Consider the following 230686-nt stretch of genomic DNA (forward strand, 5'->3'; position numbering starts at 1 on the left):
CAACGCTATAGTTTTTTTGGCCATCGGTTTGCTCCTTTATTGAAACTTGGTCGTGGAAATTTTGGAGTTTCCGATGGCTATTATATTTTCAGACTGCTTTTTTTACACCACTTCCGGGGATTTTATCTAAAAAAGGCCGAGGTGTTGATGTGAAGCTTGGTTTTATTGCTATGTGTGCAATTCTGCTGATTGTTTCGTTTCCTTGTCTTGCTGAATGCGGAAGCTTTTTGGGAGATTTTTTTGATAAAACATTCCGAGATGAAGCCGTTAAAGGTGACCCTGAGGCTCAAAATTATCTAGGATGTAAGTACTTGAATGGACAAGGGGTTCCAAAGGATTATAAGCAGGCTAAAGAGTGGTTTCAAAAGGCAGCTGAGAAAGGTTATTCAGAAGCTCAGTTCAATCTTGGCCTTATGTATTGCAACGGCGATGGTGTACCGCAAGATTATAAGCGAGCATTGGAGTGGTATCAGAAAGCAGCAGATCAAGATTTTATTGAAGCTCAATATAACCTTGGACACATGTATTACAATGGCGATGGTGTATCGCAAGATTTTAAGCGAGCATTGGAATGGTATCAAAAAGCAGCAGATCAAGGTCAGCCTGGAGCTCAAAATAACCTTGGTGTCATGTATGACTTTGGCCAGGGAGTCCCACAAGATTTTGTGAAGGCACATTTCTGGTACAATTTGGCAGCTGCATCGGGATTAGAAAAAGCCCAAAAAAATCGTGATAATGTTGCCAAGAAGATGACCCCAGAACAAATTGCAAAAGCTCAGGAAATGGCTTCTGAATGGATGGAAAAGCATCCGAGTAAATAGAAAAAAATAAACATCCAAATGCCTTTTTACTAAAATTCACTGCATAAATCACTGCACATGAAAATCAGATCAACAAAAAACCCGCTCGGTTGAGCGGGTTTTGGATATTTGGTAGCGAGGAGTGGAATCGAACCACCGACAACACGGGTATGAGCCGTGCGCTCTAACCATCTGAGCTACCTCGCCATGTAGGCTGTTGAAAAACGGCCTCATGCGTCGTTGCACTCAGCTTCAGTCGGTCACCGTACTTTTAAGTACGTTTCCCTCCATCAGCTTCGCGCGCCTAGCAGCAGGCCGTTTTTGAACAGCCTTGCTGGATGGTACAGATCATTTTCAGTTTGTGGCTCTTGCAAACTTGTTTGCCTAGAGCCACTTGTCCCGCTGCAGCTGCAGCGGGGCGCCTCGCATTCAGGTGTTTTTGAGCAGCCTGATACAAGGCTACAGTAAAATGGCGGTTATTAGCCGCCAGTTCTTTTTTGGTTGCGGAGGCAGGATTTGAACCTGCGACCTTCGGGTTATGAGCCCGACGAGCTACCGGACTGCTCCACTCCGCGACGTGTTCTGTTGGTGCCGAGAGCCGGAATCGAACCGGCACGGGCTTGCGCCCACCGGATTTTAAGTCCGGTGCGTCTACCTGTTCCGCCATCCCGGCCCTGAAGCAATACTATTCTATGGTTTTCTCTTCAGTTGTCAATTAACTGACCTGATACCGGGTACCTAGTGGTTAGCCACGCTTAAATTTGTGGTTTCAGCCGGAGTGCCGGCGATTTGGATGCAAGGCGCGGTGAGGCGTCGATGTGGTGCATCGACAACGAACCGCAACGCAGCAGACGAATCGCCGCCACCCGGCAGCCTGTAAGGAGTGAAACATGATATCGGCCTGCTTCTTTGTCGCGGCTGTCGCGGCAACCAGCCCAGGTTGCCTTGTCGCCGCTTCGCGAATCAGTCTCGATCTCATGTTTCTGAAACCATAAATTTAAGCGTGGCTAACCACTAGGCAGGATTTCAAGGCTTCTATTCTTCCTCCACTTTTTTTCCGTGGATTTTCTTTTTTCCGCCCTTGGAAACCAGCAGATATTCCTTGATGAATTCGTCGATGTATCCGTCCATCACTTTCTGGATGTTGCCGATTTCGTGGTTTGTGCGATGATCCTTGACCAGGGTGTATGGCTGGAAAACATACGACCTGATCTGGCTGCCCCAGGAGATTTCCTTTTTCTCTCCCTTGAGGCTGGACAGGTTTTCTTCCATCAGGGCCTGGTAATGTTCATAGAGTTTGGCGTGCAGCATTTTCATGGCAGTGTTGCGATTGCTAAGCTGCGATCGCTCCTGCTGGCAGGAAACAACTATATTTGTCGGAATATGGGTGATCCGGATGGCTGATTCCGTCTTGTTGACATGCTGCCCGCCTGCGCCAGAACTGCGGTATGTGTCAACCCTGAGATCTTCAGGCTTGATTTCGAAACTGACTTCCTCATTGATTTCCGGGAAAACATCCACTGAGGCGAAAGAGGTGTGCCTTCTGGCATTGGCATCGAAAGGAGAGATGCGCACCAGCCTGTGCACGCCCTTCTCCCCCTTCAGATATCCGTATGCGAAAGGACCTTTCACCATCACAGTGACGCTTTTGATTCCGGCAATTTCGCCTGGCTGAAAATCAATCGTTTCGAACTGGTATTTTTTGATTTCGAACCAGCGGGTATACATGCGGTACAGCATCTGCGCCCAGTCCTGCGACTCTGTGCCGCCTGCTCCGGGATGGATGGAAAAATAGGCATTGCTGCTGTCGTATTTTTCGTTCAGAAGGAGTTTCAGCTCCATGTTTTCGAGCTGTTCGCGGAATTCAGTGAAGATAGTTTCCGCGTCTTTTTCCAGGGATTTGTCGTTGCTTTCCTTGTACAGTTCGATCACTGCGTGCAGATCGTCGTATTTGCCGATCAGATTCCGTTTTTCAGACAACAGTGATTTTTTTTCAGTGAGTTGTTTCATGATGTTCTGGGCTTTTTCCTGATCACTCCAGAACTGAGGGTCTTTGGTGGAATCCTCAAGAGCTGTGATGTCTTTTTCCAGATTCAGGTGGTCAAAGATAACCTCGAATTTCGGATAGTCTTTTCTGAAGTTTATCAACGGAATAAATGATTTCGTCCATCAGGATCCCTCCTCTTCGTTTTCTGCCTGCACTTCTTTAAGCTGCTCCTGCTCTACATTCAGGCTTGATTCAGCCAGCATCTTGGTAGTCAGGAATCCTATCGCAATGATGAAAGTCAATGGCAGGAAAAAGGCCCAGGCCATGTATTCCACCAGTGAAGAATTGAAAACCCGTTCGTTCGAGAAACGATTCAGGTTGTAAACAATGGCGAGCAGAGTGAGCCAGACAGTAATGAAATTGGGCCAGGCGTCTCCTGAATGCATCCACTTCAGTCCCTGTGCCCGCTCGCGGGTGATCGGCCAGTATAGATTCGATCCCATGTATCCCAGCTGATCTTCCAGGATATGGATCGAGAATCCCCCGAAGATCGCCAGGCCATACATTCGGGCGATATCCCAGTGCCCTGAATAGGAAGTCAGCAACCCGTATAGCAGGAAACCGATCGCTCCCAAGATCGCTCCCAGCACCAGACTGTGGCTCCAGGCCCTGTGCCAGGGAAGAAACTCGGCTTCCACCCGGCCGTCGCCGAGTTTTTTGAAGGCAAAAGAGGGGCCGGAAAAGATGTCAACATAGGTGGCCTTTTCATATGTGTGCAGGATCTTCGTCTTGGTGACTGCAGTGGCGACCGGGGCTTTGTCGTGATCGAATTCACCGATTGGATTTTTGGACATGTTAACTGTGGGACCAAGTTTGACTATCACCTGGTTTTCCAGAAACCGGACAGTGTATTGGCGGAACAGGTCTGCCCCCAGTTTGATGGTGTTGAGCTTCAGTTTGACGAGGCGGGATTCGGTATAAGCCTGATCTATAGCTTTGGCAATCGTATCCGCGATTTCCTGCAGATCCGGATTTTCCGAAGTTGGTGAAACAATGTATTCTTCCTGATAAAAGAATCTGGCTACCTTGAAATCCAGGGTATCCGGGAGTATCCCGAAAATTCCACCGATAACTATGATCATGGAGTGATCATTTTGTGCCATCTGCACCGCCTGCGATGAAAAAGTCGCTAAAGCTGCACCGGAAACAAAGTGCGATAATCCTTTCATCTTAAACCAGCCCCATCCATTTTGCGACAGCAGGGCCTATACCCAGCATGTTGAGAGTGATAGGTATCAGCAGAACTCCCATCAGATTGCTCCGCCTGGAATTGAAGACCACTGGAATCAGGCCGATGCCGGTGGCTGCATAAGTGATCAGGAGTCCTTTCAGCCCGGTGAAGGCGAACACCAGGAAGATCAGAAAAAAGAGCGTAGCCATAGAGATTTTCTGATAAGGCACTTTCTGAATCAGGGCGATCACCCATTTCGTATAGAGAAGAGTCAGATAAAAAGCCAGTGCAGAGCTGATCAGGATCGCGGCTATTGCCAGGTAATACTCGTAATAACCTTTCGGAGTGTAAATCGTGGACAGCATCCAGGACATTCCGCCGCGGGTGATGTCATTGTTCGGCAGGAAGAACAGGAAGAACGAGCCGACGTAATAGATAAACTTGGAAACCCCCTGCGAGAGCATGAAAATCCGTTCGTCATGCTGGGCTGTGGCATGTCCGGCCATCAGGCCTCCGATGCCGCCGGTGACAAGGGGAAAGATGGCGGCGAATCCGCCTCCGAGCGCACCTGAACCTGTGCCACGGGAGATCAGGTCCGCGTCCAGGTCAATGCTTCTGCTGATGTATTGCTTCGGGATGGAAGTATTGGAGAGGATATTCTGCAGCACCCATGGTATGGCGAAAAGGCCGACAAAAGCAGGCATCAGATTCTGGAAGGACATCTCCACATTCACGAATGGCCTGTAGACCATGATCATGCCGAGTATTCCTGCGAGGAACATGGCCAGCATGCCTGAGCCGATACTTTTCCAGGCATCGAAGAAACGCGCCCAGGGGCCTGCGACGATGTCGCCTCCTTTTGGGAATTCCGACAGTATCATGTAAGCCATCACAAGAGCCAGCAGCCATCCCAGATGCGGCATGATGACGTTGCGGAGCAGCGGGACAAATGTGGGAGCAAGGGGAAAGATGAAGAGCAGGAACGCCGCAGCTCCCAGTCCTCCGATGGCTGAGATAAGCACTGCATCATAACCCTTGCCAAGCATCAGGAACTTTTGTCCGGGCATCACCATGAAGACCGAGGCTTCATCAGGTGCGCCCAGAAATACGCTGGGGATGGTGTTTACGATCGAATATCCCACTACCAGGGCCAGCATGAAAGACATCAGATACATGGGATCTTCCTGAATAAAAGGAAATTTGGCATAAATGGTGGCGATAAACACGACCACCACGCTCGCCACGTTATAGATATGCAGAGCCGGAATACAGGCAAGTACAGAGGAAATCAGAGTCCCCAGCACGATCATCAGAAGATGCAGGAGAATGCTGATCATGGAATTTCCTCCAGAGCGGAATCCTGGTCGATAATGATCTGCAGCTTGTCGTTGTATTTGTTGAGTCTGCCCGAAACGCGCAGTTTTTTATCTTTGGCGACCTGTGGAGGAAGCTCCGGAAAGTTCGCAGACCAGAAAATCAGTTCGATTTCAGCGCTCGCGAAAGTCAAAACAGCCTTGTGATTCTGTTTTGCTCCGAAAACCTCGATCTTCGAAACTGTTCCAGTTGTTTCCACATTTTTTCCGACCAGGGAGTCATTGATCTCAGGGATTTTCTTTTCTTCTGTGGTTAAAGTTTGAGCAGTCCCGGAAACAATCTGGAGATCATCTTCATTGTTCAGACGCAGCTGCAGATTGTCCCTGTATTTATCAATTTCTGCGCTGACCTTGATTTTCGCCCCCACACCGAATCCCGGATTCCGCACAAGTTTTGCATAGACGCTTTTCCAGGCTACCAGCTCGATGGAGCCGCTGCCGTCATTGATGGTGATCAGATTTGGGGATTTCGGGCCAGGCAGAATTTTGCAGTTTTCAATATTGGCTTCAATCACAACCAGGCTTTTAATCATGCTTTCGGTGAGAGTCGCGATGGTTGTCTGTTCGAAACTTTTTTCAGGCTTTAATTCGATGCTGGTTTCCGCAGCAGACCCTGCCGGTGCTTCGACCATGATTGTAAGGTTTTTAGAGTTTTTGACCCAGAGCTGCAGCTTACCCATATACTGGTCTACGAAAATATCGGCCTTGACCTGTGCGCCGACTCCGAAACCCTTTAGAGCGGCAAGTTCCTGGTAAGTGTTTTTCCACATCTCGAGCCTTCCTTCATCCGACTCGTCACGGATGCGGATCTCGTTGGGAGCTTTACCCGGTTTTTCAATCAATTCTATGATTTCTCCGTGAATCCGGATTTTTTCATTGATCCTGGTTTCATTGATTTCGTGAAGGGAAAGCTCTTCCGCTTTTCTGGAGTCGATCTTGATCTGGTCCGGGCTCTGGATGATCATGCTGACGCTGCCTTCTTTGATCTTGAGGCTGCCTGCCACGTCCACCATATCCCCTGCTTCGGGAAGCAGTTTGCGTTCCTTGAGTCTGTTGGCGATGTCGGTATAAGCTTTGATCTGAATGCTGCTGTCCAGAGCCATGCCATCCGCGCTGTCGTTGAGAGTGAAATTCAGTCCGCCGTAATCGTTGATCATACCGCTGCTTTTGGCGATGCCATGGACGCGCACATAGGCGAAATTCATCGTGGGTTTGACCTCGTTCACCTTGATCACAGGAAGTTCCCTGTTGAGGGAGGCGAGGTAGAGAAAGAACAGACCTGTGAAGGCCATGATCAGGGCCACGATTTTCACGAGCTTGACTGAGAGTCTTTTATAGACTTCCCGTCCGCAATACGGGCAGCGGTCATAAGGACCGACAAAGCGCCCGCAGCTCGGGCAGACTGTCTCTATATTTGCGTTAAAAACCTGATCGTCTTTTTTTTCTGCGCTCATTTGCACTCCCTGGCTGAAATGGATCAAACCAAGGTAACAGAAGGGCGTAGAAAATTCAAACTGAATTGCGCCCTATGCAGAATGTGATCCTGAGATCTCACATCCCTGAGCGCTGAAACTGACTTACAGAGTCCAGAACCGTTTTTAGAGCCACTGAATTCTGCTTTTCGGAAAGCTTGGCAGGAGTTCCCGCTCCGGATTCGCCAATCAAAGTTTTTTCTGTGAGATTGATCTTCAGATTCAATTGATCACCCAGTTTAAAGCGGCTGGAATCGTCGGGAGCTGTCGCAAGTTGCTTTTCAATCAAGAACATTTCCTCAATTCTCTCTTTTGCCCCAGGCATGAGCAGCTTCACTATTTGATTCATGATCGACAGCCTGGCCTCTTTTGAGGCAATAGCTTCAAAGCCGAAACCGAGATATACGATCCTGTAATTTCCAGTGTTCACAAACAGACCGGCACCACCTGCTCCTTTGTAATTCAGGCAGAGCTTCGCAGGTGCGAGGGCCTCTATTTCATCCGGATGAGACTGGTTGTCTGCACCGCCTGCGCCTGAAATGTTGAATTCCAGGCCTGTAAAGTCCCCGCATCCTGAGATTGTCCTGCTTTCACACTCGCTCTGAGAGCAGGAGGCGTGGAGATAACTCGTGTAAATGTCGAGCTTTTTCCATTTTTCGGCAAAGTCCTGGCCTGACAGGAAAAGAGAGCCTCCGGCAGCGAGAAATGCTTTCAGGCTCTGCGGATCCATGTCTGCGACATAGGAGCCGAGCGGTGCAAAATAGATTACCATGCCGCCAAGATAGTGTTTCAGAAGCCCGGCCGAAGGTTTTCCGTCTGTACGCACATTCCAGACGTCATAGCCGATGCCTGCTGATTGCAGGGCTTCTACATAATATGCAGAATATCGGTCATTGATATTTTCGGTTACCAGCAGCACGCGATTTTTCACTTCAAACTGGGATTTTATCATCATGCTGAATAACTGTGAGGAAGTCTTGCCGTCCAGTGTCACGGAAATTGTCACTTCCAGGGACTGTTTAAGCGGAGAATCACTGTTTACTGTGAATTTCAGCCCTTCCTGAACAGCTTCCCCTGAGCCGGGAATTTCGGCGAGAACGGCTGTCTGGCATTCGATCCTGATCAGAGGATTGTCGGTGGAAAGAGTCAGAACCGCATTGGCAGCCTGGGAAAGTCCCTGATTCTGCACAGTCACTTTCAAGTCGATCGATTCGCCTGGGGAAACAATGCCGTCGTCATTTCCGTCTGAAAATTCTATGCTTTTAATTGATAATGAAGGGTATTGCGGATAATACAGCTTGTCCAGGAATTCGTCCCAGCGGTTTTCTTTGGAGAAATCGAGCGACAGATACGGCTTTCTCAGGCTGTCATACTGTGCTTTTTTGGGAACGAAAATTGAGAGCCCTTTTGCGGCCGCCAGATTCTTGCCTGTACTGCCAGATGCGGCAATCACCGGATTTAGATTGACCAGGCTTTTGAAAATCCGGTTGGATTTCTCCTTTATATCAGCGTCATTAACTGTTTCTCCGATCAGTTTTACCAGATCAGGCAGATCCTTGTATTCCGGAAAATAGAATTGCTGAGTGCCGGTGAAAGCAGTCAGGTAATCGTCATAAAAATCCGGCTTGGTAGAGAGAAAATCCAGATATTCATTGAATTCAGCAGAGAAGCTGTCGAATCTGACGCAATTCACAGCTGAGAGAGTAGAAGCGCTGTCCCCCTGCGAGCCGCCTGAATAGGAAGCCCTGTATTTTTCGACAGCCATCACGGAAAATTCAAGCGGAGTCATCTCCGGTTTATCTACAAGAGCCCCCAGAATATCATTGTAAGGCCAGCCGTCGTTAGGGGACACTTCTTCGGAAAATATCAGCTGCTCCAGATTATCTTTCATTTCCCAGGCCACTTCGATCATTCCCATCAGGCAGGCATCGAAACCGAACACGTCGATCCTGCGGCCGATCACTGCTTTCATGGCTTCTGTCAAAGCCTTGAGCTGGACCGTGCTGATGCAGTTGCCGCTCTGATCGTCGTATGAGACATTTTTAACCGGTTGGGGAGCTCTTCCGCGCCAGCCTGTGCCGTGATTCCAGATCAGAAAGCAGTAATGCTCTGCCGGGTGGTTTTCCACGCCCCACTGGAAGAATTTCAGGGCTTCGTGCCAGTCTCCCATGTCGATTTCGCCCATCTGCTCAGTGACAAGTTCATCCTTTTTCACGAAATGCCGTTCTGTGTCATTATTACTGTCGTGATCCTGAAGAACTACTATGTCTACCTGGTCAGAGGACCCTATTTTCTGCATTTCCCTGACATCCCCGATCCCGGCCTGGTCCAGGGTATTGTCGCCATTGAGATAGACCATGAATGTCCACTTTTTTTCAGAAGCCTGAAGATGGGAAGCAGGCAGGAACAAGCTGCAGAGAAGCAGAAAACACAGTATCCTGATCATATACCCCTCGCTTTCATACTATTGATCTGAATTAAGTATGGCCGATCTGCAGGGGTATTCCAGTTACAATTTACTGCGCCTTTCTCATACAGTTCAGCCAGGATATGATCAAAAGCACCGATTAGGGCGAAGATGGGGTCTGGTTGTTCCCGATCTTTTACCCAAGCCACAACCTGACCCCATCGGGAGGCATGCCAAATATAGTCAAAGGGAGGGTTTGCCCCTCCCTTTGAGATCCTACCCATCAGAGGGGCTCCGCCCCTCTGAACACCCCGGCGGGGAGTAAATGGATTCTACTTCTTTCACAAAATGCTATTGCCATCAGTTTGATAATAAAAATGATCTGCAGAATGACAAAGACTCTGCGTCTTTACCCACGGTTTGGAGCGGCCCTCTCGACCCCGCCCAAACCGGGAGCGGCTAAGAAAGGTTAAGGAAGAAATAGGGAAAGAGATAACCAGATCCTGCATTGATAATTCAATTCCAAACTACTGATTTACGGTTTCTTCGGCAAAAAGACCAGTTCCTTGCCAATTTCGGCATGAAACCCCTCAGAGGCAGAAGCAAAGCCAAGAAAAAGCCGCAGCAGTAAGCCATTCATCCCGCAACGGCAAAGCTTCAAAGCCTTGCCGTTGCGGTTATGTCGCTCCAGATGTAGTATATAATGAGATGGAAAAAAGTCACAAAGAAAGTACCATCCTTAGTATCCCTGTTAGATTCGGATCTATTCAACTCTTGGAGCGCCAACCATGTTGAGAAGTAAACCGACCAGGCGAACTGATGTGACTGTCTTACCTGCCAAAACGCCGGCTTTGTTGCTGGCCGATTTACGGGAATTGATAATGCAGGCCCGTGAAGGGGTTGCACGGGCTGTTGACTCCGGACTTGTGACACTTTATTGGCATGTGGGGCAGCGCATCAGGCAGGACATTTTGAAAGAAAAGCGGGCGGAGTATGGGAAAAGAATAGTGCACGCATTGGGTGCATTATTGACTGCGGAATCCCCGCTGGGAGTAATTCTCTGTGCAGGTAAGAATGATCAGCATGTTGAACTGCTCAACCCTGAAAAGAACGGGATCCATATTGCCAGCTACAGGACAGAAGCTTTACCGAAAGCCGTGCTGGAATAAAAGCTGCGTGAAGCTGTGCGCCTGGCACGTTTACGGCTGGAATCCAAGAAGATCTGACTGTCCGAAAATTAGGAAAAGAAAAATAGGAGAAGATGGGGACATGTCGTTCTTTAGAAGCTGTTATTCTGAGCGTAGCGAAGAATTACTGCTTCTTAATCCCCGAAGTGGGACCAAATCTCTTTCCCAAGCCACGACGTGTCCCCTTCGTTTGAAAAATTTGCTGCTGTGTGGAAACCGATAAATAAAAACAGGTAGAATTCCAACGGGAGAGAGTCATGTCGAATGCATGCAAAGAAAAAGTTCGTTGCACTCTGTGTGGAATGGAATCAGAATTTCATGTGCTTCTTAGTACAATCGTATATGGTTCTTCCGACTTGGATACCCGGCCTCCTGAAATGCAGAGATCTACTATCGGTTTCTTGGTACAGCGATGTCCTGTTTGCGGATTTTGTGCTTCTGATATCAGCGATCCATGCCCTGAAGCTCAAGCAGTGGTAAATGACCAGGAGTATAAAAATCAGTTGAATGATCCATCCTTTCCAGAACTGGCCTCATCCTTTATGTGCAAGGCCATTTTGGATAAGAAGTCAAAAAACTATGCTGAAGCCACCTGGGCGTTAGTCCATGCAGCTTGGGATTGTGATGACTCCTCCGATCATGCGAATCAAGCGGTTGCTTGTCGGCAGCAAGCGGCGGATATGCTCATTCTTGCAGAAAATCATTGTCAGCAAATATCGGATCAAGAAGGAGTGAGTACCTTAGTTCTCGTTGATCTTCTGCGTAGAGCGGGTCAGATAGATCATGCAAGACAGGTGATCTCGGAACGGAGAAGCAAGATTATTAATGACGAGATCGTTCAAATTTTAGACTTTCAAACTATGTTACTCGACAAGAAGGACTTGCTTTGTCATACCACATCAGAACTTTTTCTTGAAGGATATCAGAAGGCCGCTGATCAGGGTGATGCTGTTGCCCAATTCAAACTTGGTGAATTGTATGCCAATGGACAGGATGTTCCGCAAGATGACAAGCAAGCTGCGAATTGGTATCAGAAGTCAGCTATTCAGGGTCATGCAGATTCTCAGTACAAGCTTGGTATCATGTACGCCAAAGGATATGGCGTACCACAAGATAATGTGCAAGCTTTGAGCTGGTTTCAGAAAGCCGCAGATCAGGGCAGCGCAGAAACATTGTTCAATATTGGTTGCTTGTATAACTATGGCCAGAGAGTCCCACAAGATTACAAACAAGCTTTGCATTGGTATCAGAAAGCAGCTGATCAGAATCATGCAGAGGCTCAATACAATCTTGGCCTCATGTATGACCATGGGCAGGGCGTTCCACAAGATTTTAAGCTTGCTATGAATTGGTATCAGAAGGCGGCTAATCAGGGTCATGTTGAGTCTCAATACAGACTTGGCTTTATGTATGCCAATGGCCAGGGTGTGCCACAAGATAAAATGCAAGCTGTGAACTGGTTTCAGAAAGTCGCTGTTAAGAGTAAGCCAGCAACTCTGTTCAATCTTGGCAGCATCTATTACCACGGTAAGCTTGTCCCGCAAGATTACAAGATAGCTTTTATGTGGTATCAGAAAGCCGCTGCTCAGGGTGACGCAGATGCCCAGCGTCATCTTGGTTTCATGTATGACCATGGCCTGAGTGTTCCACAAGATTACAAGCTTGCTTTTGATTGGTATCTGAAAGCTGCTGAGCAAGGAGGCGCAGGAGCCCAGTTCTATCTTGGTAGCATGTATTATCAAGGCCAGGGTGTACCACAGAATTATCAGCTGGCTTTGCAGTGGTTTCAGAAAGCCGCTGATCAAGGTTTGGGCAGTATTGCCGATGCCCAGTTCTGTCTTGGTAACATGTATTACTTTGGCCGGGGAGTAATGCAAGATTTTAAGCAGGCTATGCAATGGTATCTTAAGGCGGCTATACAAGGTTTTGCTGATGCTCAATACAATCTTGGTGTCATGTTTGACCAAGGCCAGGGAACCTCAATTGATTATGAACAATCTATGAATTGGTATCAGAAAGCTGCTGATCGGGGTAGTGACGAGGCTCAATACAATCTTGGTCTCATGTATGCCAATGGCAGAGGGGTTCTACAAGATTATTTAAAAGCTCATTTCTGGTTTAACCTTGCAGCTGCTTCAGGAAAAGAAGACGCAAAAAAAAATCGAGATATTATTGCTGAAAAGATGACATCCGCTCAAATAGCTGAAGCTCAGAAAATGGCATCTGATTGGAAACCGAAAAGTAAATATTCTTTCTCATAAGGATTATGGATAATTTGAACAAAGACTATTATACAATATTAGGAGTCGGCCCCGATGCCACTCTTGAAGAGATTAAAGAAGCATATCACTCTAGGGCAAAAATTTTGCATCCAGATCGTTTTGATCCTAAAACCCAACCTAATGAATTCAAAAAAGCCAATGATATGATGGCTGATTTGATTGAGGCATTCGAATTTCTGAAAAAAAATCGAAGACAAAATAAATTTGAAGTCAAAAAGGATTCAACAGATTCAAAAAATCAAAGTGAAGCTCAGCCATCTGCTTCCGCAGAACAAAAGCAGGATTCGAAACCACAATACCCAGATCCTCAGACTCCACTAAACCAACAAAGCGATGGGAAAAGATGGATTATACAGTTTACTGTTTTAATGGTGGTTATAGCATTGATTGTATTATCTAAAAATTCTAGTGGGCTTACCCCGGTATTGAAAATTCTGCATATGCATAACCTTGCTGATCTTGTTGCACATATCTATGCTGGAATTGGGGTTTTATGGGCATCACTTTATATAAGTTGTGCTGCTTATGTAAAGATAAAGCAAAACCAATTTCATCGTGAGGGGTGGCGTCGAGCTTACGAATGGATTAAGATTTGTTTATTAGCATTGTTTGCAATTTGCTTTTTTGCGCCACTCTCAATGGCTCTTTGGCCAGTACTGCTTTACTATCAGTTCTTTAATGGAAAAAAATCAAAGAAGGAAAAATAGCCTAAAAAAAATTCAAAGGCAATGAAATGATAAATTGTTTTGGGAGAAAATAGTTATGAATACTAGTGACACAGAAGACGAAAAACCATTCAGTTTTACATTCCATGCAGAAGTCGACAGTATCATTACGGACCTTCGTGACTATCTTGAATTTTCAAAGAAAATCGAAAAGTTGATTAAGGCAGGAGAATCCAAATTACAGGGAAAAATTTCCGAGGGGGTGAAAAAAGTGCCCGAAGAGGAGCAAATTGATGTTAATGATAACTACGATTGGGAACGACATCAATATCAAAATTTATTTCCCTCGATGCATCGCGAATCGATGTTTATCACCCTCTACAACTTTCTTGAACACAATCTCAATGAAGTCTGCAAAAAAATCGGAAATGAACTTGAAAGCAAATCCTATTGGATAATCTTCACGGAAAAGGAATCGAAAGAGCTTTATTATTTCTTAAAAAAGTCCCCGAGTTTGAACTTACGAAAATCAACAACACGATCTCCTTTATCAAGAATGCAAACCGTTTAAGGAATATTATTGTTCACAATGGGGGCGTCTTGCCAAAAGAAGAAAAAGAAAAGGTGAACATTTTTGTAAAGGATATGCAAAAGTATCTTTACGGAAAACCTGGAGATGTATTGAAAATCTTTGGAAACTTTAATCCTCTGTTTGTTAAAAACATTCAAACGATGTTTAAGGAAATCAAGAGTGAGATGCAACGATTTAGGACCAGATAGAGAGGTGGGAAATGATACAAAATTTCATTATTGAAAAATTAGAAGATTTTTTTAAGGTTTTCGCTGAGCTGGAATGGAATACCGAAAACTTTATTTTTCGGGGAGTTTCAAATCATGAATATGAACTACTCCCTAAAATATTTCGCAACGGATTCACATCAGATGAAGAAAAAAGACATTTTATTGATACTCATGAATATAACGCCGAAAGAGAAATGAAAATATATAAAACATGGAAAAAAAAGGCGTATTCATATTTAAACTCATATAATATTGTTAATCAATGGGAACGCCTTGCTATTGCTCAACATTACGGATTATGTACTAGGCTTCTTGACTGGACAAGAAATCCAATGGTTGCAGCATATTTTGCTGTTAATTCCCAGTCTGTTGAAGATTGTGCTATCTGGGCTTTGAGCTTTACTGACTCAGACTATATTGACAAAAGTTATTATGACCAGGACATTGATTCTTTTTCCGGTTTTTTTCTTTTTCAGCCGATCGATACAGATCGTCGCATTACAGCACAGAATTCTATTTTTTCAGCTCAGAGTTTTCCAATATCAATTACTAATTTTTTCAATGAGGGAGAACCAGCAGATCTCCAGCGTCTAAAAAAATACAAAGAGGAACAGCGTTTTCTGCAAACGTCCACTCTGATAAAAATTGTTATAAAGAATGAATTGAAAAATAAGCTTTACCGTGTGCTTCTGTCATGGGGAATAAATAAAGGCAATTTATTTCCCGGTTTAGAAGGTGTTTCTTCCGGATTGACTGAACAAATTAAGGAGTTAAAGTTCTTTTAATTAGGGAAAAGTAGGGACGGAGCCTGACTTTGGGGCTGAGGAGCGTCCGCTTATGATGAGTAGACATTTTGATCCCGGTCCGAAAGATAAGGGAGACAGATGAATAAGTTGGGCCGTATATTCTAATTAATGAAAAGAAAGGTGGTATGATGAAAAAAGGCGTGATTTGCAATGATTTTATAGGCACATGGAAATGCATTGATGATGACTGCCCGACTCGTTATATAGTTGAGAGGAACCGTTCTGGACATCTTCAAATAAATGCCTATGATATGGATGATAATGAAAGGCTGGAGGTGGATAATGTTAAGGCGACTAAAAGGACGATAAAATTCGATTTGTTTGTTCCATCAAATGGCTATAGGTCGTGCCATCATTTCAGACTTATAAAAAATGGTACGATCCTTCAAAAAATTACAATTTCTGAGATTTGGGTGAAGGAACACCAGCGCGATGGTGCCTGACTTAGTGGCTGGTAGGAAAGAGTGGATGATTGTAACGGTTTGCGGGAGATTCGGGTATAATTTTGATAAATAACATAGGAGAAGGCAATGGGCAAAAAAGAAATCATAGCCTTGTTGCGCGAGTATAAGAATAATTTCACCGAAAAATATGGGATTGGTTCCCTGGGTTTCTTTGGTTCAATGGCCCGCGGCGAAGCACGCGAGGACAGCGATCTTGACATAGTCGTCACCATTGAAAAACCTGATCTTGTCGTCCTTTCCCGCATCCGCATCGAGATCGAGGAAATGATTCACAGGCATGTGGATATCGTGCATTACAGGAAGAACATGAATAAGTTTCTCAAGGACAGGATCGACAGAGAGGCGGTTTATGTTTGACAGGCTCATCAGCATTTCAGCATCAGCGCAGATGCAGTCTTCAAAACCTGCCATGACGATGTTCCGGTTCTCCTGGAAACGGTGCTGGTGTTGATGAAAGATATTACTGCAGGATAATCTGAAATTTTGTTACCGTATCTCATCGCGATGGTCTGGAACTAAGCACAGATGTCAGATCTGCGGCTTTCTTTTTCCGAAATTGAGCTTCATGGTGAGGATGAGGTCTGTGCTGAAAATCCAGGCTGCGATGGAGACCAGGATTAGGAAGCAGATGAACTGGTAAATGATTCCATAGACGATCAGGCTGTAATTACCCAGGAAGATGTTGGGCGGAGCGAGGAACGGATAGGAGAAGGGATTGGCGTAAATTATGACCTTGAGGGCAGGCGAGAGCGTGGAAATATCGAAGAAAATGCAGAGAAAATAGGGGAGCATCACCAGGATCATCAATGGGGTGATCAGACCCTGCACGCTTTTGGCGTTTTCTGCGAATACGCTCAGGATCACGGCCAGCGAGAGTGCGCAGAGGATCCCGAGGAACAGCACGACTCCAAGCAGCAGGTAGCCTTTTACCCCAAGCAGCAGGCCGAGCTGCTGGAGAGCTGAGGTAAGGCGGCCGTCAGTCAATCCGTGTGCGCTTTCTCCGCCTCCGAGATTCTGGATGCCTTCCATGTATCCCTTGAAACCCCACATATAGAAAAGGCACATGGCCAGAGCGATGATCGCTGCGGCCAGCATCTTGGCGATAATGATGGACTTGCGGCTGACAGGGCAGGAAAGAAGAGTTTCCAGGGTTTTGTCTTCTTTTTCAGTGGCCACTGCTGAGGCCAGCATCTGGGCTGCCATGATGATCACCATGAATAGGATCACTGGAATGAAGCTCACCTGCTGTGAAATGAACCCATAGATATCATATGGATTGGTTTTGGCCATCCGCTGCCCGATCACCACATGTTTTTCTTCCAGCACAGGGTTTTTGAGGAACGCGATGTTTGCGCCTGGGAACTGCTTTTCCATCAAAAGGTTGCTGAGGATTTTTTTGACGTCTGCCATTACATCGTCCAGGGATTCACCGCTCATCATCCCTTTGAGGGAGAAATTGGAGAGCAGGGTGTATGTATTCAATGTTCGATGCTCTCCGGAAGCGATTCCGCTGGAGAAATCTTCCGGAATTTCTATGACAGGACTTTTTTTCCCGACAGCCTGGCGCTTTAGAGTTTCTTCCAGACTGCCGCTTAACACTAAAATCTCGTAACTGTCTGATAATTTCCGGATCAGGAGCGATGAATATTCACCCTTGTCCTGATTCAAAATCATCACTGGAGGTTTTTTTTCGATCTTTTCGGCTTCTTTTTTCATGAGTTTCCCCATGAAGTTGAAAAGGATTATTACAACCACCAGCGGGATCACCAGCTGGGGAGTGAAAAGCTCGCGCAGTTCTTTTTTCAGGAGTGCCAGAAATTTCATGCTACCACCCTGGCGAAAACCTCTTCCAGATTCCGCACACCGTATTTTTCCTTGAGTGCATCAGGGGTTCCGGTTTCGTAAATCACACCTTTATCCATGATTGCCACCCGGTCTGAGAGGAACTCGATTTCCAGCATGTTATGGCTGGAAAGAAGAATGGAAACACCCTCAGCCGCAAATTCGCGGATGATCCTGCGGATGTCGAGGGCATTCAGAACATCCAGACCGCTGGTGGGTTCATCCAGGATCGCGAGCCTGGGTCTGGTCATCAGAGCGCGGGAAAGCAGCAGCTTGCGGGTCATGCCTTTACTGTAGGTCCTGATCTTGTCCGACAGGCGTGCGTTGAGGCCGTTAATCCGTTCGGCTGTAGCCACGAACTGATTTTGAGCAGCTTTATCGCATGAAAAGAGAGCTGCCATGAATTTCAGGTAGGCGCGTCCGGTCAGGTTTTTATAAGCCCCGGATTCCTCGGGCAGATAGCTGATCAGTTCCCTGATATGTGAGGGATCCCGGGCCAGGTCCGTATCACAGACCATGATTGTGCCTGAACCCGGAGTGAGCAGAGTGGCGATGATTTTGAGCGTGGTGGATTTACCTGCCCCGTTGGGTCCGATCAAGGCGAAAATTTCTCCCTGCCTCACATCAAAACTGACGCCTTTGACTGCCTCTATCTTGCCGTAGCTTTTGCGCAGATCTCTGACTGAAAGAGCTTCCATCACTGTCCTTTTGCGATGTTGAAATATTTAAAGAGGAAGTCCTTGAAATTTTTAAAGTAAAAATCATTGAATCCTGCTGCGTCCTTGATCAATCCCATTTTTATCAGGGCATTGGTCATCTTGTTCATGGATGTGTCATTGACTTTTTCGTTGATCAGGGTCTCGAAGAATTCCATTTTCATTTCGCGGGAGGCCAGCAGATAATCCGCAACATAATGCAGAAAATAGTAACTGACTGCATAGCAGTGGTGGGTGTCGGAATTCCCGATATCAAAATAGTCATGGGTACCGTCGAAAGCATTCAGCATTTTTCCATTTACCAGGTCTTTCTTGAGTATGGAAAGCTCCCATTGAAAATATGAATCCTGATCCAGGGTGCCGTTGAGATAAATTGCATACTGGGCAAGCGATTCAGTGATTGCACGGTCTATGAAATTGACTGGTTCGGGGTTGGCGTTGTCATAAATATTGTGGGTGAATTCGTGGGCCATGGTGCCGTAAGCGTCGATCTCAGGCTGCACTGATGCCATGGTCAGATAATCGACCTGCATCCTCTGATTGAAAGGCAGCCAGTAGTATCCGAGGATCGGCTTCATGTCCGCAGTGACTTCCATGCTGTAGTAAAACCAGTCGCGGATCGCGGCAGTCAGAATGATGAACTTGCCGTTGTGGTCTAGGTCAGTGGGCTGTCCGAAATAATCCGAGAATACAGGGTAGATGGCGTCGAACCTGTTGCAGAGCTTGTCGATGAATTCAGGCGACGGTTCATCCTTGGGTTTCAATTTGTCTTCAACGAACATGATGGTGTGTTCGCCGATCTTCCGGCAGGTGAAGTCAGCCTGATAGTAGCCTGCCTCCATCGAGTCCGCGCCCTTGATCGGGTCGAACTGCCAGAAGCTTTCCTTAGTTCCTATGGAATAATCCTTTGCAGCAAGATTGAAAGCTGAAACGAGCAGCAGTGCCAGAAAAATCCCCTTCATGTTTCCCCCGTGGAGATTGATTTGGCTGCATCATACTACCTGGCAATGATAAATACAATTAATCGACTTATTTGACCTGAATCCTGTTTCAAAACTCCACTGGTTATTGTGACTTTCATTAAGTAAAAGAAATATTGACAAAGCAGTGCGAAGGGAATTAAATTACTCTATCTGAATACTATCATCCCTGACCAGACGAAATTAAACTTGACATCTGCCGATAAATTATTTAAGATGCTGACAATGAAATTCACAAATCTTTTTTACATTCCAGCAATTTATCTATTGGTAGGCTTTCTGCTCAGCGCAGCCGTCCTGGACGAACCTGAACAGCAGATGATCTATACCCGCTGTTTTGAACCGATGCCCTCTCCAGAAGTGTTTCCGGATGCAAATGGCGGTTCCGCCCTGATCAGCATCAGACGCTGCTATGGAACCCCGGAGAATTCCGGAACAGTGACTGAGCGGACCATTGCAGACCAAGAGGAAGATTTCGACGAAGTGATGAAAATTAAAGTCGTGAAACGCGACTTTCCGGGTAATGAAAAATCTTCAGGGCCACGTTACCATACTGTTTTAAACGGAGACAGCCTGTCCAGGATCTCGGATTTATACGGAGTGCCGATGGCCAGGATTGTTTCTACCAATCATCTGAAATCCAACAAGATCGTTCTCGGGCAGAAACTTGCGATCCCTGGTGACTCCAATTTCGGCGGCGCCGCAAGTGCCAGAACATCGCTCATCCATACTTTTTCCTTTTTACGGCAAAAAGACGACTCTTCCTTCCACTGGCCTCTCCCGGTTTCAGGAAGGCTTACTTCCAAGTTCGGCTATCGCATGCACCCTGTAACCAAAACCATGAGCTTCCACAATGGAGTGGATCTTGCGACTCCGCGCAATACAAAAATCGGTGCCAGTAAGCAGGGAGTTGTGGTGTTCGCCGGATACCGCAGACTTTCGGGTAAAACAGTGATCATAAAGCACAGCGGCAACCTTTACACAATGTACGCTCATTGCAACAGGATTCTGGTCAAGGAAAACCAGGCTGTGAAAACCGGAGAGATTATCGGTTTAGTCGGAATGACCGGAAGAACAACAGGCTGCCACCTGCATTTTTCCATCAAGAACGGTGAAAATTACCTGAATCCGTTGAAATATCTGTCCAAATGATCCGCGTCCTTTTTTTTTTCTTCTCTTCCAGTTCGCACTCCTCGCCGAATCCAACCCGCATGATCTGATCCTTCAGGCTGGCAGGCTTATGGACCACGGCAGCTACCGTGAGGCGATTCCTCTTCTGAAACGAGTTCAGGCGCTGGACCCGGATATTCCGTATACCTATTACTGCCTGGGAAAATGCAATCAAGAATTGAGTGAACTTACCGCTTCGATTGGCTTCTATCGTAAATTTCTGGAACTGGTGACCGGGGGGGAGGAGCGGAAAATTCTTACACCTGGTCGCGAGCAGTGGAAATTCACGATCTGGAAGCGGCTGGGGAATATCCTGATCCTGAAACATGACTTGCAGACAGAAGAAGAAAGCGTTGTCGGGCGCGAATTCAATGTCTGGCGTTCTACCAGGCCTGCTGAAAATCCTCTGAACGGAGAATTCACAGACTGGAAACCTGCATTTAACGTCGGCCGGGTGAAGGTGCAGGAAGTCGGAAAGAAAATCCTTGAGGCCGAAATTATTTCTGAAGAAAGTCCATTGAATGTCGGAGATTATATTCTGTTGGACAAATCCCAGGGTGGAAAATCCAGATGAAGACCGGAAGCGTTAAAATTGTATCAAACAACCGCAAAGCGTTTTATAATTATGAAATCACGGAAAAATTCGAAGCAGGACTGGTACTGATGGGAACTGAGATCAAAGCACTGCGCCAGGGAAAAGTAAGCCTGCTGGATTCCTTCGCCCATACCAGGGGAGGGGAGTTATTCCTGTATGAAATGAATATCTCCCATTATGACCATGGCAACCGTTTCAATCACGACCCTAAACGGGAGCGCAAACTCCTGCTCCATAAACATGAAATCAGGAGACTGCTCGGAAAAATCAAGGAAAAAGGGATGACTCTTGTGCCTCTGAAAATTTACTTAAAGAACGGGCTCGCCAAAGTGGAGCTGGGTCTCGGCCGCGGGAAAAAGGTTTATGACAAGAAAGAGACCATCAAGAATCGGATCGCAGACCGCGAAACCAGCAGAATGATGAAGGACAGGCGGAATGATTAGACTGTTTTTTACGGCTTTATTAATTTTTACCTTTATTGCTTATGCAACGGGCGATGTAAATACCAAGAAACCACTCGAAATTCAAGACGGTATTTTTATTGCGGCCACTGTTGTCAGTCAGAATTTTGGCGTATCGATTTATTACTCCCCAGTCTCCCGTGTGGTGATTGCTAAAACGGACAAAATAAGCGCAAAATTCATTGTGCAGCAGAAGGAAGCAATAGTGAACGGCGAATTTCAGGAAATCAAAACTCCTCTCATTCTCTGGGAAAACGAGGTGTATTTTCCGGTGCAGGTGTTGACAGACGTTTTCGGTCTGGCCAAGGACAAACTCAAGCCGCACATGGAAAATCCAGTCAAAGCCCAGAAGGTTTCCGCAACTCCCACAGACAGAAAAGATATTTCCAGGGAATCGTCCCGGATTCCGATTGACGTGGAAAAAGTTGAAACACAGAAGACAAAGGCCAAAGTCACTGAAGAAGTAAAATCCGAGAACGCTGAGGAAGGAATGCCGGAGACGATTGCTGAAAGCATCCCTGAAAACGATGAAGAACAGACGGATGAATCCGGAACTGTCGAAGAAGATGAACAATCTGAGTCTTTACCTGATGAAAGCGCTGTCAGCGAGGACAGCACGGAAACCGCAGAAAATGCACCTGTTGAGAAGAAGAAAATCCTGCTCTGGATTGACCGGACTTTCCTGACTCAGAAGTTTCTCCAGACTAAGTTTGACGAACTGGAAAAGAAAATTCAGGAACTCTCGAAAAATTCCGAGACCGTGGAACTGAAGGTAGTCAGCAAGAAAGAGACCGAAGCAAACGCCCTGAACAGTCAGGAGGCCGATTTTCTGGTGATCCTGACGCCTGGTTTTCTTCAGAACCAGAATTTTCAGGGGATCAGCATTTTCTACAGGAACGATCCTGAACAGAAAATCCTTCAAAACATTTCCGGCAAGTGGAGCGAATGCTTGAAGAAGGAACTTGGATATGAAGACAGGATCAGCTGTTTTCCCGCGATGCTGAAATACTACCAGTACGTAAAGATTCCTGCGGTCTGCATCGAACTGTTCAATCTCAACAATCAGGAAGAGCAGCGCTGGCTGACAGACGATGGACAGCGTCTGAGGCTTGCGAAAGCCCTGCTCGCAGGATTGGAGATGAACAGATGAGAGAATTCAAGGCTGTGGTGAATGTTCTGCTGTTTCTGGCTCTGATCGGTCTCAATCTCTGGCTCTTTTCCACAGAAACCGGTTACTCCATCAAGAAAGTTTCTGAAGAACTTGCTCAGACCAGACCTCCTGAGGCGGCCAAGCTGAAGTTTGACCTTTCCCTGTATAACGGCACGCAGCTTCCTCAGAAAGAGGGATTTGAGATCGAGAGAAATTACTCCAGAATGGATGAACTGATTTATTTCTGGCAGGAATTGAAAAAACAGCAGAACAAGCTGTTTGAAATTCTTCCAGTTGACAGTGAACTGCGCAATGTATTCGAACTTGAGGACAAAGTTGTGCTTAATTTCGAAGGAGTCGATCCTGACAGTCTTTCCCTGATTGAGTCATATCTTTTCCAGAAGCAGGTACTTGACAATTTCAGTTTTCTGGCAAGGGGCAGGAAGTTGCAGATTGTTTTCAAGCACGGTCTTCTGACCACACCAAGCCGGTTCCTCTTCAACGAGATTTGAATTGCACAAAATCATGAAAGTGATGCACTCTGCCGCTTCATCTTGAGGAAGATTTCTGTTAGACTGTTATCAAATGCCTGTACCGGAGGGATCATGAAAGAAATTTCCTTGATATTATTACTGGCCGGGATCTGTTTATCAGCCGCTGGACTGGAAGACGACCTGTTTTCAGCTGTGGACACTGGAGTCACATACAGAGTGAAGGAAATGTTGATCGCAGGGGCTGATGTCAATGCCAGGAATCAGCAGGACGATACACCGCTTTCTCTGGCCATCCGAAAAAAATTCTGCGAAATCATTTTTCTGCTGGTAAAACACGGCGCCACTGATCCAGTCTGCCGATACAACCGCGACAGGATCGAACACAAACAGGAAATCGACCGCGGGGATTGTCTCAAGTTCCAGCTGGACCTTCTGGACGCACTGGAAATGTACCTTGTGGATAACGGCGCTCAGGCAATTGCAGGATCAGTTGCTGTCGATGATCTTGAAAGCAGTCTCAGCCCTTACCTGAAAGACCGGAAGTTTCCCCGCTGTCCGGCAGGAGGGAAGTATTATTTCTACCCGAAAGAGGATTCTCTGCTCTGCACTTTCCACGGAATCCACAGTCGTTTTATCAACGAGGAATACTGATGGAAGAAAAATTCCGGGATTGCAGAGAAAAACTGATTGCAGTTTCGAAGAATCTGGAAAAAGTCATCCAGGGAAAAAGCGGCTGTATTGAGATTGTGACAGTGGCTCTGGCATCCGCCGGCTCGATCCTGCTCGAGGATGTGCCTGGAGTCGGAAAAACCACTCTGGCTAAAGCTCTTGCACTTTCGATCGACGCGACATTTCACCGGATCCAGTTCACACCCGACCTGCTGCCAGCCGACATACTTGGATCTACGATTTACAACCCTGCTGACGGCACATTTTATTTCCGCAAAGGACCTGTTTTCTGCAATGTACTGCTCGCTGACGAAATCAACCGCGCATCGCCCCGCACACAGTCCGCTCTTTTGGAAGCAATGAATGAGAAACAGGCTACGATCGAGGGTGAGCGGCATGCACTGCCTGAACCGTTTCTGGTGATCGCCACCGAAAACCCCGTTGAATTCCACGGTACATATCCACTGCCTGAAGCTCAACTGGACCGTTTTCTGGTAAGGATTGAAATCGGGTACCCTGACCCTGAAACCGAACTTTCCATCATCCACAGCCACAGCGACAAGTCTCCTGTGGAATGCATCGGAGCTGTCACCTCCAGGGAAGAACTGATTGAAATTCAGAGGACTGTGAGGAATATAAAAGTACACGACAATATTGTCCGTTACATGGTGTTGATTGGGGCTTCCACGAGAGCTGATCCAAGGCTGAAGCTTGGTGTCTCCCCGCGCGGATTGATTATGCTGAATCGGGCCTGCCAGGCGAGAGCCTTTCTATCCGGACGAGAGTATGTCCTGCCGGATGATGTGCAGAAGCTGGCTCCCTATGTGCTTGCCCACCGGGTGATGCTGGCATCCAAATCAAAATACGGGGGAGAGACCGGTGACACCATCGTCAGGGAAATCGTCTCCGGACTCAAAGTCCCCGCATGAATCTTGAGACTACCCTGGAACGGAAAATTCTATATTCACTGCTGGTTCATTTTACCAAAGTCGGAGTTCTGCTTTTTTTCAGTCTGATCCTGACTACGCTGGCTGCCTGCATTTCTCTGGATGTACCTGAATATTACCTTTTTGCAGGTTTGTTCTTTACATTTTTCGTCAGCCTGATTTATCAGTTTACTCATAGAAGGAAAGTGGAAGTCAGCCGGGAAAAAAAAATCACGGCCTCGGCAGGAACGGTCTGTACATTGAATTTCCGGGTCAAAAACAGCTCAAAGAAAGGGATTTTCGACCTGTACCTTGAGTTCTTCCATCTGCCTGATCAACTGGAACAGCAGCCAGCTGACCGTACTCCATATCTTGCCGGCGGGGAAACAGCCGGACTGCAGCTGAGATTGCTTCCCAGAAAGCGGGGAATTTATCAGATGGTAAGGCTTGCGGCTTACACTACTTATCCTTTCAACCTGATGCGTGCTTTCTGTGGTGAATCTATTCTGGAATCACTGATCGTGCTGCCTTCTTTTAAATCCCTGCGGGGACTGTCAATCCCATCCGGAAAAAAATATCAGCCCGGTGGAGTGATGCTGACATCCAGCGTCGGAGAATCCCCGGAATATATCGGGAATCGGGAATACAGGCCGGGTGATTCCACGCGCAGGATTGACTTCCGGGCCTGGGCCAGACTGCAGAAACCAGTAGTGCGCGATTATATGGAGGAGTTTTTCAGCCGGGTGGCGCTGGTACTTGATACATATCTGCCCGGGAAAAAGAAAATCCAGCCTGACGGGAATCCTGCTTTTGAAGCCGCAGTGTCGCTGGTGGCGGCTATCTCAGAAGTCCTTTTCAGGGAGGAATATCTGGTGGATTTTTTTGCGGCTGGACCGGATTTGTATGTGTTCCGTGCCGGTAGAAATCTCGCCCACCTCGATAACATGCTGGAAATCCTGGCCTGCATCAATGAAACGAGAACCAATCCATTTGACACATTGCTGCCCAGATTGTCTGAAGAACTGAAAGGAGTGTCATCACTGATTTTCGTTTTTCTGGCCTGGGATGATGAACGGAGAAAGCTTGTCCGTGCTGCGCTGGAGTCTGGCTGCGCAGTGAGGGTATTCGTAGTCGGCGAGGCTCATTTTGCCGGATATCTAACCGGTCTTGAGGGAGCAGGAGAAATCACTATGTTATCCCCTGAGCAGGTCGGAAACCTGGACTTGATATGAGAGTCGATCTGCTGGCTTTTCTGATGCTGGCCGTTCAAGTGCTGGCCTTCGCTTATTATTCACACGGCCTGTTATTTGCGGGATGCATGCTGCTCTTGTCGGTGATTGGCGTGGTGCGGAACAGACACATTCTGATAGGAAAAAGGAAGGAACTGATTCTGACAGGGCTGCTGCTTCTGCCGTTCTTTATCGAGTATTTTTTTTATCCGTTTCAGAACCCCAGGGGGTTTTACCGTTATCCTCTGACTCATGCCATTGCACAATACTGTCTGCTGCTGCAGGTTATTCATTTTTTCCTGCGTTCCGGATCCTTTTCCGGATTCCTTCCGTTTTATGGCTGTATCGTGATGCTGCACGCCGGAAATGTCTATCGTTATGGATACTCTCATTATGAATTTCTGACTTTTTCCTGTCTCTTTATTTTGTTTGCCGTTTTATATTGCATCAACTGTCAACCTGCGGCTTTGAAAAGAGATTCCACCAAGGAGCGCTCCGATTTTCTACGGCTGCATCTGATAGTTCCTGTTCTGATTGCATCTTTAGTGGTAGGGCTTCTGCTTCACAGATTCGGTCCGGAGATCGAAAAAGCTTTTGGCAGCGTTCTGGGAGAAGGACTTGCCAGTTATGGTTTCCGATCGATTTGCACACTTGAGAGTATGACGCGCATCAGAACCGGTGACGAAAACTATCCCGCTTTGCGGATTTACTCCAAAAGTCCGCCCGGGTATCTGAGGGGTGTAGTATATTCCTGGTACAAAGATTCCCAGTGGCAGGTGCAGCCGGCATCAATGAAACGGAAGCTGCAGGCCATGCCCGCTGTTCAGGACAAGCAGGACGGCTACAACTGCTTCGTGTTTAGAGAAATCCAGGGGAAAACCTTCTCGTATGAAATCTGGCCGGACTGGATTTTAAAGAATGGCATGTTCACACCCGCTGATGCCTCCATGCTGCTGGCACCATACGATTCCGTGGAAATTGATGAGAACGGTGTAGTCAAAGTAGGAGAAGTCGTCCGTTCGGCATATTACACATTTTACAGTCCGATCCAGAAAACTATGGCTGAGGAATCCCCTGAACTTTTGCGTAACTGCGCTGAAATTCCACCTGGACTGGACCCGTCGATCCTGAAACTTTCCGAAACCATTTTCCAGGGATGCCACACTTTCGACGAGAAAGTGACAACCGTGACTTCGTATTTAAAGGAAAATCACCGCTACCAGCTTGGAATCCAAATTCCTGAAGGGGCTGATCCGATCACTTACTTTCTGCAGAACAAAGTGCCTGCACATTGTGAGTATTTCGCGACTGCGGCAGCGATTCTGCTGCGGCTTGCGCGGATACCAGCCAGATATATTACCGGCTATTTAGTTACTGAGGAAAACCCCTGGGGAGGATACTGGGTTGGGCGGAACGGCAATGCCCATGCCTGGGTGGAGGCTTACGACACTCTCGAAGGCTGGGTGACAGTGGAAGCGACCCCGGCGGACGGACTATCGTCCGGAACAGGGTTCGGAATTGGAAGCCTCTGGGACTATCTGGCATTTTCCTGCGAAGGTTTTTTTGTCAGGATTGAAACGCAGGGATTTTCCTGGTTAAAGGACGCTTTTCTTCTTTTTGTGGTGGCTCTGCCCGGATACATCGCGGCTGCCGCTCCCTTTGTTCTGGCAGCTTTTTGCCTGATTTACCTAATCCGCAGACTCGCTAAAAGAGGAAGCCCGGGCGTTCAGTACGAATTTCCTTCCAGATATCGCCGAGTTTTAAACCAGGCTGACCGCCTGGCACGGCGAAACGGATTCAGTCGCGACGGTGCGGAGACAATCTCCAGTTTTGCCGACAGGATATACAGTTCAGGCGGGAATGGAGCAAAGTTATCTGAATGGTATAAATCCTATGCCAGACACAGATTCGGGGGAACTATTTCTGAATTCATCGAAGAACTGGAAAGGGAACTGGAAAAGTTAAAGTGAATACCCTCGCTATGCTTGGGTATTAAGAAGTTGTAATGCTCTTCGCTGCGCTCAGAGCAAACAACTTCTTAATAAAAAAGGCCGGGTTAACCCCCGGCCTTTAACATCCTAACAGAAATTATCTAACGTTGTCTTTCAGATTCTTTCCAGGGCGGAATTTAGGAACTTTGCATGAGGGAATCTGCACCGGCTGTTTGGTCTGCGGATTGCGGGCCGTGCGGGCGGCTCTGGCTCTTACTTCCCAGCTGCCGAAACCAGTGATGGCAACTTTGTCGCCTTTTTTCAGGGCATTGGTGATCACATCAGTGAAAGCATCCAATGCATTCTGGCTTTCTTTCTTTGTCAGGCTGCTCCTCTTGGCGATGGCATCAATCAGTTCGGTCTTGTTCATGAAGTTTTACCCCTTTCAGAAATTTTCCTGCAAAATCCGATTTTGCAATGTCAATATTGAAATATAATTACAATTGGTTGTCAAGTTCTGTTAAAAAATACCACTCAACCAATAGGGTTAGAGGTGCAAGCTTATAAATATGTAAACAATAAAGAGGGGATTACCGCGGTAAATACAGGTAAACCTGGAAATACATTATGTCGCTATATAATGTTGATGGGCTTTCCAGGCCAGTCAAAGAATCAATTCCGGCACTATTGTGGCTCTATTCCTGATTTGATAACATCTTTGCATCAATTCATGAGGAGGCACTGTGTTTCTGAAGTATTTTGACGGCACTCAGAAGAAAGCGTTCCTGGCAATCGCACATAAACTCTCTCAAGCCGATGGCAAAGTGACTGCTGAGGAGAAGAAAGTATTGGAACTGATGTGCGAAGAAGCGGGATTTTGCCCGGGTGATACGCTGGTCAATTTTGACCTGGAGCGGTTGCTGAGCCCTTTTGACAATCGAAAGGCTCAGGTGCAACTCCTGCTGGAATTGGTATCCATGGAATATGCCGACCGTTCTTTTTCCCGCACTGAGAACGAGCTGATGAGTGAGATTGCGGATTATTTCGGCATTTCGCAGCAGATCCTCCTGGAGATTGAGGGGTGGGTATTCAAGCATGATGAACTCTTGAAGGAGCTGGACAAGTTCTGGAAATAAGACTGGATTCAGGCAGAGCTGATGAGAAAAAGAAAGATGCTTCGCAAGTTCCGTATTTTGATGACATTTTTTGTCGTCATCTTTACTGTTTTCGGCGCAATGCTCTTACAACGTGATCGTTCTTTGAAGACAGAAATTTCTCCGGAATCGGTCTCTGAAGATCAAACAGTTTCGGAAAAACCCTCTTTTATCGGACGGGAGCTGAGTGATTTTTTTTCTGAGAACAACGCTGTACTCAAAGTCATACGGCGAACCACTGATGTAAGTAAAAAGACCGGGACTGATGAATCAGGCATTGAAACAAAGCCGGCTCCCCGAGGATACAGCGTGGAACAGATACCTACAGTCACAAGGTACGGGATCTCAAGACAGGACGGTTCATTGAGAAAGATGTGGTCTGATCAGGATGTCAAAAGCCTGGACGGAATGGTCAGCAGAGAAGTGAAAGTAAAGACCGGTACAGGAGAAAACGATCTGTTCGGCAATCCAATGGTGGACAGAAACCTCAACAGGATTTTCAATTCCTTCATCCTCTTTAAAGATGAACTTGCCAGCAGGGCAGGGATTGACGAAATTACAGTCAAAAAGAGAGAAACTGGGGGGAATTTTTTATCAATGGAAAAGTCTTTCAGGATCTTTACGATGGAAGTACAGACCGGAGCGCATGATCGGACCCTGAGGTTTCAGCGAGGGAAGATCAATCTGGATTATCTGACCTCACCAGATGATGATCAGCTGAAGATCGGAGTCAGAAAAAAATTCTAAGTCGCAAAGTTCCGGATTCTGGGGTAAACTGATCAAATGTTCAAAAAGTTACTGGATTTTCTGGCCAAACGGCAGCATCAGGACAGGGAAAAACTGATCGAGTCGGTTTTCAGGGAAAAAAGGAAGTCTCAGCGTTTCCTTCCCCAGTTTGAGATTGACCTTCTGATCAACGGGATGCTCTCCAGGCTGCTTAACATCTCGGTCACTGGCGGTCTCAGAGTAGGGTTGATCAAACCTGATCCGTTGCCTGAGCAACTGGAGCTCCAGTTCTCGAAGCTTGACACAGTTTTCAAACTTCAGGGCGTGAAAAAATGGCAAAAAAGCGAGCTGGCCGGAGTCAGGATCATTGAACCCGGCGTAGATTTCGTGCGTTTCATCAAGGAATCTCTCACTCCCCAGTTTCTCGGAGAAACATTGTATGAAATACAGTGCGGGCTCAAGATTCAGGCTGAGGACGAGAAACTTCGCTGGTGGCAGGGAAAGGGAGACACCAACGTGTTTCTATGGGAAATCGGGCGCGATATCCAGAGAATGCAGATTGTATTCATGGATTATATACTGGAATGGCATCAGGGATTCATCAAAGTAGGTGAACTGAAGGGTGGGGAAGCCTCGAAACCGGGTTACGGAAGGGTCGATCCACAGTTCATCGTGTTTTATAATATTCCTAAGCTTGACATCCTGGACAATGCCCTGACTCTTGTGCGTTCAAGCAAAATGGACAGCGAAATCAAGGATTTCATCATCCATGAGATTATGGCGACTGAGAGAAGGCTTCTGATGCGTTTTGTTGTCGAAAATGTTTTCTTGCTGGTAGGGGAAAAGCGCTATACTCTAACCGAACTTTCCTACGAAGGTTTCCAGGTTGAAGAGCCTTTCCTGCTGTTCGACGGCACAGGGACGCTGGTTTTCGAGGAAGCAGGGTTTGAATGCCCGATCCGTTTCAGATTGATCCACCACTCACAGCTGCAGACAGGTTTCAGGATAGAGAATCTGCTTTCAAATAAGGAAAAATACCAAAATTATCTGCGTAAGCTGGCTACCAGTCAGCCTCAATGAAACATCTGCGTCTGGTTATGACCTTTTCCCTACCAGAGAATCGCGCCATCAATTGCGCTGAGGTATAATGTTCCGCCACCGGCAAAGGTCAGGCGATAAGCCGGTGTGTAATCCGCTTCGATTTTCTCGAAGTCCGGGCTGTGATAGACGGTTTCGATGTCTGTGATCATCAGGTTTTTTGTTGTTCTGGCTGATTTGACGATGGAATCTGCTGCCAGGGCCAGGATTTCACGGACAGGGAGGATTGAAACCGGAGAACGGTCTGAACTTGTTTCACGGTTCAGGCGGAAAAAGCCGGTCACACTGCTGCCTGAAATCAGCACTCTGATGCTCTCGCCTGCCGGACCTGCTACAGGGATCCCATCCAGATTTTTGTCATATGAAATGCTCCAGCCGACTATCTGTTCGTTTTCTGATTCATCATTGCGGCAGATTGGTTGTGATTGACGGTTTTCGAAATCAGCGGGAATTCCGCCGTTTTTTTCCAGAAAATCCTCTGCGAGCTTTAGGGCTTCTGCTTCACTGACACTTGAGGTGAAATCAAATTTCCTTGAATACAAGACAGCTCCTGAAGCGAGGTTTTGGACTCCGGAATTTCTGTTCAAGATATCCATGCCTGGAAGTTTTCCGGATTTAGCCGTGATCTTGTGGAATTTCTGAATTGCACGATTTTCGACAGGGCAGGCTACCTGCAGGCGGCCTCCGGCATAGGAAAGAGATGTTTTTCCTGCGTTTCTTTCAGATTCGATCTGGTCGCCTTTGGCGTACCAGAAATACAGTTTTTTATCCTCTCCGCTGTAGCCGATGCCTGTCCATTTCTTGGTGTAGCTTGAAAACCAGTTGGCATCAGCCCAGGCTTCGATTACTGCCTGGCCTGAGGCATCTTCACTGAGTTTGGTAAGTTTTTTTGCAAACGCGGTAGCAACTTTATGGGCATTAGATCCGGAAAAAGTCTCTTCCTGATATCCGCAAAAAGACTGCAGCCGACCGGTGAAGCAGGATTTCCAGTCTGCAATCTTGCTCACTGTATCGCAGGAAGCGGCAGCAAAATGACGCACATTGGAGTTCAGATCGCCAAGATCTTCAGCTTTGACAGCTTTCTCGTCTGATCCGTTGGCGATCCAGAAATATCCGAAATTCCCATGGCCTGTAAAGTACATGTAATCGATCAGCTGGTCTGGTTTGAATTTTGAGATAGAGGCATCCCCGTCCAGATACAGCCCGCAACCTTTGAGTCCGGCGTTTTCCAGGATTTTATAAAATGTGCCTGCATCCGAGACATCGATGCATTCTTCGGGTTTGACGAATTTGCCTACACCCATGGAACGGAAAGTACGCTCACGGGCAGACAGAATGCTTGCAGATAAAATTATAGCGAAGACCGAGATCAAAAAAAGTCTGATTTTCATTTCTCCTCCAAAGCTGGTTGTGTTGAATTAATTATATCCGGGAATTGAGTTTTGGCAATGAATTTAGGCTAACCGTTGAGTAAAACCAGGATGCCTGTCTATTTTCTCGTTCTGTGCTATACTGGGCACTTGTGGGTGTCATGCCTTCATTTTTTACCGGTTCTTTTTTAGTCCTGGCTCGCCAAGATCGAGGAGCATTCTGAATGAAGGAACGAATGCAGGCCCTGTTATGCGGATCGGTAGTTGCCGTCCTGTTTCTGGAGCTGTCGATTCGACTGCTGGGAGCGCTCTACGATTCCCCCAGACCTGAAACAGGCAGCCGCAAGGCCGGCTATCGCATGATTCTCTGCACCGGCGATTCCTTTACTTACGGCTGGGGGATGAATCCGGGTGAGGATTTTCCCGCGCAGCTGGAAACGATTCTCAATGCTTCAGGTGGAAAATTCCAGGTGGTGAATGCAGGTCGCTGCGCCAGCAATTCGCGGATGCTGCTCGAAAGTCTTGAACCAGCGCTGCGTAAGTATCGTCCGGAGTTCGTGACTGTGATGACCGGCGGGGCGAATGTCCATAATCCCAAGGGAATGCAGCCTGAGCAAAGTGTCAGGGGATGGGTTATGAACTTTCTGAGTCTGCACTGCCGCACTTTTCGCCTGGCTGTGATGCTGAAACGCCAGGCTGCTGAGCTGCTCGATCCGCTGTCTCTCCCGCTCAATCTCCGTGTGGCATGGGAGCGGGGACTTTATTCCATAATGGGAAGAGAATCTCTTCCTTCTGCCGCTCCTCTGACCGGGAAAAGGGGCTGCGACATCGATCTTCCACGCAGACAGGGCAGAATCTGGGACCTGGTGCGCAGCAGGAAAATCTCTTCCCTCGAAGCGTGTGACGGAAAGCGCCTGGACACGGAAGAACTGTTCGCCCTCGGCTTTGCTTATATCATGCGGGGTGAACTGGACACTGCGGAGCGCCATTTTGACAAGGTATCCGCTGTCCGCGGGAAACATCCACTGTTCTTCGTCGGCAGCGGATACAGCCGCTTGTTGCGCGGGTCGGCGCTGACAGCATCTGAAGCTTTCCGTGAGGCGCTGACCATGGATCCGGGCAACACCGCCGCCATGCTTGGTCTGGGCTGCGCAGGTCTGATCCTGAAAGGTCCCGAGAGCGATGGCGTCTGGCTTACACGGGTAAGGGAAATCGATCCGGGTAACGGCCTGGCTTGCCATTTCCTGGGGTTGCACCTGATCGAATGCCGGAATCCGTCTGCGGCGAGGGAACTTTTTCTCGAGGGAATCCGTTGCGAACCGGAACTTTCCCTGAATTATTCAGCGTTGGGGGAGCTGTGCCTCCACAGCGGGCAGATGGAAGAAGCGCGGGTATGGCTTAACAAGGCATTGGAACGAGGGGTCGCGATGGACTGGGAGATGAGCCGCATCAGGCAGAATCTGGGAATGATCGCCTGTCTTTCCCATGAAGAAGGCTGTTTGAAACAGGCGCAGGAGCATTTTCTGGCTGCAGTACGACTGAATCAAAGAAATTTCAGCGCCCTGTCCAGTCTTGGAGTTTCGGCGAGCGACTGGGTGGAGTACCGGGGTTTCATAGACACGCTCGAAGCATCCGGGCACAGGGAAGCTGCCGGGTGGCTGCGCTCACGCAATGAAAATGGTAATTTTCAATATCTCAAGGTGGCAGACTGGCTGGCTGCGGACCTTACCCGGATTGCTGCGCTCTGCCGGGAATATGGAGCAGAGCCGATATTTCTTAATTATCCACTGTTCGAAAATCCGGTACTCCGTAAGAAGGCAGCCGAGCTCAAGCTCCGTTTCGTGGATGTGTGCAGCGAATTCAGCCGGCTCAGCGGCAGCGGGGGAAACCGATGGGATTATTTCCTGCCAGACATGCATTGCAACACCAGGGGAAACCAGGTGATCGCGGGGCTTGTAGCATTGGAGATCCGGAGCATACCTGCGCAGGAAACAGAATTCTCCGATACTAGCCGGACTATAGAAGCCAGCCTTGAAATCCAGAATTTCAGTGAAAATAATCATTAATTTACTCATCTGTCTGAAACAGAACTAATCCGAAAAGAAAATTACTTAGAGGCTTCTGATGAGCCGAGGCCTTGTGATATAATTATCTTAATATATCAATTAAAGGCTGAGGCTGAAATGCTGGGGAATGAATTTGTCAGAGAAGGAAACTGGCTTTTCCGCTGGCGCAGTTTTTTTCCGCTGATCCTGATTCTCTTAGTGGTTGCTTCTATGCAGAGTTTTTCCTATCCTGCCGGAGAACATCGCTTCGACATCTGCTGGAAAATCTTCTGCATCTGCATCTCCTTTGTCGGCATTGCGGTCAGGATGATCACTGGAGGATATGCGCCCCAAGGCACTTCCGGGAGGAATACTAAGGGACAGCTTGCTGAGACTTTAAATACCAAGGGTCTGTATTCCATCATGCGGAACCCGCTCTATCTGGGTAATTACTTCGTGGGTCTGGGGGTGTTCCTGTATTTAAGAAACTGGTGGGCTCCCCTCATCTATACTCTTTCCTTCATCCTGTTCTACGAGCGGATCATCTTTGCAGAAGAGCACTTTCTCGCCGACAAATTCGGAACTGAATATCAGTCATGGGTGGAAAAGACTCCGGCATTTTTCCCCAGGCATCTGTGCTTCGAAAAACCGGAACTGCCTTTTTCCTGGAAAACAGCCTTGAGACGTGAGTATCAGACCATTTATGGACTGCTGATGATTTTCTGTCTTCTGGAGTTTTGTACGGATTTTTACATTTACAGACATTTTCAGATCGACATGACTTGGCTTTTGATAATCACGATTTCGACTGTCTGCTATGCCGCGACCTGGATTCTGCATAAAAAAGTGAGATTTTTTGATGTTGAAGGCAGGTAAGTGAAATGACTGCGAAAGTGTATTTCAAGGAGTTTCTCAAGACACCGGCCGAAACCGGTCAGGCAAGCCAGGCAGGCAGGGAACTGCTCGAAATGATCATCCGTGAAGAAAAGCTTACACTCGAGAAAACTGTACCTCTGAAAGTCCATTTTGGGGAAGCTGGAAACCTTACCTATCTTAAAGCGGAAAATTACCAGGGCGTTATCGATTATTTGCGTCAGGGATCGATAGAAACATGCTTTATCGAAACAAGCGCGTTGTATTCCGGGCGGAGGAAAAACAGAGAGCTGCACCTGAAATTGGCAGAAGAACATGGATTCAGGGCAGTACCGATAGAAATCGCCGACGGAAGTGCAGGTGAAGCCTTTTATGAAGTGCAGATTCGGGGAAAGCATTTTCAAAAATGCCGGCTGGGAGCAGGTTTTGCCAAATATCCGCAGTTGCTGGTGTTGAGCCATTTCAAGGGACATTCCCTGGCCGGATTCGGTGGAGCGATTAAAAATCTCGCGATGGGTTTTGCATCCAAAGCCGGGAAACTGGACCAGCATGCTGCCTCCGGGCCATTCATCATCCCGTTCCTCTGCAAAAAATGCCGCGCCTGCATTTTCTTCTGCCCTGTGAAGGCCATCAAAAGCGGTTTTTTCTTTAAAATTGACCGGCAAATCTGCATCGGCTGCGCAGGCTGCATCCCGATCTGCCCGAAAGGTGCCATCATCCCGAATTTTCTGAATTCATTTTCCAGGAAATTCCCTGAACGCCTGGTGGAATATGCTCATGCTGCTCACCTGGGCCGCCGTAACGTTTACCTCAATTTCATCATTAACGTGACTTCAACCTGCGACTGCGTAGGCAGGAACATGAAGCCGATCGCCGATGATCTCGGCGTGCTGGCTTCTCTCGACCCTGTCGCCATTGACAAGGCCAGCCTGGACCTCCTGGATAAGAAGGCTGGAAAAATGCTATTCAAGAAGAATCGCCAATCTCTGGACTACGCGGAAAGCCTGGGTATGGGCAGCACGAAATACGAACTGGTTTCTATTTGAAACTGCAGGTCATCCCCACGCTGACTGAGCGCCCTTCACCTGGAAAACCCCGGCTGGCGCGATAATCCTTGTCGAACGCGTTATCCATTCTGAGGAAGAACGATTTGTTGGTCAGCTGATAATCCAGTTCCACTGTGGTGACTGTGTATTTTCCGTTTTCAATGAACACGTCAGCCACATTGCTTTTCTCATAATAGGATTTGCCGTTTATAGACTGGGAAAGAGCCAGTTTCACCTGCTCGGTGAAATGATAATCCACACCCAGAGTAGTGCGCAGCATGGGCACATTCTCAATGATTGTCTCTGCAGTAGTGCGGTCACTGGCATCGTTGTATGTGAAACCGAACCTGTAATCCCACTTGTGACTGCTGCCTTTAGCATTGAATTCCAATCCCTGATACACGGCTTCGCTGATGTTCTGGTTCTGAGACAGCCACTTTTTTTTGACATTGTCATACAGGACATTTGACTTGAGAAAGATGGCATCAGTCAGCTTGTCGTGAAAGAACGCCAGATCGCAGTTCACGCCGCTGATGTTTCTTCTGTAACCTAGAGTAGAAAGCTGCCCGTGCTGTTCCTTTAGGCCAGGGTTGGGAACGCTGGTGTCAAGATAGCCGGAAAATCGGTCCTTGAGAGTCGGGAATCGTGTTTTATTCCCAAAATTTCCGTATAGTTCATCTTTATGCTGATAGGCTTTCTTGAAACTGAGCGTGTAATCACTGGTACTGATCTTATCAGGCAGCGCGTTGCCGTTAGCATTCCTTGGAATATTGCTGGCTGATGAAATTCCTGCAGTCCATTCCAGAGACTTGGTCTGCTGCCTGCGGTACTCGACTGCCAGGTCTGTTGTCAATCCCTTGTAATTGGCAAAAGGGTTCTTATAATTGCCGCACTCGCGGTGCACATCTGTTTTGCTGTAAACGAGGAAACCAAGCTGACTCTTAGCATTGAGCTGGTCTTCCAGCCTCAGGTTTATCCCCTGGCTGTAGTCATCGTAAATACTATGGAACGCATATCCTTTCGACTCCTTTTTCATGTTGATGTCGTCATAGGAATCAAGCAGATTGAAGTATTTGTCTTTATAAATATTGTAATGCCAGGTCAGTTTATTTCTGCTAATGCTGTCCTCAAACGAATACTGGTCCTTTTTCCAGTCCGTGAATTTCCAAAAACGGGCTGTGCCATCCAGGTCGATCGGGACACCGTAACTTTCGGTGAATCTGGAAACCTTCAGAGCATACTGGCGGTTCGGGAGTGTCTTGCCGACGACCCAGTACAGGTCTTCCTTCTGCTTGTCAGAGAGCCTGCGCTGGCGGTCAGGCTGAACTGCGCAAGTGACAAAATCCTTGCTGAGGCGCTGGTTGTATAAATTAGAGGCTGTGGCTGCCGCTCCATAATAAAGAGTTCCTTCAGTATCATAGAACGAGGCGCTGCCTTCCAGTCCGCGGTGCTGGATGTAGTTGGTTGAGAGAGTTCCGTATCTATGAGTTGGTTTTTCAGTGATCAGGTTGATTGTGCCTGCCAGGGCATTGGGGCCTGCGAGCACAGACGAAGCACCCTGCACTATTTCGATCTTCTTGATGCTGAATAGGTTGAGCTTTCCGATTTCAACGTAGCCATCATATGGAACCTGGACAGGTACCCCGTCTAAAAGCACGTTCACATCGCGCTGATTGAAACCACGGAAACTCACGTAGGTTTCACCCTTCTGACCCTGGGTGGGAATGATTGATGAGGATGCGTCGCTGAGGATTTTAGGCAGCTCTACCCTCCGTATCGGGTCATCCGGCGCGATCCTGATCACCTTTGCGTCAGGGTTGGAAATCTCTGCCGCCGGGTTCGCGGAAATCACGATTTCGCCGAGATAAATCGGATTTTCCACAGCTGAGACCGAGCAGGTGACGATCAGACATAGGAGAATCAAAATGGTTTTCATGGAAAACCTCCCTTTTTTCATTATATAAAGTATTATATAACGATTGAACTGGATAAAATCAAGAAATTGTCTCCATGTACTTGTTACCACGCTTTGACAAACTGGTGCCGGATCCGCGTTGTATAGTATTGATTACAACGTTGGATACGCTTATAATGTTGCCATATTTAATCCGGAGGGAAATCATGGCTTATCTGTTTCCTTTTTTCTTTTTTCTGGCAGCATTGCCTGTCCATGCAGTCGAGAACAACGATTTTTACGACAATGAAAAGACATTTGAACTGGCAGTACCTCCGCTTACTATAGCCGGTGAGGTGGAAAACCCCGGACCAGTCGACTTTACAAAACTGCCTGTCCGTTCACTGATGGCCAGGGAAACTGAAATGAAAAATGGATTTCCTGGATTTACCGGCGCTTACCGCTATGACGGCTATTCCCTGTTCGATATTCTCAAGGAATCCTATCTCTCCAAGAAGAACAAGCAGGAATTTCCTCCGATCATCGATCTGATGGTGATTGTGGAAAACAAGAAGGGCGACAAGGTTGTGCTGAGCTGGGGAGAGATTTTCTATCCGACTTCCCTGCACAGGATCATCATCGCCAAATCCGTTTCCCCGATCATTCCTTCCAAAACCAAAGAACAGTGGCCGATCCCTCCTTCCAGCAAGCTGATCTGTGGAAATGACCTGCTGACAGTCAGGAATATTTCGGATCCGATTCGAATCACCGTTATCTCCAATCCTCATTCTTTCCCGGTGCAGAAGGATCTTTCCCCGCTGTACGCTTCTAAAGTGAGAATTTTTGAAAAAGAAAAGCTGCTTGCTGATACTGCTGATTTTCCCCAGGGTCTTGAGACACGCACTTACCCCACCGTGTTTTTCGGGCGCGGCAAGGGTTTCCATGGCCTGGAGCAGTTCAACGGCAGGCTTCTGAAGGAGATCCTGGCCCCGTATTATTCCGCTGATCCTGAAAATCTGAAAAAGGGCTATCTGACCCTCGTGGGTGCGGACGGGTACAGGGTAAGCGTGACAGCCAGCGAACTCTTCAACCGCAACGATTATTCGGAGTATTTATTCATCGATGCAGGCTCCTATCAGGATGGTGGGAGATTCAAGGTGTATCCTGCCTACGACTTTTTCTCTGACAGAGCCGTAAAGGGGCTTTCCGAGATCCGTTTCGACCTGATTAAGTAATAATTCGATTTAGTAAATCCGTGAGCCACTGCAGGTGGACGGCTGCGGCGCATTTTGTGCTTGCCAGACAGGCTTTTCCCGGTATAATTGAAAAAACCGGGGGGAAACTTTGAATAAATTACTGATAGCTTTGATTTTTATTACAGTCTCGATCTGTGCAGCATATGACAATCTCATCTTCGCTCCAGCTGATCCGAATGCAGTACTGCGCCTTTATGATTCGCCTGCCGCAGGTGGAATCGTCAATGCTGAAATCCAGGCAGGCGGCATTCTGCGTGTGATTGAACGCGAAGGGGACAGTCTCCTGCTTGTAAACGAGGAAGATCTGGCCGGCTGGGTAAAACTTGACCTGAAATCGATTGAGCGTGATTTTAAAGTGATGCCGGCCGCTCCGGCTCAGGAAGGACCACTCACCCGCCAGCCGATCCAGGCTCTCCAGGATCTCAACCAGACTCTTCCGCCGGAAAACGCCAGGCTCAAGATCATAGTTTCTCTGAAAGGACTGACAATGCATGTCAGATGCGAAAAGGAAAATTTCGACAAAGTATATCCAGTAGGCGTGGGTGTCAAAGATTCCCACGGCAGGAGTTTTACTCCCACCTGCCAAAGCAGGAATGTGGCGGCTTTCAGGACACATTTCAATGCCAAGAACAAGGAATTCTTCATGGAGCACAGATACAGCCCTTCGCATTTCGGAGGATTTCCCTTTATCCGCTTGAACATACTCAACAGCGACCAGGATTACACCTATGGCATGCACGGCCCGATCACCCAGAAAACCAATGGTGCCTGGTACCTGCAGCGTGGTTTTGTCTCTCATGGCTGCATGCGGATGCGCCCGGAGGATGCCATTGAACTCTACAAACTGTCAGTAGCGAATCCGGCTGCGAGCCTGGTGATCCAGGAAGACTTTGAATATGACCAGAACGGGAAAAAAGTGGACGTGGATTATCCGCTGTGGAGAGGCATAACAGCCGAGCAATAAAGTTCTCGAGGATTGTTCATCTGTTTTCAACCAATTTTGCCAAGTTCCCAAATAGTAGTATACTGTCACCCAGAAAGTAATTCCCATTGGAGGTAATTTTGAAGACCAGTGCCAGAAATCAATTTTCCGGAAAAGTAAATTCTGTGAAAAAGGGAGCAGTCAACAGTGAAATTGTGATCGATCTGAAAGGCAAAGATCAGATCACTGCCGTGATCACTAATGAGTCAGTAGAAAACCTAGGTTTGAAGAAGGGAAGCAAAGCTTACGGACTGATCAAGGCTTCCTGGGTAGTTCTGGCTGACGACCCGAAACTGAAGACCAGCGCCAGGAACAGATTTACGGGAAAGATTGAAAAACTTACCGAGGGCACAGTAAACACCGAAGTTGTGATGAAGCTCCCGGGCGGGAATCAGCTGGTGTCCATGATTACTAACGAAAGCGCTAAAAGCATGGGATTGAAGAAGGGAAAGAATCTGCTGGCTATGTTCAAGGCATCCAGTGTGATCGTCGGCGTCTAACAGGCTGTTGAAAAATCATCTGCAAGGAACTCTTAACAGCCTGCTTGATTTAATTAGTAACATTGAAAAAAAGCCCCGAACCGGGGCTTTTTTGTTGTCTGGTCAGCTGCAGATTCAGCGCATGTGGCGGACTTTACGCACTTTCATGGCAAGCGGGAGCGGCTGCAGTTCATGCGCTTTTCTGGTGGCTCTGCTTTTATGGGCTTCCAGCGGCATCTCCCCGATTCGAGCGAGCACCGAAGACATGATCATTTCCAGCAGCTGCTGGTAATCGATCTGATTAAGCCGCGCGAGGATCGGAAGGTCTGAATTGACAGGATGCAGACCCGGCAGCGGATTGACTTCGAGAAAATTGGGGAGCCCGTCCTTGTCCACCCGGATGTCCACCCTTCCCACATCCCGGCCCCGGATGGCCCGCCAGGAAGCCAGCGCCACATCTTTCGCCCGGCCCGCGACAGGATCGCAGGCGGAGCGGTATTCCACAAGTTCCTTGTAATTTTCTTTGTTGTGATACGAATAAATACCGGATTCGGCCTTGGAATTGAGCAGGACTTCCATTGCTCCGAGCACGATCGCATCTGCCCCTGTGCCAATGATGCCTATCGTGAACTCACGGCCCGGCAGGTAAGTTTCCACCAGAACCGGCTGATTGAATTTCAAAAGCAGTGCTTTGCAGGACGCTTCCAGCTCTTCCCTGTTGTTGACCCTTGAAACAAGTGAAACTCCCTTGCTGGTGCCTTCGGCAACTGGTTTTGCAAAGAGCGGGAAGGGGAGATTAACTGCAAGGGCATCTTCAGGTCTTTCCACCACTGCAAAGTCCGGAGTAGGGATGCCCTGATCGCGGATTACATTCTTTGTCAGGCCTTTATGCAGGGCGAGACCGAGCACCATGGGGTCGGAAAATGTGCAGGGAATTTTGTAGGCGTCAAGAAGTGCAGGGACTTGCGCTTCCCTGGCGAATCCATACAGGCCTTCGCAGATATTGAACACCAGGTCCCAGCGTTTGCCGAGAGCCAGTTCCCGGTTGAGGCTCAGGATGTTGCCGATCCGTTCAGTGGCAAATCCCATTTGACGCAGTGCGGACTCAATGGCTTCCACTGTTTCGATTTTGTCGAATTCAGCTGTTTCCTCGGCGCTGAATCCCTGCGCCAGGTATTCTTCTCTGAGATCGTATGTAAGTCCTATCAGCATGTTTCCTCCGAAATATTTAATGAAGTATCGGATCCGTTCCGGAAAAAGCTGAATCAGACTGGTAGATGCGGTATTTCGGTGAAAAGGTCTTTGAATTCGGGGTGAAGAAAGTTTGAATTACGTTCCGGAGGCTCGGTATCGGCTTTGGTTGATTCCAGAACCTCACGGTGTGTCTGAGACTCGCTGAAGGATTCTCCCTTCATAAGAAACTCCTTTCACTACTTTGTGATAAATCCCTATAATGGATTTCGGCAGGAATATAATCCATACATATAGGTTTTACTCTTTTTTAAATTTATTTCAATTTTTAATGCAAATTTAATTGGAAACGGGGCTGCACCGCCCACACGATCGTTTTTCCGTTCCCGCGGTCAGATTGTAGTACCGGCGTACCGTTCGGATCAGATTGAAACTAAAACAGATCTGAGATTAGGGCGGAAAAAAATAATGACAATTAACCGGAATCATTTTTTCAAAGAATGTCTTTCAGTGACAGGCCTAAGTGACTAAGAATATCATTCAAGAGGCTATCGCTGAAGTCAATTTTCAGAAGTGTCAGGGCTTCATCTCTGGTCATCAGATTCATCCTGATCAGTTTGCTCATTTCCACATGATAGTGAGTGTAGCCATAATGTTTATACGAAAGATAGGATGACACGAAGTTCATCAGGCAGTTGGTAGATTTACCCGGATAGCTGAGTGCCGGATACTTCCAGCCCAATTCTTCCTCGATGGTTTTTGTATACTCTTCTGGGCTTTTTCGGATAAACCAGTGCGGTGAAAGAACAAGAGTTTTCTGTCTTTTCTCGGCTTTTTTCAGGACTTCTTCCATACTGCTGGGGAAATCTTTGTATTTTGGAATCATTTTCAGGCGGTTTACCAGGAAATCTTTGGTCGATTCCGCCATTTCCTTGAATTCAGGCGCTGAGATGTCGCAGGCGCATTTTGTCATGATGCTTCCCAGATTGGATTGCCCTTTGGTCCAGCCGGCGATGATGATCGGGATCCTGAAATTGGCAGCCATCTCAAACGTCAGCTGCATATACCAGATGGAGCAGAGATGGCAGATAACAGCTCTGGTTTTAGATTTCAGCATCTCTGCAAACAGGTCTTTAATATAATCAGTGCGGAAGAGTATCCATTCAACCCCGAGTTTTTCCACAGCATTTTTAACGTTGTTGAGGGCATCTTCGGTTTCAAATCCATGGTCAAAGGTGAAAGCGAGCGGATTCAGCTTGTATTTTTTCTTCACGTAATAAAGGCTTGAAGTGCTGTCCTTACCGCCGCTGCACATCACCAGGCAGTCGTATCTTCCAGAGCCTTTGTTTTTGTTAAGGATCCTGACGAGTTCGGTTTCCAGCATCAGGTTTTTTCCGGCTTCCAGGCTGTTTTTTAATCCTGGGTCTGAGCAGAGGCTGCAGACACCATCTGAATTGAGCGTGATCTGAGGTGGATTTTCTGGAAGAACGCAGAGTTTGCAGATGTTCATGAAATCAGTATAGGGCAAAAAAGCTAAAAAAGCATCTCATACAAAGGATGCTTTTTGCGTACTTTTTCTATCACACCGGGCAGTACCCGCAGCAGCTTTTCGATTTCCAGATCATTGTTGAATCTGCCCAAACTCAGGCGCAGTGTGCCGTGAGGGATGTCTTGAGGAAGCCCGATGGCCTGCAGTACATGGGACGGACGCGGATCCGAAGTTGCGCAGGCTGCCCCGCCTGAAGCGCAGATTCCCCTCCTGTCCAGCTCAGCGATCAATTCTTTGCCGTCCACGAAATCAAAGGTGAAGCTGAGATTTCCGGGCAGCCTCAGCTCAGGATCACCGTTCAAGCGGACTCGTTCCATGCCATGCAGGACTTTGTCCCTAATCATGTCTTGCCAGGAGGATTGTTTTAAAGCCTCCTGATCCTGTCTTTCTCCTGCAAGGACTGCGGCCATGCCAAGACCGACTATCCCGGCCACATTATGGGTGGAAGCTCTCAAGTGCCGCTCCTGTTCCCCGCCGTGAAGATGTGAAGTCAGGCAGACATTGCTGCCGATGAAAAGAGCGCCTACGCCTTTGGGGCCATAAATTTTATGGGCCGAAAGGCTCAGAAGATCTATTTTCATTTTCCGGACATCGATTTTCAGGTGTCCGAAGGTCTGGACTGCGTCCACATGAAGAATTACTCTTCGATCCCTACAAGCTTTCCCGATTTCAAGAATCGGCTGGATTGTGCCGATTTCATTGTTTGCGTGCATGACAGATACGAGCCCTGCGCCCCTGGACAGCGAACTTCCCAGGGAAGACATGTTGAGCCTTCCCAGATGATCGACGGAAATCAGATCGAATCTGGCCCCACCTGTTTCGAGAAAGCGGCAGGATTCAAGCACAGAATGATGTTCAACCGCAGAAGCAGCCAGATGGCCGGTTGAAGTTCCCTTGAGAGCCAGATTGTTGCTCTCTGTTCCGCTGCCTGTGAAAATGATTTCATCCGGAGAGGAATTGATCAGCTCGGCGACCCTGGTTCTGGCCAGATCAACTGCCGAACGGGCTCTTTTCCCCAGTGAATAAGGACTTTCCGGGTTGCCGAACTCCTTTTTAAGATGCGGCAGCATTTCCCGAAGGACAAGCGGGTCAAGCGGTGTAGTGGCAGCATTGTCGAAGTAGAGAATGGGCATGAAAGAATTTTAACAGTTGAGATCATTTCGATCAAACCTACCGAGGATGTTGAAATCGAGAACGGCAAGTTATAACATAGATTAGATAGTCATATCGCGAGGGGAAAATGAAGGAAAAGGAACTCCTGAAAAAAATCAAGGCAGAACCGGACAACCCTGAAAATTTCAAGCTGCTTGGCAACCATTATTTTCAGGCTGAAAAATATGAAAAGGCGCATGAATATTACGAAAAAGCGCTGAATCTCGATCCGAAATATGTCAAGGCAGTCCACAACATGGGCAATGCTTGCTATAAACTCAACCGGATCGAAGAAGCGATGTCATGGTGGAAAAAAGCCGTCCGGCTTGATCCGACACATTTTCAGTCGTATCTGAGCCTGGCAGAAGCCTGCTATCACATGCGCAAGGTGGACGAAGCCATCGATTATTACAGACTTGTGCTGAGCAAATGTCCGGAACAGGTGGACGCATTGACTGCGCTGGCTCTGGTTCTATATGATCAGGCCAGGTATGAAGAGTCAGTGAAGCTTTATCAAAATGCCATCAGATTGAAAAAAAATGACCCTGACCTTCACTACAATCTGGCCAATGCCTTTTATGACAGCTATCAATACGATAATGCAATCAGGGAATATCTGGAAACAATCAGACTTAATCCTGAAGATGCTGTAGCCTACAACAACCTGGCTGACTGCTATCTGCAGAAACGGGATTTTCCGAAAGCTCAGGCGCACATCGAGAAAGCTCTTGCCCTGAAGCCCGACCTGCCTGCGGCATATTGTACTCTGGGAGAGATCTGCGAAGCACAGGGGGAGTCCCAGAAAGCACTGGAAGCACTTGAAAAAACAGTCAAACTCACGCGCCACAACGATATGCTGGCCAGATACGCAAAAAACCTGATCCGGGACATCATCAACAAATGAAGATGCTGCTTTTCGTTTTTTTCTCATCGATTTTCATGGCTGTCGCAGATGAAAAAGCAGTGCCGCAGTTGATGGTTAAATACTGGGTCAAGGAGTACCGCGTCTTTGATCTGGTGATTTCCAAGGACGAGTCCAGATTCTATTTCGCAACAGACGGGGGAATCCATTTTTATCAGGACGGTAAACTGCGGAGAGTCTATTCCAAATCCGACGGACTGCTTAGTGAAACTGTGACTTTTCTTGAAAGCACAGGTGATTCCATTCTGGGTTCGACATTTTCTTTAGATGGAAAGAGCGGTCTGATCAGGCTTTCCTCATCCGAGGAACTGAAAGTCTGGCAGGAAAAAGACGGCGCTCCGCGGAATGTAGTGCGCGCACTGCAGCTTTCGCAGGATCTGCTGCTCTGCGAGACCTTCAAGGACGGCCTGTACCTGTTCAACCTCGATCGTAATTCCACCATGCCGATACTGCAGGAGAAGTTCGGCGGGAAGTATCTTGTGGACGTTATCCTTCAGCAGAACAAGATATACCTGGCTAGCAAATACGATGGAGCGTTCGAGATATCGGGCGGAGGAGAGCTTGTGAGTTCATTGATCAATGCCACCACCACTGAAGTGTTCACCCAGACCCTGCATATCAAAGAAATCAACGAACATACCAGCAAGATTCAGAGCAACAATGTCACTTGTTTCGCATCAGTTGAAAATGCGCTCTGGATAGGAACACAGGGCGGCGCAAGTTATTTCAAATTCAGCGAAAACGACTGGAAAAATTACTGGGATTCCCTGGTGAATAATTTTGTGAGCGCAATCTGCGTTGACGGTGATTTCATCTGGTTCGGCACTCCCGGTGGATTCTCAGTTTTCAATAAGGCCAAGGACAAATGGTGGGCATTCCGGACTGACAGCGGGATGTCGAGCATCCGGGCATTAAGGGGCAGCGACGCTAAAAATGACAGCGCCCAGTATAACAACTGTATCATGAAGATCAAATCCAGCAAGAATTACATCTGGCTCAGCACTGAGCAGGGCGCAGTCCAGATTGACAGAAAACAGTTTTACAGCCTGTTGTGAGTTCCTATTCTTTGAGTAAGCTGAGACTTTTGACTTTTGCTTCCCCAATGAATAATATTTATCAGATGAGATTTTTTTTATTAATTTTTTTAGCCTGGATCACTCCGCTCCTGTCAGGCACCGGAACCTCAGAACTGACCGCAGCAACAGGTGCGGGCAGAGTGCTTATGGATGAAGGCCGCAGGTATTTTGATGCAGGAGAGGTCGGTCTGGCCATTTCCAGCTTCGATGCCGCTCTGCGCGAGTATCCGGATCTGGCTGAAGCACATCTGGAGCTGGGGAGAATATTTTTTTACAGGGACCAGTTCGCCAAAGCGCTTAGGCATTTCAAGGCATACGAGGCCCTGACCGGACAGGAACGGGAGATTAAATTTTACCTCGACAAAATATACAGACTTGCAGGATCAACAATCGACTTGACTTCAGAAATTCAAGCCGGAAGCCGGGCAAAGGTGGAATCCATGGTTTTGCCCTCACTGCCGAAAGTGACGAAGACGGTTTCCGATACCAGCGAAGATGCGGGCTCGCCAGGGGCGACGGATGCTTCACTCTGGAAAAAGGCACAGGATTACATTCAATCAGGAAAGACTGAACGTGCATATTACACTCTTAAAGTTCTGGTCAGACAATTCAGCGACGAATCCCTGCCCAGGGACGAGATATTTCTGCAGGCAGCAAAATATGCGGCGCTGCTTGGGCATAAAAGCGACACCAGCTATCCGCTTGAAAAGATGATGACTTTCACTAAAAATATCGATGCTTACAAGATGCTTGCCCAAGTCTATCTGGACAGCGGCAAGCTGGACCAGGCTTCCACAGTCCTGGAAAAAGCCTTGAAAATAGCCCCTGACAACATCGAAGTCCGCGGTAACCTGGCGCTTTACTATCGCAAGCAGGGGGAACCGCATAAGGCGGTCAACCATCTCCTGACTGTTCTCAAACAAGATCCTGAAAATGTGCTGGCCAACTATAATTTAGCCCTGATCTACTTTGAAAACGGGAAATTTGATGAAGCCCAGAACCTGATCAACAAAATCAAGAAAACCCTGCCTCCCAAAAATAATGTTTACCAGCAGAGTCTGATCCTGGAAAGGAAGATCGAGCAATGCAGAAGCGCTCAATAATTTTTCTTTTTCTGCTGCTTCCCCTCCTTATCATGGCTTCTGCTCCAATCATCAAGATCGAGAATGTTTGCGGTACTCAGATTTACCTTGCCTGCAAGCAATTGAAACTCTATGAGCATTATCTGGTTTTAGGCAACAAGGGAGAGTTCAAAGGCGAAGTGAAAATTATGGAGCGTGAATCGCGTGGACATTACATGGCGAAAGAAGTTGTACCTGCAGTCCGGGATTTCCGGGCTGAAGTTTATCAGAAGGACGACACCCTGGTCCCTTTCCGAAAATTCAGCCTGGCCGCGTCTTCCAAGATCCCTCTGTTCTGCAAGGGAGATTATTTTTTTATTAATGGAACCCTGGAGTCAGTACAGACTTTCGGCGAGGACAGGATTTATCTGAAATTCAGGATTGTCAAGCATTTGAAGTATATTCCTGAGCAGTCAGAACTGCAGTTTGCTAACTACTACGCGGAGAAAGACCGGTATCAGACAATGTATTTTGTGGCTTATTTTTCAGGATTGGAGATCGATGTTCCCCTGGAAACAGGCCAGGAATATGCTTTTTACGGGGAACTTGTGGACAGCACGACCTACCCGACATTCAGAGGAATGCGCCTTTCAAGGCAATGACAAATCGGGTTGACACACTGGTCAACCCCTACGATATCCATGTCACATAATGCAAACCAGTAGGGGCGGACCCATGTGTCCGCCCTTTCTTATTAATCCGTGAATACCCTGTTCAGATCCTCGTTGAAACTGTGTGAAAGCTTGAAAAGCTGATCATAGGTCGGGCCAAATACCCCTCCAGAAATCGATTCCTTGCTCCTGAAGGGCAGATTCAGCACCAGTCTCTTGAGATAATTGGTTGAGATGGAGTTGCCGTAATAGATCTCAGGGTATGAATCGGACGGGGTGTTGAGGTTGTCACCGATGAGACTGAGGCCGTTACCGAAGCGGGAAAGGACCTGCTGATAGAAACCGTCGTATTTGAGAGAGCGGGTATTGGGCCAGGGGGTAAAATCAGGGTCTGATTTCAACACTGTTTCCAGGATCGAGGTGGAGTCGCAGCAGACCGCCAATACAGCATAGCCGTTCATCGGGTAATGCGCTGCCATCTGAATCGAGTTGAAGGCTTTCATCAGGTACCTTGCACCCTCCACCATGGTGATGAGTGACTGCAGCTTGTTATAGACATGGGTGATCTTGAATCCGCACCAGGACGAGTGGGCGTGTATGGCTGGCTTCCAGATTGTGCCCTGATGCAGAGTGTTGTCCATCGGGATGCCCATATACCATTTCACCAGGGCCAGAGGCTCGGTGCCGCCCTTCTTGTATATTGCGAGCAGGTGTTCGGCATGGTTTGAAGGCTGGGAGAAGCTGCCCGAAAGTGCTGTTGTCATCACAGTGGGTATTTCCACCTGGCAGTACGAACCGCCCTGGCTCACGCAGTAGCCGAGGAAGTCCACGCCCATCCTGGCTTCGAAACCTGTGATTTCCAGGTTCTGGCTCTTGTAGATAGCGCTGACCAGATCTTCAGGGGTCTGGAGAGTAGACCTTCTGCCGTCGATTGTCATTATGATCTCTGAGTATGTTCCGCTGGTGCCGTAGTTTGAAAGCTGGTTCAGAACCTGGGCGAGAGCCATGGAATTGGCGAGCACGCTGTCCTTGAATCCGATCACTTCATCAAGGGTTCCAATGCTGCGGCCATTGCTCTCATATTTGGAATTGAAGCTGGTTTTAGGCACGTTCTGAACCGGAGGGTTGTCTGAGATTTCCAGTCCGGACACTGTACCGATGCCGTCCTTCAGGAATGCGGGAACTGATTCCACATCCTGACCTCTGTAATGTGAGAAGGCGTAATCATGATAGAGTTTGAAGAGGGCTGGATTCACCACTATGGGCTTTTTCTTGTCTACTTTATCCAGAAAGGCGACTGCAGCTTCAGGGTTCGTGGATTTGAGGAACGCGATGGCGCTTTCCAGATATTTTTTGTATTCGGGTTTGCCGGCCTGGTCGAGGTAGGAACTGGCCTTATCTAAAAAATCAGGGGGAAGCATGGCGATCAGCTGTTTCTTGATGGATTCGGCCAGGAAGACCTTTTCGCCATGGTCGAGAGAACTGTAAACCTGGTCAAGGGATACAGAAGGAAGATTGCTGCAGGAAACGTTTTCCAGCAGGGCGATTTTCTCGCTGCTGTTAGCATGCAGTGTGAGAGCTGACAGGATTATCAGGAAGATCGTGAGAAATCGCTTCATTATACCCCCCGGTATTTTGTATTATTTCAATTGTATTTGGAATCGATCGGAATTCAAGGACTTTTTGCTTCAGGGAACTTATTTTGGTATTTTACTATCAGTTCTTTGGAGGCCTTATGACTAAAAGCAATAGATCGCAGAATCTCTCGGTCATGATCACTGACATCCAGGGATTCACTTCCCAGAGTTCCGCTTTTTCCCGTGATGAAGTGCTGGGATTGATCAGGCGGCATAGTCAACTCATGAAGCCTGTGATAAATTTTTACGGCGGCACGATCGTCAAGACAGTCGGCGACTCTTTTCTCTGCACTTTTCCATCAGCCACCGATGCTGTGGTCTGCGCCATCATCATCCAGCTTCTGTTGAAGGAATATAACCAGAAGCAGGTTGAGGACCGCAAGATCAGCCTGAGAGTGGTGATCAATTCCGGAGACATCAGCATCGAAGGTCATGACATTTTCGGTGATGCCGTCAACATCGCCTCACGCATGGAAGGACTGGACTGCTTCCCTGGCGGCACGATCGGGATCAGCGAAACTACCTATCTTCTGATGAACAGAAATGAAATCACTGCAACAAAGATCGGTCCTAAGGACCTGAAGGGGATTTCTAACCCTGTGACAGTATACATTGTGCCGATCGAACAGCAGCAGCTTGGAAAGCTTCCCAGCAATCTTCTGAGACTGGTTGAGGAAAATGTCGAAACTCCCCAGGGGGACTCGAAAATCAAGAAGTCTCTGGAGGAAATGTCTGTCAAGGTGGAAGGGTTTCTCAGGGAATCCGGTATTGGCGATAAAGCCAGGGATTTAGGCAGAACGATCTCCTCCAAAATGTCCGAGAAAAAGGAATTCAGCCTTCATTCAAAAGAAGCAGATCTTATGAAGAGGCTGAAATCATTCGGAATTGACATGGGGATTCTGCTGGTTGCATTAATCATCCTGAATACATTCTGGAGCGTATCCAGATGGATCGTATTTGGCAGGACTACAATACTTTACAAGCAATATATCAGCCTTTCACGGGCAGAGCAGGATGGATGGAGACCGGATTTTTCCAGCGGGAACAATATTTACCGCCGGAATGCCGGACTCTATGAAGGGATCATCGATTTTAATCTCAAATGTCCTTTTTTGATCTTATGGTTCTATTTTGCGCTGTTCTGGAAACTGAAATCAGCTACACCGGGCCAGGTTTTCAACGGGACTGCGGTAAGAACCCTGGACGGGGAAGAACTGCCCTGGGGGATTGCTTTTCTGCGCAGCGCTTTCTTCATTTTTTCGATCCTGATATTCGGGATTGGAGCAGCTACGTTTGTGCTGGGTGGAAAGAAAAAAACTCTTTACGACTCATTCTGTGACACAAAAGTGATAGAATTAGGCTGAAAGTTAAGTTGTTCTATATATCATTTTTTGAATTTATTGATTCCGTCCCTTACTGCTTCAGCCACATACAAGACATCTTCCAGGTCCATTTTTGGATAAAGAGGGATGGAGAGCATGCTCTGGAAGACTGATGTGGCGACCGGAAAATCCTCAGGCTTCAAATTGTAAGTGTTTTTATAGTAGGAATGCAGGTGGAGGGGAATGAAATGCACGGATGTCCCGATGTTGAGCTTTGAAAGATGTTCAATGAACTGATCCCGGCTGCAGTTTAGGTGATCGAGTTTAAGACGGATAATGTAGAGGTGAAAAGCGTGAAACGCATAGTTCCGTTCAGTGGGGACTTCGAGAAAATCTGAAAGATCCGAGAATGCGTTGTGATAGGCATTGGCCAGGGTGCGTCTGGCTTCCAGGAATTCAGGCATGCGGGAAAGCTGTACGAGTCCTAATGATGCCTGGATGTCGGTGAGATTGTATTTAAAACCGGGAGTCACAATGTCATAGGCATAGCTGCCTCCCTTCTGGTAACGCTTCCAGGCGTCTTTGCTCATCCCGTGCAGCGCATTGATGCGGATCTTCTCGGCCAGTTCATCCTGTCCGGTGGTGAGCATCCCGCCTTCGGCTGTGGTGATGGCTTTGGTGGCATAGAAACTGTAACAGACCATGTCCCCGTATTCTTCGAGCAGCTTATCCCTGTACAGGGAATCGACAGCATGAGCTGCGTCCTGGATCAGATGCAGTTTATGTCTGTCGCACAATGATCTGATCGGGTCTAAGTCGATCGGATGGCCGGCCAGATGGACAGGAATCACTGCTCTGGTGCGGGAAGTGATCTTTCGCTTCAGGTCAGGGATACTCAGATTCATGGTGTCATGTTCTATGTCGCAGAGCACCGGCCTGCATCCAGTCTGGACTATCACATTGGCAGTGGCGGCAAAGGTGTTGACAGTGGTGATGACCTCAGATCCCTCAGGGAGGCTTAGAGCATGAAGGCCCATGTGCAGAGCTGCTGTGCAGGAATTGAGGGCTATCGCATGGCGGACTTTTTTCAATTCCGCGAAATTCTGTTCAAATCTGCGTACCTTGGGACCGGTAGTGATCCAGCCGGATTTCAGGCTGTCCACCACTTCAACGATTTCCCGTTCACCGATAGTTGGGAGTGAGAATGGGAGATATTCTTTGCGTTTTTTCATATAGCTCCTTCAGGGCACGGGGTTCTTGGACCGGGGCTCGGGGTCTGTACCTCGTTCCTCGCACCTCGAACCTTTACCTATTAATAGACCAAGCTGGTTTTAGCGGTGTAAGCTCTACTTTGCCGTTGACGGGTATCAACTGTGTTTTCTGATCTCCGTCCGGGTCCAGCAGGTCGATGATACTGGACTCGCAGGTGTCGGTTTTTCCGCTGAATTTCCATTCGTCAGTCTTAGCGGTGACTTGACGCACCCGCCAGTTGTTTTCGTCCGCATAGCCGTCCTGGCCCATTACTGTGACAACCAGGGAAACTCCGTTCAAGTCCCCCAGAGTTTTTTTAGAGATTGAAAAAGTGATTTCGTTGCTTGAACTCAGTTCAGGCTTGAGAATCAGGCATTCCTCGATTTTACCGTTCTTCTCAGTGAACAGCCTCGATTCCCAGCCCTCGATTCTTGCACAGTAAGTCCAGCCCCCTGTCTTCAAACTTGCCCCTCGCCCGGGCAGTAAGTCCTGGTGACCGGTTTTGCCGCAGAAATATATGTCCGTGGTCTGGACGGAAAATCCGGCTCTGGAATTCCAGGGGTTGGTTAAAGAGCCATAGCTGATAATGAATCTGTAATCATTGCCTGAATCAGTGATTTTCAGACCCCTGAGGTCAAAGCTGCCTTTCGTGAAGACTGAATTATTTGGATAAACGATGGTTCCAGCGCCATAGTCGTCAGAAGCAGGATCAGCAGATTCCATGATAGTCTTTTCTTCGTTGAAACTCCGCTTCATAGTGGAGCTTTGACCGGAAATTCCGGTTGCGGGTTTCAGCAGCGTGGTTTTGAGAGTTGAGGGGAGTTCTTCTCCGATGGTTTTATAGAAACAGGCCAGATGGGAGCGGAACAGGTCGTCAAAGGCAGAATCATTGCCGGAATCCTGGTCGTCTCCATACCACCAGTACCAGTCCGAGCCGAAGGCAGCCAGCAATTCCTGATAAGCCGCTTCAGCTTTTTCTTCAGAAAGTCCGGGAGATTTTTGTCGATATCTGCGTAAAGCTTCAAACGCGTATTTCCAGGCATTGTTTTCTTCAGGCTCACCGATCCAGGTGCTGTAATCCGCATTGATCCAGGACCCGGGCCAGAGATGGTTAAGCACAGGCAGGCTGCTCGCATTGGAGCGGATATAAGGGCTGATCCTGGTGGTTTTGAGCCAGGCAGTCTTTGAAATTGTGGCATAGAGAAGCTCCAGGAAATCATGGCCGTCGTTTTTGTAATTCTCCCAGGCATTTTCGCCGTCAAGGATCACTGTGACCAGGCAGTTCCGGTCTTCTTTCCTGGTTTTTTCACGGATGTCCGCAAGATATGCCATGAAGTTCTCTACTGCCTGTTCGGCGGGGATTCCGGAATAATCGAATCCGATCTTGTCCGAGAGATATGTATCCCTGAAGACAATAGCGATCTTTTTCCCGTTTCCGATCGAAATCTGATAGGGGGTGCAGAAATCCTGCGGATTTTCCATTTTTCCGTCAGTGCGGTGCGGGTATTTGTCAATGGTCTTTGCAAGTACTTTTTCGTCTGTGGCCACCCAGTTCACACCATTTTTTTCAAAAATTGGAAGCACACCATAAGAGACAGACCCTTCCGCAGGCCACATTCCCTGGGGGTTCTTGCCAAACCTGGAGGAAAAAAAGCGCACTGCGCGGGAAACCTGGTCGCAGGCAACGGAATCGGCGTTTTCATAATCCGGCAGTTCCGTATCAGGCATTGCGGTTTTGGCGTCCCTGATATCGTGAAGGAGAGGAAGGATCGGATGGTAAAAAGGCGTGGTCACAAGCTCGATCTGGCCGCGCTGGAAAAGGGTCCTGTGCAAGGGTATGATTTCGCCCATGATCTTCAGTTCCAGGTCCAGAAGCTGCTGAAGTTCAGAAAAAGTGAATCTCTCACCTTTTTTCAGGAGTGAAGAAACCAGCGGCTGTGATTCCCTGAAACACGGATCAAACCAGGCCAGATTGAACCAGACCTGCAGGTCAAGCAGGTCATTTCTGTTAAATGCCGACAGCAGTTTGCTTCTGGAGGCCTCTGATTTTTTCAGCTTTTCCCTCCTGTCCAGCAGTTTTTTGTAATTCGGAAAATTCGCGATCACTTTATCCCAGCTGATGTCGAAACAGCGCTCGATCAGATAAAACCGTTCATCATCAGAAAGATTTCCGACCTTTTTCCTGTGCAGTGTCATCAGATAATCCATTTTTCCATTTCCATACATTTCGATCTGCTGGAGAAGAGAGGGAACCAGATTGAAATTGATCTCCACCCCAGGAAATTTTTCCAGGACTTTGGCCATGTCAAAATAATCTTTGATCGAATGCAGCCTGACCCAGGGCATGCTGAACATGTCAGTGGCTGGATTATAGTAATAAGGCTGATGCTGATGCCAGAGTATGGCGAGATACAGACGATCTCCGGCATAAAGATTCAAGGTGAAAAAGAAGAGGATCACCGAGAGGATTTTTTTCAGCCGGTTCATCTCAGTCTTTCCTTTCGGCGTTCTTGCGGTTGCGCTTCTTCATCTCCTTTTCGTTTTCAAGCAGTTCATAGTAAATTTTGTCAAAGCCCTCGTCATTGATTCTGGACATCATTTTCTTGATTTCCTCCAGGTCACGGTTGGTCTCTTTGGCAGTTTTTTCAGGGGGCCAGGAGGAGAGCATGTTTTTATAAAGATTGTCGATGCAACCGGAACTCCAGGGGCGGAACTGTACTTCAAGGGATCTCATTCTGGCAGTTTTCTTCTTTTTCTTCTTCGCTTCTTCCCCGAGAATCAGCGCTTGAAACCGCTCGTTACAGATGGCTTCTTCACAGCACTTGACTTCAGGGGAAATATTTTCAAGAAGAATTCCGCAGATCCGGCAGTAGCTTTCCATACGGTACCCTCCATTACAATCTATGTATAAGTTTGAAAGAACGATATCCCACAAATTATAGAGGCCCCCGGCAATGCCCGCAATCATTTTTTTAGAGACCGGATACTGGCTTGAAATCTCTCAATAGAGCCTGATGCAGTCTGGTCTGGAACCTGCTTGTCAAGTCCCACGTACCAGGCAGCTGAAAAACGATCGTCTGCTTCGTTGTTCCTCGCCTTTGTCACTCCATGTACTTTTAGGTACACTCCGCTCCTCAGGCTTGGAACGCCTCGCATCCGGCCATTTTTGATCTGCCTAGGTGAATTGTTGTTGCTAGCTCAGTGGCTTGGCCTCGGGTATGCCGGTGCGGCGCGGGTAACCCTTGGGGCAGCGTCCGGTTTTCTTGAACACCAGATATTCCTTAGTTCCCTGGACCGCCTTCTCCAGCAATTCAGCTTTCAGCAGTTTGAGAGCCTGCAGAGAGCCGGAGAGTTCAGCCTCGGCTTTAGTTCCCTTATGTGCGATAAACACTCCACCGATCTTAAGAAAGGGTATTGTGTACTCCAGTGTAACCGGAAGTGACGAAACCGCACGGCAGAAAGCCAGATCAAAGCATTCAAAACCGTCGAATTCCTCGGCTCTGATCTGATTGACTGTACAGTCAGGCAGTTCAAGCTCCTGCACTGCAGTTCTGCAGAATTCCGCTTTTTTTCTCTGAGACTCCACCAGTGTGACCCTGCTCCCTGAAAAAAAGATGGCTGCAATAATTCCTGGAATGCCGGCACCTGTTCCTATATCCAGGATGCGCCCGCTGCCATTGAAAAAACGAGCTGCCAGTTCCATTGTGAAAATCGAGTCAGAGATGCCTTCTGTAAAAAATGTTTCGAAGTCCTTGAATCCTACGAGATTCATGACTTTATTTTTTTCCCAGATCAGGCGGGCAAATTTGTCGATAAGAGGATTATTCATAAAACGCATACCGCAGGGGCGCAGCATGCTGCGCCCTTACTAAAGAAACAGATCATAGTATGTATTTTCCAAGATCCGTATTCTTCACAAACGCTTCCAGTTTGTTTTTTACATACTCGCTGTTGACTGTGATTTTTTCTTTAGCCAGGTCCGGAGCAGAAAATGAGAGTTCTTCCAGCAGTTTTTCCATGATTGTATAAAGTCTGCGGGCTCCGATGTTTTCCATTTTATCATTGGCCTCCCTGGCGATTTCGGCGATCTCATCAATCCCGTCTGGTGTAAACTCAAGCTCAATTCCTTCGGTGGCAAGAAGTGCCTGGTATTGGCGGGTGAGCGCATTTTTAGGTACTTTCAGGATCTTGATGAAGTCTTCTTTTCCGAGGCTTCCAAGCTCCACTCTGATCGGGAAACGTCCCTGGAGTTCCGGAATCAGATCCGAAGGTTTCGCCCCGTGAAACGCACCGGCTGCTATGAAAAGGATATGCTGGGTTTTCACCGGACCATACTTGGTCACGATCGTTGTTCCTTCCACCAGCGGCAGCAGGTCGCGCTGCACGCCTTCTCTGGATACATTCGGACCGTGGCCTTCACCGTGGGAGATGATCTTGTCGATTTCGTCGATGAAGATGATGCCGTTATTCTCTACCATTTCCATAGCTTCAGCTACCAGAGCATCCAGATCGACCAGTTTTTGCGCCTCCTCGTTTTTTAAGATTTCCAGACCTTCTTTGAGTTTGACTTTCTTTTTTCTGTTCTGTCTGGGAAACATGTTGCCCATCATATTCTGGAAATTGATGCCGAATTCCTCCATCCCTGCATTGGAAAAAATTTCCACCATCTGCATCGGGGAAGCCTGGATGTCGATCTCCACTTCCCGTTCTGCCAGTTTGCCCTCCGCGATCATGGCTCTGAGCTTTTCCCGGGTCTTCTGGTGGCTTTCCTCTTCTTCGGTACCATTCCCTTCCTCGCGATTCTGGGAGATACCTGAAAGTATCGATTTAAGCGGATTGAAGTCCCGCTTCCGCGGCAGCAGGTAGTCGATCATCCGTTCCACTGCAGCCTTTCTGGCTTCATCTTCCACTTCGGCCAGTCGTCGCTTTTTCAGGCGGCTGACAGCCATGTCAGCCAGGTCGCGCACCATTGAATCGACATCGCGGCCAACATAACCGACTTCTGTGAATTTGGTGGCTTCGACCTTAATGAAGGGAGCATCAGAGAGATCAGAGATTCTTCTGGCTATCTCGGTTTTGCCTACCCCGGTGGGACCGATCATGATAATGTTTTTGGGAAATATTTCCTCGCGCATTTTTTCATCTGAGACAAGGCGGCGGCGATGGCGGTTGCGCAGGGCGATGGCCACTGCGACCTTGGCCTGGTCCTGGCCAATGATGTAGCGGTCAAGAGCAGCGACAATCTGTTTAGGTGTCAAGTTTTCCATGAGTACCTCTGGAATGTAGGGGCAAACGGCCGTTTGCCCGTATTAATTATGAAAGTTCCTCAAGATAGATTTCCGTATTCGTATAAATGCAGATTCTGGCGGCGATTTTCATCGATTCCTGGGCTATTTCCCTGGCTGAAAGATTCGAATGATCCAGCAATGCCAGAGCGGCAGATCGCGCGTAATTTCCGCCTGAGCCGATTGCGATCACCTGCTCGTCAGGTTCAAGCACATCCCCGGAACCTGTAATCAGAAAGAAATTTTCCAGGTCAGCCACCAGCAGCATGGCTTCCAGGTGGCGCAAGATTTTATCTGTCCGCCAGTCCTTGGCCAGTTCCACAGCCGCCCGCTTCAGGTTGCCGCTGAATGCCTCCAGTTTGGCCTCGAACCGTTCGAAAAGTGTGAAAGCGTCGGCTGTAGAGCCCGCAAATCCCAGCAATACCTTGTCGTTGAAAATCCTGCGGATTTTCTTCGCCTTGCCTTTGATGATGGAATCGCCGAACGTGACCTGGCCGTCGCCTGCCATCACGATGTGGCCGTCTTTTTTCAGTGCGATCACGGTTGTTCCTTTAAACATTGAGTCCTCCAGTTAACAGGCTCGAGGCGCGGGGTTCGTGGTCCGGGGTTACAGACACAGAACAGATTGCAGCCGTGCCTAAATCCTTTTCTTTCTCCTTCTGCCTCGTACCTCGAACCTTGTACCCCGAACCTTTATTATGCCCTCGGATGTGCTTTATTATACACTTCCTTCAATCTGTCTCCATTGATATGAGTATAAATCTGTGTGGTCCCGATGCTGACATGCCCCAGCAGTTCCTGCACGGTTCTCAGATCTGCTCCGCATTCCAGCAGATGGGTTGCAAATGAATGACGAAGGGAGTGCGGGCAGATTTTTTTATTCATGGCCAGTTCGTGGATAGCCTTGTCCAGGATTCTGCGAACTGAGCGGTCTGTGAGGCGCCGGCCGCGCTGATTCAGGAAAACCGCGCCCTTGTCAAGGACCGGATTTCGAACTGCGTGATAGTCCCTGATGGCTGAAAGTGCCTTGCTTCCGATCGGAATGATTCTTTCTCTGCGGCCTTTACCCATTACCCGGATCAGCCCTTCCTTGAAATCGATATCTTTTGTGTTCAGGCCAACACTTTCGCTCACCCGCAGTCCGGAAGCATAAATTGTTTCCAGCAGCGCCCGGTCCCTTGGGGACAATCCTTCAAAATCCAGCAGTTGAGTAACCTCATCCTGGTAGAGGAATTGAGGAAGTTTTTTCTCCAGTTTGGGAGTGGTGATCAGAAATACAGATTCTTCGTCGAACAGGTCTTTGCGTTTGAGGAGACGGAAAAAGGTTTTGAGCGCGGAAATTCTTCTGAACACCGAACGCCTGGAAAGCCCTTTTTTCTGCATTCTGGCCAGGAAACCCCGCAGGATCAGCAGATCGACTTTGAAATCCTGTTCTGATTCAAGAAAATCCAGGAACATCTCTACATCTTTCAGATATCCGCGGATTGTATGAGGGGAATAATTCCGTTCATAATGCAGGTAATCGAAGAACATTTTCAGATATTCTTTCCGTTTTGCAGGGTCCAGAGTGTCTTTTTTCATGATAGAATAGTACCAACTAAAAGCCGAAAGGGCAATCAATGAGGGAAGTGAACGGCCGACAGGTGGTGAATGGTGATTAGTGATCAGAAATTGAATCCCTCTGCTCCATTCACTATTCACTTCCTAAATTGACCGTAAAGAATAATCCTTATAAAATGACTGAAACTTGCAGGAGCTGTTTTATGGTCAAAAAAGGTACCTTTGTCCAGATTGAAAAAATGATTCTCAAGCCAGGAGAACGGGCGGCAAACATTCCAGAAGACACGAAAAAAGTCCCGTACATGATGTGGGTGAACGGATTTCTGAAGATGGACGCGAAAATCGGAGATGAAGTCGAGATAAAGACCCTGATCGGGCGCACAATCAGGGGCAGGTTGGTGGCAGAAAACCCTGCTTATACACACAATTACGGCAAGCCTGTACTGGAACTCATGGAAATCAGCAGGGAATTGCATAATGAGCCTAACTAAGGTACGAGGTGCGAGGTCCTGGGTACGAGGTGTTAACTCTGAATCTTAAACCCCGAGCCCCGAGCCCCGAGCCGCGAACCACGAACCCCGAACCCGATTTGGAGGACTTATGGATAATAACTATTCCGCAGTCTTAAGCCGCAAATCCGAAATCATGCGTAAATCCATGGGAATCGATTATAACGAATTCACAATTTCCCCGGTAGCCTTTGATTACGAGAAAATGATGGAAAAAGCAGGATACCCCCTGGATGAGATTTTTAGAATCCAGAGAGAAACCAAGGTTGCTGATACTCCGCTGTTTGAGCTCAAAAATCTGACCTCTATGGTCCGCCGGAACAGTAATAAAGGATATGGTGCCAGGATTTTTTTGAAGGACGAGGCAGCTAATGCTTCAGGCAGTTTCAAGGACCGTCGGGCTTCGGTCTCGATCTTTGAAGCGCAGAAAAAGGGGTATCAAGGGGTGATCGCCGCTACCAGTGGAAATTATGGGGCTGCGGTAGCCTCACAGGCGGCGCAGAGAGGGCTCAAGTGCATCATAGTGCAGGAGGTTTACGACAGCAGAAAAACAGGGCAGCCCGAGATTCTGGAAAAAGCCAGGAAGTGCGAGGCTTATGGAGCGGAAGTCCTGCAGATGTCGGTTGGACCCGAACTGTTTTACTATCTGCTGATGACCTTGGAAGATACGGGATTTTTCAATGCTTCGCTCTATACTCCGTTCGGGATTGCCGGAGTGGAAACGCTAGGCTTTGAACTGGCTGAACAGGTCAGAAAAATTGCCGGACAAGACCCGGATTGCGTGATGGTGACCCATGCCGGAGGAGGGAATGTGACAGGGACCGCGCGAGGTTTGCAGAAGGCCGGAGCAGACAAGACCAAGGTCCTGGGTGTCAGTGTAGATCTGAGCGGACTGCACATGGCCTCTGACAGGGATTTCAACCGCAAGTCATTTACCACAGGACACACCGGATTCGGCATCCCTTTCGCCACCTGGCCGGACCGGGTGGATGTACCCAGGAACGCGGCCAGACCTCTCCGTTACCTGGATGGTTATTATCTGGTGACGCAGGGAGAGGTGTTCTATACAACGCAGCTGCTGGCTCTGCTGGAAGGATTGGAACGCGGCCCAGCGGGAAACACTTCCCTCACTGCTGCCATTTCTCTGGCCAGAAAACTCCCGCAGGATAAAATTATCGCAGTTCAGGAGACGGAGTATACCGGAGCCGGCAAGCATCCTTTTGCGCAGTTGACTTTTGCCAGGGAAAATGGAGTCACTGTCAGACGGGGTAACCCCATTGAAAACAAACCGGGTATTGAGATTGTGATCCCGGAAAATATCAACCAGATTGAAGCTACTGAATACTCCATGGATGAATTGAAATATTCATATTTAAAGAATGTCACGAAAAATTTTCCGGATCACAAACTGGCTGAAAAGGATTTCGAATTTCTGGCGCAGGACCTGAAAATGGAAATAGCTGCAGTGAAAGAAAAGCTAAATCTGCTGAAGGTAAAGGGGTAAAGGTCAAAGGCACGAGGTACGAGGTTCGAGGCACGGGGTACGAGGCACGGGGTACGAGGTACGAGGTTCGAGGTACAACCCGGACTCTGAATCCCGAACCACGAGCCTCGAACCCCGAACCTTTGACTTCGAATCTTCTTTCGGTTATCCGGTATTCGTGTTTCCTATATTGACTCTGAATTCGAATCATGTAATATGGTTATCGCCAAGCTTTCAGACATCGCTTTGGTGCTAGAAAGGAGGTGTGAATATTATCCCGCACCTTGGAAGATGGAAAGCTGGCTGCGCAAAATAAGGCCTGGATTACGGGGAAGAGATATGAGAGGAAACATTGGATACTCTGATAAGAATCCCCTGAAAAAAGACCAAAAAAGCGCACACAATCTATAAGGGGGATAATTAAATCCTATGAAGACAATTATGATTATCGTGTTATGCGCATTCACAGTTGCTGCTTTCGCAAACCCGTTCTCTGATGTGAAGTTCAATCACTGGGCATACGATGCAGTGACTCAGCTTTCCGCGAAGGGCATCATCACCGGTTATCCGGATGGAACCTTCAAGGGCAACAAAGCTGTCACCCGCTATGATATGGCAGTGATCATCGCCAGACTGCTTGAGAAACTGAACACTACTCCCGGTATCAAAGCCAAGATGAGCAAAGGCGACCTGGACAGCGTTCAGAAGCTCGTGGTGGAATTTGCTGACGAACTTTCTCTCCTGGGCGTGAAAGTCACGGCTCTGGAAGATGAAATGAGCGCAGTGAAAGACGACCTTGCCGTGATCAAGGAAGATGTGAAAACCCTGAAATCCACTGGCGGACAGGGCGGCAAGATCAAGATCACAGGCGACAACCTGATCAGATTCGAGGACTATAGCTGGAGCGAGACAAAGATCCAGAACATCCTGAACGACAATCATTTCATGGACAAGCTCGGCCTGAACTTCGACATGATGATTGACCCGGATATCACCTCTGTTCTGCGCCTTGAGAAATTCTCCTTCTGGAACAGCAGCGCCGGCGACTGGTCATCCCTGAATGCAGCGATGGGCACAGCTTTCAGAACTCAGCAGGACACTGACCTGAGAACCGCTCTTGCCTACATCCAGATCAAGGATTTCTTCGGCTGGGCTGATCAGATGAGATTCGGCCGCCAGAGAGTGGCACTCGGCCATGACCTTCTGATGAAGGGCGTTGTCGACGGCATCACTGGCATGAAAGCTGTTGATCACAAGAGGAACATCATTGCCCGCGTCGGCGGACTCAAGATGAACGACTTTGACAATGGCCTGACCTCACCCGCTACCACCAATGACAACTCCGGTCTGGATCTGCTGTATACAGACTGGACATTTGATCTGAAAGATGTGATGGCCGAACTGTATTACGTCCATCAGAGAGATCCGGGCTCCCAGGCTGCTGCCGTTGCCCCGGCCGCTCTTGCCCAGAACGCCTGCAACCTCGAAGATTGCACAGCCGGCGGCCTCTGGAGGCATGTAAAGAACTACAGCTGGACCGGCATTGGCCTGTCCGGAAACCCGGTACCGGAACTGACCCTGTACGGCGAATATTCCTGGCTGACCTGGGACGAATCAGTTGATGTCAACGGCGACGGCGTCTGCGAAGACGGCGACCCTGGCTATCTGGCCGGACTGAACTGGGACGTCAACAAGAAGACAGCTTTCAAACTGCAGTACACAAAGTTTGAAGAATGGTTCTTCCGCCCTCTGACCTGGAATGGCGTCACCGCTGGTGCAGTGTATGATACAGACACATACCTGGATCCAGATGAGACCTTCCTGTTCAGCCAGATGGGCTATCTGCAGGGCTTCAATGACACGATGGCTGAAGTCAGCCACAACCTGAGCGAAAAGTCCACAGTGACCGCCCGCTACGAAGGCATTGCCGACAACAGGACATACGCTGTCAACCAGCCGGAAGACAAGAGGATCGTCCTGACCGGTATTTACAAGTATCAGTATAAGCCGAATACAGCGCTGAGACTGACCTACAGAACCATCAACGCCGAAGAGAATACTACAGCTCTTGCAGTTGCTGGTGGATATCCCGCAGGACAGCACTATCCGGCATACTTCCCACGTGTCCATGGCACAAACTGCGACAGCTACGGCAACACTTCAGGTCTTGCACAGACCGATGTCAATGCAGTCAACATCAACATCGACGACGTGAAGGAACTGAGACTGCAGCTTGATGTGAATTTCTAATTCATATCTAACGAGTTAATAAAAAAGAGAGCCGCAAGGCTCTCTTTTTTTATTGAAAGTTAAGAACGTAGGGGCAACGCTTGCCGTTGCCCATTCTAAAGGGATTGTGAAAATATGTATTCTTCATCGGTGATTTGCATGATAGTTCGGGCACCCGCGAGGGGTGCCCCTACGAATATGATCCTGTATAATTGAAATTTCCCCTCCTTTACTTTAACTTATCCATATCTGTATAAAAACCGTCTTAGGTTTTTATACAGATATGGACTTATAAACTTCTTGGAGGCAATGCCCATGAAACGCGTACTGATCTCTTTCATCCTGCTGATCGCCTTTTTAGCCAATGCAACTCCTTTTACCGACATCCCCAAGAATCACTGGGCAGTCCAAGCAGTGAGTGAATTGTCTGAACGTGGAATTATCACAGGTTTTCCCAATGGCACTTTCCAGGGCGGAAAAACTGTCACCAGATATGACCTGGCTGTTGTGATCGCCAGACTGGTTGAAAATCTCCACACTACGCCTGGTCTGAAAGCGAAGCTTGGCAAAGCCGATCTCTCCAGCATCAAAAAATTGACTGTGGAATTTGCAGACGAACTTTCCCTGCTGGGAGTCAAGGCAAGCAGCCTGGAAAACGACATGAAAACAGTCAAGGATGACATGACAGTGCTCAAAGACGACCTGACTACCCTGAAAGCGGGAAATGCCGGATTCGGCAACCTGAACATCAGCGGGAACATCTTTACCTGGAATGAGAATCTTGATTATGGTGAATCCTCAGTGGGAAGCGACATGAACCTGGCTTACACATTCAGTGAACTCTGTCTGATCATGGACATGGACATCACCCCTGACGTCTACCTTGCCTCTCATTTCGAGAAATTCGGCTACTGGAACACGAGCGGAGGAGACTGGACAAGCGGCCGACTTACCGGCGCAGGCCTGAACTTCAATCAGGACAGTGACTTAAGGACATATTATTCATATGTAGGTGTGAAGGATTTCTTCGGCTGGGCTGATGACATGAAATTCGGACGCCAGCATTTCACGATCGGCCAGGGCTTGCTCATTAAAGGCATGGGCGACGGAATCCTGGCTGAAAAGAAAATTTCCGAGCATGATACCACAGTCACGGTCGCGGGCGTCAAGAGCGACTCTGCAGACACCGGTTCGCTCGGGGTCAGCAACGATAATGCAGGTATCGATCTAATATACACTGACTGGTATTTCAACCTGAATGATGTGCAGGCTGAACTTTACTTAGTCAATCAGCGCGATCCTCTCTCAGGAACCGGGGCTGGTTTCTGCGATGCCACAGTCCCCTGGAAACATGTGCACAGGAAAAACTGGTGCGGCCTTTCCCTGTCCGGAAAACCTGCGGAGTCGCTGGAACTGTTCGGAGAGTATTCCAGGCTGAGATGGGACGAGGACGTTGACATTGACGGCAACGGTTCTACTGAGAGCGGGGACCCGGGTTACCTGCTGGGCCTGAAATGGGACGCTGACAAGAAAACATCGCTCACACTGCAGTACGACAAGTTCGGCGAATGGTTCCATCGCCCGATGGACTCCAATCAGGGCACGCTCTGGGGTTACAACACCTGCCTTGATTTTGATGATGACATTCTGTTCGATCCTGCCGGTTACCGCATGAACTTCGATGACCTGATGACTGAACTTTCATTCAAGGTTTCCGAAAAGAGCACTCTGCTCGGTCGTTTCGAAAAGATCGACGACAACAATGTTTACGCTGCACTGTCAGAACCTGACAGCAGGAAAGTTTACACCGGCCGCTATCTTTATCAGTACAAGGAAAACACGACTTTAAGCCTGACCTACAGGAAGATCAGCGTGAACCGGAATGAAACAGCATCCGTTGCCGGAACCCAGGTTGCTTCAGGCAGCACGAATCCATTTGCAGGTGTGCATGGCTTTTGCGGCGATGGATTCGGCAATGTGAACGGATCCACAGGTACTGACGGCAAGAATTTTTACCTGGTCGATGATGTCAGCATCCTAAGACTGAGCCTGGATGTTTGTTTCTAGAATTTGATAAAATCGATTTGTTGTAGGGATGCAGCATGCTGCATCCCTACATTTTTTGGGGTAACCTTCTTTCGATCATTTGCCAATTCGTTTGAAATTCATTAGACTATTCCTGTTCCATTCCGTGGAATCAATTGAAATTTTATAAATCCTGGAGGAAAATGATGAAAGAATTGAAGGTTCTGCTGGCTGCATCCGAAGCTTCACCTTTTGCCAAAACCGGCGGCCTGGCCGATGTTGCAGGTTCGCTTCCTGCGGCCCTGTCTAAACTTGGAGTGGATTGCCGGCTGATCATCCCGAAATATAAAAGTGTTTATAACATGCGGCCTAATACCAGCAAAGTCGGGGAATTCTCAGTGAATCTTGCGGGCAATGTCTATCTCGGGGAAGTTGAAGAAGCCAAAATACCCAAGACTCAGGCCTCAGTCTACTTTATCAAGAACGACCGGTTCTTCTTCCGCGACGAATTATACCAGGTCAAGGGACGCGATTATGATGACAATGCCTCCCGTTTTATCTTCTTTTCCAGGGCAGTGCTGGAAGTGATGAAGATTATCCAGTTCAAACCTGACATCATTTTCGCCAACGACTGGCAGACTGGTCTGATCCCAGCCTATCTCAAATCTCCGCTTTACAGTGACGATGTTTTTTACCACGGGATAAAGACAGTGTTTTCGATTCATAATTTAGCCTATCAGGGGATTTTCTGGCATCTGGACATGCCGTTGACCGGCCTGGGATGGGATTATTTCACCCCTGAGAAAATTGAATTCTATGGTAAAATTAATCTGTTGAAAGCAGGCATTGTCTTTGCAGATCAGATTACAACTGTCTCTCCCACCTATGCCAGAGAAATTCAAACCCAGGAAATGGGCTGCGGTTTGGAAGGTTTGCTTGCAGAGAGGAGCAATGATCTGGTTGGAATCGTTAATGGAATCGATTATGAGACATGGAATCCTGAAAACGATAAGTTGATCCAGAAAACATATAATTCAGGGAAATCTGCAGCCGGGAAAGCCAAAAACAAACTCAGCCTCCTGGAAATGTTCGGCCTGCCGATTGACGACCGTCCTCTGATCGGAATTGTCAGCCGTCTGGACGAACAGAAGGGGATAGATCTCCTTCATAACGCACTGTCTGAGATCATGGGGCAGCAAGTGAAGCTTGTGATTCTGGGAAAGGGGAAGCCGGAATATGAGGAATTTCTGGCTGCTGCTGCGGCGAAACACCCTGACAAACTAGGAGTAAGAATCGAATTCAATGAAAAAATCGCCCATCAGATCCAGGCCGGAGCTGACATTTTCCTGATGCCATCGAAAGTCGAGCCATGCGGGTTGAACCAGTTGTATGCTTTGCGCTACGGTACGATTCCGGTTGTGCGGAAGACCGGTGGATTGTCCGACACGATCATTGATTTTGACCCTGCTGACGGATCTGGAAATGGATTCGTGTTTGAAGAGTATAACCCGCTTTCCATGATCAGAGCCATCAAGCGGGTCTGCGAAACCTACCGTGCTCCCAAACTCTGGAAAAAACTGGTGAACAATGCTATGGAAGCTGATTTTTCCTGGAATAGCTCTGCTCAGAAATACAAGGAACTGTTTGAGAAAGTTCGGAGTTGATTCGATTCCATTGAGGGGGCAGGATGGCGTTTAGAAGCCGCTATTTCATTGACCGCGAAACCCAGCTCAACCTGGTTTTTTCCTTCCTGGTAATGGTGTTGATCATTGCAGTGATCACATTTTCCAATTTCACTTATTTCGCAATTTTTTTCAAGGAATTCGTTCTTTCAGAGCCTGAGGCAGCAGGTTTGAATTCCATCATCGACTCCGCGATCGCAACATTCAAGGGACGCCTGCTGCTTCTTTTTGTAATCGACATCCTGATCCTGTTCGTGATGGGTATCCTGATCTCCCACCGGATCGCCGGACCGATTTATAAATTCGGCCGCAGGATTTCAAAGTATCTGACTGGTGATATGACCGAAAAAATCACGCTGCGCAGGACTGATCTCCTGTTCGAACTTGCGGATTCATTAAACAGTTACTTTGATTTTCTGCGCTCAAAACTTCAGAGGTTAAAGGATCTGACAGCCGAACTTCCGGAATCAGATAAAAAGCATGAATTGCAGAAGGAACTGGAGTGCTTTAAGCTTAAATAACATATGTATGTTAAACACTCATTAACATCAACGAAGTGGTCCGGGGTTCGGGGTCCTGGGCTCGGGGGTACAGAAGGAAAAACTTCTGATGCCTGTACCCCGCACCTCGTGCCTCGAACCTCGATCCTCGAAAGTTTTCATATGGGAACTATACTGCCTGCAAATTCTAAGCAAACAGCTTCAAAGCAATGACAAAACATTACTTTCGTCTTATCGGCCTCACAGGCCAGGCCTGCTCAGGAAAAAGCAGTATCTCGGAAATTTTACGGAAGAAAGGCTTTCTCATCTTCAATCTTGATAACATAGGACATCAGGCTCTGCGGAATGAGAGAATCAGGAATGTCCTGACAGCTGAATTCGGGACTGAAATCCTGTCTGCTGGAGAAATAGACCGGAAAAAACTCGGCAGGATCGTCTTTTCAAGTTCGAAAAGGCTTTCCCTTCTTAATCAAATCACCTGGCCCTGGATGATCACCAGAATCACTGAACTTTTGAAACTGATTCAGGGAGAGCTGACAACAGCCTTTTTGGAAGCTGCAATCCTGTATCAGGGTGGCTTTGACAAAATCTGTGCTCAGACAGTTTTTGTCAGGGCTGATCAGAAACTGTTGGAAGCCCGCTTGATTGAACGCAACGGCAGAGATTTTGCAGAAAATGTGCTGAAGCAGCAGGAAATGATGAGAGAATACGAAAAAAGGGCTGATTATTACATTGACAACAATGGAACACTGGCTGAACTTGAGAAAGCGACTGAAGAGATGCTGAGATGGCTGAAAGCAGGTGATTGGTGAATAGTGATTAGTGAATAGAGTGCCAGGTTTTCCTAACCGTCACTAATCACCAGTCACTTTTCACTTCATTTTTCAGGTTCCAGATGCTTCCCGGGCACCAGATAATTACACACATAGTCTGTTACTGACTCCTCCAACGGAGTGAATTCTTCCATGAATCCGGAAAGGCGCAGCTTGGACACAGAGGCGCAGGTGTAATACTGATACTTGGGTTTAAGCTGTTCGGGCATTTCGATGAATTCTATGCAGCTCTTGCGATTCAGAGCCGAAAAAATGGCGTCAACAAGAGCTTTCCAGGTCTGTGCCACACCGGTTCCGATGTTGTAGATGCCGTTGACATTCCGGTTGTGGTAGAAGAAGAGCGTGGCTTTGAGAGCGTCTTTCACATAGACAAAATCCCGTTTTTGCAGGCCGTCGCCATAGTTCGGGCTGTAGGACTTGAAAAGACGGACTTTTCCGGTTTGCACGATCTGTTCATATGCCTTATGCACTACGCTGCGCATATCCTCCTTGTGATATTCGTTCGGGCCGAAGACATTGAAATACTTGAGGCCCGCGATTTTTTTGAGGGCTCCGGTCTGCTGCGCCCAGAGGTCGAACATCTGTTTGGAATATCCATACATGTTCAGAGGGCGCAAGGCCTGCATACCTGTCTCGTCGTCCGAAAATCCCAGGGTCCCGTCACCATATGTCGCGCCGCTTGAAGCATAGACGAAACGTACGTCGTGAGAGAGCGCAAAGGAGCAGAGTTTCTTGCTGTACTCAAAATTGTTTCTGATCAGATAGCTGGAATCGGTTTCAGTGGTCGAACTGCAGGCTCCCAGATGGAGAATGGTGTCGATTTTTCTGCTGAGGCTTTCTTTTTCCAGTTCTGCGATGAAGTCATCTTTTTCCAGATAATCGATGTATTTCAGCGGGACCAGGTTTCTGAATTTTTCAGAGTTTCCCAGGTGATCGACGATCAGAATGTTGTCGATACCGAGATTGTTGAGAGCCCAGACCAGGGCAGAGCCAATGAATCCTGCGCCGCCGGTAACGATAATAAGCTTCTGCATAATACACCTTCTAACATTCAGAAATAGTGGTTAACTAAGTTTACTGGAAAACAGGTGAAAAGGTAAACAGGCAAAAGCATTTTAGGTTCGGGGTCCGGGGTTCGTGAGACGAGGAAGGATAGGAAGAACGCTCCGCACGCCGTACCTCGAACCTCGAACCTCGTACCTCTTAATCCCCACTGCAGCAAATTGTAACTTGAGTACAACGACCTGCAGCGGATAATTGGAATTAGAAAAAAACAGTGCATGAGGGGGAAACATGAAAAGGACTACAAAACTGACGATCGTGATCATTCTGGTGCTGTGCGGTGCACTCGAAGCAGCCACTTTCATCGCTCCGCAGGGAGACCTGTATTTCGGAGTGGTGTGTGTGAAGATCCTGCCAAAGGATGCAGGTGACTCCGTGGAAGCTGTAATCAATGGGGGCCAGACTTATGTGTATTTCGAAAGTTCGCAGGAAGCAATTGATTATGCCAAAGCCATGTACGAAGAGCCGGTGATGGAAGGGGCCAAGGGCATGGCAAATTGCAGATGGCCGAACCTGACCGAAGATCAGTTGAACATTACAGAAAAAATTTACGCCAAGCTCTGTTCCCAGACCGATCTCCAGCCCATGCCGATACCCGTAGTTCCCAACCAGAATCCGATTCTCGCGACTCACGGCCTGGTCAAAGCCACAGTCAGTCAACCGGACAGTACCGAAGAAGCCATAGTTGTCTTTCAAATGACCCAGTATCCTTTCAAGACCACTGAAGAAGCTCTGGCTGCTGCCAATGCCATGGCAGACGCGGTCAAGGCCGTGGCAATAGCCCAGGCCAGGATGGTCTGGCCCGATGTTGAGGAAGACAAGCTGATTGTGAATGTGGAAGTCACCGCATTCTCAGTGCCCGCTCCTCCTGACTTCCCGTTCCCGAATCCGCCCAATCCCCCGACTCCGCCGTCCCCCCCGGATGTGATTCCTCAGCCTGACACCAATGAAATTCCGGTGACTCCGGATGTTCCACCCCAGCCGGATACAGACGAAGTTCCAGTGAATCCTGATGTTCCGGTTCCTCCGACTCCCCCGACTCCTCCGAGTCCTCCGGATATCCCGCCTCCACCGGATACAGACGAAACACCAGTGCTGCCAAGTTCCAACTGAGATAAAAACAGGAATTCAAACAGAACGGGGCTGTCCCAAAAGTCGGACAGCCTTGTTCATTTAAAGCTGAATGCCTTGGTTCGTATTCTTAGCCAGTTCCAACCTGATACGAGGGAGTCTGCTCATGTAAAGAAGCGCGGAAAGTACACAGACCGCACCGTCGAAGATCAGAGTGTTTTGAATGCCGATCCTGTCCACCATGAGGCCTGCCAGAAAATTCCCGAAAGGCATGATGCCCATGGAACACATCACGTAAAAGCTCACGATCCTGCCGCGCATCTGATCTGGGACAATGCTCTGGATCAGGGTGTTGCTGGAAATGCCCTGCATCACGAGCGCACAACCGATCAGCACCATATTGAGCAGTGCCAGGTGGTAGAAATTAGTCTGCGAAAGCGTCAGCAGCCCGATCCCGATCAGGAAAGAGGCCTTCGGGATCAGAGATTCCAGGTTTTTAGTGGATTTGCGGGAGGCCATATAGGTCGCGGAAAACAGAGCGCCTATGCCCATCGCTGACATCAGGAATCCAAAGACGTCGGCTTCCATGTGCAATACTGTTTTCACGAAGATCGGCAGCAATGTGCGGTAACTCATGCCCACCAGGTTGACGCAGATTAAAAGGATCAAAAGATGCTTGACAGGCATGGAATGTGTGATGTAGCGGAGGCCCTCGCTGAAATCGGATTTAAAGCATTTTATCGGCAATTTTTCCTGATACGACACGCGGATCAAGAAGAGTGCCATAATCACTGCCATGAAAGAGAGCGCATTCAGTAAAAAACAGCTTCCTTCGCCGACCAGCAGGATCACGAGGCCGGCGATGGCCGGGCCTACCAGGCGGGAAGTGTTGAACAGCACTGAATTGAGGGCGAGTGCGTTGCTCAGCATGTCGCGGTCGTCGAGCATTTCCACGATGAAAGACTGGCGGGTGGGTGTCTCAAAAGCCGCGATCAGGCCGGAAAAAAGGGAGAGCACCATGATCTGAGGCACTGTGATCAGGCCGGAGATGGTGAGATAAGCCAGAACAAAAGCCTGGATCATGAACAAAGTCTGCAGCACGATGATCATTTTCTGCTTGTTGAATCTGTCTGCCAGCACACCGGCGGTGGTGGCCAGTATGAACATGGGCAGGTCGCCGATGAAGGCTACAGTGCCGAGCAGGAAGGCGTCGTGCGTCAGGCGGTAAACCAGCCAGGAGAGGCCGATGCTCTGCATCCAGGAGCCGATCTGGGAGATGAGCTGCCCGATGAAGAAAAGCCGGTAATTCCGGTTTTTCAGAGCCCGCCCTGAGGAAGCAATATGATTAAGCAGCGAAGGGGCTTCCATGGCAATCAATCTATGCTATTGAACCGTTTTTTGCAAAAAGAGGGGGATTTTGAAATAATTAAAGTGATGCGAAGACAATTAACGATTTTTTTGATATTGGTGATTTTTTCACTGGCATATTTAGAGATTTCATACGAAAAATACAGGCACGATGTTAGAGGCATTGATTCCTGGATTTTCGGGAAGGAAAGCGAGAATTTGCGGCATACCTATGCTTGCCTGGCAAATCTGAGAGTCATTGAAACTGCCATGGAGATATACAGAATGGGAAATCCTCAGTGGAAGAGCAGCGGGATCAAGATGGATGAATTGTATAAGCAAAATCAGGATAACAGATTGCCTGTCTGCCCGGATGGCGGTGTTTACGAGGTTAATAAAACACAGAACGAAGACTACATCTCCTGCTGCTCCTTCCACAACACGATTGATGAATATTTTCCGCATGGCAGAATCGGATACTGGAGATATTTATTCGGTTTTGAATGAGAATGAAATCGTTTCCAAACGAGATTAATGTCTCTTTTTGATACCAGCATGTTTCATTTTGATAAATAAATTTGACCTGGTTCCAGTTAGAATTGCCAAAACCCTTATAATTGCGGCATGTTACAATGTGGCATGGAAAATGTTTAAAACCGTTCATGCAATTCAACGGTATTCAACATCACAGACAGTCGATCAGGCTGCGTGATTTTGATTATGCATCGTCAGGCGGGTATTTTGTGACAATCTGCACATACAACAGGGAATGGGTGTTTGGAAACGTCAGAGACAGGGAAATTATTTTAAACGAATCCGGGGAAATTGCACAGGTTTGCCTGAATGAAATTCCATGTCATTTCCGCAATGTCCGAATGGATGCATTTGTTGTAATGCCAGATCATGTCCATATGATTATTATCGTTGGTGATGAGGGATCGTTTGAAAATCACGAAATTGGTCGGGATGCAAATATTCGTAGGGGCGCAGCATGCTGCGCCCCTACGAATACGGGTACCCCTACGAACACGAAACACGATCGATTTTTTTTCGTAAAACCTGGATCATTGTCCGCAATCATTCGATCATACAAATCCGCGGTGACAAAATGCATCAATGAAATCCGTAACATACCAGGCCAGCCCGTCTGGCAGAAAAATTATCATGAACGTGTAATCCGTGTCTGCGAATTTGACCGCATCAGGAAATACATCCATGAAAATCCAATTCAATTTGCCTACCGCCCTGATTTCCGTTAGAATTTCTGCGTGAATACCGAGAATCCAGTTAAAATCGCAATCGTGATCCACAACCATCAGCCTGTTGGTAATTTCCCCGAGGTTTTCGAGGAGAATTTCAACACCTCTTATCTGCCTTTTGTGCGTGTGCTGCAGGATCATCCCGACATCCTTTGTACCTTCCATTTTTCAGGGCCTCTCTTGGATTTCCTGATTGATAAACATCCTGAATATCTGGATCTGTTGCGTATGCTTAAAAAACGCGGCCAGATCAGATTTCTGGCTGGCGGCTATTTCGAGCCGATCCTGGCCCTGATTCCGCCTGAAGACCGGATCGGGCAGATCAACAAAATGAAAAAGGCGCTGGCTGACCAGTTTGGCGAAAAAACCACAGGCATCTGGCTTGCGGAACGCATCTGGGAAGACTCGATCATCCCTGAACTCGCTGCCACTGGCATCCTGTACACCCTGCTCGACGAAGAGCATTTCGAGGTGGCAGGCATCGAGAATCCGGCAGGCTATTATGTCACTGACTATTTCGGGAAACCCCTAAACCTCTTCCCGATCAGCAGAAAAATGCGTTATGCCACTCCCTGGCAGAAAGTTCCGCAGGTGATCGAGGAAATCCGGAAGACCGCAGCGGTGAATCCACTGCAGATCATCGCGGATGACGGCGAGAAATTCGGGGCCTGGCCGGGATGCTTCGAACTGGTTTATAAAAACGGCTGGCTGGACGACTTTTTTTCCCAGCTCGTGAAGCACAAGATCGAGACGGTTTTTCTTGAAGATCAGATTAATGAAAACCCGCCTACAGGCAGAGTCTATCTCCAGCCATCAGGTTATGATTCCATGAACATCTGGGCGCTGTCTGTCGCAGACCGCTGGAATTACGAATTTTACCAGGAGTCGCTGACAGACGAAAAACTGAAAAAAATCCTGCAGAAAGGTTATTTCAAGAATTTCCTGGTCAAGTATCCTGAATCCAACCTGATGCATAAGAAAATGCTGCAAATGCGCGGATTCGCCGATAATGAAACCGCGCTGGAACTTATCTATGCCGCGCAATGCAACTGTGTTTACTGGCACGGCCTGTTCGGCGGGATCTACCTGCCTGTCCTGCGCGAGGCAGTTTACGAACGGCTGATCGCAGCCCAGGCTGCCTGCAGAGATTTGAAATATCCCATCCTGCAGGTCGCTGACCTGGATCAGGACGGGCAGAATGAAGTTTTCTGTTCCGACGGGGAGCAGAATTTTTATTTCACGCCAACCGGAGGTTCTCTATACGAATGGGATCTGATTCAGGAAAAAAACAACCTGATCAACACCTTTTCCCGGAAACCCGAGATTTATCATCGCGAGGCTTATGAGAAGCTGAGCGACAGGCTCTGCTACGATGCCTATCAGCGTCACTGCTGCCTGGATCATTTCCTGGCTCCAGATACTGTAAAATCCCAGTTCGACCGCGCCAAATACGGAGAGCAGGGAGACTTTCTGGCCGGTGCCTATAAGATCCTGGAGGCCCAGCCAGGCGGAATCAGGCTGGAGCGCACCGGCATTGTGATTACTGAAGAAGGCTGTCACAGTCTGTCTGTTCGCAAAGATTACCGCATGTCAAAGAACGGGCTGGAACTGACTGTGGCTTTGCGCAACCTGAGCGGGGCGCTGATCCAGACCTGGTATGGCCTGGAATTGAATCTCTCTTTTCCTGAATATGAACTGGGAGAGACGATTGAATCGGAAATCACTCAGATCCGGTTGGACGGACCCCGGATTTCCCTGGAGATCAGCTCTTCAGAAGCCATGGATTGCTGGGGAGAACCTGTGTTCACTGTCACGAAGAATTTTCAGGATTTCGAACTGATCCGTCAGGGCTATGCCCTGCTTCTGCATAAGAAGATCGAACTGGATGATAAGATCAGAGAATTCAGATTCACGCTGAGGAGATCTAAATGAGACAACCAGTGGTAGCCGGCAAGTTTTATCCTGGAAATCCGAAGGAACTGGATAAGATGGTGGCTGATTTTTTCAGGAATGCCCGGGAGACTGAAGGATCGGCCTGGGGAATCATAACTCCCCATGCGGGTTATGTCTTTTCAGGTGCTGCAGCAGCACGGGCTTTTTCGGCTTTCGGGGAGCAGAAATTCGATATACTGGTGCTGCTTGGCCCGAATCATACCGGTTACGGCGGGGATGTTTCCATGTCTGACGAACCCTGGGAAACGCTGCTCGGAAATCTGGATGTCAGCTCAGAAATGCTAGAATTCATGCAGAAAAAGGGCTGGAAAATCGATAAAGCAGCCCACAAGTTCGAGCATTCTCTGGAAGTGCAGCTGCCGTTCATCTTGAAAAAATTCGAGAAAACCCCGAAAATACTTCCCATCTGTATCAGAGAGCATGACTTTGAAATCTGCAGGAAACTGGCGCTTGACCTGTTCGATTACGATACAGCTCATCCTGACCTGAACATCGGATATGTGGCTTCATCGGATTTTTCGCATTATCTGAAACCTGAAATTGTGAAGAAAAGGGATATGCCGGCTATCGACAGAATCACAGATGGCGATGCCGAAGGATTTTATCAGCTGGTAGCTGAAGAAGGCCTGACCATCTGCGGTGTACTGCCGATCACGGTTTTACTGTGCCTGCAGGAACACAAGGGCGGCAGTGCGGAACTGCTCTGCTATACCCATTCAGGCGAAGCCTATCCGATGCCGGATGTAGTGGCCTATGCTGCGATCGGATTTTATCCGTAAAATTAGTCTTTGACCATTAACGATAAGAACCGGTATAATTTTGTCATGACTCTTTCCAAACGTACATTTCTGTCATGCTGGCTGTTGATGATGGCCCTGGTTACGATATTGAGTTCAGGAGTATCTCTTGTTGTCTGCACTGGAGAGGATGGATTCTCGAAAATAGAAACTTCACTTAATGGCCGTTGCGCAGCAGTTGTCGGTACCAGAGGGGATGAAAACCCGTTTTCCAGAGGAGCGGACATGGAGACAGACTGCGGTGCCTGCACTGATCTACAGCTTCTTTTTCACACTAATGTAAAAATCCATCTGACACAGGTGCTTTCATGCGACGGACAAGCTATGTATAAATCGTCGATCTGCCAGGAGTTTTTTCCAACTCCAAATTTTTTGAGGTTTGGGAACACTGATTTTCTGATTCATAATTTCAACAGTCAAAAAAAATCGACGGTCCTGTTGATCTGATTCCTTCATTTTTCCAACACAAACAAGAGACCGTATAAACTTCACTTCATCCTAAATTATGGTCTCAAAACCAACCTGCGCTCTTGCCTCTTTATACTGTTAACAAATTTATGCATGCAAATGAAATCCATAACTTACTAAAAGGAGGTGCCGGTATGGCACGCAACAGGTCTGCATTTCGAGCTTTCGTGTTTTTTTTCCTGACAACCACAATTCTGGCTGCAGATTGCGGCGAACGCTGTTCGAACGATGGGAACTGTTTTGTCAGGGCTTCAGACAATCAAGCCCTTTCATGGGTTATTTCACAAGCACTTGACCGCAATCAGGAACTTCAGGCTTTATCTATTGAGATCAGGGTTGCTGATTCGCGAATCCATCAATCCGGCAGGAGCCCGAATCCTGAACTTGAATTCGAGGCTGAAGAATTTGGAGGAAACGGATCATTTTCTGGATATGGAGTGTCCACTCTCTCATGGTCCTTAAGCCGGCAGGTAGAAACCGGCTCGAAACGGGGGAACAGAGTCAGAGTCTCTAATTATGAAAAAGAGTTGCTCAAGAACGATTACGGAACCAGAAAACTTGATCTGATCAAAGCTGTCACCTCTGCTTACATTCGAGTCTGTGCGGCAAAAAAAATGGTAGTGCTGTCCAGGGAGTCTTTGAAACTTGCGGAACAGGCGCGGGAAGCTGTTTCCAGGAGAGTGGAGGCGGGTAAGGACTCAATGATGGAAAAATCCAAGGCGGATGTTTCGAAATCTATAGCCGCGATCGAACTGGGTCAGGCGGAAAGGGGACTGGAAAGGGCATTTATTTCCATCAATGAAATACTTGGAACTGAAGATTCCAAGAAAATAGAGTTCACTGCGCTTGAAGTCACAGACTTTACTTTGCCCAACCTGGAAACCAGGATTATGGATTTTCCTGATCTTAACAGATGGGAAGCAGTGAGCGGTCATGGACATGCTGTTCTGAAAGCGCAGAAGTCGCAGGCTTTGCCGGACCTGACTTTCAAAGGCGGTTTATCCCGTTTCAAGGCAAGCGATGAGTATGCCTATTTTTGCGCAGTCGCGCTGCCAATTCCGTTCACTGGAAATTCCGGAGGCATCAGGGAAGCTGAATTGAATCTTGAAAAGATCGAGAAAGAACGGAAATTTTCCGAACTTAAAATAAAATCAGCTTTCGCGTCATCATTTAACTCCCTGAAAACTTTAAGCAGCCAGACAAGAACTCTGAAAGAAGAAATCATTCCTGCATCTTTGAGTGCTTTTGAGTTGGCCAGTGAAGGATACAGGCTTGGAAAGTTCGGTTTTCTGGAAATGCTGGACGCACAGAGGACTCTGTTTGAGTCCCGTCTCGAGCTGGTCAAAGCTTCCGAGGAATTTCACCTGGAAAAAGCCGAGTTGGAAAGGCTGATCGGCCATGCCTTGGACTGCCCTGAGTTTAAAAAAATAGGAGGGAACTGAAAATGACTGGAAAATTGTTTAACTTGATATCCGCAGCATTCTTGATTATCACTCTTGTTTCATTACCGCTGCAGTCCGCAGAGTCTGATGCCGTTTCAGTTGAGGTGCATGACGAACATGCTGGAGAAGCTCCTGATATTCATGCCGGGGAAACTGCTGGAAGCCATGCTGGAGAGGCGCCCGCCGCACATGCCGGGGAAGAGCCAGATGCACATGCTGGGGAAGCACCTGACGCACATACCGGGGAAGCTCCTGGTGCACATGCCGGTGGTGCAGCAGGCATAAAGCTCACTGAAAAGGAAATGGCTGATAATGGTATTTTGATGGCTGTGGCAGGTTCCGGAAGCCTGAGCAGTGAAGTTGCTCTTCCCGGAGAGATAGATTTCAACCGCGAGAACTTTGCTTTAGTCGTGCCAAAGGTCTCAGGCATAGTATCAGAAGTCAGAAAAAAAGCTGGAGAGACCGTGATCACCGGGGAAGTGCTGGCAATCATGGAAAGCCGAGAACTTACCGAAGCCAGCGCCAGATACTTTGCGGCCTGTGAAAAGATCGAGATCGAAAAAATCTGCTTTGAGCGGGAACAGGAACTCTGGAAAAAGAAGATCACTTCTGCGGAGGAATTCCTGGATGCGAAACAGAAGCTGGCTGAAGCCACTCTGGAAAAGAAATTTGCTGAACAGAATCTGATCGCAATGGGACTGAGCGAACTTGAAATCAGCCGTGTTCACAAACATGACGGCCCTCTTTTGACAAAGTATGAACTAAAATCCACGATTTCAGGCGTGATCATAGACAGGCAGATAGTTCTGGGTGAAAAACTCGATGACAGCGCCAAACCGTTTACAATTGCCGACCTTTCCAGTGTGACTGTGAAATTCAATGTCTATCTGGACAATCTTTCTCTGGTGAGGGAAGGCATGGATGTGGATGTAAAAAAAGACAAGAACAGAGCCGGCATTTTTTCCAGGATAAATTACCTGAGCCGATTCATTGACAGCAGCACCAGGACTGCAGCGGCTCGGGCCGTTCTGGACAATTCAGATGGTTCCTGGAGACCGGGTGAATTCGTAACAGTAGTCATCAGCGGCGACGAACTGAAGATACCTGTGCTTGTCTCTAAAGATGCGGTGCAAAGCATAGAAACCGAAAAAGTGGTCTTTGTCGATTCTGGAAAGGGTTTTGTGACCAGGCCCGTCAAACTTGGCAGAAGCAATGCCTCGCACATTGAAATCATCTCCGGTCTGAATCCAGGCGAGAGCTATGTGGCTAAAGGCGCTTTTGAACTGAAAGCTAAAATTGTTTCCAGCGGGATGGATTCCCATGCAGGGCATGGGCATTAAAAGGAGATTTTCATGTTGGATCGCATTGTAGAATTATCACTCAAAGGGCGATGGTACGTAATTCTGGGGCTGCTGGCTCTGCTGGCATACGGAAGTTTCGAATACAGAAGGATGGCTGTTGACGCATTCCCGGACATTTCCCCGATCATGGTCCAGGTTTTTGCCGATTACGAAGGAATGGCGCCTGAGGAAATCGAGAGACTGATCGCTTATCCCATCGAAGCCGCCATGAGCGGGCTGCCTGGAGTCACTCAGGTCAAATCCACTTCCACATTCGGGCTGGCCGTCGTATATGTTTATTTCAGGGATGACGTGGACATCTATTTTGCCAGGCAGCTTGTAGCCGAAAGGCTTACCAGAGCTACGGCTGAACTGCCGCCCACAGAGGAGCCGGCGATACTGGGACCGATATCATCAGGCCTGGGCCAGGTCTTTCTGTATTATCTGACAATGGAAGAAGGCGCAGATCTGCAGGGAAAGGACAGGAACACCTATCTGAGGGAAATCAATGACCATGTAGTGAAAAAACAGCTGCAGAAAGTTCCGGGTGTGACAGATATCCTTTCCATCGGTGGATTTGTTTTCCAGTATCAGCTGGACATAAATCCTCATGCGCTTCAGAAATACTCGGTATCCATATCCGACATAGAGGACGCGATCCGCAACAACAACAAGAATGCCGGAGGCCAGTTCCTCGTGCTTGGATCAGAAGAATATCTTGTCAGAGGAATCGGATTGATTCAGGATCTTGAGCAGCTGAAAAATGTTTTTGTAAAGTCTGAAAACGGTGTACCTGTAAAACTGTCGGACCTTGGCACCGTAAGTTTCGGTAAAGAAATCAGGCGAGGTGTAATTACAAGAAACGGCAGGGAGGAAGTCGTTTCAGGCATGGTATTAAAACTCTGGGGGGAAAATACTTCCAGCGTGATACAGAAGCTTTATGAAAAGATTGAGGATGTTCAACGTTCTCTTCCCGCAGGAATCAAAATTGTCCCATATTATGAACAGGCGGAACTGGTCAGAATGGCTACCGGAACAGTAAAAAACGCGATTATTGAGGGCTCTGTGCTTGTAGTCCTGATCCTGCTGCTGTTTTTAGGGAACGCCAGATCGGCCTTCATTGTTGCGCTTTCCCTGCCGTTGTGCGCATTGATCGCAGTCATCTTCATGTCGATCTTCCGCATTTCAGCCAATCTGATGTCTTTGGGTGGAATCGCGATTGCAATCGGCATGCTCAGCGACGGCGCAATCGTGATGGTGGAAAATATTTTCAGGCATCTGGGAAATCCGGGCAGCAAACTGACAAAAGCAGAGGTGATTCTGGTAGCGGCAAAAGAAGTCACCAGGCCGATTGTTTTTTCGATCGCCATCATCATCACTGTATTTCTGCCGCTTTTTACACTGCAGGGCATTGAAGGCAAAATGTTCTCGCCAATGGCTTTCACGATTTCTTTCGCACTGCTTGGTTCAATCTTTGCCGCAATCGTCTTTTCCCCTGTACTTGCTCATTTCTTCCTCAAGGAAGGAGGGCATTTCGAAAACCCGCTGATCAGGCATTTGAAGGCATGTTATTCCCCGCTGTTATGCTGGGTCATCGGCAGAAAGGAAATGGTTCTGACAGCCGCGGCCTTGATTTTCTGCTTAAGCCTCCCTCTGCTTTTGAAGCTGGGGACTGAGTTTATCCCTACTCTGGAAGAAGGCGCGATTACGATCGGTGCAACCATGGCTCCTTCCATTTCTCTGGATAAGGCGACTGAAACTGTCTGGAAGCTGGAAAATCTGATCAAAAGCCATCCTGAAATAGCAGAAGTCATTTCAAGAATAGGCCGGCCTGAGTCAGGCACATGCCCGCATCCTGTGAATTACGCCGAGATGTATGTCAAGCTGGTGGGAAGCGAGTCTCAGATCAACCGCGAAATGAAGAAAAGGATGGTGGAGGAATTGAGGAAAGATCTCTCCACAGTTCCCGGTGTGCAGCTCAATTTCACCCAGCCGATTCAGAACGCATTTGATGAACTGCTGTCAGGCATCAGGGCGCAGCTGGCTATCAAGATCTATGGAGAGGATCTGGATGTGCTGCAGAAAAAAGCTGTGGAAGTCAAGGCTGCAGTGAGCAAAGTTGCCGGTCTGGTCGACCTGTCGGTTGAACAGAGCTTCGGGCAGCCGCAATTGCAGATAGTCCCAGATCGAGATGCCTGCGCCCGCTATGGAATCAATGTCGACCAGATACAGGAACTGGTCGAACTGGCGATCGGCGGCAAGGTTGTGGACTATCTCTATCAGAACACAAGGCGGGTCGGCATTCAGCTCCGCTATCAGGAGTCATTCAGAGACAATCCCGAAGCAATCGGAACACTTCTGATCAGTTCAAAAGACGGCAACCTGATTCCTCTCTCACAGATCGCGGAAATCAAGACTGTGACAGGACATCTGCAGATCAAGCGTGAAAATAACCAGCGCCGCTGGATCGTGCAGGGAAACATCCGTAACCGCGATCTGGGAAGTGTTGTAGCTGATGTAAAGAAGGCTGTTCTGGAAAAAATTTCCCTCCCAACCGGTTACTATGTGGAATACGGCGGCCAGTTTGAAAATCAGGAACGGGCCATGAAGACACTTTCTATTATTGTGCCCACAGTTATATTTCTGGTGTTCCTGATCCTGTGGATCGCATTCAATTCTGTTTCAGACGCTTTCCTGATCATCGTAAATGTTCCTCTGGCTCTGGTCGGAGGTGTAGTCGGGCTGCTGGTTACAGGAGAATATCTCTCTGTTCCTGCTTCAGTCGGATTCATCGCCCTGTTTGGTATCGCCGTGCAGAATGGGATGGTCCTGGTGAGCTATATCAATCAGCTGTTTGCCGAAGGGCAGCCTTTGAAAGACGCGATTGTCAGGGGATGTCTTCTCAGATTGCGCCCGGTTCTTCTGACAGCCGGAGCTACCATTCTGGGAGTGCTGCCTTTACTGCTTTCGCATGGTGCAGGATCGGAAGTTCAGAGACCGCTGGCAGTGGTTGTAGTATATGGACTGATCACGTCGACAGTTCTCACACTTTTCATAATACCTGCATTCTATGCGCTGATAAAGGGAAAAAGTAGAACATAGGGATTTCCGATAAAAAAGGCTGCCCTTCCGGACAGCCTTTTTTGATTGCTTTTCTGAGAGTTTTACATCAGCTGCACGTCGAAGACAACGCTGAGAAACTCGATTTTCTCGACAGTCACGCTATACTGGGCGCTTACTTCAGCCTTGGCTCTGTCCAGATTTGATTTGGCCATGCCTCTGGCAGCATTCCAGGCATCATTGTAATTGTCGAAAACTTCGGTGACTCCGGCAATCTGCACGAATTTCCGTTCGCCCTGGTAATCAAAGGACAGGCCGTCAACGACCATACCCCGGAAATGTGGCACGTAATTCGCTTCGTTTCTGGTTGTAAGATTGACATCAAATGTGACTGAGATCATTTCAATCTGGTCTACAAGTACATTGTATTTCTGCGCGATACAGGCCTTGGAAGTGTCCATGCAATGCTTGGCCTGTGCCTGGGCTGTCTTGAAAGCTTCATCATAGCTGGCGAATGCCGGGGTGACTTCTGAATAGAATTCGACTTTGGAGTCGCCGTTAAAATTGAACATGAAAGCCTGGGCAACGATTCCCCTGTAATAAAGGGTTTCTCTGCCTTTGATCTCCGGAGCCTGCCTGGCGAATGTGTTTTTCTCGGAAATCCTGATCTGATTATCAGTGACCTGGGTGGAAACTCCCCAGATGCTCCTGGCCTGCTGCCTGGCTTTCTGTGTTACCGCATTAATCAGTTCTGCTGCAGCGGCAGCAGCTTCAGACTGGGTGGCATAAAGTTTGTCAGTGCATTTCTGCACCGTGATTTCCGGAAGAGTCCCGTTCTTTTCAGCGCAGACTGTGACCTGAGCAACACCGACAAATGAACTGCCTGCAAATGCCGGAACAATCGTCATTCCAGCCAGAGCCAGAATCAGAAATAAACCGTAAAGTTTCACCTGTGCCTCCTATAGATCTGTTGAAGCAATTAAACCCGGATTTTTTTAAAAAGCAAGTGAAATATTATTTGGAGTTAAATCCCACTACGCTTGAAGAGCCTCTTACAAACTCGTTTTGTTAGAGGCTCTCACCCTGAAACTATTGGTTTCAGGGCACGTAGTTCACTTGGGTAACTGTAAAAAATCTTCACAAGGTTCAGATTTTAACAGCTACTAAATAGCCTCGAATTCATCAATCCTCAGACCAGGGTCTTTATCCAGGGTCAGCTGATGACCGGTGGCTGAGTCGAAATCTTTCAGCAGCTTATTCTTTTGAATGAAATCATAGATCACCGGATGCACGATCAGTTTATCCTGGTCCAACCCGTGCTTTTTTGATTTGAGAAATGAATAAATTTTATCCGCGATTTTTTTGCTCGCCGGAGCGCGGCCGCTCCCGGAGCAGAAGTGGCAGGGTTCTGTCAACGTATCGAGCAGGGAGTTTTTGACTTTTTTCCGAGTCATTTCCACCAGACCAAAATCAGTGATGCCTTTGATGCAGACTCTGGATTTGTCGTTCTGGAAACCTTCGTTCAAAATCCGCAGGATCTCGTCCTGATGATGGTGTTCCTTCATATCGATGAAATCGATGATAATGATGCCGCCAATGTCCCTCAATCTGATCTGACGGGAGATTTCCAGGGCAGCTTCCTTATTCACTGCGAAAACCGTTTCTTCCAGATTGGTTTTACCCACAAAACTGCCTGTATTGACGTCAACCGCGGTCAGGGCTTCAGTATGTTCGAGGACCAGGTAAGATCCGTTTTTCAGGTCGATCCTGCGCTGGAGTGAATTGGAAAGTTCAGTCTCCAGTCCATATTCCTCGAAAAGCGGCTTGCCGGCCTTGGCTTCATCGTAAAGGCTCAGCTTGACCCCGCCTGAGGGGTCGATGAAGGAGATGAACTCTTCGATTTCTTTATGGAATCCCTCGTGATTGATGATGATCTCATCAATGCTCCGATCATAGAAGTCACGGATTACGCGCAGGGGTAGTTCAGGCTCCCTGTGGATCAGGTTGGGAAGCCCTTTCTTCTCCATCTTACGGCAGATCTTCTGCCACAGGTGAATGAGATAGGAATACTCGCGTTCCAGCTCTTCCGGAGTTTTGTACGATGCTGCAGTGCGCACGATCAATCCGTAATTCTCTTTATTGCAGTTGACGATGGTATTTTTCAGCTTGTTGCGTTCTTTTTCATCTTCCACGCGCCGCGAGATGCCCACATGACAATCCTGAGGCATCAGCACCAGGTAATGGCCGGGCAGGGTGAGATGCGGCGTGCCACGGGCTCCTTTGGTGCCGATGGGGTCTTTCATGATCTGGATGATGATCTGGTTTCCGATCCGGAAAAGTTTTTTGATGTCAACAAGCGGAGCCTGCTGCGGGGATTCGATTCCGTATTCCTCCACCAGGAAGTCCGGTACTTTCTGAAAATCCCCTACATACACGAATACGTCTTTCTTGTTGCCGACGTCCACGAAGATGGACTGCATTCCAGGCAGTACGTTGGTGACTTTTCCTTTGTAAATATTACCGACCATGCTCTGGGCGCTGCGATCTTCGACATAAAGCTCAGTAATCTTGCCGTCGCAGACGAGGGTGGCCTGGATAAAAAAGATGCCGACTTCGATGATGATTTTCTTCATGTCTTCCTGATTTCTCCTAAATAAAGCGTGGTGTTGAGCCTGGAGCTGACTGTGGCTGCAAATTTCATCGGATTGAACGGGGAACGCGTGTTGAGCCTGAGAAAACGGCCTTCCAGGGAAAAATCCTTGATTTTCTCAGATTCCGGGCCAGGCACAGCTAAAATTCCTGTCACGGCATCCCGCCAGAGCAGAGCTTCGGATTCCTTGATTTCAAGCAGATAACTGCAGTCTTCCTGAAGCTGAAAGGAGCGGGTGTCCGTTTTTTTGGCGGCTAAAAACACCAGTCCTTTGGGAGCCTGTGAATTGAGTTTATCAATCAGCAGAGCATCATCGATCTGCTCGGTCAGCTCCAAGGCAAAGCGCTCGGACGAGACTGCCAGAAAAAGCGGCAGAGCATAAGGAAAAGAAATTTTCATGTGCGGGCTGAAACCTTCTGAATAAAGGGCAGGAAGGCAGGCGCGGCGGACCACTCTCTGGATCAGGCGCTGGAAATCCAGGTGTGAGATATAGACAAGATCTCCGTCTTTGGCGAAATCGATTAAATAGCGCTGCCTGATTCTACCTCCCGTTTATCCCCCATAATACAGACAGGAAATCAGTATAGACTATTTTGGACCAGAATAAAAGTCGCAGAAAATTAAGAAATCCACCCTTTTTCCTCAGAATCATCTATAATGATAAGAAACATAGAGGAGGATTATGAAAAACGAAATACACCTGACAATGAATAAACTGATCAATGGTCTGGATGAAATTTTAAGGTCACCTAAGGATAAAGGCAGGCTGGAAATGATTGTGATCAGGCCGGACATGGATGAGCGGGAAGTCCTGGCTGAAGGCAAGCTTGATCCGGAAGAAGGCCTGGTTGGAGACAACTGGCAGTCCCGCGGAAAAGAGGGCGAAGGTGACAAATCCGTGAGTTCGGATTCCCAGCTCTGTATAATGAACTCCAGAGCGATTGCTCTGGTGGCTCAAGGTAAAGAGCGCTGGCAGCTCGCCGGGGATCAGCTGTTCATCGACCTGGATCTGAGCCAGGCCAATCTGCCGCCAGGCACGAAATTAGCAGTCGGAAAAGCAGTGATCGAAGTGGTCAAAAAGCCTCATCTCGGCTGCTCCAAATTTGCCGAACGCTTTGGCCAGGCAGCCAATAAATTCGTCAACTCACCGATGGGAAAAGAGAATAACCTGCGAGGAGTGAACGCCAAAGTAGTCAAAGCTGGTACCATCAAAACCGGCGATACCGTAAAAAAACTCTGAGTTTGTTCAGTTCCGTCATTCCTGAATAAATGTTGATCCATCTTTTTTATTTCCCGGATATTTTTCATGTTTTGAGGCGTTTAGATGCTTTTTCTTTTTATCTATAAAAGAGAAAATTAGTCGATGACAGAATTGGGTAGAACCCGGTTCGCATGGAGTACATTTTGAAAGGAGCATCGTATGCGCAATCTCGTGATTCTCACGCTGTGTCTAGTTATCGCGGCAACAGTATCTGCTAAAGGGATAGTTTCCGCCCAATTTCCAGAATACCTGGGGCAGGGTAGTGATGCGATCGGAGTCATGATCCTGGTCAAGACCCCGGATGCGCTGAAAGGGCCAACTGAAAATCCCGTCCTCAACAAGCACAACATAGCCAGTGCCACTCAGCCCAAGTTGATCGAGTCACTCAAGGCCATGTATGCCGAGGAAACCGGGAAAGAACTGGTTTACACCTCATACTGGGTGGCAAATGCAGTTTTCGCTTTAGTCACAAAGAACATGATCGATAAGATCGCCGAGATTCCGGAAGTAGAGAGCGTGATGCCGAACATAGTGATGCACTCATTCGGAAATGCGGGACCTGAAGTGGACGACTACACGGTTAGAGCAGAAGACACATACAATCTTGCCAGAATGAATGTGCAGAAAGTCTGGAACGAACTGTCCATCAACGGGAGTGGAGTCAAGGTAGGAGTTGTCGATTCAGGCTTGAACACGAACCTCGGATTCACAGACGGCAAGTTTGTGGAAGGAAAGTGTTTCAAGAGCGGTGAAGTTACGACCAACATCACCGATGTTGTGGGACACGGCACACATGTCTGCGGGACCATCATCGGCGGCAGCGCTAAAGGGACTCTGTACGACATGAGCTGGGGATTCCCCATGCCGGACGGTTCATTCGACGGCAGGATCGGTGTGGCGCCAGGTGCCAAGCTCTATTTCGCCAAGGTAATGGGAGACGACGGCAAAGGAGATTTCAACGACATTCTGGCAGGCATGCAGTGGCTCTGCGATCTGGACGGCAATCCCAATACCAAGGACGGAGTTCGCGTGATCAATGTATCACTTGGTGCTGAAGAGTCAGTGCCTGAAATGCGGCAGTATATCAAGCAGGTCACAGACGCAGGAGTGATCCTGGTGGTGGCAAACGGCAATTCAGGCAAGAAATGCGGCTCCCCGGCAGACTTTCCGGAGACGATTGCCATCGGTGCCACTGACGCCAATGACAAGAAAGCCTCCTTTTCCAGCATCGGCCCTTCTGAATTCGACGGGCAGACCCATATCAGGCCGGATGTCTGCGCTCCAGGCGTAAAAGTCATTTCCTACTTCAAGGATAAACTGGCGAAACTCGACGGCACTTCGATGGCTTGCCCGAATGCCTGCGGAGTTGTGACACTGATGCTGCAGGCCAATCCCAGCCTTGACAGGGAAGGAGTACGCTCGATCCTGAAATCCACCGCTCTTGATCTCGATGTTTCAGGACCGGACAACAACACCGGCTGGGGCAGGATCGACGCTTACAAGGCAGTCAAGGCGGCACTCGGCAAGCAGAGCCCTCTGACTGCTCAACTTTATGCCCTGAAAAATCTGGACAAAGACTGCAGGCAAAGCATGGAACGCTATCACATGGGTGAAATCGAAGATACAGTATACTTAGCCAATGTGCTCTCACGCGAGAATAACCTCAGGCAGCTGGCTGACCTGCTGGTTTCACAGCGGATCAGCGTAGACAGCCTGATCAGCTACCTGCAGGAATCAGCCAAGGACGATAAATCAGTTGAAATGCAGCAATTGGTGCGCTCTCTGAAGGAACTAAAGTAGAGGCTGATTTAAATCGGTCTCTACTTTCAGGGATATGATAATAAGAGGGTGTCCGGTTAATCGGGCACCCTCAGCCTTTTAGAATGATACAGTGGCTGACCTGCTCGTTGAAGCGGTAGTTACCTGATTCCATCGAATTCAGGATGAATCTGTTCGGCCTGCCTCTGTCCAGAAGTTTCCGCAGCCTGGAAATATGCGTGCGGAAGACATTCGCATCATTTTCATGATCGAAATCCCTGTTCCAGATCCGCCTGAAAACTGCGGCCATGGAAAGGTCACGCCCGACAGAGGCAGCGAATTCCATCAGGATTTTCAAAAGCGCTCGTTTCCTTCCAAAATCGATCGGTTCGCCGTCAACGAAGATGCGTCCTGAGGTGAAGTCAAGCAATATCTCATACTTGCCGGAATTTTCCAGCAGTTTATCTTTATCCTTCAGTGTGTGAAGCCGCGACCGTGTTCCATTGCGAATCACAGTGACTGCGGATTTTCTCTCCGCCAGAACCATCTCAAATGCCCCGGTAGTCTTTTCAGCGACTTTGGCTGTACCCGGATCAAGCCGGGCCAGAAGGTCTCTGTAAGATTTGAGAGATTTTTCGGAGTCACTTTTCCTGCCTGTATGGTGAAAAGCCTTGGACAGATAAAAATGAATATAGCAGGCATTGAGCTGCGAATTTTTTTCAGCGTCAGGAAGCACTTCATTCAGGATTTCGATCGCTTCGCCGCTGCGGTCTGTGGCGATCAGAAACGGGGCCTGCTGAAGTGCCAGATGAAGGCGGCAGCGCCTGTTGTCCAGGTCTCTGAGGCTTTCCCTGGCATGTTCAAAGGACCTGGAAGCTTCTTCCAGTCTGTTCAGGAGAAGATAGAGATATCCGATCCTGCCGTGAGCAGCCACAATCCAGTCTCTGATATTCAGTGTTTCGGCTATTTTCAAGACCTGCTGCCTGAGCTGGATCGATTCTTCGATTTTCCCTGAAGCGAGGCACAGATCCGAGTAGGCCCAGGAGGCAGTCATCTGCTGTTGCAGGTTACCCATTTTCTGGCTGATTTCGCGGGATTCACTGACTGCAGTTTCGGCTGCGACATGGTCGTTCAGGGCAATCAGCAGAATGCTCTTTGTGTAAAGTATGGAAGCCAGTCTGATCTGAAATCCGAGCTTCCGGCAGAGAGTTTCGGCCTGGATGGCGAATTCCAGGCCGCGTCTCATTTTGGCTGAAACGTAGCAAGAGACTGCCGAGTTCTGGCAGAACACTATTTGCAGCAGATCATGCTTCTTGAGTTCAGGGTCAGAGGCGAGCTTTTCCATGGCTGCTTCCGCTTTAGCAGTATCGCCAAGCATGGTATGGCAGAAGCAGATGGAGAGTTTGAAGGTGAGAGTCTCCTTGCCAGTCGGACAGTCTATCAGAGCTTTGGTGAAATGCTCCATTGCTTCAGCGAATCTCCCCTGCTCCTGACGCAGGCCGCCCAGAAGATAGTAATGGCGCCAGCCCTTGATTTCCGGGATGATCCGCTCAGCTTCTTCCAGTTTTCGGGACAGAATCAGCTGGTCCACATAACCGTATTTAACATCGTCGCTCTTCATTTTCCATCTTCCGAGGGCTTCCCTGTAAAGATGCACCAGGTCCAGGGAGGAATCCTGGTAAAAATCGTTCACTTCCACAAGCTGAATCAAAACCTCTTCAGCTTTGGCCGTGTCCCCGGCTTCCAGGTAGTGAAAATATGCTTCCCTAAGCAGTTCAGGATCCATGCCGGTATGGGAGACGAAGGCTTTTGCCATCTTCAGATGGAGCTTTTTCAGATTTTCTGGAGTAAGCTTGCTCCTCACCAGCTGTCGCAGCATGTCCTGCATCCAGATCCTTCCACTCTGATCTGCATCCAGCAGACAGCGTTTTTTAAGCTTTTCGACCAGTGCGGATGCTCCTGGATCCAGATTTTTCAGCATTGCCTCCGAGAGAGGGATTCTGCATACGCTGAAAGCTTTCAAAAGTGACATTGATTTGCTGTCCAGGTCATTCCAGAACAGGTTTGAAAAAGGTTCCGTAAAGTGTGCCGTTACTCCGATTTCATCATGTTTCATGGAGTTCAGCGCCATTTTTCCCGAGATGATCAGACCGAAAAGCAGCTTGACCAGCAGGGGATGTCCACCGGTTTTATTGAGGACAGCATTTTTCAGGTCCTGGCCTACTCCGGAATAACTGTGCAGCTGTAAAAGCGTTTCCAGCATTTCGCCTGCATCATGCCGATTCATGTTTTTCAACCTGTGTATGTAAATTCCTGCTGAAGCTATCGGCCCGAAATCAGGGATGTTGCGGGAAGCCACGATCAACTTTCCCCTCCGCATGTCAGGGGCTGTCTCGGTAATGTTTAATGTTTCAGCGGTTTCGATCTGATGAAACTCATCGATCAGCAATGCTGCAGACAGGCTGTCTATAATTTCGACGATGGAGGCCGGGCTGCTTTCTGCAGAGAGTTTTTTACTTCCCAGGGCAGTGTTCAAACGATTGACCAGCTCGGAATAGAAATCTTTGGCGCTCCATCCTTCCCGGCATTTGAAGAGAATCACCTTTCCGGAGTATTTTTCGTCAGCTTCGAGTTTCTCGGAAAGTTCCGCGAGAAGCGTTGATTTTCCGATCCCGGGAATGCCGACGATAAATACGCAGCCTGTCCGGGAGATCCGGTCGCAGATCGTGTTAAGGTCGCCGATCCTATGGCAGCGCTGTGCTGAAACAGTATTCATACGGTAATTATATGTGAAACAGAAGCTTATGTAAAGCCAGGCGATCGCTGGCAGAGTCAATGAATTTAGCTGGAAAGATGTGAGCAGACAGTGATTCATAATTGAAAATTTCGATTTAAAGGGATAGAATCAGCTGATGCGCAGCGATATCCAGAAAGCTACCAGAAAGGACATCATAGAGCTCCTGGTCGGTAAATTTTCCAGGGCAGGCTGCATAAGCATTATAGGCCTCCCCGGATCCGGTAAAACATGGCTGACAGGAGAATTGCGCGCCAGCCTGCAAAAGAACGGATGGAATTCAGTAGTCCTGCGCTGCAGGGATGCCTGGTCTGCAGAGGATTTTTACAGTTCACTTTCAGACATCCTGCGCCTTTATGCCGGCGACAAGGAAGTTCCCTTTTGCCATGATCCGGATCGGTTTCTCGATTTTCTGACCAAAAGGGGCATCACGCTGATCATCGACGATTTTCACCTGGCCGAAAGCAGGAAAACGCTTGATTTGCTGGAAAAAGCTTCCACATCCGCAGAAGGGAAAGTGATCGTCGCTTCCAGAACCAGACCTAAAACCGCAGCCGGATTTTCAGCGGATATTTTTTCATACCCCCTGCCCGGTCTGACCGAACCGGAAACTTGGGAGATGATTGATTCGATATTTTCGTTCCAGAACCGTGATCTTCTGGAGGATGAAGCGAAAAGAAAGGTCTACAGCCTGTCAAAGGGGCATCCCTTTTCGGTCAAGGCCATCTGCGCTCTTCTGCTGTCAGGTGAAATGACTCCTGCCAGGCTGGCAGGGGACCGGAAGATCGATGAAATCATCAGTGATTTTTTCGAGCGTTCGTTCTGGAAATCCCAGAACAGGGATTTCAGGTGGATCCTGAAACAGCTCTGCGTTTTCCGTATTCCAGTGGACCGAGAAATTCTGGAAGACATTTCAGGGAACTATGGAATGGAAGCGCTCGCCAGATTGAGGGATTCCTGCCTGGCCGAGTTTGACCCGTACGGCAAAATAACACTGCCCATGCTCCTGAAGAGCTTCATCTCAGGCAAAACAGCAGAAAACGAGATCAGCGCTTTGCATGAAAAAGCAGCTGATCTGCTGCAGAAGCGGTTCGGCTCAGAGCCGGCTTATCTGAAGGAGATCTGCTATCATTTTCTCTGCGCAGGGCAAAAGCAGGCAGCCATCGACGCACTGATAAAATACAGGGATGCGGCCCTTTTTTATCCTGCAGCCGATGACCTTGTGCCGATCATCAGGAATGTGCTGAAAGCCGGCTACCGCGTTCAGGACTTGAAAATCCTGCTGGTCTCCCAGCTGCTGATGCAGGGAAGGTTTGCTGAAGCCAAAGCGGAACTGGCCGGGATCAGCGGTTTTTTCAGGCAGTATTATGAAGCCTGCATCGAGGATTCCGACGGGAACAGCGAAAAGGCCCAGGAAATGCTGCTGCACCTTCAGGAGAAAGCGGATTCAGGCCTGAAAATCCTGCTGGAGTATCGGATAGCGCAAGGTTATCTTTTTCTCGGTAAGTATGAAAAAAGCAGGGAGTATCTGGATCGGATGCGCGGATCGCGTGACTTTGACCTGAGTCCGAATGCCCGTGTCGGTTATTTCAAACTCTCGGCCCAGGTTTACAATTGCTCAGGCGACCTTGAAAAAGCGCTGACAGAGCTGACGCTTGCCGCCGATCTGGCCAGGCAGAGCGGACTGAGAAGCAGGCTGGGATTCATCCTCTATTCAAAAGGATATTACCTGATGATGCTGAACAGGCTGGAACAGGCCGGACAGGTGGCTCAGGAAGCCTTGAAATTCTGCGAGGAGCAGGACTCCACCAAAAGCCTCGGGTATGTCCATGACCTGCTTGGCGCACTCTGCAAGCTGGCCGGTGATTTCAGGGAATCCATTGAACACTATCTGATAAGCCAGGGGTTCTTCAGATGCAACAACGATAAAATCAATGAGGCTTCTTCCCAGGCAGAAACCGGCGGGGTCTATTTAAGGCTTGGGGAAACCGAAGTTGCCGAGAGATATTTAGCGAAAGCCATGGAAACGATCGAAAGGTTTGAGGATCTTACTCCCAGATGCGTGGCCACCGAATTTTACTGCGAGTATCTGATCATTACAGGCCGATTCCCTGAAGCCCTGAGCCGGCTGCAGTCACTGGAAAAGCATTTTCAGGGCAGCTGCCCGATAAACTGCACTTACTTCAATTTCCTGATGGGTTCTGTGCTTGAAAAAAGCGGGGAAGCCGGGCTGGCGCGCGAATATTACAGCCGGTACAGGCTGGATCTGGATAACATGCCTGCCGAAGCCAGGAAATTGAAAGAAGAGGAAGAATCATGGTGGATCGGAAAAATGCGGGAGCCGGGAAAAATCAGGCTGCTGGTTCGGGAGGAATCATCCTGCATCGGCTCTATGGAAGCGGATGCTGTCAGGAAGAAAGCCGAGAGCTATGAAATCTTCGCTGATTTCATCAGTCTGTTGCTGCTGGTTGACGGCAGAAAGGTGGATCTGTTCAATAAAAAAATAATCTCAAAACTGCTGCAGGAGCTGGCTTCCAACCCAGGCCGGGAATTCGACGCAAAACAACTTTACCCGAAGATCTGGGGCAGGGATTTCGACCCAGTGGCAGATGCCGGCACTTTCCGCTCCAACATCTCGCGCCTGCGCAGAGCCCTTGATCCGGAGGACCCGCTCCGCTTCGTCCGGAACACAGAGGATTCGACAGGCTGCTGCTTCAACAAATCAGCCGATTACTGCATCCTGCTGCCCTGATTTCCGTCTTGCTGCAAATTGCCGCAAATTGCAACTTCACTCCCGGCCCAACCTGTATATCATTGACTTATTGGTAAGCATGGGGGGAAGATGAAAAATCCAGGCTGGAACTTCATAGTAATTATGTGCGTGTTGATGTATCTTTCACTGTTGTCCGCGGACGAGTATGACTACAGACAGGCCGTATCTGAGCTGATCGACCAAGGAGGAGCGCCGGCCGAGGACTCCCGCCTCTGGGTTTCTTACATAGAGAAAGCTTCCGGCGTATCTGTCAGCGACACTCTGAGTATGTTCCGCGAAGCCGCCTCCGAATTTTCCGTTCCTGAAACTCTCCTGGAAGCCATCGGTTATCTGGAGAACAACTGGACCCAGATCGGCCCCACTGTCGACAGGGGCTGGGGAGTGATGCACCTGGTGGAGAACGGCTATTGCGACACTCTGGGCGAAGCGGCCCGACTCCTGAACCTGGACCGTCAGATGCTGAAGGACGACCCCAGGCAGAATATCCGCGGCGCAGCTGCCCTGCTCGCATCCTATGCCAGAGAAAGCTGTGTTGCCCCAAAAAACATCGAAGACTGGTTCGGGGCTGCCTCCAGATTCTCAGGCCTGGTCAGCCAGGAACTCCGCGATTTTCAGGCTTACAATTACTTCACAATACTCAGGGACGGTGTGCAGGAGTTCAACCTCTTCAACCAGAAGGTAGAAGTGACGGCGAATCCGGCAGTAAACCTTTCCAGGATCAGGCCAAAGAGCATGGATACTCGCTTAAAATCAGTCGATTATCCGGATGCTGAAGCCGCCTTCACCAAATATAATCACGTCGACGGACGCAGTCACGACATTGACACCTGGGTCGTGCATTTCATTTACGAAGGCACTTATGCAGGTGCCATCTCTTATTTTCAGGATTCAGATGCCAAAGTCAGCGCTCATTTCGTGATCAGGCACACTGACGGCGAAATCTCACAGGTCGTAAAGGCGGCAGACACAGCCTGGCATTGCGGCGCGAAAAACGGGCAATCCAATAATCAGCGCTCCATCGGCATCGAACATGAAGTCACGATCGCACATCCGGAGTGGTGGGACAGCAAGCCGATGCTGAAGGGATCAGCCAAAATAGCCCGCCATTTCTGCGACAAATACGGTATCAAGATCAAGCATGCCTTTCCCGGCATTGTCGGGCACAAGGAAATGCCGGGCTGCGACACCGATTGTCCCGGAGACTGCCCCTGGGACACCCTGATGGGACTGATTACTGATGACACACCTGCACCCGCTCCTGACCCATCCTCTAAAACAGGAATTGTCGATTCCTCGGACGGTGTAGGCAATGTCAGGAAAGGTCCGGATATCACCTATTCAGTCCTGACCACTCTCAAGAACGGTACGGTTGTGAAAGTGACGGGACTGGAAGAGGTGAACTGGTATAAGGTGATCATACCGGACGGCAGAACAGGCTATCTCAACAAAAGTATTCTTACGGTGAAATGAGACATGTCCAAAAACTGCAGAAAATTTTTCAGTCTCTTTCCGATCTGGCAGCTTTATGGCACGCAGCCGCAGCAGCTGAGGAAAACCGAACTGCCTTTCATTCAGCGATTAAACAAATGGCCGCCAGATGCTGAGCTTGTCCAACCTGATGAAATTTTACATCAGCAGATAAAACAGATATGATTTTTTAAGACAACTTAAGTATTCTGAATTCATTCAAAGGGTGCTCATGAAACAATGGTTCTTTTTTCTTTTCGCAACTGTTTCGATGATTTTTATTACCGGCTGCGATTTCAATCCCAGGGAAAGCCAGTCCAGACCCGCTGCGACAAGCACTGCAGAATTACAGGTGGATAATTCGCCAAGCTACGGGGATACGCTGGTCATCTGCAGTGAGGATCCCCCGAAAACTCTGGATACTGCTGTAATTGAGGATGAAATCTCACAGCAGATCCAAAGCCTGATTTTCAGTTCCCTGCTGAAAATGGACCGGAATGACCGGGTGTGCGGGGATCTGGCTGCAGCCTGGGAGGTCTCTGCTGACAAAAAGTCGATCTCCTTCAGGCTCAGACCGCATATCAGATGCCATGACGGCAGCAACTTTACAGCCGAAGACGTGCGCTATTTTTTCGACAGAGTCATGCATAGAAATCCGGACGCTATCACTATTTCGATGCAGAATCTGGAAACAGTAGAAGTGTCGGGTCTTTCCGTGACTTTCAAATTCAAAACACCCTGCCAGGAAATACCAGAGCTGGCGACTGCAGGAATCATTCCCAGATCCAGCCTTTCCAAAGAAGGCAGTTGCGAGGTTCTATCAGTGCCTTCCGGCACCGGACCGTTCATGCTCAAAGAATGGGTGCAAGGCGACCATATGCTGCTTCAGTATTTTGACGACTATATCAACGGCAGGCCGTACCTGAACGGGATCATGTTCAAATTCATCCCTGATCCGACGGCCGCATTCCTGGCACTCAAGCAGGGAGAAATCGATTTCATGAGGATTTACCCGGACCAGTACCTGAAACAATGCGATGAAGCCGTCCGCAAAAGATACAGGCTCATCCCAGTCCCGATCAGGAGAGGATACAGATCTATCGCCTACAACTGTTCCAGACCGCTCTTGTCAAGCCCCACAGTCAGAAAAGCCCTGACCATGGCTGCCGACAGGAACGCTATTCTGGCAGACGCGTTCCAAGGTTGCGGAGGCACACTCATCAGCGGCCCTTTCCCCCCTGATTCCTGGCCCTGCGACAGCACTGTCAGACCGCTGCCGTATGATACGGCTGAAGCTTTGAACCTGCTGAACAGCGAAGGAATCACGGACAGCGACGGAGACGGCCTGCTGGAATGGCATGGGAACAAGGTCCCCCTGCGCTATGTGAGCGCAGCGAGCGGTGGCAAAGGTTCCCCGATCAGCCTGAGTTTATGCAAAGCCTGGAAAGAGATAGGCTTTGACGTAAAGCTCGACGTAGTCCCATATAATGATCTGCTAGAGATTACCAGAAGTGGGAACTTTGATTTTGTCGAAGATGCCTTTGCCTACAGCAACACCTATTCCCTGAAGGAGCGCTGGTATTCCTCGGCAACTCCCCAGAACGGAGGCTTCAACTATTCCAGGTATTCCAGCCCGAGAGCTGACGCCATCATCGACAGCCTGGAAACGGTTTCTGACGAAAGCGTGCAGGTGAAGCTCTATCACGACTTCCACCGCATCCTCGCTGAGGACCAGCCAGCCCTGTTTCTCTGCCCGCTCGAACGCACCTACGTGGTAGACTGCAGATTCAGGGAGTTCTCCGCTCCGCTGGATTCCATGCTTGACGATCTTTCGCATTGTTACGTACCCGAAGAAATGCAGAAAAGGTGAATCCTGTATCTTTGTTTACAGTCCACTAGTACTTGACATACGTCAGGAACTTTGATTGATTTAATTATCAATATGGATAAAGGAGAAACCATGAAATTTGCATTACTGATCGTGATGCTGGTGCTGGTCCAGCTTGCCGGTGCAGCGACAGGTGCTGTTCAAAGACTTACGGACAACGGAATGGAACTGACAAGCAATCCCGACATGCTGAGCATAACTGCCATTGACAAGCCTGAGCATCCTTTTCTGGTCATTACCAGAATGAAGCGGATTCAGGATCCTCAGAAATTGATAAAATTGAACTCAGATGACGACCAGCCCAGGGCTACCCAAATGCGGGCGATAGATTATTTTTTTTCCAGGAAGATGAAGCAGATTCAGGATTCTGCCGATGCTGCGGCTCTGCTTTACAAACTGCAGCTGGACTGTAACCTTGACGGAATTGTAGACCTGGAAATCGCTCCAGGTTGTTACACAGTCGGTAATTCAAAGGAAGTCGGCATTTCCTTCAGCGAAATCACAGAATTCGGAAAATGCGGGCTGATGCCGGATTTCGGCAGAATGGAAGCACAGCTCCACGGAGCAATGAATAATGACTCTTATCTCAGACAGCTAAAATTCGCGATCAACAGATTGATTGTCAGAAGAAATCCTGACGGCAACCTCCTGATCACGCTAAGGGATAAGTTTTTTAAAACAGGTTCTGACATCGAACTGGTGACTCAGTTCTCCTGGGAGAATTGACTCAGTTTAAGGCTGCAGCCGTTTGATGTATTTTGATGCGTTTTGATACTGTGAAACCCGGGTCTCCTGTATGAAAATAGAAAAGAGGGGCCGATAACCATTTAGACGGCTTCCAATCTGAATTCCGGAGGGAACATGCGCAGAAGTTTATTGATCATCATCATGCTGGCTTTCATAGTGTCTGCCGGTGCCGTCACCAGAGACAATTTCCAGGCTACTCTCTGTGAGAACGCGCTCAATCAGGTGCTGCAAAAGGCCTTAGCCGGGTCAGAACTCAAGAATCCGCTCCTCACAGTCGGCAAAAGCCGCTTTGTTTTCGAAGGTGTGTACCCGGTTCTCTTTTTTGAAGTACCACTGAAATTCATTGGGGACATGCTTGCAGATAACGGAAACATCTATGTCAACATCAAGGAATATTACGAGAACGGGGAATTGAAGGACAAGGCCACTACAGTAGATCGCGTCAACCGCATGGTTGAAGGACTCAACAAGTACAGCAATGAAAACCTGGGTGGAAAAATCCAGGCGTCTCGAGTGGAAGTCAATGGCTATGCGAGCAGCATGTTTGTCGACATGTCGAAATTTCCGCTTGTGCCTGCCATGCCTGTGCTCAAGATCAGGAAAATCGTGCTGGAAGAAAAGTATCTGACTGTAGCCAGTACTGACAAGGGTCTTGTAAACAACAAGGCTGAAATCCAAATTTATGCAGGCCAGGACGCGCTGAACGCCTGGATCAAGGGCTACATAGGCAATGACGAAGTGAATGAACTCAAGGTCAAGCAGGTTGTGATGGACATGACAGGCGACAATCAGGCGACAGTTACTTATTCCAAAAAAGACGGTGAAAATTCGCTGAAAGTGAAATTCGGAAAAATCAGCCTGCCTGCAGCCAGCCAGATCAAGCAGGAAATCGCGGCCAAGGAAGCGCAGAAACCTACTGACATAGAAACTGATCTGAAATCTATCATCGCAGTATTGAACAAAGCATTAGCCCAGGCCGGACCGCAACTCGTTTATCAGGGAACTGCCCTGATCATGAACGGTGACCTGAGCCAGCTCGTCAAGCTAGACCTCAAGTCCAGATATCTGAGCGTGAAAGCGGCAGACCAGCAACTTTCCATCATAGCCCAACTGGATTAAAGACGTTTTCAATTCTTATCTGACGAGAGGGTTTCGAATTAACGAGGCCCTCTTTTGCATTTCACTGATGAAATTTTCCCTGGATTGAGATAGAATGTCTGCGTTGCAGCCAACTATTTCAATGAGGAGTAACCGATGAAAGCCAAAGTATATTTCTATCCGATCGCAGGCAAACCGAGCCCTGAAGAACTGGGCAATGCCGCAGTCAAGCTTTTCCAGGCCGGCAGTGGCGACAAAAACTGGACCTCAGCCAAAGCTTCGGCCGGGGACTTCATCGCAGTCAAGATCCATTTCGGGGAGAAGGGCAATCAGGGGCATATCAAGGCCGAGACTGCAGGAGTTCTTTGCAGGCATCTGAAGAAGAAGGCCAGGCCCTTTCTCACTGACACCAATACTTTGTACCGCGGGGAGCGCGACAATGCATGGAATCATCTGATGATCGCATCTGAACACGGATTTTCCATCGAAAATTGCGGGGTGCCTGTGATCATCTCGGACGGGCTCAGAGGGCAAAGTCAGGTGGAAGTGGAAGTCAAGGGAGAGGCTCAGTTCGTGAAAAAAACCTTTATCGCCTCAGATATTTCACTCTGCGACGGCATAGTCGGGCTTTCACACATGACAGGTCATCTGCTTACAGGCTTCGGCTCCACGATCAAGAATCTCGGCATGGGCTGTGCAGGCCGCGGCGGCAAGCTGAACCAGCATTCGGACGTGAAGCCCGCAGTTAAGAAAGAAACCTGTGTCAAATGCGGGCAATGCCTGAAATGGTGCCCTGCGAATGCGATCTCATTATCGGATAAGGCAGTGATTGATAAGAATAAGTGCTATGGCTGCGGAGAATGCTTCGCGGTCTGCCCGGTTGGCGCGATCAAGCATTCCTGGCAGCAGTCGAGCGACGGGCTGCAGAAAAGAATGGCCGAACACGCACTGGCCGCCCTCACGGGCCGTGAAGCTAAAAGTTCATACTTTAATTTTCTCACCCATTTCACCAAAGACTGCGACTGTATGGGCGGCTCAGAAGAACCCCTGATCAAGGACATCGGGATCCTCTTTTCCACAGATCCGGTGGCAGTGGACCGGGCTGCATTTGACCTTGTGGAAGCGCAGGAAGGTTCCGGATTCATCAAGAAACTCTGGCCTGAGAATGATTCCTGCATCCAGATGCAGCACGCTGAAAAACTGGGGCTTGGCACACAGGAGTATGAACTGGTCAAAGTATGATCCGCTCGCTGTACATCGAAAATTTTGTGCTTCTGAAATCCGAGAGATTGTTCTTTTCGCCAGGATTGAACGTGATCACCGGCGAATCAGGTGCAGGTAAAACCATTATTCTGGAAGCACTGACATTTCTGCTCGGGATTTCGCAGGGAAAAAATTTTCTCCCTCCAGGATGCACTGAGAGCCATGTGGAGGCATTTTTCGAATTCAGCGGGGAAAAGCTCAATTACCTTCAGAGCCTGCCATTTTCGCGGGAACTGAATGGGGAAATCATCATTTCCAGAACATATCATTCCGGCGGCAGAAGCGAATATTACCTGGATCACCGTCAGATCACGCTGGATTTTCTGAGGCAGATCAGATCCTGTTTCGTGGAAGCCTGTTTCAGGGAAGAAGCCTTTTCAGCATATGAGCCGGATTCGCTCCTGACACTGATCGATTCCAGGCTTTCTGCTGAAGACCGTTTGCTGAGAATCCTGGTGGTAAAGCTCTATCAGGAATTTCTGACCATGAAGCGGGAGCACGATGAATTCACGAGATCCAGAGGTGAACTGGAGCGGAAACGTGATTTTCAGCGCTTCCAGTTATCTGAAATCGAGGAATCGGGATTGCTCGCCTGGAACCAGGAAGAACTGGAACGGGAATATGAGTTTTTAGCGAATTTCGAGGAAGTCACAACAGTGTTCAAAGAACTGTCGGATTATTTTCAGGATGCATCACTGACAGCCAGGATCGGGGAAAAACTCAAGAGCCTCAACCGGATCAGAAACCTGCCTGAACGAGCTTCAGCCCTCGTAGCATTACTGGAATCGATCGCTTCGTCCTGCTCGGAGTATTCCTCTGCTTCAGAAGGTTTCCTGTCGAGTGTTGCCTACGATGGCGAGAGGCTCTCGAGCCTGTCGGCACTGATGGACAGATTTTCCGAATTCCAGAAAAAATATGGACTTTCGATCAGGGAAATCGCAGAACATGCTGAGAATCTGAGAAAAGAACTTTCCATCCTGGACGAGCGGCTGAACGAATCCCAGAATAATCAACGCCTGAAAGAAGCCGAAGAGGAGTATTTGATTAAAGCTCAGACTCTGTCCCGGGCCAGAAAGAAGCAGGCGGAAGGCTTAGGAAAATCGATCCTGAAAAACCTGAAAGGTCTGAGCCTTGATCAGAGCAAGCTTTCTTTCCTATGGAAGGAAAAAGAGCCTGCTGCAGACGGCATCGATCAAACGCAGCTTTTTTTTTCCGCCAATCCCGGGATGCCTCCCCAGCCACTGCAGAAGGTGGCCTCTTTCGGTGAAAATTCCAGGCTGCTGCTGGCCCTGAAACTATCGCTGATCTCGCCATACAGTTCTACTCTCGCTTTTGACGAGATCGAAGCCGGACTTGGCGGGAAGACACTTACGAAAACCGTGGAAAAGCTGTGTGAGCTATCGAAAAGTTATCAGGTGATAGCTGTCACTCACAGTCGCAGACTGGCAGAGGCGGCAACTCAGCATTTTGCCGTGCAGAAAGAAACCAAGGGTGAAGAAACCATCCTGCGGGTGCGGCAACTTTCTGAAGGTGAACCGCGGAACAGGGAACTGGAAAGACTTCTGAAATAGAGGGGGTACAATGAGTGCCAGATTTTACCACATCTCCCCAAAGGGAGTGATCACAAAATGCCCGGGTCTGAACGAGGCACTTACCAGCATCAAAGGAGACGGCTACATCTGGCTTGATTATTTTGACCCTGTTGCTGATGAACTGAACTTACTGATCGAACCGCTGGGCATACACACGCTCTCGATCGAAGACTGCCTTGACGAGAGCCAGATTCCCAAGATCGAGGATTTTCAGAGCAACACTTTCATTCTTTTCAACAGCCTTTATTATTTGAACCAGAAGCTTTTAGTGGATGAAGTGGATTTCATAATCGGAAAGAAGTTCCTGGTCACTGTAAACGGACATCAGACAGAAAACCGCAATTCCCTTGAAAAAATCGAGGAAATGATCAGGATCAAGACTAATGAGGTGTCCCAGGGACCGGATCATCTGCTGCACTTCATAATGGATGTGATTATTGATCGTAAATTCCTGGCAATCGAAACGGTTCAGGAGAAGCTCCATGCGTATGAAGAGGACCTGCTGAGTGACCCGATCCATTTCAACCTGGCTCATCTGATTGAAATGAGGCAGGTGTTCCTGGCTCTGCGCAAAAGCCTTTTTCACGAACGCGAAATTCTGGTGAAAATCTGCCGCAAGGATTCGCCTTATATCAGCGACAAATCCATCTACCATTACCGCGATATCTATGATCATCTTGTCAAGTACTTTGAGTCAGTAGAAATCTACAGGGAGATGATCAACGGACTGATGGAAATGTACCTGTCCATGATGAACAACAGCATCACTCTGATGGCCAATCAGACCAATCTGGTCGTGAAGCGCCTGACCCTGATCACTACCATCTTTATGCCGTTGTCGTTTTTCGCAGGCGTCGGCGGCATGTCTGAATGGAGCATGATGACTGGGCCTGAACACTGGAAAATCGCGTATCCGGCATTTTTGCTGGGGATGGGGATTATCGGGTACATCAATTATCTGATTTTAAAACGGCTGAAATGGCTGTAAGGCTGCTGAAAAATGACCGTCCGCCGCGTTATTCATCGTCTTCGTCACTTCATGTACGTTTATGTACACTCCGTTCCTCAGACTCGAACAGCCTTGCGGACGGTCATTTTTGAGCAGCCTTTAAAGAGCATCACCAAGTTTCATCAGCTTACACTTGCCAAACTGATTGTAATGTCTTAGATTTAAGTAACTGAACTAGCGGAGGTGCACGTGCTGCAGAAATTCCAGGGTCAGTTTCCCAGAGTCGACGCGTCCTGCTTCATCGCCCAGACTGCCTCAGTCATCGGCAGGGTGAAGATCGGCGCAGGCAGTTCCGTCTGGTATGGAACAGTGATCCGGGCGGATATCAATGAAATCATCATTGGAGCACATTCAAACATCCAGGATAACTCAGTGCTGCACGTCAACCATGAAAGCCACGGCGGCAAGCCTCTGAGGATCGGAGATTTCGTTACAATCGGGCACTCCGCAATCCTGCATGGCTGCGAAATCGGAGACGGCGCGTTGATCGGCATGGGCGCTTGCGTGCTCGACGGGGCTGTAATAGGAGAAGGAGCCATAATCGGTGCCAAGGCTCTGATCACAGAAGGAAAGGTGATCCCGCCGCACACTCTGGCAATGGGTATTCCGGCCAAAGTGGTGCGGGAACTTTCTGGTGACGAATCCGCTTCTTTGAAGGAACATGCCTTGAGTTATGAAGAAGAGGCTAAGAAATATCTCCAGGAGAAATGAAATGAAAAGCTTTATTTTACTGATGATTTTCGGGATTATTTCTCTGCTTTATGCGGATGATTTGTACACACAGGTGCATGAACGCAAGCTCAACCTGTACCTGGAGCAGGCCAGAAAAGAGCACGCTGCAGGCGACAACAACGGGGCGATCTCGTATTACCTGAAAGCGATCCAGAGCCAGGAAAATTTTCCGGCCGTGGAAGACGCTTACAGCGAACTGTTCAGGGTTTATCTCGATCGCAGCCAGTACCGGACAGCTATGGATCTGAAGGCGGATTATCTGAAGAGATTTCCAGGTGGTAAATACTTTCAGGGGAGTCAGGTGCCGGGAGAACAGTCATTACAAACACTCGAAGCGGCTTCTGCAGAAGTTGCAAATGCTCCAGTTCCAGGTCAAGCGGAAAAAGCACCAGAAGTTTCCGGCGGGCTGACCGTCACTTCCGAGATGACGGCAGTCCCTTCCATACAGCTGCCGCAGCCAGTTGAGGAAGAGCGGAAAAGCGGCTGGGTTAGATTCAGGGATAAAATCAAAAAGGGATTCCGCGGAGTGCAGAACGTATCGGAGTCTGCGCTGGGCGCGATTGTCTCAGCTTCGGTCAATCTCACTACTTCATTTGCCAAGGATGATGCGATCAACAACCGGGTGGAAACAATCGGGCGGAAAGTGGCTGCCCAGAGCCCGCGGCAGGACGTGAAGTACAGTTTTCACGTTACCAAGGACAAGGAGTTGAACGCTTTCGCAGTTCCCGGCGGCGGGATCTATGTGACAGAAGGCACTGTGAAAGCTACCCTGGGAGACGATTCAGCCCTGGCAGGCGTGCTGGCGCACGAGATCGGGCATGTCACATCCAGGCACAGCATCCATGCCCTGGAAAAATCAATGCTGTTTCAGCAGATTTTGAATCTGAGCAACAACAAGACGATCGACAAATACAAGCAGGCTTTGCAGATTTCCTACATTTTCATGGCGCAGCTGCCGATTTCGAGGGAGAATGAATACGAGGCTGATCAGTGGGGTGTGACTCTGTCTAAAGCAGCAGGGTATGACCCAAAAGGCCTGGTGCGCTTCTTCGAGCTGCTGCAGAAAGAGAACAAGGGCGGAGAAAGCAAGATGGGAGTGATGTTATCCACGCATCCTGCGACGCCTGACCGCATAGATCATGCCAATCAGATAATTGCTGGCCTCAAGTAGGGACAAACGGCCGTTTGTCCCTTACAAAGACAGGGATTTCTTATGGGTCTTTTCAATCGCGTCGCCTCTGGCGGCATCATGCTGAGTTATCAGTGCAGCAACCGCTGCCGGCATTGCGTGTATGCCTGTTCTCAACGGGAGTCGCGCTGGATGACAGCTGCGGATCTGTCATCAATTTTCCAGCAGCTAAAAAAGCACGGAGGCCCTTTGTGTGGCTTTCACATCACCGGCGGCGAACCCCTGCTCAAACCCGAATTGGCAGCGCAGGCAGTGGCACTTGCGCTTGATCAATCGATTCCGGTCGAATATCTCGAAACTAACGGAAGCTTCGCAACAGACCCCAAGAGAGCCGAAGAAATAATACGGATGCAACGTGCTGCAGGTCTGTCCAGATTGCTCATCAGCCTGTCTCCTTTTCATGCCGAATTCATTCCGCTGTGCACGACTGTCAACGCAATCCGTGCCGCTGAAAATGTACTGGGCGGAGACGGAGCTTTTGTCTGGCTGCCGGAATTCTATCTGGAAATTGCAGCGATCAGCGAAAATGCATGCGTTTCCATCGAGAGCCATGGCGATCCTGCTGAATATTTTCCGGGAGTAGCGGCCCGTTATTCCATGATTCAAAACGGCAGGGCCGCATTAACCGTTTCTCCACATCTTCAAAGACAGCCGATCCAGGCTTTTTACGGCAGCAATTGCTTCCAGGAACTGTTCCGTTCCGGTCATCTGCATTTTGATCCTGATTACAACTATATTCCAGGATTCTGCTCAGGCATCACTCTGGGAGACTGGCGGGAACTTGAAAAAATTTACCGTGATTTCGACCTGGAAAAAAATCCTTTTTTAGCGAAAATCAGTCAGGACATAAAACTGGCGGTTGAATATGCTGCTGACCTCGGGTTCATTCCTGAGCCTGAAGGCTATTCCGGTAAATGCCATCTCTGCCTGGAAATGAGGCGGTTTCTAGTGAGCAAGGTCCAGCTTGCTGAACTGGGGCCAATGCATTTTTACGAGAATCTTTGAATCCGACAAAATGTTAATACTGTTTTTCCTATGTTGAAGAATAAAGGTTTTTAAGTTTGTAAGATTGAAAGTTTATAAGATCTATAGAAAGAAGTTTGTTGCCTAACTTATCAACTTACCATCTTAAAAACTTACAAACTTCAGTATCTTGACATGCGGGTAAAACCTGATAGGATATACAAAATTTTCCGGATGGGAAAAAGATAGAAAATGGGTTTGCTGCAACCGATTATACTGTTTCTGATCTTCGTTTTCGTGCCACCCTCGCATGCGGGAGACACTATTACATTCGGCCATTATGAAGCACTGGACAATGAGCTTCTGCTCAATTTCCACATCTCCTGGAAGCGCAATTACTGCAAGACCATCGCTGATCCTGAAGAGCCTTTCATCTGCATCGACATTCCCAAGCTGTTCGTGCTCAAATCCGAAACTGTCGAAATCAAGAAAAATGTACTGGTGGAAAGCGTGAAACTAAGCCAGTTCGAGGGAGACACCGCCAGGGTAGTTATCCGCCTGCGCGGCAAATCTAAAAATTTTATCTGCAGCACTTTTTTCAAAACCGAGGGCAGCAGAACCACTCTCGTGATGTCAGTCAAGCCAAAGGACAAAATCGGCGAAATCATTCAGGAAAATTCTTTTGTGGTAGTGGTGGATCCTGGTCACGGAGGGATAGACCCCGGCTGTATCAGCCGTAAAAAAGTCAAGGAAAAGAGTGTGGTTTTAGTGGTCGCCAAGCAGATCGAAACCGAATTCAAAAAAAGAGATCTCGGGATCATCGTTCTCACCCGCAAGGAAGATATTCTGCTTTCGCTGGATGAGCGCATGAAACGGGCTGTGGACAACAAAGCCAGCCTTTTCATCAGCCTGCACATCGACAGCTATCCGCAGGGGAAATACATCAAGGGGGTGGGGATTTATTATCTGTCCCAGAAGGGCGCTTCGGACAAGCGTTCAGAGTTACTGGCCCAGGAAGAGAACAGTGCAGATGAGATCGGAGGCATCAAGAGGTCGGAAAATCAGGAACTGTACCAGATCCTTTTTTCCCTGAAGCAGACTGAATCGATCAAACGCAGTGCCACTTTTTCGGGGATATTGAAAGAGAAGCTGGAAGACAGGATGGTAAATGCACATGGAATCCTGCAGGCAAATTTCCGGGTGCTGAAGATACCTGACATGCCGGCAGTGCTTGCAGAAGTTGGATTCTTTTCCAACCAGAGCGACGAGAAACTTCTCGTGAATGATGCTTATCAGAAGAGAATGGCCAAAGCTATTGTAGACGCGATCGAAGAGTACAGGGATAACTGGTGGAAAAAAAGATATTAGAATTGTTGAAATCGGTAATTTTTATAACTACAATATTTAAAGAATTCGAGTAGTTTTGAATTGCATTAATTTCTATACACGTTCAGGAGGAAAGATGAAATTCATCATCCAGGCTAAAAATGTAAGTCTTAACGCTTCGGTCAAGGAATACGCCGAGAAGAAGTTCTCCAATCTCAAAAAATATTTTGAAAACATCATTGAGATTGATGTCACTTTCGGTGTGGAACAGAGCAAGGCAGCAGAAAAATCCCATTACGTGGATGTTACTCTCTGGACCAACGGCATGACTCTCAATGCCAAGGAGCGGGCCGAGTCCTTTACTGCCTGCACTGACTTCGCAGCCGACAAGCTGGAAAAACAGGTCAAGCGTTATAAGGACAAATTGAAGCAGCGCAGCAAGACTGCAATTCCTAAGGCGGACAGAATGGCCTGGGACAATGTGATCGAAATTCAGCCTGATACAGAAGAAACCAATCCCAGGATTATCCGCACCAGGAAATTTTCCCTGAAACCAATGTTCCTGGATGAAGCGGCGATGCAGTTATCGATGCTCAAACAGGAATTTCTGGTTTTTACAAATGCAGACACAGAGAAGATCAATGTGCTGTATCGCCGCAAGGACGGAAATTTCGGCCTGATCGCACCTGAAGAAACTGTTTGACAGGAGAATGAGATGAAACTTTCAGACCTTTTGGGAGAAGACCTGATCATAATGGACTTAAAGTCCGTTGACAAGCAGGGGGTGATCGAAAAACTGGTAGATCTCCTGTACCACAACGGCAAGATCACAGACAGGGAAACTTACCTGCGCTCAGTGCTCGATCGGGAAAAGCTCGGTACTACCGGTATCGGCAAGGGGATCGCAATTCCACATGGAAAATCCGATGCCGCCAAGGAAATCTCAGTGGTGCTGGCGCGTTCTCTGGAGGGCGTAAATTTTGACTCTCTCGATGGTAAACCGGTCAGCCTGATTTTTATGCTAACAGCTCCGAAAGACGCCAACGGCATGTATCTAAAAGCTCTGGCCAAACTTTCGCGGCTGCTGCGTCACAAGGAATTCAGAGATGCACTGCTTGCAGCAAAGAGTAAAAGGGAGATCATGAGCCTGATTTCCGAAGAAGAATAGATGCTGGTCAAGCTTCTTCGCTACTTGTTCAATAAAAACGACCGGGAGATCCGGCGCTATCAACTGATTGTCGATCAGATCAATTCATTTGAAGAAGAACTGAAAAATTCCCCGGACGACGGGCTGAAAGAAAGAACTGTAAAGTTCAGGGCCAGACTGCAGAACGGGGAAAAGCTCGACGATTTACTCCCTGAAGCTTTTGCGCTTGTCAGGGAAGCTTCCCGCCGTGTGATCGGACTGCGGCATTTTGACGTGCAGCTCATGGGCGGTATCGCTCTGCATGAAGGCCGTGTAATCGAAATGAAGACAGGCGAAGGAAAAACCCTGGTGGCCACCCTGCCTGCCTACCTCAACGGACTGCTTGGCAAGGGAGTGCATATCATCACAGTCAACGATTACCTGGCCCAGCGCGACAGGGAATGGATGGGTAAAATCTATGAATTCCTCGGTCTGGCAGTAGATGTGATCCTGCATGCCAAGACCACTCAGGAACGTAAAAAAGCTTATGAAGCTGACATTGTATATGGCACTAACAGTGAATTCGGTTTCGACTATCTGCGCGATAACATGGTGATCGAAGCCGATGAATGCGTCCAGAATCTGCGGCGTTTCGCGATCGTGGACGAAGTCGACAGCATCCTGATCGATGAAGCAAGGACCCCGCTGATCATATCCGGCCCTGCTGGAAATTCCAGGCAGCAGTATTTTGAATTGAAGCCGCTGGTTCATCAGCTTGTGACTCTGCAGAAGCATTATGTTGATCGTCTGATGGAGGAAGCCAGGAAACTGATGGACGAAGGAAAAACCGAGGAAGGCGGGATGAAGCTCCTGCTTGTCTCAAAAGGGGATCCGAAAAATAAACAGCTCTTCAAGCTGTTTGAAGATGCTGCGATGAGAAAGCTCGTGGAAGGTATTGAACTGGAAGTAATCCGCGAGAAGCGGACCGAGGTTTACGACGACTTGTACTATCAGGTTGACGAGCGAGGGCACAACATCGATCTGACCGACAAGGGACGTTATAACATTTCACAGCGCGGCAGGGATATGTTCACTATTCCTGACCTGATGGGACTGCAGGAAGAAATCCTGGGCATCAGGAATCGCTTGCAGAATCAGGATACAACTGCAGAAGAAAAGGAAAAGCTTCATTCCGAACTTCTGCACAAGGAAGAATCATTCGCGATTGAAGAGAAAAAATATCACCAGGCTTCTGAACGCATTCACAATGTTTCGCAGCTTCTGAAGGCATATGCCCTGTTCGAGCGCGATGTGGACTATGTGGTCCAGGAAAACAAGGTCCTGATCGTGGATGAGTTCACCGGACGATTGATGCCAGGCCGCAGATACAGCGACGGTCTGCACCAGGCCCTGGAAGCCAAAGAAGCCATCAAGATCGAGGGAGAGACCCAGACTCTGGCCACGATCACTCTGCAGAATTATTTCAGACTTTACGAAAAGCTCTCCGGCATGACCGGCACGGCAGCCACTGAAGCCGCAGAGTTTCTGCAGATCTATAAAATGGACACAGTAGTGGTCCCCACCAATCAGGAAGTAATCCGAGTTGACCATCCGGACGCCATCTATAAAACAGAGCGCGAGAAATATGAAGCCATCATCAGGACGATTGTGGATCTGCATAAAAAAATGCAACCTGTGCTCGTCGGCACCACCTCGATCGAAAAGTCCGAGCGGATCGGCAGTATGCTTTCCGGGCGCGGAGTGACTGGATTCCACATTCTGAACGCCAAATATCATGCTCAAGAGGCGGAAATAATTGCCAAAGCTGGAGAGCATGGCGCGATTACCATCGCCACCAACATGGCCGGACGAGGAACCGACATCGTGCTCGATGAGGGTGCCAGGAAAGCGGGAGGGCTGTTCGTGCTTGGTACAGAACGGCATGAGAGCCGCCGCATCGACAATCAGTTGCGCGGCCGTTGCGGCCGTCAGGGGGATGCCGGTGCCTCCCAGTTCGTCCTGTCGCTTGAAGATGATCTTCTGCGGTTGTTCGGAGGAGACAACCTGGTGGCGATCATGGAAAAAATGGGTATGGAAGAGAATGTTCCCATCGAACACCGCCTTGTTTCGAACGCCCTGGAACGAGCGCAGAAAAGGGTTGAACAACGCAATTTCCAGATTCGAAAACATGTACTGGAATACGACGATGTGATGAACAAGCAGCGCGAAGTAATTTACGCCCAGCGGCGTGAGGTTCTAGAGCAAAAAGACTTGCGGGATACAGTGCTTGAGATGGCGGGAGAGACTTTAGAAGAGGTAATGGCTGAACATCTCGGGGCAGATTATCAGCTTGATGCAGGCGAAGCTTCGTTTTTCTGCGCCAGATTCGCTCAAGCTTTTCCGATTCTCCTGCCGCCTGCGGAAATCCAGTCCCGTACCAAGGAAGAACTGAACGAATTTCTGATGGAGCAGCTTACCCGCCGTTATGAGGACAGAGAAAAGCGGTTCGGAGTGGAAGTGATTAGAACCCTGGAGCGTTTCATAGTGCTGCAGGTGGTGGACAAAGAATGGAAAGATCATCTATATGCCATGGATTCCCTGCAGGAAGGCATTGGTCTGCGGGCTTATGGACAGCGGGACCCGCTGGTGGAGTACAAGAAGGAATCCTTCGTTGTCTTCGAGGAAATGATCAAGAGGATCAAGCGGCAGATTGCTGAATTTGCTTATAAGATCGAGCCGTCAGTAGCCCGTGAGGAAGAGGAAAAATCCAAGGTGCGGCCTGAAGAACTGCTTACCAACCGCGGAGATGACGGAGGGGTGAAACTCGCTCCCAAACGAAGGGAGCATGAGAAGGTGGGACGCAACGACCCCTGCCCGTGCGGAAGCGGCAAGAAATACAAGAAGTGCTGCGGGGCTTAGGCTGTTAACAGCCTCCGATTATTCTTTCACCTGCGATGATAGATATTTTTCAAGCTGGTCGAAAGTCTGCTTTTCATGCTCTAAAGCCTGTTCCAGCCATTCCAGGGTTTTCGGAAGTCGAGGGTCGTCTGTCTTGACGCAATCATCAGTCCAGGCAGATGTCACGAACAGGTCCTCGATCCTTGAAATGGATTCTCCTGTATTCCTCAGGCATGTGATGGCTGTCCCGATGAACCCGGACTTGAATTCCGGCAGATTTTCAGAGAGGAAGAGCAGAAAATTCCTGGCGTCTTCCCTGGCGGAACGAACCAGTCTCAGATTGGTGCCCAGGCCATACTCATTGACTTTTCCTTTTTTTAGTGAAGAAATCCAGAGATCCCAGGCACTTTCTCCGAAAGCATATCCTGCTTCCCTGAAATATCGATCTGGTGTTTCACTCCTGAAATGAGTCAGAGACAGATTCAAGGCCTGAATGAAACTGTCTTCAGGAATTTTTCCACCTTTTCTTGGAAATATAAACCAGAGCATCGGGGAATTTTCGCGGTCCCAGAGTTCGGCTCCGGTAATAGTTGATTCTCCGTCAGTGGCAGTCAGGTAGTATTCGTCGGTATCGCCGCTGTATCCATTGATCAGACACCATTCATAGACCAGAGGATCGAAAAAGATCACCGGGTTGCCTGACTGCAGGTTTTTATCTATGGCAGTTGCCGTTTCCCGCCGCATTTTATCAAATTCATTACCCGCTGTCAGGACATCGAGTTCGAAATGCAGTCCAAGCAGAGGCGAGACATTGGCAAGCCAGGATTCCAGGTCGAAAATCGTCTGACAGCAGGGTGAACAATCCGGTGTCATGTTCAGTCTGAATGCCAGGGAGGACAGGCCCATAACGCTTGAGCGGGGATATTGGATTCCGTAAAAAGAGAGGGTCGCCCAGAGCGCACCTCCAAGTGTGTTGCATCCCAGCCCGAAATCGATGTTTTCAAGGTATCTCTCCATACATCCTCCATGTTACGGTGAAGCTTAATGTATTGAATAATTTGCAGGTTGTCAACCCTTTACAATCATGGTGAAATCAAATAGAATTTATGCATGATACCAGAATGGTTCGCCATTACGAACATTGTCGTTTTTTCCCTGTTCATCGGGAGCTTTTTGAATGTCTGCATCTACCGGCTTCCCCTGAAACGCTCGATTGTATTTCCCTCTTCTCACTGCACGCGCTGCAAATCCATTCTGAAGCCGATCGACCTCGTGCCAGTGCTGACATGGATTTTCTACCGCGGACGCTGCCGCTATTGCAAAAGCAAAATTTCCCCTCGTTATCCGCTGGTCGAAATTCTGACTGCAGTGCTGATGGCATTAAACTATCTTTTTTTCGGATTTTCGCTCAAATTTGTGATCAATTCCATTGTATCAGGAATGCTGGTCGTAGTGACCTTCATCGATTTTGACTATCAGATTATTCCCGATGAAATCACGATCGGAGGACTGGTTGTGGCGCTTCTGTTCCAGGTGGTGATCAATGTGCTGGCCCCGCAGCTTTCACCTTACTTCTATCAGATCGGTCTGTACCAGGCCGTATTCGGAGCTGCCATTGGCGGCGGACTGCTCTATCTGATCGCTTTCGTTTCAAGGGGTGGTATGGGTGGAGGGGATGTGAAGCTGGCTGCGCTGCTGGGTGCACTTTATGGACCTGAGATAATTCTGATGATCCTTTTCGTCTCCTTTGTGCTGGGAGGATCAATCGGGTTACTGCTGATTACCCTTGGTATCAAAGGGCGCAAAGATTACATCCCATTCGGACCGTATATCTGCCTGGCAGTGCTGATCGTGTTGTTTGTAACACCAGACCGTCTTACTGAAATGTACTATGCCTTTCCGAGGATGTTCTGATGAATGAAGCGAAGGCTTTTTTAAACAGACTGCGCTCATCCTCCGGATTCTCAAAAAGAGGATTCAGCTTTATCGAAGTGATGGCTACACTGGTTCTGATCGGCATTATCCTGGCCCCTCTTTTCCGGATGATGCTGATCGGAAAAAAAGGTGTGCTTCAGGGAAAGGAATTTCTGATAGTAGCCAATCTGTCCAGGGAGAAAATAGAGGAACTGAATGTGATCCCATTGTCCCATGTCAAGAACGATTTCGACAATTTCAAGGATATTTACAAGGATTGCATGATTACTGAATTCAAAGACGCGGATAAAATACCTGCCAGATTCTACGAAGTCTTTTCCGATATCTGGACAGACGAGGACAGGCTGAAGTATGAATCGATCTATGAAAAATTTCAGGCACATTATCTGGAGGTCTATGGCCAGGATTACCTGACCTATCCGGAGGAATTCGGTAGATACAGGCGGCTTGTGATGGTTGATGAGGAGTATTCAGAGAATAAGAGACTGATGAAAAAGGCCAGTGTGCATATTTACGCGAGGGAAAAGGGAGATAAGCCTGTGTTTACTCTGATGGACTATGTCATTGAATAAAAAGGCTTTTACATTCATCGAACTCATGGTGGCGATGGGCATTGCCGGGATCGTGATGACCACTGTCTATCAGGTTTACAGCGTGGGTATGAAATGGTCCAATCAGGGATTCAACGAAACTGCGCTGCAGATCGATGTCCGCACACTGCTTGAAGAAATGTCCGAGGATTTGCAGTATGCCAGCAAAATAGAGGAATTCAAGAGCAACCGGATCAAATTCAAGAAATTTTTCAAAAAGGATGAGTCTACGGTCCGCATTTACGGAGATCAGGATGTTCAGGACATTGCCTATGAGATTGTCAGGGCTGAAGGAAAGTATCAGATTTTGCGATACGTTGACATCGACAAGGGAGTAAAACTAACGGTTGATGAAATCGACGAGAATGTATTTTTCACAGGATACGTGGAAAAAGATGTGATAGAAGCCGATAAAGCCGGCAACAGGATCAAGAAGAAGGTTTTCAGGTTATTTGATTCCTTTGTCGACGATTCCGCCGACCGGGAGAAGATTTCCCTGATCAGGATCGATTTCAAGGTCAGGATCAAGGAGGAAGTGCTGCAGGTGATTACCAAAGTGGGGCTTCCATACATCCATAACCAGAACCTCGAACCATACTGGAATGGAGGACGTGATTTATGATCAGAGTCAGATTTGCACCATCTCCAACCGGATATCTACATGTCGGCGGGGCAAGGACCGCTTTATACAACTGGCTTTTTGCTAAAAATCAGGGTGGCAAGTTTTTTCTGCGGGTTGAAGATACTGATCTTGAGCGCTCCAGCACCGAGATGGTGGATGTGATCATAGACAGCATGAAGTGGCTGGGACTTTCCTGGGACGGGGAAATTGTCTATCAGACCAGTAGAATTAACCGATACAGGGAAGTTGCTGAGAGACTGGTGGCAGAAGGGCGGGCCTATCGCTGTTTCTGCAGCAAAGAAGAGCTGGACCGGGCCCGGGAAATCTGCGAAAAAAAAGGCGAAACATACAGATACGACGGCCGCTGCAGGGAGAGGAAGGAATCCGGCGATGGTCTTTCTGCCATCCGCCTTAAGGTAGATCCTGCCGGGGAAACATTTTTTACGGATAGGATCTACGGCGAGATCAGAGTGAAAAACAGCGAGCTGGATGATTTCATCATTCTGAGGAGCAACAATAGTCCCACTTATAACTTTGCAGTAGTGGTCGACGATGCAGACATGGAGATCACCCATGTGATCCGAGGCAACGATCATCTTTCCAACACCCCGAAGCAGCTGAATATTTATGCTGCTCTTGATCATGTCGCACCCCAGTTTGCCCATCTTCCGATGATCAATGGACCTGATGGAAAAAAGCTGTCCAAGCGGCACGGAGCTCAGTCTGTAGAGGCTTTCCGTGAAATGGGAGTGCTGCCTGAGGCCCTGGTGAATTATCTGGCCAGATTGGGCTGGTCTCATGGCGACGAGGAGATTTTTTCAGTACCTGACCTGATCGGAAAGTTCAGCCTTGACAATGTGAATAAATCCGCTGCGATTTTTGACACGGAAAAGCTTTTCTGGCTTTCTGGGCGGCATCTGAAAAAAGCCGACCCTGAGCTGGTTTTTTCTCTGGTACGGACATATCTTCTGGACAAAAGGCTTGCACAAGAGCGGGAGATAACGGAACAGGAAGCAGATCTGCGGAGGCTGATCGGTTATGCGAGGGACCGGCACCGCACTGTGAACGAACTTTCGGAAGCACTTGTTTTCTATTTCACAGAGCTGGAATTTGAACCTGAGAAGGCGGAGAAACATTTCACTTCCAAAGGGGTGGAACTCTGGGAAAAAATTTTTCTGCAATTCGCCAATCTCCCGGACTATTCTGAAGAAACTGTAGAGCGTGAAATGAGGAGATTTCTCGGACAGATAGGCTGTTCACTCAAGGAAATTGCTCAGCCGTTGCGATACGCCCTGACTTTTTCCGAGGCGAGTCCGGGACTGTTCGAAACAATCTCCTGTCTCGGCAGGAAAAAAAACCTGGACAGAATTGAAAGAGTCATCGAATACATCAAAGAACGCGAATGAAGCGGGCACTGCTTTTTTTGAACGGGGAGAAGGGAGTGGTTCCGCTGGAGCACCAGTATGACATGGTGCTGGCCTGTGACGGCGGGTGCCGTGTAGCACGGAGAAATAGTGTGAAACCGCAGATCGTGATCGGAGACCTGGACTCCCTGCCGCAGAACCTGCTGGATTGGCTCGATCACAGCCTGATCATCCCGTATCCTGAGCAAAAAAACCTGTCAGACGGGGAATTGGGGGTAAAATACCTTCTGGGCTGCGGTTTTGACTTGATCGATGTGGTAGGCGCAGTGGGGGGACGTCTGGATCAGAGCTTGACCAACCTGCTGCTCTGCTCTGAGCACCTTGGCAAAGCCGAATTCAAGCTGCTGACTCCCCTTGAGACCGGTTATTTTCTGGGCGGGCTGCGCAGTAGTATCAGGCTGGAACTTGATCCTGGCACTCTTTTTTCACTGGTTCCCCTTACCCAGGTCAGGATCGGCAAATGCACAGGTGGGAAATATCCACTGGAGAGGAAGAGACTTTTCCCCGGCAGTTCATATACAGTAAGCAATCAAATAAAAGCAGGGCGGCTGGAAATCGAGGTTGAATCAGGCAGGCTGCTGCTCTGCGTCAGCAGAAAAAGGAGATAGGAGAAGGAAATGGAAGAACAAGGCACGAAACACGCATCTGCTTTTCTGTTAATCCTTTTGCTGGGAGCTTTAGGGTTGTTCGGAATGCTGCTGTTTATTTTTTTTACTCCCCTGTTTTTTTCATTGCTGCTTGCAGGTATCTTTCATCCACTGTATGAGAGGGTCCTGATCCTTATTGAACGGAAAACCATCAGGCGAAAAGACAAAAATCTGCTCAGAAATTTTCTCTATTCCACACGCAGCTCACTGGCTGCTCTGATTATAGTGATCCTGATCATACTGCTGGTACTGATTCCCTTTTTTTTCGTGGGAGCACTTTTTGTGAACGAAGCGAGTGAAGTCTACACACAGGTCTCAGAAGAAATGCCTACAATGGCCGGCTGGCAGGAACTGCTGGACAAAAGCCCGACGCTCAAGAAAGCTTACGATTACATGACTCTAAAATTCAAGACAGACAAGCAGAATCTGGCGGAACAGTTGATGCCGGTGCTGAAAAAGATTGCTGACGGGATCCTGGGCTTTGGTGCAAGCATTTTCGGCAACCTGATCCTGGTGGGCATTGATGTTTTCATGCTGCTGCTCGCTGTTTATTATCTGCTTCAGGACGGAAAAGAACTCGGAATCTTTCTGATGCGGCTTTCACCCCTTAAATCCCGCGACGAACTCAAAATTTACGAAATGTTCACAGTGATGGGCAAAGGAGTGATTATAGGCAATACCGTTTCGGCAGTTGCCCAGGGCCTGCTTGCTGCGCTGGGATTTTTCATCTTCGGCGTGCCAAAGCCGGTTTTCTTGTTCGTTCTGACCACCTTTTTTTCGCTGATACCGTTTCTGGGGCCGTCCCTGGTCTGCATTCCTGCAGTGGCGTATCTTTTCTATATCAAGAGCTATCTGAACGCCATTCTGCTGCTGGCCTATACTTTGCTTTTGGTGACAACGATCGATCATTTTGTCAAACCGATTTTCATCGGCGGCAAGCTCAAGATCCACCCTTTCCTGATCCTGATTTCAATCATCGGCGGACTGGAAATTTTCGGGATGATGGGTATTTTCTATGGACCGCTGATCGTGACCGTCTTCCAGACTCTGGCTGAAATTTACATGTGCGAAAGTGAGGAGAGATCCGCTGCGCAGTGAATTCAAGCCATGAAAATCGGGCTGCCACCTGAAAACAGGACAATTTGTAACTTGAACCTGATCAGACTGAATTTATAATCAATATTAGGTCTGAAAAATTCTACCTGTGAGGAGTATTGATTATGAAGACAATGCGATTCCTGATCTTAATTATTTTTTTGATGTCAGTTCCCGTTATTTATGGAGCTGAGACATCTCGCGCAATCGACGGGCTGGACCAGGAAAAAGAATGGTCAATCATGATTTACAGTTCCCTGGATGTCGAAGACTGGCTGGAATCTGCTTTTTTTGACGAACTGACTCAGTTCAGCAAGATCAGGGCTGCAGGTGATACAGTTCACATCGTGGCTCAGGTGGATTTCCGAACTGATGAAAAGAAGCCTTCTGAACGTTATTATTTCAAGGATCAGCAGATGATCTCTCTGGAGAAACTTGAGAATTATAATGCTGGGGACCAGCAGGTATTCGCAGATTTCCTGCGCTGGGGAATGAAATTCCCGGCAAAACACAGGATGCTCATCATCCAGTCCCACGGCAGCAGCTGGATGTCCTTTGCCGGCCCCACACTACCTGAACACCCGGTGGCAAGCAAGTCTTTCTCATACGACGACGGCAGCAACGATTGCCTGAACATTTTCGAGGCTACAGGCGCTTTCCGAGAAGTTTTGAACGGCAGAAAGATCGATATCCTGGCTTTCCGCGCTTGCATGATGGATCAGATCGAAACCGCTTATCAATACAGTCCTTTTTTTGATTATTTTGTGGGAAGCGAAACTGTGCAGTTTGCAGATTCAGATTACAAACTCGGCCCTGCTTTTCAGGAAGCCCTGGAAAAATCAGGCGTTTCTCCCAGGGATCTGGCGGTCTCCATCTATGAGACTTTTCTCGAACCGAATCTGAAAAGCTACTCTTATAGTATGCTGTACCATACGATGTGCGGCGGATCTTTCAAAATGGCCTGCTTGGATCTCGGCAAACTGAGAGAAGCTGCACCGAAATTCCTGGAATTGAATTCAATTTTAACTAGCGGCCTTGATTCCAGCGACAGGGAAAACTACAGTTCTGCTCTTTTAGGATCAAGGAAAAAGGCCGTCAAAATGGGTGGAACTTTAAGTAAACTGTATGCTGACTCCGATGATTACGAATTTGTGGATCTTGGATCATTCTTAGATAAATTTGCTCTCGAATGCGGGACTTTAATTTCGATCTCAGATCAAAAAGAAAAGATCGTGTCTCTGTGCAGCCAGTGCCGGGAAGCTCTCACTCAAGCCACGGTTCAATGTTATCCTTCCCCCGAACTGGAAGGAATGTATACGGCAGCCACATTCATAATGCCGCAAAAAAATAAGATGGTGCAATACTATCTGAAGAACCTTGAGCCTGTTTTCCAGGAAATGGATTTCTGCAGGGATACGAACTGGGATGTGGTTCTGCACAAACTATACGTCCAGTGAGCTGAAGCATTCCTGGATTTTGCGGATCGTTTTTCCTATAATTTCCATATGCCCACCTTTTCCGCTCCAGCCAATTTTTTCGGCAGGGACCAGGAATTCAGCACAGCTGTTTCCGGGCTTCTGAAGCACAGTGTGATTGTCATATCCGGTATCGCAGGATCCGGCAAGACTTCGTTCGGCCTCAAATTTGCTGCTCATTTGAATCGAAAGGAAACCTACAGAGACAGAATTTTATGGGTTAATTGCAGGCAGGGCTTTGATGCTGAAAATATAGTCTCCGAGATCAGCCGGTGTGTCCAGGGAATCTGCGGAACAAAAATGTCTCTGCCTGAAAGTCAGCCCAGTTCGCTTGAAAATCTCATGAAAATCCTGGAGCAGAATCACCTGCTGCTTTTTATTGATGATTTCCATCTGATTCCTGACAGCTTTTTCGAAAAGTTCGTTGAAGCCTGTGTAAAACATCTCGGACAGGGAAAAGTCATTATTCTGACCAGGAAAAGGCATTCTGGAGAGCAGGCAGGAATCCTGAAGATTGTTCTCGGGAGAATGGAGTTTCAGGATGCTGCCATCATGATGGATTCATATCTTGAGTTTCATGAAATGGCAAAGATCCCGGAAAGGATCAAACTGGAGCTTTACAGGAAAACGGGCGGGCATTCCTTTTCCCTGAAGCTGATGATCGGGCTGATAGCGTCAGGCGGATATCTGCCTGAAAACCTGACTGACGATTCCTCGGATTTCATGGTAGAGCGTGAGAAACGGCTGATAGATCAGATCTGGGAGAAGCTGACTGATCCCGAACAGGAAACCTTGAAACGTCTGTCGGTTTTCAGAGTGCCTGTTTCAGTCGATCTTTTACCTTGTAAAAAAAAGCCTGTTCTTCAAAAACTGCTGAATCAATACCTTATCGAAATCAGCCCTTCCGGTGTTTCGGTCCACGATCTGCTCAGGGAGTATGCGGCAGATAGAACTACGGCTGAAGAGAAGATCCTGTTTAATCGTGAAGCTGCTGAAATTTTCTCTTGGGTGAGCGGAATCAATCCGCCCGGATTGATCGAAGCTTTTTATCACTATCAGAATTCAGCAGATACCGAGAAAGCTGTGGACACTGTCCTGCTGCTGGGAAAGAAACTGCTGACCTTGAATGAAAATACGGAAAATTTTTCCCGTATCCTGTCCATTACCCTGAAAATGGGAGGGAAATATCGACGCCAGGAATTGTTGAGACTAAAGGCTGAGACTCTGCTTCTATCCAGACCTGAAGAAATGAAAGAGATTCTGCCTGAAATTGGTTCGACCCATGTCCGCGAACTGCTGAGCGGAGAAATGCAGCTGCAACTCAATCGTTACAGCGATGCAGTGGTCCATTATCGCAAGGCCTTGAAGAGATCCGAATCAATCGAGGATGTAATCAGTATCAGGATGCAGCTTGGCGTTTGCTACAACCATCTGGGAGAAACCAAACTCGCAAGCCGCTGTTTCGCCGAATCTGCCCGCAGACTTGATCAGACCGCGGACTTTCTGCTCAAGGCAAGAGTATATCAGAGTTACGCACAGTTTTTGCAGTTCAGAGGAAAGATGCAGAAGTCACTGGAGTACCTGGAAAAATCCGGACTCATTTTCAGGAAGGCCGGGGCTTTCGGACATCTGGCGGACAGTCTTCATGCCAAGGCCTATGCCCTGCGCGATCTCTGGAAACTGGACGAGGCGATCCTGATCCTGAAAAAAGCGGTCAGCATCAACAGAAGACACAGGGCATTGCGCCGGATGGTCAGAAATTACAGCCTTCTGGCCTGTACCTATTGCCTGAAGAAGCAGTATACGGACTCGATCAGCATGCTCAGAAAAGCGGCCAGGATCGCGGAAAAATTCGACTGGACCAGGGAGAAGGCCATACTTTACAGGGGATTGGGCGAGACCTATACCATGATCAGCGACCGGTCCGAAGCAGAACTCAACTTTCAGAAGGCTTTTACACTGTTCGGAAAGATCGAATCTCCCGATGAATCAGTCTGGACTGATCAATGTTACGGGCAGTTCCTGCTTTTTTTTGACGAACCTGGCAAAGCTGCCGTTTTTTTTGAAAAAGCCAGGAAGTTTTCCATCCGGAGCGATTGCGCGGAAATGAAGGTGTTTTCAAGCTATTTTCTGGCAAAGGCTCACGGAATGCTCGGAAACGAAATTCCGGAAAAAGCCTATGGAAAGGAATTCGAGGAATCCATCCTGGTGCTTGCCCCCGGGCAGCAGAAACGGACCAGATACGACCTGGAACTGTTCGAGGAAGCCCTGGGGAAGAGCCGGAAAAAATTCGTCTTGATCACCAATCAGGGAAAGAGGGAATTGCCGCTGTCCGAGCTGGAGAAGGCCGGACGAGTGAAGGGAAAACATGAATTTTATCTTGATTTTATCAACCGGGAAATGCTGGTAAAAGAAAAAAACATCAAAATTTTCAAAAAAAAGAGGCTGGCTGCCCTGCTGTTCGAACTGGTCAGGGAACCTGGAAAAATCCTCAAATCACAGCTTCTTTTCGAAAATGTTTTTGCCAGAAAATTCGATTTCAGGATCGACTCAGACCTGATCAGGAAAAAAATTTATCTGCTCAGGTCACTTGTAAATGACAATAAAACCGAGCGTTTCATCCGTTCAGCTCCCGAAAAAGGAAGCTATTTTTTCAACAGCAATCTCGATTTCTGCATAATTTATTTCAGGGATTATTCTCCCAGTTCAAGTTCAAGATCTTATTGAGCTTTTACCTGGTCAATGAAGCATTTCCAATTGAGATTATGGCCTGTAGAGCGGGTTGCATTGACCAGTTAAAGATCATTATTGATTGCAAAGATCAATAAAACAGGACAATTTGTAACTGGAATCGCGGCCTGATCCGTTGAATAATCAGATCAGACCAAATATCGACGGCATTGGAGGAAATCATGATTGCAGCACCTTTTTTGTTTAGAAATTTATTGCTGGTCTTTATTTCAGCATCCTGCTTCGCGGCAGTTTGCACAGAGAGCGCAGTAGATCTGCGGCCTCTTCTTTCAGAAGTCAAGAATCAAGGCGATCGGAACACCTGCAATGTATTCGCTGCTACAGCACTGATGGAATATGTGATCTGGAAAGAAGCAGGTGAGACAATCGATCTGTCTGAGGCGTATGCTTACTGGGCTGCCAAGAAGCATGCCTTGGATAATGATTTCTTGAAGGACGCATATCTTGGGGATGACGCCTTAGCAGGTTATCTGGCTGTGACTGCCTATCGATACGGCAGCATGAAGGAAGAGGAATGGCCATATGGGAACCAGAACTGGCAGCAGACCCACAATCCGGGCTGCGTGATTACCGAAAGCGGGAAACCCTGCATGGAATGTTTTACAGGGACTCCGCCTGCTGAAGCGCAAGTTTTGATTTACCGGGCTGAGCCTGTTTTCATCGAACGGGACAAAATAGGCGAGTTCATTCTCTCTGAAAAAAAGCCGGTTGTTTTCAATATCTGGTGGTACAGCAAGGCTGTGGATGAAAAAACCGGAGATTTTCACATGCCCTCAGGCTATGAATTAAGTGACAGAGGTGGACATGTGATCCTGCTGGTCGGGTATGACAGGGAAAGCCGGAGATTTTTATTCAGGAACAGCTGGGGGCCTGGCTGGGGGAACAACGGTTACGGAACGCTTCCCGAGGAATACATCCTGAAGCATTACGAAGCCAATCAACTGCAGGATTTACTCAGTCAGCCTGGTATCTCTCCTGAAGTCAAAGATTACATCATAAAGTGCGGGCAGGGCGCGTCTGCTAAGCTGAAGAAAAATTTATCAGATGGGAAGGCAGCCCAGGGCTCCTAAAAACTGAGGCCGTTCAGGAGAAATGATTTTTGAGCCCGGAAAATCCCTGGAAATGAAACACCGCAAAGCCAGGCTTTCGGCGATGCCTCCGCTCAGCACTAAAATGTCTGATCTGCATTCCAGCAGCCAGGGCTTGATCCTCTGATACAGTGATTGATTGATTCCTGCTGCGATCCGTTCCACAGGAGCTCCAGCCACGATCAGGGAGATGATCTCAGATTCTGAAAAAATCGCGCAGGTGGCTGAGACTTTTTCAGGATTTTCATAGTGTGCAAGCAGGTCACTGATTTCGATTTTCAGAATCACAGACATATTTTCCAGGAACCTGCCTGACGAGGCTGCGCATTTATCGTTGGTAAGGAAATTCATGATCTTCCCTTTTCTGACAAGAGAGACCTTGGTGTCCTGGCCGCCGATATCCAGCAGTGTAAAATCAGTGATTCCAAGTTCACGCGCTGCTCCCCTCACATGGGCCTGGATCTCCGGGATCACGGTAATATCAGGTAATTTCAGGTTATAACGGCCATAACCTGTGGTAAAGATTCTGTGATGGGAGAATTTTTTTAAATGTTCCGAAAGGCCGTGATAGAATTCCAGGGAGTCCTGGATGGAATAATGCAGGCTTTTAGCGCGTGCTTCAACGGTTTTTACAAAACGGCTGCCCAGGTCGATCGCTATATTCATAGAGCCTCTTACAAAATGTTTTTACTCGGTATATCTTGGGGGGCCATTTTGTTAGAGGCCCTTGAAGCACCGACAAAACCCTCGCAGTAAAGCTGCTTATGACGAACAGCCTGATGAAAATCGAGTTTTGCCGAATGTGTCTTCATATGCCTTTTCTGATCAGGGAAGTGAAAGCATTGATGAAAAACTGAATCGCCAGGGCAGAGAGCAGGATGCCCAGCAGCCGGTTCAGCACGTTCAGTCCTGTGTTTCCCAGCAGTTTCAAGAGCGTCTGCGAAAAATACATTGAAAGTCCGCAGAAGAGGAAGGCCACAAACGCTGCCGAAAAAATCAGCAGCTGGTTAGCCAGGGAATCCATGCGGGATGAAAACATCACGACTACTGAAATAGTCCCAGGACCGGAGAGCATGGGAATTGCCAGAGGGAAGATTGAAATGTCGTCATAGCTTTTTGCTTCTTCCTCTTCTTCAGGAGAACTCTTGGTGCGGCGGGGCCTGGCGTAAATCATGTCCATCCCGATCAGAAACAGCAAGGCGCCGCCAACTATATACATGGCTTCGAAGCTGATATCCAGATAATGGAAAACCGCCTTGCCCAGGAACAGGAAGAATGAAGTGATCAGCAAGGCCACGATGACGGATTTTACAATGATCCGATTCTGCTTTTTTTTCGGAATGCTTCCGGCCAGACCGAGGTAAATCGGCGCAAGTCCGATGGGGTCGATGACAGTGATCACAGTGATGAATACTGTGGCGATATAGTCGTTGCTAAACATTCTATCTCCAGCCGTTATTCTAACAGATGGCGGCACCTGGTTCAAATTGTGTGTGGAATTTGAGATTTACGTATATCCCTATTGAACCTCTAGCCTTGTATTTTTGAATCTGTTCCTGATAAAATAAATTGCCTGAAAAATTATTTTATTAATCCGATGAGGAGAGCTCCGATGAGCAGTAAAAGCTTCCGCTCCGACGAAGTCAGGGCCGGCTTATATGTAATTGCCGCAGCAGTCTCCCTGTTATTCATGCTGCTGGTAATCTCTCATCGCGGCGGGATGGGTCCCAAGAAAGATTATTTCTCGGATTTCAATTATGTCAATGGGATCGAACAGGGAGCAGTGGTGCGTTTTGGCGGCATGAAGGCCGGTGAAGTGGAAAATCTATCCATTTCACCTGAAAATCCGTCCATGATCAGGATCTTTTTCAAAGTCAACCACGAGATCCCGCTTAAAGCGGACTCGATCGTGACGATCAATTCCATCGGCATGATGGGTGACTATTACCTGGAAATAATCCCGGGCACAAATAAGAGCGAAACGCTCAAACCAGGCAGCCTGGTGCCTTCACTGTCTTCAACCAGGCTGGACGAATTTTTCCGCAATCTGACGGAGATAGCTGATGAAGTCAAGAGCGTCACCAAGTCCGTTTCAGAGAAGATCGAGACCGTGATGGACAGTGACTCCAGAACCCATCTGAAGAACATCATCGCCAAAGGCGATGAGCTTTCGGTCAAGATAGACAAGCTGGTCGGCAGCCTCAACAACATCACCAATGAGGATCATCAGAAAAAAGTGCAGGAGATCCTTACGGATTTCAGGGATTTCACCAAAACACTCAAAGACAAGACTCATGGGACTCTGGACTCCATCGACAAGCTGGTCAGCCGGCTGGACAGGATTACAGGGGAGAATGAGCAGGAGATCAGCGGGATTTTCAAGAAACTTTACGGCACTCTGGATAACATGGAGAATATTACCACTGAAAAAAAACAGGATGTCAAAGACCTGATCACTGATCTGCGCGCCACTGCCGGGCATCTTGAGGAAGTCATGCGCAAGAATAAAGGCAGTATCACCGAAACAATGAGCAACATCCGGGTCGCCTCAGAAAATGCCAGGGAATTCACCAAGAAAATCAGCCTCTATCCCTGGACTCTCATCTGGCGGAGCAAGATGGAGCCGGAATACACACCCAAGGCAGAAAGATAATCGCTACAATCAGACGACAATACCCGGCATGAAGTTTGTAAGTTGGTAAGTTATTAAGTTTATAAGTTAGGAAGATGTAAATCCCCAACTTATAAACTGACAATCTTAAAAACTTATCAACCAATAAGAACTGAGCTTGATTTTATAGAAGCTTAAAACACATCATATTTCATTTTCATCATGGCATCGATCAGATGATTGCTCCAGTTGTGCCAGCTATGGCCTTCAGGGAAGAATTGTGGAATAAACTTGAAATTGCCTGCTTCCTTGATCAGATTGGAAAGTTCCCTGGTTTCCCTGAAAATATCCACCCCGTTGATCGAGGTCTCAAATGTCCCGCTCTGCAGGATCAGGCGTTGAAGTGAGCGTCCTTTTTCCGCAAACAGATGGAAAAAATAGTCTTTGAGGTGACCCAGCGGAACCGACTGCACGATGGCGTCGAAACTGGAGGAAGACAGGAAGATCTGCAGTACCGCGATGCCGGCCATTGCTTCTCCGATCACCAGATTATTCCTGTCTGAGGTGAGCAGGAATTTTTCATGGAGCATAGGCAGGAGTTCCTCGAAGAAAAAAAGCGGGTAGTCAGGATTGCAGCTGAATTCATGAGTGTAATCCCTTGATTCGACAAAAAAAGCCAGGCAGGGGTGGAACTTCTTGCGGTGAAAAAGATTGTCCAGCACAGTGACGATACTGCCATACTGGAGGTAATTGTGCCCATCCAGGAAAATCAGGTAGTCATAGCGGGTTTCAGGGTTGAAATCATTGGGAAGATAGACGTAGACGGTGGAGAAATAGCCCAGATGTTTGCTTTTCAGTACGAAATCCAGCAGCTGTCCCCCTGGATTCTCCTGATAATTCAACTCCTCGTTCTCATGATAGTAAGGCATCTTCAGGAGTGAGTTCTCCCCAAGCTGGCCTCTGGATTTGGTAGGATTCAGCAGATCCAGCGTGTAGTTTCCACCGATGATCATTTTATATTCAACAGCAGCATCGTGAGGAAGTTCAACCGGGAGGAAAGTGATGTCTGTGGAAGTCATTTTCCGCATCGGGTGTGATCCTGGTTTCCAGTTGTTGATGTCGCCCAGCAGTTCCACGTTCTCATACCTGTTTCTGGTCAGAAAAATCACCTCATCCCTGAAAATCAGCGGACAGCGCATTGAACTGACTTTCTGCCAGAAAATGTTAACAAACCGTTCCTTTTCATATCCGCTGAGTTCTTCGATCCTTTTCTGGAAATCAAAAAAGAAGGAATTTATGGGGAGCATTTAATAATTTTAGAGTAATTCTCCGCGAATTCAATGATTTTTTTTATCACCACTGGTCGGAAATAATCTTCTCCGCTGTGGCCGGCATCTTGAAAAACCATGAATTCCGATTTTCCCGGGATGGAAATTCTGGTAAGCGTTTCCTGATAGAGCTTTAGTTGTTCGGGATCACCGAGGCTGAGGATGTTGTCATTGCGACCGCAGATGAAAAGAGCGGGGCATGTGAGCCTGCCTGGTTCGATGCTGAAATCTTTCAGGGATTTGTTGACAAAATCAGAACCGCTGGTGATCCGCAGTGCTCCAAAGCCTGTTCCAAGCGGCTCATGATTCAGATCAAAGAAAAAATCCACTCTTTTTTCCCGAGAGATGAGCTGGGGCTTTAACAGGTTCTCCTGTTTTGACAGGTCTGTGGGAAGATCCGGAGCCAGATAATGCTTACAGGTGTCAACTCCGATTTTGATCAGGGCGTCTTTCAGAGGCATCGGTACCGGCAGATTGATGAATGACTTAAGGTTCCTGTAAAAAATCGAAGATTCGGCAATCTGGGAAAAGGATATGGGTGCGGCAATGGTGATTATTCCTGAGATCCGGTTTTGTTCGGCAAACCTGATCCCCAGCATTCCTCCCATGCTGCCACCCAGAATAAAAAAAGGCAGGTCTGATAGACCTCGTTCATGCAGAGCTATGAAAAGTCCAGTTTTTACGGCTGAAAGATCAGCGAGATATTTATCCAGGTCATATTCACCCCCTGACCGGTCATGCCCTCGATATGAGAAAATGTAAGAAGCGAAATTCGCGTAGGCTAAAAACTGGCAGATGGAATAACAATCAGCCCTGTAATTTCCCAGACCGTTCAAAATCAGGAATAACCCCTTCGGCTTCTCCGTAGGGATGAAAATATCCCCTTTCAGCGTCACGTTTTTGGCCACCTGGATGTCTAAAACATCGGATTTATAGAAAAGGGCTTCTTCGGCAGTCAGGCGTGAAAAACATGGACTTATTAATAAGATTAGCAGCAGGATTTTCATTGCTTGTCTGTCCTTTGAACTCGATGCAGACTTGTGAAACAGGTTCTAAAGTTCTTTAAGCTTTCTGATCGACTCAACTTCACCCAGGACAACCAGGACGTCTCCGGGCTTCAGCTTGACGTCCCGATCCGGGATATAGAGAAAATCCTTGGAATCTGGCTCCTTCATGGCCATCACCAGGCATCCGGTCCGCTTCTGCAGGTCCGCTTCCCGCAGTGTTTTTCCCTCGAGAGGAGTGCCTTCCCGGAGAATGTGATCTTCCACCCGCATCACCGCTCCATTCCTGCCGAGCATCGAATCCATGAAAGTGACAGCATGGGGCCTGATCATTTCGGAAACCAGCCGCATGCCGCCGATGAAATTAGGGGAAACTACTGAATTAGCCCCTGCGTTGATGAATTTTTTTCTGTGACCCAGATGGGCGACTCTAACTACGATCCGGATATTACTGTTCAGGCCGCGCGCTGTAATTGTGACAAACAGGTTATCCTTGTCTTCGCGCAGCGCAGCAATCAACCCGCTGGCTTTCTCTATCCCTGCTTTCAAGAGGATGTGTTCATCTGCAGCGTCGCCCTTGATATAAAGAAGAGGGATCGGATTTTCCTGATTGAAAGACTCGATTTCTTCGATGATCTCTTCGGTATGTTCCACGATCACGAAAGCCCTTTTGGTTTTATACAGCTCCTGTACTACGGACACTCCGGTTTCTCCGTAACCGCAGACGATGATGTGATCATTTAAATTCAGAATCTTTTTTTCCATTTTTTTCCTCCGCCAGGCGTTGTGATATGTTCCTTCGACTAGGGCAGCAGTGAATTCGGTAACCGCATAAACCATGGTGCCCATTCCGCAGACCAGGACGAGCATGGTATAAACCCTGCCCCATGTCAGATTGGAAGACATGTCGACCATTTCACCGAATCCTGTTGAGGAAACGGTGATGACAGTCATATAGAGGCAATTCAGAAAGGATTCCTGACCGCCGAACAGTTTTCCGAACATGAGATAATATCCGAAACTGCCGGCAAAAATTGGAATCAGCAGCAGCAGGAACAGTTTTACAGAGCGCTTCAGCATTGAATATTCATCTGTTCATGTCCTCTCGGCCAGATAAAGCCGACATTCTGCGGAGGCGCCCGACAATTCCAGGCAATACGGAAAGAAAGCAGTCAATTTCCTCCGCTTCAGTCCATCTGCCCAGACTGATTCTCAGCGATCCCTGGGCGTAATCTGGAGCCAGACCGATTGCAGTCAGTATCGGGGAAGGCTTGCTGCTGCCGGATGCGCAGGCCGAACCTGTGGAAACTGCTATCCCGAGCAGATCCAGTTCTGCGAGCAATGATTCTCCCTCCACATGCCGGATGGAAACATTCAATGTGCCGGACAGGCAGTTTTTTTCGGGACTGTTGATGATTATTTCCGGGATCTCAGCAATTCCTGAAACAAGCCGGCTTTTCAGGCTGGAAATCCGCTGATTATCGGATTCGCGTTCCAGCTCCATGATGCGGCTCGCTTCAGCTAAACCGGCCAGGTTATGGATGGATTCGGTTCCCGGACGCAGGCCAAGTTCATGCTTGCCTCCGAATAGAACCGGGGAGAGCTGGACGCCCTTCCTGACAAACAGGAAACCGCAGCCTTTGGGGCCGTATATCTTATGAGCGGAAGCAGACAGCAGATCGATCCCGGTTTGTCGCACATTGATCGGGACTTTACCGAAGGACTGAACTGCATCTGTGTGAAGCAGGGCACCATTTTTCCTGCAGAGTTCCGCAATCCGGGTCAGATCCTGAATGGTCCCGATTTCATTGTTGGCGTGAATCACTGACACCAGGACAGTAGCCGGAGTGATCAGGCTTTCCAGCTGGGGAAAATCTATAAATCCATGCTTGTCGACAGCCAGCCTGTCTACATGAAATCCTTCCTGTTCCAAGGCTTTGGCAGTTTTCTCCACAGCCGGGTGTTCGATGCCGCTCACAATCAGGTGCCTGCGGCCACTTGCGGTGCATCCCCGCATCACACCAAGCAGCGCCAGGTTGTCCGACTCTGAACCGCTTCCTGTGAATACGATTTCAGCAGGGTTGGAGTTGAGCGCGCCGGCGATGGTTTCCCTGCAGGATTCAGTAAAGATCCTGGCTTCCTGGCCGGGAGTATGGATACTGGAAGGGTTGGCCGGATAAAGTTCAACCGAAGCCTGCATTGCCTTCCAGACTCTTGGGTCAATTGGAGTGGTGGCATTATAATCAAGATAAATCCGTTTCATTATAACCTTTCAAACTGCCCGTCGTTGATGGCAGACTCAATTATAATCACCTGTTCAATAATTTTCAAAGCCACGTTTTTTTCGTCCCGGTATTTGGAATAGCGCAGAGTAAGGGCTGCAGCTTTCTGAAGAGCACTTTCCCTGGCTCTGATTCCGCCGATCACTACCGTGAGAGGGGATGGTCTGTCGAAGACTCTGATCACGGCATCGTCGGGCTCAACGAGTCCTGCCAGAAATTCATTATCTGACTGATTTCTCCCGATCACCACGAGGTACCCCTCTACCATGAAATGGCGTCCGCATTTCAGCAGTTCCAGCTTTTTTCTGCTCAGGAGCGGATCGTGGAGGATTTTTTTCAAACGCAGGCAGAAATTAGGCTCAGTAAGAAGACATCCTCCAGCTGGAGTTTCAAACTCAGTCAGGCCATACCTGGAGGCCAGTTCGAGCTGGGCTTTCCGGGAACGGCCATTGATTTCATAGAGTTTCTCCCGGTCCATCCAGCCGTTGAGTTCAGGAATCGTCGGTTCCAGGAGCTTTGCTGACAGCGGTCGCAGCAGCAGCCCCTGGGTATCGGAATACTTTTCCAGAACATGCAGTGCTTCTCTGGTCTGAGATTTAGGACGTTCACCCAGCACTTCTCCTGAAATCAGAAAGTCTGCTCCAGTTTCCGCAAGCATTGCTTTGGCCGTTTTCACCATCAGAATGTGACAGTCCAGGCAGGGATTCAGATTCCTGCCATAGCCAAATTTAGGATTGCGCAGAATTTTCAGGTGCGGTTCATAGATGTCTTTGACAAATAGAGGCAGATTGATTGCGGCAGCCCCGGTCTCAGCGCTCCGGGACCCGAAAAAAGGGGTCGTGAATTTGATCCCTATCACTTCCGCGCCGGCATCTCTTGCCACCAGAACCGCCAGGGTGCTGTCGAGACCGCCGGAAAACAGGGCGAGGGCTTTTTTCTTGATCGGATCAGACATTAGAAACTCTGTGAAATGCTTGAGGTTGATAAGAGGAAAAGTTTATAGGTTTATAAGTTGGGAATAATATCATTCCTTTATAGTAACTTAAAAACTTACAATCTTACAAACTTACTAACTTCAATGGGAGCGATATGGATAATGGTTAAACGTTGCCAATCGATTTCACCCGCTCCAGCGATTCACGGGCAAAGTTGGTGATGGCTGAACCTTCCTGAGAGAGTTCCAGGGCTCTGCTCCACTCGGTTTTAGCCTTCAGAATCAGTCCGACTTCTTCATAGGCGCTGCCCAGATTAAAATGGACATATGGATCGGTGTCGTTGATTTTCAGAAGCTTCTGCCAGATATTGATGGCGTTTTCATACATTTTCTTTTCGAAATAGATCAGGCCGAGATTGTACAATGACACTTCATCTTCGGGATTGACGGTTACTGCTTCCTGAAATTTCTCCAGGGCGTTGTCCAGGTCCCGGTTATCGAAATAGCACAATCCCAGATTGGTGTGAACATAGACATCCTGCGGGTTGAGCAGTGCCACCTGTTTGAACAGATTGATGGCCTGGTCCAGGGCACCCAGTTTCCGGTAGCAGGTGGCCAGAGAATATGCCACGAATTCATCTTCGGGATTTATCTTAAAGCCTTTTTCCAGCAGCTCACGGGCTTTGTTGAAATCCCCCCGGGATTTGTAAATATAGCCGAGGCGGTACAGGGCATTCACCAGGGACTGATTGAGTTCAAGCGTCCGTTCCAGTTCGATGATCGCACGCTCGGTCTCCTCCTTGCGGTAATAGACTTCCCCAAGCTCGTAATGCGCTTCCGGATTTGACTCGTCCAGGTCGATCAGCATCTCCAGCATGCTTTGCGATTGTTCCAGCTGGGCATTAAGGCGGAAAGTCACGCCAAGTTCCAGCAGGAGATCCCGGCGGGCCGGATTGATGTTCAGGGCACAGTTGAGTACATGGATGGCTTCCTCGTAATTCCCGGAATTTTTATAGTGCTTGCCGAGTTCCAGAAAAGCAGTGAGATGATTTGGCTTCAGCTGGATCGCACGGTTCCACATCATGACTGCTGCATTGGAATTTCCCTGGTCCCTGTAAGCTTCACCGAGAGCCACAATGGATTCTATGAACTGGCTGTTGATGGCCAGGGCTTTCTCCCATTCCTCGATCGCTTTCTGGATAAAGCCGTCTTCCTTGTAGGCGCCCCCAAGGTGATAATGAGCATTGGAATCCTGTGGATTCAATAGCACTGCTTTCTTCCATTTGACTACTTTTTTATCATAATGGCCGACCAGCTGGAAGAGAGTATCCAGGTAATACTGGGCGTAACGGTCTTCAGGATTCAGATCCAGGACTTTTTCGTATTCCGCGATCGCTTCCTGGGTCAGGCCGCAGTTGCGGAGCGCAGTGGCCAGTTCATAATGCAGTTCAGGCGATTCCGGAGAAACGGCCAGCTTCTTCTTGAGTTCATCGATCTCCCGCTTCAGCTCTTCCTTTTTCTGCTTGAGCTGCTGCTCGTTCTCGTCCAGCTCCACTCCCTTATTGATCAGTTTTACCCTGATTTCATCAGCTTTTTTCCATAATTCGATCGCTTTTTCGTATTCCCCCCTGCCGTCGAAGATGTCCCCAAGTGAGTTATAAGCCTTGTAGTAATTGGCATCCAGGGCTGTGACGCGCTTGAATTCATAGATCGCCTCGTTCACCATCCCTTTGGCTTTATAAGTCAGTCCGAGGTAATAGTGGGCATCAATATTGGTGGGGTCGAGCTCGATTTCCAGCAGGAATTCCTTGACCGACAAATCCAGCAGATTTTTCTTTCTCCAGAGTTCGCCCAGGCAGAGGTGCAGATTCTTATACGCCGGCTGTTTTTTGAGTACAAAATGCAGTTCTATCTCAGCCTTGTCGAGCAGGTCCTTGTGCAGATACGCCTGTCCGAGATAGAAGCGGGCGTCCACATTTTCCGTGATGATGTTGGCGGCCTTGGAAAGTTCGGCTAAAGCTTCGTCCAGGCGCTTGAGACGCAAGAAAATCTTGCCGAGAGACAAGTGACCGTAAAAATAGTTGCGGTCCAGCATCACAGCCAGGTGGCTTTTCTTTTCTGCTTCCCTGATCAGGCCTTTTTTCTGATAGGCCTCTGCGAGCATATTGTGTGAATAAGGATCATCACGATTGATGGAGACGGCTTTTTTGAGCTGCCTGATCGCAGCGTCCAGCTTCCCGTGCTTCAGAAGCAGCCTTCCCAGGGAATAGTGGGCAAAGGCATTGTATGAATTGATCTTGATAGCCTTTTCATAATTGATTTTAGACAGATCGAAGATGCTTTTCCGCTCATAGATCAGACCCAGATTGATATAGGCAGGTGCATAGAGAGGGTTGATCTTGAGAGCCTGGTTGAAATACAGGATGCCTTCGTCGTAATTGCCCATCTCGCGGTGCAGGGAACCGATGTTGTTGAATGCATAAAGATAGCGCGGATTGTATTCGATGGCCCGCTTCAGGCATTCCAGGGCTTTCTCATTGTCGCCCTTGAATTTGTAGCAGAGGCCCAGAAAATTATGGCAGAAGGCGTCCGTCGGATTCCATTTCAGCGACAGGATGAAATACTTAATGGCTTCTTCGTTGCTGCCTTTCAGCTGATAGGCCCGGCCGATGTTATAATATGCTTGAAAATCCGAAGGATTACGGGAGATCTTCTCCTTCTCTTCTTTGATGATCTGGTCAAACTCCCGCTTATGCATCAATCCTCCCAGATATTACCGAAAATGTGCCGTGGCTCGAAGCTTCCGCCCCGCGCCAGTTTCATTAATGTATCGGTAACTTTGGGATAAACTGTAATGGTCGGGAGTTCGGCGATTTTCATGAATCCGAGACCTACCAGATTACCTTCTGTTCCAAGTTTTAATTTGCCTGAGAGAATTTTACCTGTGAAGAAAAGATGCAGGATGTGGCGGTGATGCCCACCGATTGTCTCGCAGGAGAATGCAAAACGATCCACTTCGATTTCCACTCCGCATTCTTCCATGATCTCCCGGCGCAGCGCCTGCTCCACTGTTTCGCCGTATTCGATTCCTCCACCTGGTACAAGCCAGTATTCGGAATCATCCTTCCTGTGCTTGATCATCAGGATGGAATCATCCTTGATCATGATCAGCGCGACTCTGACGCGGACTGTGTTCAAGATGCCCTCATATCATCGTTTATAAGCATTTTCCCTGCTCTTGATTGCTTTGATCCTGACAATTTTACTCTTATGATCGATTTCATAAACAATCCTGATTTCACCAACTCTCAGGCGATAGTTACCTTCAAACTGACCGTGTAGTTTTTTCACTTGCGGGTTCTTGATCGGTTCGCTGCTTAAGGAATCAATGGCTTTATTCAATCTGGATTTAAGATCATCAGCCTGTTTCTGATAATATTTCACTGCTTCCCTGGACAGGAGAATTTCATACATCTTCCCTGACCTCAGACCATTTCTTGAACGCGCCTTTGTTGAAATCCGCTTCTCCCCTGGCAATGCTTTCCACAAAATCGTCATCCTCGATGATCTCCTTTGTGGCTTCGATTTCCTCTTTGGCTTTGAGATAAGCGATGAAATCTGTAGCTTCTTTTCTGGCTTTTCTGGAAAGTTTTTCAAAGTCAGCAAAAATTTTCATCTCGTTAAGTGTAAGTGTTTTTCCCATTGCAGCCTCCTGAATATTCAAAGTTTAGTCTATCTTTAAACCTGTATCACGGATTCATCCCTCCGCTCGTCCAGTCATTATTATACCCGATTTCCCGCCGCCGGTTTCCTAAACCCATCGAATTCGACGGGTTTAAAATCGGAATAGACGGTAATTTCTTTGTCTAGGACATTGATTTTCGCCATTATTCACCTCGCACGTAAGAGATACTTCCGATTTTCATGTAATTTCAGTCTTTCTCGCTCAACTCCGCCGATTTTGTCCCTCGAATGTTAATGTTGAGATACGGTCTCGGCTTTCACGGGATCCCTGATTTAGGAAAGAAATAACACCAGGTGATGAAGCCGATTACCCCGTTAATGGCAGGTGGGAAAAGATAAAATATATATGCGAACATTGAACTAACAGGCATGGATGACGATTGCGAAACGGTAAATAACAAGAATAAAACCAAACACACGAGGGTTGGTATAATCTGACTGAAAAAAATGAGCAACAGAAGGGAAAGTGTTTTCGATGAAGTAATTGAATTGTTAAAAATGAAGCTGATTGTACTGTAAAAACATGTTGCAGTAAAAACGCCTATTATTAACAAGACTGTAAATGAAGATCTTTGATAAAAACTTTCAAGAATAGGAAGTGAAACAAAAGCAGACCACACTTTAATAAGATCTGGAACGGTAAGATAAGTCAGATTTTGCTTGATCTCGCTGATGGGATCCTGCTTCATAAAAAAAACGACTGCGAGAAAAGGCAGAATCCTTAAAAAGAATTCTTCCCATTGATTAAAAATCAAAACAGGCATTTTGATTGGAAGAACATGCCAGATAACAAATCTGATTAAGAAAAAGATCAGCAAACCATATAAAATTGACAATGGCTGATAGAATTTATCTTGAGCTTTACTTCCCTGCATTCTTCTTCACCTCATGTCCCGGCAGATCGTAAGCCCTGACTTCAATCTGGCAATGCTCATTGTCATTCTTCAACTGAGCTTTGTAACAAATTCGATGTCGGATTTCTTCTCTATTGTCGAATGCCTGATTTCCAGGAAATTCTGCTTAAAATCAAGCAACAGCCAATGAAAGCTTATCGTTTTATGTGATTTTTGTCAAAAAGAAGGGCCGATAGATTTTCCTTGCAGACGGGGACAAGTCGTAATTTGGGCGAGAAATTCGGGCACGACATGTCCCCATCTTTTGCATTGCTTTTGAAACCCTTTCAGCTGCTCTAAAATATGGCGGTCCCCTTCGCTGCGCATCGGGGATTAAGAAGCTGTAAATCTTCGCTACGCTCGGATTAACAGCTTCTAAAGAACAACATGTCCCGTTTGACCCTATGAGGTTACTGGTGAATTAGCCAATATTTGACAGGCATAGGCGGCCGGTATATTATTGACCTCTACCGGCGGGATTCAGCCAGGTTTTGATAGATTTGGATTAAACTTTCGCAGACTGCAATAGGAAAGAGGTGCAAGATGAAGAGAACTTATCAGCCCAATGTCCGCAAAAAGCATAAGGATCATGGGTTTCTGGTCAGGATGTCCACTCCCGGCGGACGCAATGTGATCAAGCGCAGAAGAGCCAAGGGCAGAAAAAAGCTCAGCGTCTGATGTGGTTTTCACTCAGCAGACATAGAGATTTCGAACAGACGTTCAAAGAGGGCATCGTCAGAAAATCCAGCCATCTCAAGTTTTACTATTTGCCGAACGAATCCGGGCTCAAGCTCGGGATTCCAGTAAAAAAAAACTCGGCTGCGCGGTTCTTCGGAACTGTTTTCGCAGAAAAATCCGCGAACTTGCCCGTGTTTTTGCTGCGAGAGGATTTCTGATCGTAATTCCCAGGGATAAAGAGAGCATAACCGCCTCATACCGGCAGCTAAAAAGTGATTTTGAAGTCCATCGGCAGATTTTTAAATAAGATTGCTTTCGCACTGATTTCTTTCTATCAGGCTGTTTCTGCCTTTTTTCCGGATACCTGCCGTTATTACCCTTCCTGCTCGGAATATGCCAGGCAGGCTATCCAGAAATACGGTTTTTTCAGAGGAATTTATCTTGGTACCCGGCGGATTCTCCGTTGCCACCCATTCAATCCAGGAGGCTACGATCCTATAAGATGAACAGTCTGATTGTGACCTTTTTCACTTTTCTCTTTTTGTTGCTGCCTGGGATGCTGAGCGCAGAACAGACCTTTGATTACCTTGTGAAAGACATCAACCTGGATGGCCGTGTCGATTATCTCGAGATCAAGAACGAAAACATCGAAATTGAACTGGATACGAAAACAGGCGGCCTTACAAAATACAAACTGACAGACAAAAAATTCAAAGCCGAACTGATCCCTGCCAAGAAAACCGACGGCATCGGTTTCGGTCTTCTCAGGTCAGGCGGGAAACTGGTCGAATTCAGTTTCGACACAGTGGAAATCAAAAATCGGGAACTGCGTGTCGCATTGAAATCAGAAAAAAACAAGCGTTTTTTTACTTTCTACAGGGGGAAATATTTTTTCCGTGAAGAGCTGACACCTGCGGATGGAATGGACAGCTGTGAGATTTCCTTCGGACCTTACATTGACGATCCCAGTAATGCCATGGTTTCCTGGATGGCAGATAAAAATGTCCAGGTGAATTTCCAGAAAGCCCTGAAATCAGTGATCCCGGCGCAGACGAAATTCCTGGCATTTCTAGCTTCATATTACAATTTCACAGTTCTTCCTGAAGCCGGTGAAATAAGATCGATAACTGCTGTTCCGGCTACTGCGGAAAGCGCTGTAATGACGGAAGGGGTGAAGCTTTCGCTTGCCTTTTCCCTTCAAAGGAACTTGATTTTCACGGCCTTTCTGGGGCCAAACGACCCTGAAATGCTCAAGGAGGTAAAGGCCGAGGAACTGATTAATTTCGGCTTTTTCAGCTCCATCGCCCAGTCCCTGCTCTCAGTGATGAAATTCTTCCACAATTTCTGCGGGAACTGGGGGCTCGCCATCATTTTACTGACAGTGCTGATCAAGATCCTGCTGCATCCCCTTACTTACAAGCAGACGATCTCCATGGAGGAAATGAAGAAGGTCCAGCCGATCGTCAACAATATCCGGGAGCGTTTCAAGAGCGATCCCCAGAAACTGAACGTGGAAATCATGAAAGTTTACAAGGAACACAATATAAATCCTCTTGGGGGCTGCCTGCCTGTATTGATACAGCTTCCGATTCTTTTTGCTCTGTTCACGGCACTCAGGCTTTCCATTGACCTGAAGGGCGAAGCTTTCCTCTGGATTCCGGATCTGGCCTTGCCTGACCCTACGCTGGCCCTGCCGCTTCTGGTGGCACTGACTACGTTTTACCAGCAGAAAATGATGCCCAGCAGCCCGGATCCTACGCAGCAGACAATGATGTTTTTCATGCCCTTCCTGATGTTCATCTTCGCCAAGGCGCTGGCAGCTGGTGTTGTGCTTTACTGGTTTGTGTCCACTCTACTGGGGACGATCGAGCAGAAAGTAATTGCATTGCAGGTGGCTTCCCGAAACAGGAAAAATCCGACAAAAGGAGTAAAAAAATGATCAGACTGACCGGGAAAAATCTGGAAGAAGCAGTTACCAGAGGTCTGGCGGAACTCGGCATCACAAGAGAGCAGGCCGAGATAAGAGTGATCGAGGAAGGCAGCAAGGGCCTGTTCGGGATCGGTTCCCGCGAAGCAGTGATCGAGATCGGAAAAAAAGCTTCAGTCAGCCCTGAATCAGTGGCCCAGGAGCTTTTCGGTTCTGACGAAAGCTATGAGAAGGCCTGCGATTTTCTGCGGGAAATGCTTGAGCGGATGGAAATAAAGGATGCCAAGTTTTCCAGGATGAAATCTGAGACCAGCGTCACGATTCAGATCGATACACTGGAAGCCGGCATCATCATCGGAAAACGCGGACAGACTCTGAATGCCATTCAGTACCTTTTGAACATATTCCTTAACCGGGGGCAGGAAGACAAAACCTTCTACAACCTGGACATTGCAGATTACAGGAGTTCCAGGGAGCGGAGCCTGCAGGACCTGTCTAAAAAACTGGCCCAGAAAGTCAACGAACGGGGAAAGAATATTGAACTCGAGCCGATGACCTCCAGGGAGCGGCGGATCATCCACATGGCTTTGAAAAATCACCCTCAGGTTACCACGTTCAGCAAGGGCGAGGAACCTTACCGCAAGGTTGTGATTTCCTTGAAGAACAAGAGGCATCAGCGGCGTTACAGCAATCGCGAAGAGTAGTTGAGTGTTACAGTCCACTAGTGATACGATTGTCGCACTTGCCACGCCGCCCGTACCGTCACCGATCAGCCTGATCCGTCTTTCAGGCAGTCAATCAATCCAGATCGCTGAGCAGATTTTTTACAAAAAAAACGGAAAACCCGGGAAGACTTTTTCCCATTTCCGTATTTATTACGGATTTATCAAGGACGGAGAGGAATCAGTCGATGAAGTCCTGCTGCACGTGATGCGCGCTCCTCATACTTATACAGGGGAGGATATGCTGGAAATTACGAGTCACGGCAGCCTGATGATCCAGAAACGGATTCTCGGGCTGCTTACCAGGCACGGTGCGAGGCTGGCCGGACCGGGGGAATTCACCCGCCGCGCCTTCATCAACGGCAAGCTTGACCTGGTACGGGCTGAAGCGGTAAACGACCTGATCAGCGCAGGGAATGAATATGCCTATAAAATCGCACTTGCTCAACTGGAAGGAACTTTGAGCGCGAAAATCAGGAGGTTAAGGGACAGCCTGATAGGATTGGAGTCGGAACTCGAAGCCATGCTTGATTTTCCTGATGATGTGGAAAATGTGAGCGAGGGAGCCATTTCCGAGCGCATCGCTGAGATTACCGGGATGTTCGAGGAATTGTTGTCAGGTTCGCGTTTTTCCAGGGTCTACTGGGAGGGATTGCGGACAGTGATCATCGGACCGACGAATGCGGGAAAATCAACGCTTTTCAATTTTCTCTGCCGGGAAGAGAGGGCGATCGTAACAGAAATTCCGGGAACCACCAGGGATTTTCTGGAAGCTGATACTGATCTGGACGGCATCCCCCTCAAATTGGTCGATACCGCCGGCTTGAGAGAATCGTCCGAGGTCATTGAAAAAATTGGAATGCAGCGGGCTCTTTCCGCATTGGCGGGAGCAGAACTGGTGCTGCTGGTAGAAGAAGCAGGCAAATTCGGGGAATTTCAGCTCCCGGAAGAAGCCTTAGGAAAGCCATTGATCCGGATCGCCAATAAAATCGATCTGGCACAGCCTTTGTCCGGAAATGATCTCTGCTTTCAGTTGTCATTGCTCACAGGTACCGGGCTCGCCGGTTTCGAATCTGCCCTTGCAGAAGCGATCCGATCCAGATTCCAGCTCTGTCATGAAGGCAGTTTTATGGTCAACCAGCGACAAAGACAGGAACTGGTCCTGGGTGCAGAGGCAGTAGACAGATCTGCAGAACTGATCAGCACAGGGCATCACCTGGACCTTGTCTGCGGGGAATTAAGAAAAGCGGTGTTCAATTTGAGAAGCGTGCTTGGCGAAATCACGAGCGAGGAAATACTGGACAATATTTTTTCCAGATTCTGCATCGGGAAGTGAAATAAAATGGGCTCAATACTCTGGGAATTTTTCCTGGACTTCATGACCAGGGGGCTCTGGTACCTGGCCGGGATCATTCTGCTGCTGGGTGTTTTTTTTATATTCGTGAAGAAAGTCGCAAAACCAATGCTGGCTTCCGGGACTCCTGCTGTGCGGAGAAAAGGCATGCTGGAATTCACGGTTGTTTCCCTGGTTTTTCTCTGGCTTTTCATCCAGTGCCTGTATCCTCTGATCTCATATTTCTTTTTTTATTATGGGTTGGAGTGCCTGAACGATGGGCAGATAGTGAATGCCTATCAGGAATTCCGCGAAGCCGGCAGTTATTTTCCTGGAAACAAGGCTTTCCAGGAAAAGCTGGGAATCGTAGCCTTCATTTCCGGGAAACACGTTGAGGCCTGCGAAATTCTTGCAGCATCGGATACTCATAATCCGGAAGCGAATGTTTATTACGGCGCAGCCCTCCTGGAGTGCGGAAAGATCGACCAGGCAATCCAGATCCTCAACAGTACCCTGAGAAGCGTCTACAACCCGACCATGGCTTTTGTATACCTGGGGAGAAGTTACAGCCGCAAGAACGACTTGCCCAAAGCTCTGATGTCGTTCCAGAGCGCACTCCAGACAGCCGACAAGTATCAGAATCTCGTCAAATGGGAACTTGTGCAGTATTATGAAAAGACAGGTGACTTGAAATACGCTCTTTCACTTTGCAGGGAAATCCTGGATAAACCTGACTTTGACCGCTGGACTTTCCGGGAAGCATTAGCATTTTACAGAAATAACGGGGGTACGATTGAAATTAAGGCTGGAAATTGAAGACTGCATAGCACTTTGTTATGCCGCAGTCGTTGGGGCACTCTATGCTGCAGCTTATTTTCAGGATGATCCGGTAGTCCGGAGAGACGGTCCCATTTTTTATTATTTCCTGTTCCCTTTTTTACTGGTTGTGCTGAAAGAGGTATTCTGTTACCTGTTTTCCGAAGACATGAAGATCAGCCGTTTTTATATCATCTTCAGAGACTGGTTTCCGTTTCTCCTGATTCTTTCCATGTATTACAGCATGTATGATGGATTGAATCATTTCATTGTGCGGACGGACCAGGATGCCCTGCTGGCCAGCTGGGATCTGCATCTGTTCGGGTGCCAGCCTTCCGCGAAGCTTCAGGATCTGGTGAATGTTCCCTATCTGACGGACTGGCTTTCCTTCTGCTATTTCAGCTTCATTTTCATTCCGCCTCTGACTGCGGGTTATTTTTACTTGAAAGGGATGCGACTGGCATTCAGAATGTCGATGCTGGGTCTCGTAATCATAGAATTCATAGGCTGTTTCGGGTATCTTGCTCTCCCTGCAGTCGGCCCTTTGTATGCCTACAAGGAATGGTACACTCAGCCACTGTATGGATCTGTACTTACCGATTCGGTAGCGTACCTTCACAATTTAGCTCGTCTGCCCCGTGACTGCTTCCCGTCTCTTCATACAGGAATCACCGCACTTTTCTACTTTTTCCTCTGGCGTTATGCGAGAGTCTTCTTTTTCCTTTCTACTCCAATTATTTGCAGCCTGTGGTTTTCCTGCATGTTTCTCCGCTTTCATTACCTGGTGGATGTGCTGGCCGGCTTTCTGCTTGCTGTTTTGATATTTCTGTTCGAAATCAGTTATCTTGAAGGATATCTGAGGAGAAGGGATTCAAGTTTATGATCGACATCTGGTGGCAAATGATTCTCTCCTTTCTCAACAACAACACAGGAATTCTTCTGCTGCTGGTTCTGGGGATGATGTTTTTTTTCATCTTCGTGAAGAAAGTGAAGCAGTACTTTTTTTCCAGGGGGAAGACTGGTGCCGGAGTGACAGTGATCTTCATCTCCTGCCTGTTCTTTTTTCAGTTCCTGGTTTTCTGTCTGAAGCCGATTGTGGCCTATGTTTATTTTTATTATGGCTTCATCTGCCTCTATGAGAAGAAGCATGATATTGCTTATCAGGAATTTCTGACTGCCCATCAGCTTTCTCCTGACAACCGGGGAATATTGGACAGGCTGGCTTTCGCGGCATATTCCTCCCGGCCTCCTGAAGAAGCAGTCAAGATATTTGAAGAACTTGAGAAAGTCGGCATCAGTTCTGATATGATGATTTACTATGGTCATCTGCTGCTGTCTACAGGAAATCCGGAAAAAGCAAAAAAAATGCTGGAATTTGCTTCCAAACACGCCTTGCATCCGACGTTTGCGTATTTCTACCTGGGGGTTTACAGGCAGCAGCGCAAGGAGTATCCGGAAGCCCTGGCCCTGATGCAGAAAACTCTAGCTCAGGCCGGGGAAGACAAAAATTTCGTGCGCTGGTACATGCTGCGGATTTATGGCGAAATGCAGGATGAACCTGCGATGCTTGCCCTGCTCCGGGAAATGGTGAAGGATCCTGATCCGAACGACAAATACGCGCAGGATGCGCAGAAACTACTTGACGTATATGAAAAAGGAAAAAAAATACAGCCTTAACCTGCATCTGGAAGATTACATTGCCATCGGCTTTGTGCTGGTTGTGGGATTGATGTATCTGATCGTCTATCTCAAGCGCTGGCAGGTTACTCACGGAATGGCTGTGACATTTTATTATTTTCTTTTTCCTTTCATACTTGTCCTTTTCAAGGAAGCCTTTTCCTATTTTCTTTCAGACAATCCTTCTTCAAAGTTTTTTCTGAAGGTCCTGCGGGACTGGTTTCCGTTTCTCCTGATCCTTTCCATGTATTACAGCTTCTATGACGGGTTGAATCATTTCATCGTTTCCACAGACAAGGATCAGCTCCTGGCTGATTGGGACAAATTCCTGTTCGGAGGACACATTTCGGTCTGGCTTGAGCGATACATGGGCATCCCCTATCTGGTGGACTGGCTCTCTTTCTGTTACCTGGCTTTTGTTTTCCTGATGCCGCTGATAGCCGGAGTCTTTTATTTCAGGCGCGACTATCTGGCGTTCCGCACAGTGATGATCGGGGTTGTACTCATGGAGTGCATCGGCTGCCTCGGTTATACGATCATGCCTGCCGTGGGACCCAGATTTGCTTTCCGGGACTGGTACAGCATTTCAATCACCGGCGGCAAGATGACATACTGGGCACTTGATTTCATCAATTTCACGCGTCTTCCGCGTGACTGTTTTCCCTCTCTGCATGTCGGACTGACTGCGCTTTTTTATTTTTCCTCTTTCAGGCATTGCAGGTGGCTGTTCTGGTGTGTCACGCCGGTAATCCTCAGCCTCTGGTTTGCCTGTATTTTCCTGAGATATCATTATCTGGTGGATGTTGTTGCCGGACTCTTACTGGCAGTAGCAATTCATTTTTTTTCGGTAAAGGTTCTGGAGCCGTATTACAGGAAGCATGATTTGATTTCCGGGTGATTGAATGGGTGTGAAGATCTGGGACCTGGTGCTGTCCTTCTACAAGGACGGAATGAAGGAAGTCTTTCTCCTGCTTTTTTCGCTGGCCGGATATCTGATCATTTACAGGAATCTGATGGTTCAAGTAAGGAACAGCGGGAAAAAAATCCTTTATCTGGTGCTGGCTGTCTTTACAGTGTTCTGCCTTCTGATTGTAATCAGACAGTCAAAGCGAATTACAGGTTTCGTTTATTTTTATTATGGCCTCAAGAGCCAGTCTGAAGAGCAGATAGATCTGGCATTCAAAGAATATTGTGATGCATACACCCTTTTTCCGGACAATCCCAGGTTTCTGGAGAAGGCCGCATATTTTTCATACTATTTCGCCCTTTTTCAGCAGGCCGTGAAATTGTATGATGAGCTCCAGGCACTCGGGAAAATGACCGACAGCGACCGCTATCTGCTGATCGAATGTCTGCTGCAATGCGGGGAACTGCAGAGGGCTGGAAAACTTCTGGAGAGTATGCCGGAGGGTCAGGAAAACCCGGAAGTCAATTTCTATCTGGGATGGTATTTCTGTAAACTCGGAAAAATGGAAAAATCGCTTGAATATTATCGGAAGTCCGCTGCCCTGGATCAAAGAAAATCCCGCTGCTACTGGGAAATGTTCCAGATTGAACTTCAAACCGGAACTAAAGAAGCTCTCTCGGAACTTTCTAAGATTCTTGAACTTCCGGATAAAACTGATAAGTATTACAAAAAAGCCAGAAGTTATCTAAAAAGCAATTTTCCGGAAAACGGAGATCAATAAGAGGCTGAATGGGAATTATGCAGATGGAGCAAAAAAAACTACGGTTCGGCAGCTTCCTGGAAATAGAAGATTATATTGCAGTCCTTTTTGTCGCGATTGTCGGAGCTCTGTATCTTTACACCTATCTGCACCACCAAAGAGTTTCAGGCGAAAAATTCAATATCTTTTATTATTTCCTGCTCCCGCTGGCACTGGTGATCCTGAAGGAAACCCTGCTCTACTTTTGGAGCCAGTCAGCATCAGCCTGGGGTTTTGTGAGGATTTTCAGGGACTGGTTTCCCTTCATGCTGATCCTGGGGCTCTATTACAGTTTTTACGACGGAGTGAATCAGTTCATAAATCTGGCAGCAAAGGACAGGGTTCTAGCTGATCTTGACGCCTTCCTCTTCGGCGGACAGATTTCGATCTACACGGAAAAATTTCTGGATTTTCCCGGCCTGGCAGACTGGCTTTCCTTCGCTTATTTCTCCTTCATCTTCATCCCGGCTCTGATCGGAGGTTTTTTCTATTTCAAGCGGGATTACCTGAGTTTCAAGTCCGCGATGCTGAGCCTGGTGATCCTGGAATTCTTCGGCTGCCTCGGATATCTGCTGGTGCCTGCCATTGGCCCGCTTTATGCTTTCCCGGAATGGTACACCATGCCAGTCTATTCGTTCGGATCTGATTTTAACCGCTGGATGGAAAACATGCACCATCTGGTCAAATTACCCAGGGACTGCTTTCCATCCCTGCATACAGCCATCAGTGCACTTTTCCTTTTTTCCTGCTGGCCAAAGTACAGATGGCTTTTTTTTCTGATGTTTCCCCTGGTTTTCAGCTTGTGGGTGTCGACCGTGATGCTGAGATATCACTACCTGGTTGATGTGTTGGCAGGATTGCTGCTTGCAGCCGCAATTTACTGGCTGCAGAGAAAACTGATAATTCCCTACTATAAAAAAAGGCTGGAGAGATCTCCAGCCTTTAACGAAACTTTTTTCAAACTCTAGGTCCCCGGTGGATTGGGATTGGCACCGCCGGATCCTTCGTCAGTAGGGTCGTCGACAGTGTGGTGGATGGAGCAGGCGATGTAATAACCTGTCACATCTGAACCGCTGATGGTGTAGCTGCCTTCCATCTGAGTTGTCGGGCATTTTGGTATTTTGTTGCCCTGGACATAGCCGGTAAGTGTAGTGATTGCGGGCTTTGTCGTAGAAGCATTCTCCATCATATACATTTCCAGGGCCGACTCCATTGTTCTCATGTTGGCGACGCAGGCTTTGCATTTCGCCTTGACACGAGCCTTGGTGAAGTTAGGGATAGCGATGGCGGCCAAAATACCAATGATTGCGATAACGATCATAAGTTCGATCAGTGTGAAGCCGCGGGTCTTCATTTCTTTCTTCATGGTGTTCACCTCCCTTCGATCAAAATATAAGGACCGTCAAGGTCCTTATGAACATTGTTTATCCTCTAATTTAATTATAACATCCAATACCGGTAAAGTCAATTTTATAACTATTTATTATTCTGCCACAATCTTTTCTGACCGGAATCAGGATGCCTTGTTGATGATTTCGATCATCGGGAGGAAGATTGCCATGACTATGCCGCCGACCACGATGCCCATGAACACTATGATGATAGGTTCAATGATCGAGGTCAGTCCCTTGACTGCAGTATCCACTTCCTGTTCATAGAAGTCAGCGATCTTGATCAGCATGTTGTCGAGTTCACCGGTTTCTTCCCCGACCGCGATCATCTGCACGACCATCGGCGGGAAGACCTGGCTGGCCTTGAGGGGTTCGGCGATGCTTTCTCCTTCGCGGATACTGACCCTGGTCTTGTGGATGGCGTCGGCGATCACCACGTTTCCGGAAGTGGCAGCCACGACTTCAAGTGCCTGCAGGATCGGAACGCCTGAAGCAACAAGAGTACCCAGTGTGCGGGTGAATTTCGCGATGGCCACTTTTTTGAGCAGCAGCCCGATCACAGGCATTCTGAGCACATTCACATCCCAGAGCCTGCGACCCTGTTTGGTGGTGAAAAACTTCTTCAAACCATAAATTCCTGCTGCGATGCCCAGGATGATGAAGACAAAGTAAGCGCTCAGAAAATCTGAAAGCTGCAGAAGCACTCTGGTGGGAAGAGGCAGGTTGGCGTCGCCCATTCCCTGGAAGATATTCTTGAAGTTTGGGAGCACGAAGGTCAGCAGGAAGAAAACGACCAGTACTGCGATGGTGGCGACCACGATCGGATATGTGAGAGCACCCTTGACCTTGGACTTCAGCTGTTCTGAAGCTTCAAGGTAATTGGCGAGACGGGTCAGAATTTCGTCAAGGATACCGCCCGCTTCTCCGGCGCGTACCAGGTCGACGAAAAGATCGTTGAATACTTCAGGAAATTTTTCCAGGGCTTTGGAAAAAGTGGCGCCGCCTTCCACGTCCTGTCTGATTCTGTTCAGGACCTGCCTGAAACGCGGGTTTTCGCTCTGCTCCTGAAGAATTCCGAGGCAGCGGACCAGCGGAACGCCGGCACCGATCATGGTGGCGAATTGCCTGGAAAAAACCGCGACTTCATAAGTTTTGACTTTTTTGGCAAAAAGTACTATTTCCTTGGTTTTTTCCTTGACCTGGGTAACGAAGAAGCCTTTTTCACGTAGTCGCGCGATGATTACGTCTTTGGAGTCGCCCTCCATTTCTCCGCTGATGATTTTACCATCTTTCGCGCGGGCCTTGTAAGCGAATTTGCCCATTGTTGACCCTCACTTATCGATTTGTTAGGAGCCTCTTGCGAAACATTTCTTCGCTGCATCTCGGGTAGACATTTGTCAGAGGCTCTTAGTTCTGCTTAAGCATTCTCTTCAACTCGTCCGGATAAATAGTGCGCGACAGCGCCGCTTCCAGAGTGATGGCGCCTTTCTGGTAAAGTTCGACCAGTGTCTGCTCGAAAGTGCGCATGCCAAGATTCTGGCTGGTCTGGATTACTGTGTAAAGCTGGTGCACCTTGGCTTCGCGGATCAGGTTCTGGACAGCAGATGTGGAAACGAGGATTTCCACCGCCGGGATACGTCCTTTGCCGCTCGCCAGCGGCAGGAGCTGCTGCGCAACGACTGCCTGAAGCACGAAGGAGACCTGGGTCCGGACCTGCTGCTGCTGATGGGAAGGGAAGATGTCCACGATACGGTTGATGGTCTGCGGAGCATCGGTGGTGTGCAGGGTGGCCAGCACAAGGTGGCCTGTTTCGGCGAGCACCAGAGCCGACTCCACTGTTTCCAGGTCGCGCATTTCACCGATCAGAATCACATCCGGGTCCTGACGGAGGACATGGCGCAGGGCTTCTCCAAATGAATAGGTATCGACTCCCAGCTCGCGCTGGTTGATGACGGACTTTTTATGATAATGCAGATATTCGATCGGGTCTTCGATGGTTACTATGTGGCAGCGCTTTTCATTGTTGATGATGTCGATGACAGAGGCGAGAGTGGTTGATTTACCTGAACCGGTGGGGCCGGTCACCAGGATCAGACCTTTTGGAAGTCTGGCGAAATCCTCGACCTTACCAGGCAGATTGAGCTCGGAGATGGATGGGATTTTGGACGGGATTACGCGGAAGGCGGCTCCAATGCAGCCTCTCTGCTTATAGACATTGACTCGGAAGCGGCCAAAGCCGTGCACAGAATAGGAAATATCGAGTTCCAGATTTTCCTCGAAGGTTTTCTGCTGTTCGGAAGTCAGCATGCTGTAAATCAGGCTTCTGGTATCCATGGGAGTGAGAACATCGAGATCTGTAGTGATCAGATCACCGTCTACCCTGATTACCGGTGGTGAACCCACTGTCAGGTGTAAGTCGGATGCATCGTTGTCGATAACCAGATTCAGAAGATCATTGAGAACAAACATTTGTACCCCCGTTATTCTTCGATTGATGCTTCGCCGGCAGTAGTGCGGATGACTTCGTCGACAGTGGTGACACCGAGCAGCACCTTGCGCAATGCTGATTCTCTCAGAGAGAGCATTCCTTCCTCGCGTGCCACGTTTTTCAGCAGTGACGTTGATTCCCGGTCCAGAATCATTTTTTTGATTTTCTCTGTAACGATCAGCACTTCATAAATTCCGACTCTGCCTTTATATCCTTCGTTGTTGCACTTTTCGCAACCTTTTCCCTTATAAAACACCAGGTTGTTGTAATTCAGATGCGGCACTTCGAGCTTGACCAGCATTTCAGGTGTGATACCCATGGTTTTCAAAAGATCTGCCTTGGGTTTGTATTCGACCTTGCAATCCTTGCAGATTATGCGCACCAGACGCTGAGCCTGGATCAGGAGCAGTGAAGTGGCGACGAGGAAGGGCTCGATGCCCATATTCAGAAGCCTGCCGATGGTGGAAGGCGCATCGTTGGTATGAAGCGTGGAAAGCACAAGATGGCCTGTGAGGGAAGCCTTGACGGCGATCTCAGCGGTTTCGTAGTCTCTGATTTCGCCGACCATGATGATGTTCGGGTCGCAGCGCAGGAAGGACCTGAGAGCAGCGGCGAAGGAAAGTCCGATGTCCGCTTTGCAGTGCACCTGGTTGATACCATGGAGCTGATATTCCACCGGGTCTTCGGCGGTCATGATATTGACTTCCGGGCGATTCAGGCGGTTCAGGGCAGAATAAAGGGTAGTGGATTTTCCCGAACCCGTAGGACCGGTGACCAGAATGATGCCATTCGGGTTTTCGATGGAGCGCAGGAATTTTTTAAGGGTCGAGGGCTCGAAACCGAGGTCTTCCATGTTAAGCTTCAAAGCGCTCTGGTCGAGGATTCTCATCACAATTTTTTCGCCGTGCAGGATCGGGCAGGTGGCCACGCGGATATCGATCGGGCGGTTGTTGACTTTGATCTTGATACGGCCGTCCTGCGGCAGGCGCTTTTCGGCGATGTCCAGCTGGGCCATGATCTTGATACGGGAAAGGATGGCTGACTGGGCGCGTTTCGGCGGAGTCATCTTGTTGTGCAGAACTCCGTCGTATCTAAAGCGTACCCGCAGGTCCTTCTCATAAGGCTCGACGTGGATGTCGCTGGCGCCCATTTCCACAGCCTGCGAGATCACAAGGTTGACAAGGCGGATGATCGGAGCGTCGTTTTCACCGAATTCGTCGCCCAGGTCTTCCAGGTTCGGGTCTTCAGACACTTCTTTTCCGATATCCTGGAGATCTTCCATCAGGCCGTCCATCTGCGATTCTGCGCCAAAGGCGTTGGTGAGGGCGGCATTGATATCCTTGGATGTGGCTACTACAGGGCGGACCACCAGTCCGGTCATGAGCTGGATATCGTCGATGGCCAGGATGTTGAGAGGATCTGCCATTGCGACTGTGAGCTTATTACCCACTTTATTGATGGGAATCAGCTGATATCTTCTGGCCACGTGTTCCGGAACTGTTCTGGCGATCGTGGGGTCGATCAGGTAAGTGCTGAGGTTGAGGTAGGGAAGCTTGAGCTGCTTGGCAAGTGCCTGGACAATGTCTTCTTCCTTGACCACGCTCATCTCAACCAGGACCTGCCCAAGTCTTTTGCCGGTCTTCTTCTGGATCGTGAGCGCCTGATTCAGCTTTTCGTCATCAATCAAGCCCTCTGCCTTGAGGGCGTCTCCGAGCATCAATCTTGTTTTTGTCGGTTGAGCCATAAATTTATCTCTTCCTGTCTGGTATTAGCTGGATTAATTATACTCAGAACAGGGCTAAAAAATCAAAATAACAAGGAATTTTAGAATTTATCGGCAATCGGGTGGAAAAAATTACTGTTCAAGTTCCGCAGTAGCTTTATCCAGTGAAGATGAAATCTCGAAGATCTGGTTCATCTTGGTGATTTCGAATAAACGTGTGCACATGCGATTCAGACTGCAGATCATGACTTTCAGAGAGGCTTCATTGCATCTGCGGTAGAAATGGGTGATCACACCCAGACCCGTGCTGTTAATGTATTCCAGCTCGCGAAAACTGAGAATGATGTTTGTTTTTTTTAAACTGGCTTGCGAAAAGACTTTTTCCAGTTCAAGCTGGAAAAGATCTTCATTGCCAGGATTGACTTCTCCGGAAAGGTGGACGATCAGGATACCTTTCGTTTCTTCAGTTGTGAGGTTGAAATTCATGGTTCGTCTGTTCTCCCTTATTTCTTGCCTATCCGGAACCATCTGGTCAGTTCGGACTGTTTCACTGCTGCATAAATCCCGCACTTTGAAACCGGATTGATCTTCCGCGAAGTCTCAAAATAGACGATTGAGAATAAATTAACCAGATTTTTCCGTTACTGTCAATACATATTCTGCAGTCTGCCATCTTCAGGATAAAAGAGATTTTTTTAGCGGGATTCCCAAAATCGGTCTGGAAAAAATGAGGTGCTTTTTATTTTTTTTTGCTATTCTTATGAGTGTCAAGCAAATACAAAATCGGAGGATTTATGCCAAGCAAGGATAGGGCGATTTTCAACGTCTATCCCGAGATCGAAGGCGGAAAATTTCTGGTGAAACGAGAGGAAGATCGCGCATTGACTGTTTCCTGCTCCACTCTCATCAGCGGAAAGCCAGCTCTTTTTCTGAAATCCCGGAAAAAGGGAGAGAGAGTCTGGAGCAAAAAAGCGATGCATCTGAACAGCAGCGGGAAATGGGAAGCTTCAGTACTTTTTCCCGATCCCGGAAGGTATGAGTATACAATCGAAGCCGAATCCTCAGATGGGAAAACCAAGAGCCTCCAATACGGGAAAATCCTGGAGGTCGCTGTGCGTCCGGCCAGGGCACGATTCGCCGCCTGGTACGAAATGTTCCACCGCTCCCAAGGTAAAATTCCAGGCCAGAGCGCCACTTTCCGGGATATGGAGGGGAGGCTTGACGATATTGAGCGGATGGGCTTTGATGTGATCTATCTGCCGCCAGTCCATCCGATCGGAGTCACCAAACGCAAGGGACCGGACAATTCACTTTATGCAGGTCCCAACGACCCTGGCTGCCCCTGGGCGATCGGCAACCATTTTGGAGGGCACAAGGCAGTGAATCCTGAGCTCGGCACTCTGGAGGAATTCCGGAAATTCATCCGCTCCTGCAAAAAACGGGGAATGGATGTGGCGATCGACCTGGCTTTCAACTGCTCGCCGGACCATCCTTATCTGAAAGAGCATCCTGAATGGTTTTTCAAGCGTGCCGACGGGACGATCGCCTACGCCGAGAATCCCCCGAAAAAATATGAGGATATCTATCCCCTGAATTTTTTTCCTGAGAACAAAGATGCAATGTGGCAGGAAATGAAAAGCATCTTCACTTTCTGGTGCAAACAGGGCATCACCACTTTCCGGGTTGACAATCCCCACACCAAGCCTGCCGATTTCTGGGAATGGCTGATCAGGGAAGTGAAAGCAGAATACCCGGAAGCCATGTTCCTGGCCGAGGCTTTCACAGCCTATGACAAGCTCGAATACCTGGCTAAAGTCGGATATGATCAGTCTTACACATATTTCACCTGGCGCAACCAGAAAAATGAGCTGATCGAATATTTTCTGAAACTGACAGGCTCCTATCTCAAGGAATTCCTGTTCGGGAACCTTTTCGTGAACACCCCGGACATCTGTCCGCCTGTGCTGCAGAATGGAGGACGCCCGGCTTTCAAGCTGCGGATCGCCCTGGCTGCCACGCTCTCGTCGGTATACGGGATGTACAACGGTTATGAGCTTTGCGAAGCAGGCGCTTATCCAGGCACAGAGATCTACAAGGACTCGGAGAAATATCAATATAAAGTATGGGACTGGGACCGGCCGGGCAATATCAAGGATTACATCGGCAGCCTGAATCGGATCAGGAGGGAAAATCCGGCACTGCAGCAGTACGATAATCTGCGGATTTACAATTCCACCAACGACAGCATTCTTTTCTACGGAAAAGCTACCATTGACAAGGAAAATGTGATCCTGGTGGCCGTGAACCTGGACCCGTTCAATTCCCAGGAGGCCAGAGTCACAGTTCCTGTCGAGGAGCTGGGCTTGTCTTCAGACGAGGAATATCAGGTGGATGAGTTGATCAGCGGCAGAAGTTACAGCTGGAGAGGGAGAGAAAACTATCTCCGGATCGAACCCTGGGTAGAGCCTGTCTATATTTTCAAAGTGAGGAAAATATGAATTCCAAAGAATTGGCATTAGAACATTTTCTCAAGTTCTTCGAGCTGCGGATGCGGGTAACGAAACAGAACGATGCCTTGCTGCAGAGAGAAGCCATGAATTTTTTCGGTCAGCAGATTTCTCCCAGGATCTGCAGCGGCCCAGCCTATGACCAGGATTATTGCGGAGAAATCAACCGCCTGAGCCGGGAGCAGGGATTTCTGGACATGATGGAGGTTTTCGTCTCCATGCCTGGAAAGTGAAAAACTGTGGAATGGACAGCTATGTTTTTGCTTTGAGCCTCTTGCAAAATGTTTTATTCGGCAGTATCTTGGGTAAACATTTTGTTAGAGGCTCATAGGATTATCCGGAAACCAGTCATGAAAAAACTTCAGGAGGAACAGGATGAAAGTCTCAATAGTCACCAGGGAATACCCTCCCCACATTTACGGCGGTGCCGGTGTGCATGTCAATTATCTGGTCGGGGAATTGAAAAAACTGATGGAAGTCGATGTCAGAAGCTGGGGAGACCAGAACATATCTGAGAAAAATCTCAGCGTGAAGGGCTTTACAACATGGGATGCCCTGAAGAACGAGCAGACCCCAAAACTGGACCTTCCGCTCCAGACACTTGCCACTGACCTTGCGATTGTCGGTAAAACCATGGATGCCGACATTGTCCATACCCACACCTGGTATGCTTCTTTCGCAGGTTACCTCGCTAAAATGCTTTATCAGATCCCGCTGGTGGCCACCACCCACTCTCTTGAACCGCTGCGCCCCTGGAAAGAGGAGCAGATCGGCACAGGCTATCATCTCAGCAGCTGGGCGGAAAAACTGGCGCTGGAAAATGCGGACAAGATCATCGCTGTTTCCGATGAAATGAAGCGGGACATCCTGAATCTGTTCAAAGTCAAAGCGAAAAATATCGAAGTCATCCATAACGGGATCGATCCCAAGGAATGGCACCCGATTTCCAAGGATGAAATCAGGGGAGAACTGGAAAAGAAATACGGCATTACAGGTGATTACGTGCTTTTCGTCGGCAGGATCACCCGCCAGAAAGGAATCGATGTTCTGGTGGAAGCTTCCAAGAGTCTTCCCAAAGGGGTGAAACTTGTGATGCGGGCCGGCTCCCCGGACACTCCTGAGATCAAGCAGGAACTGGAAGAGTGGGTGAAGGGCAGGGAAAACATCATCTGGATCAGGCAGAGCCTTCCCAATGAAGAACTGATCAAGGTCTATAACTGCGCACTGCTGTTCATCTGCCCGTCGGTTTATGAACCTTTCGGAATCATCAACCTGGAAGCCATGTCCTGTAATGTGCCGGTTGTGGCGAGCGCAGTCGGAGGCATCAAGGAAGTGGTGGTAGACGGTGAAACCGGATTCCTGGTGCCCCCGAGCAATCCCAAAGTGCTGGCCGACGCGGTCTGCAGCCTGCTGCATGACAGGGAAAAAGCCTGCAGGTTCGGGCTCGCCGGACGGGAAAGAGTATTGCAGAAGTTCACCTGGGAAAAGATCGCCAGGGACACCAAAAAATGCTACGAGAAGACTATCGCCGACTACAGGAAGAAGAAATAAGCGGTTAAGGGGCTGACTTTATTTTAGTCCCTTTCCCGATCACGCAGTTCCTGAGCTTGACGCCTGAGATCAGGCAGTCTTCGTCCACTGCGCAGCCTTCCAACTCGGAATCCGTGACTGTGGTATTGCCGAGCAGCACTGAACTGCTGACTTTGCTGTTCTCGATTTTAACGTCTTTCCCGTAATAGCTGTCTGCCTTGGCATAATGCTGATTGGCTTCGATATAAGCGCCGCGGCTGCCGATGTCGAACCAGTGTTCGGAAAAGATATAGGCGTCAGCCTTGATGTTTTTCGTCTTCAGCAGGTATTTGCAGAAATAACCCATGGCATCCTTTTTCTTGTTCTCTGAAGCCAGAAATTCAGGCAGCATTTTCAGCGTATCAGGCGGGAAGATATAGACTCCTGTGGAAACCAGAGTGGTCTTCGGCTGCGCCGGTTTTTCCTCGAAATCCACGATCGCATTGTCAGGGCCGAGAATCACGCTGCCGTATCTGTTGCGGACTTTCTCGATGTCCCCGATGTCGTAGACTGCGATCATCAGGTTGCCGCGGTAGGCTTTGACGAATTTCGAGAGATCGAGTTCCAGCAGATTGTCTCCAGCGATCAGCAGCAGGGGCTCATCAATTTTCTCTTTTTCCACCAGATACTGGATCGCGCCGACTGAGCCGAGTTTCTGCTCTTCCATGCGCGAATCCTCGACTACAGCCTTGATCTTGATCTTTTTGTCGCGTACGAATTTCTTGAGCTCAGGTTCGAATCTCTTGTTCGTGGAAATTATGGGAGTAGTATCCAGGGGAAAATTTTCTAAAAGACACTGCAGAATCGGTTTTCCAGCTACAGGCAGCATGGCCTTGGCAACGTTTTCAGTGAGCGGCAGAAGCCTTGTCCCGTATCCGCCAGTCAAGATCGCTCCTCTCATCGTAACCTCCTGTTTGTAGGGTTAAAATTTTCGGTATCCCGAAATAAATTCCTTTTAATATCATAACATCATTCCCTGATTGATTGCGAATGAGCCATACACTCGCGTCAGGGAATCCGCCCTCTCGGAAAGATTTCCTGACAGTCTGTATGAATAAAGCGATTGAATAGGATTTCATACCGAAATCTCACCCTGCATATTTAACTTTGTAAAGTTAATTTGCAGTATGTCAATCTGCCGTTCCGTCTGCAGTTAAAATTAATTCCAGGCAATGCTTGATTTTCCGAACCAATGATCAGACCGCTTTTTTTCGGGATGACTTAGCGCTGCAAACTGCCACCTGCTGTTTTGTAAATGATTGCAGGGGATATTTCCCGGGGTTTTCGAGATTATCGATTTCCAGGTCAACATCCAGTTCAGGCCAATACAGATGATATCCGTGCGTCAGGGTTACATTCAGGATTGATTTCAGTGTCTGGTCCTTGAAATAAGGAAACTCTGCATAGCTGAGAAAATACTCTTTCAGGTCGGCAAAAAGCCAGATACCGAAAGGTGTCACGTTTTCAACGCTTACCGAAATGCTCCTGCCAGGCACTGATAATTTCACTCTTGTGCTCCTCAATGATTTTCTGGATCTCTTTCAATTTTCCCGGGTTCAATTCATGGTAGACAGCAAGGGAAATGATCGGCTCCAGCCAGAATTTGGCTTCCCCGTTCTCACAGGTAACGTGAACATGGATCCTGTTCTCCTCGTTCGACAGGAAATAGAACCTGTATCCCTTATTCCTGAAAATTGTCGGACTCATAATGAGTAGATTATACCGTTTTCCTTTGATGCTGGCAATCAGGCAGCTTTTCGCATTTTCGAAGGTGGCAAGGTAGTTCTCTGAAAGCATCGATTTATGTTATAGTGTAAACATAAGAGGCACTTACAAAACTCATTTTCAGGTCTGAGAATGAACTTTTCAGTAATTCGGTTGCAAGAGTTTTGTTAGTGCCCCTTAGGAGCCTCTAATCTTAAGACAAGAGGCTCATAAATCTAGTTAATTATCACTTGACCAATGAACTTTCGGTTAACTTTAAGGGAAAGAAGAGATGAAAGTCTGGAAATGCAAGTGCGGAGAAATAAATCTCGAACAGGAAAAGAAATGCGGGTTGTGCCGAAAAACGCGCAAAAATGAAGTTGTTGAGGAAATGGATCCTGTTCAGAAAAAAGACGTATTTCCAGAAAGCCAGTTCCAGAAGAGTAGTATTTTAGAAGAATCGTCAATACCTATTCTTAAAGACAGCTATCTAATACCCAAAAAGCTGACAATAGACTTTTTCGCTGGAATAATTTCAGTTTTTTTAGCTGGTTTTGTATTTTATTATTTCAGAGATCAATTTAAACATCCGGAAATTTTACATACTTCAATTTTAGTCATTATTGTGTGCCTGTTAGCGTTGTTAAGGGATAATTATATTAAAGGGTTTATAACAGGAATCTTTTTACTTTCGACTGGTTTTTTAATAATAATCCCTTATTTAGCATATCGTAGATGGGGATCTAGTTCGATCTGGTTTTTGTTAAGTGTGCTGTTGCTGCCATTATTATTTTTTGGGGCATGCACGATTTCCTTTATTAAAAATCCAGGGGGGTGTTAGAGTTTTTTCAATGGAAAGAAATTTCGACAAAGAGCAGGTATCTGAATGAAAATGTGGAAATGCCGCTGCGGCATAGTTTATCAGGAAAAAAGTTCAGTCTGCAGTAAATGCGGGCAGATTCTAGTCGAGCAAAACGATAATGAAACAACATCTGGACAGGTGAATTCTCAATCTGAGGATTCGAATTTATTAAGAGTTGATTTTTTCCCACGCAAACCATTAACTATCGAGTATTTCATCGGAATAGCGGCTTTTATTATCGCTTTGATAGCCGTTGAAATATGGATTAAACAAACACCTGCTGGCTCGATTGTGTTCCGCGATGGGATACTTTGGAAAGGTTTGACAGGCCTATGGATTTTTGTATGTGTTTTTCGCAAAAGAATTCAGTTTTGGAGAGGCGTGCTTACTGCATTTTTATGGGCAGTACTTTTCGCTTTTCTATTTATGGGAGCATGTACACTAGGGATGCTTAATATGATTCAGGACGGGCTTAACAAGGGAATTCCAATCGGATGTTAATGAGATGTGAAAAACTCAGTATCATCACACATGGTGAAATTATGAAAGTCTGGAAATGCAAGTGTGGGGAAACGAATCCAGAGCAGCTAGGAGTTTGCAGTCAGTGTGGTGGGCAAATCCCTTCAAAACCTAAAACAAAAACACTTGTTATTTTAGTTGGAATTTCGATTTTTTTAGCAGCATCTTGTTTATGGTATTATTTCAGAAACCAGTTTGAGTACCCGTTATATGTTCTACTAATCATTCTAGTCGTAACCGGTTTGATGCTTGCGATATTGAGAGAAACTGATTTTATTTCAGGAAGGACTCACACTGAAAGCGACAATGAGCAAAGTCCAGATTTTTTTTCAAAGCGGCCGGCAACACCTGAACACTATGAATCTTGTAACGAAGCTGATTCTAAAAACATGGGGTGTTTTGCAGTTTTGTTCTATTTTATTTTTGCATTGATATTTCTGATTTCGCTGCTTTTCGGTGCATTTGCATTGTTTACAGGATCAAGAGCAGGCTGCAATTAAAATATTGGTAGGTATCTGAATGAAAATCTGGAAATGCAGATGCGGGACGTTGAACGAGGAACTAGTAATATCCTGCCGCAATTGTGGTGAACCCAGGCCAGATGAAATCAATAGTGATGAGAAAACGGGGCAGGAAGAAGCTGTATCTGGTTCCGAGTCGGCCTCCGGGCTTTTAAAGGGCTGCTTTATTATTGTAAATATTGTGGTGTTAATCATTGTTTTGCTATACGGCGCGTGCTTTTTCGTTGGACTGGTGAAAGGAAATTGAAGGGATTGAGAATGAAATCCTGGAAATGCAAATGCGGTATTGTAAATCCAGATTTTAAGGCAACCTGCAGTAAATGCGGGCAACACAGATCTGAAAATTTTGTTGCAGGTACACTGCCAGGGAATCAGGGAAAAACCAACACTAATAATAAGCAAAACACGATTGATCAACCTGTTAAAAAAAAATCGAACAAGTATTACTACGGTATGTTGATTACAATTATTACAATCTGGACTTCTTTGCATCCAGGACTGATTAATCTGTTTTTAGCCTTAATAATTATACTTGCAATTTTTGCGGATATTAACTAGGATTTTCAATCTGGTTTTAAAACAATTTGGAATTTCTGGTCTTTGCTTTCTCTAGTAATTTTTGTCTCAGCTATCATAATCCTAAACTGGGATAGACTGGAGGTTTTTTTACTGGGACTGTGGCTTTAGTTTGAGGAGCCTATTTGGCGTTGAAAAATATTTGCTGCATTTTCATTGAAATTACTGTTAGCTTGAATTATGGACTTATGCACTATATGGATTCTTTATGACTCAATATAGATGAGATGTTAGCGATTTTATGAACACATAGGTTTTCTTGAAAAAAAAGGATTGTAAATGAAAATCTGGAAATGCAAATGCGGGGAAGTGAACGAAGAGCAGGTTGATTTCTGCCTCAAGTGCGGACATTTAAGAACCGATGAAATAATTGTGGAAAAATTGCCGGAATCTCAGGAAGACAAAATTCCTGATCAATTATCAATTCCAGAGAAAACTAATATTATTTTCAAATATTTTGAAATTCCCAAACCTGTTACATTTGCATTTCTGGCCGGTGTGGCAGCATTTTATCTATCTTTGTATGTGTTTTACAAGATGTTTTCGCTATTTACACCCAAGACAAGCTTAACCCCATGGGCTGTCGTTCTGACCGAACTACTTTGTCTGGAAGCTTTAATGTTTGCATTTCGCAAAAAAAAGGATTTTTTGTGCGGTATTTATAATGGATTTAGGTTATCTATTTTACTGATTTTCCTCTTGTTACTACTGTTGTTTGGATCGTGTACTTATGTTTTTTTAAATTACGGCTGCAGTGGTTGATACATTGAAAGCATGGAAATAAAATGGACTTGATGCAAAATAATTTATCTGACACAGCGTCAATCTGCCCGGAATGCAGAAAGCTAATTCCCGCTGCTTATGTTGAAAGAGCCGGAGCGGTTTATCTGGATAAAACCTGCCCTGAGCACGGGGAATTCCACAGCCTTGTCGAAGAAGATGCACGTTTTTTTCATCGCAGAGCTGAATTTGACAAGCCTGCCACTGAATCGATCAAGCAGACTGTTAAAACTAAAGGCTGTCCTCATGACTGCGGTCTTTGCGATCAGCATGATCAGCATACCTGCATTGCTGTGCTGGAAATAACCGGGGAGTGCGATTTGTCCTGTCCGGTTTGCTATGCGCAACCTCTCACAGGCGGATTCATGGCCTTGGAAACTGTCGGGAAAATACTGGATTTTTACCAGCACTGCGAGTCAGGGAATGCGGAGATCCTGCAGCTCAGCGGAGGAGAGCCTACGCTTCATCCGCAACTGCTCAAAATCATCGAAACTGCGATTGATAAGAAAATAAAGTATGTGATGCTGAATACAAATGGCTATAACCTGGCTCACAATAAAGAATTGGTTAAAAGCCTGGCCGGAATCGGCTCAGGCTTCGAGATTTATCTGCAGTTTGACGGGCTGCAGCCTGGCTCAATGCAGACACTCAGAGGAATTGATCAGCTTTCCTGGAAAATCAGAGCCTTAGACAACATTCTGGAATCCGGGATTCCTGTGACTCTGGTTACTACTGTTGCCAATGGAATCAATGACGATCAGCTTGGCGAAATCTTGAATTACGGCATTTCCAGGCCAGGCATCAGAGGCATCAATTTCCAGGCTGCAGCAGCTTTCAGTCCAAGCTCTCCAGTCAACGCGGAACAATGCATCACAATCAGCGGCCTGGCTGCCAGGCTTGAAAAACAGACTTCCGGACTCATCAAAATCAATGACCTGGTTCCCCTGCCCTGCAATGTGCATAACCATGGCCTGACTTTCATGGTGCGGAATGAGAGGGGGTTCCAGCCCATTACCCGCCAGGTGGATCTCAAGCCTCACCTGGACCTGATCGAAAATTCCTTTTATCATGACGCTACAGGGATTATGAAAAAAATGGAATCAGGGTTGTGTGGAAATTCAACTGTCTGCAAGTGCATGAGTTTTCTGACTGATTTCAGCACCATGCTGCCTGAACTTTTCAAAAGCGGCACGCTCGAACAAAAGCGGAATTTCATCAACCACAATCTATTCAGAATCAGCCTGAGCAGATTCAATGACCTGCATTCATTTGCCCTGGACGCAGTAGCCAAGGAATGTGTGCATATTTTTACGCCTGATCTGCTGAGGATTCCTTTTTCAGTCTACAACCTGTTCCATCGCGGAGGAAAAAAAGCACATGCCGAATAATCCCGCAGTTATGCTCCTGTTACTCAAAGAGCGATTCCTGACCGGTGACATTTACGTAAAAATTGATATCATTGCTGCCTTGATTGTCGTGATCTGCGCCTGGCTGATCATTGTCTCAGTTTTCATGAATTTCATGGATGCCCAGAAAGCTGATAAAGTACGCCATGAAAAGAAACACCTGGTAGCAACTGCCAGCATGAGCCTGTTTTATCTGTTTTATTATCTGCTGCTCCGCTTCCAGATCGGCGGTTTCCGGATCGCGGACCCGATGCTCCGCCTGACTCTCATCTTCATTGGCCTGACTGTTCTGATCACAGGCACTGCTGTTAATCTTCTGGGAAGATTGTCTCTGGGTCATAACTGGGGGGATCAGATCAGGATTTATCACGGCCATCAGCTGGTCAATCGCGGAGTTTACAGGCTGGTCAGGCATCCGCTGTATGCTTCGCTGATCTGGATTTTTTACGCGGGCTGCCTGATTTATCCGAATTACGCGGGTTTCCTTGCCAATACTGCCGTATTTCTGCCCATGATGTTTTACAGGGCCAGGCAGGAAGAAGAGATCCTGATCCGGGAATTTCCAGAATATATAAATTATCAAAAGGAGGTCGGCATGTTCATGCCCATTTTCAGGAGGCGCAATGACGGAAAATAAAGTGATGGTTTCAAGGGGAGGGTTCCTTTTCTGCAGATGGACTGTGGCAGTAATACTCTGGTGCGCGTTTTTTCTGCGGAGCAGGGAACTGGTGATTTTGTCCTGCGCGATTCTTGCTCTGTCAGCACTGCTCAAGATCAGGAAAGCTCCTCTGGTCTGGATTTACACGATGACACTGGGAAAATTGTTCCAGTCTTCTTTGGAAGAGCTGGACGAATCCGCAATGCGTTTCGCGCATTCCTTCGGCACAGTGCTGCATCTGATCGCGATTTCATTGCTCTATCTGCCAAACCCCAGGGCCGGCTGGCTGCTGGTGCTGATCCTATGCTTCGGTAAAACCGCAGGAGCCATGGGATTCTGCACAGCCCTGAAGATTTACGGCTGCCTGAAGAGCGGCGGCTGCTGCAGATTTACCGGCAAATGAATACAGTCCAGTGCTGCCCTCAGAACTGGGGAGTTCTGCCTGTACTTTTCCATTTCGGGAATGTTTTGATCAGCAGTTATTTCGTGTTTATCGGCCTGGGCCTCATGGCTGCACTTGCTTCATATTACCTGGAATTCCGGCGGGAACCTCAACGCAATGCCCAACTCTTGCCGCTGGTGTTTTTCGCTTTTGCGGGTGGTGTAATAGGTGCCAAGCTTCCTATGTGGATCATTAATTTTAAAGCGATCATAGCCGGTGGTTTTGCGCCTGAGCTGATTTTTCCCGGTAAAACCATAGTCGGAGGCCTGATCGGCGGCACGATCGCAGTCAGGATCGCTAAAAGGCAAATGGGTATCAAAACCAGGATGGGAAATTCCATTGCTCCTGCGATCGCGATTGGACTGGCTGTTGCCAGGATCGGCTGCTTCCTGCAGGGCTGTTGCTTCGGAAGACCGACACTTCTTCCCTGGGGCGTGAATTTCGGCGATGGAATCATGCGACATCCGACTCAGCTTTATGAGTCGCTTTTCATGTTCGTTCTGTTCTTTTTGCTGATCCGTAAAAGCAGGAACAATCCTGCCCCAGGTGAACTCTTCGACTTTCTGATGGCCATGTATTTCGGTTTCAGGTTTTTCGAGGAATTTTTGCGTGCGAGCGATATCGTCTTTATAGGACTGACAGGATATCAGCTTGTTTCCCTGCCGCTCGCGAGCTGGTTCGGTTTAAGGCTGAACAGCAGCTTGATATTCCGGAAAGGCAAGGAAGAAAGTCCATGAAAATATCGATAAAAAGGATAATCCGCTCTATAGTCGAAATCATAGTTGTCACCTACCTGATCAGCGCTTGTTTTCTGTATTTTTTCCAGGACAAGCTCCTTTTTCTGACCACCAGGGAAATGTACAGCACCACTCCTGCAATCCACGGCATTGAGTACAAAGACGTTTATTTCAAGACAAAGGACGGGCTGAAGCTGCACGGCTGGTTCATCACCGGAAAATCAGAAAATCCGTATCTTCTTTTCTGCCACGGCAATGCGGAAAATGTCTCAGGACTGCTGGAATCAGCCCTGCAGTTTTACCAGCTCGGCTTGAATGTGCTTTTCTTTGATTATCGCTGCTACGGCAAAAGTGAAGGAAAGACAATCTCCGAAACAGGCACTTACCTGGATGCTGAGGCTGCCTGGGATTTCATGGTGAATGAATTGAAAATCCCGTCTGATAAGATCATCATTTTCGGCAGGTCGCTAGGTGGAGCAGTAGCGACAAAACTGGCAAGTGAGCGGACCTGCGAAGCCCTGATCGTGGAATCAGGATTTTATTCGGCAACTGAGCGGGCAGCTGAACTCTATAAATGGTATCCGATAAAATGGATGATCAGGAATCCTTACGAGTCAGGCAAGAATCTCCGCAGCATCAAATGTCCGGTCTTAATCATCCACAGCCCAGATGATGAGATCATCCCCTTCCATCACGGCCAGGAATTGTTCGCTGCAGCTAATGAACCGAAGAGATTTCTGACCCTTAAAGGGGACCATAATAACGGATACTGGATTTATCAGGAGATTTACCTGGCAGGGATAAAGCAGTTTTTAGTGGAATTTAATTTGATGAATTTCAGAGCAGCGGGCCGCTGATTACGAGCAGCAGGATGCCTGAGAGGAAGAGGAGAAGGGCGTAGCGGAAGAAGCGGAATTTCTTGTGTGCGATGCAGGCATTGGCGTAAACTCCGATCAGAATGTCCCTGTCCAGGGGAGACAAAGCCTCTGATCCGTAATATTTCTTCACAATAGCTTGCTCGAAAGAGGCGAATTCAGGGAAAGAGGCGATTTCAGAGAAAAGGAACAGGTTGCGCTCCCTGCTGTCTGTGCCTGGCGCACTTTTCAGGCTGGGCGGATTGTTGATCACAGGAAAGAATGACCAGAAAGACAGGACCAGGGCCAGCACAATCAGGCAGTAGCCTGTGGAAAACAGAAGCTGCGGCCAGGTTGTGAATCCCAGTTTCTGATAGATCAGGAGCACGATCGCGCCGGCTGAAGCCGCCACTGCCGAATTCTTGGCTTCAGCGTATTTCACCATATCCTGGAGATTCAGGAAAATCCTGAAAATCGTCTCGCGTAGAGGTGCGTCAGGGCAATTCATGGAATCATTATCTCATTAGATGTGGATGCGTTCAATGCTTCAGATAATTTTGTGTTCATGAGTTTGAGGTTTGTAAGTCAGTAAGTTTATAAGGGCGTAAGATGCGTATCTCTTCTCTTTCTTAACAACTTACCAACTTGTAATCTTACAAACTTACAAACCACTTGCCCTTGACCATTAAAAAAAATAAGTTGTTCCTTTAGTCGTGGCGGTACTGTTTTGCCCCGTTTTCTGATTATCAATCAACATAAACTATCCACGGGTGGGTGGTAGGAATTAAGGTTTGACTAAAATTTATCGATACTATATATAGTGTGGACGCCTAAAATTTCAAAAGGAAAAACACTAACTGTAGTATGAAATGTCCTTACTGCAAATCCGACGATACCAGGGTAATCGAAACCAGGGAAATCGACAACAACTATGAAATCAGGCGGAGACGCGAGTGCCCTACCTGCAGCAGGCGCTTTACCACACGAGAAAAACTGGAAGGGGTGGTGAAAATGGTGGTAAAGAACGACGGCAGGAGAGAAGAATTCAGCTCGCAGAAGCTGCGTCATGGGCTTCAGCGTGCCTGCGAGAAAAGACCGATCTCTGCAGAAGCGATCGAGAGTATAGTTTCCGGGGTGGAGCAGGAAGTTTTTCTGCTGCCCCAGAAAGAAGTGGACAGCAGATTCCTGGGGAAAATGGTGATGGAGGCCCTGAAACGGCTGGATGATGTGGCATATATCAGATTTGCCTCCGTTTACAAGCAATTCAAGGATGTAACTGAATTCGCAGTTGAAATTGAAAACATCAAAAAAGGAAGAGGAAAGGAAAGGAGCCGTCAAGTATGAGCTGGGGAGAAATGTTTAAAGTCACAAAAAGAAACAATGAGATAGTCGAGTTCGATCAGGACAGGATAACCAATGCCATCTATAAGGCAGCCATAGCCGTAGGCGGACGGAACCGCAACACAGCCACCCAGGTCTCGGAAAAGGTGGTCGAATACCTGAAACAGCGCTACCCGAACCGCTTTGTAGTGACTGTGGAAGAAATCCAGGATGCAGTGGAAAAGACCCTGATCGAAAACGGGCATGCCAAGACCGCCAAAGCATACATATTGTACCGCGAGCGGCATCAGAGACTGCGCGAGATGAAATCTGTAGCTCTTGACGTGGAAAAGACCATCCACGAATACATCTGCAAATCGGACTGGCGGGTCTGGGAGAACAGCAATTCAAATTTTTCCTTCTCGGGTCTGATGCTGCATATCTCAGGCAAGGTCATTTCCAATTACATGCTTTCCGAGATTTACACCCCTGCTCTGGCTGAATCCCATCGCAACGGCTACATCCATATTCACGATCTGGCGAATGGAGTGGTCGGATACTGCTCAGGCTGGTCGCTGAAAGACCTTCTGGTCAAGGGTTTCGGCAATGTCCCGAACAAGGTGGATGCCAAACCGGCCAAGCACCTGGATGTAGTCGTGTCCCAGATGGTGAACTTCATCGGCTGCATGCAGATGGAATTTGCCGGAGCCCAGGCCTTTTCCAGTGTGGACACACTGCTCGCTCCTTTCGTGAAGGCAGACAAGCTCAATTTTGACGAAGTCAAGCAGAATATGCAGAGAATGATTTTCTCTCTCAACATTCCTTCACGCTGGGGTTCCCAGACGCCATTCTCCAATCTTACATTCGACCTGACCACCCCTCTGGACATGAAAAATCAGAAAGCGATCGTGGGCGGGAAAGAAATGGATTTCACCTATGGCGAGTGCCAGGTGGAAATGGATATGATCAACACGGCGTTCCTGGAACTGATGGAAATCGGAGACGCCAAGGGCCGGATTTTCACCTTTCCGATACCTACCTACAATCTGACCAAGGATTTCAAGTGGGATACCCCGATCGCCAAGTTGCTGTTCAAAGTCACGGCAAAATACGGGATCCCCTATTTCCAGAATTACATCGGATCAGATCTTGACCCGAAATCAATCCGCGCCATGTGCTGCAGGCTGAATCTCAACCAGCTGGAACTTATGAACAGACCGGGTTCCATCTGGGGTCCTGGAGACAACACCGGCTCCATCGGCGTAATCACGATCAATCTGAATCGCCTGGCTTTTGAAGCCCACAACCAGAAGGAATTCTTCAATCTCGTCCAGTATTACATGGAACTGGGCCGGGACGCCCTGGAAATCAAGCGCAGGATGATCACGACCAACCTTGCCAATGGCCTGATGCCTTACACGAAAGCTTACATGGGGAGTTTCCAGAACCATTTTTCCACCATCGGCATCTGCGGAATGCATGACGCCTGCATCAACTTCCTGGGCAAAGGCATCGACACGGACGAAGGCAAAAAGTTCGCGATCAAGACTCTGGAATTCATGAAAAAACAGCTGAAGAAATTCCAGGAAGAGACCAGCAATCTTTACAATCTTGAAGCCACCCCGGCCGAGTCCACTTCATATCGCCTGGCCAAGCTTGACAAGGAGAAGTACCCTCAGATATATACCTCCGGCAAAGATGCCCCTTATCTAACTAATTCAACCCAGCTCCCAGTCGATTCCAAGCTGGATCTCTTCGAAGCCCTGGCTCATCAGAGCGAAATCCAGGTTCATTACACTGGCGGGACCATGTTCCATACTTTCATCGGCGAGGAAATCGATGATCCTGAAGTCTGCAAAAATCTGGTGAAAAAGATCGCGGAAAATACCAAACTCCCTTATTTTTCGATCACACCCACTTTCAGCGTCTGTAAAGACCATGGATATCTGAAAGGTGAGCAGTTCGAATGCCCACAGTGTCACAGTAAGACCGAAGTCTACAGCCGGATCGTAGGTTATTACAGACCTGTGCAGAACTGGAATCCAGGCAAGAAAGAGGAATTTTTCCAGCGCGCGACTTATGACAAGGCGGTTGAACAGGTCAAGGCGCAGTTTCCGTCTGGAAAAGATGCGGCAGCAGTGAAAATTGCGGATGCGCCGGTTGCAATAGAGAAAGCCGATGAAGCCAAGTCTGAGGAGAAGGTCAAGAAGGTCAAACTCTTTGTTTCGACCAACTGTCCGACCTGCACTCAGCTTAAAACTCATCTCACCAAATTCGCCTATCCGGTGGAAGAATGGAATGTGTACACTGACGAAGGACTGAAAGAATCGCAGCGTTATCAGGTGATGAGCGTGCCGACCCTGGTTTTCCTCGACGACCAGGAGCAGGTGATCATGAAGGCCAATAAATGGGACGAGAAATGGGGTGCCTGACGGCCTGCTGAGCTACGACTAACAATCGTTCGATATAGGAATAAAGCAACATCCCCGGACTGAACATGGGGATGTTTTTTTGTCAAAAAACATCTGATACCGTCAAAATTCTGACGGTTTGTGGCAGCATACTCAATCCAGAAGGCCTGAAGCCAGGCCTTTTTTTCTTTGGCATAGGTACTGCTAAATAATAAATTGCCGATACAATGTAGAGCTTCTTACAATTACTATTGTTAGAAGCTCTTACCCGGATGACAAAGGCATCTGAGCGCTCCATGGCTCAGATTGAACAGCTGCTAAAGAGGTAATTCATGAAAACAATCATCATCGCAATCACACTCTTACTCACACTTCAGATTCTGGAGGCAAGTCAGGCTGATTCCAGACTGGTCGCTGCGGTGATGGACGGAAATCTCCGCGAAGTGCAGAATCTGGCCGGGAATGGGATGGAAATCAACGCTTATGATCATCTCGGCGGTTATACACTGCTGAGCATCGCTTGCGCGAAGGGCTACCGTGAAGTGATTAAATTTCTGCTTAAATCAGGCGCAGATCCAAATCTCAGGGATAGCGAAGGCAATTCACCGCTGTTCTTTGCCATCAGGAACGACAGGATGCAAGTGGTTCGGCAATTGATTGAAGGGGGAGCTGACCCTGAGATATCTGACAGAAGGCAGGTAACTCCATTGATGTGTGCAATCTTCGAAGACCGCGACGAGATTGCTGAATACCTGATCTGCAGGGGCGTGAATCTGGATGCCAGGAACAGTCTGGGAGCTACAGCTCTGATGTACGCAGCTGCTTCAGGAAATCAGAAGATAGTTGAATTACTGCTTGATAAAGGCGCTGACAGGAATCTGCTGGACCAGAACGGGTGCAATGCGGTGGCTGTTGCAAGAGAATCCGGGCACGGGAGAATTGCCAACCTGATCAATGAAATCAAGCCTGAAAACAGGAAAAAGAAGGTGTATACAGTTTCCCCATCAATAATCTGATCTAAAAAATGTCTGAAATCATTCAGATTACTCTTTCTCAGGTGTATAATGGCATGAGGAGAGAGAAATGGGTAAATTGCTGCAGCAGATTCTGACCAACCTACTGGGGCATAAATTTGGAGAGTGGCTGGACAGCCACCCTGAAGTCATCAATTGTGTGGAGTTTATCCTGATCGCCGGGATCAGCCTGGGCTGCCTGATCTATATCATCCGCCAGTTTCTGGTTTAACTTCCCCGTCCTTCACTTCAATCGGCATTCGAATTATCGATTGTTGCGGAATGTTGCCGGTAAGACATTCATTTTTCCATTGGAATGATCATTTTTATCGTTCTGCAGATATAGAAGTTCCTTCTGTCGGATCTGGAAGCTGGCAACAGAAATCAGTCCCTGATATCATTTTCCAAAGATGAAAATCGGCGGATTCCTGAAAAAAAGTCTGATCGAGTACCCTGGGTGCATCTCAGCGGTGGTTTTCACCATTGGCTGCAACTTCCGCTGCCCTTTCTGCCATAATCCGGAACTGGTTTTGCAGGCTGAAGCATCATTCACCGAAGCAGAAATTTTCGCCTATCTGGATCTGAATCGCAAATGGCTTGATGCGCTGGTGATTTCCGGAGGGGAACCCACGCTTCAGCCTGATCTCGCCGATTTCTGCCTAGAGATCAGGAAAATGGGCTTTCCGGTCAAGATCGAGACAAATGGCACCAGACCTGAGATTCTTTCCAGCCTGATCAGCGAAAAGCTGATCCAGAGGATCCAGATGGATATCAAGACCCGGCTTGACCAACCGGAATACTCCAGGATCACGGATGCAGCAATAGAGCTGGATCAGATCAGAAAAAGCATCGAGATCATAAAAAAATCGGGATTGCCTTTCGAATTCGTGACTACGACTGTCCCTGGGATCCACAATGCCCGTGATATTGCCGAGATCCGCAGGGAACTTTCGCATGATATCCCTCACAGGCTGCAGGAATTCAGACCAGGGAAAGTTTTAAATGAAAAGCTGCTGCTTGAATTGGGGTATGTAAAAGAGGTAATAGGTAAAAGGTGAATGGTGAATGGTGAATGGTGAATGGATGCAAGTAGGGACCCTTCACCTACCAGATTGGTATACTGGTAACAAATCTTGAATAAAATTAAAGTTCCCCTTGAAACAGCCCGATAACTTAGATATAACACAAACGATTCCTGGTTACCTGTGACCGGATTAAAGTAATTTTGGATTTTGCCGATAGGTAATTTAGGATAAGAAAAGATAAAGCTTATAAGCTTTACGCAGAGAGGGAACATCTCAACAAGGGGGGAAATTATGAGCATAATTTCCAAAGATTCCATCCGCATCGATCAGCATGTTAAAACCGACAAAACTTCCAGAACCCACAAGAAGGATGACTTTCAGAAAGTCCTGAGCCAGGAAACTGAAAAAATCGACGACTCCGGCAAAATTGACCAGTCCACAAGTTCGATCAAGAATGCAGACCTTTCCTCAATTATCAGAGTGAATCAGGAGGTCGCCCTCGCCAGAGCGGTGATTGACAGCACTCCTGAAATCCGGGAAGATCTGGTCAAGCAGATCAAGCAAGAAATCCAGAACGGGACCTACAAAATCGAGCTTGATTCTGTCGCTGATAATATGATTAAGAGCGGCGTTTTCGACGACCTGCTTTAGAGCTGGAAGAGCCTTTAAAAGCCTTTTTTTATCTGCCGATCTTCTTGAGATTGGCAGAGTATTTAAGGAAAGGGGTTTTCCTGGCGGGAATCGGTACGGCTTCTCTGGTGTGCGGATTGCGGCCGATCCTGGGTTTTCTCTCCTTCAGCATGAAAGTGCCGAAGCGGGAAATTACAACCCTGCCGTCTTCCTTGAGACAATTTTCAATGATGTAAAAAGTTTCCTGAATCGCCCTGAGGGCTTTTGCCTGCGAGATGTTTATTTTTTTCGCCAGTTCCTTGGCCAGATCTCTCTTGGTCATGCTTTTTTTCATGTTCATCCTCCGTTTGATATTTCAGTAAGCCTCATGCAAAAAGTCCGGTTTCAGTCTGATCCTGTGAATCAACCCGTTCCTGTTGATGCACATTACATTTTATTGCCTGAGAGTGAGTTTTGCAAGTAAGCCTCAGGCAAAAAGTCCGGTTTTCAATAATTCGTGCCCGGAATTTATTTTTCGACTAAGCGTTTCCCGGATGAAAATTGCCGATGTTCTTTCCTTCCAATACTGTCCGAGCAAAAATATTACCGTTACCAGCCATGATTTGTAAAGTTTTTTCAGCTTTCTGCGAAATCAGAGGCTTGCGTGAACTTCTGAGTTTATCCAGCAGGGTGGCAGTTTTTCCGTCACCGAGGTTTGCGAGCACATAAAACGCTTCCAGTTTCATGTCGTCTGAAGGGGAATCCAGCATGTTTTCAATGATTTTATGAGCATTGATCGCAGGATAGTCACGGAGGGCAAGGATCGCAGTTCCGCGCACAGAAGGTGTTGCATCATCAAGCAGCGGGACAAGCAGCTGGATAGTGTCCTTGGTGTTGAGAATCTTGACGGCTGCAATGGCGCCTTTCTTGACCTCAGGAAACCGGCTTTTCAATCCCCTGGAAATCACTGACAGGAACTGTTCTCCGCCGAGCTTTGCCACGGCTCTCAGACATTGCCCCTTGACCATCGCGTTTTCGCTGCTTTTCAACAATTCAAGCACATTCTCGAACAGCTTGTATTTTCTCTGGCTGATGATCAGGTTTATCCCTCTGATGTTTTCTTCAGGCCGACCTGGTTTAAGCATTTTCAATATTTTTTCGGTATCAACAGCTTCTGTGTTGATCAGATTTTTCTCATAACGCTTGGTTTTCAGAAAATTCTGGAGATAACCGGATATTTCAGAGGTCTTGAAATCGAATGTGCTGGAAAGGGAATCATGATTATCGGATTGTAGATTTTGTTTTTTCAGGACCGAGGAGGCTCCGGTGATATTGAGGCTGCTTAATGATTTCAGGACTTCAGCTGCCTTTTCCTTGGTTTTCGGGTCGAGTGATTTCAAGGCGAGTTCGAGAAGAGGAAGGGAACTTTCTCCAAAATATCCGGCGGTCACGACTGCAGCTTCCACAAGTTCGGGATCGCGGTGCTTGATCATGCCTTCCAGAAGCTCCAGCACATGAGTCTGGCCGAAAAATTTGAGAAAATTCAAGACTGGCTGATGCAGAGATTCCTCATCATCGATCAGAAACAGGATCAGTATTTCGTAAGCTTCGCGTGATGCGAATCCGCCGAGAATTTCGATAATCTGGCGCTTTACGGCTTTGGAGGGGTGTTTGACGAACTGACGGTAGAACTGAACATCGCTCTGGATGGAGAAGCGGGAAAGCACATGCAGCAGCCGGCAGATCAGTTTTTCCGATCGCTCGGTTTTCAACTGTTTTTTGATCAGCGGGTAAAATTCCAGATTGAGATGCTCAGCCAGTGAATCTAAAGCTTTAAGTTTTTCGTCATCTGTTCCTGACTCGATGAAGATTCTGATTTTCTCATCACTCAGATACTCAACGGTCTTCTTCGCCGGTGTCAACTTGGGCTCGATCTGAAAAATACCTTGCTGGGCGAGAAAGCGGAGACCTGGAGATTCGTCTCCTGCAGCGATTTTTTTCAAATACGGGAGTGCCTGACTGTCGGACTTTTTCACCAGCAGCATGATGGCATTTTTTCTGGTCTCTTCCAGAGGGCTGTCCAGGTCGAACAGAATTTCTTCGAAGTTCATTTCCAAGGGCGACATAAGTAAAATTCTACAATGAATCAGGCTCGATATCAAAAGAAAGATGTATGGCATGTGGATGACAGAGGACCGGTCAATGTGATAAAATAGCGATAGCTTCTAATTTGTGCTCAAGGTGGATTAAATGCCTGAAAATCTGGATAAGCTCAAAAAGATCATCGGAGTCGCTCTAGGCGAAATCGAGGGTGACTTGATCCTCAAGAATGGGATCGTGTTCAACACTATTTCCGGAGAGATATATACAGCCGACATTATAGTTGCCGACGACATCATCGCCGGGGTGGGGAGTTACGACAATGCCGCCAAAGTGATTGACGTCAAGGGAAAGTTCGTGTTGCCGGGGCTGATAGACGGGCATGTGCACGTGGAAAGCTCAATGCTCGGGCTGGGCGAATTCTCCAGAGCCCTTATTTCGCATGGAGTAACGACAGTAATCGCCGATCCTCATGAATTCACGAATATCTTTGGTAAGGAAGGGATCAGGTATTTTCTGAAGGAATCGGAAAAAATACCTCTCAATTTCTACCTGATGATTCCTTCCTGCATACCTCCAACTTCCCTGGAAACAGCTGCAGCGATGATCACTGCCGATGAATATCCTGAATTGATGGCTGACCCGAGAGTGCTCGGGCTGGCCGAGATGATGAATTTTCCCGGGGTTATCCGCCGGGATGAAGCTGTGCTCAAAAAGCTCCTCTGCACCGGTGGAAAACTGATCGACGGCCACGCCCCGAAACTTTCAGGCCGGGAACTTTGCGCTTACATCTCCGGAGGGGTAACTTCTGAACACGAATGTGTGAGCACCAAGGAAGCGCAGGAGAAATTAAGGCTCGGGATGTACATAATGTTGAGGGAAGGATCTGCTACAAAAAATCTGCACGACCTGCTGCCGCTTGTCAACAAATTCAACAGTCAGCGCTGTTTCCTCGCTACTGACGACCTGCATCCTGATGATATCCAGGATGGACACATCGACCAGCTGGTGCGCACGATCATCAAGGAATCCGGCAATGCGATGCGGGCAGTGAGGATGGCTTCATTGAATGCGGCTGAATATTACGGACTTCGAAATCTGGGTGCGATCGCTCCCGGAAAACTGGCCGACCTGCTGGTGGTACCGGAGATGGAGTCTTTCAAACTTGAAACAGTGATCAAGTCAGGACGGGTTATCTATGAACACGGCAATTTTTTCTGGAAAAAGAGCGATACCGAAGAATATCTGAGAAAAACCTATCCTGGATTTTTTTCGTCCTTCTTGGTCAAGGATTTTTCCAGGAAACGCCTTTCGATTCCTGTGGGAACCGGGAAAATGAGAGTGATCAATATCCTCCCGGATCAGCTCTTGACCAGCGTGTCGTACGAGGAGCCGACTGTCTCTGACGGACTGGTGCAATGCGACCTTGAACGTGATCTTCTCAAGCTCTGTGTGGTGGAACGGCACCGGGCTACAGGAAATATAGGCTTAGGATTCGTAAAGGGACTGAAATTGAAAAGAGGAGCGCTGGCGGCCTCGATCGCGCACGACTCCCATAACATTATCGCAGCCGGTACCAATGATGAGGACATCTATCGGGCGGTCAGTCTGGTGATAGGGGCGGGAGGTGGAATCGCCATAGCCTGCGGTTCCGATTCCAAAGTGCTTTCACTTCCGATGGGTGGATTGATGTCACCTGCCGGAATCGACGAAGTGGCGGGACGCCTCAGGGAATTGAAACGGGAAGTCGCAGAATGGGGGACCGATCTCAGGGACCCGTTCATGCAGCTCTCATTCCTCGCACTGCCCGTGATTCCTGAAATCAAACTTACTGATCTCGGTCTTGTGAATGTACTGGAGCAAAGTCTGATTTCGTTATGGACCAGGTGAAATGACTGAGAGTTTTAACGACATTTTCAAATCAATTGCGAGGTGAAAATTTGAAAAGAGGAATTGTTTTAATTGCGTTTCTGTTCTGTACATCCCTTTTTGCCGAAAACGTGGCTGAGACTACTGTCAAGGCCAAGGAATATCTGGACAAGGGAAATCTTGAAAATGCCATCACTTTATACAAGCTGGCTCTGAAATCGGGCCCGACAGCTTCCGAAGAAATCGAACTGGATAAGGCTCTTGCTGATTGCTACGAGGACCTGACCAGAAAGTCACCCGAATACTGCTTTTACTATTGGGACACTTACCTGTCGAAGCTGAAAAAAGACGATCTTGGAGAAGCCTTGAATGACCTGTATGCACGCTGGGGCGAAGAAAAACCGGTCCAGGTGCTGGAACTTTTTGATAAATACCTGCCGCTAGCCCGGGAAGGCGATCTGTCGTATGATGAATTTCTTTACAAACTGGCTGAATTGAACGTCAGATTGAAGAAACCTGAGGAAGCGGAGCGGCTCTGGCAGGAAATTGTGAAATATTACAGCAACAGCGATCTGAAGAAGCAGGTCCTGAAGCACCTGTACGAGAGTGCAGTGAACCGCAAGGACTACCCGGAGGCGATTTCCTATCTCGAAAAACTTCCGCAGACAGCCGTGAATCTGATTCAATTGGGAGACATCTATTACGGCGACCAGGATTATTATCAGGCAATCGGTTTTTATCAGAAAGCGCTGGCTGAGGGCCCGGACGATGAGACCCAGACAACGGTTTTACGGAAGCTTTACGAGATCGCCATCAAGCTCGGAAATTTTGACCGTGCGCTTACACTGCTTGCCGACCTGAGCAAAAGTTCTCCTGACGACAAATCCGAATTCGCTTTGAATGAGGCCAGGATCTGGTTTAGGGGTAAGAATTCATTCATACCCTCGAAAGACAATACCTATCTGAACACCTACGAGAATTACAGGAAAGCTGAAAAGCTTTACCTGAATGTCAAGGATTCAGCCAAGGAACACCCTGAACTGGCGAGAAAAGCCTGTCTGGAGCTGGCCGATCTTTATCTGGCCACCTTTGATAACAAAAGGGCTAGAGAGCAGCTTGACTTCATCCTGAAGGAATGGAAGGAATCGGCTGAAGCGGAGATAGCGGCGGAGATGCTCAAGACTCTTAAAGAATAGGCTCCTTGAATGAAGGAGCGATTCCTGGTTTTTTGCCTGGGCGTGATGTCCGCGTTCCTTCTGCTGGAATCTGCGATCAGAGTCTGTGCTCTGTTTCAGGAATCGATGCGTCCCGTTTCATTTCAGAAAAAATCCGGGGTGGTGATCCTGTGCGCCGGTGATTCATTCACATACGGTTATGGTCTTCCCGGGGGGCAGGACTATCCTTCACAACTCGAAGCGCTGCTCTCTTCGGGCGGAGACGGCTATCGGGTGCTGAATCTGGGACGGAATGGCGGAACATCCTGGATGCTTGCAGATAAGATTGAGGGATACATTGATTCTTATGTGCCTGACCTTGCCATAATCATGATCGGAAGAGCCAACAGGAATCAGCTGGTCCACCCTGGGGAAGGTTCATGGATAATCAAACTTTTTTCCCGTTCCAGAAGCCTGCAGTTTCTGCATCTGCTGTTCTCAGATATCCGGGAGAGAAAACCTGGCCTTCTGGCAGCGGTCAGGGCCGGATGGGACAGATTCAATTTTTTCAGTCTCAAATCGACCGGAAACCTTGAAGCGCCGGCTGCCTTTTCCGGACCTTCAGTTTGTTCGATCGATTTCCCACGATTTACTGGTGAAGTCTGGGAGCAGGCGAAAAAAAAAGATCTCTCAGCACTGGAAGCCAGGCTTTCGGAAAAGCCCTGGCCAGATACCGAGGAAATTTTAGCCTGCGGTGTATCCTATCTGCTGTCCGGTGACTTTGACAAGGCCTATGCTTTGTTCGACCGGGCAGCTGAAACCAGGGGGAAATACTATTTTTTCAGCGTTTATAGAGGAGTATGCAGGCTGCTCGAATTTAAGATCAATGCAGCAGCCGACCAGTTCCGGGAAGCTCTTGCCATGGAACCGGAGGACACTGGAGCCATGATCGGGTTCGGATGCACTTTGCTGCTGAAACAGCAGCGGGAAGAGGCACGTCTCTGGTTTGAAAGGGTCAGGAAGATTGATCCTGGAAACGGCTGGGCATACAATTTTCTGGGCAGGTGCTGCCTGGACGCACGGGATCTTGAAAACGCCCGCAGCTTTTATCTGGAAGGCATCAGGAGAGAGCCTGAACTTACCATGAATTATACCGCTCTTGGAGAACTGTACAGCCATGAAAGAAAATTTGCCGAGGCTCAGCAGATACTTACCGAGGCTTTACGCAGGGGGATTGTTCTGAACTGGGAAAAGAGCAGAGCCCTTCTTGTGCTGGGACTGTGTGAGTGCACACTCAATCCCCGGGAAGGTGCTGAAAAAGCCCGGGAGTTTTTAATGGAATCCATCCGCTGCGATCAAAAAAATCATGTGGCTCTCACTTATCTAATCAGTCTTGCCGGCGGGAAAGCGGAAGTTTTAGAGAGCATGATCGATTCGTTTGAAAAATCCGGTCATGGCGATGCAGCTTTTTTTCTGCGCCATCAGGAAAATGCTCTTCCGCTGTCCGAAGTTGTCTGGAAGCAGCTGCGGGCAGATCTGGAGAAGATCGTCGAATCCTGCAGGAGTAAAGGCGTGAAATTGATTTTCATGAATTATCCGAATGAAGAGAATCCTGTTTTAAAGGATGTCGCTTTGGAGCAGTCTGTTCCTTTCGTCGATCTGCTCGATGCCTTCAATAAATTGTGGGATACAGGAGAAAAAAGCTGGGATTATTTTCTGCCTGACCTTCACTGCGGCGAACAGGGTAACCGCAAGATCGCGGAAGTGCTGAAACCGGTAGTGCTGGAAGTGCTGGCAAAATGAGACCGGATTCTCCGGATTTTCTGTATGTTCACCGCTCGCTTGAACCCGAAGCCAGGCTTCGGGATTTCCTGCACGGGCTTGAATTTTATCAAGATGAAACAGAGCTTTTTCCGGGAGTTCCACGAGCAGTATCCAGGAAGAATTCTTTTCTTAAGCCTTATGTTTACGGTACAGGAGTAATCGATCGCAGGCAGCATGTCCTGAGAATTTCCCAGGCCTGTCCTTGTGACTGTCTGTATTGTTACATCAAAGCCGTTTATCCAGACACCCCTCCCTATTTTTTTTACAATCTGAGTGATCTGTATCATGAAATCCATGAGCTGACAGCGATTGAACAGTCACCGTATCTGAACGCGGGTGAAAATGCTGATTCCTTCGCCTTTGACGGCCAATCCTGCCTGAGCCTGCTGCTTTCGCAGATTGCCATGGATTTTCCGCAGATCACCCTGGAATTGAGGACAAAGATACCTTCAAGGGTGAATCCTGGTTTCCTGAAGCAGAAAGCGCCGGCCAACATGCTGATTGCAGTTTCCCTGAATCCTGAAGAAATCATCGGAGAATATGAATCAGGGACAGATCTGCTGGATTCCAGAATCAGTGGTTTGAAAGATATATCAAGAGCCGGTTACAGGATCGCAATCCGCCTTGACCCGATGGTCTATTCCGCTGATTTTGAGAAGAACTATGGAAAACTCCTGGAAAAATTGAAGGGAGAATTCAGTGCCGGCTGTTTCAGCAATATTCAGCTCGGCTGTCTGAGATTCACGAAAGAACAATCCAGATTGTTGCGAGCTACGGGATTCGGAGTTCGGGGTACAGGACAATCTGCTATTGCAAGTGAACTGCTTGCCGAGGAGATGATCTTATCCACTGACGGGCATTGGCGGTATTTCGTCGAAATCCGGAAGAAAATGTATAAGTTCATGCTGGACGGATTGAAACATTTCGATTGCCCCAAAAGCCTCAGCAATGAAACGGCAAAATGTCAAAGCACGTTATAGAGACGTGCCAGGTCTCTATGATTCGATGATTTCTATATTCGCCCTCGGTACGACTCTAACCGATCCATCAGGATGCTCGACCTCAACCACACGGACCATTGTCTCAGATTCGAGCTTCATAAGGGTCACTGGCAGTGATTTTACTTTGACTACAGCCCCGAAATCAGGTTCGCGGATGATGCGGACGAGTTTTCCGGGTGTCAGTCCTACATCTTTCCTGATTTCAGCTTCCTTGATTTTATCTTCTTCGATATTTTTCAGTGGGATGATGATTTCCGGTCTGATGACTCCGGCACGGATCTGAGTGGCTCCGTTAATTGAGGCCTGCTTTCCATTGTGCTTGGAAAGGAGGTCGTAAGTTTTCTTGGCCATGTTGATCTTTCCAAATCCCTCGGTCAGGATCATGGTCAGTCCCATTTCTTCGGAACCGGTGATGGCCACGCCAATGTCGTAACCCAGGAAATCCCTCAGATCTTTGGCGTCGATACCTCCTACAATGATGCCTTTTACCCCTGTGTCAACTGCTTTTTTCAAGGCATCGGCTACTATGAACGAACCGCCCACTATGATCTTTCCCGCGTGTTCAGGAAGGATTTCACGCGCCACGATCTCGTCTTCCAAACCCCTGGAGATCATTGAAATTTCTCCCACGACCTCGCCTCCGATGCCGAAAACACCTTGAACAAAGGCGGCCTGCAGCTTGATAGTTACACCTACATCCTTGTGGATTTCCTCCACGATTCCGTCGACATAGGCGTGGACTTCTACGGGTATTGGTGGTTCGCGCAGCACTACCTGTCCGGTGATACTGGAAATGTTTTCCACTGTGCCGGAGACCGGAGACTGACAGGATGATTTGAAATAGCCGAAAAAGCCCTTACTCTGGGCGAGCATCTGACCTTTGGAAATTATGTCGCCTTCACGGGCCAGCATGCATGATCCAAGCTCTGCCGGAGTGATGGCCAGTTTATTCACAACATTGATCAGTTCCACATTGCCTGGCAGATTGGTGGCAGCCACAACATCAGAAGCTTTGACCTTGTCGCCTATTTTGACTTTGATTTCACCCTTCAGAGGGAGAACACGCTCTTTATGGACAATCTGCCGCTCGCTGACTTTCAATCCTGGTACATATGCCTGACCCATTTTTCCTCCTTGACGATATCAATTAATGACTTTCTTGTGCTTGGAAGTTTGTATGTTGGTATGTTTGTAAGTTAGTAGGTTCTCAGACAATCCTTTCCCAACATACCAACCTATAAACATGCAAACTTACCAACTTCCTGCAGTTTTCATTCGATTTTCACCGTTGACTAGTAGTTTGGATACGCATTCATGCTGCTCAACCAGCGCTGCATTTTTGCCACGCGTTCGCTCTTGTTTTCAGGAAGCTTGAATGGTCTGCGTCCTCTGGTATCGAAAATGATACCTACTACGCCTCCGTAAAGTGTATCTTCAATCGAAATCCCGGGACCTGCACCCAGGTCAAGATTTTTAGCCGGTTTTGCATAGAGTTTGGCAACCTGCCCGACACCCAGAGGGTAAACCCTGATATCACCGAAAGTCAGTTCATCCTGAATCACCTTGCCGTCAGGCATGCTGATTTTGAATTCCAGGCATTTTTTACCGTCTTTTTCAGCACCGATGGGAGCAACGCAGGTGCCCAGATAGATCAGGCAGTCTTTTTCAAAGACCTGGGCAGCAGCTTCAGGATGGAAATTTGTCAGCACTCCCAGCTGAGGCATCATGAAAATAGAATCCACTGTGAGCTGTGTGACTCCTTCAGGCAGGAAGGCATCGATCATCATGATCGCAGCCTGGTGCCGCCGCGGAGAGTGGGACAGCACGCCGCCGCTGCCGATGATCATGTTCAGGGTAGTCATGTTGACCAGCGAGGAGTCGCTGGACTGGGAGAAGATGTCACTCATAGTGCGCTCTTTCTGAACACCTTTCAGGCTGACTGCCATTTCCTTGTGCTGAATCAGCGAAAGTCTCAGCGCCTCCCTGGCTACAGCCTGTTCGAAAATCAGTTCTTCCATGAGCTGCGGAATTGAGGTTGGCCTGATCATCTTGTTCTTGACCCGGTTCATCAGATCCTTCTCATTCATGTCGAACGGTATCCAGCGCATTACATTATCCAGTCCGGCTTCGGAAACTGTGTTGGAAATGCTGTAGCTCATGCCGAAGTTGGCTGAAACAGTGCGGTTGTATATTCCCTGAAAAACAGAAAAAACGTCTGTTGTCGCACCGCCAATGTCCACGCCGAGGATCTGTATCTTCTTCTCTCTGGCGATGCGCTGCATGATGGTGCCTACTGCGCCGGGTGTTGGTTCGATTTCATAATCAGTCATTGCCATCAGTTGCTTGTATCCAGGTGCCTGCTGCATTACATGCTCCAAAAACTGGTCATGGATCAGATGTCTGGCAGGCAGCAGATTTTCACGCTCCAACACCGGGCGGAGATTGTCTGTAACGGTCAGGGCGACTTTTTTACTGATCAGTTCCTTGACCAATTCGCGGGCATCCTTGTTCCCTGCATAGATTACCGGTAGCTGGAAGGTGATCCCGAATCTTGGTTTAGGGTCGGCTGCAGCAAGGATCTGGGCGATTTCCACCACGTGCTTAGTGGTGCCTCCGTCGATGCCTCCGGAAAACAGGATCATATCCGGCCGGAGTTTGCGGATGCGCTCAATCTTCTGATGGGGCAGCCTGCCGTCGTTGCTGGCAATGGTATCCATGACTATGGCGCCAGCGCCTAGTGCGGCGCGTGCAGCCGATTCAGCGCTCATGGCCTTGACTACGCCTGCCACCATCATCTGCAGTCCGCCTCCGGCGCTGCTGGTGGAAATATAAATATCGAATCCATCACTGCCCTTTTTGGGTTTCAACAAGGTGTCCCCGTCCGTGAACTTCCGCCCCACGATTTCTTCCAGCTCGTTGATGGCGTTAAAAACACCCTTGGTGACGTCTTCTACAGGAGCTTCAACCGTTGTCGGAGCTTCACCTCTCGCGATCAGGCGGAATTCCTCGCCCTGCTGTTCGATCAGGATTGCTTTGGTGGTAGTGCTGCCACAGTCAGTGGCAACGATAGTCCTGATGTCCTCTTTTTTCATAAAAACTCCTTAGGAGGATTTTTGGTAAAAAACAGATGAATTTTATCAGAAAACCAGTGGTTTTTCAAATTTTCTCCCCGGCTTCCCTTTTACGGGTGATGTCTTCCAGAGTCTGGATCAGCTGTTCGATGCTTTCCCGATCTTCCAGGATCTGCTGGAATCTCTTGTAATCCTTGATGTCCAGAAAAAGAGACACCAGCGGCTCCGCACCCAGCATCATCTGGGAGCTGATGAAATTCAAGGGTTTCATTGATTCCAGGAAGAAAATCAGCGGGGCTTCCAGCCTCCTCCTGACAACTTTCCTGGCATATTTTTCCAGAAGTTCATGGTCTTCAGCACTCAGAATGTGATTATCCATGCTTTATTTTTTCCCGTCCTGAACTGTACCCGTTTTCTGCCTGGCGAAAGCCAGAATTTCAATTTTCTTTTCCGCTTTGGAGGGCAGGAACAGGCCTCGAAAATTGTCCAGTCTGGAAGGTTTCGCGAACGGGCTCAGGAAAACTCCGTTCCTGCAGTCCAGGACACGCTGAAAATCGCTCCATTTGCGGGTTGAGGTTACTCCGAGGTGAGTGATTGTGATACCTGAATCTTCCATCAGGTATTCTGTGGGAAAGAAAAAGCCATGCAGAGACATAAAAAAAAGGAGGGCGGCCAGTGCCACCCATCCAATATTCTCACCAATCAGGAATAACCCGGCAAGGAAGGCCAGGATGATCAGCAGAATCGTAGCCAGTCTTTTCCTGTCCTCAACCAGCGGGTGTACTCTCCAATTCATGTCAGGAAATCACATGCAGCCATCGCTCCATCAGGAACTGCATTCGGCCGATCAGAAGCGAGATACGGGCCATCACTGTGTTCCCGAATGATCCTCCCAGCATGATCATCAGAAAGCAGATACCTACAAAAGACACGTTTTTATAGATGCCTTTGTGCTCCACTGAAAAGAAGAAATAAAAGAGCGATGTGAGCACTCCGGCAATCAGGATCAGATTCTGGAGGTTGGTGATAAAATCACCGCCCATGATCGGTTTCAGGGTATCGTAAATCTGAGCCATGATATCTGTCTGGACTGAAGCGGTGATGGCGAGTCCGGATCCAAGACCGACAATGTATGCCATCGGCCAGCGCGAAAGCCAGGCAAAATCCTTGTTCAGCCTGGCTACCATCATTAACCCCAGAATGCCTGGAATCAGATACCACCAGTTGTGTTCCGCTAGTTTGTCCACAAGATTGGGTTTCACCTGATTGAAATATGTGATGGTCAGGAGATAGCCGTTAGCCACACCGATGAAAATATATTCAGCCAGCCGGTATACGATGTTGTCCTTATAGAGGAAGCTGAAGATAGCTAGCGTGAGCAGGGCTCCGATCCAGACTCCGGCGGTTTCGTTATAGAAAATTCCATGTTCCATGTTGCCCCCTATTTCTTTCCGTATTTTTCGGTCAGGTAAATGACATTGCCAAGGATGATGAATCCGATGATCACCAGATGCGACATGGACTGGGCGTCCATTCCCCTGATTCCCTTGCCTGGTGCTCCGACCATTTTTTCATATTCAGCTGCCCCTGCCAGTCCGTTGATCAGACCCTTGAACTGACCTGAGCTGTAATACGGATAGAATTCTGTGGCTGAGACTGCGGTGCAGCCAGTGATCACATCAACGTGGTATTTTGTGCCGCCATACGCAACCCAGACAACTCCTCCGGAAGAACCTGCAGACAGGGAGATGACCAAACCGAAGGAGGAATAGTTCTTGACGTCCTGCAGAATCGGAAGTTCCCTGATATCGGTTCCAGCCTGGTCCTTAGGAAAGGCAATCGTGAAATCAGAACCGATGGAGTTTACGACCACTAAACCGCCGGCCTTGTACCCAACATTCACATAATCAGTTCCATATGTGAGTGTTGGATAATCCTTCTTGATTTCGCCGAAGGCTTTATTCATTTCAGCCGGGCCCTGAGGCCAGAGGCCGGTCATCACAACCCTCAGCTTTTTCTGGAAGCAGTGGCGCAGTATGGCTATATTCATCGGAAACAATTCAGCTTCGCTGCCAGGGTCATAGTCAGCTGAAAAAAGCACTCTTGATCCGGGAGGGAGGTTGTCCACTGCCTGGAATGCCCTTCTGGTCTCTTCTGTGATTACGATCGGCAGGCCGATCGGATTGAGCATCGGAATGATCACAGAGAGAGCTACACAGAGATAAATGATTCTTTTATCCAGATTTTTTATTTTTTCCCACATGTTAGTCTCCACCTCCCAGATATGCTCTTTCCAGTCCGAAAATAATCTTGATCGACATGGAGACTGCACCGATGGCGACTCCAATTGTGATCGCCCTCATAGCGCCTGTGGCGAAGTAATTCATGATCCAGGACTGGACTGTCGGGAACTGGTCCCAGATCGCTGATCCGATCGGCACACGTCCCAGCATCACGAAAAATCCGGCGATCATCATCAGCGTGGCTTCCTTGGTCTTGATGCGGAAAGCCCTGAAAGAAGCGGAAGATACATAGAAGGCCAGCAGGGAGAACATGGTGGCCTGCAGCGGATTATAAATGAAATTGTAGACAAAACTGAAGTTCGTCGTGCCGTCCATATCTGCCTTGTCCAGAAAACCCACGATCGAGGTGAAAAAGAAGAAAAAGATCAGAACGACCGACAAGCCCCAGTTTTTTCCCTGGCGGTAGACATTGGAAGAATGCACCATCAGGAGATTCAAGATGGCTACGAGCAGAGCGAAGGCCGCAATGACCAGGTATCCGCGCTGGCCTGCGTCGCTGATATCTGAAAGAGCTGGGGCAAAGAACGCGATGACGAAAAATATCCCGGTGCAAAAGGTAATCAGCAATGGTATGTTTCTTTTCATCAGGCCTCCTTAATTTTTGACCTGGAACAGGTCCTTGAAAAAATCGAACCATGGGGTGCCGGTAAATTTAGCGATAGAAGTCATGATCACTCCGATGACGATCGAGATCATGACTATCAGTTTCCCTGCGTCCTGACCTTTGAGGCTGCCGAGTTGCATCGGTTCTCTGGAGAAGTAGGCGGAGGCTGCGTATAACTCTTCTCCTATGATCGTATAGTCGCAGGCTGCGACGAAAAAGGGCAGCTGGGATGGCATTGTGGTTCCGGCAATCTGAATGGCCTTGATCGAGTTTCCGGTCTCTGCCAGAACAAGCGATTCGGCGTAGAAGGTTCCCAGGTAAAAAATAGTGGCCGGTTTTTCACGTATCATTTTGCCGCAGACTCCGGCTGCATAGCTGAACTGGTCATTAGCTATATAACGGACACAATCTTCTTTATAGGTATCCGGACGCCCTACCTTTAGGTGGGCTTCCTTGATCACTTCCTTGGCTGTGGAGAAGACGATGGGTCCGGCGACAGGGACTGTGATTTCAGTATCATATTCCGCGGTTTTCTTGGCAATATGCCCCAGAATCGAGATGGCTGCAATCGTAGGAAGGTCGTCCATGTCGTAAATGCCAGGCACGAACATCACCTCGCGTCCCATTTCAGTGGCGCGACCCACTGCCTCATCAATGGCCGAGAGACCGGCGATCGGCCGAACATAGAGATCCTGGCCCTTCAAGGCTGAAGTGATGTAGAAACCAACAAAACCGGCGATTACCAGCAGGGCTACCAGGAGATTGCCTAGTTCCGGGTTGAACATGCGGTGTTTTTTCTGATAGTCATTCGTGAAGTCGGCTGACAGCTGGGTGACGATTTCGGCTTCAACTGAGCCTTTCTGAAGATAGGTCTTGATCTGTCCCTCGATCTGTTCGAGATTCCAGTCTTTTACTCCGTTGCTTTCCAGGGACTTGATCACAAGATTCTTGACTTTGTCGATGGCGAACTGAGTGACTGGAGCCGCGGCTGCTGGAGCATTCACCGCCGCTTCCACTGGGGCAGCAGTTGAAGTTTCGACAGATGCCGCAGTTGTAATGGCGGCTTCCTGTGTGGCTGCGGCCGGAGGCGCTTCCTCAGCCAGAAGCATGCACCCTGTGAAGAAGATCATCATCAACAGTAGCAGCTTTTCCTTTTTCATTTATGACTCCTTTTGTAAAAAGATCTGAAAAAAAACAGAATCCCCTCCCTAAGCTATATTGTTTTTCTATTCCCATTTCACATTATCTACAGGCAGACATTGATCTCAAGTTACATTTTCCTGCAGATGGATTTAGGATTATTTTAATCAGGGAGGTTTTTAAAGTCAAAGGGAAATTTATTTTTCGGGATTCTCTAAGATTTGTGCCATTCCGGTCACTGACCGAGCTGGATCGCGGCATCCTGGGCAAAGACCCTGATATTGTTTTTCATGATGTTCACTGAATAAACGACAGCCGTGCCACTTTCACTGACCATCACAGACGCATTGACCGAAGTGTCCCCTGTGAGTTGAATTTCTGCCGGTTTACCCTTCAGACAGACAATTTTTGGGGAGGCGTAAGTTTCGTTTGTATAAATGTCTTTGATGGTCAGAGCGCAGAAGTAGTTGCCTGATTTGTAAGGTTGGATTTCCCATCTCACACTGTACTGATTATCCGAATAATTTTTTCCGATCGCTCCACTCAGCAGGCAGACCGAGAACAGCATGATCAAGATGCTGGAGAAGAGAAATGATTTTTTCATAGTTCCTCCCAATAGTATTTGTTTCATACTCTTTCGACTGGATCAGAAAAAAGGTGAGACGGAAGTAGTAACAGATTTGCGGAAATTGGTTACTGATTCTTATTGAGCTTTTACCTGGCCAAAGAAGCATTGAAAACTGCGAAATCGGCCAGTAGAATGGAATTCGTTGGACAGTTAAAGATCATCGGAGACTGTTGTCAGCCTGAGGGCGACAGCACGAAGGATGATTACAGCGTCAGATCCCCAAAGTGGGATTATTGATTGCAGATCAATAAGTGGACTCAACACTCAAACCGTTTTGGAGTAAAATGTTTTCATGAACGATCTGAAATACAGCCTCATCCATTCTTTGATCCCATCCCAGGCCGCATTCGTGTCCGGCATGACAGGCATCATCTGTCAGATCTTACTTCTGAGGGAACTCCTGGTGCTTTTTTCAGGGAATGAATTCGCCATCGGCTTTATCCTGGGCTCCTGGGTACTATGGGAAGCGGCCGGATCTTTGCTGGCAGGGAATCTTCTTGACAAGGTGGACGGAAGAAAAGCCTATTCTGTCTGCAATCTTCTTTTCCTGATCAGCTTTTTTGTAAACATTATGCTGATCAGAGATTTCAAGGTGCTGACAGGGACCGGAATGGGGGTGATCGAAAGCCTGACAGCTTCAGTGCTGCTGCTATTTCCGTCCGGGATCTCTCACGGAGCCCTTCTGGTGTTGGCAATCCGCTTGTTCGATGGAACAGGAGCAGCCGGATCCGGATTCGGCAGAGCATATTTTTTTGAAACCATGGGAACGATTGCCGGTGGAATTCTGGGCTCCTATTTTCTGCTTCCCGGAGTCATGAGTTTCTCAATCGCAGCAGTCTGCCTCTGCGCAGGTATCTTGTCCACTCTTCCGCTGCTCAAAGGGCGGACATTTTTCCTGGCCTTGCTGGTTCTTCTAGTACTCTCGATTTTCTCAGGGCCGGGTTTACAGAAACTGAATCAATTTACCCTCAGCAGGCAGTGGAAAAAAGAACCTGCTTACTATGGCAACAGTTTTTATCAGAACATCGCAGTAATCAAAGAAGAAGAGCAGTATACGTTTTTTACGGATGGAATCCCCAGGCTGACCCTGCCGCCTGCAGAAATAGAGGCAATGGAAGATTTCGTGCACTTTCCCATGCTGTCACAGGACAACCCTGAAGCAGTGCTTGTGCTTGGCAATGGAATAGGAGGAGTTTTACGGGAAGTGGAAAAATATTCCTCTGTCAGGAGGATAGACTGCCTGGAGCCTGACCCGACTTTTCTCGCGACTGTCTGTGATTTTTCGCGAAGGGCAGGCCTTTCCGAACTTGCCGATCCCAGAGTCACCGTGTTTCCTGAGGACGGCCGCTTTTTTGTGCAGCACAGCCTGAACGGAAAATCCGCGGCTTTTCCGGACAGGAGATACGACGTTATTCTGATGGGAATTCCAGCGCCTGACACGCTGCAGTCAAACCGTTTCTTCACTGCGGAATTTTTCGGAAACGCCGGACAATTGCTCGGAGACGGGGGGGTTTTTGTTTGCTCGCTCCCCGGTTCCCTGGCATATTACGGGCCTGAGCTCAGAAAATTAAATGCAGTGGTGCTGCATGCGCTGGAGCGGTCCTTCAGGCAGGTGGTTGTGCTTCCTGGTTATCAGAATCTCTTCCTGTGTTTTAATGCTTCCGTGGTTTTTCCGACTCCGGAGGGGCTGGCAGAAAGGCTTTCCGGATCCGGTATTTCCACGCTGGCGTTCAACAGGTATTCAATAGCTTCCCGGATGAGGAATGAATACCGGGACTGGTTTTACTCGGCCATGGCCGATCCTGCCGGATACAACAGCGACCGGAAGCCCATTGCGGTGTTTTATGATCTGGCCTATCGCAGCCAGATTTACGATTACAGGCTGAGCTGGATTTTCGGGGTACTTTCGCAGCCGGGATGGGCGATTGCACTGTTTCTGGCTGCTTGTCTGATCTCTGGCCTGACCGGAAAGATAAAACCCGCTGTGGCTTTCAGCCTTGGCAGCACAGGCTTTTCAGGGATGCTTTTTCAGCTTCTGCTTCTGTTCGGGTTCCAGGCGGCCTGGGGTGTCGTTTTTTACGAAACAGGGCTCTTCACTGCCTGCCTGATGGGAGGGATCGCCCTGGGTACATTCCTGACCAGCCGTTCGCTGGAGCGTGACTCAGGGAAGGGGTTTTTCGGATTTTCTGATCGACAGGCTCTCCTGGGGCTGGAGATCATTTTCTTCGTTTTTTTTCTTAGCCAGTCCCTTGTCTTCGGATTCATTGACCCTTTCTTGAGCGGTTCCGTGTCAATACACTGCTTCTTTCTGCTGCCCCTCTTTTTCACCGGAGTAATCATGGGCATGGAATTTCTCCTCTGCAATCGGATCTGCCTGAAGTCATCTCAGGCCGGTCAGGGGAGGGCAGCCGGCCTGATTTTTGCTTCAGACCTTTTCGGTGGTTTCCTGGGCGGAGTCATGAGCGGTTTTTTTATCCAGGCAGCTCTTGGCTGGCCTGCCATCTGTCTGATGCTGGCTGCCCTGAAGCTGGTCAGCCTGTATTGGCTGACTGTGGCATTTCAAAAAAAAATATTTGAGATATAATAAGAAAAAAATACCTCTTTTAAGGTGTGAAGATGAGACTCGCCTTTTTCTTTATTTTAATCAACGCAGTTTTTGATTTACCAGGTGGAATTCCGCTGGCCTGGGCTGAATCTGGTTTTAAGGCCGAACATCTGAATCACGTCACAGTCGAGGCGTCTGCACCGGGATACAAGGAAGCGCTTTATTACTCGATGCTTGACACCAAAGAGCGGACCGTCCAGTGCAGGCTCTGCCCTAAAAAATGCACGGTCGCCGAGGGAGCCCAGGGTTTCTGCAGGGCCAGGGAGAACAGGGACGGCAAGCTTTATTCGCTTGGTTATGGCTTTCCCTGCGCAGTGCATGTCGACCCGATTGAAAAGAAGCCATTTTTCCAGGTGATGCCAAAGACGCTCTCGTTTTCGCTGGCTGCTGCCGGCTGTAATTTTCGCTGCCAGAACTGCCAGAACTGGCAGATCTCACAGATTTCTCCAAAAGAATCCCAGAATCTGAAACTGTCTCCTGAGGAAATAATCAAGCTTGCCGGAGAAAAAGAATGCCGCAGCGTGGCTTTCACCTACACCGAACCCATGATCTTTTATGAATACATGCTGGATATCTGCAGGCTGGCGAAAAAGGCGGGTCTGCATACAGTCTGCCACAGCAACGGCTCCATCAACCCCGAACCGCTGCGGGAACTGTGCCCTGTTCTGGATGCGGCCAATATAGACCTGAAGGGCTTCAACCGGGATTTTTATCGCAATAACTGCGGCGGGGAACTGGATGATGTGCTCTCCACGCTCTTAGTACTGCACGAGCAGAAGGTCTGGATCGAGATCACCAATCTGGTGATACCGGGCATGAACGACGACCTGGAGCTGATCCGGAAAATGTGCGAATGGATCAGGGATAATCTCGGCACAGATGTGCCGCTGCATTTTTCCAGGTTTTATCCCTGCTATCGGCTGACCTCAATGACACCGACACCGGTGAGCACGCTCACTAAAGCCCGCGGGATAGCGAAAAAGGCCGGGCTGAAATTCGTCTATATCGGCAATGTACCGGGAAACGAAGCGGAAAATACAATCTGTCCCAAATGTGGGAAAATACTGATCAAGCGGGCCGGATACGAGATCCTGGAAATGAACATCGAGGAGGGAAAATGCAAATACTGCAAGGAAAAAATTCCTGGCATCTGGTAAATAGTCTCTTTCTTTTATCTGCACTGTATCTATTCTGCTGCGGTTGTTCGGCTGAGGACATACCTGGCAGGACGGTGCAGCAGCCGGCAGTGGCCGGGGCATTCTATCCTGCTGCAAAAGGCGAACTGGATTCAATGGTGCAGGGATTCCTGGAAAAAGCGAAATCCGATTGCCCGGCCGTGACTGGCGAGATTTTCGGACTGATTTCTCCTCACGCCGGCTATATCTATTCAGGCCCTGTGGCAGCTTATGGATATTCCGCAGTGGCAGGAATGAAATTTACCCGCGTGATTGTGATGGCCCCCACCCATTATGTTCTGTCCAGATGGATCGCCACGATCAGTCCTGAGGCCTTTGCTACGCCGCTCGGAGAAATTCCAGTCGACCGGGAATTGGTGAATCGCCTGACCAGTGAAGTGAGACTGGTGAAAGTAGATCCCCAATCCTTTGCAAAAGAACATTCCCTGGAAGCGCAACTGCCTTTTCTGCAGAAAGTACTGGGCAATTTCAAGCTGGTTCCGCTGGTTTTCGGAGCAGTGGACATCCGGGAGTGCGATGAGATTGCCCGAAAACTGGCCGATATCCTGCAGGAGGAACCGGGTAAAACCTTGATCGTGGCTTCCTCTGACATGTCCCATTATTTGACGGCTGATCAGGGAAACGCCATGGACAAGCTGGCGCTGGATCTGACCGTGAAGCTCGACGCCGATAAACTCTGGGCTTCGATGAGTAAGGAAGAATGCCAGTACTGCGGCGCTTCAGATGTTGTGACCATGCTCCTGATCGCGAAAAAGCTGGGGGCTTCAGTTAAGGTCCTCAAGTACGGCGATTCCGGAGATGCGACTGGAGACAAGCGCAAAGTGGTGGGATACGGATCAGTGGCGTTTTATCAGGAAAGTCCGGTTTTACCTGTCTCAGGTTCAAGCCTGAAGGCCAGGGCAGATACTGTTGAAACAGCAAAAAGGATTCAAAACAATACCAAGGAGGTGTCGGTAGACATGCTTTCAGAAAACGAACGGAAGAAACTTCTGAAAATGGCTCGTGAGACCCTGGAAAGTTATATCAGGGACAAGAAAGTCCCTAAATTCGAGGTCACTGAGGAAGTGCTGACGCGGAAATGCGGAGTTTTCGTGACTCTGAAGAAGCAGGGTGAACTGCGCGGCTGCATCGGCTATCTGGTAGGTGTAAAACCTCTCAACGAAGCGGTGGTGGACATGGCGATCAACAGTTCCACCAGGGACCCGCGATTTTCTCCTGTGATGCCGGATGAACTTTCCGAGATCACGATCGAAATCTCGGTGATGACCCCGCTCGTGAAAGTTCTCGACGTGAACGAGATCGAAGTGGGAAAACACGGCCTGGTAATCAAACGCGGCTGGAATTCCGGCCTGCTGCTTCCTCAGGTCGCGCCCGAATGGGGCTGGAACCGCGAGCAGTTCCTGCAGCACACCTGCAGCAAAGCCGGCCTGCCGACAGACGCCTGGAAACAACCCGGGACTGAAATCCAGTCATTTACCGCCCAGGTCTTCTCAGAGGACAAGCCGTAGCGGAAATAGATTGTATTCAATGAACAGCTTGTTTACCTCAAGAAGTTGGTAGGTTAGTATGTTGGTAAGTTTATAAGTTTCGGAATACTTAATTCCTTAACTTGCAAACTTACCCTCTTATAAATTTACAAACCCATTTTATTTTAGCCCATATGATTACTTGTTTTCCCTGGTCGATCAGCTGTTGACAGCTGTACAGTGGTCGGATTATATTAGTTTAACCGCCCAGCGCGGGTATTTTTATTTTTTGTGCGTTTTACAATTTATCGCGGGAGGAATAAATGGAAATCAGGGAAAAAGAACGCAATGACAAGCTCGGCAAGATCGTGTGGGAACTCTCCGCAGGGAAAGAAGAGATTGGAAAAGGAATCGACAAGTCCTATCATGAGGCCCAGAAATATGCCCAGATACCGGGATTCAGGAAGGGCAAGGTTCCACGCAGAATCCTGGAAGCCAAGGTCGGCAAGGACTATTTTTTTGACGAAGTGAAAAAAGAACTGGTAGAGCAAGGACTGAAAGAGCTGAGCGAGAAAAAAATCCAGCATCTCGCCGAAGACCTCAACATCGTAACAGCTACCACAGACGAAATAAAATTCGAAATCATCACCTATGATGTACCGCAGATTACTGCTCTGGATTATAAACACATCAAGGCAGACCGGGAAAGGGTCAATGTGGCCGACTCTGTGGTCGAAGACACTATCGAGACAATGCGCAAGCGAATGGCTGTGGTCAAGAATATAGACGACAGGCCCGCCGAAAACGGCGACATTGCTGTAATCGATTTCGAGGGTTTCGTTGACGGGAAAAAATTCTCGGGCGGGTCAGGGAACAACTCTCAGGTCAAACTGGGTTCCCACCAGATGCTGCCTGAACTGGAATCAGGGATAGTAGGCATGAAACCAACCGAATCCCGCGAGATTCCTGTTACCTTCCCGGCAGATTACAAAGCGAAGAAACTCGCCGGTCAACCTGCGGTTTTCAAGGTCACACTGCGTGAACTGAAGCAGGAAGTGCTGCCTGAGAAAGACAACGAACTGGCCAAAGACCTCAATTACGGCAGCATGGATGAAATGCGGCAGAAGGTCAGAGAACGCTATCAACAGATGAAGACTGAGGAAGTAGACAGCGCCGCCGCCTCCACGATCATCAAGACCATCGCCGAACGCATCAGGATCGAAGCGCCACGGCTGCTGGTAGAAGAAGAAATCGACAGGCTGGTGGAGGTTTTTGAAGAGAACGTGAAGCACAGTTACCGCGATTTCAAACTGGATTCTTACCTCAAGGAAACCAAGCAGGAACTGGAGAAGTTCCGGGAAAACTACAAAGTCCAGGCTGAGAACAACGTTAAAGGGCAGCTCGTGATCCAGGGAGTGATCAGGGCCGAAAATGTTACCATCTCCGAAGAAGAACTCAAGGAGAAGGCGAAGAAAGTTGTCCAGGGCATGGGACTTTCCGAGGAGTACGCTGAGAAATATTTTCAAAACAAGAAGCAGCGCAATGCCCTGGAGTCGGATCTCAAAGTTGAGCGGGCCATCAGAATTCTGATCGATTCAGCCGATATTACAGAAGTGGACAAACTTCCGGAAACGGAAAAAGAAGCCGAAGCATAGGAGGACCGATGCTAGTTCCAATTGTAATCGAGCAGTCTGCCCGCGGGGAACGCGCGTACGACATTTACTCCCGCCTGCTAAAGGACCGGATCATTTTCCTGGGCGGGGAAGTCGAGGACTACGTAGCCAACTTGATCATCGCCCAGCTTCTGTTTCTGGAAGCCGAAGATCCCCAGAAGGATATTTTTTTCTATATCAACAGCCCGGGCGGGTCAGTCACAGCAGGACTCGGGATTTACGACACGATGCGCTATGTGAAGCCGGACGTGGCGACTATCTGCATCGGTCAGGCGGCCTCCATGGGAGCAATTCTGCTCGCCGGCGGCTCGAAGGGCAAGCGCTATTCCCTGCGCAACAGCCGGATCATGATTCATCAGCCGCTTGGAGGAGCATACGGCCAGGCTACAGATATCGAGATCAGGGCCAGGGAAATTCTCAGGTTGAAAGAGCGGATCAATGAGATCCTGACTTTTCACACCGGGCAGAACGCCAAGAAAATAGCCAAAGATGTGGACCGCGACTTTTTCATGTCTGCCGACGAAGCCATGGAATATGGCCTGATCGATAAAATTCTGGATAAATCCACCCGCGAACCCGGGGAAAAGAAAGATGTTTAACCGCAAGCAGATCCGCTGCTCATTCTGCCACAAGGCCGAAGAGGAAGTCCAGAAGATCATCTGGGGTCCGGACAATGTTTTCATCTGCGATGAATGTGTTAAGACCTGCCAGGGTATCATTGAAAAGGGAGAGATGGAGAAGTTCGAGGAGCAGAGGGAAAAAGAGCTCCCCACTCCCAAGGAGATTTTCGCGGAACTGGACCGCTATGTAGTGGGGCAGGACCGGACAAAGAAGCGGCTTTCAGTAGCAGTTTATAACCATTACAAAAGAGTATTCCTCTCGGAAAAATTCCGTGAGTATACACCGAGCAAAAGTAACATTCTTCTGATCGGGCCGACAGGCTGCGGTAAAACCCTGTTCGCCCAGATCCTGGCGAAGATCCTCAATGTACCGCTTGCCCTCACCGATGCCACGCCTCTTACCGAAGCCGGATATGTAGGCGAGGATGTGGAGAATATACTGCTCAGGCTGCTGCAGGTTTCAGGCTTTGACCTGAAGCTCGCCGAAAAGGGTATCATTTATATCGATGAAGTGGACAAGATCGCCAAGACCACTCAGAATGTGTCGATCACCAGGGATGTTTCCGGTGAGGGAGTACAGCAGGCTCTTCTGACCATCCTGGAAGGCAAAATGGCCAATGTCCCTCCGGCAGGAGGCCGCAAGCACCCGCAGCAGGAATTCATCCAGATGAACACTCAGCATATCCTGTTTATCTGCGGCGGTGCTTTTGTCGGTCTGGACGGCATCATTCAGCGGAGATTGACCAAGAATCCGATCGGATTCGCGACAGAGGTGAAGGTGCGTTCCAGATCCAAACAGGATGACATCCTGAGCGAAGTGATCCCCGAAGACCTGATCAAATTCGGATTTATCCCTGAATTCGTGGGCAGACTGCCTGTGCTTTCAACCCTGCATCCGCTCAAAGAGGATCATCTTGTGCGCATCCTGACAGAACCCAAGGATGCCATGCTCAAGCAATATGAATATTTTTTCAAGCTGGAGGGCGTGGAACTGGAAGTGGAACCCAAAGCCGTCAACGCCATCGCCAAGAAGGCCATGGAATTGAAAACAGGCGCCCGCGGCCTGAAAGCGATCATCGAAGAAATGATGATGGATGTAATGTTCGAGCTGCCTTCGCTGACAGATGTTAAAAAGGTGCTGGTGACCGAGGAAACTGTTGCCGATGCTTCAAAATTCGTGATCGAAAGCAAGGCCCAGAAGGCCACAGCGTAAATAAAAATTAATATTTCCCTTGTAGAGACGCGCCATTGTTGAGGTGCGCTCTGTGCGCCTTTACAATGGCGCGTCTCTACTTTTTATAGATCGTTCGCGATCATCTCCGTGAATTTTTTTGCGCCAGCAGCATTCAGGTGATCTGCGTCGGAAAAATCGTCGTCTGAAAAGGCTTCTGAATTTGAATAGTCCAGATGTTTTATAGATTGACAATACCCGAGGCTTCTATAAAATTTGGCTTTCACATCTTCAGGGAAATATTTACGATAATAACTGCTGTATGGTGGTGTGACCAGTAGAAGCTTCACTCCTGATTTTCTGCACAGCGCTGCGGCAGCTTCGAGATTGGCGAGATTGTCAAGGATTACAGCAGAATCGTAATTGACCGACATGTGAGTCTCCACTTTCTTGAGTGCATCATTGTCCAGCACCTTTGGAGGATGATGCAGATTCAGATAGAGGAAGCCGTCTGGAGTGACCGTGTAATTACGTGGGTCAATGGCACGGGCATCATCGACCCGACCGGATTCGATACTGAAACCGGAATTTTTTTTCAAGAGATCTGGCAGTAAAGATTTTCTGTGAGTTAAAAACTGCGAATAGTAAAAGAAAGTCTTGTAACCCTGTTTTTCAGGCAGAATACCCCATTCCCTGTAATAATTGAGCGTATAGGACCTGACTTTTTTTGCTTCGTCGAATCCAAGTGAAAACCAGTCCACGCCTATGATCACTGCCGACAGTTTCTTCATCCTGCCCAGTGTTGATTCCAGAATTTTCAGGTCATAATAATGATCCTGGGACTTGAACGAGAGGTTGAAGGCGGGCTTAGCGAGAAATTCCGGGTTGATGGCGCGTTCCATGTGTGAAGAACCCAGGAACAGCGTTTCGATCGTTGCCATGGAGGCCCTAAAACCAGCGGCTTTCTTGCCATAAGTTGCATCCGCAGTGTAGATACTTCTGGCCAGGATTTCCAATAGCATGAACAAAACTGCGGTTCCAAGGCAAAAGAGGGCACACTTTCTTGCAAAAAGCAGTTTTTCAGAACTGGAAGTAGATAAACAGCTGTTCATCCATCACCCCATAGCTTACGATTGCAAAAAGCAGGAAGTAGCAGAACGTCCACCTGCACCATGCTTTCCAGGTGCCGTAAAATTCACCGAGTTCCTTCTCTGCCTGCCTGCGTTCCAAGACCAGCACGAAACAAATCATGGCAAGGACAAGAAAAAAATCCCAGTTCCCGAAATTATAGCGGTTGAAGCCGAGCAGGACTCTCCTGGCATCGTCAGGCAGCAGAAACATGGTCCTGATGATATGGAAGGCATCACCCGGGCTGCCGGTCCTGAAAAAGATCAGGGAAAAAGTCCAGTAACAGAAGGTCAGGGTTTTCGACAGGAGGGAATAAATCCTTGCGCCGATCAGTTTGGATATCTTCCTTCCTTTCTTCCGGAACAGCATTTCAAACGAAAGGGCCAGTCCCTGCAGCAGGCCGAAAATCAGGAAATTCCAGCCTCCTCCATGCCAGATCCCGCAGAGTGCGAATGTGATCAGCAGGGCAAGGGAAATCCCTGGAGTTCCTAAACCACGCAACCTGACAGCGAGAGGGGTATAGAGATAATCGAAAAACCAGGAGGAGAGCGTGACATGCCAGCGCCGCCAGAATTCGGAGATTGAAGCCGAGAAATAGGGGAGCCTGAAATTCACTGCCAGGCTGATGCCCAGCACTCTGGCGGCACCACGGGCCATATCCGTATAGCCGGACAGGTCGCAGTAAAGCTGGAAGGCATATAAAATCGCAGCCAGGATGAAGACAGGACCTGAAAATGTTTCCGGGGTATCGAAGTAATAAGACACAAAAAGAGAGATCCTGTCTGCCACCACCACTTTTTTAAAAAGCCCCCAGGACATGAGAAGGATCCCGTGGCAGGCATTTTTACAGGAAAAATCCGGGGACGAAACAAGCTGTGGAATCAGAGCCTGGGCTCTCCCGATCGGGCCTGAAAGCAGCTGTGGGAAGAAAGAGACAAAGAGGGCGAAAATGCCGAAATGCCGCTCTGCCCTGATTTTTCCCCTGTAAACGTCCAGCAGGTATCCGAGAGCCTGGAAGGTGTAAAAAGAGAGGCCGACAGGCATTATCAGGCTCAGAGCGTGTTCAGGCACCGGTATGCCATCCAGAGTCCACCATAGCCATGAGTCGAGATCTGAGAAAATGTCGTATTTGAACAAGCTGAGGATACCAAGATTTACGGTCAGACAAGAGAAAAGGGCCGCCTTTCTGCGGATCTCCGGACTGGGCGGCTCGATGGCCAGTGCTGCATTGTAAACGCTGATAGTTGATGCGAGAAGCAGCAGGGCATAGATCGGATTCCAGCACATGTAGAAGAAATAGCTGGCTGAAAGGAGCAGTTTCCATCTGTGGCGGGCAGGAAGCAGATAATTCAGGATCACTGCAGCCGGAAAAAAGAGCAGAAACTGGAACGAGTTGAAGGCCATCAGCGCAGCTTTCCTTTGATCAGGCCGCAGATCTGTCCGATATTCTGGAACGAGTAGATTTCCTCGGTTGTGAATCTGATCCCGAATTCGCGCTCCAGAGCGTTGATCAGCTGAAAATGGCTCAGCGAATCCCAGCCTTCAATATCTTTCGCGGTCGTTCCGTCGGTCAGAATGATCCGTTCGTCATCCAGCACATCGCGGAAAATGGCTGTGACTCTTGAGAGAAGTTCCGGGTGTGTCATCTGATAATACTATCAGAAATCCGGGAGGCAGTCATCGTAAAGGACCCCATTTTCATCCGGCGGAATCAGTTCCTGAATCAGAATGCGCATAAGCTGGGTGACTGAAGCCGGATTCTGCCCTGTGATCAACTTGCGGTCAGACACGACATTCGGGTCCCAGGGCGAGGCTGCCTGATAGGAAAATCCGCAGGATTTGAGTTTTTTTTCTACTGACAGAGGAAAATCCGCCATGTCGATCAGGGAAGCCTCGCGGTCTGAAAAACCGGTCACTCTGTACCCCCTGAATAGAAGCAGGCCTTTGGCGTCCAGAACATTGCACAGGCAGACGGCGGCCTGGCTGATCGCGGCCACAGGCTTGCCTTTTCCGTGAAAATCAGAAATGATTCCAGGCAGGGTTTTATCATTGGCAAGGTCCCAGAGCGATCCGCAGCCTCCAGCTATGTAAAGTGCGTCATAATCGTCGGGATTCAGGCTGGAAAGCGGCAGGCTCACTTCCATGCTTTTTCTGTATTTCTCGATGACAGGGGTTAGATAATGACTGGTGACTTCAGACACGAAGGAAGTGTCATAGCTTTTCTGGTCGCAGGTAAATGATCCGCCTGTGGGAGAGGCGATTTCGAATCCCAGGCCTGCGTGCCTATACATGCGCAGCGGTTCCAGCAGCTCGGAAGCCCAGAGCCCTGTTTCGACACCGCGCCCCGGGATTTCAGAGACATTGGAGACAACCACCAGGATTTTGGCGATTATATTTTTTTTTGCCTGGCTGGACCAGTACAGCCTGCCGGCCGTGAAAAGTGCTGCGAGTAACAGTACAGCCAGTGCAGCTGTTTTTTTGTTCATCCCTAATCCTGTCCGGCTCTTTTGCTGAAGTAATCAAACAGCCTGTCTGCTACGAGCCTGTGTCCTTCCTCATTCCAATGGATATCCATTGGTATGAAGTACCGCTTAAAAGTGGATTCACTCTCTTCTATCGTCCCGTTTTCTTTGACAAACAGAGGGAACAGGTCCAGAAAATTCACGCTCCGCTCAGAGCACCAGTTCTTCCAGAAAACAACCTGGATCGAATTCAGGTCTTGATGGAAGATCTGGTCGGGCCAGGGATAGACGACTACTGTAAGTCTGATCCCCTTTTCCGCGAGAATTGCGCGCAATTTATCCATGTAATCGCTCATGCTCTGCAGGCCGTTTTTTCCATACTCCCTGTACTTTTCCGGATCAATGGTCCAGAGGCAGCGCTCCATGCCTAAAGCATAGCGGTATTTCAATTCCGCCTGGGCTGAAATCCTGCGCAGGCATCCTTGAGCGATCTTTTCTCCGGCAGCAGAGCAGATAGAAAAAAGCGCGCTTCTTTCGTTCAGAAAGTAGAGAAGGCGGAACGCCTTTTTTTTGTCTGTCACATTGAGCCTGCCGTCAAGTTCATAGGAGCACGCCTCATCCCAGACATCCGACAGGTCCAGAAAAACCACCACTTCGTCAAAGGCCAGGCCGGTTTCTTCAATCAGATATTTGATTTTCCTCCAGTAAATGATCGGTGAATATGAGACTACAGCTGCGTTCAGCACTTCGATTTCACGGCTTTTCAAGTGCTCCCCGAGCAGCCCGCAAAAAGTTTTATCATAATCCACTCCGATGCCTTCTGTGAACGAATCACCGATGAAGAGGACCCTGTTTCCTTTTTTCAGTGGAACATCCCGGCATTCGGAATCCTTGAAGCCGAGCGAGTCAGTGCGGAGGTGATACTGCCTGCCTGCCCAAGCCACAGGCCAGACGTCTGCGTTTTTTTTCAGGTCATGATGATAAACAGGGGATTGGATCCTGAAAGATTTTTCCAGCTCTTTTCTCTTGACCCGCTCTGCAAAGGGATAACCGAATTGTTTTTCATATGCCGCGGAAAAAAGCAGGTCGCAGCCGATGACGCTCAGGAAAACCGCCAAAAAAAACCTGAATTTCCGGTAAAATGCGGGAATCTGATTTTTCATTTCAACCATTTTCAGAAAAAGCATAACCGAATTGCTCGAAATTGTGAAATAGGTTAGTCTATAAAGATGAAATTCCACCATTTCGGCATCGCAGTGAAAAGCATTGCTGAAGGCAGAGCTCTTGTCGAATCCCTGTTCGGCGCTGCCGTAAATTGTGTGATTGTCCGCGACGCTGACGGTCTGGAACTGTGTCTGCTGACTACCGAAGGTGGTGCGACCATGGAATTGATCAGTGGAAAACAAGTCGAGAGATTCTGGAAAGATGGAGTCTATTTATATCATGCCTGCTATCAGACCGGAAATTTTGAGCAGGACCTCGAGAAACTTCAGAAAAACGGTGGAACTGTCATGAAGCAGACGCAGCATTCAGCGCTTTTCGGGAACAGGAGACTAGCCTTTGTTTTTACGGAAATCGGAATCATCGAGCTGCTGGAATCCGGCGCAGAAAAGGATTGATTTTCAGAATTTAACCAGTATGCTCTTCATCTTCCGAAGCAGAACTGTCCCCTTATAAGGCCCTGGTGCTCTGCGCACGTCCGAGACTTTTGCGATTGATACAGCCGCCCTGCCTGCGTTTTTCAACCTGGAGTGCTTGGCTGCTTCGCAGGCTGCATAATAGAGTTCCTCCTCGCTGATCTCCTCGTCCCTATACTTGAGCCTCAGAATGGTGTGCGCTCCTGGCGAATCCTGGGCGTGCAGGAAAATGTCGAAAGGCCGTGCCACCTGGAAAGTAAGCACTTCGCTGCCTCCGGAATTCCTGGCGATCAGCACTTCATGCCCGCCCGGAGACTGCAGGGAAAAATAATGGGGATTGGAATTTTTTTCCACAGGTTCCGGTTTCTGTTTTTTTTCCCTGTGCAGCAGTATTTCAGTACTGGCCGCCAGTTCAGTCAGTTCCCCGAGATCCCGTGAATTCAGCAGAGATTCCCGCAGTTTCAAGAGCTCTGTGCGGGTTTCTCCGCAGGCTGCTAAAAGAGCCGACAATCTGATGAGATCCTGTTTGAGTTTTTTTGATTTGTGAAAAAAAATACCTGCATTGTCGATGACCGTGAATCTCGGATTTAGAGGAATCAATATCTCTGAGCCGTTTTCCCAGTCTATCACAGTGACTTCTCTGAGCTTGACGTTTTTACTTTGTGAAGTCAGCAGGAGATTGCCCTTTTTTTCCCATTCCCCATGGGTCAGGCAGGCTGAGCCGGCTTTTTCCAGATTCTGGATATTTTTTTCCAGGCCTGTGATTTTTGCAGACAGCTTTTTCAGTGCCGGCTGCCTGATCTGATCGATCAAAAAGCTGTCTGCCAGTGATGCGAATTCAGCGAAAATCCGCTGATTGACAGCAGCCGGATCTGAAACCGCATTGGCAAGAAAAGCCTGCAGATCAAGTCCTGAAGCTGAGAATTCCTCGGCCCTTTTTTTTGAGAAACCCTGAAATTTTCTGACGATTTCTTTGGTATCTGATAAAAGAGGGGTGCCTGCTGTAAATGGATCGATTTTATTCTGAGAGACGATGTTTAACTCTGCGCCGGGTGTTTCTTCGTTTTTCAGGTCTCCAAGTATCAGATTACCTTTACTTAGAGTCAGATTGGCTTCTGCAGTTCCGAACAGGCGGGCTGTCAGGCGATAAGTTTCTATGCCTTCCCCTGAAAATTCCAGCACCATGATCCGCTCAAGGCCGGGTTGACTGGCGGCCTGAAAAACAGAGTTTGTGAGATGTTTCCGCAGCAGCATCTGGAATGCATATGGGTTCTGAGGAGATTCCAGGCTGAAATTTCCAAGTGTAATCAGATTCCATCCTGGGTACAGAGAAATGATCAATGCATCGGGCTGGGGGTAAAATTTGAACAGGAACAGAGCCTGGCTGCATTGTTTGATTTTCTGCAGCCTGCTCCCTGCAAGACTCCGGTTGAAATGACCGGAAAGAGCTTTGAGTGCCAGACCGTCCAGAACAAAGCCTTGATTCATGTCGCCTCTGCTTGATATGTAATCATCATACATGAAAATCCGGGCGATTTCCAGATCCTTTAGTGCCTTCCATAATTGTATTCACTAGGTAAGTAAGCTATAATTGGAATAGGGGAGAAATTGTGAACAGAAATCTGAAAATATTAGCTGCATTCTGCATTCTGGCCGGTTTGACAGTCTGGATCAGCTGGAATTCCCCCCTTTTTCTGCAGACTGATTCCAGAAATACCGATCTTGCCACAGCTGCCGGCCAGTCATCCCGCAATTTCTGGATCTCAGGTTCTGAAAACACACCGGGATTTTTAAAGGACAATCAGCTGACGGTTATTCATTATAATGCAGCCCTCGATTCTTATCTGGTCTGCTGCTCCCTGCAGCCGGAGAAAATGGAAATTCTCCTGAATTCAGCCGGAATCTGTTTTGAGACAGACTGGCCTGTAGCGCTGGCGGGTGAAGCCAGTTCGCACGAATGGGTGGATGAACTGGCAGGTTTTAGTCCCGGCACAGGTGAAGCAGTGCTGGCCGCGGTTCTCGACACGGGTTATGGCGCAGGGACAGCACCTGGAAGCTATGATTTTACCAGAATGCACTCTGGTGCAGCAGACGACAACGGTCATGGGACTGCGATCTCGACTCTGATCGAATCTTTCGGCGGAGCCCGGATCCTGCCGCTCAAAGTGCTGAACAGCGAAGGCCGGGGAATGCTTTCCTCGACGATTAACGCAATCGTGTATGCCGCTGATTCCGGATCCCGCATTATCAACCTTTCAATGGGCGGTTACCATGACAGCGTCCTGCTGGAGAGGGCAGTGGAATATGCTACCAAGCGGGGCTGTGCCGTAGTAGGGGCAGCCGGCAATGACGGTTTGAAGGCAGATTTCTTTCCGGCTGCCTGCCGGGGAGCGCTGGCTGTTTCTTCTCTCAGCCGCAGCCTCTATCTGTCCCAGTTTTCCAATTACGGAGATTATGTGGATTTCTGCGCTCCAGGAGAAGGCATTTTCAGTTCAAGCGGTGAAACCAAAATCGAATGCAGGGGAACTTCTTATGCGGCAGCTGTTTTCAGCGGACTGCTCTCGTCCCTCATGCAGAGGGGGTTTGTTTCATTTCCTTTTCCGGAAAACCTGGAAAAATTCTGCCTGGACCTGGGAGCTCCAGGCCGCGACGAGCTTTATGGTTACGGATTTCTGCAGATTCCCTCAACACCGCCTCCAGCTGTGCAGACAGGCATTACAGCCACAGGTCCGGCTGTTGTTCCTGCGGTACCTGACAGCGGATCAACGATAGTCAGGGAATACAGGCTGGATATTTCTCAACCTGAAGTTTCAGGTGAAGGCGGGCGCTTTGAAATCAGTGGGTTTGGCAGTCTGCTCAGGCCCGGCTATCCACAGCTTCCTTATCGTGTTTTTTATTATGAAGTACCTGAGGCAGCAGAATCGATCGAAGTGTCGGCCGAACCGCTTGGAAGTTACGGTTTCATGAATGCGCAGGGAATCAGGGTTGCCGAGCGTCCGATCAGATTCGGGGAATTTCCGGCTGCTTTGCTGCCGGTCAGGTTGCCTGCTGTTTATCCGGAAGAAGCATGGAGATTTGATGGGATCAGGAACATCGGCTGGCATAAGCTGGCTGCTCTTTCCATCATGCCTCTGAGATATTTAAGCCCAGGTGGAGACCTTGAATTTACTCCTTCCTATCTGGTGCGTTTATCCTATCGGCTGCCTGAAATCTCAAGTCAATCCCTGACTGAATTTTCCCAGAGGGACGAAAAACTGGCTTCAGAACTGATCCAGAATTACGGGGAGCTGCAGCCCCAGTTCAAAGCAGAAGGGATCAGCGGTTATCAATATCTGATTGTGACTGACGCAAGCCTGGTTCAGGCACTCGAACCGCTCTGCGAATGGAAGACCAGGAAAGGCCTTAAAGCCAGGATAGTCACCATGGGCGAAGTCAGATCAGCATATACCGGAGCCGATGACCAGGAAAAACTGCGCAACTGCCTGATCGATTATTACAACAATGGTAACGGCATCAGATGGGTACTGCTGGCAGGCGACATCAACCTGGTCCCTGCCAGGAATTTCGCTGACCCCCACTGGGATGACGACAGCCAGGTGTTGGGGATGCTCGGCTTCCACGACAATCAGGTCCCTTCAGATTATTATTACGCCAAGCTTCTTGGAATCTGGGACGACAACGGGATCAATTCCAATGGCTGGCTGGCAGAAGTCTATGTGGGACGCCTTCCTGCCAGTGGTCTTTCAGACATGCAGACCATGGTGAACAATATCCTGAATTATGAGAAATCGCCTCCTTCCGGCACCTGGCTTAAAAGGGCGGTGCTGGCCGGGGCGTTTTCAAACCATCAAAATGCGGACTGGGCACGCACTGACGATGCCACGCAGATGGAAAAGTTTTTGAGCGACGGGCTGCTTTCTGGTCTTGACTATACGAGGGTTTATCAAGACACAGGCCTTGATCCCACTAAATTCAGCCATGAAGTCAGTTTAACAGGTCCTAATTTTCTGGACGAGATCGGCAGGGGTGAAATCTATCTCAACTGGGCTTCCCACGGCTGGGCTGACAGTGTGGTGTACAAAATCTGGACCAATGATAATAATCATAATTCCCTGGAAGATGAAAATGAATCCAATGATCAGGTATTTTTCCGGACATCCAACATTCCAATGAATGGAGCTAAAAAGCCCCTGGTCTATTCCGATTCCTGCCTGACGGGCGCCTTTGACTGGAGCGCTGAGGACTGCCTGGGGGAGATGGTGATAAAAAAGCTGGGAGTAGGTTTCATCGGAGCCTCCCGCACCTCGTATTATGCTCCAGGCTGGGTCAAACCTGAAGACGGTGTCAGCCAGAGCCAGAATTATTATTTTGTGCGGCAGTTATTTCAGCAGCAGAGTTACAGGCCTGGAGAAGCTCTCTATATATCCAAAAATTATTATACCGCACAGTTCGACGTATCCCGTAAAGCTGTCAAGGACGACGATATCGGAGGCTACGACAGAAAAAACCTGCATGATTTCAATCTGCTCGGAGACCCTGAGCTGCCTGTATTCACTGCTGAACCTGTCACATTCGAGGTGACCCATGCCGGCGGCTGCGGAATAGGGCAGCAGAATCTGACAGTGACTGTGAAAAGCGGGGCCGCTGTTTCTGGAGCTACTGTCTGCCTGTCTAAAAGCGGGGAAATCTATCTGGTCGGCACTACTGATGACTCAGGCCAGGCTTATTTCAATTTCAACGCAGTCAGTCAGGGCACGATTTTCGTCACTACCACCAGGCACAATTCGATCCCAGCCGAAACTACTGTGCTGATCGGCAACACCCCTCCGCCTGCTCCGGAACTTGACAGTCCCCAAGACAATGCGATATTCACTGTGGCAAATGCAACCCTAAAACTGTCAAATGTGGTGGATGTCGACGGGGATGCCGTTTTGTATGAATTCTGGCTAAGCTCTGATGAAGCGTTCACTGCACACAAAATGGAATCGGGTCTTCTGACTCAGGAGTCAGGAAGCACCACTTCCTGGAGCATCTCAGGCTTACAGGACGGCGTGCAGTATTACTGGAAGGGAAGGGCTTATGACGGCAGAAGCTATTCCGGCTGGTCACTAAGCCGCCGGATTAAATATGTGATGCACGACACGACTCCCCCTGCTGATGTATCAGGCCTCGCAGCCAGACCAACCGACTGCAAGGCATATCTTTCCTGGCAGAATCCAGGTGATGCGGATTTTTCAGGCGTGAAGATCATCCGCAAGCCGGACTCAGCTCCAGCCGGAATGGATGACGGAGAAGAGCTCTTCAGCGGGCCAGTGGACAACTTCACCAACGGAGGGCTCTCCAATGGCCGTACCTATTATTACAGGCTGTTTACCTATGATCTTTATGGGAATTACTCTGCCGGAGTGTCGGTGGCTGTAGTACCGGTAGACAATGTCCCTCCCGAAGTACCCACGAATTTTGTTGCCGCAAGCGGAGTCGACCGAGTCAGCCTCTCCTGGGTCAATCCGGTCCGGGACTTTGAGGGCATCAAAATACTCCGTAAAACCGTGACTCCGCCCAGCGGCTACGATGACGGTGATGTCGTCTACTCCGGCTGGGGAGTTTCATACCCTGATACCGGTCTGACTGCCGGAACAATGTATTATTACATGATTTACTCGTACGATTATGCAGGCAACAAATCCACGCTCGTAAGCAGGAAGGCCGCACCCTATACCGCGATACCCTCGAAGTCGACCTCTCACTGCCATTTCTCCGGACAGCTTCCCGGAGGCTGCATCGGCGACACCCTCTTCGCTAAAGACAGAGACAACATCACCTGCGGTGAAACCACTCTGACAGCTGACGGCAGTTACAGCATAAATGTATATGGCGATGACATCGCCACTCCCCTGGACGAAGGACCTGCCGAAGGGGAAGGCTTGAGCTTATATCTTAACGGAAGCCTGGTCAAAGGAGCTGCGAATCCTGTCTGGCATTCCGGAACCGATACCACCTACGATATTACAGGCAGCACCAGCAGAACCCTGACCTATATGCTGGAGCGGGGCTGGAACATGCTTTCCATCAATTTTCAGCTTGAAAACAACTCCCTGGTCAATGCTCTTTCTCCAATTTCAGGCAAGTTCGACAAGGTGCTCTGCTGGACCGGCCCCTACAGCGGATACACTGTATATGACGCCCAGTTTCCGCAATACGCCAGCCTTACCACGCTCGAACCAGGGCACGGTTACTGGATCAGGCTTACAGTCTCGAACTGCACACTGGATCTGTCCGGAGGAGCAGTGGCGACTGTGGTGAATCACCTGGAGCGGGGCTGGAACATGATCGGATATCCTGGGGAACAGAGCGTCCCTCTTGAGACAGCTCTCTCCGGCATCAGCGGCAAGTATGATAAAGTTCTCTGCTGGTATGGTCCTTATGAAGGCTACAAGGTATATGACGTACAATATTCCCAGTTTGCCAGCCTCACCACGTTGGAACCCGGGCGCGCCTATTGGATCAGGCTTACTGAGGCCGAGGCGGACCTGACATTGGGTGACTAGTACCTTGTAAACGATGTTTCATGTAATGGCATGTTCGATGCAAGAAGTTGGTAAGTTAGTAGGTTTGTAAGTTTGTATGTAGGGAAACATTGTTTACAGTCTACTAGTGGTCTCTAATTCCCTGTGAAATATTCCAGGTCCCTTACCTCTCCGGGAGGAGTGATCTCGATGTCTCTGAATGACGTCTGGCCAAGTTCGGGATAAACCGGGGCTGGGACTGGAGAAGATATCCGGATGCCGTTGATGTAAAACAGCATTGCTTCACCCGGTACTCCACCGTTCAGGTTGCAGCTATAGATGCCGTTAGCTCCAACCGAGGAGATGCCTAGTATGGTCCCTGATGCGTTGTACACGGCAATTTTAGTATCGAATCCTGCCGGTTGCCCGCTGATGCGGGCAGTTCCCTGAATTCCTTCATTGCCTGCTGCGGGACTGGTGTCCGGAATTGCGACCTCTAAGGAAGTGTGGCTGTAATTTCCGAGATTATCGTATGCGAACAGGAATATGCAGCAGGTGCTCCCTGCCACTTCATTAGTGATGAGGCATGGCTGATACATACCTTCGGCAGGGTTATTAAAGGTTTTTTTGGGAACGTCGACACCCGGGACCGGAGCTGTGGCACTGGTTTTGAGATAGATTTCAATTTTGGTCATATCATGCCTGTTTAATTCAGGGATCGGATTCCTGAAGGACAGAGTGAAAGAAGATGTCCCAAAAGGCCGGGCTTCGATAGTGTCTGTAAATGTCGGGGCCAGATTATCATAAATTACATGAAGAGTTTTGAAGTTTCTGCTGAAGTTTCCGGCCAGATCCCTTGATTTGAACTGGAAGGTATTATCATCCGGCTGCAGGCTGACCGGGCCATAAGTCCAGCTGGTATTTAGGCCAGCCGCGCAGACCGGGGTCTGGATGCCTTCGCGGTAGATCTCGCAGCCTGCATCTCTGATGCCTTGAAAGGTGATTGAACTGGAATTGATACGTGAGGAAGTGATCGAAGGAGTCGTGACAATCGTATCAGCAGGAGGGATTGTGTCTACGAAATACCTGTAAGAGGTATTTGCTGCCATCTGATTGGAAGTGAGATCCTGTCCCCCTGAAATCGACAGGATTTCAAAAGTGTTGTCATTGCCGCTGCCATCGATGATGATCAGCCCGGACCAGATTTTTCCGGAGTAATTCACCTGCTGGTCTACGGCATGGCTCCCAAGTGTAACCGCCAGAGGGGTGCTCGACATGTCTTCGCTGAATGTGATGGTGAATGTATAGGTGGCCTGCATGAGGTAAGTCACTTCATTGGTTGTGACAGGTCCGCTTTGATTGGTTGTGACTGCCACATTGGCTACTATCGGCAAAGCATCTCCCAGGAAAGAAAAACATCCCGCTGATGGAGAGATCGTGCTTTGAGTTGAAAGATCATGGACATTGTTTATCTGAAGGTTGTAAGTAACACTGCTCTGAGACTGGGTTGAAAGTAGAAATGTCTTGCACGTCGCATCGGAATCATCGCGGGACACACTGGTCACGCTCAGGCCGCTGATGGAATAGTTGGCAGGATTCAAAGCGTCATACTGGTCCAGCGGACTCGAATTGACCGGAGTCATGGAATAGACAATTCTGACCGTATTGTTGGAAGCAGCGGCTGCGTTCAACAAGGCCAGGCCTGCGGAGCCGTCGTAGCTGTGGGAATAGAGGGGCATTGCGTTACCCAGCAGGTCGCGGATGTTCCGGATTGTCATGATGTAGCTGATTGTCTGCTGAACCGCAGTGGTAAGAATTACGGTTTTCGCTTCCTGAGTATCCTGAAGATTAGCCGAAGATATGGCAAGACTTGTTCCGGACGGACCGGTGATGAGATAGTTGGCTGGATTGGAGGCGTCCTGAGCATTGACTCGCTCGTCGAAAACAATGCGCACGCTGACCGGGGAGACAGCCATCACGCTTTGGATCTGCGGCGGACGCGGGGTAGCGGTAAACACGTTCTGGTAGTATTTGACCAGACCGCTCCTGCATCCGACTTTAAGAGTCAGTTTATAGGTGGTTTCCTGGGTGATGGGGGTGGCGTTATTGTATAGCAGTGGATATACAATTTTATCGTTCCAGTTATGAACCTTGTCTTCTGAAATCAGGGTAATCGGTTCGAGCGAATTCCCGGCAGTCAGCAGCACTTTGAAATTCCTGTCCAGGCTGTCTGACACTGACTGCTGGAGATTGTTTACTGTGAGAGTCAGGCTGTCGTTTTTTTCGAAGTAATTCGAACTGCCTTCGCTGTTGGTAAGAGTGTAGAAATTGCCAAGCAGACTGACATCGGAATAGCGGAAGGTTTTCGTGACTGACTTGGTTTTGAGCACTCCTGCCAGATAATACTTGGCGACAAGTGCCAGGGTGAAATCCCCATCATTGTAAATGTCAAGAGGAGCATTAAAATCCATGCTGAAGGATTGTCCGGCAAAACTCGCGTTCACTCTCACGATGTTGCCGATGCTCACAGCACTTCCGGTTGTGTTTGAAATGCTGTTGATTACAGGAGCAGCAGGATCTGAGGCAAGTTCGACATTAGGGAGTGTCTGGGAGCAGGTGCTGTTCCCAGGAGAGATTGTTGCATAGAGTGCGACTGAAGTATTGGAAGCAGGTCTGACCAGGATATCGAATGAGCAGGAACTGCAATTCCGGATAGGGACGAGGCTGTCCGTGGTGTCGTCGATGGCTGTAACCAGGACTTTCAGGTTCCCTGCCTGCAGGTTGGGAACATCAAAGCAATCTGTGACTTCAGCTGTATCAAAAGTGTGAGAAAATACTTGAACTGCACCTGAGGAACTGTCTCTGGAGAATCCGGTGGCTTTATCGATCAGGACCATTTTAAGGGTGGCAATTTTGGCGTTTTTGGCAGACGCTCTGGCAGTTACATTCAGGCGAAGGGTGCTGTTCTGGTCGAAATCACGGGTTTCCTGGCTGCTCCCATTGAGACAGGAGACTATGGCTAGATAGGGCGGATTGTAATATTGGGGGTGGTATTCATTCAGCATCAGGTCCGCGGTCTGCCTGATGCTGTCGAAATACGAAGGTGTGGGAGAATTGTTCAGAAGGGTATTCAGAAGGGCGGTTTGAGTTCCAGCGTCCGACTGGATGACAGTGGCTGCCGCTTTGGACAGATCATAGGTGCCGACAAAGTTGAATTGCTCGTCAAACATTTCTGCGAAAGAAGCCGGATTCGGCAGGTCGAGCTGAATTTTCTGCAGGCTGCCTGCTGCGACCCCTTTCACCAGTGTAAGATTGATCTGCTTATCAGGTGAGGATTCAGGATAGGTGAGCAGAGTCAATGCCACTCTCTGGCCGGTGGTGAATTCCAGCGGGAAATAAAGATTCTTATTACTGGCCGGAAGCACCATGCCCATGTATTTTCCTCCAGGCAGGTCAGTCAGGCAGAAACCTCCCTGACTATCGGTAGTGGTAGCGAAAGAACAGGATGGATTGAAGAGGATTACTGTGGACTGGGAATAGCTGCTCGCATGTTCCGGAGCGAAGCTGCCCCCGGAAAGTGCAGGCCCCGGGATTGCACCTAGCAGGAAGCCGATCGGAGGTCCGGGTTCCTCGGACAGTCCGCCGCCCATGCAGCCATGAAACAGAGTCAGGAGTAAAAATATGAAAACGCACAGGAGAAGGATGATTTTTGACATCAAATCCTCTGTAGGAAATAGTAGTGAGCGATATTATAACAGGAAGGTCCAGTGATGACAAAGCCTATGACTGCGGAAAACCTGATCATCCGGTTCAGAAATCATACTGCCTCATGATCGGCTTGATCTTTTTTTTATCATAGTCATACATGAGTTTCGTCGACTTGTCCTGCTCGCCTTTCATGAACACTTCGAACCAGACGTCTTTGTCCTTGGTGTTATAGGTAACTTTGGAGTCGAAGCAGTGCAGGTCATAATTCAGGTCATAGTTCAGCGAAGTGAATGTCGCAGTAGTATAGTCGTATCTTGTGCCGACTGAGAGATGCGCTTTAGGAGTCAGCGGTTTCACCTTGAAATCAACGTTCCCGTTCAGATCCTTCATCTTGTTTGTCTGCGAGTCGTAACTTGTGGAAAGTGTCAGCCCGAAACGCAGAAAATCGTCTTTTGGTTTCAAAGAGAACTGGGAATAAATGTCGGTCATGTGCAGATCGAGGTTTGGAATCTGATCCAGGCGTGAATTACCGAGATCATAGTCGGTTTTCAGATAAATGCTCCATGAGTTATTGCAGTTTGTGGGACCGTTCAGCCTGAAATCCGAATAAGCTCCTCCGAATTTCTTGGTGTCGAAATCGTAGGAAGTGGAAAAAAGCTTGAGACTGTAACGGTCCTGATTGAAATCAAAGCCGAAGAACAGCGACTCTCTCCCGGTTTCATTGTCGAATCTGAAAGGCGATTCTGATCCGTTCACTGTCTTTTTGTCATAGCGGAAGGAGCTTCTGAATCCATTCAGGTCCTGATCGAGCTGCAGGCGTAAATCTCCTACCTGCATCAGATCCTCGGTGGAGTAGTAGTTCAGCAGCCAGTCTTCATTGACTCTCAGAGTGAATGGGAATTTCTTTCCCCCTTTCAGCGGGTCAAAGCTGAGCGAGTTCCGGAGAGCGTATTTGTTCCCTTCGAAAGGGTTCATGCCTGTCTGATGATAAGAAGCCAGCAGCAGGTCCTGATTCATGCTGGTGGAAAACAGTTTGAACTTCTGGCCTGGCAGAGTCAGATCCGCTTCCGGTTTCTTCTTCAGCATCGAATAATAATCATCACCCTTGTATTTTTCTCCGTCCAGGTCCTTGCGGTCGTTGTATCGGAGATTGAGGCCGAGATTCTGCTTCATGACAGGCAGTGTCCCGTGCATGTCGCTGTTGATCGTGAGCTCCTGGTTCGCATAGTCGTTCCAGTATTTCAGGGAAGAAAAGGCGAGCTGGAGATTTCCGGAATCAGAACCCTGCCTGGTCTGGTAATTTAGATTCAGATGTTTGTCTTTCTGATGGCTCTTGTCGTCGTTGTCGAAGCCGTAACTATAATTCAGGCTGTTGTCCGGATTGAGTGTCAGGTTTTCCGACACAGAGAAACTGGGTCCTCTGCGTTGATAATAACTAAGGTTGGCGTTGCCGTTGCGGTTTTCGTTGACCGTATAAGGGAAATAGATTTTTCCATAGGTGCCGTTATACCTGGAATAGCCGAATTTCTGCTTGAAAAGCTTGGGTTTGTCCTTGAGGTCCGTATACTGACGCTTCTGGCTCTTGATCAGCTTGCCTTTGAAATAGACATTCATGTCATTGATTTCCATGTGATCACCGTATTTGATGGAAATCTGACTGGCAGTGATTTTATAATCAGGGTCGGTGAGGTCGCAGGTGGTGAGAGTAAGATTTTTGGCTTCCATGTAGCTGGGAGAAAAATTCAGGGTTTCAGCGCTGATGATCTGGTCTCCCCGGAAAACCATAGCCTGCTTCAGATAACCTTCACCGGTTTTCAGGTCATAGAAAATGAATTCCCCGGTATTTTTTTCCTCACCCTGCCAGAAAACAACGTCCCCATAGGCGAACAATTTGTTCTCTTTGATGTTGGCCTGGATCGTCTGGGCATTGATGTTCATGTCGGCGTTGAAGGCCTGAGCCGAGCCCTTGACGATCACATCATTGGTTCTTGTGCCGTATTCCAGGTAATCGCCGATGATCACGATTTTTTTATTGGTAAGCGCGTCCGATGCGGCAGACAAGTTCGAGATAATGGCGACTGTGAGCAGAATCAGCAGAAATCGAAAACTGTCAGAAGTTTTCGAGTCCGAAACCTTCGTGCAGCAGGAGCACGACCTTTTCGACATCCGCGGCATTAACAACAATTGTGACCTTGATTTCCGAGGTACTTACCATATAAATCGGTATTTTCCTCTCAGAAAGAAGACTCATGATCCGGAAAATCACACCGGATTTCTCCCTGAGACCGGAGCCGACGATGGAAACAGTGCCCACTTCCACGTCCCAGATGATCTTTTCATAAAGGTCTGCAAGAGTTTCAAGCACTTTGACAGCTGAAACGATCTTGTCACGCTTGACCAGAAAAACCAGGTTTTCCAGGCCATCGTATGTGATATTGTCCATCAGGAATTCGATGTTGATGCCGGATTTTTCGATTTCGGAGAGAATTTTGAGGCTGGAGTTGCTTTTCTGATCAAGTCCCAGCACCGAGATTTTGGCTTCCTGCTTGCTGTAAGTTATTCCCTTTATCCTGTTGTCTTCCATTTCGCTGCCTTTTGAAATCAAGGTACCCTCCCCTTCCTCGAATGTGGAACGCCGGTAGATTCTGATGCCATGGTTTTTGGCAAGGTCCAGAGCCCTGAAATTGATGACTTTGGCGCCTGCGGCAGAAAGTTCATACATTTCTTCATAGCTGATCTCCCGAAGCAGCCTGGCTTTGGGAACGATCCTCGGGTCAGCGGTATAGACACCGAGCACGTCGGTGCAGAGGACGCATTCCCGGGCATCCAGGGCATGCGCGATCGCAACGGCCGTAGTATCCGAACCTCCCCGGCCGAGGGTGGTGATGTTTCTGTTCCGGTCTATGCCCTGAAATCCGGTGATCACCGGTGTCACTCCTTCATTGAGAAGCTGCCTGACGGATTCGGTATTTTCAATCGTCTTGATATGCGCGTTGCCGAAGTTGCTGTCAGTCAGTAGGCCCAGCTGGAATGCGCTCAGGGAAACAGATTTTACGGAAATTCCGCCTAAAACGGCGGACAGAATCGCAGCCGAGATATTCTCTCCGCATGAGAGCAGGGCGTCAAGTTCGCGCGGCGCGGGAACCGGGTAGTAAGACCTGGCTGTTTTGATCAGTTCATCAGTAGTATTGCCTTGGGCAGATACTACTACCAGGATCTTTTCGCCGCTGTCCTTGATTTTTTTGATTTTCTCCGCCACGCGCATCACGCGGTCAGGGTCAGAGAGAGAACTGCCTCCGAACTTGTAAATTACGATCCCGCTCATATGGCCGTGATGCCCCTCGTGGAAACAGGCACATCGATCACGCTCACTTTGATCTGATGCTGCTTGAGAAGCCTGGTGATCTTTTTGATCTGTTCCTGGTAGCAGTGGTCGCGGTCAAAGAAACAGACGAAGGACGGTCCGTCGTTGCAGAAGCTGACTCCATAAGTGTCAGGGGCGGTGGAAAGGGAGAGGAATACTTCTCTGATGCCGGGAAAGCAGGACATGCGATGCGAGTTTACCAGCTGGTCCGCGAAGGCCAGTTTCAACACTTCAGTCCGCTTGCACATCATGCCCAGCGCGAGAAGGGTGGCATGTGAAATATTGAAATTGGCATTTTCCAGACTCACTTTCTTGGGAATGCTTTTCCTGACTGCCTGTGGATTGAAAGTGGGAACTTCAGGTACGAAGACCACAGGTTTCATCTGCTCCGGGAGAGGAAAACTGGTGTAGATTTCCGCATAGCGCTCCACGATCGCAAAATTACCCAGAAAGGCGGCTGCGACATTACTGGCGCTTCCTACTTTCCGGGCGGCCATGCTGATCAGTTTTTCCACTTCAAACGGTTGCCTGAGCAGCTGATTGGCTCCGAAGATTCCGGCGGCCACAGCCCCGGAAAAGCTGCCCAGCCCTTTGCCGATGGGAATGTTGTTTTCCAGCCTGATCTCGAGTCCGGACAGGGATTCCCCGCATTTTTCAAACACCAGATCCGCAGCTTTGTAAACGACGCTGGCTGCGTCCTTGGGGAGAAATTCGGCACCCTGGCCTGTGATTTCCACCTTCAGACCCATGGGGATGATTTTCATCTCCACATAATTGTAATGGGCAAGCGCCAGGCCAAAGGTATCGTATCCGGGCCCGAGGTTTCCGCAGAGGGTTGGAACTTCTAATCTGACTGAGCCTGAAATCATGTGCAGCCATACCGCAGCTCAGGTTTTCTGGCTGCAGTGACTTCATCCAGCCGCCTTACAGGAGTGGTCACAGGGGCGTTCTTGAGAAGGTCGGGAGAGCTGTCGGCTTCAGTCCGGATTTTTTTCATGATTTCAGCGAACAGATCCAGATTTTCCCGGCTCTCTGTTTCAGTGGGTTCCACCATGATGGCTTCTTTCACGATCAGCGGGAAATAGATAGTCGGGGCGTGGCAGCCATAATCCAGAAGACGTTTGGCAATGTCCAGAGTGTGGATGCCATTGGGAAGATTTGCTCCTGACAGCACGAATTCGTGCATGCAGTGCTGAGAAAATTCGCGTTTGTAATATGCTTCCAGTTTTTTCAGCAGGTAGTTGGCATTGAGCACTGCGGTCTCAGAGGCTTCCTTGAGACCGGCCGCTCCAAGCATGCGGATGTAGGTGTAGGATTTTACCATCACCAGGAAGTTACCCCAGAATCCCATCATCTTACCGATCGAGTGGGGCAGGCTGAAATCCAGGAAGTACTTTCCGTCTTTTTTTCCGGCTACAGGCACAGGGAGAAAGTCTTTGAGTTTTTCCGCCACTCCGACCGGTCCGGAACCTGGTCCTCCTCCGCCGTGTGGAGCGCCGAAGGTTTTGTGCAGATTGAGGTGCACAATGTCGAATCCCATGTCATAGGGGCGGCATTTTCCCATCACTGCATTGAGATTGGCTCCGTCGTAATGCACCAGGCCGTTCTGTTGATGGATGATTGAGGCGATTTCCATGATGTTTCCATCGAAAAGACCAAGGGTGTTGGGATTCGTGATCATCAGTCCGGCAGTGTTTTCGTTTACTGCGGCCCGCAGCCCAGCCAGATCCACCCATCCTCTTTCATCTGATTTCACTTCTACTACCTTGAATCCGGCCATGGCTACGCTGGCCGGATTAGTGCCATGGGCTGAGTCAGGAATGATGATTTCATTTTTATGCAGGTTTTTATTCACCTGATGGTATTTCTTGATAATCAGGAGACCGGTCAGTTCTCCTGAAGCCCCGGCTGCCGGCTGCAGGGAACAGGCTTTCATGCCTGTGATTTCCTTGAGATATTCCTGCAGTTCGAAGATTATCTGCAGGACTCCCTGAGATGCATGGGCAGGGACCAGAGGATGCAGACAGGCGAACTCCGGAAGCGAGGATGTCTTTTCGTTGAGTTTCGGATTGTATTTCATGGTACAGGAACCCAGCGGGTAGAAGCCGCTGTCCACCCCGAAATTCAAGGAAGACAGGCGCGTGAAATGGCGCACAGCTTCGACTTCAGAAACTTCAGGAATCGGGATGCCGTTCCGTTTCATCCCTTTGGACAGTTCTGCAGCTTTCCCTGCAGATTTCGGAAATCTCAGCGCCCGTTTTCCGGTCTGATGATATGCATGAATCAGTTTTTCCTTCATTTTTTTTCTCCAAAGGCCGACAGAGCCTGGACCAAAGCGTCCATTTCCCGGACAGTCCGCTTTTCCGTGGCAGCGATCAACAGGCCGAGCCTGTCTTCAGGTTTGAATCTGGAGAGAGGCACTCCGCAGAGCAGATTGTGAGAGGAAAACAGCTCGTCGAAAATCTCGGCTGCCGGCTTGGGGCAGTCGATCAGGAATTCCTTGTAGAATTCCCCGCTGTAACGCAGTGAAAAGCCAGGGATCTTACTGATCTTCCCGGCCAGGTAATGGGCATTACCTGAACTTGTTTCTGCCGATTCCGCGAGCCCTGCCGCACCTGCGAGCGAGAGGTAGATGGTAGCCCGGAGGGCACAGAGCGCTTGATTGGAGCAGATGTTGGAAGTGGCCTTTTCACGCTTGATATGCTGCTCCCTGGCCTGCAGGGTGAGCACGAAGCCTTCCTTCCCGTCCCTGTCCAGGGCCTTGCCGACAAGCCTGCCAGGCATTTTTCTCATCAGCGTTTTATCCACTGCGAAGAATCCTGCATAGGGTCCGCCGAAGCTCAGTGGAATCCCGAGCGGCTGGCAGTCACCAACGCAGGCCGCTGCCCCATATGAGCCCGGCGCTGTGAGCAAGCCGAGCGAATTGGGGTCTGCACTTACAATCAGCAATGCCTTGTCTTTTACCACTGCTGAAATTTCAGGGCCGTTTTCCACGATCCCGAAAAAATTAGGATTCTGCAGCAGCAGACAGGCTGTATCAGGGATAAGTTTCCCTGCCAGGTCTTTGAGGTCGATTCTGCCGGATTTATCTGATTTAACTGGATGGAGAACGATCTCCAGGCAGGAAAGATAGGTTTTGAGCACTTCCAGGTAACAGGGGTGCAGTGAATCGGGATAAAGCACGGTTTTCTTCCCGGTCTGGCGGGTGCAGAGCAGCGCGGCCTCGGCCAGTGCGGTAGGGCCGTCATACATGGAGGCATTGGCCACTTCCATGCCTGTCAGCGAGCAGATCAGGCTCTGAAACTCGAAGATCGCCTGCAGGGTGCCCTGCGAAACTTCGGGTTGATATGGAGTGTACGCGGTATAGAATTCTCCCCTGGATGTAAGCGCGTCGATGGCGCTTGGTACATAATGGTCGTAAGCGCCTGCTCCCATGAAACAGGGTGCTTCTGCAGCTTTCCGATTTTTGATCGCTAGATCCTGCACCAGGCTCAAGGTTTCCTGTTCGGTCAGGCCAGTCAGGAAGTCGAATTTCTTTAATCTGATTTTCTCAGGGATCGCGGAGAACAGCTCGTCCACTGATTTCACTCCGATCTCCCTGAGCATTTCCTTTCTGTCGTCGGCTGTCAGGGGGATATATGGCATTAATGAGCCCCCTCTGCCGCAGTCTTCTCATAATCACCGGCAGAGAGCAGGGAATCCAGTTCCTTCTGGTTGGAAAGTTTCAGTTTCACCAGCCAGCCGTCATTTTGCGGGCTCTGGTTGACAGTCTCAGGGGCATCGGCCAGGCTTGAATTGACTTCGATCACTTCGCCTGAAGCAGGGGAAAAAAAATCAGAAGAAGCCTTGACTGACTCGATCATTCCGAGCGTCTCGCCCTGCTTTACTTTTTTACCTTTCTGGGGAAGTTCCACATAGACGATGTCGCCGAGTTCGTGCTGCGCGAAATCAGTCAGTCCAACTGTGCCTGTGTCACCTTTCAGGCTGATCCATTCGTGGGTTTTGGTGAATTTTATCTGGTCCATGAGTCCTCCTGCTGAAATGATTTAAATTAATTTTACAACCGGAGTGGGAAATTCACAAGGGGCACTTTTAAAACTCATTTTGGGTCTGAAAATGAATTTTCTGCAAGTCAAACCGGATCAGGTCCGGACAGGAATTATTTGTGCGTCTCAATATATTCGTCAAGCTCTTGATGCCACTGATCAGGCTCAAATGTCCTGGGAACAGTTTCCTCACTGAACAGTAAATCCACCAGATAGCGTGGCCGCCTGTCGCCCACGAACATGGATTTCACGCAGGATACGCAATATACGATCACATCATATTCAGGCATTTCAGCGGCTTTTTTCTTCATCTGCATAACGACCTGATCTGTGGGAATGCTTCCAAAGAAGCTGTCGCCGCAGCAGGTACTGTTTGATTTTGTTTTCTTCGGCTCGACCAGTGAAATGTTCATTTTTTCGGCCAGTTTTCTGACTGCCGTATGAATCCTTGCCTGATCCCGGGCAGGGCAGGCGTCGAGTATGGTCATTTTCCGGCCCTTATAATCGGGCAACTGCATGATTTCATTTTCCGCGAACACTTCCCAGAGCGAGATATTGGCGGTATCAGGGTAATTCTCCCGGAATCTCCGGTCGCAGCCTGGACAGGTATTGATGAGTTCAGTTCCGGGTGGAACAGGAGGAACATGTTTGCAGCAGGAGAGCAATTTTTCAATTTTACCGAATTTCTTCTGCAGAGAGAGATGGACTTTTTCCGCAAGTGCAGGCTTGTAGAGCATTAAAGCGCAGCCTGGTGCGAAGAGTTTTTTCATGGGTTTCAAATCCGTCTTTTCAGGATCTCGTAGTTTGTTAATTAAAGATGCGGGATCTGTGGACTGCCTTGATTTTACCTGACTTTATTTCACTCAGCCTTTTCCGGATTTCTTTCTTCTCACCGGATAGCAGCAAGAGAAGCATCTCCCTGTCGCTGCCATCGAGTTTCAAAATGCTCTCAGCAATATCCTCAACCGAGAGTTTAACTGAAAGTGTAACGCTCATTTTTCCTCCGGAAATCTCAACTTACCAACTTTAAGGATAGCTCTGAAAATGCGAAAAGGCAATTGAATAAAGGTGATTTCAGCCACCCCGCATCGGCAGCGGCTGCGTATACGTTTATTAGGCCACTTCCGGCCTGTATACTCCGCAATCGGAATTGTAATTATAATCACTCGGGAATCATGCCGGAAAAGCCCAGAAAAGCCGTTGCCATCAGCATGGCCACGATCAGGGCGATCGGGATGCCCTGCAGCGATTCAGGGACGTCCGACAGTTCCAGCCGCTCCCTGATCCCTGCCATCAGCACCAAGGCCAGGGTGAAACCGAGCGCTGCGCCGACTCCTGAGACGACTCCTTGAACGAAATTATAATTTTTCTGGATGTTGAGGATGGAAACTCCGAGCACTGCGCAGTTCGTGCTGATCAGCGGCAGATAGATTCCCAGTGCCTGATACAGGGCAGGGACGTATTTCTGCAGGAACAGTTCCACAAACTGGACCAGGGCTGCGATGGTGAGGATGAAGCTCAATGTCTGCAGGTATTCAAGCTTGAGCGGAATCAGCATGTAACGCTGGATCAGCCAGGTGATGGCAGCAGCCAGGCCCATTACAAAGGTCACGGCGCTGCCCATGCCTACCGCTGTTTCGAGCTTCTTGCTGCAGCCCAGGAACGGGCAGATCCCCAGGATCCGTGACAGCACAAAGTTGTTGACCAGGATCGTGGCGATCAGGATGTAGCCGAGTTCATGCATCAGACGCTCCCTTCGCTTTTCCGGGAGATCCGGTTGAACAGCCAGAGTGACAGAGCCATAGTCAGGAATCCTCCTGGCGGCAGGATCATCATCAGAGCCGGTTCAAAGCGTGGACCGAACAAGAGTATCCCGAAAATTGTGCCGTTACCCAGAATTTCCCTGACAGAGCCAAGCAGCAGCAGAGCCAGGGTAAAACCGATGCCCATTCCCAGAGCGTCCAGCAGGGAAGGGCCTGGGCCGTATTTATAAGCAAAGACCTCGGCGCGGGCAATGATGATGCAGTTGACTACTATCAGAGGGATGAAGATTCCCAGAGCTTTATGCAGATCCGGAGTATAGGCGGCCATGATCAGATCAACCACTGTCACGAAAGTTGAGATGACTACGATGAAAATCGGAATCCTGACCTTATCTGGAATCACGCCCCTGAGCAGAGAAATAATCAGATTCGATCCGATCAGCACGAAGGTGGTGGCTGCTCCCATGCCAAGGGCGTTGACAGCAGAGGTCGTCACTGCCAGAGTCGGGCACATTCCAAGCACCAGCCTGAAAGTCGGGTTGTCTTCGAAGATACCCCTGGAAAGTGGATTGCTCATTTGGACACCCCCTGTCCGGCGAAGAAGAAATCCTTCATTTCCATGAATTCGTTCATTTTCAGCCTCAGGTCGTCTGTGACAGCCCTGGAGGAGATTGTGGCAGCAGTGATCGCGTCTACTTTGCCGTCAGGGTTGTCTCTGTTCAAAAATAAATCCGGGAGGGAGAGACCTTTAAACTGCTCCTGAAACCAGGGCTTCTGATAATCCATGGCCAGGTTATTGTATTTCCCGGAGATTTTATGGCAGATCAGCGGATTGATTTCATTGATCCTGGAACCAAGACCTGGAGTTTCGCTGTGTGAGAGTATCTTAAGGCCAAGTACTGTGCCGTTGATGCTGAAGGCTGCCAGAAAACCGATCCTGCCCCCATAACCTTTCGGGTTGCAGCTGGTTACCACACCCAGTGCGCGAGCCCCGAGTTTTCCCACAAAGAAGGTGCTGGTGTCAGGGCTTTGCAGGTTTTTCTTGTCAGTCCTGCAATCAGTAAACAGCACTTCCTGCGACAGACCTTCAAAGTTCCTTCCCTGATAATCCAGGAATTCAACTCTCCTGTCTTTGGAATAAATGAAGTGGACAGGAAGTTTCTCGTCCAGGGTTTCCAGCACATTGGCAGTATTCAGCAGGTAAAAATTTCTGATGAACCAGGTTTTATTTTTATCTGCCTTGTCGGTCACCGGAATCCTGACCACCACGAACCTGTCAAAAGTCAGATTTTTCTGGAGAGCGGACTTGATCAGGGTCAGCAGGTAATTTACATTTTCTTTGGGGTCCCCGGCCGGGAGTTTGCGCTCGTCGTTCACCCGGCGCAGCAATTCAGCGCCTTCAGCTTCCGGAACCTGGTATTTGTCAGGAACGCTGGTGTCGATGTCCCCTTTGATCACGTGATCAGCGACTGTATAGCTGACTGATCCGCCGCTTTCCCTGTGAACAGAGTATTTTCCGTCAGGAATGTCGATCAGATCGATACTGCCTGAGAGCAGCAGTTCGCGCCGCGAGTCGTCTTCTGCAGCAGCCAGTCTGGCAGAAATCACCGGAGCTGTAAGATTGTTCACATAGCAGAGGGTTCCGGCCGAGGCAACGCAGAACAGTGTCAGGATCAATGTGATTCTGATCACAATCATTTCCCAGCCTCCAGTCGCCTCTTCGCAGTGAATCTGTCAATCAGGGGAGTGACCGCATTCATGAGCAGGATGGAATAGCAGACACCTTCAGGATATCCGCCGTATTTTCTGATCACAACTGTGAGGATGCCTGCACCCAGCCCGAAAATAATTTTGCCCTTTCCAGTAAGAGGCGTGGTGACCGGATCTGTAGCCATGAAAAAAGCTCCCAGGATCAGCCCTCCGGCCAGCAGATGGAACATGGGATGGCCGGTAAAAAAACCGTTTTCCCCTAGCACCCAGGACAGCAGAGCAACTGTCCCGAGATAGGAGGCCGGCGTCTGCCAGCCGATGTGCCCTCGGAGCAGAAGATAGCATGCCCCGAGCAGCAGGGCCAGGGCAGAGGTTTCTCCAACACAGCCGCCCACGCTGCCCAGGAAAAGATCGATCTGGGACGTGTACTGTCCGGTTTTGGCAAGGGCAAGAGGCGTGGCGCCGGTCACCGCATCTGTAAGGCTGAGCCAGTCATGCGAATACAATCCGGCCGGTTGAGCCCAGGTAGTCATATATGCCGGCCAGGAGGCCATCAGAAAGGCTCTGCCGATCAGGGCGGGATTGAAGATGTTGTGACCCAGGCCGCCGAAAAACTGCTTGGTTACCAAAATTGCGACTATGCTTCCCGTCCCGGCAGCCCACCAGGGGGTCTGCGGGGGAAGCACCAGGGCCAGCAGCAGGCCGGTAACCGCAGCGGAAAGGTCGGAAACTGTAATCCTGAAGCCGCAGGCATTCTGGTACAGCCACTCTACTGCGACACAGGTAATGACACAGGTCGCGATCAGGAGCAGCGATTTCAGGCCGAAAAAGTAGATCCCGGCGAGCGCTGCCGGCAGCAGGGCGAACAGCACATCCAGCATGATGCTCTGGATAGAGTGTTCGGCTCTGATGTGAGGTGCGCTGGAAATCGTAAGTTTCGGCATCTATGCTCCGGATTTATTTTGTTGGTGCTGTTCTTTCAGCAGATGGTATTTAGCCAGCTTGATGTAATGCGTGAGAGGGATTTTCGCAGGGCAGACGAAGCTGCAGCAGCCGCATTCCTTGCAGTCCAGCAGGCCGTATTCCCGGCATTCGGTAAACCGGTCTTTACGGGAGAGGGCTGCAATGGTCACAGGCAGGAGCAGCGTCGGGCAGGATCTGATGCACCTGCCGCAGCGGATGCAATTACCCCATTCCGTGTCTGCACTGAAATTGCTGCCTTGCAGTAGAATTCCGCAGGTGCCCTTGATGACCGGCGCGTCCAGTGTGGGCTGCGAAATGCCCATCAGAGGCCCTCCGCAAATCACCTTGCCGGTTCTGCCTAAGTCAGCTTCGCAGAATTCCAGCAGCCTGGAGATCTGGGTTCCAAGCGGGACAAGGTAATTTCCAGGTTTTCTGACTGCCGCTCCTGTGACTGTAACTACCCTGGAAATAAGAGGAATGTTCCTGGCCACGCCATGGAAAAGAGCGGCTGCTGTTCCCACGTTCTGGACGACTATCCCGATGTCCAGGGGCAGCCCTCCGGAAGGCACTTCGCGCCCGGTCAGGCTGTAGATGAGCTGCGATTCAGAACCCTGGGGATATTTCACAGGTAAAAGAACCGGTTTGATCCCTGAAAGTCCTTTGATCCTGATGCCGGATACCAGAGCTTCATAGCACTCGCGCTTGTTCTCTTCAATCCCGATCAGGCAGTTTTCCAGCCCCAGGATTGTCAGCAGGATTCTGATTCCCTGCAGGATTTCCTCGGACTGCTCCAGCATCAGGCGATGATCTGCTGTCAGGAAGGGCTCGCATTCTGCGCCGTTTATCAAAAGCAGATCTATCTTTTTTTCAGGAGGCGGGGAAAGTTTGACATGGGCAGGAAAGGCGGCTCCGCCCAGACCGGCGATTCCAGCTTCCTTCACGAATTGGATCAGCTCATGAACCGAGAGTTGCTCCCAATTCCGCTGCAGGCCAAATTCTTTTACCGCCTGATCCCTGCCGTCGGTCTTGATCACGATTGCTGGAGAACGTTTTCCCTGCGGGTGCGGGGAATTTTCTACAGCAGTCACTTCGCCTGAAGAAGAGGCATGCACAGGCAGGGACACGAAGCCGTCAGCATCGCCTATGACCTGCCCCTTTAAGACGGTTTCCCCGACCTTCACTTTGCACTTGGCCGGGTTTCCAATATGCTGGGAAAGCGGAATGATCAGCTTGTCCGGAAGCGGGATCTTTTCGATCTTTCTATCTCTGGTCTGACCTTTGCAGTCGTCCGGGTGAATCCCTCCGGGAAAGGAAGGCATTGGCATTACCTCTGGAAATATATTTCAAATTACAGTATTTGCTGTCTATTCAGTATAGTGGAATGCAGAAAAATGTCAAACTACTCTGCCATTCTTTCATTGATCTTGCTTTCGATATTCCAGTTTGAAGATTGAGTTCTCAGATCGACTTGTCCCAGATCCCTGAAACCGGTTCTGATCTTGTTTATGTCGATTTTTTCAACTGAATATTTTTTAGTCATAAATAGATGCACCTGTTCAGTATTTGGTCAGAAATAATCGGGAAAAAAATTGAAATCGGCTGAACATGCAGGTAATATTTCTGGAACGGAACTTGCTTAATATAAAGAAATTTTTAAAAACGACTGAATAACGGTTGTTAATTCGGGAGGAAAAATGGAATTCAAAGATGACTTCAAACCAATGGGAAGTTCTGGACAACCCAAGGATGAAAAAGCTTCACAACAGCTTTATCCGGGCGAGAGACTGCCTAAGGATTATGGAAAGACTAAAATGGTGCTGATGGTGGTGGATCCGCTCTGGCTTCATACCTATTGGCTTGTCACACCTCAGAAGATCGCCGAACTGGTGAAACTTGTCGGCGAAGCGATTTTCAACGCCTCACGCTTTGTGATCAGGGTCTATGATGTGACTGATGTGGACTTCAACGGCGAGAATGCCCACAGTTATTTCGACATGGGTGTTTCACTGCAGGCCCGCAACTGGTATTTCAACTGCGGCAATCCTGACCGTAACTACCTCGCAGACCTCGGCCTGATCACTCCTGAAGGCAAGTTCGTGCTGATCGCCCGCAGTAACACCATCCGCGCTCCCCGCAACACGATCTCCGAACAGGTGGACGACCGCTGGATATCCATAGAGCAGGACTACGCCAAAATGTACCAGCTCTCAGGCGGCGAACAGATCGGCAGAAGCTCTTTCGACATCAAAGAGATCATTGCCAGGCGGTTTCAGGAGGAATTGTCCTCAGGCTCAGTCTCGAGCTTTTCGAGCGGTTCAGTGACCGGTCTGCAGAAACCCCCTTCCGAGAAAAGCGACTTCTGGCTAAAGGTGGAGACAGAGCTGATTGTTTACGGTGCCACTGAACCCGATGCAGACCTCAGCGTCAAAGGAATGCCGATCAAACTGAGGCCGGACGGTACTTTCACACTCAGATTCGCTCTGCCTGACGGAGAGCAGGTGATACCAGTGGAAGCGACCTCAGCCAGCAAGAAGCATCACCGCGTGATCACCCCTGTGGTGAACAAGGTGACAAGATAAATTAGAAGGTAGATTCTGATATAAGCAACTAAGGAGATAAAATGGCAATCACTGGCGCAAAAGGATATCTGGCGATGGTTCTGCATGCTCACCTGCCCTTTGTGCGGCATCCCGAGCATCCGCGATTTATGGAAGAAGACTGGCTTTTCGAGGCCATCACAGAAACTTACATCCCGCTTATCGATGCCTATGAAAGAATGATCCAGGACGGCGTGGATTTCCGCATCACCATGTCCTGCACGCCACCATTGATGTGCATGCTCAGCGACGAACTGCTGCAGTACCGCTACATTGAGCACCTGACGAGGCTGATCGAACTGGCGGAGAAGGAAGTGATCCGCACCAAGTTTGAACCAGTCTTCAACGAGCTGGCTGAAATGTATCTGCGCAGGTTCAAGCTCTGCTACCAGATTTTTGTGGAACATTACGACAGGAATCTCCTGAATGCTTTCAAAAAATTCCAGGACTTAGGGAAGCTGGAAGTGATCACCTGCACAGGTACGCACGGATTCTTCCCCTTGCTGCTCAATCAGAAAGCCAAGGATGCCTTGCTCTCAGTCGCTGTGCAGACTTATGAGAAGCATATGGGAAGGAAACCCCGAGGGATCTGGCTTGCTGAATGCGGCTTTCAGCCCGGCGACGAGGAACTCCTTAAGAAGCACGGTATCCGCTATTTCTTCGTGGACACGCACGGCATACTTTATGGAACACCTCGCCCGAAATACGGCGTATTCGCCCCTGTCTACACCCCGTGCGGAGTGGCCGCCTTCGGCCGGGACGTGGAATCCTCGAAATCAGTCTGGTCCGCCGAAGAAGGCTATCCGGGCGATTACAATTACCGTGAATTCTACCGTGACATCGGCTGGGACCTGGAACTGGATTATGTGAAACCATACATACACGGCAATATCCGCACCAACACAGGAATCAAATATTACAAGATCACCGGACGCACTGCGCTGAAAGAGCCTTACAATGAGAAGAAGGCAATGGAGATGGCAGGAAGCCACGCCGCCAACTTCATGTTCAACCGCGACAAGCAGGTCGAGTACCTGCACGATTACATGGGGCACAAACCGATCATCATCTCCCCATACGATGCAGAGCTGTTCGGGCACTGGTGGTACGAAGGCCCGAATTTCATCGAATTCCTGCTGCGCAAAATCCATCAAGCCAGTCAAGCCATGAAAACGATCACTCCTTCGGAATACCTTGACGAGAATCCGCAGAATCAGGTGGTCACTCCCTGCCATTCAAGCTGGGGCTACAAAGGCTACAGCGAGGTCTGGCTCAACGGCAGCAACCACTGGATCTACCCGCACCTGCATGAAGCGGCGGACCGGATGATTGAGCTTGCCAACAGATTCAAGCAGGAGTCAGGGCTGCGCAAGAGGGCTCTGAATCAGGCTGCCCGCGAACTGATGCTTGCACAGAGCAGCGACTGGGCCTTTATCATGAAAACCAATACGACGGTACCATATGCTGTAAAACGCACTGAAGAGCATGTGGAAAACTTCAACCGCCTGTATGGGATGATCATCAGGAATGAGATTGACCTCAAGTACCTGGAAGATCTGTCATACAGGAACAACATTTTCCCTGATATTGACTTCAGAATTTATTGCGATTAAACTGAACGGCATGTTTGAAAATTACAAGAAATACGGAATCATCCTGGGATTTTTCTTTTTCGTCCATTATTACCTGATCCTGAAGGTTTTTCCTTTGGCTTTGAAGAGATTCGTGAGAATCCTGGACAGATTCATGGCAAAGAAGGAACAGTGAATCTTCAGACCGCAGGTGATTTTGACGGATTGAAAAAGAACGGCGAGAAATTCCGCTTTCTGATAGTGGATGATTCCCCTTTTATACTCAGGCAAATGGAGCGCTTCCTGGAAGAGATCCATTGTGAAGTGGCGGGTACTGCGTCCAACGGAGCTGAAGCCATCAAGGCCTATCTCAAGGTCAAGCCTGATGTTGTGACCATGGATGTCACAATGCCTGAAATGGATGGAATGGAAGCGCTGGCAGAACTGCTCAAGCTTGACCCCAAAGCTAGAGTGATCATGGTTTCAGCCCACGGAAATGAAAACGTTGTGCGCGAATCCATCACCCGTGGTGCCACCCATTTTATTCTCAAGCCCCTGACTCTATCCAAAATCAGGGAAACACTGGTCCCGATCCTCGAAAAAATCGCCTGAACCCCGAATCTGCTCCAGATGGTACCGTGGTTTAGAGGTATCTTGACATCAATCCTGTAGTTGATTAAAATTTCTTCCACGCTGGGGTATTGTCTAATGGTAGGACGACAGACTCTGGATCTGTTTGTGGTGGTTCGAGCCCATCTACCCCAGCCAACTATCTCTGGCCCCATCGTCTAGTGGCCCAGGACAGCGGCCTCTCACGCCGCAAACAGGGGTTCGATCCCCCTTGGGGCTACCACATGTTTTTGGTAGAATTTTTTGAGCTGTATTCTGTTGAACAGTAACAGGGTTTTATGGGTTCGAAGTCCACTTTCCCCATAGCTCGCACCTTCAGGCAGAATTAGTCTCTGTATTGCTGTTTTTATTGATGGTTGAGCATTATTCCAAAGTTTCGAACAATTTTTTAAGATCCCCCGGATAAAATTCAAACATCCATTCAAGTCAAATGTATCATCTACTACTATTTTAGTATCGTTTTTTAGATTGTAAATTTTCTCGATTGTATCACTATATAGCGTTTTATAGGTATCAGGATCAATTGTTCCGCTCATCAGCAGTTCCAATATTTTCTTTTTCTTCTCTTCCAGTACTGTAATCTGTTTCTTTATCTTCACAATTGTTAAATTAGTCATATTGTGGCTTTTGTTGTGGGTTTTGTTTGCAAGGTCTTCATAGAGTTCGAACAGTGTATCGTTTGGCTCGTTTTTATCGAGAAATTCCATGAACATTTTCTCAAGCTCTTCTTTCCTGATTCTGTAGCTGCAGCCTTTTGTACGGCAGTGATAATATGGATACAATTTGCCCAGTTTTCCCCTTGAATATGATCCAGTCAAATTGCATTTACATTTCGGGCATTTGAAGGTGGTTTTCAATGGGAAATGGCTCCCAATATCCCCCTTGGGAGCAAAATCGAGCTGTGGGCCTTTTAACAGGCTCTGGACGCTATAAAATGTATCTTTGGAGATCAATGGTTTGTGTATCCCTTCAATCTCTTGTGGGAACCATGAAATTTTGATGATTCCGGCATACAGAGGGTTGGTCAGTATCCGATAAATTAGGTTCTTTGACAACTTTATGAAGCCCTTTTGATGTAATGTCTCAGCAATTTCAGTCTTTGTGTATATTCCCATCTCTGCCATCCTGTAAGCCTCAATAACAAACTTGCATTCTTCGTTAGGAATTATTATGGGCCTGTGGTGTTCATCGAGTGAATTTGTATATCCTGTTGGAGCCATCCAGCACCATCTGCCCTCTAAAACAGCCTCTTTCATACCTCCGACTGTCCTCTCTCTTCGCTGGTCATTGTCAAATTGAGCTATAGCTGCAATCATGTTCTTGGTTAGCTTTCCAGCAGGAGAGTCATCAGCCTGTTCTGTAACAGACTCCACATCTATCCCGAACTTGCTAAATAGTGTAATGAGTGCAGTATAATCAACCATGTTTCTGGCCAACCGGTCTAACTTATACACTATGACTACTTTTGCTTTCGAGGGGTTACTTGAAATGAAGTCCAAGAGCAGTTTAAGCTGAGTTCTGTCTATCGTCTTTGCACTCTCCCCCTCTTCCCGGAACTGCCTGATAACTTCGTAACCACATCTCTTTGCATATTCTATGCATGCCTTCTCCTGGATGTCTAAGCTATAACCTAGCTCTGCTTGCTCTTTGGTGGATACGCGACAGTAAATGATTGAATTTTTCATTATAATGTTAGAGATTAATTATTGAAAATCTTTTCAACCAATCTGTAAACAGTACTCCCATAGGTATGCGGCCAGTCAATGCAAGGTGGATTATCTTTTGCTTTGGCTCTAGATATAGCATTTATTATATTTTCTTCCGTGAATATCTTTGCTGGTGAAGCTTTACCACAGTCAGGAATATACTTACTCAATCGTTCTCTACAATCACGAACTGATGAAACACCTGCTCCATCTTCAAAGTGAAGCAGTTGCCAATACTCAAAGTTTGGATTACTTAGTGCAAAACCGTAGTTTACTTTAGTTTTGGCCCATGCAACAAGCGGCTTTAATTGTTCGTCAGTCCATCGGTCTTTGTCAATCACAAGCCAGGCCTCATCAGTTTTACGCAGAGATTCAATTTTTAAATACTCCTTGAGCCTATTAAGAACTCGCGGAGGTGCACTATTATGCTCATTTTTAAGACACTTGATCTTTACAATCAGTTCCCCCCGATTGAAACGGTTGAAATACATCGGCTCAGTCTTTTCGCCTTCTGAAGCAATCACAAATAATTTCTTATACCTTCTTTCTCCAAGTTTTCTCTGAAATCTACCCTTTTGTTTCATCACATTCCTCGACTATCCTGCATTGTTATCGCTGATATCAATTCTTGGTACTCCACCAAGCCGTCCCTGGAGATAGCTTTTACGAATGTCTTTGTCATATCTTACGTCTTTGAATTCACTGAAAGAAAACAATTTTGATGACCCATCAGCACTTCTTTCTGTAACCCACATTTCGTCTCTGCGCATCAAAGTCTGATCCATCAGCTGAAGATCGTGAGTAGTAAAAAGGAGTTGTGCTCTACTATCTGGAGTGCAAAATCCTAAATACTGCTCGATCAAATCTCTTGTTACAAGCGAATGTAAGCTTCGGTCAAGCTCATCGATTATAAAAACCCCTTTGCTATTATGCCTACAGATGTCCAGAAAGCCTGGAAGTAGGTCTATTAATCTCCTCGAACCATCAGACTCATCAACCAAATCAAATTTGACATCACTTCCACTCTGGTTACGGTGATAGGCCACGAGTTTACTTACAGTGACATTTGTTCCATCATTTTTTACCAGAAGGCGATCTCCAAGGGGTTCAATGCATACAGTGGTCGATTTACCGATTGGAACACTCTCCAATATTTTTGATCTTAATCCCTCTGGAAAGGGAATACTTTCAATTTTAATTTCTTCGGTACCCACATGATTAATACCTGTATCCAATCTATTTAACAATAAATTAAAATCTGTATAAAGGGGATTCGTTCTATCGGATACATGGTCGAAAGGCTGAAATATTGAATCTGGTGAAGCCAAAGTTAAATTCTTAAACCAATTAAAAACTGGTTTATAATTCTCGACTTTCTGTAATACCGAATTGGTAAGGAAAAGCTGATTTTTTCTGGTCCCTTTAAATGCATAGTTCAGGTGGTCATTTTTTTCTAATTCTTTATTGGGCATTAGAGAGTCAAGCTGTCTGTGAAAAAGCACTTTCTCACCAGACCCTGTGACAAGTAACAGCTTCTCTTCCTGGACCGCTTCTCGCGACACTGCAAATTCATATACATAGACAGTATCATCAGTCAGAATTTCAAAGGTGAATCGAACCGGTTTGGCCAAATTCTCATTATCGAGTAGATAAGGACGTATCCAAATTGGCATATCTAATCCACTGCCATAAAGGACAAAGTTTTTAGAAAATTCCAGGGCTTTATAAAAACTGCTTTTTCCGGAAGCGTTGCCGCCATAAAGAGCTGCAATAGGTAGTATCCTTGTTCTGTATTTGTTAAGTTTAGGTACTCTTTCGCCGTGCTGGCGTTCGCTGGTGGCAATCATTGACAGCGTACTACGGTCTCTGAAAGACATCCAATTTTCTACTGAAAATTTGAGTAGCATTGGTTACCCCGAATGAGAATTTATCTCATTATACGTACTAATTATTTCGAAATACAACTAAAATTACAATTCAAGATTAATTTGTGTCATTCTATCCTGAAATATGTTCTTTAATCATTTTGAAAAGAAGTTTTATAAATCAGGATAAATTGTTTGATCTTACAACCTTGATATTGAGGATCTGGGATAAAATCTCTTCTCACTCCTCCACCCAATGATCTGCCATCACCTCAGCCTGCTTCAGTACCGTCACCACCGCCTTCTGCTGCTTATCCGGCGGATATCCATGCTTGTTCAGTGTCCGCTTCACAATGACCATGAGCTTAGCTCTTGCACTCTCCTTAATCGTCCAGTCTATGGTTGTATTCTTGCGGACCTTGTCAGCTATCTCTTTGGCAATGGTTTTCAGTATCTCATCCCCCAGGATCTTCACAGCGCTGTCATTGGTCTCCAGTGCTGAATAGAAGGCGAATTCATCCTTGGTCAGTTTCAGTCCTGGCTGTAACCAAGCTCTGCTTGCTCTTTGGTGGATACGTGGCAGTAAATAATGGAGTTTTTCATTTCGTTATACCTCGATAAGTTCCCACGCACATACCATTAAAGTAAATTCGATTTGGCTATAGCCGTCAAGCTGAATTTTATCTACCTAATCCCTCTTTAAATCCAGTTTGTTTTCTTTCAACCAGAAGAAGTGAATAGCTACAAAGCGCCATACAGCATCAACAAGATTGCGAAATACTTCGATTAAATAATCATTTTCTGCTGAGCCCAATGATTTTAAAGTTCCACTGAGATTTCCAATCACTTCCATTTCAATAAAATGATCAGAAGTTTTTTTTGAGTTTACTAATTCCATCAAAAGGGTATTAATAATAGGTGTCACATTCCCCTGACATTCCAAAAGAGTTTTTGCAGCGAGATGAACTGAGTCGATCATTGGGTCGAGTTTGAAATTACTTTCTGAAACATACCTGTATTGCTCAACAGCAGAAATAATAGGAGCGATACTTTCCAAACGCTTAAACGGTTCTACTTTGTTGTCGCTGAGGATTCTGCTAATTCCTAGGAACCTTTCTCCATTGGTAAAAAATTTGTCTGCTAGATTTGAATTTTCCGCTAAATCGGCTCCAGTTAGAAGCGTTCCTAGACATAGTTGAAAAATTTGACGTCCATACGAAAGAAGAGATTGATACTCTCGCCAGTCTTTAGTTTTACTTGATTCTTTGACTATAAACTTTAATACCTGAGAATCCCCTGCATGCACAATTTGTGAACGAGTATCATAGAATTGCCTTGCCCAGTCCTGCAGCCTTGGAATTCTTCCTAGAAGTAAT

The 230686-nt window shown here is 48.3% G+C and carries 206 protein-coding genes, 5 tRNA genes and 2 pseudogenes (1 of these 213 cut by a window edge); 123 read left to right on the forward strand and 90 right to left on the reverse strand.

Going from position 1 to position 230686, the window contains the following annotated elements; all coding sequences use genetic code 11:
* Positions 1–149: 149 nt before the first annotated feature.
* Positions 150–821, forward strand: coding sequence for a tetratricopeptide repeat protein (locus PHW04_00005; protein MDD2714255.1), 672 nt, complete (start codon positions 150–152; stop codon positions 819–821).
* 109 nt (positions 822–930) lie between these two features.
* Here the strand turns inward: PHW04_00005 and PHW04_00010 are convergent.
* The 8 genes from PHW04_00010 to PHW04_00045 all read right to left on the reverse strand — a co-directional run bounded on the left by PHW04_00010 (position 931) and on the right by PHW04_00045 (position 9309).
* Positions 931–1007, reverse strand: a tRNA-Met gene (locus PHW04_00010).
* A gap of 291 nt (positions 1008–1298) precedes the next feature.
* Positions 1299–1375 (reverse strand) — tRNA-Met (locus PHW04_00015).
* An 11-nt stretch (positions 1376–1386) separates the two neighbouring features.
* Positions 1387–1473: transfer RNA gene (locus PHW04_00020), tRNA-Leu, on the reverse strand.
* Positions 1474–1835: 362 nt separating this feature from the next.
* Positions 1836–2970, reverse strand: a protein-coding gene (gene prfB, locus PHW04_00025) for a peptide chain release factor 2 (GenBank protein MDD2714256.1) whose coding sequence is annotated in 2 segments (ribosomal slippage) — positions 1836–2906 and positions 2908–2970 — 1134 coding nt in all. Because the reading frame shifts where the segments join, the coding sequence is not laid out codon by codon here.
* Positions 2970–4016: a metal-dependent hydrolase gene (locus PHW04_00030; GenBank protein MDD2714257.1), complete on the reverse strand. Its 1047-nt coding sequence runs from the start codon at positions 4014–4016 to the stop codon at positions 2970–2972. Before PHW04_00030 ends, prfB begins: the two co-directional genes overlap by 1 nt.
* 1 nt (position 4017) lies before the next feature.
* Positions 4018–5355 (reverse strand): tripartite tricarboxylate transporter permease, encoded by a 1338-nt coding sequence (locus PHW04_00035; GenBank protein ID MDD2714258.1) that lies wholly within the window; start codon positions 5353–5355, stop codon positions 4018–4020.
* Positions 5352–6845, reverse strand: a complete 1494-nt coding sequence (locus PHW04_00040; protein MDD2714259.1) for a hypothetical protein — start codon at positions 6843–6845, stop codon at positions 5352–5354. The genes PHW04_00035 and PHW04_00040 overlap by 4 nt, the downstream gene beginning before the upstream one ends.
* A gap of 97 nt (positions 6846–6942) precedes the next feature.
* Positions 6943–9309: a clostripain-related cysteine peptidase gene (locus PHW04_00045; GenBank protein ID MDD2714260.1), complete on the reverse strand. Its 2367-nt coding sequence runs from the start codon at positions 9307–9309 to the stop codon at positions 6943–6945.
* A gap of 749 nt (positions 9310–10058) precedes the next feature.
* On the opposite strand from PHW04_00045, the gene PHW04_00050 reads away from it, so the two are divergent.
* The 8 genes from PHW04_00050 (at position 10059) to PHW04_00085 (ending at position 15832) form a co-directional block, all read left to right on the forward strand.
* Complete coding sequence (locus PHW04_00050; protein ID MDD2714261.1) at positions 10059–10439, forward strand: DUF1016 N-terminal domain-containing protein; 381 nt, start codon at positions 10059–10061, stop codon at positions 10437–10439.
* Positions 10440–10714: 275 nt separating this feature from the next.
* Complete coding sequence (locus tag PHW04_00055) at positions 10715–12718, forward strand: tetratricopeptide repeat protein (protein ID MDD2714262.1); 2004 nt, start codon at positions 10715–10717, stop codon at positions 12716–12718.
* Between the two features lie 5 nt (positions 12719–12723).
* Entirely contained in the window at positions 12724–13446 is a 723-nt protein-coding gene (locus PHW04_00060; protein MDD2714263.1) for a J domain-containing protein, read from the forward strand.
* A 55-nt stretch (positions 13447–13501) separates the two neighbouring features.
* Complete coding sequence (locus PHW04_00065; protein MDD2714264.1) at positions 13502–13975, forward strand: hypothetical protein; 474 nt, start codon at positions 13502–13504, stop codon at positions 13973–13975.
* A 29-nt stretch (positions 13976–14004) separates the two neighbouring features.
* Entirely contained in the window at positions 14005–14184 is a 180-nt protein-coding gene (locus PHW04_00070; protein ID MDD2714265.1) for a hypothetical protein, read from the forward strand.
* 11 nt (positions 14185–14195) lie between these two features.
* Positions 14196–14990 carry an FRG domain-containing protein gene (locus PHW04_00075; protein ID MDD2714266.1) on the forward strand — a complete coding sequence of 265 codons (795 nt, stop codon included), beginning with the start codon at positions 14196–14198 and terminating at the stop codon, positions 14988–14990.
* Positions 14991–15139: 149 nt separating this feature from the next.
* A complete protein-coding gene (locus PHW04_00080; GenBank protein ID MDD2714267.1) occupies positions 15140–15454 on the forward strand; it encodes a hypothetical protein in 315 nt (104 codons plus the stop codon).
* 87 nt (positions 15455–15541) lie between these two features.
* Positions 15542–15832, forward strand: coding sequence for a nucleotidyltransferase domain-containing protein (locus tag PHW04_00085; GenBank protein ID MDD2714268.1), 291 nt, complete (start codon positions 15542–15544; stop codon positions 15830–15832).
* A 171-nt stretch (positions 15833–16003) separates the two neighbouring features.
* Here PHW04_00085 and PHW04_00090 read toward each other — a convergent pair whose 3' ends face one another.
* The 3 genes from PHW04_00090 to PHW04_00100 are packed head-to-tail and all read right to left on the reverse strand — an operon-like array spanning position 16004 to position 18995.
* Positions 16004–17299: an ABC transporter permease gene (locus tag PHW04_00090; protein MDD2714269.1), complete on the reverse strand. Its 1296-nt coding sequence runs from the start codon at positions 17297–17299 to the stop codon at positions 16004–16006.
* Entirely contained in the window at positions 17296–18015 is a 720-nt protein-coding gene (locus PHW04_00095; protein ID MDD2714270.1) for an ABC transporter ATP-binding protein, read from the reverse strand. The genes PHW04_00090 and PHW04_00095 overlap by 4 nt, the downstream gene beginning before the upstream one ends.
* Positions 18015–18995 carry a hypothetical protein gene (locus PHW04_00100; protein MDD2714271.1) on the reverse strand — a complete coding sequence of 327 codons (981 nt, stop codon included), beginning with the start codon at positions 18993–18995 and terminating at the stop codon, positions 18015–18017. Before PHW04_00100 ends, PHW04_00095 begins: the two co-directional genes overlap by 1 nt.
* Positions 18996–19238: 243 nt before the next feature.
* Between PHW04_00100 and PHW04_00105 the strand changes: the two genes are divergently transcribed.
* The 9 genes from PHW04_00105 (at position 19239) to PHW04_00145 (ending at position 27677) form a co-directional block, all read left to right on the forward strand.
* The gene (locus PHW04_00105) at positions 19239–20165 is read left to right on the forward strand and encodes a M23 family metallopeptidase (GenBank protein MDD2714272.1); all 927 of its coding nucleotides are present in this window, start codon (positions 19239–19241) and stop codon (positions 20163–20165) included.
* Positions 20166–20253: 88 nt separating this feature from the next.
* The gene (locus PHW04_00110; protein ID MDD2714273.1) at positions 20254–20757 is read left to right on the forward strand and encodes a hypothetical protein; all 504 of its coding nucleotides are present in this window, start codon (positions 20254–20256) and stop codon (positions 20755–20757) included.
* Entirely contained in the window at positions 20754–21221 is a 468-nt protein-coding gene (gene smpB, locus PHW04_00115) for an SsrA-binding protein SmpB (protein MDD2714274.1), read from the forward strand. The genes PHW04_00110 and smpB overlap by 4 nt, the downstream gene beginning before the upstream one ends.
* Positions 21214–22389 carry a stalk domain-containing protein gene (locus PHW04_00120; protein MDD2714275.1) on the forward strand — a complete coding sequence of 392 codons (1176 nt, stop codon included), beginning with the start codon at positions 21214–21216 and terminating at the stop codon, positions 22387–22389. The genes smpB and PHW04_00120 overlap by 8 nt, the downstream gene beginning before the upstream one ends.
* On the forward strand, positions 22386–22901 hold the full coding sequence (locus PHW04_00125) for a hypothetical protein (GenBank protein ID MDD2714276.1): 516 nt from the start codon (positions 22386–22388) through the stop codon (positions 22899–22901). Before PHW04_00120 ends, PHW04_00125 begins: the two co-directional genes overlap by 4 nt.
* A gap of 93 nt (positions 22902–22994) precedes the next feature.
* On the forward strand, positions 22995–23534 hold the full coding sequence (locus PHW04_00130; protein ID MDD2714277.1) for a hypothetical protein: 540 nt from the start codon (positions 22995–22997) through the stop codon (positions 23532–23534).
* Positions 23534–24481 (forward strand): MoxR family ATPase, encoded by a 948-nt coding sequence (locus tag PHW04_00135; protein MDD2714278.1) that lies wholly within the window; start codon positions 23534–23536, stop codon positions 24479–24481. The genes PHW04_00130 and PHW04_00135 overlap by 1 nt, the downstream gene beginning before the upstream one ends.
* Positions 24478–25710 carry a DUF58 domain-containing protein gene (locus PHW04_00140; GenBank protein ID MDD2714279.1) on the forward strand — a complete coding sequence of 411 codons (1233 nt, stop codon included), beginning with the start codon at positions 24478–24480 and terminating at the stop codon, positions 25708–25710. Before PHW04_00135 ends, PHW04_00140 begins: the two co-directional genes overlap by 4 nt.
* Entirely contained in the window at positions 25707–27677 is a 1971-nt protein-coding gene (locus PHW04_00145) for a transglutaminaseTgpA domain-containing protein (GenBank protein ID MDD2714280.1), read from the forward strand. The genes PHW04_00140 and PHW04_00145 overlap by 4 nt, the downstream gene beginning before the upstream one ends.
* A gap of 118 nt (positions 27678–27795) precedes the next feature.
* Here PHW04_00145 and PHW04_00150 read toward each other — a convergent pair whose 3' ends face one another.
* Positions 27796–28068, reverse strand: a complete 273-nt coding sequence (locus tag PHW04_00150) for an HU family DNA-binding protein (GenBank protein ID MDD2714281.1) — start codon at positions 28066–28068, stop codon at positions 27796–27798.
* A gap of 313 nt (positions 28069–28381) precedes the next feature.
* Between PHW04_00150 and PHW04_00155 the strand changes: the two genes are divergently transcribed.
* The 3 genes from PHW04_00155 to PHW04_00165 all read left to right on the forward strand — a co-directional run bounded on the left by PHW04_00155 (position 28382) and on the right by PHW04_00165 (position 30598).
* Positions 28382–28774 carry a hypothetical protein gene (locus tag PHW04_00155; protein ID MDD2714282.1) on the forward strand — a complete coding sequence of 131 codons (393 nt, stop codon included), beginning with the start codon at positions 28382–28384 and terminating at the stop codon, positions 28772–28774.
* Between the two features lie 123 nt (positions 28775–28897).
* Positions 28898–29539 carry a hypothetical protein gene (locus tag PHW04_00160; protein ID MDD2714283.1) on the forward strand — a complete coding sequence of 214 codons (642 nt, stop codon included), beginning with the start codon at positions 28898–28900 and terminating at the stop codon, positions 29537–29539.
* A 36-nt stretch (positions 29540–29575) separates the two neighbouring features.
* Complete coding sequence (locus PHW04_00165; GenBank protein MDD2714284.1) at positions 29576–30598, forward strand: hypothetical protein; 1023 nt, start codon at positions 29576–29578, stop codon at positions 30596–30598.
* Between the two features lie 29 nt (positions 30599–30627).
* Here the strand turns inward: PHW04_00165 and PHW04_00170 are convergent, their stop codons facing one another.
* A complete protein-coding gene (locus tag PHW04_00170; protein ID MDD2714285.1) occupies positions 30628–32007 on the reverse strand; it encodes a hypothetical protein in 1380 nt (459 codons plus the stop codon).
* A gap of 203 nt (positions 32008–32210) precedes the next feature.
* Between PHW04_00170 and PHW04_00175 the strand changes: the two genes are divergently transcribed.
* The 3 genes from PHW04_00175 to PHW04_00185 all read left to right on the forward strand — a co-directional run bounded on the left by PHW04_00175 (position 32211) and on the right by PHW04_00185 (position 35950).
* A complete protein-coding gene (locus PHW04_00175) occupies positions 32211–34052 on the forward strand; it encodes a hypothetical protein (GenBank protein MDD2714286.1) in 1842 nt (613 codons plus the stop codon).
* A 117-nt stretch (positions 34053–34169) separates the two neighbouring features.
* Positions 34170–34907, forward strand: a complete 738-nt coding sequence (locus tag PHW04_00180) for an isoprenylcysteine carboxylmethyltransferase family protein (protein ID MDD2714287.1) — start codon at positions 34170–34172, stop codon at positions 34905–34907.
* A gap of 5 nt (positions 34908–34912) precedes the next feature.
* On the forward strand, positions 34913–35950 hold the full coding sequence (locus PHW04_00185; GenBank protein ID MDD2714288.1) for a DUF362 domain-containing protein: 1038 nt from the start codon (positions 34913–34915) through the stop codon (positions 35948–35950).
* On the opposite strand, the gene PHW04_00190 is transcribed toward PHW04_00185, so the two are convergent.
* Positions 35943–37886 (reverse strand): TonB-dependent receptor plug domain-containing protein, encoded by a 1944-nt coding sequence (locus tag PHW04_00190; GenBank protein ID MDD2714289.1) that lies wholly within the window; start codon positions 37884–37886, stop codon positions 35943–35945. The two genes, PHW04_00185 and PHW04_00190, sit on opposite strands and share 8 nt — an antisense overlap.
* 185 nt (positions 37887–38071) lie before the next feature.
* Here PHW04_00190 and PHW04_00195 point away from each other — a divergent pair, with 185 nt between their 5' ends.
* The 3 genes from PHW04_00195 to PHW04_00205 all read left to right on the forward strand — a co-directional run bounded on the left by PHW04_00195 (position 38072) and on the right by PHW04_00205 (position 40582).
* Positions 38072–39079 (forward strand): hypothetical protein, encoded by a 1008-nt coding sequence (locus PHW04_00195; GenBank protein ID MDD2714290.1) that lies wholly within the window; start codon positions 38072–38074, stop codon positions 39077–39079.
* A 109-nt stretch (positions 39080–39188) separates the two neighbouring features.
* Positions 39189–40064, forward strand: a complete 876-nt coding sequence (locus PHW04_00200; protein MDD2714291.1) for a L,D-transpeptidase — start codon at positions 39189–39191, stop codon at positions 40062–40064.
* Between the two features lie 98 nt (positions 40065–40162).
* Positions 40163–40582 (forward strand): TOBE domain-containing protein, encoded by a 420-nt coding sequence (locus PHW04_00205; GenBank protein MDD2714292.1) that lies wholly within the window; start codon positions 40163–40165, stop codon positions 40580–40582.
* Between the two features lie 114 nt (positions 40583–40696).
* Here PHW04_00205 and PHW04_00210 read toward each other — a convergent pair whose 3' ends face one another.
* The 3 genes from PHW04_00210 to PHW04_00220 form a co-directional block, all read right to left on the reverse strand.
* On the reverse strand, positions 40697–41773 hold the full coding sequence (locus PHW04_00210; protein MDD2714293.1) for a D-alanine--D-alanine ligase: 1077 nt from the start codon (positions 41771–41773) through the stop codon (positions 40697–40699).
* A 472-nt stretch (positions 41774–42245) separates the two neighbouring features.
* A complete protein-coding gene (locus PHW04_00215) occupies positions 42246–43262 on the reverse strand; it encodes a 7-cyano-7-deazaguanine synthase (protein ID MDD2714294.1) in 1017 nt (338 codons plus the stop codon).
* 23 nt (positions 43263–43285) lie between these two features.
* On the reverse strand, positions 43286–44434 hold the full coding sequence (locus tag PHW04_00220) for a cysteine desulfurase family protein (protein MDD2714295.1): 1149 nt from the start codon (positions 44432–44434) through the stop codon (positions 43286–43288).
* A 107-nt stretch (positions 44435–44541) separates the two neighbouring features.
* On the opposite strand from PHW04_00220, the gene PHW04_00225 reads away from it, so the two are divergent.
* The 4 genes from PHW04_00225 (at position 44542) to PHW04_00240 (ending at position 48174) form a co-directional block, all read left to right on the forward strand.
* Positions 44542–45357: a tetratricopeptide repeat protein gene (locus tag PHW04_00225; protein ID MDD2714296.1), complete on the forward strand. Its 816-nt coding sequence runs from the start codon at positions 44542–44544 to the stop codon at positions 45355–45357.
* A complete protein-coding gene (locus PHW04_00230; GenBank protein MDD2714297.1) occupies positions 45354–46430 on the forward strand; it encodes a hypothetical protein in 1077 nt (358 codons plus the stop codon). The genes PHW04_00225 and PHW04_00230 overlap by 4 nt, the downstream gene beginning before the upstream one ends.
* A 65-nt stretch (positions 46431–46495) precedes the next feature.
* A complete protein-coding gene (locus PHW04_00235) occupies positions 46496–47554 on the forward strand; it encodes a tetratricopeptide repeat protein (protein ID MDD2714298.1) in 1059 nt (352 codons plus the stop codon).
* Entirely contained in the window at positions 47536–48174 is a 639-nt protein-coding gene (locus PHW04_00240; protein ID MDD2714299.1) for a hypothetical protein, read from the forward strand. The genes PHW04_00235 and PHW04_00240 overlap by 19 nt, the downstream gene beginning before the upstream one ends.
* A 92-nt stretch (positions 48175–48266) precedes the next feature.
* On the opposite strand, the gene PHW04_00245 is transcribed toward PHW04_00240, so the two are convergent.
* On the reverse strand, positions 48267–49802 hold the full coding sequence (locus tag PHW04_00245; protein MDD2714300.1) for a hypothetical protein: 1536 nt from the start codon (positions 49800–49802) through the stop codon (positions 48267–48269).
* A gap of 116 nt (positions 49803–49918) precedes the next feature.
* Between PHW04_00245 and PHW04_00250 the strand changes: the two genes are divergently transcribed.
* Entirely contained in the window at positions 49919–51184 is a 1266-nt protein-coding gene (locus PHW04_00250) for an adenylate/guanylate cyclase domain-containing protein (GenBank protein ID MDD2714301.1), read from the forward strand.
* Between the two features lie 20 nt (positions 51185–51204).
* Here the strand turns inward: PHW04_00250 and PHW04_00255 are convergent, their stop codons facing one another.
* The 8 genes from PHW04_00255 to PHW04_00290 all read right to left on the reverse strand — a co-directional run bounded on the left by PHW04_00255 (position 51205) and on the right by PHW04_00290 (position 59259).
* Entirely contained in the window at positions 51205–52374 is a 1170-nt protein-coding gene (locus PHW04_00255; protein MDD2714302.1) for a DegT/DnrJ/EryC1/StrS family aminotransferase, read from the reverse strand.
* A 73-nt stretch (positions 52375–52447) separates the two neighbouring features.
* Positions 52448–54880: a glucodextranase DOMON-like domain-containing protein gene (locus PHW04_00260; protein ID MDD2714303.1), complete on the reverse strand. Its 2433-nt coding sequence runs from the start codon at positions 54878–54880 to the stop codon at positions 52448–52450.
* 1 nt (position 54881) lies between these two features.
* Positions 54882–55274 carry a hypothetical protein gene (locus PHW04_00265; protein ID MDD2714304.1) on the reverse strand — a complete coding sequence of 131 codons (393 nt, stop codon included), beginning with the start codon at positions 55272–55274 and terminating at the stop codon, positions 54882–54884.
* 83 nt (positions 55275–55357) lie between these two features.
* Positions 55358–55519, reverse strand: coding sequence for a hypothetical protein (locus PHW04_00270; GenBank protein ID MDD2714305.1), 162 nt, complete (start codon positions 55517–55519; stop codon positions 55358–55360).
* Between the two features lie 67 nt (positions 55520–55586).
* A complete protein-coding gene (gene rsmG, locus PHW04_00275) occupies positions 55587–56222 on the reverse strand; it encodes a 16S rRNA (guanine(527)-N(7))-methyltransferase RsmG (protein MDD2714306.1) in 636 nt (211 codons plus the stop codon).
* A gap of 52 nt (positions 56223–56274) precedes the next feature.
* The gene (gene hslU, locus PHW04_00280; protein MDD2714307.1) at positions 56275–57660 is read right to left on the reverse strand and encodes an ATP-dependent protease ATPase subunit HslU; all 1386 of its coding nucleotides are present in this window, start codon (positions 57658–57660) and stop codon (positions 56275–56277) included.
* A 46-nt stretch (positions 57661–57706) separates the two neighbouring features.
* Positions 57707–58237, reverse strand: coding sequence for an ATP-dependent protease subunit HslV (gene hslV / locus PHW04_00285; GenBank protein ID MDD2714308.1), 531 nt, complete (start codon positions 58235–58237; stop codon positions 57707–57709).
* A gap of 137 nt (positions 58238–58374) precedes the next feature.
* A complete protein-coding gene (locus tag PHW04_00290; GenBank protein MDD2714309.1) occupies positions 58375–59259 on the reverse strand; it encodes a tyrosine recombinase XerC in 885 nt (294 codons plus the stop codon).
* Between the two features lie 182 nt (positions 59260–59441).
* On the opposite strand from PHW04_00290, the gene ortA reads away from it, so the two are divergent.
* The 7 genes from ortA (at position 59442) to coaE (ending at position 68478) form a co-directional block, all read left to right on the forward strand.
* Positions 59442–59729 carry a 2-amino-4-oxopentanoate thiolase subunit OrtA gene (ortA, locus tag PHW04_00295; protein ID MDD2714310.1) on the forward strand — a complete coding sequence of 96 codons (288 nt, stop codon included), beginning with the start codon at positions 59442–59444 and terminating at the stop codon, positions 59727–59729.
* 109 nt (positions 59730–59838) lie between these two features.
* Entirely contained in the window at positions 59839–61251 is a 1413-nt protein-coding gene (ortB, locus tag PHW04_00300; protein MDD2714311.1) for a 2-amino-4-oxopentanoate thiolase subunit OrtB, read from the forward strand.
* Positions 61252–61659: 408 nt separating this feature from the next.
* A complete protein-coding gene (locus PHW04_00305) occupies positions 61660–63480 on the forward strand; it encodes an S-layer homology domain-containing protein (GenBank protein ID MDD2714312.1) in 1821 nt (606 codons plus the stop codon).
* 294 nt (positions 63481–63774) lie between these two features.
* Complete coding sequence (locus PHW04_00310) at positions 63775–65526, forward strand: S-layer homology domain-containing protein (protein ID MDD2714313.1); 1752 nt, start codon at positions 63775–63777, stop codon at positions 65524–65526.
* A gap of 164 nt (positions 65527–65690) precedes the next feature.
* Positions 65691–67148 carry a glycogen synthase GlgA gene (gene glgA, locus PHW04_00315; GenBank protein MDD2714314.1) on the forward strand — a complete coding sequence of 486 codons (1458 nt, stop codon included), beginning with the start codon at positions 65691–65693 and terminating at the stop codon, positions 67146–67148.
* Between the two features lie 23 nt (positions 67149–67171).
* Positions 67172–67687 (forward strand): methyl-accepting chemotaxis protein, encoded by a 516-nt coding sequence (locus PHW04_00320; protein MDD2714315.1) that lies wholly within the window; start codon positions 67172–67174, stop codon positions 67685–67687.
* A 188-nt stretch (positions 67688–67875) separates the two neighbouring features.
* Positions 67876–68478, forward strand: a complete 603-nt coding sequence (gene coaE, locus PHW04_00325; protein MDD2714316.1) for a dephospho-CoA kinase — start codon at positions 67876–67878, stop codon at positions 68476–68478.
* Between the two features lie 65 nt (positions 68479–68543).
* Here coaE and rfaD read toward each other — a convergent pair whose 3' ends face one another.
* Positions 68544–69533 carry an ADP-glyceromanno-heptose 6-epimerase gene (gene rfaD, locus PHW04_00330; protein ID MDD2714317.1) on the reverse strand — a complete coding sequence of 330 codons (990 nt, stop codon included), beginning with the start codon at positions 69531–69533 and terminating at the stop codon, positions 68544–68546.
* Between the two features lie 259 nt (positions 69534–69792).
* On the opposite strand from rfaD, the gene PHW04_00335 reads away from it, so the two are divergent.
* Positions 69793–70674 (forward strand): hypothetical protein, encoded by an 882-nt coding sequence (locus tag PHW04_00335; GenBank protein ID MDD2714318.1) that lies wholly within the window; start codon positions 69793–69795, stop codon positions 70672–70674.
* Positions 70675–70734: 60 nt separating this feature from the next.
* Here the strand turns inward: PHW04_00335 and PHW04_00340 are convergent, their stop codons facing one another.
* Positions 70735–72000, reverse strand: coding sequence for an MFS transporter (locus tag PHW04_00340; protein ID MDD2714319.1), 1266 nt, complete (start codon positions 71998–72000; stop codon positions 70735–70737).
* A 66-nt stretch (positions 72001–72066) separates the two neighbouring features.
* Between PHW04_00340 and PHW04_00345 the strand changes: the two genes are divergently transcribed.
* A complete protein-coding gene (locus PHW04_00345) occupies positions 72067–72486 on the forward strand; it encodes a hypothetical protein (protein ID MDD2714320.1) in 420 nt (139 codons plus the stop codon).
* A 578-nt stretch (positions 72487–73064) separates the two neighbouring features.
* Here PHW04_00345 and PHW04_00350 read toward each other — a convergent pair.
* A complete protein-coding gene (locus PHW04_00350; protein MDD2714321.1) occupies positions 73065–73196 on the reverse strand; it encodes a hypothetical protein in 132 nt (43 codons plus the stop codon).
* Between the two features lie 51 nt (positions 73197–73247).
* On the opposite strand from PHW04_00350, the gene PHW04_00355 reads away from it, so the two are divergent.
* The 6 genes from PHW04_00355 to PHW04_00380 all read left to right on the forward strand — a co-directional run bounded on the left by PHW04_00355 (position 73248) and on the right by PHW04_00380 (position 82340).
* The gene (locus PHW04_00355; GenBank protein ID MDD2714322.1) at positions 73248–75170 is read left to right on the forward strand and encodes a DUF1926 domain-containing protein; all 1923 of its coding nucleotides are present in this window, start codon (positions 73248–73250) and stop codon (positions 75168–75170) included.
* Positions 75167–75970 (forward strand): AmmeMemoRadiSam system protein B, encoded by an 804-nt coding sequence (amrB, locus tag PHW04_00360; GenBank protein MDD2714323.1) that lies wholly within the window; start codon positions 75167–75169, stop codon positions 75968–75970. Before PHW04_00355 ends, amrB (PHW04_00360) begins: the two co-directional genes overlap by 4 nt.
* A gap of 45 nt (positions 75971–76015) precedes the next feature.
* On the forward strand, positions 76016–76435 hold the full coding sequence (locus PHW04_00365; GenBank protein ID MDD2714324.1) for a hypothetical protein: 420 nt from the start codon (positions 76016–76018) through the stop codon (positions 76433–76435).
* A 155-nt stretch (positions 76436–76590) separates the two neighbouring features.
* Entirely contained in the window at positions 76591–77898 is a 1308-nt protein-coding gene (locus PHW04_00370; protein ID MDD2714325.1) for a TolC family protein, read from the forward strand.
* A gap of 2 nt (positions 77899–77900) precedes the next feature.
* Entirely contained in the window at positions 77901–79238 is a 1338-nt protein-coding gene (locus PHW04_00375; GenBank protein MDD2714326.1) for an efflux RND transporter periplasmic adaptor subunit, read from the forward strand.
* A 12-nt stretch (positions 79239–79250) separates the two neighbouring features.
* A complete protein-coding gene (locus PHW04_00380; protein ID MDD2714327.1) occupies positions 79251–82340 on the forward strand; it encodes a CusA/CzcA family heavy metal efflux RND transporter in 3090 nt (1029 codons plus the stop codon).
* A gap of 62 nt (positions 82341–82402) precedes the next feature.
* On the opposite strand, the gene PHW04_00385 is transcribed toward PHW04_00380, so the two are convergent.
* The 3 genes from PHW04_00385 to PHW04_00395 form a co-directional block, all read right to left on the reverse strand.
* On the reverse strand, positions 82403–83248 hold the full coding sequence (locus PHW04_00385) for a hypothetical protein (protein MDD2714328.1): 846 nt from the start codon (positions 83246–83248) through the stop codon (positions 82403–82405).
* 213 nt (positions 83249–83461) lie between these two features.
* Positions 83462–84931: an Rne/Rng family ribonuclease gene (locus PHW04_00390; GenBank protein MDD2714329.1), complete on the reverse strand. Its 1470-nt coding sequence runs from the start codon at positions 84929–84931 to the stop codon at positions 83462–83464.
* Entirely contained in the window at positions 84928–85470 is a 543-nt protein-coding gene (locus PHW04_00395; protein MDD2714330.1) for a TIGR03936 family radical SAM-associated protein, read from the reverse strand. The genes PHW04_00390 and PHW04_00395 overlap by 4 nt, the downstream gene beginning before the upstream one ends.
* A gap of 160 nt (positions 85471–85630) precedes the next feature.
* Here PHW04_00395 and PHW04_00400 point away from each other — a divergent pair, with 160 nt between their 5' ends.
* Both PHW04_00400 and PHW04_00405 read left to right on the forward strand, forming a co-directional pair.
* Positions 85631–86188 (forward strand): MOSC domain-containing protein, encoded by a 558-nt coding sequence (locus PHW04_00400; GenBank protein MDD2714331.1) that lies wholly within the window; start codon positions 85631–85633, stop codon positions 86186–86188.
* 180 nt (positions 86189–86368) lie between these two features.
* Positions 86369–88009 (forward strand): S8 family serine peptidase, encoded by a 1641-nt coding sequence (locus PHW04_00405; protein MDD2714332.1) that lies wholly within the window; start codon positions 86369–86371, stop codon positions 88007–88009.
* 70 nt (positions 88010–88079) lie between these two features.
* Here the strand turns inward: PHW04_00405 and PHW04_00410 are convergent, their stop codons facing one another.
* Positions 88080–90743: an AAA family ATPase gene (locus PHW04_00410; protein ID MDD2714333.1), complete on the reverse strand. Its 2664-nt coding sequence runs from the start codon at positions 90741–90743 to the stop codon at positions 88080–88082.
* Between the two features lie 136 nt (positions 90744–90879).
* Between PHW04_00410 and PHW04_00415 the strand changes: the two genes are divergently transcribed.
* The 15 genes from PHW04_00415 (at position 90880) to secA (ending at position 110853) form a co-directional block, all read left to right on the forward strand.
* Positions 90880–93513, forward strand: a complete 2634-nt coding sequence (locus PHW04_00415) for a winged helix-turn-helix domain-containing protein (GenBank protein MDD2714334.1) — start codon at positions 90880–90882, stop codon at positions 93511–93513.
* Between the two features lie 90 nt (positions 93514–93603).
* The gene (locus PHW04_00420) at positions 93604–95004 is read left to right on the forward strand and encodes an N-acetylmuramoyl-L-alanine amidase (GenBank protein ID MDD2714335.1); all 1401 of its coding nucleotides are present in this window, start codon (positions 93604–93606) and stop codon (positions 95002–95004) included.
* Positions 95005–95233: 229 nt separating this feature from the next.
* A complete protein-coding gene (locus tag PHW04_00425) occupies positions 95234–96871 on the forward strand; it encodes an ABC transporter substrate-binding protein (GenBank protein ID MDD2714336.1) in 1638 nt (545 codons plus the stop codon).
* 90 nt (positions 96872–96961) lie between these two features.
* Entirely contained in the window at positions 96962–97615 is a 654-nt protein-coding gene (locus PHW04_00430) for a hypothetical protein (GenBank protein MDD2714337.1), read from the forward strand.
* Positions 97616–97750: 135 nt separating this feature from the next.
* Positions 97751–98755, forward strand: a complete 1005-nt coding sequence (locus tag PHW04_00435) for a hypothetical protein (GenBank protein MDD2714338.1) — start codon at positions 97751–97753, stop codon at positions 98753–98755.
* A 135-nt stretch (positions 98756–98890) separates the two neighbouring features.
* On the forward strand, positions 98891–99976 hold the full coding sequence (locus PHW04_00440) for a DUF362 domain-containing protein (GenBank protein MDD2714339.1): 1086 nt from the start codon (positions 98891–98893) through the stop codon (positions 99974–99976).
* Positions 99973–101568, forward strand: coding sequence for an AAA family ATPase (locus tag PHW04_00445; protein MDD2714340.1), 1596 nt, complete (start codon positions 99973–99975; stop codon positions 101566–101568). Before PHW04_00440 ends, PHW04_00445 begins: the two co-directional genes overlap by 4 nt.
* Positions 101569–101578: 10 nt before the next feature.
* Positions 101579–102577 (forward strand): magnesium transporter CorA family protein, encoded by a 999-nt coding sequence (locus PHW04_00450; GenBank protein ID MDD2714341.1) that lies wholly within the window; start codon positions 101579–101581, stop codon positions 102575–102577.
* Between the two features lie 210 nt (positions 102578–102787).
* Positions 102788–103309: a gamma carbonic anhydrase family protein gene (locus tag PHW04_00455; protein ID MDD2714342.1), complete on the forward strand. Its 522-nt coding sequence runs from the start codon at positions 102788–102790 to the stop codon at positions 103307–103309.
* Between the two features lies 1 nt (position 103310).
* The gene (locus tag PHW04_00460) at positions 103311–104501 is read left to right on the forward strand and encodes a M48 family metalloprotease (protein MDD2714343.1); all 1191 of its coding nucleotides are present in this window, start codon (positions 103311–103313) and stop codon (positions 104499–104501) included.
* A 42-nt stretch (positions 104502–104543) separates the two neighbouring features.
* Positions 104544–105524 carry a radical SAM protein gene (locus PHW04_00465; GenBank protein MDD2714344.1) on the forward strand — a complete coding sequence of 327 codons (981 nt, stop codon included), beginning with the start codon at positions 104544–104546 and terminating at the stop codon, positions 105522–105524.
* A gap of 216 nt (positions 105525–105740) precedes the next feature.
* Positions 105741–106850, forward strand: coding sequence for an N-acetylmuramoyl-L-alanine amidase (locus tag PHW04_00470; protein MDD2714345.1), 1110 nt, complete (start codon positions 105741–105743; stop codon positions 106848–106850).
* A gap of 94 nt (positions 106851–106944) precedes the next feature.
* On the forward strand, positions 106945–107511 hold the full coding sequence (gene raiA / locus PHW04_00475; GenBank protein MDD2714346.1) for a ribosome-associated translation inhibitor RaiA: 567 nt from the start codon (positions 106945–106947) through the stop codon (positions 107509–107511).
* Positions 107512–107523: 12 nt separating this feature from the next.
* Complete coding sequence (locus PHW04_00480) at positions 107524–107976, forward strand: PTS sugar transporter subunit IIA (protein MDD2714347.1); 453 nt, start codon at positions 107524–107526, stop codon at positions 107974–107976.
* Entirely contained in the window at positions 107977–110853 is a 2877-nt protein-coding gene (secA, locus tag PHW04_00485) for a preprotein translocase subunit SecA (GenBank protein MDD2714348.1), read from the forward strand.
* 18 nt (positions 110854–110871) lie between these two features.
* Here the strand turns inward: secA and PHW04_00490 are convergent, their stop codons facing one another.
* Positions 110872–111849: a hypothetical protein gene (locus PHW04_00490; GenBank protein MDD2714349.1), complete on the reverse strand. Its 978-nt coding sequence runs from the start codon at positions 111847–111849 to the stop codon at positions 110872–110874.
* A 93-nt stretch (positions 111850–111942) separates the two neighbouring features.
* On the opposite strand from PHW04_00490, the gene PHW04_00495 reads away from it, so the two are divergent.
* The 9 genes from PHW04_00495 (at position 111943) to PHW04_00535 (ending at position 122441) form a co-directional block, all read left to right on the forward strand.
* Positions 111943–112746, forward strand: coding sequence for a prepilin peptidase (locus PHW04_00495; GenBank protein MDD2714350.1), 804 nt, complete (start codon positions 111943–111945; stop codon positions 112744–112746).
* Positions 112746–113339: a prepilin-type N-terminal cleavage/methylation domain-containing protein gene (locus tag PHW04_00500; protein ID MDD2714351.1), complete on the forward strand. Its 594-nt coding sequence runs from the start codon at positions 112746–112748 to the stop codon at positions 113337–113339. The genes PHW04_00495 and PHW04_00500 overlap by 1 nt, the downstream gene beginning before the upstream one ends.
* A complete protein-coding gene (locus PHW04_00505; GenBank protein ID MDD2714352.1) occupies positions 113326–113979 on the forward strand; it encodes a prepilin-type N-terminal cleavage/methylation domain-containing protein in 654 nt (217 codons plus the stop codon). Before PHW04_00500 ends, PHW04_00505 begins: the two co-directional genes overlap by 14 nt.
* The gene (gene gltX, locus PHW04_00510) at positions 113976–115385 is read left to right on the forward strand and encodes a glutamate--tRNA ligase (protein ID MDD2714353.1); all 1410 of its coding nucleotides are present in this window, start codon (positions 113976–113978) and stop codon (positions 115383–115385) included. The genes PHW04_00505 and gltX overlap by 4 nt, the downstream gene beginning before the upstream one ends.
* Positions 115382–116011 carry a thiamine diphosphokinase gene (locus tag PHW04_00515; protein ID MDD2714354.1) on the forward strand — a complete coding sequence of 210 codons (630 nt, stop codon included), beginning with the start codon at positions 115382–115384 and terminating at the stop codon, positions 116009–116011. The genes gltX and PHW04_00515 overlap by 4 nt, the downstream gene beginning before the upstream one ends.
* A gap of 9 nt (positions 116012–116020) precedes the next feature.
* Positions 116021–117148 (forward strand): AI-2E family transporter, encoded by a 1128-nt coding sequence (locus PHW04_00520; GenBank protein ID MDD2714355.1) that lies wholly within the window; start codon positions 116021–116023, stop codon positions 117146–117148.
* A gap of 122 nt (positions 117149–117270) precedes the next feature.
* Positions 117271–118602 (forward strand): clostripain-related cysteine peptidase, encoded by a 1332-nt coding sequence (locus PHW04_00525; protein MDD2714356.1) that lies wholly within the window; start codon positions 117271–117273, stop codon positions 118600–118602.
* A gap of 48 nt (positions 118603–118650) precedes the next feature.
* Positions 118651–121347: an NB-ARC domain-containing protein gene (locus PHW04_00530; GenBank protein ID MDD2714357.1), complete on the forward strand. Its 2697-nt coding sequence runs from the start codon at positions 118651–118653 to the stop codon at positions 121345–121347.
* A 185-nt stretch (positions 121348–121532) separates the two neighbouring features.
* Positions 121533–122441: a C1 family peptidase gene (locus tag PHW04_00535; GenBank protein ID MDD2714358.1), complete on the forward strand. Its 909-nt coding sequence runs from the start codon at positions 121533–121535 to the stop codon at positions 122439–122441.
* Here PHW04_00535 and PHW04_00540 read toward each other — a convergent pair.
* Together PHW04_00540 and PHW04_00545 are read right to left on the reverse strand one after the other, a co-directional pair.
* Complete coding sequence (locus tag PHW04_00540; protein ID MDD2714359.1) at positions 122412–123125, reverse strand: acyl-CoA dehydratase activase; 714 nt, start codon at positions 123123–123125, stop codon at positions 122412–122414. The genes PHW04_00535 and PHW04_00540 overlap by 30 nt on opposite strands.
* Before the next feature lie 142 nt (positions 123126–123267).
* Positions 123268–123900, reverse strand: coding sequence for a MarC family protein (locus PHW04_00545; protein MDD2714360.1), 633 nt, complete (start codon positions 123898–123900; stop codon positions 123268–123270).
* A gap of 171 nt (positions 123901–124071) precedes the next feature.
* Between PHW04_00545 and PHW04_00550 the strand changes: the two genes are divergently transcribed.
* Positions 124072–125112, forward strand: coding sequence for an MlaD family protein (locus PHW04_00550; protein ID MDD2714361.1), 1041 nt, complete (start codon positions 124072–124074; stop codon positions 125110–125112).
* A gap of 152 nt (positions 125113–125264) precedes the next feature.
* Here the strand turns inward: PHW04_00550 and PHW04_00555 are convergent, their stop codons facing one another.
* The 9 genes from PHW04_00555 to PHW04_00595 form a co-directional block, all read right to left on the reverse strand.
* The gene (locus PHW04_00555; GenBank protein ID MDD2714362.1) at positions 125265–126377 is read right to left on the reverse strand and encodes an alpha/beta hydrolase-fold protein; all 1113 of its coding nucleotides are present in this window, start codon (positions 126375–126377) and stop codon (positions 125265–125267) included.
* A complete protein-coding gene (locus PHW04_00560; protein MDD2714363.1) occupies positions 126365–127405 on the reverse strand; it encodes an alpha/beta fold hydrolase in 1041 nt (346 codons plus the stop codon). Before PHW04_00560 ends, PHW04_00555 begins: the two co-directional genes overlap by 13 nt.
* Before the next feature lie 45 nt (positions 127406–127450).
* Positions 127451–128482, reverse strand: a complete 1032-nt coding sequence (locus PHW04_00565) for a potassium channel protein (GenBank protein ID MDD2714364.1) — start codon at positions 128480–128482, stop codon at positions 127451–127453.
* 7 nt (positions 128483–128489) lie between these two features.
* Complete coding sequence (locus PHW04_00570; GenBank protein MDD2714365.1) at positions 128490–129665, reverse strand: cysteine desulfurase family protein; 1176 nt, start codon at positions 129663–129665, stop codon at positions 128490–128492.
* Complete coding sequence (locus PHW04_00575) at positions 129665–130639, reverse strand: tRNA 4-thiouridine(8) synthase ThiI (GenBank protein MDD2714366.1); 975 nt, start codon at positions 130637–130639, stop codon at positions 129665–129667. Before PHW04_00575 ends, PHW04_00570 begins: the two co-directional genes overlap by 1 nt.
* Positions 130640–130784: 145 nt before the next feature.
* A complete protein-coding gene (locus PHW04_00580) occupies positions 130785–133376 on the reverse strand; it encodes a tetratricopeptide repeat protein (GenBank protein ID MDD2714367.1) in 2592 nt (863 codons plus the stop codon).
* Positions 133376–133816, reverse strand: coding sequence for an NUDIX domain-containing protein (locus PHW04_00585; protein MDD2714368.1), 441 nt, complete (start codon positions 133814–133816; stop codon positions 133376–133378). Before PHW04_00585 ends, PHW04_00580 begins: the two co-directional genes overlap by 1 nt.
* Positions 133817–133828: 12 nt before the next feature.
* Positions 133829–134092, reverse strand: coding sequence for a type II toxin-antitoxin system RelE/ParE family toxin (locus PHW04_00590; protein ID MDD2714369.1), 264 nt, complete (start codon positions 134090–134092; stop codon positions 133829–133831).
* Positions 134085–134321 (reverse strand): hypothetical protein, encoded by a 237-nt coding sequence (locus tag PHW04_00595; protein MDD2714370.1) that lies wholly within the window; start codon positions 134319–134321, stop codon positions 134085–134087. The genes PHW04_00590 and PHW04_00595 overlap by 8 nt, the downstream gene beginning before the upstream one ends.
* Positions 134322–135798: 1477 nt before the next feature.
* Between PHW04_00595 and rpmH the strand changes: the two genes are divergently transcribed.
* From rpmH to PHW04_00650, 11 genes are all read left to right on the forward strand, one after another.
* Complete coding sequence (gene rpmH / locus PHW04_00600) at positions 135799–135933, forward strand: 50S ribosomal protein L34 (protein MDD2714371.1); 135 nt, start codon at positions 135799–135801, stop codon at positions 135931–135933.
* A gap of 278 nt (positions 135934–136211) precedes the next feature.
* Entirely contained in the window at positions 136212–136439 is a 228-nt protein-coding gene (gene yidD, locus PHW04_00605; GenBank protein MDD2714372.1) for a membrane protein insertion efficiency factor YidD, read from the forward strand.
* Entirely contained in the window at positions 136436–137872 is a 1437-nt protein-coding gene (gene yidC / locus PHW04_00610; protein MDD2714373.1) for a membrane protein insertase YidC, read from the forward strand. The genes yidD and yidC overlap by 4 nt, the downstream gene beginning before the upstream one ends.
* Positions 137869–138564 carry a protein jag gene (locus PHW04_00615; GenBank protein MDD2714374.1) on the forward strand — a complete coding sequence of 232 codons (696 nt, stop codon included), beginning with the start codon at positions 137869–137871 and terminating at the stop codon, positions 138562–138564. The genes yidC and PHW04_00615 overlap by 4 nt, the downstream gene beginning before the upstream one ends.
* Before the next feature lie 4 nt (positions 138565–138568).
* Positions 138569–139918, forward strand: coding sequence for a tRNA uridine-5-carboxymethylaminomethyl(34) synthesis GTPase MnmE (gene mnmE / locus PHW04_00620; GenBank protein ID MDD2714375.1), 1350 nt, complete (start codon positions 138569–138571; stop codon positions 139916–139918).
* 6 nt (positions 139919–139924) lie between these two features.
* Positions 139925–140731 carry a tetratricopeptide repeat protein gene (locus PHW04_00625; GenBank protein ID MDD2714376.1) on the forward strand — a complete coding sequence of 269 codons (807 nt, stop codon included), beginning with the start codon at positions 139925–139927 and terminating at the stop codon, positions 140729–140731.
* The gene (locus PHW04_00630) at positions 140709–141614 is read left to right on the forward strand and encodes a phosphatase PAP2 family protein (protein ID MDD2714377.1); all 906 of its coding nucleotides are present in this window, start codon (positions 140709–140711) and stop codon (positions 141612–141614) included. Before PHW04_00625 ends, PHW04_00630 begins: the two co-directional genes overlap by 23 nt.
* Positions 141611–142408, forward strand: coding sequence for a hypothetical protein (locus tag PHW04_00635; GenBank protein MDD2714378.1), 798 nt, complete (start codon positions 141611–141613; stop codon positions 142406–142408). The genes PHW04_00630 and PHW04_00635 overlap by 4 nt, the downstream gene beginning before the upstream one ends.
* Positions 142380–143306 (forward strand): phosphatase PAP2 family protein, encoded by a 927-nt coding sequence (locus PHW04_00640; GenBank protein ID MDD2714379.1) that lies wholly within the window; start codon positions 142380–142382, stop codon positions 143304–143306. The genes PHW04_00635 and PHW04_00640 overlap by 29 nt, the downstream gene beginning before the upstream one ends.
* Before the next feature lie 4 nt (positions 143307–143310).
* The gene (locus PHW04_00645; protein ID MDD2714380.1) at positions 143311–144096 is read left to right on the forward strand and encodes a tetratricopeptide repeat protein; all 786 of its coding nucleotides are present in this window, start codon (positions 143311–143313) and stop codon (positions 144094–144096) included.
* Between the two features lie 8 nt (positions 144097–144104).
* Positions 144105–145082, forward strand: a complete 978-nt coding sequence (locus tag PHW04_00650) for a phosphatase PAP2 family protein (GenBank protein ID MDD2714381.1) — start codon at positions 144105–144107, stop codon at positions 145080–145082.
* Here PHW04_00650 and PHW04_00655 read toward each other — a convergent pair.
* From PHW04_00655 to PHW04_00675, 5 genes are all read right to left on the reverse strand, one after another.
* The gene (locus tag PHW04_00655) at positions 145079–145468 is read right to left on the reverse strand and encodes a prepilin-type N-terminal cleavage/methylation domain-containing protein (protein MDD2714382.1); all 390 of its coding nucleotides are present in this window, start codon (positions 145466–145468) and stop codon (positions 145079–145081) included. The two genes, PHW04_00650 and PHW04_00655, sit on opposite strands and share 4 nt — an antisense overlap.
* A 159-nt stretch (positions 145469–145627) precedes the next feature.
* Positions 145628–146827, reverse strand: coding sequence for a type II secretion system inner membrane protein GspF (gene gspF, locus PHW04_00660; protein MDD2714383.1), 1200 nt, complete (start codon positions 146825–146827; stop codon positions 145628–145630).
* An 85-nt stretch (positions 146828–146912) separates the two neighbouring features.
* The gene (locus tag PHW04_00665) at positions 146913–147974 is read right to left on the reverse strand and encodes a type IV pilus twitching motility protein PilT (protein MDD2714384.1); all 1062 of its coding nucleotides are present in this window, start codon (positions 147972–147974) and stop codon (positions 146913–146915) included.
* 11 nt (positions 147975–147985) lie between these two features.
* The gene (gene pilB / locus PHW04_00670; protein MDD2714385.1) at positions 147986–149737 is read right to left on the reverse strand and encodes a type IV-A pilus assembly ATPase PilB; all 1752 of its coding nucleotides are present in this window, start codon (positions 149735–149737) and stop codon (positions 147986–147988) included.
* 111 nt (positions 149738–149848) lie between these two features.
* Entirely contained in the window at positions 149849–150202 is a 354-nt protein-coding gene (locus PHW04_00675; protein MDD2714386.1) for an anti-sigma factor antagonist, read from the reverse strand.
* A gap of 308 nt (positions 150203–150510) precedes the next feature.
* Between PHW04_00675 and PHW04_00680 the strand changes: the two genes are divergently transcribed.
* The 3 genes from PHW04_00680 to glgA (PHW04_00690) all read left to right on the forward strand — a co-directional run bounded on the left by PHW04_00680 (position 150511) and on the right by glgA (PHW04_00690) (position 153774).
* Positions 150511–152214, forward strand: coding sequence for a DUF3416 domain-containing protein (locus PHW04_00680; protein ID MDD2714387.1), 1704 nt, complete (start codon positions 150511–150513; stop codon positions 152212–152214).
* Positions 152211–152456, forward strand: coding sequence for a hypothetical protein (locus PHW04_00685; protein ID MDD2714388.1), 246 nt, complete (start codon positions 152211–152213; stop codon positions 152454–152456). Before PHW04_00680 ends, PHW04_00685 begins: the two co-directional genes overlap by 4 nt.
* Positions 152457–152598: 142 nt before the next feature.
* Positions 152599–153774, forward strand: coding sequence for a glycogen synthase (gene glgA, locus PHW04_00690; protein MDD2714389.1), 1176 nt, complete (start codon positions 152599–152601; stop codon positions 153772–153774).
* A 4-nt stretch (positions 153775–153778) separates the two neighbouring features.
* Here glgA (PHW04_00690) and PHW04_00695 read toward each other — a convergent pair whose 3' ends face one another.
* The 3 genes from PHW04_00695 to PHW04_00705 form a co-directional block, all read right to left on the reverse strand.
* Positions 153779–154693, reverse strand: coding sequence for a sugar phosphate nucleotidyltransferase (locus tag PHW04_00695; protein MDD2714390.1), 915 nt, complete (start codon positions 154691–154693; stop codon positions 153779–153781).
* Positions 154694–154988: 295 nt separating this feature from the next.
* Positions 154989–155300: a DUF2442 domain-containing protein gene (locus tag PHW04_00700; protein MDD2714391.1), complete on the reverse strand. Its 312-nt coding sequence runs from the start codon at positions 155298–155300 to the stop codon at positions 154989–154991.
* A complete protein-coding gene (locus tag PHW04_00705) occupies positions 155257–155499 on the reverse strand; it encodes a DUF4160 domain-containing protein (protein MDD2714392.1) in 243 nt (80 codons plus the stop codon). Before PHW04_00705 ends, PHW04_00700 begins: the two co-directional genes overlap by 44 nt.
* A 289-nt stretch (positions 155500–155788) precedes the next feature.
* Here PHW04_00705 and PHW04_00710 point away from each other — a divergent pair, with 289 nt between their 5' ends.
* From PHW04_00710 to PHW04_00760, 11 genes are all read left to right on the forward strand, one after another.
* Positions 155789–156337, forward strand: a complete 549-nt coding sequence (locus tag PHW04_00710) for a hypothetical protein (GenBank protein MDD2714393.1) — start codon at positions 155789–155791, stop codon at positions 156335–156337.
* A gap of 45 nt (positions 156338–156382) precedes the next feature.
* Positions 156383–156859 (forward strand): hypothetical protein, encoded by a 477-nt coding sequence (locus tag PHW04_00715; protein MDD2714394.1) that lies wholly within the window; start codon positions 156383–156385, stop codon positions 156857–156859.
* Positions 156860–156900: 41 nt separating this feature from the next.
* A complete protein-coding gene (locus tag PHW04_00720; protein ID MDD2714395.1) occupies positions 156901–157377 on the forward strand; it encodes a hypothetical protein in 477 nt (158 codons plus the stop codon).
* Positions 157378–157396: 19 nt separating this feature from the next.
* The gene (locus tag PHW04_00725; protein ID MDD2714396.1) at positions 157397–157645 is read left to right on the forward strand and encodes a hypothetical protein; all 249 of its coding nucleotides are present in this window, start codon (positions 157397–157399) and stop codon (positions 157643–157645) included.
* An 11-nt stretch (positions 157646–157656) separates the two neighbouring features.
* Positions 157657–157956 (forward strand): hypothetical protein, encoded by a 300-nt coding sequence (locus tag PHW04_00730; GenBank protein MDD2714397.1) that lies wholly within the window; start codon positions 157657–157659, stop codon positions 157954–157956.
* 297 nt (positions 157957–158253) lie between these two features.
* Positions 158254–158736, forward strand: coding sequence for a hypothetical protein (locus PHW04_00735; protein MDD2714398.1), 483 nt, complete (start codon positions 158254–158256; stop codon positions 158734–158736).
* Positions 158737–158768: 32 nt separating this feature from the next.
* Positions 158769–160142, forward strand: coding sequence for a radical SAM protein (locus PHW04_00740; protein MDD2714399.1), 1374 nt, complete (start codon positions 158769–158771; stop codon positions 160140–160142).
* Positions 160132–160797: an isoprenylcysteine carboxylmethyltransferase family protein gene (locus PHW04_00745; GenBank protein ID MDD2714400.1), complete on the forward strand. Its 666-nt coding sequence runs from the start codon at positions 160132–160134 to the stop codon at positions 160795–160797. Before PHW04_00740 ends, PHW04_00745 begins: the two co-directional genes overlap by 11 nt.
* The gene (locus PHW04_00750; GenBank protein ID MDD2714401.1) at positions 160784–161221 is read left to right on the forward strand and encodes a DUF4395 family protein; all 438 of its coding nucleotides are present in this window, start codon (positions 160784–160786) and stop codon (positions 161219–161221) included. The genes PHW04_00745 and PHW04_00750 overlap by 14 nt, the downstream gene beginning before the upstream one ends.
* A complete protein-coding gene (locus PHW04_00755) occupies positions 161218–161997 on the forward strand; it encodes a prolipoprotein diacylglyceryl transferase (protein MDD2714402.1) in 780 nt (259 codons plus the stop codon). Before PHW04_00750 ends, PHW04_00755 begins: the two co-directional genes overlap by 4 nt.
* On the forward strand, positions 161994–162854 hold the full coding sequence (locus tag PHW04_00760; protein MDD2714403.1) for an alpha/beta hydrolase: 861 nt from the start codon (positions 161994–161996) through the stop codon (positions 162852–162854). The genes PHW04_00755 and PHW04_00760 overlap by 4 nt, the downstream gene beginning before the upstream one ends.
* Here PHW04_00760 and PHW04_00765 read toward each other — a convergent pair.
* Positions 162835–163359: a DUF5706 domain-containing protein gene (locus PHW04_00765; GenBank protein MDD2714404.1), complete on the reverse strand. Its 525-nt coding sequence runs from the start codon at positions 163357–163359 to the stop codon at positions 162835–162837. The genes PHW04_00760 and PHW04_00765 overlap by 20 nt on opposite strands.
* Before the next feature lie 356 nt (positions 163360–163715).
* On the opposite strand from PHW04_00765, the gene nrdR reads away from it, so the two are divergent.
* The 6 genes and pseudogenes from nrdR (at position 163716) to flgM (ending at position 169271) form a co-directional block, all read left to right on the forward strand.
* On the forward strand, positions 163716–164195 hold the full coding sequence (nrdR, locus tag PHW04_00770) for a transcriptional regulator NrdR (GenBank protein ID MDD2714405.1): 480 nt from the start codon (positions 163716–163718) through the stop codon (positions 164193–164195).
* Positions 164192–166243 (forward strand): annotated as a pseudogene (locus tag PHW04_00775) (ribonucleoside triphosphate reductase). The gene nrdR and the pseudogene PHW04_00775 overlap by 4 nt, the downstream one beginning before the upstream one ends.
* Before the next feature lie 671 nt (positions 166244–166914).
* The gene (locus PHW04_00780) at positions 166915–167598 is read left to right on the forward strand and encodes an ankyrin repeat domain-containing protein (GenBank protein ID MDD2714406.1); all 684 of its coding nucleotides are present in this window, start codon (positions 166915–166917) and stop codon (positions 167596–167598) included.
* Between the two features lie 67 nt (positions 167599–167665).
* Positions 167666–167827 (forward strand): hypothetical protein, encoded by a 162-nt coding sequence (locus PHW04_00785; GenBank protein ID MDD2714407.1) that lies wholly within the window; start codon positions 167666–167668, stop codon positions 167825–167827.
* A gap of 178 nt (positions 167828–168005) precedes the next feature.
* Entirely contained in the window at positions 168006–168653 is a 648-nt protein-coding gene (locus PHW04_00790) for an anaerobic ribonucleoside-triphosphate reductase activating protein (protein ID MDD2714408.1), read from the forward strand.
* Positions 168654–168911: 258 nt separating this feature from the next.
* Positions 168912–169271, forward strand: coding sequence for a flagellar biosynthesis anti-sigma factor FlgM (flgM, locus tag PHW04_00795; GenBank protein MDD2714409.1), 360 nt, complete (start codon positions 168912–168914; stop codon positions 169269–169271).
* Positions 169272–169299: 28 nt separating this feature from the next.
* Here the strand turns inward: flgM and PHW04_00800 are convergent, their stop codons facing one another.
* Together PHW04_00800 and PHW04_00805 are read right to left on the reverse strand one after the other, a co-directional pair.
* On the reverse strand, positions 169300–169584 hold the full coding sequence (locus tag PHW04_00800; GenBank protein MDD2714410.1) for an HU family DNA-binding protein: 285 nt from the start codon (positions 169582–169584) through the stop codon (positions 169300–169302).
* A gap of 184 nt (positions 169585–169768) precedes the next feature.
* Positions 169769–171355: a HEAT repeat domain-containing protein gene (locus tag PHW04_00805; protein ID MDD2714411.1), complete on the reverse strand. Its 1587-nt coding sequence runs from the start codon at positions 171353–171355 to the stop codon at positions 169769–169771.
* A gap of 124 nt (positions 171356–171479) precedes the next feature.
* On the opposite strand from PHW04_00805, the gene ade reads away from it, so the two are divergent.
* Genes ade through PHW04_00825 form a run of 4 tightly spaced genes read left to right on the forward strand, consistent with a single transcriptional unit; the run spans position 171480 to position 177156 of the window.
* Positions 171480–173219, forward strand: a complete 1740-nt coding sequence (ade, locus tag PHW04_00810) for an adenine deaminase (protein MDD2714412.1) — start codon at positions 171480–171482, stop codon at positions 173217–173219.
* 50 nt (positions 173220–173269) lie between these two features.
* On the forward strand, positions 173270–174394 hold the full coding sequence (locus PHW04_00815) for a tetratricopeptide repeat protein (protein MDD2714413.1): 1125 nt from the start codon (positions 173270–173272) through the stop codon (positions 174392–174394).
* A 9-nt stretch (positions 174395–174403) separates the two neighbouring features.
* Positions 174404–176155 carry a hypothetical protein gene (locus PHW04_00820; protein ID MDD2714414.1) on the forward strand — a complete coding sequence of 584 codons (1752 nt, stop codon included), beginning with the start codon at positions 174404–174406 and terminating at the stop codon, positions 176153–176155.
* The gene (locus PHW04_00825; protein ID MDD2714415.1) at positions 176152–177156 is read left to right on the forward strand and encodes a hypothetical protein; all 1005 of its coding nucleotides are present in this window, start codon (positions 176152–176154) and stop codon (positions 177154–177156) included. The genes PHW04_00820 and PHW04_00825 overlap by 4 nt, the downstream gene beginning before the upstream one ends.
* A 15-nt stretch (positions 177157–177171) precedes the next feature.
* Here the strand turns inward: PHW04_00825 and PHW04_00830 are convergent, their stop codons facing one another.
* From PHW04_00830 to PHW04_00870, 9 genes are all read right to left on the reverse strand, one after another.
* The gene (locus PHW04_00830; protein ID MDD2714416.1) at positions 177172–178302 is read right to left on the reverse strand and encodes a hypothetical protein; all 1131 of its coding nucleotides are present in this window, start codon (positions 178300–178302) and stop codon (positions 177172–177174) included.
* A 167-nt stretch (positions 178303–178469) separates the two neighbouring features.
* Entirely contained in the window at positions 178470–180269 is a 1800-nt protein-coding gene (locus PHW04_00835) for a glutamate mutase L (GenBank protein ID MDD2714417.1), read from the reverse strand.
* A 64-nt stretch (positions 180270–180333) separates the two neighbouring features.
* Positions 180334–180627: a hypothetical protein gene (locus PHW04_00840; GenBank protein ID MDD2714418.1), complete on the reverse strand. Its 294-nt coding sequence runs from the start codon at positions 180625–180627 to the stop codon at positions 180334–180336.
* Positions 180628–180630: 3 nt separating this feature from the next.
* Positions 180631–181044 carry a hypothetical protein gene (locus PHW04_00845; protein ID MDD2714419.1) on the reverse strand — a complete coding sequence of 138 codons (414 nt, stop codon included), beginning with the start codon at positions 181042–181044 and terminating at the stop codon, positions 180631–180633.
* Position 181045: 1 nt separating this feature from the next.
* Complete coding sequence (locus tag PHW04_00850; protein ID MDD2714420.1) at positions 181046–181681, reverse strand: hypothetical protein; 636 nt, start codon at positions 181679–181681, stop codon at positions 181046–181048.
* Positions 181682–181689: 8 nt separating this feature from the next.
* Entirely contained in the window at positions 181690–182511 is an 822-nt protein-coding gene (locus PHW04_00855; GenBank protein ID MDD2714421.1) for a hypothetical protein, read from the reverse strand.
* A gap of 1 nt (position 182512) precedes the next feature.
* On the reverse strand, positions 182513–183136 hold the full coding sequence (locus tag PHW04_00860) for a hypothetical protein (GenBank protein ID MDD2714422.1): 624 nt from the start codon (positions 183134–183136) through the stop codon (positions 182513–182515).
* Between the two features lie 9 nt (positions 183137–183145).
* Positions 183146–184315 carry a hypothetical protein gene (locus PHW04_00865; protein ID MDD2714423.1) on the reverse strand — a complete coding sequence of 390 codons (1170 nt, stop codon included), beginning with the start codon at positions 184313–184315 and terminating at the stop codon, positions 183146–183148.
* Positions 184316–184530: 215 nt separating this feature from the next.
* On the reverse strand, positions 184531–184899 hold the full coding sequence (locus PHW04_00870; protein ID MDD2714424.1) for a hypothetical protein: 369 nt from the start codon (positions 184897–184899) through the stop codon (positions 184531–184533).
* A 316-nt stretch (positions 184900–185215) separates the two neighbouring features.
* On the opposite strand from PHW04_00870, the gene PHW04_00875 reads away from it, so the two are divergent.
* The 6 genes from PHW04_00875 (at position 185216) to clpX (ending at position 193696) form a co-directional block, all read left to right on the forward strand.
* Entirely contained in the window at positions 185216–187507 is a 2292-nt protein-coding gene (locus PHW04_00875) for a hypothetical protein (protein ID MDD2714425.1), read from the forward strand.
* 32 nt (positions 187508–187539) lie between these two features.
* A complete protein-coding gene (amrS, locus tag PHW04_00880) occupies positions 187540–188685 on the forward strand; it encodes an AmmeMemoRadiSam system radical SAM enzyme (GenBank protein MDD2714426.1) in 1146 nt (381 codons plus the stop codon).
* Entirely contained in the window at positions 188646–190232 is a 1587-nt protein-coding gene (gene amrB, locus PHW04_00885; protein MDD2714427.1) for an AmmeMemoRadiSam system protein B, read from the forward strand. Before amrS ends, amrB (PHW04_00885) begins: the two co-directional genes overlap by 40 nt.
* Before the next feature lie 281 nt (positions 190233–190513).
* The gene (gene tig / locus PHW04_00890; protein MDD2714428.1) at positions 190514–191845 is read left to right on the forward strand and encodes a trigger factor; all 1332 of its coding nucleotides are present in this window, start codon (positions 190514–190516) and stop codon (positions 191843–191845) included.
* Positions 191846–191853: 8 nt separating this feature from the next.
* On the forward strand, positions 191854–192462 hold the full coding sequence (gene clpP / locus PHW04_00895) for an ATP-dependent Clp endopeptidase proteolytic subunit ClpP (protein MDD2714429.1): 609 nt from the start codon (positions 191854–191856) through the stop codon (positions 192460–192462).
* Entirely contained in the window at positions 192455–193696 is a 1242-nt protein-coding gene (clpX, locus tag PHW04_00900; GenBank protein ID MDD2714430.1) for an ATP-dependent Clp protease ATP-binding subunit ClpX, read from the forward strand. The genes clpP and clpX overlap by 8 nt, the downstream gene beginning before the upstream one ends.
* Positions 193697–193779: 83 nt before the next feature.
* Here the strand turns inward: clpX and PHW04_00905 are convergent, their stop codons facing one another.
* From PHW04_00905 to PHW04_00925, 5 genes are read right to left on the reverse strand one after another with little or no spacing between them, the layout of a single operon-like run.
* Positions 193780–194676, reverse strand: a complete 897-nt coding sequence (locus PHW04_00905) for a hypothetical protein (GenBank protein MDD2714431.1) — start codon at positions 194674–194676, stop codon at positions 193780–193782.
* A gap of 58 nt (positions 194677–194734) precedes the next feature.
* Positions 194735–196186: an MBOAT family protein gene (locus tag PHW04_00910; protein ID MDD2714432.1), complete on the reverse strand. Its 1452-nt coding sequence runs from the start codon at positions 196184–196186 to the stop codon at positions 194735–194737.
* Positions 196186–196428, reverse strand: a complete 243-nt coding sequence (locus tag PHW04_00915) for an acyl carrier protein (protein ID MDD2714433.1) — start codon at positions 196426–196428, stop codon at positions 196186–196188. Before PHW04_00915 ends, PHW04_00910 begins: the two co-directional genes overlap by 1 nt.
* A gap of 12 nt (positions 196429–196440) precedes the next feature.
* A complete protein-coding gene (locus PHW04_00920) occupies positions 196441–197268 on the reverse strand; it encodes a type 1 glutamine amidotransferase domain-containing protein (protein MDD2714434.1) in 828 nt (275 codons plus the stop codon).
* 2 nt (positions 197269–197270) lie between these two features.
* Complete coding sequence (locus PHW04_00925; protein MDD2714435.1) at positions 197271–198407, reverse strand: SGNH/GDSL hydrolase family protein; 1137 nt, start codon at positions 198405–198407, stop codon at positions 197271–197273.
* Positions 198408–198473: 66 nt separating this feature from the next.
* Between PHW04_00925 and PHW04_00930 the strand changes: the two genes are divergently transcribed.
* Complete coding sequence (locus tag PHW04_00930; protein ID MDD2714436.1) at positions 198474–198863, forward strand: VOC family protein; 390 nt, start codon at positions 198474–198476, stop codon at positions 198861–198863.
* Positions 198864–198866: 3 nt separating this feature from the next.
* On the opposite strand, the gene PHW04_00935 is transcribed toward PHW04_00930, so the two are convergent.
* Positions 198867–200369 (reverse strand): NFACT family protein, encoded by a 1503-nt coding sequence (locus tag PHW04_00935; GenBank protein ID MDD2714437.1) that lies wholly within the window; start codon positions 200367–200369, stop codon positions 198867–198869.
* A 122-nt stretch (positions 200370–200491) separates the two neighbouring features.
* Here PHW04_00935 and PHW04_00940 point away from each other — a divergent pair, with 122 nt between their 5' ends.
* Complete coding sequence (locus tag PHW04_00940) at positions 200492–205429, forward strand: C25 family cysteine peptidase (protein MDD2714438.1); 4938 nt, start codon at positions 200492–200494, stop codon at positions 205427–205429.
* A gap of 113 nt (positions 205430–205542) precedes the next feature.
* On the opposite strand, the gene PHW04_00945 is transcribed toward PHW04_00940, so the two are convergent.
* The 15 genes from PHW04_00945 to PHW04_01015 form a co-directional block, all read right to left on the reverse strand.
* Complete coding sequence (locus tag PHW04_00945) at positions 205543–209103, reverse strand: hypothetical protein (protein ID MDD2714439.1); 3561 nt, start codon at positions 209101–209103, stop codon at positions 205543–205545.
* 94 nt (positions 209104–209197) lie between these two features.
* The gene (locus tag PHW04_00950; protein MDD2714440.1) at positions 209198–211261 is read right to left on the reverse strand and encodes a hypothetical protein; all 2064 of its coding nucleotides are present in this window, start codon (positions 211259–211261) and stop codon (positions 209198–209200) included.
* Positions 211206–212420, reverse strand: a complete 1215-nt coding sequence (locus PHW04_00955; protein ID MDD2714441.1) for an aspartate kinase — start codon at positions 212418–212420, stop codon at positions 211206–211208. The genes PHW04_00950 and PHW04_00955 overlap by 56 nt, the downstream gene beginning before the upstream one ends.
* Complete coding sequence (locus PHW04_00960) at positions 212417–213328, reverse strand: hypothetical protein (GenBank protein MDD2714442.1); 912 nt, start codon at positions 213326–213328, stop codon at positions 212417–212419. Before PHW04_00960 ends, PHW04_00955 begins: the two co-directional genes overlap by 4 nt.
* Positions 213325–214758: an aminomethyl-transferring glycine dehydrogenase subunit GcvPB gene (gene gcvPB / locus PHW04_00965; GenBank protein MDD2714443.1), complete on the reverse strand. Its 1434-nt coding sequence runs from the start codon at positions 214756–214758 to the stop codon at positions 213325–213327. Before gcvPB ends, PHW04_00960 begins: the two co-directional genes overlap by 4 nt.
* A complete protein-coding gene (gene gcvPA / locus PHW04_00970; GenBank protein ID MDD2714444.1) occupies positions 214755–216104 on the reverse strand; it encodes an aminomethyl-transferring glycine dehydrogenase subunit GcvPA in 1350 nt (449 codons plus the stop codon). The genes gcvPB and gcvPA overlap by 4 nt, the downstream gene beginning before the upstream one ends.
* Positions 216104–216484: a glycine cleavage system protein GcvH gene (gene gcvH / locus PHW04_00975; GenBank protein ID MDD2714445.1), complete on the reverse strand. Its 381-nt coding sequence runs from the start codon at positions 216482–216484 to the stop codon at positions 216104–216106. Before gcvH ends, gcvPA begins: the two co-directional genes overlap by 1 nt.
* Before the next feature lie 134 nt (positions 216485–216618).
* Positions 216619–217275: a heterodisulfide reductase-related iron-sulfur binding cluster gene (locus PHW04_00980; protein MDD2714446.1), complete on the reverse strand. Its 657-nt coding sequence runs from the start codon at positions 217273–217275 to the stop codon at positions 216619–216621.
* A gap of 37 nt (positions 217276–217312) precedes the next feature.
* Positions 217313–217501: a hypothetical protein gene (locus PHW04_00985; protein MDD2714447.1), complete on the reverse strand. Its 189-nt coding sequence runs from the start codon at positions 217499–217501 to the stop codon at positions 217313–217315.
* A 166-nt stretch (positions 217502–217667) separates the two neighbouring features.
* Positions 217668–218249, reverse strand: coding sequence for an electron transport complex subunit RsxA (gene rsxA / locus PHW04_00990; protein ID MDD2714448.1), 582 nt, complete (start codon positions 218247–218249; stop codon positions 217668–217670).
* Positions 218249–218845, reverse strand: coding sequence for an electron transport complex subunit E (locus tag PHW04_00995; protein MDD2714449.1), 597 nt, complete (start codon positions 218843–218845; stop codon positions 218249–218251). The genes rsxA and PHW04_00995 overlap by 1 nt, the downstream gene beginning before the upstream one ends.
* The gene (locus tag PHW04_01000) at positions 218842–219966 is read right to left on the reverse strand and encodes an FMN-binding protein (GenBank protein ID MDD2714450.1); all 1125 of its coding nucleotides are present in this window, start codon (positions 219964–219966) and stop codon (positions 218842–218844) included. Before PHW04_01000 ends, PHW04_00995 begins: the two co-directional genes overlap by 4 nt.
* Positions 219963–220922 carry an RnfABCDGE type electron transport complex subunit D gene (locus PHW04_01005; protein ID MDD2714451.1) on the reverse strand — a complete coding sequence of 320 codons (960 nt, stop codon included), beginning with the start codon at positions 220920–220922 and terminating at the stop codon, positions 219963–219965. Before PHW04_01005 ends, PHW04_01000 begins: the two co-directional genes overlap by 4 nt.
* Positions 220923–222260: an electron transport complex subunit RsxC gene (rsxC, locus tag PHW04_01010; protein ID MDD2714452.1), complete on the reverse strand. Its 1338-nt coding sequence runs from the start codon at positions 222258–222260 to the stop codon at positions 220923–220925.
* Between the two features lie 80 nt (positions 222261–222340).
* Complete coding sequence (locus tag PHW04_01015; GenBank protein MDD2714453.1) at positions 222341–222481, reverse strand: hypothetical protein; 141 nt, start codon at positions 222479–222481, stop codon at positions 222341–222343.
* A gap of 154 nt (positions 222482–222635) precedes the next feature.
* Between PHW04_01015 and PHW04_01020 the strand changes: the two genes are divergently transcribed.
* The 6 genes from PHW04_01020 to PHW04_01045 all read left to right on the forward strand — a co-directional run bounded on the left by PHW04_01020 (position 222636) and on the right by PHW04_01045 (position 225962).
* A complete protein-coding gene (locus tag PHW04_01020; GenBank protein ID MDD2714454.1) occupies positions 222636–223520 on the forward strand; it encodes a DUF4912 domain-containing protein in 885 nt (294 codons plus the stop codon).
* 41 nt (positions 223521–223561) lie between these two features.
* Positions 223562–225151: a DUF1957 domain-containing protein gene (locus PHW04_01025; protein MDD2714455.1), complete on the forward strand. Its 1590-nt coding sequence runs from the start codon at positions 223562–223564 to the stop codon at positions 225149–225151.
* A 10-nt stretch (positions 225152–225161) separates the two neighbouring features.
* Positions 225162–225305: a hypothetical protein gene (locus PHW04_01030; protein ID MDD2714456.1), complete on the forward strand. Its 144-nt coding sequence runs from the start codon at positions 225162–225164 to the stop codon at positions 225303–225305.
* Entirely contained in the window at positions 225302–225721 is a 420-nt protein-coding gene (locus tag PHW04_01035) for a response regulator (protein MDD2714457.1), read from the forward strand. Before PHW04_01030 ends, PHW04_01035 begins: the two co-directional genes overlap by 4 nt.
* An 82-nt stretch (positions 225722–225803) precedes the next feature.
* Positions 225804–225877 (forward strand) — tRNA-Gln (locus PHW04_01040).
* Between the two features lie 9 nt (positions 225878–225886).
* Positions 225887–225962, forward strand: a tRNA-Glu gene (locus tag PHW04_01045).
* Positions 225963–227438: 1476 nt separating this feature from the next.
* On the opposite strand, the gene PHW04_01050 is transcribed toward PHW04_01045, so the two are convergent.
* The 4 genes and pseudogenes from PHW04_01050 to PHW04_01065 all read right to left on the reverse strand — a co-directional run.
* Positions 227439–228029: an RloB family protein gene (locus tag PHW04_01050; protein ID MDD2714458.1), complete on the reverse strand. Its 591-nt coding sequence runs from the start codon at positions 228027–228029 to the stop codon at positions 227439–227441.
* Positions 228030–228041: 12 nt separating this feature from the next.
* Positions 228042–229352, reverse strand: coding sequence for an AAA family ATPase (locus PHW04_01055; GenBank protein MDD2714459.1), 1311 nt, complete (start codon positions 229350–229352; stop codon positions 228042–228044).
* A 199-nt stretch (positions 229353–229551) separates the two neighbouring features.
* A pseudogene (locus PHW04_01060) lies at positions 229552–229845 on the reverse strand (DUF3387 domain-containing protein).
* Positions 229846–229998: 153 nt separating this feature from the next.
* A protein-coding gene (locus PHW04_01065; GenBank protein ID MDD2714460.1) for a HEPN domain-containing protein crosses the window boundary here: on the reverse strand, positions 229999–230686 show its final stretch. 803 nt of this gene lie beyond the right edge of the window; 688 of the gene's 1491 nt are visible here — the last part of the coding sequence; its start codon lies beyond the right edge, outside the window; the stop codon is at positions 229999–230001.

The sequence above is a fragment of the Candidatus Wallbacteria bacterium genome (assembly GCA_028687545.1).
In the GTDB taxonomy this organism is placed as follows: domain Bacteria; phylum Muiribacteriota; class JAQTZZ01; order JAQTZZ01; family JAQTZZ01; genus JAQTZZ01.

Bases quoted from the DNA above. Each gene is read 5' to 3' on its own strand.
- PHW04_00195 (MDD2714290.1), top strand. From the start codon at position 38,072: ATGGCTTATCTGTTTCCTTTTTTCTTTTTTCTGGCAGCATTGCCTGTC.
- PHW04_00135 (MDD2714278.1), top strand. From the start codon at position 23,534: ATGGAAGAAAAATTCCGGGATTGCAGAGAAAAACTGATTGCAGTTTCG.
- PHW04_00580 (MDD2714367.1), bottom strand. From the start codon at position 133,376: ATGCATAAGCGGGAGTTTGACCAGATCATCAAAGAAGAGAAGGAGAAG.
- PHW04_00535 (MDD2714358.1), top strand. From the start codon at position 121,533: ATGATTGCAGCACCTTTTTTGTTTAGAAATTTATTGCTGGTCTTTATT.
- PHW04_00915 (MDD2714433.1), bottom strand. From the start codon at position 196,428: ATGACACACCCGGAACTTCTCTCAAGAGTCACAGCCATTTTCCGCGAT.
- PHW04_00100 (MDD2714271.1), bottom strand. From the start codon at position 18,995: ATGAAGGGGATTTTTCTGGCACTGCTGCTCGTTTCAGCTTTCAATCTT.
- PHW04_00655 (MDD2714382.1), bottom strand. From the start codon at position 145,468: ATGAAGACCCGCGGCTTCACACTGATCGAACTTATGATCGTTATCGCA.
- PHW04_00515 (MDD2714354.1), top strand. From the start codon at position 115,382: ATGAAGCGGGCACTGCTTTTTTTGAACGGGGAGAAGGGAGTGGTTCCG.
- gcvH (MDD2714445.1), bottom strand. From the start codon at position 216,484: ATGGACCAGATAAAATTCACCAAAACCCACGAATGGATCAGCCTGAAA.
- PHW04_00530 (MDD2714357.1), top strand. From the start codon at position 118,651: ATGCCCACCTTTTCCGCTCCAGCCAATTTTTTCGGCAGGGACCAGGAA.
- PHW04_00310 (MDD2714313.1), top strand. From the start codon at position 63,775: ATGAAACGCGTACTGATCTCTTTCATCCTGCTGATCGCCTTTTTAGCC.
- PHW04_00140 (MDD2714279.1), top strand. From the start codon at position 24,478: ATGAATCTTGAGACTACCCTGGAACGGAAAATTCTATATTCACTGCTG.
- PHW04_00040 (MDD2714259.1), bottom strand. From the start codon at position 6,845: ATGAGCGCAGAAAAAAAAGACGATCAGGTTTTTAACGCAAATATAGAG.
- PHW04_00905 (MDD2714431.1), bottom strand. From the start codon at position 194,676: ATGCTATTGGAAATCCTGGCCAGAAGTATCTACACTGCGGATGCAACT.
- PHW04_00110 (MDD2714273.1), top strand. From the start codon at position 20,254: ATGGACCACGGCAGCTACCGTGAGGCGATTCCTCTTCTGAAACGAGTT.
- PHW04_00540 (MDD2714359.1), bottom strand. From the start codon at position 123,125: ATGAATATAGCGATCGACCTGGGCAGCCGTTTTGTAAAAACCGTTGAA.
- PHW04_01055 (MDD2714459.1), bottom strand. From the start codon at position 229,352: ATGCTACTCAAATTTTCAGTAGAAAATTGGATGTCTTTCAGAGACCGT.
- PHW04_00320 (MDD2714315.1), top strand. From the start codon at position 67,172: ATGGCGTTTAGAAGCCGCTATTTCATTGACCGCGAAACCCAGCTCAAC.
- PHW04_00520 (MDD2714355.1), top strand. From the start codon at position 116,021: ATGGAAGAACAAGGCACGAAACACGCATCTGCTTTTCTGTTAATCCTT.
- PHW04_00145 (MDD2714280.1), top strand. From the start codon at position 25,707: ATGAGAGTCGATCTGCTGGCTTTTCTGATGCTGGCCGTTCAAGTGCTG.
- PHW04_00695 (MDD2714390.1), bottom strand. From the start codon at position 154,693: ATGAGAGGAGCGATCTTGACTGGCGGATACGGGACAAGGCTTCTGCCG.
- tig (MDD2714428.1), top strand. From the start codon at position 190,514: ATGGAAATCAGGGAAAAAGAACGCAATGACAAGCTCGGCAAGATCGTG.
- pilB (MDD2714385.1), bottom strand. From the start codon at position 149,737: ATGGCTCAACCGACAAAAACAAGATTGATGCTCGGAGACGCCCTCAAG.
- PHW04_00835 (MDD2714417.1), bottom strand. From the start codon at position 180,269: ATGAAAAAAGAGGACATCAGGACTATCGTTGCCACTGACTGTGGCAGC.
- PHW04_00685 (MDD2714388.1), top strand. From the start codon at position 152,211: ATGAATTCCAAAGAATTGGCATTAGAACATTTTCTCAAGTTCTTCGAG.
- PHW04_00050 (MDD2714261.1), top strand. From the start codon at position 10,059: ATGTTGAGAAGTAAACCGACCAGGCGAACTGATGTGACTGTCTTACCT.
- PHW04_00180 (MDD2714287.1), top strand. From the start codon at position 34,170: ATGCTGGGGAATGAATTTGTCAGAGAAGGAAACTGGCTTTTCCGCTGG.
- hslU (MDD2714307.1), bottom strand. From the start codon at position 57,660: ATGGAAAACTTGACACCTAAACAGATTGTCGCTGCTCTTGACCGCTAC.
- PHW04_00960 (MDD2714442.1), bottom strand. From the start codon at position 213,328: ATGATTTCAGGCTCAGTCAGATTAGAAGTTCCAACCCTCTGCGGAAAC.
- gspF (MDD2714383.1), bottom strand. From the start codon at position 146,827: ATGGGCAAATTCGCTTACAAGGCCCGCGCGAAAGATGGTAAAATCATC.
- glgA (MDD2714314.1), top strand. From the start codon at position 65,691: ATGAAAGAATTGAAGGTTCTGCTGGCTGCATCCGAAGCTTCACCTTTT.
- PHW04_00615 (MDD2714374.1), top strand. From the start codon at position 137,869: ATGATCAGACTGACCGGGAAAAATCTGGAAGAAGCAGTTACCAGAGGT.
- PHW04_00825 (MDD2714415.1), top strand. From the start codon at position 176,152: ATGAGACCGGATTCTCCGGATTTTCTGTATGTTCACCGCTCGCTTGAA.
- PHW04_01000 (MDD2714450.1), bottom strand. From the start codon at position 219,966: ATGATTGTGATCAGAATCACATTGATCCTGACACTGTTCTGCGTTGCC.
- PHW04_01050 (MDD2714458.1), bottom strand. From the start codon at position 228,029: ATGAAACAAAAGGGTAGATTTCAGAGAAAACTTGGAGAAAGAAGGTAT.
- PHW04_00650 (MDD2714381.1), top strand. From the start codon at position 144,105: ATGGGAATTATGCAGATGGAGCAAAAAAAACTACGGTTCGGCAGCTTC.
- PHW04_00575 (MDD2714366.1), bottom strand. From the start codon at position 130,639: ATGTCTGATCCGATCAAGAAAAAAGCCCTCGCCCTGTTTTCCGGCGGT.
- PHW04_01015 (MDD2714453.1), bottom strand. From the start codon at position 222,481: ATGACTAAAAAATATTCAGTTGAAAAAATCGACATAAACAAGATCAGA.
- PHW04_00665 (MDD2714384.1), bottom strand. From the start codon at position 147,974: ATGTTTGTTCTCAATGATCTTCTGAATCTGGTTATCGACAACGATGCA.
- glgA (MDD2714389.1), top strand. From the start codon at position 152,599: ATGAAAGTCTCAATAGTCACCAGGGAATACCCTCCCCACATTTACGGC.
- PHW04_00785 (MDD2714407.1), top strand. From the start codon at position 167,666: ATGGGTAAATTGCTGCAGCAGATTCTGACCAACCTACTGGGGCATAAA.
- coaE (MDD2714316.1), top strand. From the start codon at position 67,876: ATGACAAAACATTACTTTCGTCTTATCGGCCTCACAGGCCAGGCCTGC.
- ade (MDD2714412.1), top strand. From the start codon at position 171,480: ATGCCTGAAAATCTGGATAAGCTCAAAAAGATCATCGGAGTCGCTCTA.
- PHW04_00480 (MDD2714347.1), top strand. From the start codon at position 107,524: ATGAAACTTTCAGACCTTTTGGGAGAAGACCTGATCATAATGGACTTA.
- PHW04_00380 (MDD2714327.1), top strand. From the start codon at position 79,251: ATGTTGGATCGCATTGTAGAATTATCACTCAAAGGGCGATGGTACGTA.
- amrB (MDD2714427.1), top strand. From the start codon at position 188,646: ATGCAAATACTGCAAGGAAAAAATTCCTGGCATCTGGTAAATAGTCTC.
- PHW04_00560 (MDD2714363.1), bottom strand. From the start codon at position 127,405: ATGAAAATCCTGCTGCTAATCTTATTAATAAGTCCATGTTTTTCACGC.
- PHW04_00150 (MDD2714281.1), bottom strand. From the start codon at position 28,068: ATGAACAAGACCGAACTGATTGATGCCATCGCCAAGAGGAGCAGCCTG.
- PHW04_00045 (MDD2714260.1), bottom strand. From the start codon at position 9,309: ATGATCAGGATACTGTGTTTTCTGCTTCTCTGCAGCTTGTTCCTGCCT.
- PHW04_00740 (MDD2714399.1), top strand. From the start codon at position 158,769: ATGCAAAATAATTTATCTGACACAGCGTCAATCTGCCCGGAATGCAGA.
- PHW04_00950 (MDD2714440.1), bottom strand. From the start codon at position 211,261: ATGTCGAAAAGGTCGTGCTCCTGCTGCACGAAGGTTTCGGACTCGAAA.
- PHW04_00705 (MDD2714392.1), bottom strand. From the start codon at position 155,499: ATGAGTCCGACAATTTTCAGGAATAAGGGATACAGGTTCTATTTCCTG.
- PHW04_00165 (MDD2714284.1), top strand. From the start codon at position 29,576: ATGTTCAAAAAGTTACTGGATTTTCTGGCCAAACGGCAGCATCAGGAC.
- PHW04_00430 (MDD2714337.1), top strand. From the start codon at position 96,962: ATGAAATTTGCATTACTGATCGTGATGCTGGTGCTGGTCCAGCTTGCC.
- PHW04_00030 (MDD2714257.1), bottom strand. From the start codon at position 4,016: ATGAAAGGATTATCGCACTTTGTTTCCGGTGCAGCTTTAGCGACTTTT.
- PHW04_00500 (MDD2714351.1), top strand. From the start codon at position 112,746: ATGAATGAAGCGAAGGCTTTTTTAAACAGACTGCGCTCATCCTCCGGA.
- PHW04_00910 (MDD2714432.1), bottom strand. From the start codon at position 196,186: ATGGCCTTCAACTCGTTCCAGTTTCTGCTCTTTTTTCCGGCTGCAGTG.
- PHW04_00805 (MDD2714411.1), bottom strand. From the start codon at position 171,355: ATGTCGCCCTTGGAAATGAACTTCGAAGAAATTCTGTTCGACCTGGAC.
- PHW04_00715 (MDD2714394.1), top strand. From the start codon at position 156,383: ATGAAAATGTGGAAATGCCGCTGCGGCATAGTTTATCAGGAAAAAAGT.
- PHW04_00460 (MDD2714343.1), top strand. From the start codon at position 103,311: ATGAAAAGCTTTATTTTACTGATGATTTTCGGGATTATTTCTCTGCTT.
- rfaD (MDD2714317.1), bottom strand. From the start codon at position 69,533: ATGCAGAAGCTTATTATCGTTACCGGCGGCGCAGGATTCATTGGCTCT.
- PHW04_00215 (MDD2714294.1), bottom strand. From the start codon at position 43,262: ATGAACATCTGCAAACTCTGCGTTCTTCCAGAAAATCCACCTCAGATC.
- PHW04_01025 (MDD2714455.1), top strand. From the start codon at position 223,562: ATGGCAATCACTGGCGCAAAAGGATATCTGGCGATGGTTCTGCATGCT.
- PHW04_00595 (MDD2714370.1), bottom strand. From the start codon at position 134,321: ATGGGAAAAACACTTACACTTAACGAGATGAAAATTTTTGCTGACTTT.
- rsxA (MDD2714448.1), bottom strand. From the start codon at position 218,249: ATGCATGAACTCGGCTACATCCTGATCGCCACGATCCTGGTCAACAAC.
- PHW04_00400 (MDD2714331.1), top strand. From the start codon at position 85,631: ATGAAAAACGAAATACACCTGACAATGAATAAACTGATCAATGGTCTG.
- PHW04_00130 (MDD2714277.1), top strand. From the start codon at position 22,995: ATGAAAGAAATTTCCTTGATATTATTACTGGCCGGGATCTGTTTATCA.
- PHW04_00930 (MDD2714436.1), top strand. From the start codon at position 198,474: ATGAAATTCCACCATTTCGGCATCGCAGTGAAAAGCATTGCTGAAGGC.
- PHW04_00240 (MDD2714299.1), top strand. From the start codon at position 47,536: ATGCAGAAGCGCTCAATAATTTTTCTTTTTCTGCTGCTTCCCCTCCTT.
- PHW04_00675 (MDD2714386.1), bottom strand. From the start codon at position 150,202: ATGAATTTCAACCTCACAACTGAAGAAACGAAAGGTATCCTGATCGTC.
- PHW04_00465 (MDD2714344.1), top strand. From the start codon at position 104,544: ATGGGTCTTTTCAATCGCGTCGCCTCTGGCGGCATCATGCTGAGTTAT.
- PHW04_00980 (MDD2714446.1), bottom strand. From the start codon at position 217,275: ATGAAAAAACTCTTCGCACCAGGCTGCGCTTTAATGCTCTACAAGCCT.
- PHW04_00710 (MDD2714393.1), top strand. From the start codon at position 155,789: ATGAAAGTCTGGAAATGCAAGTGCGGAGAAATAAATCTCGAACAGGAA.
- PHW04_00450 (MDD2714341.1), top strand. From the start codon at position 101,579: ATGAGTGCCAGATTTTACCACATCTCCCCAAAGGGAGTGATCACAAAA.
- PHW04_00210 (MDD2714293.1), bottom strand. From the start codon at position 41,773: ATGCTGATAGGACTTACATACGATCTCAGAGAAGAATACCTGGCGCAG.
- PHW04_00345 (MDD2714320.1), top strand. From the start codon at position 72,067: ATGCGAAGACAATTAACGATTTTTTTGATATTGGTGATTTTTTCACTG.
- PHW04_00845 (MDD2714419.1), bottom strand. From the start codon at position 181,044: ATGAATTGGAGAGTACACCCGCTGGTTGAGGACAGGAAAAGACTGGCT.
- nrdR (MDD2714405.1), top strand. From the start codon at position 163,716: ATGAAATGTCCTTACTGCAAATCCGACGATACCAGGGTAATCGAAACC.
- PHW04_00235 (MDD2714298.1), top strand. From the start codon at position 46,496: ATGAGATTTTTTTTATTAATTTTTTTAGCCTGGATCACTCCGCTCCTG.
- PHW04_00955 (MDD2714441.1), bottom strand. From the start codon at position 212,420: ATGAGCGGGATCGTAATTTACAAGTTCGGAGGCAGTTCTCTCTCTGAC.
- PHW04_00415 (MDD2714334.1), top strand. From the start codon at position 90,880: ATGCGCAGCGATATCCAGAAAGCTACCAGAAAGGACATCATAGAGCTC.
- PHW04_00525 (MDD2714356.1), top strand. From the start codon at position 117,271: ATGAAGACAATGCGATTCCTGATCTTAATTATTTTTTTGATGTCAGTT.
- PHW04_00925 (MDD2714435.1), bottom strand. From the start codon at position 198,407: ATGAAAAATCAGATTCCCGCATTTTACCGGAAATTCAGGTTTTTTTTG.
- PHW04_00625 (MDD2714376.1), top strand. From the start codon at position 139,925: ATGGGCTCAATACTCTGGGAATTTTTCCTGGACTTCATGACCAGGGGG.
- PHW04_00265 (MDD2714304.1), bottom strand. From the start codon at position 55,274: ATGGAAAGCTACTGCCGGATCTGCGGAATTCTTCTTGAAAATATTTCC.
- PHW04_00720 (MDD2714395.1), top strand. From the start codon at position 156,901: ATGAAAGTCTGGAAATGCAAGTGTGGGGAAACGAATCCAGAGCAGCTA.
- PHW04_00840 (MDD2714418.1), bottom strand. From the start codon at position 180,627: ATGGATAATCACATTCTGAGTGCTGAAGACCATGAACTTCTGGAAAAA.
- PHW04_00860 (MDD2714422.1), bottom strand. From the start codon at position 183,136: ATGAAAAGAAACATACCATTGCTGATTACCTTTTGCACCGGGATATTT.
- PHW04_00250 (MDD2714301.1), top strand. From the start codon at position 49,919: ATGACTAAAAGCAATAGATCGCAGAATCTCTCGGTCATGATCACTGAC.
- PHW04_00370 (MDD2714325.1), top strand. From the start codon at position 76,591: ATGGCACGCAACAGGTCTGCATTTCGAGCTTTCGTGTTTTTTTTCCTG.
- PHW04_00090 (MDD2714269.1), bottom strand. From the start codon at position 17,299: ATGAAATTTCTGGCACTCCTGAAAAAAGAACTGCGCGAGCTTTTCACT.
- PHW04_00225 (MDD2714296.1), top strand. From the start codon at position 44,542: ATGAAGGAAAAGGAACTCCTGAAAAAAATCAAGGCAGAACCGGACAAC.
- PHW04_00680 (MDD2714387.1), top strand. From the start codon at position 150,511: ATGCCAAGCAAGGATAGGGCGATTTTCAACGTCTATCCCGAGATCGAA.
- PHW04_00495 (MDD2714350.1), top strand. From the start codon at position 111,943: ATGATACCAGAATGGTTCGCCATTACGAACATTGTCGTTTTTTCCCTG.
- PHW04_00305 (MDD2714312.1), top strand. From the start codon at position 61,660: ATGAAGACAATTATGATTATCGTGTTATGCGCATTCACAGTTGCTGCT.
- flgM (MDD2714409.1), top strand. From the start codon at position 168,912: ATGAGCATAATTTCCAAAGATTCCATCCGCATCGATCAGCATGTTAAA.
- rsxC (MDD2714452.1), bottom strand. From the start codon at position 222,260: ATGCCTTCCTTTCCCGGAGGGATTCACCCGGACGACTGCAAAGGTCAG.
- gltX (MDD2714353.1), top strand. From the start codon at position 113,976: ATGATCAGAGTCAGATTTGCACCATCTCCAACCGGATATCTACATGTC.
- PHW04_00065 (MDD2714264.1), top strand. From the start codon at position 13,502: ATGAATACTAGTGACACAGAAGACGAAAAACCATTCAGTTTTACATTC.
- PHW04_00935 (MDD2714437.1), bottom strand. From the start codon at position 200,369: ATGAATCAAGGCTTTGTTCTGGACGGTCTGGCACTCAAAGCTCTTTCC.
- PHW04_00800 (MDD2714410.1), bottom strand. From the start codon at position 169,584: ATGAAAAAAAGCATGACCAAGAGAGATCTGGCCAAGGAACTGGCGAAA.
- PHW04_00995 (MDD2714449.1), bottom strand. From the start codon at position 218,845: ATGAGCAATCCACTTTCCAGGGGTATCTTCGAAGACAACCCGACTTTC.
- PHW04_00335 (MDD2714318.1), top strand. From the start codon at position 69,793: ATGAAAAGGACTACAAAACTGACGATCGTGATCATTCTGGTGCTGTGC.
- PHW04_00555 (MDD2714362.1), bottom strand. From the start codon at position 126,377: ATGCTCCCCATAAATTCCTTCTTTTTTGATTTCCAGAAAAGGATCGAA.
- PHW04_00085 (MDD2714268.1), top strand. From the start codon at position 15,542: ATGGGCAAAAAAGAAATCATAGCCTTGTTGCGCGAGTATAAGAATAAT.
- yidC (MDD2714373.1), top strand. From the start codon at position 136,436: ATGAACAGTCTGATTGTGACCTTTTTCACTTTTCTCTTTTTGTTGCTG.
- PHW04_00075 (MDD2714266.1), top strand. From the start codon at position 14,196: ATGATACAAAATTTCATTATTGAAAAATTAGAAGATTTTTTTAAGGTT.
- PHW04_00420 (MDD2714335.1), top strand. From the start codon at position 93,604: ATGAAAAATCCAGGCTGGAACTTCATAGTAATTATGTGCGTGTTGATG.
- PHW04_00870 (MDD2714424.1), bottom strand. From the start codon at position 184,899: ATGAAAAAATCATTTCTCTTCTCCAGCATCTTGATCATGCTGTTCTCG.
- PHW04_00865 (MDD2714423.1), bottom strand. From the start codon at position 184,315: ATGAAAAAGGAAAAGCTGCTACTGTTGATGATGATCTTCTTCACAGGG.
- PHW04_01005 (MDD2714451.1), bottom strand. From the start codon at position 220,922: ATGCCGAAACTTACGATTTCCAGCGCACCTCACATCAGAGCCGAACAC.
- PHW04_00350 (MDD2714321.1), bottom strand. From the start codon at position 73,196: ATGGATGTATTTCCTGATGCGGTCAAATTCGCAGACACGGATTACACG.
- PHW04_00425 (MDD2714336.1), top strand. From the start codon at position 95,234: ATGAAACAATGGTTCTTTTTTCTTTTCGCAACTGTTTCGATGATTTTT.
- PHW04_00545 (MDD2714360.1), bottom strand. From the start codon at position 123,900: ATGTTTAGCAACGACTATATCGCCACAGTATTCATCACTGTGATCACT.
- PHW04_00635 (MDD2714378.1), top strand. From the start codon at position 141,611: ATGATCGACATCTGGTGGCAAATGATTCTCTCCTTTCTCAACAACAAC.
- PHW04_00730 (MDD2714397.1), top strand. From the start codon at position 157,657: ATGAAATCCTGGAAATGCAAATGCGGTATTGTAAATCCAGATTTTAAG.
- PHW04_00850 (MDD2714420.1), bottom strand. From the start codon at position 181,681: ATGGAACATGGAATTTTCTATAACGAAACCGCCGGAGTCTGGATCGGA.
- raiA (MDD2714346.1), top strand. From the start codon at position 106,945: ATGAAATTCATCATCCAGGCTAAAAATGTAAGTCTTAACGCTTCGGTC.
- gcvPA (MDD2714444.1), bottom strand. From the start codon at position 216,104: ATGCCATATATCCCCCTGACAGCCGACGACAGAAAGGAAATGCTCAGG.
- amrB (MDD2714323.1), top strand. From the start codon at position 75,167: ATGAGACAACCAGTGGTAGCCGGCAAGTTTTATCCTGGAAATCCGAAG.
- PHW04_00340 (MDD2714319.1), bottom strand. From the start codon at position 72,000: ATGGAAGCCCCTTCGCTGCTTAATCATATTGCTTCCTCAGGGCGGGCT.
- PHW04_00505 (MDD2714352.1), top strand. From the start codon at position 113,326: ATGTCATTGAATAAAAAGGCTTTTACATTCATCGAACTCATGGTGGCG.
- PHW04_00565 (MDD2714364.1), bottom strand. From the start codon at position 128,482: ATGCTGAAGCGCTCTGTAAAACTGTTCCTGCTGCTGCTGATTCCAATT.
- PHW04_00640 (MDD2714379.1), top strand. From the start codon at position 142,380: ATGAAAAAGGAAAAAAAATACAGCCTTAACCTGCATCTGGAAGATTAC.
- PHW04_00410 (MDD2714333.1), bottom strand. From the start codon at position 90,743: ATGAATACTGTTTCAGCACAGCGCTGCCATAGGATCGGCGACCTTAAC.
- PHW04_00765 (MDD2714404.1), bottom strand. From the start codon at position 163,359: ATGAATTGCCCTGACGCACCTCTACGCGAGACGATTTTCAGGATTTTC.
- PHW04_00820 (MDD2714414.1), top strand. From the start codon at position 174,404: ATGAAGGAGCGATTCCTGGTTTTTTGCCTGGGCGTGATGTCCGCGTTC.
- PHW04_00780 (MDD2714406.1), top strand. From the start codon at position 166,915: ATGAAAACAATCATCATCGCAATCACACTCTTACTCACACTTCAGATT.
- PHW04_00080 (MDD2714267.1), top strand. From the start codon at position 15,140: ATGAAAAAAGGCGTGATTTGCAATGATTTTATAGGCACATGGAAATGC.
- PHW04_00035 (MDD2714258.1), bottom strand. From the start codon at position 5,355: ATGATCAGCATTCTCCTGCATCTTCTGATGATCGTGCTGGGGACTCTG.
- ortA (MDD2714310.1), top strand. From the start codon at position 59,442: ATGGTCAAAAAAGGTACCTTTGTCCAGATTGAAAAAATGATTCTCAAG.
- rpmH (MDD2714371.1), top strand. From the start codon at position 135,799: ATGAAGAGAACTTATCAGCCCAATGTCCGCAAAAAGCATAAGGATCAT.
- PHW04_00120 (MDD2714275.1), top strand. From the start codon at position 21,214: ATGATTAGACTGTTTTTTACGGCTTTATTAATTTTTACCTTTATTGCT.
- PHW04_00750 (MDD2714401.1), top strand. From the start codon at position 160,784: ATGACGGAAAATAAAGTGATGGTTTCAAGGGGAGGGTTCCTTTTCTGC.
- PHW04_00170 (MDD2714285.1), bottom strand. From the start codon at position 32,007: ATGAAAATCAGACTTTTTTTGATCTCGGTCTTCGCTATAATTTTATCT.
- PHW04_00945 (MDD2714439.1), bottom strand. From the start codon at position 209,103: ATGTCAAAAATCATCCTTCTCCTGTGCGTTTTCATATTTTTACTCCTG.
- PHW04_00855 (MDD2714421.1), bottom strand. From the start codon at position 182,511: ATGTGGGAAAAAATAAAAAATCTGGATAAAAGAATCATTTATCTCTGT.
- PHW04_00875 (MDD2714425.1), top strand. From the start codon at position 185,216: ATGAACGATCTGAAATACAGCCTCATCCATTCTTTGATCCCATCCCAG.
- ortB (MDD2714311.1), top strand. From the start codon at position 59,839: ATGGATAATAACTATTCCGCAGTCTTAAGCCGCAAATCCGAAATCATG.
- secA (MDD2714348.1), top strand. From the start codon at position 107,977: ATGCTGGTCAAGCTTCTTCGCTACTTGTTCAATAAAAACGACCGGGAG.
- rsmG (MDD2714306.1), bottom strand. From the start codon at position 56,222: ATGAATAATCCTCTTATCGACAAATTTGCCCGCCTGATCTGGGAAAAA.
- clpP (MDD2714429.1), top strand. From the start codon at position 191,854: ATGCTAGTTCCAATTGTAATCGAGCAGTCTGCCCGCGGGGAACGCGCG.
- PHW04_00570 (MDD2714365.1), bottom strand. From the start codon at position 129,665: ATGAAACGGATTTATCTTGATTATAATGCCACCACTCCAATTGACCCA.
- PHW04_00245 (MDD2714300.1), bottom strand. From the start codon at position 49,802: ATGAAGCGATTTCTCACGATCTTCCTGATAATCCTGTCAGCTCTCACA.
- PHW04_00255 (MDD2714302.1), bottom strand. From the start codon at position 52,374: ATGAAAAAACGCAAAGAATATCTCCCATTCTCACTCCCAACTATCGGT.
- PHW04_00790 (MDD2714408.1), top strand. From the start codon at position 168,006: ATGAAAATCGGCGGATTCCTGAAAAAAAGTCTGATCGAGTACCCTGGG.
- PHW04_00590 (MDD2714369.1), bottom strand. From the start codon at position 134,092: ATGTATGAAATTCTCCTGTCCAGGGAAGCAGTGAAATATTATCAGAAA.
- PHW04_00735 (MDD2714398.1), top strand. From the start codon at position 158,254: ATGAAAATCTGGAAATGCAAATGCGGGGAAGTGAACGAAGAGCAGGTT.
- PHW04_00920 (MDD2714434.1), bottom strand. From the start codon at position 197,268: ATGAACAAAAAAACAGCTGCACTGGCTGTACTGTTACTCGCAGCACTT.
- PHW04_00440 (MDD2714339.1), top strand. From the start codon at position 98,891: ATGAAAGCCAAAGTATATTTCTATCCGATCGCAGGCAAACCGAGCCCT.
- PHW04_00185 (MDD2714288.1), top strand. From the start codon at position 34,913: ATGACTGCGAAAGTGTATTTCAAGGAGTTTCTCAAGACACCGGCCGAA.
- PHW04_00985 (MDD2714447.1), bottom strand. From the start codon at position 217,501: ATGAGCGTTACACTTTCAGTTAAACTCTCGGTTGAGGATATTGCTGAG.
- PHW04_00060 (MDD2714263.1), top strand. From the start codon at position 12,724: ATGGATAATTTGAACAAAGACTATTATACAATATTAGGAGTCGGCCCC.
- amrS (MDD2714426.1), top strand. From the start codon at position 187,540: ATGAGACTCGCCTTTTTCTTTATTTTAATCAACGCAGTTTTTGATTTA.
- PHW04_00105 (MDD2714272.1), top strand. From the start codon at position 19,239: ATGAAATTCACAAATCTTTTTTACATTCCAGCAATTTATCTATTGGTA.
- PHW04_00490 (MDD2714349.1), bottom strand. From the start codon at position 111,849: ATGGAGAGATACCTTGAAAACATCGATTTCGGGCTGGGATGCAACACA.
- PHW04_00260 (MDD2714303.1), bottom strand. From the start codon at position 54,880: ATGAACCGGCTGAAAAAAATCCTCTCGGTGATCCTCTTCTTTTTCACC.
- PHW04_00220 (MDD2714295.1), bottom strand. From the start codon at position 44,434: ATGCCCATTCTCTACTTCGACAATGCTGCCACTACACCGCTTGACCCG.
- PHW04_00435 (MDD2714338.1), top strand. From the start codon at position 97,751: ATGCGCAGAAGTTTATTGATCATCATCATGCTGGCTTTCATAGTGTCT.
- PHW04_00755 (MDD2714402.1), top strand. From the start codon at position 161,218: ATGAATACAGTCCAGTGCTGCCCTCAGAACTGGGGAGTTCTGCCTGTA.
- PHW04_01030 (MDD2714456.1), top strand. From the start codon at position 225,162: ATGTTTGAAAATTACAAGAAATACGGAATCATCCTGGGATTTTTCTTT.
- PHW04_00550 (MDD2714361.1), top strand. From the start codon at position 124,072: ATGAGCAGTAAAAGCTTCCGCTCCGACGAAGTCAGGGCCGGCTTATAT.
- PHW04_00095 (MDD2714270.1), bottom strand. From the start codon at position 18,015: ATGGAAGCTCTTTCAGTCAGAGATCTGCGCAAAAGCTACGGCAAGATA.
- PHW04_00745 (MDD2714400.1), top strand. From the start codon at position 160,132: ATGCCGAATAATCCCGCAGTTATGCTCCTGTTACTCAAAGAGCGATTC.
- PHW04_00390 (MDD2714329.1), bottom strand. From the start codon at position 84,931: ATGAAGAAAATCATCATCGAAGTCGGCATCTTTTTTATCCAGGCCACC.
- PHW04_00645 (MDD2714380.1), top strand. From the start codon at position 143,311: ATGGGTGTGAAGATCTGGGACCTGGTGCTGTCCTTCTACAAGGACGGA.
- PHW04_00290 (MDD2714309.1), bottom strand. From the start codon at position 59,259: ATGAAAAAAGACACTCTGGACCCTGCAAAACGGAAAGAATATCTGAAA.
- PHW04_00230 (MDD2714297.1), top strand. From the start codon at position 45,354: ATGAAGATGCTGCTTTTCGTTTTTTTCTCATCGATTTTCATGGCTGTC.
- PHW04_00055 (MDD2714262.1), top strand. From the start codon at position 10,715: ATGTCGAATGCATGCAAAGAAAAAGTTCGTTGCACTCTGTGTGGAATG.
- PHW04_00725 (MDD2714396.1), top strand. From the start codon at position 157,397: ATGAAAATCTGGAAATGCAGATGCGGGACGTTGAACGAGGAACTAGTA.
- clpX (MDD2714430.1), top strand. From the start codon at position 192,455: ATGTTTAACCGCAAGCAGATCCGCTGCTCATTCTGCCACAAGGCCGAA.
- smpB (MDD2714274.1), top strand. From the start codon at position 20,754: ATGAAGACCGGAAGCGTTAAAATTGTATCAAACAACCGCAAAGCGTTT.
- PHW04_00175 (MDD2714286.1), top strand. From the start codon at position 32,211: ATGAAGGAACGAATGCAGGCCCTGTTATGCGGATCGGTAGTTGCCGTC.
- PHW04_00445 (MDD2714340.1), top strand. From the start codon at position 99,973: ATGATCCGCTCGCTGTACATCGAAAATTTTGTGCTTCTGAAATCCGAG.
- PHW04_00405 (MDD2714332.1), top strand. From the start codon at position 86,369: ATGCGCAATCTCGTGATTCTCACGCTGTGTCTAGTTATCGCGGCAACA.
- PHW04_00760 (MDD2714403.1), top strand. From the start codon at position 161,994: ATGAAAATATCGATAAAAAGGATAATCCGCTCTATAGTCGAAATCATA.
- PHW04_00375 (MDD2714326.1), top strand. From the start codon at position 77,901: ATGACTGGAAAATTGTTTAACTTGATATCCGCAGCATTCTTGATTATC.
- hslV (MDD2714308.1), bottom strand. From the start codon at position 58,237: ATGTTTAAAGGAACAACCGTGATCGCACTGAAAAAAGACGGCCACATC.
- PHW04_00365 (MDD2714324.1), top strand. From the start codon at position 76,016: ATGACTCTTTCCAAACGTACATTTCTGTCATGCTGGCTGTTGATGATG.
- PHW04_00830 (MDD2714416.1), bottom strand. From the start codon at position 178,302: ATGGGTCAGGCATATGTACCAGGATTGAAAGTCAGCGAGCGGCAGATT.
- PHW04_00125 (MDD2714276.1), top strand. From the start codon at position 22,386: ATGAGAGAATTCAAGGCTGTGGTGAATGTTCTGCTGTTTCTGGCTCTG.
- gcvPB (MDD2714443.1), bottom strand. From the start codon at position 214,758: ATGAAGGAAAAACTGATTCATGCATATCATCAGACCGGAAAACGGGCG.
- PHW04_01020 (MDD2714454.1), top strand. From the start codon at position 222,636: ATGGAATTCAAAGATGACTTCAAACCAATGGGAAGTTCTGGACAACCC.
- PHW04_00190 (MDD2714289.1), bottom strand. From the start codon at position 37,886: ATGAAAACCATTTTGATTCTCCTATGTCTGATCGTCACCTGCTCGGTC.